The organism is Streptomyces sp. YJ-C3 (assembly GCF_053891275.1).
In genome coordinates, this window is the sequence record NZ_CM132685.1 from 3,144,102 (window position 1) to 3,373,303 (window position 229,202).

Genomic DNA, 229,202 nt, shown 5'->3' on the forward strand with positions numbered 1-229,202 from the left:
CGGCGGACCCGGCGAACTCTCCACCACCATCGAGGCGTACGTCGCCCTGCGGCTCGCGGGCGACCGTCCGGACGACCCGCACATGGCCAAGGCGTCCGCCTGGGTCCGCGAACGCGGCGGCATCGCGGCGAGCCGCGTCTTCACCCGGATCTGGCTGGCCCTGTTCGGCTGGTGGAAGTGGGACGACCTCCCCGAACTCCCGCCCGAGCTCATCTACTTCCCGAAGTGGATGCCGCTCAACATCTACGACTTCGGATGCTGGGCGCGGCAGACCATCGTGCCGCTCACCATCGTGTCCGCGAAGCGCCCGGTGCGCCCCGCCCCGTTCCCGCTGGACGAGCTGCACACCGACGCGCGCAACCCGAACCCGGCCAAGCCCCTTGCCTCGGTGGCCAGTTGGGACGGAGCCTTCCAGCGGCTCGACAAGATCATGCACGGCTACCACAAGGTGGCCCTGAAGAGACTGCGCAAGGCCGCGATGAACTCCGCGGCCCGCTGGATCATCGAGCGGCAGGAGAACGACGGCTGCTGGGGCGGCATCCAGCCGCCCGCGGTGTACTCCGTCATCGCCCTGCACCTGCTCGGCTACGACCTCGAACACCCGGTCCTCAAGGCAGGGTTGGAGTCGCTCGACCGGTTCGCCGTGTGGCGCGAGGACGGGGCCCGGATGATCGAGGCCTGCCAGTCCCCGGTGTGGGACACCTGTCTGGCGACGATCGCCCTCGCCGACGCCGGGCTGCCCGCCGACCATCCGAGCCTCGTCAAGGCCGTGACGTGGATGATGGACGAGCAGATCGACCGGCCGGGCGACTGGTCGGTGCGCAAGCCCCAAGTGGAGCCCGGCGGCTGGGCGTTCGAGTTCCACAACGACAACTACCCCGACATCGACGACACCGCCGAGGTCGTGCTCGCGCTGCGCCGCGTGGACCACCCGGACAAGGCGCGGGTCGAGAAGTCCATCGAGCGCGGGGTGCGCTGGAACCTCGGGATGCAGTCGAAGAACGGGGCGTGGGGCGCCTTCGACGTCGACAACACCAGCCCGTTCCCCAACCGGCTGCCGTTCTGCGACTTCGGCGAGGTCATCGACCCGCCGTCCGCCGACGTCACCGGGCACGTCGTCGAGATGCTCGCCATCGAGGGCAGGTCGAACGACCCGCGCACCCGGCGCGGCATCGAGTGGCTGCTCGCCGAACAGGAGGCGAACGGCGCCTGGTTCGGCCGCTGGGGCGTCAACTACGTATACGGCACAGGGTCGGTGGTGCCCGCGCTGACCGCAGCCGGACTGCCCGCCTCGCACCCCGCGATCCGGCGGGCCGTCAGCTGGCTCGAATCCGTCCAGAACGACGACGGCGGCTGGGGCGAGGACCTGCGCTCGTACCGCTACGAGGACTGGAAGGGCCACGGGGTCTCCACCGCCTCCCAGACCGCCTGGGCGCTGATGGCGCTGCTCGCGGCCGGGGAGCGGGACTCCAAGGCGGTCGAGCGGGGCATCGAGTTCCTCGCCGACACCCAGACGGAGGACGGCACCTGGGAGGAGCCGTACTTCACCGGGACCGGCTTCCCCTGGGACTTCTCGATCAACTATCACCTGTACCGGCAGGTCTTCCCGCTGACCGCGCTGGGCCGGTACGTGCACGGCGAGCCGTTCGCCGACCGGGCCGCCACCGCGGCCAAGGGAAGCTGATGACCGGGGACCCGGCGGCCACCCGCCCGCCGGAGACCATGCCGCTGCTCGTCGCGTGCGCGCTGGGCATCGAGCACGTCGCCCTGCGTACCGGCAGCCGCGCCGGGGCGACCGCGCCCGTGAAAGTGCTGCGTACGGGCATGGGACCCAAGGCCGCCGAACGGACCATGACGCGGGCCCTCGGTGACATCGCCCTCCGCGACGCCGCCGTGGTCGCCACCGGCTTCTGTGCCGGGCTCGCGCCCGGGATGCACCCCGGTGACCTGGTCGTGGCCGAGGAGACCCGCGACGCGTACGGGCACACGCCGTGCGCGGGCACGGACCTGCTGGTCAAGGAGCTGGTCAAGGCCGTACCCGGCCGCACCGTGCACACCGGTCCGCTCACCGGATCCGACCATGTGGTGCGCGGACACGAACGCGGCGACCTGCTCGCGACCGGCGCGGTCGCGGTCGACATGGAGTCCGCGGCGACCCTGCGCACGGCCGCGGCGGCCGCCGGGCCCGACGGCCGTCCGGTTGCGGCCGTCCGGGTGGTCGTCGACGCTCCAGAACATGAACTCGTCCGGATCGGCACAGTTCGCGGTGGACTATCGGCTTTCCGTGTCCTTCGTGCCGTCCTTCCTGCTTTTTTCGAATGGCACCGTTCTTTGCTGCTCCCTCGGAGGTGAGCCAGATGGCCATGCCGCTCCGTCAGTCCATCAAGGTTGCGACGTATCTCGCTGAACAGAAGATCCGCAAGCGGGACAAGTTTCCGCTCATTGTCGAATTGGAGCCGCTTTTCGCCTGCAACCTGAAATGTGAGGGCTGCGGCAAGATCCAGCACCCGGCCGGGGTGCTCAAGCAGCGCATGCCCGTCGCGCAGGCCGTGGGTGCCGTCCTCGAGTCCGGCGCCCCGATGGTGTCCATCGCCGGCGGCGAGCCGCTGATGCACCCTCAGATCGACGAGATCGTCCGGCAGTTGGTCGCCAAGAAGAAGTACGTCTTCCTCTGCACCAACGCGATGCTGCTGCGCAAGAAGATGGACAGGTTCACGCCGTCGCCGTACTTCGCGTTCACCGTGCACATCGACGGCATGCGCGAGCGCCACGACGAATCCGTCGCCAAGGAAGGCGTGTTCGACGAGGCGGTCGCGGCGATCAAGGAGGCCAAGCGGCGCGGCTTCCGGGTCACCACGAACTCGACCTTCTTCAACACGGACACCCCGCAGAACATCATCGAGGTGCTCAACTACCTCAACGACGACCTCTCGGTCGACGAGATGATGATCTCGCCCGCGTACGCCTACGAGAAGGCCCCCGACCAGGAGCACTTCCTCGGCGTCACGCAGACCCGCGAGCTGTTCAAGAAGGCCTTCGCGGGCGGCAACCGCCGACGCTGGCGGCTCAACCACTCGCCCCTGTTCCTCGACTTCCTCGAGGGCAAGGTCGACTTCCCGTGCACCGCGTGGGCCATCCCGAACTACTCGCTCTTCGGCTGGCAGAAGCCCTGCTACCTGATGAGCGACGGGTACGTGCCGACGTACCGGGAGCTCATCGAGAAGACCGACTGGGACGCCTACGGCCGAGGCAAGGACCCGCGCTGCGCCAACTGCATGGCGCACTGCGGCTACGAGCCGACCGCCGTCCTCGCCACCATGGGCTCCCTCAAGGAGTCCCTGCGCGCGATGACCGAGACCGTCGCCGGGAATCGTGGGTGACCACGCCATGAAATCCGGAGAGCCTGTCTCACTGGGCCTCCCCGAGGTACCGGTCCGGCCCCTCGCCGAACGGCGCGTCAGCCGTCGGATCCAGGTCGGACCGGTACCCGTGGGAGGCGGCGCGCCCGTGTCCGTGCAGTCGATGACGACGACACGGACCTCGGACATCGGGGCCACGCTGCAGCAGATCGCCGAACTGACCGCCTCCGGCTGCCAGATCGTGCGGGTGGCGTGCCCCACGCAGGACGACGCGGACGCCCTCGCGACCATCGCGCGGAAGTCGCAGATCCCGGTGATCGCGGACATCCACTTCCAGCCGAAGTACGTGTTCGCCGCGATCGACGCCGGATGCGCGGCGGTCCGGGTGAACCCGGGCAACATCAAGAAGTTCGACGACCAGGTGAAGCAGATCGCGCGGGCCGCCTCGGACGCCGGCACCCCGATCCGCATCGGGGTCAACGCCGGGTCGCTCGACAGACGACTGCTGCAGAAGTACGGGAAGGCGACGCCGGAAGCGCTCGTCGAGTCGGCGCTGTGGGAGGCGTCGCTCTTCGAGGAGCACGGGTTCCGCGACATCAAGATCTCGGTCAAGCACAACGACCCGGTCGTGATGGTGAACGCGTACCGGCAGCTCGCCGCCGCGTCCGACTACCCGCTGCACCTCGGCGTGACCGAGGCCGGCCCCGCCTTCCAGGGCACGATCAAGTCCGCGGTCGCCTTCGGGGCGCTGCTCTCCGAGGGCATCGGCGACACCATCCGCGTCTCGCTGTCCGCGCCGCCCGCCGAGGAGGTGAAGGTCGGCATCCAGATCCTGGAGTCGCTGGGCCTGCGGCAGCGGCGCCTGGAGATCGTGTCCTGCCCTTCGTGCGGGCGGGCCCAGGTCGACGTGTACAAGCTCGCCGACGAGGTGAGCGCCGGGCTCGACGGCATGGAGGTGCCTCTGCGGGTGGCCGTCATGGGGTGTGTCGTGAACGGTCCCGGCGAGGCGCGCGAGGCCGATCTCGGCGTCGCGTCCGGCAATGGCAAGGGGCAGATCTTCGTCAAGGGCGAGGTCATCAAGACCGTGCCCGAGTCGAAGATCGTGGAGACGCTCATCGACGAGGCGATGAAGATCGCCGAGCAGATGGAGCAGGACGGCGTCGCGTCGGGTGCGCCCGACGTCACCGTGAGCTGAGGTCTTGAGTTCGAACGGGAAGGGGGCTCGAGCGTGACGATTCTGGAAACCATCCGGGGGCCGCGGGACCTGAAGGCGCTGAGCGAGGAGGAGCTCGGCGAACTGGCGGCGGAGATCAGAGAGTTCCTGATCCACGCGGTCGCGCGGACCGGCGGACACCTCGGACCCAACCTGGGCGTGGTGGAGCTCTCCATCGCGCTGCACCGGGTCTTCGAGTCGCCCGTCGACCGGATCGTCTGGGACACCGGCCACCAGAGCTACGTGCACAAGCTTTTGACAGGCCGTCAGGACTTCTCGAAGCTGCGCGGGAAGGGCGGCCTCTCCGGCTACCCGTCGCGGGAGGAGTCCGAGCACGACATCGTCGAGAACAGCCACGCCTCCACGGCCCTCGGCTGGGCCGACGGGCTCGCCAAGGCCCGGCAGGTGCAGGGTGAGCGCGGGCACGTCGTCGCCGTCATCGGCGACGGGGCGCTCACCGGCGGCATGGCCTGGGAGGCACTGAACAACATCGCGGCGGCCAAGGACCGGCCGCTGATCATCGTCGTCAACGACAACGAGCGGTCCTACGCCCCGACCATCGGCGGCCTCGCCAACCACCTGGCCACCCTGCGCACGACGGACGGCTACGAGAAGGTCCTGGCCTGGGGCAAGGACGTACTCCTGAAGACGCCCGTCGTCGGACACACGGTGTACGAGTCCCTGCACGGCGCCAAGAAGGGCTTCAAGGACGCGTTCGCGCCGCAGGGCATGTTCGAGGACCTGGGCCTGAAGTACGTAGGGCCGATCGACGGGCACGACGAGGGGGCGGTGGAGTCCGCGCTGCGCCGGGCCAAGCGCTTTCACGGACCGGTCCTCGTGCACTGCCTCACCGAGAAGGGGCGCGGGTACGAGCCCGCGCTCGCCGACGAGGCCGACCGGTTCCACACCGTGGGCGTGATGGACCCCCTGACCTGTGAACCGCTCGCCCCCTCCAACGGGCCGTCCTGGACATCGGTGTTCGGCGACGAGATCGCGCGGATCGGCCGGGAGCGCGAGGACGTCGTCGCGATCACCGCGGCCATGCTGCACCCGGTGGGGCTGACGAAGTTCGCCGAGGAGTTCCCGGGCCGGGTGTGGGACGTCGGGATCGCCGAGCAGCACGCCGCCGTGTCGGCCGCCGGACTCGCCACCGGCGGTCTGCACCCGGTGGTCGCGGTCTACGCGACCTTCCTCAACCGCGCCTTCGACCAGCTGCTGATGGACGTCGCGCTGCACCAGTGCGGAGTGACCTTCGTGCTCGACCGCGCGGGGGTGACCGGCGTCGACGGCGCCTCGCACAACGGCATGTGGGACCTGTCCGTGCTCCAGGTCGTGCCCGGCCTGCGGATCGCCGCGCCGCGCGACGCCGACCAGCTCCGGGCGCAGCTGCGGGAGGCCGTCGCCGTCGACGACGCGCCGACCATGCTGCGCTTCCCCAAGGAATCCGTGGGCGCCTCGATCGAGGCCGTCGACCGGATCGGCGGGATCGACGTGCTGCACCGGGCCGACGAGCCGCGGGTGCTGCTCGTGTCCGTGGGCGTGATGGCGCCCGTGTGCCTGCAGGCCGCCGAGCTGCTGGAGGCACGGGGCATCGCCTGCACGGTCGTGGACCCGCGGTGGGTCAAGCCGGTCGACCCCGATCTCGCTCCGCTGGCCGCCGCCCACGAGCTCGTCGCCGTCGTCGAGGACAACAGCAAGGCGGCCGGCGTCGGCTCGGCCGTCGCGCTCGCGCTCGGGGAGGCCGAAGTCGACGTGCCCGTACGGCGGTTCGGGATTCCCGAACAGTTCCTGGCGCACGCCAAGCGGGGCGAGGTGCTCGCCGACATCGGCCTGACGCCCGTGGAGATCGCGGGGCGGATCAGCGCCTCCCTGAACCTGAAAGCCGTCAGGCCGCCCGTGGCCGGCAAGGAGAACGACGTATGAGCAAGGAGTTCGACCTCGGCACGCTGCTGGCCGAGCGCGGTGCCGAACGGTACGAGCTGCACGCCAAGTACCTCAACCACCAGCTGCCGAAGATGCTCCACACCATCGGCTTCGACAAGGTGTACGAGCGGGCCGAGGGCGCGCACTTCTGGGACGCGGACGGCAACGACCACCTCGACATGCTCGCCGGTTTCGGCGTCATGGGCCTGGGCCGCCACCACCCCGTCGTCCGCAAGGCGCTGCACGACGTGCTCGACGCCTCGCTCGCCGATCTGACCCGGTTCGACTGCCAGCCGCTGCCGGGCCTGCTCGCCGAGAAGCTGCTGACGCACAGCCCGCACCTGGACCGGGTGTTCTTCGGCAACAGCGGCACGGAGGCGGTGGAGACCGCGCTGAAGTTCGCCCGCTACGCCACCGGGAAGCCGCGCGTCCTGTACTGCTCGCACGCCTTCCACGGCCTGACCACCGGCTCGCTGTCGGTCAACGGCGAGGACGGGTTCCGTGACGGCTTCGCGCCGCTGCTGCCCGACACCCCCGTGCCGCTCGGCGATCTCGACGCGCTCGCGAAGGAGCTGAAGAAGGGCGACGTCGCGGCGCTCATCGTCGAGCCGATCCAGGGCAAGGGCGTGCACGAGGCGCCGCCCGGCTATCTGCGGGCCGCGCAGGAACTCCTGCACAGGCACAAGGCGCTGCTGATCGCCGACGAGGTGCAGACCGGCCTCGGCCGCACCGGCGACTTCTACGCGTACCAGCACGAGGACGGCGTCGAGCCGGACCTCGTGTGCGTGGCCAAGGCGCTGTCCGGCGGGTACGTGCCGGTCGGGGCGACGCTCGGCAAGGACTGGATCTTCAAGAAGGTCTACTCGTCCATGGACCGCGTCCTCGTCCACTCGGCGAGCTTCGGGTCCAACGCGCAGGCCATGGCCGCCGGGCTCGCGGTGCTCTCCGTCATGGAGGACGAGGAGACCGTCGCGAACGCCCGGGCCATGGGCGAGCTGCTGAAGACCCGGCTCACCGCGCTCGTCGACCGCTACGAGCTGCTGAGCGACATCCGCGGGCGCGGCCTGATGATCGGCATCGAGTTCGGCCGGCCCAGGTCACTCAAGCTGCGCAGCCGCTGGACCATGCTGCAGGCCGCCCGCAAGGGCCTGTTCGCCCAGATGGTCGTCGTGCCGCTGCTGCAGAAGCACCGGATCCTCACCCAGGTCTCCGGCGACCACCTCGAAGTCATCAAGCTGATCCCGCCGCTCGTGGTGGACGAGGCCGACGTCGAGCGGTTCGTGGCGGCGTTCACCGCCGTGATGGACGACGCGCACAGTGGCGGCGGGCTGATGTGGGACTTCAGCAAGACCCTGATCAAGCAGGCGGTCGCCAACCGCTGACCGCCCGGAACGGTTTGCCTCTGAGGCAATAAATTTGCCCCTCGGGCAGGGCTCTGGCTGAATCGACCGTATGAGCCCTGCCCTCCCGAAGGAGGTTCCGGAGCCCCCGGAGCTGCCCGCCGTCGCGCCCCAGCTGCGTGCCCTGCGCCGCCGTGCCGCCCTCACGCTGGAGGCCGCGGCCCGCTCCGCCGGTCTGTCGCCCGCGCATCTGTCGCGCCTGGAGACCGGTCAGCGCCAGCCCTCGCTGCCGATGCTGCTCGCCCTCGCCCGCATCTACGGTACGACGGTCTCCGAACTGCTCGGCGAGACCCCCGCCGACCGGGACGCGGTCGTCCGCGCCCGGGACATGGAGGCGACCGAGGCCGGCGGCTGGACGTACTTCCAGGCCGGTTCCCCCGGCCGCGGCATGCAGGCGCTGCGGGTCCACGTGCCGTACGGCTCGCAGGGCGACATCGTGCGCGTCCACCCCGGCGAGGAGTGGCTCTACGTCCTCGAAGGGCGGCTGCGGCTGCGCCTGGGGGACACGTCCTACCGGCTCGACCCCGGGGACAGCGCGCACTTCGACTCGCTCACCCCGCACCGGATCGCCGCGGGGGACCCGGGCGGGGCCGAGCTCCTCTTCGTACACACCCTGCTGCAGAGCCCGACCGCCGCGCTGTGCCTCGGCCCGGCGGCCGGTCCGGCCCGGGAGGCCCGACATGACTGACATGAGCGACGCGACCGAGCCCACCGCCGGGGAACAGCCCGCCCGGCGGGACATCGAGGACAAGCTGCCGCGCGGCATCTGGGTCCGGGTCCTCGTGTACGTCTTCGCGGGGCACGCCCTCGCCGCCTTCATCTACCTGCTGTTCACGCTGGGCGGGGGCGAGTAGCCGGGTCAGACCAGGAGCCGCTCGCGCAGCCGGTCGCGCTCGGCCGCGGTGAGCCCCAGGCCCTCCTCGAAGTAGCGGTCCGTGCCGCCCCAGGTCTGCTCGATGGTGTCGAAGGCCGCGTGCAGGTACGTGGAGCGAGCGTCGAAGAGCGGGCTGAGCAGCTCCATGACCTCGGGGGAGTAGGCGTCGGCGGACGTGCCGCTGCGGCGCACCTTGTAGCGGCGGTGCTTCGCGTTCGACTCCAGGTAGTCCGCCTCGATCGCGTCGCGCTCCACGCCGACGGCGAGCAGCGTCACCGCGATCGACAGCCCCGCCCGGTCCTTGCCCGCCGCACAGTGCATCAGGGCGGGGACGCTGTCCTCGGCGATCGAGCGCAGCACGCGGCTGTGCTCGGCGGTGCGCTGGGTGATGATCGAGCGGTACGACGTGATCATGCGGTCCGCGGCGCGGCCCTCGGACAGCAGGGACCGCAGCTGCTCTATGTCGCCGTCGCGGACCATCTGCCAGAACTCGGCGCCGTCCGCCGGGTCGGACAGCGGCAGGTTCACATTGCGCACGCCGGGCAGCTCGACGTCGGCGCCCTCCAGCCGCTGGTCCGCGGCGTTGCGGAAGTCGAAGACGGTGTGCAGGCCGAGCCCGGCGAGGAACGCCGCGTCCTCGGCGGTGGCGTGGGCGAGATGGCCGCTGCGGTAGAGCACGCCCGGCCGCACGCTCCGGCCGTCCACCGTCGGCAGGCCGCCCACATCGCGGAAGTTGCGCACTCCGGACAGCTCGGGCTCGGTGGACGGGGCGTGCTGCGTCACGGGGGCTCCTCCCGGTCGGATCACCGGCGTTGCTCGCCGGCGGGCGCGCTCCCGACGATACGACATGGATTCCGGCGCCAACCATGTGTCCGTTTTAGGTATTTATGCGCCAACTATCCGCAAGGGAAGGGAGATTGTGGCCGGGCGCGTGAGCAGGCTCATAGCCGTGACGGTGCGTGGCGGTCGCCTCGAATCCACCTCTCGGGAATTCCCTTGATTTTCTTGAAGGTATGGCGCCGGTAAAGCGCGACCGTCGACGCAGGGTGACACAGAAAGCTCTCAGTCGATCAAGAAAGCGGCACCATAAGTCAATTCGATGCTTGTCGCCGCCTTTCGTGCTGCCTTACGGTCACCCTTCAATCCGGGCGGAACGCCTAGTCCTGCCACCGCCCGGACTCCGAACCACGACCCGTGACGGCAGGAGCGGGGGACCCACAGGCAGTACGCCGCCGAGGGAATTCCCCATGCGGCTAGGGGTGAAGTCGTGCTCGTACACCGGGCGCGGCCGGGCAACTCCAGCCCGAACCCGACAGCTCACCTCGCAGGCGACGGAGAGGAAATCCGCCATGCCCGCCAAGGGAAAGCACCGCCGCCCGAAGTCCCAGCGCGTCACGCGCGCCGCCGCCGTCGCCTCGGCCGGCGGGGCCGCGCTCGCCCTGCCGCTCATCGGCGCCACCGGCGCCCACGCGGCGACCGCCGACACCGCCGCGAAGACCTACACGGTCAAGGCCGGTGACACGCTCTCCAAGATCGCCAAGGCGCAGGACGTCGACGGCGGCTGGAAGAAGCTCTACCAGGCCAACAAAGACGTCGTCGGCTCCGACTCCGGCCTCATCAAGCCCGGCATGAAGCTCACGCTGGACGGCGCCGCGGCCAAGAGCGCCACCACCACGGCCACGCAGGCGAGCACCACCACGGCCGACTACGTGAAGCCCGTCGACGGCACCAGTGGCACGCCCTACCACCAGTCCGGCTCGATGTGGTCCAGCGGCTACCACACCGGCACCGACTTCGTCGTGCCCACCGGCACCTCGATCAAGGCGGTCGGCGCCGGCACCGTCGTCTCCGCCGGCTGGGACGGCGCCTACGGCAACGAGGTCGTCATCCAGCACGCCGACGGCCGCTACTCGCAGTACGCCCACATGTCGTCGGTCGGCGTCTCCTCCGGGCAGACCGTCACCGCGGGCCAGCAGATCGGCCTCTCCGGCGCGACCGGCAACGTCACCGGACCGCACCTGCACTTCGAGATCCGTACGTCGCCGAGCTACGGCTCCGACATCGACCCGCTGGCGTACCTGCGCGAGCACGGCGTCAACGTCTGAGCCGCGGCACCACGCGCGATCTTCTCGGCGCCCGGGGATATTCCCCGGGCGCCGAGTGGGTTTTCTCACCACGCGTCAACCCCTGGCTACGGTCGCGTAGGTCACAACCGAGGGTGAAAGATGTGTGGTCGTGGCAAACGAATCGAGATCACTCAGCGGCGGCACGATTCGGTCCTACGCGGCGGTGGGGGACAGCTTCACCGAAGGCGTCGGGGACCCCGGGCCCGACGGGAACTTCGTCGGATGGGCCGACCGGCTCGCCGTCCTCCTGGACGACCGCGTCCCCGAGGACACCTTCCAGTACGCGAACCTCGCCGTGCGCGGCAAGCTCATCGACCAGATCGTCGAGGACCAGATCCCGCGGGCCGTCGAGCTCGCCCCCGACCTGGTGTCCCTGGTCGCCGGCGGGAACGACATCATCCGCCCCGGCACCGACCCGGACGACGTGGCCGAGCGCTTCGAGAAGGCCGTGGTGCGCCTGACCGAGGCCGCCGGGACCGTCATGGTCGCCACCGGCTTCGACACCCGCGACGTGGCCGTCCTCAAGCATCTGCGCGGCAAGATCGCCACGTACAACATGCACGTACGGGCCATCGCCGACCGGCACGGCTGCACGATGCTCGACCTGTGGTCGCTGAAGTCCATCCAGGACCGCAGGGCCTGGGACGAGGACCGGCTGCACCTCTCCGCCGAAGGACACACCCGCGTCGCGCTGCGCGCCGGGCAGATGCTCGGCGTCGACGTGCCCGCCGACCCGGAGCAGCCCTGGCCGCTGCTCCCGCCGCGCGGCACGTTCGAGGTGCGGCGCGACGACATCCACTGGGCCCGGGAGTTCCTGGTGCCGTGGATCGGCCGGCGGCTGCGCGGGGAGTCCTCCGGGGACCGCGTGGAGGCCAAGGGGTTCGTGGACCCGCACATCATCAAGGCGCACCTGGAATCGGCGTCCTGACCGCCTGAACCGGCGCCGCCGGTATCCGCTCCAGGACCCCGCCCGCGAAGACGTCGTACAGCGGCAGCGTCTCCAGGTGGACGTAGCCGATGTGACAGTCGCAGACCGCCAGCGGGCATGCCCGGGGTCCGAGCGCCGCGCGCCAGGAACCGTCGTACAGGTTGCCCAGCTCGGCCCGGACGAAGTGACAGCGGCGCACCGTGCCCTCGCCGTCCACCGAGACGACCGAGGAACCGGTCCGGCAGGGCAGCCCGGCCGAGCGGTGCGGATGCCTGCTGTACGGGAAGAGGGGGTCGACGGCCGTCCAGGCCGCGGCCTCCTCGTCCGTGTACGTACGGCCCTCCGCCGCGTTCACCCACAGGTACACCTCGGACGGCAGCGCCCTGCGCAGCGTACGGGCCTGCTCCAGATGCTCCGGGAGGCCGACCACGCCGACACTGAACCGCACCCCGCGCCGCGCCAGTTCCCGCGTCTTGCCGAGGAACCGCTCGTAGGGCGTCTGCCCCGGGTGGAACGTGCACCACAGGGCGAGCGCGTCCAGGTCGGCGTCGGCGAGCCACTCCGTGCGGCAGCTCAGATTCGTCTGGATGGCGACGCGCGCGACGTGCCGCTGGTGCGAGAGCTCGACCATCGCCTTCCGGTACCAGGACCGCACCAGCCCCTCACCCCACGGCGTGAACAGGACGGACAGCCGGTCCTCGCGCTGCCCGGCCACCCAGCCGGAGAACCGCTCCAGCGCCGCGCGGTCCGCGCGCAGCTGCGCGGTGGAGTCGCGGCGCTTGGCGAACGGGCAGTACGGACAGTCGTAGTCGCACGAGGACAGCGGCCCCCGGTACAGCAGCGTCAGGTCCATCGGCCCGCTCACCTCGGCTCGTACGCGGCCATCGCGGCGCGCACCTCGGGGGAGAACAGCTCCGGCCCGAGCGCGTCCGAGTACGCCAGGCCCTCGGGCGTCAGCCGCAGCCGCTCCCCGTCGTCCCACGGCTCCAGCCAGCCGCGCGCGGCGAACGCCGCGAGCTCGGCCGCGAAGTCGTCGAACGGGCCGGCGCCGAACCGGAGCCGGTAGTCGTCCAGCGGCATGCCCTCGGCCTGCAGCAGCGACTGCAGCAGATGACGGCGGCGCGCCTCCCGCCCGTCGACCCGGCGGCCGTGCCGCGCCCGCGCGAACTCCTCGGCGGCGGTGGCCGTGTAGCCGTCGATGATCGCGCGGATCTCCCGCATGTCGACGGCGTACTCGAAGGAGTAGTGCAGCGACGAGGTGTACGAGCGGGCGCCGCAGCCCAGGCCGATCATGCCGTCGGTCTGGCAGGCGTAGTCGTCCGGGCCCTGCGCCGGGGCGTCCGCGCGCCGGAACATGCGCATCGACACCTGCTCGTAGCCGTGCTCCAGGAGATGGTCGCGGCCCTGGCGGTACAGGCGCAGCCGCTGCTCGTCCCAGGCGTGGTCGGACAGCGGGGCGGTGCTCCGGCCCAGGCCGGTCAGCGGCCGGACGTAGAGCGGGTAGAGGTACAGCTCCTCGGGGCGCCAGGCGAGCGCTGCGTCGAGGGAGGCGCGCCAGCTCGCCGGGGTCTGGCCGTCGATGCCGTAGATCAGGTCGATGTTCAGCACCGGGATGTCCGTGTCCCGGATGCGGGTCAGCGCCGCCTCCACATCCGCGCGGCGCTGCGGCCGGACCGCGGCGCGGGCCTCCGCGTCCACGAAGCTCTGCACGCCGATGCTCAGCCGGGTCGTGCCGCGCTCCGCGAGGACCGCGAGCCGGTCCGCCGTGGCCGTCGCGGGCGAGGTCTCCACGGACAGCGGCACCGCCCGCAGGTCCGCGCCCGTCCGCAGCTCGGCGATGTCGCACAGCCGCGCCAGCTCGTCCGCGTCGAGGAAGGTGGGGGTGCCACCGCCGAACGCCGCGTTCGCGAACCGCACGTCCGGACCGTCGCCGAGCGCCTCGCGCACCGCCACGGCCTGCCGTTCCAGGGCGTCCAGATAGCGGCCCGTCAGCTCGTCCGGTGCGCCGATGCGCGTGAACAGATTGCAGAAGCCGCAGCGGACCTCGCAGAACGGTATGTGGAGATAGAGGGAGAGCGCGCCCTTGGGCTCGTCGCGCCACAGGTCGCGCAGCGCGGGACGCTCGGGCAACGGCCGGTAGGCGGTCTTGTGCGGATACGCGTAGACGTAACTCTGGTACGGGCGCGGGGCGTCGGCGGACACGGTCCCCGCGCGTCCGGCCGCTTCGGCGGTGGTGGTCATCCGGTCGGCTCCAGGAAGAAGTGGGCGTAGGGCACGGTCCAGACCGCCTCGTGGCCGAGACGGTGGCCGGTGTAGCCGTCGTCCCCGTAGGCCGTGCCGTGGTCGGAGCAGACGACGGCGAAGCAGCGGCGGCGCGCGCTCATCGCCGCGAACAGCCGCCCCACGTGCCGGTCGATGTACTCCAGAGCGGCGGCGTGGGTCTCGGGCGAGTCACCTGCCGCGCGCGTGGCACCCGGCAGGTGGAACCAGTTCGGCTGGTGCAGCGCCGCGGCGTTCACGAACAGGAACAGGCGCTGCTCGTGCGGGAGTTCGGCGACGACCTGCTCCGCGCGCGCGACCTGCGCCTCGAACGACGTGGGCGACGCGACCCCGAACTCGGGCTCCCAGTGGCTCTCCTGGAAGAGGCCGGGCAGGACGCTCCCCAGGGCGCCCTGCCGGTTGAAGAAGCCGACGCCGCCGACGCACACCGTCCGGTACCCGGCCGCGGCCAGACCCGACACCAGGTCCGGGGTGTCGAAGACATAGGTGCGGCCCGCCGTGGTCTCGCTGCCCGCGAACCGCGCCGCGAACAGCCGCGGATGCGGGCCGGGCGTCGCGGGAGTCGGCAGGAAACCGGCGAACATCGCCTGGTGGGAGGCGTACGTGAAGCTGCCCGGCGCGTGCCGCTTCTCCCAGGTGCCGCCCGGCAGATGACGTGCCAGGTGGGGGATGCGGCCCGCCGCGGCCAGCTCCACCGCCACGTCGTGGCGGAGCGTGTCGAGGGTGAGCAGCAGGAGGTCGTCGCGGCCCACCACCTCGTTCATGTCGGGATCGGCCGTCGCGCCGGCCGCGGCGGGTGCCGTGGGCATGACCGGTGCCGTGTGCGGGGCGGCGGGTGGTGGCGAGGTGGTGTCAGGTGCGGGCATCGCGGGTCCTTGCGGGGTGGTGCGGGTGTGCGGCGGCGGGAGCCGCTCGGTGCGGGGTGCCGAAAACGGCCGGGGCCCGCGCGGGGTGCCGGGCGTCAGGGAAGTGGCGGAGCACGGCGGCGACTTGGGCCGCGTACGTGTCCAGTCCCTCGGCACCGCTGCCGGGCAGCCCGGTCAGGCGCGGCAGCAGATCGCCGAAGGCGTTGACCTCGCCGACGGCGAAGCGCCGCCAGCCCACCGAGGGCAGCAGGTCGACGCCGACGCAGAGCGTGCGCGGGAAGCAGGCGGCGGCGCGCTCGCACAGGTCGAGGGCGTGCGCCCAGGACGCGCCCGCGGCCTGCCGGGCGGCGGCCGACTCGCCGCGCAGGCCGCCGAGATGGAGGTTGGTCAGAGGCGTCCGGCTGGTGCGCACGACGGCGTGCGTGGCGCGGCCGGCGACCACGACGACGCGCAGGTCGGCCGCGCGCCCGTGCAGCGACGCCTTCGGCAGCCAGCGCTCGATGTGCAGCCCGTCCGGGGCCAGCGCGTCCACGATCGCCGCGATGTCCGCCTCGCGTGTGTAGCGCCGCACGCGCAGGGAGTTGTGCAGTGCGCCGTCCGCCGGCTCCACGGACGTCGTGGCGCGGATCCGGCCGGGGCCGGCCGTCTCCAGGGCGAGCACACCCGAGGCCGACGAGCCGTGGGCCGGCTTGACGAACACCCGGGGCATCCCGTGCTCCGCCATCAGCGCCCGCACGTCGTCCCAGCCGCGCACCTCGGCGGCGCCGCCGGACGTGGGGGAGGCCGGGACGGCCACCCCGGCCCGGGCGAGGACTTGATGGCAGCGGCGCTTGTCGAAGAGCACGGCGACGTCGTCGGGATCGTCGAGCCGGACCCCGCCGTCGAGGGACCGCACGGCCGTCAGGAAGCGCCGGTACCACCGGGCGCCGCCCTCGACGCGCGTCGGATCGGCCACGTCCCGCAGGGCGCGCTCGACCTCCTCGTCCTCGCCCGCCGAGTCGATCCGCACGATCTCGTCACCGGCGAACGAGGCTCCGCCCTCGCGCAGCACGTCGCGCCACGCGACCACGCGCGGCGCCGGCAGTCCGGCGTCCCGCACGGCGGCCGTGAACAGGTCCACCCGCCGGTTGCCGGGGTTGCCGACGACCGCGAGACGGAGCGGAGCGGGGCCAGTTGGGGACGCGGCCGCCGCGTCCCGCGGGCCGTCCGGTCCCGCCGGTGCCGTCCGCCCGGTCATTCGCCGACCGAGACGTACCGCCACACGGTGTCCCCGTCCTGGTCCTCGTCCGCGTCGTCGGCGTCGAGGTCGACCTCGACGCCCGCGGGCACCAGGGAGTCCAGGAAGCGCTGGCGCAGCCCGTCGCTCAGGTAGTTGTGGTGCAGGTCGAGCTTGCGCAGGTGCGTGAGGGGCTGACCCGCGAGGAGCGCGGTGGCGCCGACATCGGTGAGGACGCCCATCGACAGGTCGAGCGTGTCGAGCCGGGCCACCACCGGGGCGGCCGCCGCGGCCGCCGCGATCTCGTCCTGGATCTCGCTGTTGCACAGCGCCAGGTGCTTCAGGGCCGGCAGCCGGCCGCCCGTCAGGAAGGGCTCGACATCGGCGACGGTGGAGTCCCCGCCGTAGTCCGACGTGCCCAGCCACAGGGCCAGCCGGGTCAGGGCGGGCAGCTCGCTCGCCGCGATCCCGCGCACCACCTCGGCGGGCAGACCGCCCGTCTCCACGGTGAGCGAGCGCAGCCGCTCGTGGCGCACCGCCGGGAACGCCAGACTGGTCCCGCCGCGCACCGCGAACTCCGTCAGCTCCGGGAAGCCGCTCAGCAGCGGGGTCACGTCGCCCTGCGTGATCCAGGAGATCTCGCACTCCTCGAAGACGATGTCGCCCAGGAAGAGCGCGCGCAGCGCCGTCAGCCGGTCCCGCGCCTCCAGCAGCGCGGCGATGACCGGCTCCGGCCCGTTCTCGTACGGGTCGCTCCACGAACCGACCACGATCGCCTTGACGCCGCCGAGGTCGACGGCCTTCGCGAACCGGGCGAACGCCTCCGGCCACGCCTCCTCGCTGTCGTACGACTCGACGGAGACCCGCCACGCGACGGCGTCGGCGGCGGGCAGCGTCGCGGCCTGCTCCCCGTCCGCCGCCGGGAAGTCGAAAATGGGCAGGCCGTGCAGCTCCTGCAGGTGGTTTCCGATGGCCATGTCCGCCCCGTTCCCGATCCGTTCGCGCCGTCCGCGATCTCCGCTGGAACTGAAGTTGTACCAACCGTCACTGACAACCACGGCCGCGGGGCGCCAGGCCGCCGTTGTCAGACCCTGCCCCTACCGTCGGCAACGACGCGGCCGCACTCGGCGGACCGTGGGACGGGAGAGTCATGTACCGGCAGGGAGACGTGCTGATCGTGCCGCTCGCGGAGGGCGCGGTGCCCCCGCACGTGGCGGACGCCCCCGACGAGCCGCGGGACGCCCGCGGGCGGCTGGTGCTCGCGCTGGGCGAGGTCACGGGCCACGCCCACGCGGTCGTCGGCCCCGGCCGACTGGTGCGCGAGCCGGGCCCGTTCGGCCCGCTGCTGCTCCAACTGCCCGACGGCGGGCGGGTGGTGCACGAGGAGCACGCGGCGATCTCGCTGCCCAAGGGCTGGTTCCGGGTGATCCGGCAGCGCGAGTACGTGCCGGGCTCGGTGCGGCTCGTGGCGGACTGAGCGCGCGGGGCGCGGCGGGAGCGGGAGAGGGACGGGGAGAGGACGACGAGTGAGCGTGGACGAGGGGTTCCGGGGGATGGCCGACACGATGAGGGCACAGCAGATGACGTCCACGGCGCAGGCAGCGGCGCCGGCATGGTCAAGGAGCCGCGAGGGTGCGGGGAGCGCCGCGGCGGACCTGGCGCACTGGCGGGCGGTCGCCGCCGCCACCGGGCCCGCCGACCGGGAAGCGGCCGAGGCCGGTGTGCGGCTCGCCTACCGCGAGGCCCGGCTCGCCGAGCCGGCGCGCATCCTGTGGGCGGACTCGCCGCGCGCGGCGGCCGTGACGCTGCTCGCGCGCCGCGCGGAGACGGGCGAACCGGGCTCCTCCGTAAGGGACTTGGTTCGCAACGGCCCATGGGCCCAGGCCCGTGAGCGGCTGCACGCGCGGCTCGGCCCGGCCGGATGGAGCGCGCACTGGAACGCCACGGGAGGCCGCCTGTGGGACACCACCCAGATGCTGGTCGACCGCATCAGAACAGGAATCGTGGAGGAACTGGCCGAGCCCTCCCGCACGGTCGTAGGCGCACGGGACCGGGGGAGCGAGGCGGCGATCCGCCTCCTGCTCCTGGACGCCGTGCTCGGCCAGCACGAGGCCGCCTGGCTCAGCGCCTTCGGCTCGTCCGACGAGGAGCGGGACTCCCGGTTGGGCGGGCTGGCCCAGGTCGCCCGGTCGGCCGGCTGGTGGTGGCCGTACGAGGACGTGGCCGTGGTGTGCGAGCGGCCCACGGAGCTGCACCGCGACGAGGCCGGGCGCCTCGACAGCGCCACGGGACCCGCTGTGGCCTTCCCCGACGGATTCGCGCTGCACGCCTGGCGCGGCATGCCGGTGCCCGCCGACTTCCTGGCCGGTCTCGCCGGGCTGACCCCGCAGCGCATCCGCGACGAGGAGAACGCGGAACTGCGCCGGGTGATGCTGGAGCACTTCGGCTACGACCGCTATCTGACGGAGTCCGGGGCCGAGCCCGTGCACCGGGACGCCACCGGAGTCCTGTGGCGGGTCCGGCTCCCCGGTGACGAGGACGTGGTGATGGTCGAGGTCGTCAACTCCACCCCGGAGCCCGACGGCAGTCACCGCACCTACTGGCTGCGCGTGCCGCCGCGCACGAGAACCGCGCGCGAAGGCGTCGCCTGGACGTTCGGGCTGCACGCCGACGCGTACGAGCCGCAGCGCGAGACGTGAGCGGCGGGCGGCCGGGGGGCGTCGTGCGCGCGGCGCGCCCGCGCCGCGCGCGTGGCCGGCCGCGCGGGTGGTCGTACCTAGCGTGCGGGCCGCGCCAACTGGGCGCTTTCGAGGCCGAGTTCCCGTGCCAGCGCCTCGTCCACCCACTCCTGTGTACGGGCCCGGGACACCGCCCCGTCGTACGCCGTCATCTGTACGGCGAGCCCGTCGAGCAGGGCCGTCAGGCGCAGCGCCGTCGCCGCGGGGTCGGGGCAGGTGAACTCGCCCGCCACGACGCCCTCCGTGACGACCTCGGCGAGTGCCGCCTTCCACTGCTTGTCGAGGTCGCGGGTGACGTCGCGCAGCGCGGGCTCGCGCAGCGACGCGGCCCAGCCCTCGATCCACAGGCGCCAGCCCTTGGCCTGGCCCGTCGGGGCGTACCAGCGCACCGCCGCCCGCAGCCGCTTGAGCGCCGTGGTCCGACGGCCGAGGAGTCTGCGCAGCCGGGCGAGGTCGTCCTGCGCCGCGTACGTGAACGCGGCCGCGACGAGCTTCTCCTTCGTCGCGAAGTGGTACAGCACCAGTGCGTTGCTCACGCCGAGCGCCGACGCCACGTCGGCGATGCGCACGGCCGCGATCCCGCGCGCCTCGATCTGCTCGATGGCGGCCCGCAGCAGCTCCTCGCGCCGCTCGGCCACGCTCAACCGGACTCTAGCCACACGGGCACTCTAATTGTTCGGCCGGGCGGCCCCGGTGCGAGCGGCCGTCCCGGTGCGGGGGCGCGCGGTCACCGGTACCAGCCGAAGCGCTCCGCGATGACGGGCAGCCGGTCGGCGACGATGGCGTGCGCGGCGGCCCGCGGCGTCGTCCCCTCGGCCTCCGCGCGGTCGAGCATCCGCCCGGTCAGGGCGCGCATGGAACGGCGCGTGCGGTCGAAGGCCTCGTCCGCGTCCGCACCGATGTCGCCGAACAGCGTCCACCACCACCAGGCGTTCGTACCCGAGTTGACGACCACGTCCGGCAGGACGGTGGTGCCGCGGCGCGCGAGCAGTTCCTCGGCGTCGGGCAGCACCGGCATGTTGGCGGCCTCCACGATCCAGCGGGCCGTGATCCGTTCCTGGTTCGCGGCGTCGATCGCGTACGACACCGCGGCCGGCACGAGCACGTCGGCGTCGGCCGACAGCCAGGCTTCGCCCGGCAGTTCGCGGTCCTGCGGGCGCAGCGCCGAGCGGTCCACCGAGCCGTACGCGTCGCGCGCGGCGAGCAGCGCCTCCACGTCGAGCCCGTCGGCGTTCGCGATCGTGCCCCTGAGATCGGCGATCGCGACCACCCTCAGACCCGCACGGGCGAGGAAGCGCGCCGTGGCGCCGCCCATGGTGCCCAGGCCCTGGAGCGCGACACGGGTGTCCTCGTACGGAACCCCCGCCCGGTCGAGCGCCACGAGCACCGACTCGGCGACACCGCAGCCGCCCACGAGCTCGTCCAGGCCGATCCCGTCGACGTCGAGCGCGAACGCGTCCGCGAGACGTTCCCGGGCGGCCCGCTCGTCGTCGAGCAGCGGATACACCGCCTGGATCGACGAGACGAGGCCCGCCTCCGCGGCCGCCTGGTCCACCAGGTCCTGGGTCAGGCCCAGGTCCTCGCCCGTCGTCCAGAAGGACTCGATGTGGGGGCGCATGGCCCGCAGGTAGCGCACCAGGACCCCGTACGCCTCCGGGGAGCGCGGGTCGCAGTCGATGCCGCCCTTGGCGCCGCCGAGCGGGATGTACCGGGCCAGCGGGTCGTAGTGCAGGGCCTCCTTCATGGTCATGCCGCGCGCGAGTCCCGCGACCTCTTCGAGGGTGCAGCCGGGGCGCATCCGCAGGCCGCCGCTGGAGACGCCGCGCACCAGGCGGTCCACCACCAGGTAGCCGGTGCGGCCGGTGACATGGTCGGTCCAGGTCAGCGTCATCAAGGGCTTCGCCGGGAGCGCGGCGGGCGGCGCGGTGGACATGAGGGCTCCTCGGGAACGGTGATCGGGGCGGGGTCCGGTGCGGCGACGGCTTTACTGAATCTTCGGTCAGTATCGGAACCGGCAAGGAGCCCTGTCAACGGAGCGCGTACTGAATGCCCGATCAGTACTGCCCGGGGCGGCCCGGGGGCGGCGGCGCGCACCGGCGGCGGGGCGGCACATAATGGAACACCCTGATCGATCAACGGGAGGCGCCGTGTCACGTTCTCTGAGTACCGGACTGCGTTCGCTGCAGCCCGCTGCGTTCGGCGCCGAGGCCACCGGCGCGCGCCTGGAGCGCATCCGCAGGTCGCCGAACTTCGCCGACGGGCAGTTCCGGAACCCGGAGGGCGCGCGCATCCGCCCCGACGGCTCGATGCTCGAGTTCGCGAAGATCTACTTCCGCAAGGAGGAGCGCGCGCTGCGCACGCCCACGGGCACCGTCCCCGTGCACGCCACCACCCTCGCCGACCTGGCCAAACCGGCCGTGAGCGGACTGCGGATCACCTGGATGGGGCACTCCAGCGTGCTCGCGGAGATCGACGGCGTCCGGGTGCTCTTCGACCCGGTGTGGGGCGAGCGCTGCTCCCCGTTCCCCTTCGCCGGACCCAAGCGGCTGCACCCCGCCCCGCTGCCCCTCGCGGCGCTCGGCCCGGTCGACGTGGTCGTCATCTCGCACGATCACTACGACCACCTGGACATGCCGACGATCAAGGCGCTCGCCGGGACGGACACCGTCTTCGCCGTGCCGCTCGGCGTCGGCGCGCACCTGGAGCACTGGGGCGTCCCGGCCGACCGCCTGCGCGAGCTGGACTGGCACGAGTCGACCGAGGTCGGCGGCGTGACGCTCACGGCCACGCCCGCCCGCCACTTCTGCGGCCGCGGCCTGCGCAATCCGCAGCACACCCTGTGGGCGTCCTGGGTCGCCCAGGGACCGGAGCACCGGATCTACCACAGCGGGGACACCGGCTACTTCCAGGGCTTCCAGGACATCGGCGCGCAGCACGGCCCGTTCGACGTGACCATGATCCAGATCGGGGCCTACTCCGAGTTCTGGCCCGACATCCACATGACGCCCGAGGAGGGCCTGCGCGCCCACCTCGACCTGCAGGGCGGCCGGCCGCACGGCGTGCTGATGCCGATCCACTGGGGCACGTTCAACCTGGCGCCCCACCCGTGGGCCGAGCCCGGTGAATGGTCCGTGGACGCGGCGCTGGATGCCGGCCAGGCCCTCGCCACGCCGCGTCCGGGCGAGCCGTTCGAGCCGGCCGGGGATCTCCCGACCGACGCGTGGTGGCGCGGTGTGAGCGCCCCCGTCACCCGCTCCTGGCGGCCGGTCGGGCCGCGCGCGGTCGAGGACGGCCCGGCCCCGTCGCAGCTCGACCTGGCGGGCGACCGCTGACCGCGCCGGGGAGCGGCGGCCCACCGCCCCTCCCCGGCCCCGTCAGGGCGTACCGCGATCCGTCAGTTCCCGGAGGTCCACGGGGGCCCGCCAGGTGATCCGGCGGTGCATCGCGTTGAGGTCGTGCTGAAGCGGCGAGGGCGGCACGGCGAGCACCGGACAGCGGGCGTGGGCCAGGCAGTACCGGGCGGCCGAGGGGCGCAGCGCGCGGCGCAGCCGGCCCCGGGAGCCGGCGCCGAGCACCAAAAGATCGTCGGGCCGGTCGGCGATGCCCACCAGCGCGGCGCCCGGGGTGCCGCGCACGACGACACCCGCCAGTCGCACGCCGGGCACCGTGCGGCCGAACGCGCCGCCGAGGGTCAGGAGCAGGCGCTCGCCCGCGACCCGCCGGCACTCGGCGAGCACCGTGGGCGCCGACGGGCCGCGGTGCCCGAGTTCACCGCCGGGCGGCGCCCAGGCCAGCACGGCCCACAGCTCGGCGCCGGAACGCCGGGCCTCGGCGGCCGCGCGGTGCAGTGCGGTGAGGCTCCCCGGGCTGCCGCTGACCCCCGCCACGACGCGGGGCGCCCGCTCGGTTCTTTCCTCTTCCATGCAGGCCTCACTTTTTCCAGCCCCGGTACCTTCCGCCATAGGACACGCGAAGTCGCTTGCCGCGACGCGCTGTTGGCGCGGTCCTGATGTCCGGCAGGCCCCTTCTTACGGAGTGTTGACGAGCGGTGCACCCGTCCCCGGGCCGGTGCCCGCGACCGATGCGACGCTGCTCCACGGGCCGCTCCCCGTCCCGCCGTCAGCATCGCGTCAGAGCTGGGCTCCGTGCCGTCAGCGTCGCGTCATGAGGCGTCGGAGTCCCCGCCACCCCGGGCATAGCGTCGATGCCACCCCGGCCTTCCGGCTTCCGTGACGGCCCGGGCGACCGATACCGCTTCGAGGATTCTCCAGGGGGAGTCCCATGAACGACCTGCTGTGCGGTGAGGATCCGGAACCTGGCGAACGTGTCCCGGCCGGGCCGCTCTACGTTCCCGTCCGGCCGGGACCTTCGGGGTGTGCCGCCCGTATGTTCCGCACCCCGCCCGGCGAACGCACCGCCGTCGGATTCACCAGCCGCGAACGGCTGGCCGCGACGCTCGGCCCGGACCAGCGCTGGATCCGGCTCGGCGCACCCGCGCTGAGAGCCCTCGCCGAGCCCCTCGGCGTCACCGCCGTCACCGTCGACCCGACCTTCTCCGCCCCGGTCACCGCGGCCCCGCTCGCCCGTGGCGGCGCCGGGACGGTCCGGGACCGGTGGCGGGAGCAGACGACCGACGTCGCGCGGGTGACCGGCGCCGCCGCCGTCGCCGACGCGCTGTGGATCCACTGAACAAGGGAGTACGCAGATCATGACCATCACGCACCCGCATGCTCCCGCTCCCGCCGCCGCGGACGACCTGTCGGTGTGGCCGGCCTCCACCGCCCGCCGGCCGCACGGCGACCTCGCCGTCGGCGGGGTGTCGCTCGCCGAGATCGCGGAGCGCTTCGAGACGCCCGCCTATGTGGTCGACGAGGCGGAGGTCCGCGACCGCTGCCGCACCTACCGCGCCGCCTTCCCCGAGGCCCATGTCCTGTACGCCGCCAAGGCGTTCCTGTCGCGGGCCATGGTCCACTGGATGGACGAGGAGGGGCTCGGGCTCGACGTGTGCTCGGCCGGTGAGCTGGAACTCGCCGTCACCTCCGGGTTCCCGGCCGAGCGGATCGTGCTGCACGGCAACGCCAAGTCCCCGCGCGACATCGACGTCGCGCTGCGCCTCGGCGTCGGCCGCATCGTCATCGACAGCCCCTCCGAGATCGCCCGGCTCGCCGCCGCCGTCGGCCCGGACGGCCACCAGAAGGTAATGGTGCGCATCGTGCCCGGCATCACCGCCGGAGGGCACGAGAAGATCCGGACCGGTACCGACGACCAGAAGTTCGGCCTGTCCCTGGCCGACGGCTACGCACACCACGCCATCGCCCGCATCCTGGACCAGTCGCAACTCGAACTCATGGGGCTGCACTGCCACTTGGGCTCCCAGATCACCACGGCCAAGCCCTACCTCACCGCGGTGCGCCGCATGGTCGGGCTCATGGCCCGGATCCGCGACAGCCACGGTGTCGTCCTGCCGGAACTCGACATGGGCGGCGGCCACGGCATCGCCTACCGCCCCGGGGAGGAGTCGCTGGACATCACGGCGCTGGCCCGCCGGATGCGCGCCGAACTCGTCGAGAGCTGCGCGGGCGCCGGCCTGACCGTGCCCCGCCTGCTGATCGAACCCGGCCGGGCGGTCGCCGGACCCGCCGGGGTCGCCGTGTACCGCGTCCTCGCGGTCAAGCACACCGGCGCGAAGGTGTTCGTCGCCGTCGACGGCGGCATGAGCGACAACCCGCGGCCCGCCCTGTACGGAGTCCGGTACGCCCCGCGCCTGATCGGCCGTCACTCCACCGCCGCGGCCGCCACGGCGACCGTGGTCGGCCGGCACTGCGAGGCGGGCGACGTGCTCGCTGCCGACGTCGAGCTGCCGGCCGATGTCCGTCCCGGCGACCTGCTCGCCGTCCCGGTGGCCGGCGCGTACCACCTCTCCATGGCCTCCGGATACAACCTGGTCGGCCGTCCGCCCGTGATCGCCGTCGCCGACGGGCACGCCCGCCTCCTGGTGCGCCGCGAGTCCCTCGACGACTACCGCAGCCGCGACATCGGTCTCTGAGCCCCCGGGCCCGCGGACCGGTCCGCTCCGACGAAGAGCCCACCTCCGGGCAGGTGCCGCCCCACCCTCGCCCGGAGGTGCCGTCGCCCTGTCCGCACCCGTGCGGCAAGCCCCGGCGCGTCAGCCCGAACCCGCCGCCACGCAGAACTCGTTGCCCTCCGGATCCGCCATCACGATGTGATGGCCGTCGAACTCCTCCAGGATCGTGCCGCCCGCCAGGGCCAGCCGGTCCGCCTCCGTCTCGATCCGGGCCCAGCGCTCGTCCGCCGTGCCATGACCCGGCACGCGGATGTCGAGGTGCAGCCTGTTCTTCGCCGTCTTCGGCTCCCGCACCTTCAGGATCGACAGCCGCGGCCCCACCCCGTCCGGGTCGCACAGCCACGCGCCGTCGTCCTCCTCCTCGTCCTGAGGCGGGCCGAACGAGGCGAGCCACTCCTCACGCGTCGTGAACGGCGCGGGCGGGGGCTCGTCCACGTAACCGAGCGCCGTCTTCCAGAACGCGGCGAGCAGCGACGCGTCCGCGCAGTCGAGTGTGAGGTCGATTCGGGTAGCCATGGGAAGCGACCGTACGGGAGGGCACTGACAGTCCGACCTCGGCGAACACCTGTCCGGTGGCGTAATCGGTCGGCTGTGCGAGCGCTCATACCAGAGCGGGACGTGGGCCGCCGGAGTTTGGCAACTGCCCCTCGCACGTGAAGCGTTGACGACTACCGTGAGTGTCCGCCGCGCGACGCCCGGTCGATCGTTCCTGCCGCCGTGCCGCCCTGCCCATCCCCGAGAGAACCGAGGACGAGGACGCCGTATGTCTCAGCTCCGCCAGCCGGCCGCCCGCGCAGAACGTCGCGAAGGCGGTCGGCACGGCAGGCCGGCGGGGCGGGCCGCGCCGCACCCCGAGACTCACATACGACCCCAACTGCTGCGTCTCGCCGTGCTGCCGCCCCTCGCGGTGGCGCTCAGCGCGTGTGCGGCCGTCCTGTTCGCCGTACGGTCCACCGGGGCGCGGCCCAGCCTCACCCTGTGGAGCGTGCTCGCCGGGGCCTGCCTCGTCACCGTCGCGGGCATCGTCATCGCGGGCGTCGCCGCCGACCGCGCCGCCACGACCGTCCGCGACCGCGTCCTCGCGCTGCGCCGCACCAGCGCCCGGGGCCAGGCCGAACTGCGCGGACTCGTCGACCAGTTGCGCAAGGGCGAAGGACCGCCGCCGCGCCGCGCCCCCAAGGCGCCCGCGCCCGGCTCCGACGACTTCGACCTGCTCGCCGCCGACCTCGCCCGCGCCCAGGACGTCGCCGTCACCGCCGTCGTCCAGGCCACACAGCTGTCCGGCCAGGCCGGCAGCCGGCAGAAGGTCGAGGTCTCCGTGAACCTCGCCCGCCGCCTGCAGTCCCTGGTGCACCGCGAGATCTCCGTCCTCGACGAGTTGGAGAACGACGTCGAGGACCCCGATCTGCTCAAGGGCCTCTTCCACGTCGACCACCTCGCCACCCGCATCCGGCGGCACGCCGAGAACCTCGCCGTGCTCGGCGGCGCCGTCTCCCGGCGCCAGTGGAGCCACCCCGTCTCCATGACCGAGGTCATGCGCTCCGCGATCGCCGAGGTCGAGCAGTACTCCCGGGTCAAACTCGTGCCCCCGGTCGACGGCACCCTGCGCGGGCACGCCGTCGCCGACTGCATCCACCTGCTCGCCGAACTCGTCGAGAACGCCACGGTGTTCTCCGCCCCGCACACCCAGGTCCTGCTCCGCGCCAACCTGGTCACCTCCGGGCTCGCCGTCGAGGTCGAGGACCGCGGACTCGGCATGCCGGTCACCGAACAGAACAAGATGAACGCGCTGCTCGCCGACCCCGACCAGGTCAACGTGTCCAGCCTGCTGCAGGACGGGCGCATCGGACTGTTCGTCGTGTCGCAGCTCGCCCGGCGGCACGGCATCACCGTCCGGCTCGGGACCAACATCTACGGCGGGGTCCAGGCCGTCCTCGTCCTGCCGCAGGAACTGCTCGGCGCCGACCAGGACGAGCGGGCCCCCCGCGTGCGCCGAGCCGCCGCCGCGGCCACCGCCGACAGCGTGCTCGCACCGGGAGCCGCCGACGGGCACGGCGCGCTCGGACACCCCGACGACACACGACACCCGGTGCCCCCGACCACGCGGCCCGCCCCGGCCCCGCGGCACGGCGCCGTCACCGCCGTGCCGCGGCAGCCGCCCGTCGGACAGCCGGGACCCGCACAGCCGCCGCCCAGCGGATTCGGCGCCCCGCCCCTCCCGCAGCGCACCACGGGCGACCCGCGCCCCACCCCCGCGGACGCCCTGCCCGGGATCCGCCCCGAGGACCGTGAGTCCGCCGTGGAGCACGCGGCGACGCCGCCCCTCCCGGTCAGCGGCGCGGTCCGCGGCACCATGGGCCGCCCCCTGCTTCCCAAGCGCAGGGCTCAGGAACACCTCGCTCCGCAACTGCGCGGCGGCCCCGCGCAACGCCAGGACGACGAGCCGCCGGTCGGGCACGACCCCGGGCTCATGGCCGCCTTCCAGCGCGGCATCACGCTCGCCGAGGCGGCTGACGCGCGCGAGCTGCCCCACCGGTCGCCGGACACCGGCGACGCCGAAGGCGGCAGTGCCGGATGACCGTTGCCCGGCCTGCCGATGTCCGCGAGGTGATATCCGGCGGGCCCCGCCCCCACCGTTCCCCCGACCAGCACCACACCGAGCAGTCCACCAAGGAGTCGATCCCCCATGGCGAGCGATGTGCCGACGGGTCATGTGTCCGATCTCGACTGGCTGATGAGCGGCCTCGTCCAGCGCGTTCCCCACACCAACAGCGCCGTGCTCCTCTCCTCCGACGGTCTCGTCAAGTCCGTGCACGGCCTCGACGCCGACAGCGCGGACCACATGGCGGCCCTCGCGTCGGGCCTCTACTCGCTGGGCCGCAGCGCCGGCGCCCGGTTCGGTGACGGCGGCGACGTACGACAGGTGGTGGTGGAACTCGACTCCACCCTCCTGTTCGTGTCGACCGCGGGCTCCGGCACCTGTCTCGCGGTGCTCGCCGGGCGGGAGGCCGACGCCGCCGTGCTCGGCTACGAGATGGCCATGCTCGTCAAGAGCGTGCGCCCCTACCTGGTGACGGCGCCCCGGCAGCACTCGGTCGAACCCACGGCGATGAGGAATTGAGGGTGACGGCCCCGCAGGACGGGCCATGGCTCGACGGCGCCGCGGGACGCCTCGTGCGCCCGTACACGATCAGCAACGGGCGCACCCGGCCGAGCACGTCGATGGATCTGCTGTCCCAGGTCATGGCCACCGGCACGACCCCCCTCGGGTACCTGGGGCCGGAACACAGCACCGCGCTCGAACTGTGCGCGCAGCCCACGTCGGTCGCGGAGATCGCCGGCCATCTCGGACTCCCCGCAGCCGTCACCAAGGTCCTTCTGTCCGACCTCGTCGACTGCGGGGCGGTCACCACCAAGCCCCCCACGTTCCACGACAACCCCACTGACCGGTCCCTACTGGAGGCAGTGCTCGATGGACTACGACGACAGCTCTGATCCCTTCCCCACCGCACTGAAGATCCTGGTCGCGGGCGGGTTCGGGGTCGGCAAGACGACTTTCGTCGGGGCGGTCAGCGAGATCGCTCCGCTCAGCACCGAAGAGCTGCTCACCACCGTCAGCGCCGCGACCGACAACCTCGACGGCATCGAGAACAAGGTCGAGACGACCGTCGCGATGGACTTCGGGCGCATCACCCTCGACCCCGAACACGTGCTGTACCTCTTCGGCACACCGGGCCAGGAACGCTTCTGGTTCATGTGGGACGAACTGTCCGAGGGCGCCCTCGGCGCGGTGATCCTCGCCGACACCCGCCGCCTCGAGGACTGCTTCGCCGCCGTCGACTTCTTCGAGGAGCGCGGCATGGGATTCATCGTGGCGGTCAACGAGTTCGACGGCGGCTACCGCTACGAACCCGAGGAGGTGCGCGCCGCCATCGACCTCGACCCGCAGGTGCCCGTGGTGCGCTGCGACGCCCGGATCTCCAGCTCCGGCATCCAGACCCTGCTCACCCTGGTCCGCCATCTCCTGGCGCACGCCGCCCCGGCGGCCACCGGTTTCGGGGCCCACACCTGACCCTTCGACCTGCTCACGGCCGGATCTGCGCGACCGGCCCTAGACGGTGACCGTCCCACCGTCCGGGAACGTGATGCGCACCTGCCCGTCCGCGTCCACCGCGCACTCGATCGACTCCCGCAGAGCCTGGGGGTGCACCACGTCGCGGGTCAGCGCCACCAGCGTCACCTGCGTGCTGGTGCCGCCGGGGTGCCGCGTGGCGCGCAGGAAGGGGGTGGCGGAGTGCGGCCCGTGGGCGTTGGCCTCCACCTCGCGCGCGATGCCGGTCTCCTCGTCCCAGCCGTACAGGCCCACGACCGCGCTCGTCAGCCCCGTCTCCGTGCGGGTCAGCGCCCAGCCCGGGCCCTGCTCGGCGTGCGGCCGCGCGGTGTCGGCGACCGCGTACCCGCCCTCGCGCACGGCGCAGCCCGCCGGCGCCTGCACCCGGTGGACCCGCAGTTCCCAGGGCCCGTGCAGCACGCTCGTCGACTCGATGGGGAACTCCTCGTCCGAGCCCGGGAGTTGCGCGTCGTGCCGGGACGAGGCGCGGCGTCCCTCGCAGGTCAAAGGGTGGATGCGGCGGCGGCGCGACGGGGTGCCGTCGGGCGCGAGCAGCGCCAGATGGTTGTCGACGGTACGCGCCCAGGCGTGCGGCGCCGACTCGGGAGCGGTGGCCGTGGAGTAGGCGAGCTTGGCGTAGTGCGGATCGTCCGCGGCAGTACCGTCGAGCGGGTTGTGGTCGCTGCCGTGGTTGACCAGGCGGACGATACCGTCGTGCGGAGTGCCGTGCAGCAGCCAGCCCGGCGCGGGCAGCGCCGTGTACTGCTCCGACTGCTCGACGGGCAGCGGCAGTTCACGCTCCGTCCACACCGGATGGTCCGCGGGCAGCAGCAGACCGAGGAAGCCCTTGCTCGCCCAGTACGGTGACGCGGGCCCCGAGTAGGCCTGGGTCGACGGCAGGAACGTGTCGTACCAGCCGAGCGGCAGCAGGCCCCGCTCGTCGGGGACCCCGCGCTCCACGAAGTGCCGGGCCGTGCCGGACGCCAGGCGGCGGGTCAGTCCGGGCGCCAGCGGCGTGCAGTCGGCCAGCGCCCCCATCCACACCGGAGCGGTCGCCGCGAACCGGTAGGTGAGGGAGCGGCCCTGGTGCACGGGCGCGCCGTCCCCGCCGAAGAAGTGCGGGTACGTGGACAGGAACTGGTTCAGCCGCTCGCGGTAGACCTTGCCGCGCCCGTCGTCGCCGTCCGGCCCGGCCATGCGGGCCCACAGCAGCGGGTACAGGTGCAGGGCCCAGCCGATGTAGTAGTCGAAGTTGCGGCCGTCGCCGTCGGTGTACCAGCCGTCGCCGACGTACCAGTCCTCGATCCGGTCGAGGCCGCCGTCGATGTCGCTCCGGCTGTACGGCGCGCCGACCGACGCCAGGAACTGCTCCGACACCACTTGGAACAGGCGCCAGTTGTTGTCCCAGGTCCGCCCGCCGACGAAGCCGGTGAACCAGTCGACGACCCGTTCCTGGACCCGGGTGTCGAGCCGGTCCCAGATCCACGGCCGGGTCTCGTGCAGGCCGATCGCGATCGACGCGGCCTCCACCATCTGCTGGGAGCAGTCGGTGAGGTCGGGCCAGGCCTCCCCGCTGTCACGGTCCGTGCCTGTTGTCAGACCCTGTGTGTACCTTTCGATCAGGTGGGACACGGCGGACGGGCCGGGGTCGTCGGTCCCGCCGCCCGCGCCCGCTATCCGGAAGGAGGCCAGCAGAAATGTCCGAGCGAACCCTTCGAGACCGTCCGAGACGACCCCGGACCAGCTGGCCCGTCCGGGCAGCCGGTACTGCGCGAATCCCGGTGTCGCGTACGGCACGAGTGCGTCCAGCTGCCGGTCGGCCAGCGCCTCCCAGTGCGCCCGGGTCCAGCCCGTCAGCGGGGAGCGGACCCGGTCGGTGGGCGGCAGGGAGAAGTACGGGGCGGGCATGGTGGTTCGCTGGCTCCTCGGTCGGTCTGCGGGGTGGGCGGCGGCGAAGATCCGCTGCGGTCAGGCGAGTTCGGCGGTGTGCGTGTGACCGCGCGAGCCGCCGACCCGGACGGTGACGACCGGCCGGCGGCCGGTCGTGACGGTGATCGTGTCGTCGGCGCGGACCACGCGGCGCACGGGGAAGGGCAGTTCGACCGTCAGGGTCGTCGCGGTGCGGCCCGGGTCCGCGACGGCCACCGTCACCCCGTGCCCGTGGCGGCGCACGAGGACCGTGCCGGGTCCGTCCGTGCGCAGGCCACCGGCTGTGCCGGCGGCCCAGAAGTGCGCGGCGAGCAGCCCGTGCCGCGGTGATTCGACGGCCTGGACGGTCCCGTCGGCCGTGAGGACCCGCACGGGCCGGGACCGGGACCAGGCGGCCGTCGCGGCGGCGGTGGCGCCCGGCAGCAGGACATAGGCGTACGAGGCGGAGACGGGGGAGGGGCCGTGGTCGAACCAGACAGTGGCGTAGCGGCGGGTGACCGGGGTGCTGCTGCCGCCGGTGTCCGCGCCGGTGTTGAGGGCCCGCCAGGTGCCGGTCCGCTCCTCGCGCAGGGCGTGCAGCGGGCCGCCGGACGGGAAGACATAGCCGCCCGTGCCCTCCAGATGGGCCCACCGCGCGTCGGGAAGCGATGCCGACCAGCCCAGATCCGTGGGATGCCGGTGACCGTCGACCACGAGCCGGGGCGCGCCGTCGGCGTGCAGGTTCCGGTTCTCCACGACCGTCTCGATCGTGCGGCCGTCGCTCGCCGTGATGTCCGCGCCGAGCGCGACGACCGCGTCGTCCACGAAGAACCACGTCTTCTTGGCGCGCAGGGTCGACCCGTCGGCGATCAGCTCCATCGCGGCGGCGCCGTACCGACGGTCGAGGACGGCCCCGCCCGCGACGGCGTTCTTCGGACGGAACGTGCTGGTCCCGCTGCCCGTGCCGAGATCGGTCCGGGCGCGCGTGTCCACCGTCGTACCCGGCAGGCGGTACGGATCGACCGTCGGCCAGAAGCCGTCACCGAAGGCGTCGAGGTCGTCGCCGTCGTACACATAGGTCATGCCGTCGCCGGTGTACCAGCCGTGCAGGTTCTCGCCGTTGCCCGCCTCGTAAGCGGAGATCCGCTTCGAGGAGAGCGACAGGGAGCACGCCCAGCGTGGCCGCCGGTGCACGATCCGGTCCATGTCGGCGAGGACGAAGTGCCCCGTGAGACGGTCCGCCGGCCGTACCGCCGGGTCGTCGAGGACCGCCTTCGCGCGTGCCAGGGCGGGCACGCCGACCAGCCCGGCGTACGGGGTCTGCGTGTTGCGCAGGATCCAGCCCTTGGCCGCCGCGCGCCAGCGGTCCGCGTACGACTGCGGTGCGCCGTCGGCGAGCTGGAGGATGTACGTGACGGCCGTGGCGCCGTCGGTGTGGTCGCGGGCACGCTCGCGGGATATCGCGCGGCCGCGCACCGCGTCCATCATCACGCCGTCGAAGAGGACGGGGGAGAAGGTCCGGTCGACGGCCTCGTGGAGCACGGTGACCGCCGGATCGGCGACGGCCCAGTCGGAGCCGGCCAGCAGAGCGATGAGCTGGCCCGCGCTGCCGAGCAGGATGCTCCCGTACGTGCCCGTGTAGGCGACGTATTCGTGCTGCACGAACGAGCCGTCGGCGTAGAACCCGTCGCCCGAAGTGACGTACCGGAACAGGCTGTTCTTCCCGCTGTCGCGGACGTCGGACAGGCCGTCGCGGGCCAGCGCGAGCACGGTGGCGTCCCGGGCGAGCAGGCCGCGCAGGGCGACGATGACGGCCTTGTCGGCGCGGTTGGCTCCGGTCTCGGCGAGGGACGGGGAGTTGGTGCGGCGGTCCGGGTCCGGGACGAAGCGGGCGACGGTCCGCACGTACGCGGCGAGGTCGTCGGCGGGCAGGTGGGCACGGAGCAGGACACAGGTGTCCATGAGCGCGCGGGGCGCACCGATCTCCCAGAACCACCAGTTGCCGGACTCGGAGCGGGCGGGGTCGTAGCGGCCGGTGTTGAGGAAGCGCAGCGCGTCGACCAGTGCGGCGAGCACGGCCCCGTCGCCGGTCAGCGAGGTGCCCGGGGTGGCCCAGGCGGTGGCGAGGGTGCGCAGCCGCGGATAGCTCTGGCCGAACATGCCGGGGTCGGCGGCAGGGGAGAGGTCCGGCCACAGCGCCGTGCGTCCGGCGGAGGTGTCGAGCTGCCTCCACCAGGCGGTGGCCTGCGTGTCCAGGGCGGTGAGCGCCGCCGCGAAGTCGGGGTCGTCGGCGTCGAACGGGACGCCGGTGAGCTGCTGTTCGGCGCGGGCGAGGAGGGCGTCGTAGGGGTCGGCGTCGGCTGCGGCGGCGCGTCCGCCGAGCGGCAGAGCCGTCGCGGCGGCGCCCGCCGCGGCCAGTGCGAGGGTCCGGCGTCGGGTCAGGTCCATGGTCGGTCGTCGCCCTCCAGATCAGTCGGACAGGGTGGCCGGGTCGACGGGCGGCTCGGGGAGGCCGAGGGCGGCCAGTGCGGCGAGGCCGTCAGCGTCGATCGGGTACGCCCACCGGGTCACGAAGAAGTCGGTGAGGTCGTAGCCGCTGACACGGCTGACGTAGACGGCGAAGTTGGTCCAGCGCAGGGCGTCCTGGGTGGCCCAGTCGGACTGCGGGTTCTCGGTCCGGACGATCCGGTGCAGCTTCGGCCACAGGTCCGTGCCGAAGGCGAGTTCCAGCTGGCGCAGCGACACGAGCTTCTCGTACGCGCCGAACGAGGTGGCGAACGCGAGCCCCGGAGTGCCGAGCTTGGGCAGCGCGGACTGGAACGGGGTGAGACCGGTCGTGGCGTCCGGGGTGAGGAGGTTGGAGGGCTGGCCGAGGACGCGTTGCGCGGCGAGCGAGTAGATGTTGACGGTGACCTCGGTCAGGCCGGACGGCCGGTAGGCGAACTGCTGGTGCAGGTGGCCGAGTTCGTGGTACAGCCCCCAGCCGCGGGTGGTGAGGCCCTGGACGGTCAGGAGCCGGTCGAAATAGGCGGGCGGGAAGGCGTTGTAGTAGTGCGTGGCGTACGCGCCGACCCCGGCCGGGACCTTCGGTACCTCGCTGAACTGGTAGGGGCCGGCCTTGCGTCGGTGCAGCGGGGCGGAGCCGTCGAGTCCCGCGACGGCGGCATGGGAGTCGATGACCTTCTCGAAGGTCTGCATCAGCGCCGTGTGGTCCTCGTCGCGGTAGGGCAGGAAGTTCGCCCGGGTGACGGTCACCAGGGCGTGCGGAGAGGACAGTTCCACGTACAGGGAGTCGGTGAACGTGTCGAGTTCCTGCTGGAACTGCGCCTCCGTCGTGCCGCCCAGGACGAACGTCGGCATGCGCACGGCGCCCTGTTCGAAGGTGACCTGCGCGCGCTGGCCGTTGCCGGGCAGCCGCAGATGGACCGGTCCGCCGTAGGGGTCGCTGAAGGTGTTGACGCCCTGGGTCAGGGTGACGGCGCGGGGCGTCATGAGGTCGGCGTTGTCGGGATGGTTGTCGAACGTGCCGATGTGCAGCGTCGGCAGTACTCCGTCGAGCGCCGTCACCCGGACGGTGATCTGCGTGCCCGCGGGGGCGTAGCGGCCGGTGGCGATGAAGTCGCTGCCGCGGTAGGTCGTGGCAAGGCGCAGCCGCTCGGTCTCGGCGTCCGGGAACGCCTCGATGAGCAGGGTGTCGGGGTCCGTGGCCCGCGGCGGGGTCGATGCGGCGGCGGTCCCGGAGCCGAGGAGCGCGGCGGCACCGGCTCCCGCGAGCCCGGCCAGCAGGGAACGGCGGCCGAATCCGGGCGAGCCGGCGGCGGTGGGACGAGGCAGGTGGGCAGGGCGCATCCAGGACTCCCATGGGGACGAAGAACGTCGGAGTGATGGGCGGGACGAGCGTGGGGGCTGCGCGCCAGCATGTAAGCGTTTGCTATCCGGCCGCAAGAGGGTTCGGGGAGTTTCTGTTCGTTACTACGCCGAGCGGCCCTGGTTCGAGCAGCATCGCGCACGGTGGAGGTGCGGGGCGTCGGGTCAGTCCTGGCGGCGCTTCGCGGGCGGCGGCGCCACCGAGTCCCGCACCACGAGCTGCGTCCCGAGCCGCACGGTGCCGGTCGTGGGTGCGCGCCAGTCGTCCTCGTCGCCCCCGTTCAGGGCGTTGCGCACGGCCTGGCGGCCCATCTCCTCCAGGGGGATCCGGACCGTCGTCAGGCGTGGCCGCAGTTCCTGGGCCACCGGGATGTCGTCGTAGCCGACCAGGGAGATGTCCTGCGGGATGCGCACCCCGGCCTCCTCCAGGGCCTGCGCCGCGCCGGCCGCCACGATGTCGTTCGCGGCGAACACCGCGGTGAACTCGGGTCCTTCCCGCAGGAGTTCGGTCATGCGCCGGTAGCCGAAGGCGCGGCTGAACGCGCCCGGCTGCTCCAGCTCGGGATCCCGTGCGATGCCGCGCAGTTCGAGGGCGCGCCGGTGTCCGGCCAGCCGGTCCTTGGCCGTGGACAGGCCGGGCGGCCCGCCGAGGTACAGGATCCGCTCGTGCCCCTGGGTGATCAGGTGGTCGGTGAGTGCGAAGGCGCCGCCCTCGTTGTCGTACTCCACGCCGACCGTGGGTGCCCCGTTGCCGATCGAGGGACGCCCGCACAGCACGAGCTTGGAGCCGCCCGCGTCCAACTCGCGGGCGCGACGCGCGAGTTCGGCCATGTACGCGCGGTCGTCGACACTGCCGCCGACGAGCACCACCGCGTCCGCGCGCCGCTCGTGCATCAGCTCGATGAAGGCGAGCTCGCGCTGCGGTTCGCCCTGGGTGCAGCAGACCAGGCAGAGGCGGCCGCCGGCGGTGGCCTCGCGCTCGACGCCCCGCGCGATGTACGCGTAGAAGGGGTCGACGACGTCGTTGACGATGATGCCGACCGTGCGGCCGGAGACACCGGCGAGGGCGCGCGCATGCGCGTTGACCACGTATCCGAGCTCGCGCATCGCCGCTTCGACGCGCTCGCGGGTCTCGGTGGCCACCGGGTAGTTGCGGTTCATCACGCGGGACACGGTCGCCGTGGACACTCCGGCGCGCTTGGCCACGTCGACGACGGTGGCGCGGCGCTGTCCGGCGGGTCCGCCGCTGCCGGGTGCCGTGGAACTCTGCCGGGACATCCGGCCCACCCCCTGATGGTCGTGCTGCTCTGCCTCTGGTCGTCCGCCCGTCGCAGAGCCTAGGCGCTGCGGCGCGGGCCCGCTCACGCGATCCGCTCCAGTTCGTCGAGGAGCACGGGATGGTTCAGCGGCACCCCTCGCGCGTAGCGGGCGAGCTCGTCGACGGCGAGCGCGCCGAGCCGCCCCACCTCGTTGCCCTGGGCGCCCGCCATGTGCGGGGTGATGAAGACGTTGGGCAGGTCCCACAGCGGGTGCCCGGCGGGCAGCGGCTCCGGGTCCGTGACGTCGAGCACGGCGTCGATCCGGCCGCTGACCAGGTGCTCGGTGAGGGCCGCGGTGTCCACGAGGGGGCCGCGCGCGGTGTTCACCAGCAGCGCGCCCGGCCGCATCAGGCCGAGCCGGCGGGCGTCCAGCAGGTGCCGGGTCTCGTCGGTGTCGGGCGCGTGCAGGGTCACGACGTCGCTGGTGGCGACGAGGGTGTCCAGGTCGGTGCGGGTCGCGCCGAGCAGTTCGGCCTCGGCGTCGCCGACGTACGGGTCGTACAGCAGGACCTCGGCGTCGAGCGAGCGCAGCAGTTGCGCCACGCGGCGTCCGATCCGGGACGCGCCGACCACGCCGACCGTGATGCCGCGTGTGCCCAGCCAGTGCTGGCGGTCCAGGTCGGCGCCGGTGCGGTGGGTGCGCCGGGTGCGGAAGAGATGGGCGAGCGGGAAGGCCCGCTTGGCGCCCAGGATGATCGCGGCGAGGGTGAACTCGGCGACCGGCACCGCGTTGGCCGCGGCCGCCGAGGAGACCGTGATGCCGCGCGCGTACGCGTCCCGGCTCAGGAACGTCTTCACGGTGCCGGCCGCGTGGATCACCGCGCGCAGCCGGGGTGCCCGGTCGAGCACGGCGGTGTCGATGGCCGGGCAGCCCCAGCCGGTGAGCAGGACCTCGCACTCGGCGAGCGCGGCGCGCGCCTCCGGGCTGCTGAACTCCCGCACGACGCGCGGCGGTTGGATGTCCGCGGTCTCCTCGAGGCGGGCCCGCACGGCCGGCGGGAAGACGTCGTCGACGACCGCGGAGTCCATCGCGAGAACCGTACGGGGCCGCCGCGGGGGCGGTGTGGCGTCGGCGGCCATGGCCTCGACCGGCGCCTCGTCAGTGGTACGCACCCTGCCTCCGGACAGTAAACGTGTTCTATGGCGTGACCGCACGCTAGGGATCGTGCAGCTCGACCGTCAAGGTCAAGAGTCGGCCAGGAGCGACAGGTTGTCCTGATAGTGCGTGAAATGGCAGCTCATGAAGCTGACTTGAAGGCCCGACTTAACGCGGCTGTTCCACGGATCTCTTGACGATGAGGTTAAACGCTTACTAACTTGCCGCCGCAGAAACGCAGTTACGTGCGAACACGGCTTTCCGCGCCACTCGGCCGAACAGGACCGCCCCATGACTGTTCCCGCACCACCCCTCGTCGTTCCCCGCAAGACCTTCTGGCAGCGCGTCAAACGCGACAAGGTGATGTTGCTGCTGTGCCTGCCCGGCTTCCTGTACTTCGTGGTGTTCCACTACGTGCCGCTGCTCGGCTACATGGTCGCCTTCCAGGACTACCAGCCCTACCTGGGCTACCTGCACAGCGCCTGGACCGGCCTCACGAACTTCACGAACGCCTTCGCCGACCCCGACTTCTGGTCGGCGACCGGCAACACCCTGGAGATCGCGCTCGTCCAGCTGGTCCTGTTCTTCCCCGTGCCGATCGGGCTCGCCCTGCTGCTCAACAGCATCGTCAGCGACAAACTGCGCCGCTTCGTGCAGAGCGTCGTCTACCTGCCGCACTTCATCGGCTGGGTCATCATCGTCTCGATCTTCCAGCAGATCCTCGGCGGCGCGGGCGTGGTCCCCGACCTGCTCGAAGCCGTCGGCCTGCCGCGCTACGACATGATGACCGACCCGGACGCCTTCCCCTGGCTGCTCGCGCTCCAGGTCATGTGGAAGGACGCCGGCTGGGGCACGATCATCATCCTCGCCGCGCTGCTCTCCATCGACCGCGGCCTGTACGAGGCGGCCGCCATGGACGGCGCGGCCCGCTGGCGCCGTTTCTGGCACGTCACCCTGCCCGGCCTGTCCCCGGTGCTCGTGCTGCTGCTGATCCTCAACCTCGGCAACATCCTCACCGTCGGCTTCGAGCAGATCCTGCTCCAGCGCGACGCCGTCGGCCCCGGCAGCGGTGAGGTCCTCGACACCTACGTCTACTTCCACGGCATCAAGGACAACCAGTGGGGCACCGCCGCCGCGGTCGGCCTGGTGAAGGCCGTGATCGGCACCGTGCTCGTCATCGGCGCCAACAAGTTCGCCCACCGGCTCGGCCATGAAGGGGTGTACCGCGGTGCTGACCGTTGACACGACCGCGGTGCCCACGCGCCGCCGCAGGAGCACGCCCGCCGCCGGGCAACTGCGCCCGTCCGGCGCCCGCCCGCCGTGGATGGAGCGCCCCACGAAGGCCGGGCTCGTCCTCAAGTGCCTCGCCCTCGTCATTGTCGTCGGCCTGGTCGCGTACCCGCTGCTCGGCGTGATCGGCACGAGCTTCGCCTCGCAGAACGACATCATCCGGTCCAACGGCCTCGTCCTGTGGCCCGACCACCCGAGCCTCGACGCCTACCGCACCGCGTTCACCGGCGGCCGCGTCACCCGCGCCCTGTTCGTGAGCGTCGGCGTCACCGTCATCGGCACCGCGTGCAGCCTCCTCGCCACCATCGGCATGGCGTACGGACTCTCGCGGCGCGGCATCGTCGGCGGCCGCTTCATCCTGATGACGGCCCTGTTCACCATGCTCTTCAACGCGGGCGTCATCCCCAACTTCCTTCTGGTGAAGGAGCTCGGCCTCTACAACACCTTCGCCGCGCTCGTCCTGCCCACCATGGTCAGCGCGTTCAACCTCGTCGTCATGCGGGCCTTCTTCATGAACCTGCCCGAGGAGCTGTACGACGCGGCCAAGGTCGACGGCGCGGGCGACTTCCGCACCCTGATCCGGGTCGTGCTGCCGCTGTCGAAGGCGGTCATCGCCGTCGTCGGGCTCTTCTACGCCGTCGCGTACTGGAACGCGTACTTCAACGCCCTGCTCTACCTCGGCGACAACGACAAGTGGCCGCTCCCGATGGTGCTGCGCACCTTCGTCCTGCAGGGCCAGAACCTCGACACCGCCGCGGCCGGCGAGGCCATCGCCCCGCAGCAGGCCGTGCAGATGGCCGTGCTGGTGATCGCGGTGGTGCCGATCCTGCTCGTCTACCCCTTCCTCCAGCGGTTCTTCACCAAGGGCGTCCTCACCGGCGCCGTCAAGGGCTGACCCCGCTGCCCGCACCCCCCTCACCCCGTCCTCTTTCGTCTCGTGTCTCGTCTCGTGCTGAGGAGTCCCCCGATGTCCGGCACCACGCCCATCAACCGCCGCACCCTGTTCCGCTGGGGTGCGGGCGCCGGCCTCGCCGTCGCCGCCGCCCCGCTGCTCGCCGCCTGCGGCGACGGCGGCGCCGCGGCCAAGGCCGAGGCGAACAGCGCCAAGCTGCTCCCGACGACCACGGTCCGCTCCATCGGCGCCAACGCCGACCTGCCCGGCACCGCGGCCGGTGTCCCGAACGCCTTCCTGAAGTACCCGGCGAAACCCGCCCGGGCCACCCGCGGCACCCCGCTGAAGGGAGCCCGGAAGATCACCGCGGTCACCGAGACGTTCGCGCCGCTGCCGCCCGAGCGCGGCAAGAACGCGGCGTGGCGGGCGATCGAGAAGATGCTCGGCACCGAGGTCGACTTCACGGCGGTGCCCGCCGACGACTACCCGGCGAAGTTCTCCACCATGGTGGCCGGTGACCAGCTGCCGGACATCTTCATGTACCCGGAGACCGGCGGCGTCGACAACAAGGGCGCCTTCCTCACCGCCACGTGCGCGGACCTCACGCCGCACCTGTCCGGCGACAAGGTCAAGGACTACCCGAACCTGGCCGCCGTCCCCGAGTACGCCTGGCAGGACGCCATCTACGCGGGCCGGCTCTACGGCATACCGATCGCCCGCTCCGGCAGCGGCGGCGCCGGCTTCTACCGCGCCGACCTCTTCGAGCAGGCGGGCGTCACCGACCTCGACCAGATCGACAGCGTCGAGCGGCTCGTGGAACTCGCCAAGGACCTCACCGACGCCAAGAAGAAGCAGTACTTCTTCACCGGCGGCAGCATGAACCTGCTCGCCATGTCGTCCGGCGCCCAGCACTTCTGGAAGCGCGACCCGAAGACCGGCAAATGGACCTACCAGCTGGAGGACGACGCGTTCCGGCACGCCGTCGAGACCGCGGCCCAGCTGTACAAGGCGGGCTGCTTCTATCCCGGCACCGTGCAGATGTCCGGCGCCCAGAAGGCCCAGTACACCGGCCTGTTCATGAACGGGAAGGCCGCGTACGTGTACGACGGCATGCCGGCCTACCTGGCCACCGCCACCGGTTACGTCGACGCCATGGCCGCCATCGACACGTCCTTCGACGTACGGCCCATGGTGCCGGTCGGCAAGGACGCCGTCGTCTGGACCGACAACGTGTCGCTGCAGAACTGCCACATCACCAAGGCCGGTGACAAGCGGGTCAAGGAGCTGCTGCGCCTCGCCGACTTCGCCGCCTCGCCCTTCGGCTCGGCCGAGTACACGCTCATCAACTACGGCGTCGAGGGCACCGACCACAAGCGTGACAAGAACGGCACCCCGGTGCTCACCGAGCAGGGCGCCCAGGACGTCACCGTGCCCTGGTCCAAGCTGGCCTCGGCGACCCCCGCGTTCTTCAGCGCCACCCACCCCGACGCGGCGCGCTACGTCCACGAGGCGTACACGAAGCTCATCCCGATGATGATCGAGGACCCCACCCTCGCCTACACGGCACCGACCTGGGACTCCAAGGGCCTGGGCAGTCTCTACACCATCCACCTCGACGGCGTGAAGGACCTCATCACCGGCCGCAGGCCCCTGTCCTCGTACGACGACCTGGTCAAGAAGTGGCGGAGCGCCGGCGGCGACAAGTGCCGCGCCGAGTTCGAGCAGGCCTCCCAGAAGAAGTCCTCGCGGAAGGGGAAGAAGTGACCACCAGCAGACGCGTACTCCTGAAGGGCGCGGGCGCCGCCGCCTTCACCGTCCCACTGTTCGCCACGGCCGCCCACGCCCGGGGCTTCGACCCGAAACCCGGCGGCGACGGCGTCGGCGACCCGCTGTACCCGACGCTCGGCAACGGCGGCTACCAGGTCACCCACTACGACCTGACCTTCGACTTCACCCCGGTCACCTACGACTTCACCGGCGTGGTCGAGCTGTCCGCCAGGGCGACGCAGGACCTGTCGTCGTTCAACCTGGACACCGACGGCCACACCATCGACGCGATCACGGTCAACGGCCGCCCCGCTCAATTCGCCCTGACCGTCGGCGCGTCGGGCCAGGAGCTGACGGTCACCCCGGCCGGGCCGCTGCACAAGAACGCGCCCTTCACGGTCACCGTCACCTACCACGGCAACGGCAAGGCGCCGCGCACCAGCCTGTCCGGCTGGAAGTTCGGCAGCGACGGCGGCTTCGCCTCGGCCGTGCAGTCGTCGCGCGCGGACACCTTCCTGCCGTGCAACGACACCCCGTCCGACAAGGCCACCTGGACCTTCCACATCTCCGCGCCCGAGGGGTATGTCGCCGCCGCCAACGGCGTGTTGACCGGCAAGGACAAGCGGTCCGACGGCTCGGCCGTGTGGCACTTCGCACTCCGCGAGCGGATGCCCACCGAGCTCCTCGGCATCGCCGTCGTCAAGGGCACCTATCTGTACGGCACTTCGCACACCGGACTGCCGCTGCGCCACGTCGTCCCGCAGGGCCAGGAGGACAAGTACGGCCCGATCGTGGCCCGCACGCCGGACCATCTCGCCTGGCTGGAAGCGAAGTTCGGCAGGTACCCGTTCTCCGTGTACGGCGTGCACATCTACGACGGATACACCGACGCGCTGGAGAACTCCACGCTCACGCTCATGGGCACCAACTGGTTCAAGCCCAACGCCGACGGCAACCCCACCTACGAGAACACCATGGTCCACGAGCTGACCCACCAGTGGTTCGGCGACAGCGTGACCCCGAACGACTGGCAGCAGGCCTGGCTGAACGAAGGCCCCGCCGTGTACTACGCCGCCCTCTACAGCGAGGAGCGCGGCTGGTCGGTGATGGACGACAAGATGAAGGCGACCTACGCCGAACTCGACGCGATCCGGGCGAGCGACGGGCCTCCGGGGCTGCCCAAGGGGCTCGGCGGCGTCAACATCTACGACGGCGGGGCGCTCGTCCTGTACGCGCTGCAACTCCAGGTCGGGCAGCCGACGTTCGACCGGATCATGGGGTCGTGGCCGCGCCGTTTCAAGGACACCACCGTGACCAGCGAGGACTTCATCCGGCACGCCGTCGCCGTGACGGGCGACCGGTCCCTCGACTCCTTCCTGCGGGACTGGCTGTTCGGGGCCACGAATCCGCCGATGCCGGGCCGTCCCGACTGGGCGGTGGCGTCATGAGCCGGCGACCGGGGCGCCTTTCGGCCCGGGATCTTCCCTTCGTGCGCGGCTCCCGGACCTCTGTGGTTGCTCGCGCGGTTCCCCGTGCCGCTGTGGGGCGCGCTGCCGTGGCGGTGCTGACAGCTGTCGCGGCCCTCGCCCTCACCCCGCTGCCCGGCGCCCGGGCAGCGGCCTCCGGCCCCATGGTCCTGCACGCCGCACCGCACGGGTCCGGCACGTCCTGCACCACCGGGCGCCCCTGTACGGTCGAGGGCGCGCGCGACGCCGCGCGCGCCGTCACCGGGCGGGCGGTACGCGTCGAACTCGCCGACGGCACCTACCGGTTGACTGCGCCCTTGAAGCTGGGCGCCGACGACTCCGGCGTCACCTGGGCCGCCGCGCCCGGCGCCGACCCCGTGCTCTCCGGCGGGCGCACGCTCACGGGCTGGGCCCCGAACTCCGACGGCACCTGGACCGCGAAGGTGCCCGAGGGCGTCACCCCGCGCCAGCTCTTCGTCGACGGGACCCGCGCCGTGCGGGCCCGGGGCGACTCCTGCGCCGCCGCCGTGTGCGACGCCACCAAGACCGGCATGACCGGCGCGCAGGCCACCGGGATCGACCGATGGGCCCGGCCCACCGACGCCGAGGCCGTCATCCGGGTGCGGTGGCGCAACTACCACTGCCGCATCGCGTCCGTCACCGGCGACCACATGACGTTCGCCCAGCCCTGCTGGACCAACTCCGCGTCCGGCACGAACCGCACGGGCCCCGCCTGGGACTCGACGACCGTCGACTCGGCCCGCTACTCCAAGGTCGCCTTCTTCGAGAACGCGCGTGAACTCCTCGACCGGCCGGGCGAGTTCGTGTGGGACTCGGCCGCGCGCACCGTCACGTACCTGCCGCGCGAGGGTGAGGACCCCCGCCGCTTCCGGGCCGTCACCCCCGTCACGGAGAACCTCCTCGTCCTCGACGGCGCCCACGACGTCCGCGTCACCGGCATCGACTTCGCGTACGCCGCCTACCTGCAGCCGTCCACCGGCGAGGGCTACGCGGGCATGCAGGCCGGACTGACCCTGACCGGTGCCACGGGCCCCGTGGACCACGCGGGCCGGTTCTACACCAAGCCCGCCGCGGCCCTCACCGTGCGCGGCGGCCGGCATGTCGTCGTCGACCACGCGCGGTTCAGCCACCTCGGCGGCGCCGGCGCGGTCTTCGAGCAGGGCACGCAGGACTCCACCCTCACCCGCTCCCGCTTCACCGACCTCTCCTCCGGCGCCGCGTACATCGGCGACACGGACCCCACGCCGGGACCCGAACTCGTGGGGGCCCGCAACACGGTGTCGTACAACACCGTTCGCCACACAGGGGTGGAGTACACGGACGCCGTCGGCATCTGGGCGGGCTACGAGGCCGGGACCGTCATCGACCACAACACCCTCGACGACCTGCCGTACTCCGCCGTCTCCGTCGGCTGGGGCTGGAACCAGCCCGAGGCCCAGCAGTCCGTGCTGCGCGACAACCGCGTCACGAACAACCGGATCACCGACGTCATGCGGGTCGCCCACGAGCAGCACGACGGCGGCGCCATCTACACCCAGGGCGCCCAGCCCGGCACGGTGATCTCCGGCAACTACATCAACCGCAGCGCCTACGGGAACACCGAGCGCGACGGCAACGGCATCTACCTGGACGAACAGTCCAGCCACATCACGGTCAGCGGCAACGTCCTGACCCGCCTCGGCTACAAGTGGGTCTCCAACTGGGCCGACTACGGCATCGACAACCACGCCACCGGCAACTGGACCGACACCGACGCCCCCGCCCTCGCGGGCACCGGCTCGACCATGACCGACAACCACACCCGGCTCGACCGGCTGCCCGCCGCCGCCCTCAAGGTCGCCGCGGCGGCGGGCGCGGACGGCCACGGCCACGTCGAGCGGCTCCGGCCGGACCTGGCCCGCACCGGCACGGCCACCCAGTCCTCCACCGACGGGACGAGCGCCGCCGCCCGCGCCGTCGACGGGGACACCTCCACCGACACGCGCACGCTGTCCGAGGCGGGAGCCTGGTGGCAGGTCGACCTGGGCGCCGAGCGGCACGTCGGGCAGGTGGAGATCTGGAACGACGCGTCGATGACGACGGGCGCGTTCGACGTGCGGCTCGCGTCGTCGGCCGACTTCTCCGACGCCACCACCGTCCACGTCACGGGCAAGGCCCTGCGCCCGACCCTGCTCGACACCGACACCGAGGCCCGTTACGTCCGCATCCAGCTGACCGGCACCGGACGCGTGGGCCTCGCGCAGGTCCAGGTGCACTCCTAGGACAGGGCGCACTCCCGCGAACCGCGCGGGGGCACCGCGGGTCCGTGGGGGCCCCGCGGTGCCCCCGCGCCCGCGTGCTTGCTTCCATGAGGGCGAGCGCCGCACCGACACCACGTACAGGAAAGGCGGTTACGCCATGACCGATGCTCCCTCCGACCTCAGACTCGGCGTCCTCGGCTACGGACTGCGCGGCTCGATCGCCCGCACCGCCCACCGGCCCGGGGCCGGCTCCCGGGTCGTCGCCCTCGCGGACCACGACGCGGCGGCGCGGACGGAGGCGGCCCTGGCGTTCCCCGGCGCCCTGATATCGAGTGACCACAAGAAGGTGATCGCGGACCCGGACGTCGACGCGATCGTCGTCCTCACCCCCGACCACACCCACGCCGACGTCGCCGGCGAGGCGCTCGAGGCGGGCAAGCCGGTCTTCGTCGAGAAGCCCCTCGACATCTCCGTCGAGCGCTGCGACGAACTGCTGCGCACCGCGTACGAGACCGGGTCGCGGCTCTACGTCGGCCACAACATGCGGCACATGCCGGTCGTCCGCCTGATGCGCGACGTCATCGCACGTGGCGAGATCGGCGAGGTCAAGACCGTGTGGGTGCGGCACTTCGTCGGCTACGGCGGCGACTGGTACTTCAAGGACTGGCACGCCGAACGGCAGTACACGAACGGGCTGTTGTTGCAGAAGGCCGCCCACGACATCGATGTCCTGCACTGGCTCGCGAACGGCTACACCCGCCAGGTGCAGGCCCTCGGCGACCTCATGGTCTACGGCGACAACCCGCACCGCCGCGAACCCGGCGAGCCCAAGCACGACGACTGGTACACGAAGGACGGCCACTGGCCGGCGGCCACCCAGCGCGGACTCAACCCCGTCATCGACGTCGAGGACGTGTCCCTGGTCAACATGCGCCTGGACAACGGGGTGCTGGCGGCCTACCAGCAGTGCCACTTCACCCCCGACTACTGGCGCAACTACACCGTCATCGGTGACGCGGGCCGCCTGGAGAACTTCGGCGACGGACCCGGGGGAGTGGTCAAGGTGTGGAACACGCGCCGCTCCTCCTACCGCGGCGAGGCCGACGCCGAGTACCCCGTGCCGGACGCCGAGGACAACGCCGGACACGGCGGAGCCGATCCGCTGCTCATCGACGAGTTCGTGCGCTTCGCGCGTGACGGCGGCGCCACCGACACCTCGCCGGTCGCCGCCCGCATGGCCGTCGCCGCCGGGGTACGGGCCACCGAGTCGCTGCGCGACGGCGGAACGCCGCGCGAGGTGCCGGACCTGGACCCGGAGCTGATCGCGTACTTCGAGCGCGGACAGACCCACGGGGCGGCACACCGGCACGGCCTGTAGGAAAGCTGCGACGGCGCTTAAGAAATCCTCGATGGACCTGGGGCGCCGTCGTACGGAAGAGTCCGGGGTGGCGGCCGGCTGACCGCCACCCCACCCACTCTTCCCCGTACGCGGGCGGCTTCGCGCTGCCCGCGTACGCGACGACAGGAGCCGAGCCGTTGAAGGCACTGGTCAAGGAGAAGGCCGAACCGGGACTGTGGCTGACGGACGTGCCAGAGCCGTCCGTCGGCCCCGGTGACGTACTGATCAAGGTGCTGCGGACCGGGATCTGCGGTACAGACCTGCACATCCGCGGCTGGGACGGCTGGGCGCAGTCCACCGTCAGCGCGCCGCTCGTCGTCGGCCACGAGTTCGTCGGCGAGGTCGTCGGGACCGGCCGGGACGTCGCGGACATCGCCGTCGGTGACACGGTCAGCGGCGAGGGCCACCTCGTGTGCGGCAAGTGCCGCAACTGCCTGGCCGGACGGCGCCACCTGTGCCGCGCCACGGTCGGCCTCGGTGTCGGCCGCGACGGGGCGTTCGCCGAGTACGTCGCCCTGCCCGCGTCGAACGTGTGGGTGCACCGGGTCCCCGTCGACCTCGACGTGGCGGCGATCTTCGACCCGTTCGGCAACGCCGTGCACACCGCGCTGTCCTTCCCCCTCGTCGGCGAGGACGTGCTCATCACCGGCGCCGGACCGATCGGCCTCATGGCCGCCGCCGTCGCCAAGCACGCCGGCGCCCGCAACGTCGTGATCACCGACGTCAGCGAGGAGCGCCTGGAGCTGGCCCGCAAGGTCGGCGTCAGCCTCGCCCTGAACGTCGCGGACGCCACCATCGCCGACGGCCAGCGCACGCTCGGCCTGCGCGAGGGCTTCGACATCGGCCTGGAGATGTCCGGCAACCCGGTCGCGATGCGCGACATGCTCGCCAACATGACCCACGGCGGCAAGATCGCCATGCTCGGCCTGCCGTCGCAGGAGTTCGCCGTCGACTGGGCCCGCATCGTCACCTCGATGATCACCATCAAGGGCATCTACGGCCGCGAGATGTTCGAGACCTGGTACGCCATGTCGGTGCTGCTCGAAGGCGGCCTCGACCTCGCCCCGGTGATCACCGGCCGCTACGCGTACACCGACTTCGACGCGGCCTTCGACGACGCGGCGAGCGGCCGCGGCGGCAAGGTCATCCTCGACTGGGAAGTCTGATCTTCCAGGCTCGGTTCGCCTCCGGGACCCCGAAGCCGGTGCCCCTTCGGCTCACTCGCCGGGCGCCGGACCCGCCCCCGAACTCCCCCCGCTGACAAGGACTCACGTCATGTTCGACAACGTACGCGAAGACCTGCAGGCCACCCTCGACGAGATCGTCGCCGCCGGCCTGCACAAGCCCGAGCGGGTCATCGGCACCCCGCAGTCCGCCACCGTCGGCGTGACGGCGGGCGGCCGCCCCGGCGAGGTGCTCAACTTCTGCGCCAACAACTACCTCGGCCTCGCCGACCACCCCGAGGTGATCGCCGCGGGCCACGCCGCCCTCGACCGCTGGGGCTACGGCATGGCCTCCGTCCGCTTCATCTGCGGCACGCAGGAGGTGCACAAGGAGCTGGAGGCGCGCCTGTCCGCGTTCCTCGGCCAGGAGGACACGATCCTCTACTCCTCCTGCTTCGACGCCAACGGCGGCGTCTTCGAGACGCTCCTCGGCCCCGAGGACGCGGTGATCTCCGACGCCCTCAACCACGCCTCGATCATCGACGGCATCCGCCTCAGCAAGGCCAAGCGGTTCCGCTACGCCAACCGCGACATGGCCGACCTGGAGGCCCAGCTCAAGGCGGCCACCGAAGCGGGCGCCCGGCGCAAGCTGATCGTCACCGACGGCGTCTTCTCCATGGACGGCTACGTCGCGCCGCTGACGGACATCTGCGACCTCGCCGAGCGCCACGACGCCATGGTCATGGTCGACGACTCGCACGCCGTCGGCTTCGTCGGCCCCGGCGGCCGCGGCACCCCCGAGCTGCACGGCGTCATGGACCGCGTCGACATCATCACCGGCACCCTCGGCAAGGCCCTCGGCGGCGCCTCCGGCGGCTATGTCGCCGCCCGCGCGGAGATCGTCGCGCTGCTGCGCCAGCGCTCGCGCCCGTACCTGTTCTCCAACAGCCTCGCCCCGGTCATCGCGGCAGCCTCCCTGAAGGTCCTCGACCTCCTGGAGTCGGCCGGTGACCTGCGCGAACGCCTCGCCGCGAACACGAAGCTGTTCCGTACGCGGATGACCGAGGAAGGCTTCGACATCCTCCCCGGCGACCACGCCATCGCGCCGGTCATGATCGGCGACGCGTCGGTCGCGGGCCGGATGGCCGAGCTGCTCCTGGAGCGCGGCGTGTACGTGATCGGCTTCTCGTACCCGGTCGTGCCGCAGGGACAGGCCCGTATCCGCGTCCAGCTCTCCGCCGCGCACTCGACCGAGGACGTGAACAGGGCCGTGGACGCGTTCGTCGACGCCCGCGCGCAGCTCGGCTGACCGGTTTGCGAGAATCGGGGACATGATCGAAGCGCGGCGGCTGCACATCCTCCGTGCGGTGGCCGACCACCGCACGGTCACGGCGGCTGCCGCCGCGCTGTACCTCACCCCGTCCGCGGTCTCCCAGCAGCTGACCGCCCTGGAGCAGGAGACCGGTCACAAGCTGGTCGAGCGCGGCGCCCGCGGGGTCCGTCTGACCCCCGCGGGCGAGATCCTGCTCACCCATGCGAACGCCGTCCTGGCCCAGCTGGAGCGGGCCGAGGCGGAGCTCGCCGCCTACAGCACGGGCGAGGCGGGCACGGTCACGCTCGCCTCCTTCGCGACCGGCATCGGACTGGTCGTCGGCCCGGCCCTGGCCCGGCTCGCCCTGGCCGCGCCCGGCATCCGCGTCCGCGTCCAGGACGCCGAGGGCGACGCCAGCCTGCCGATGCTCCTGGACCGGCGCATCGATGTCGCGGTCGCCGTCGAGTACCGGGGCGCCCCGGGGGCCGACGACGACCGGATCACCCGGGTGCCGCTGTACGCCGAGCCGTTCGACGCGGTGCTGCCGGTCGCGCACCGGCTCGCGGACGCCGAGCGGGTGCCCGTCGGCGACCTGGCGAAGGACACCTGGATCGGCCCCTACCCCGGCAACCCGTGCCATGACGTGGTCGTCCTGGCCTGCGAGCACGCGGGATTCTCCCCGCAGTTCGAGCACTCCTCCGACGACTTCCGGGCGGTCGTCGCCCTGGCCTCGGCCGGCGCGGGCGTGGCCCTCGTCCCGCGTTCGGCCCTGGTGGGCATGGACCTCACCGAGGTCGTCGTCCGCCCGATCGACGGCGTGGCCCCCACCCGGAAGGTCTTCGCCGCGGTCCGTCACGGAGCGGAGTCGCATCCGCTGATCCGGCCGGTCCTCGACGCGCTCGGGGAGGCGGCCCGGGGCTGACACCCCCGGTCACAGCACGCCGCCCGCGTCGTCGTCGCTCGCGGTCCGTGATCACGGCCACGCCCGCCTACGACAGGGCCCTCGTACTGCCCCGCACCATGACCTCCCCGGCGAACCGCTCCACCCGCGCCCGCTCCCCGCGCGGCTCCCGCAGGGCCAGGGCGAGCGCGGCCCGCCCCATCTCGGGCAGCGGCAGCGCCACCGTGGTCAGCGGCGGGGTCAGCTCCCGTACGAGCGGCACGTCGTCGAACCCGGCGAGCGACACGTCGTCCGGCACCCGCAGCCCCCGCTCGCGCAGCGCCGCCAGCGCGCCCACCGCCATCACGTCCGTCACCGCGAAGAGGCAGGTGGGCGACGCGCCCGGAGCGTCGAGGAGCCGGAGTGCCGCCGCGTGGCCGCCGTCCCGGGTGAAGGCCCCGCGCACCACCCGGTCCGCGGGCAGCGGTATCCCGGCCTCGGCCAGCCCCGCCCGGAACCCCGAGACCCGGTCGGCCACCGTCGTCAGCGACGCCGGGCCCGCGAGCACCGCGAACTCCCGGTGGCCCAGGGCGACGAGGGCCCGGGCCAGCGCCGCGGCCCCGGCCCGGTTGCCCGGCAGGACCGAGTCGACCCGCAGGCTGCGGTGCCGGCTGACCACCGCCACCCGGCCGCCCGAGCGCAGATACGGGGCGAGTTCGGCGTCCAGGGCCCGCTCCCAGGCCCGGTCCTGGATGCCGGAGCCGATCAGCAGGATGGCCCGCGCCCGCTGCCCCCGCAGCATCGACAGATACGCGATCTCGCGCTCGGGCTCCCGGAACGTGGAGGCCAGCATCACCAGCAGATCCCGCTCCGCCGCGGCCGCCATCACCCCGCTCGCGATCGCCGCGAAGTACGGGTCGCCGACGTCGTGGCAGATCACCCCGACGGTACTGCCCGTCGAACCGGCGAGCGCCTGGGCGTGCGCGTTCGGGATGTAGCCGAGGGCGTGCGCCGCCGCCCGGACCCGGCCGAGCAGTTCCGTCCGTACCCTCGCCGTACCGTTCAGCGCGCGTGACGCGGTGGCGGGGGAGACGCCGGCCCGGCGGGCCACGGCGTCGAGCGTCACGTGCGGTCGTGCGTCCAGTGGTCCGTCCGGTTCGTCCACCGCGCCCCCTCGGTCCCGGTTCGCCACCGGTCACAGGAAACTTCTGCACGGTCTCTTGACCGCTCAGACATCGGCTCATTAGCGTGACTGACACCGTATCAGAAAGCGCTTTCTGAAAGCGATTTCGCAGCACCTGCTCCGCCGCTCCGCCGAAGCCGACCTGATATCAGGGGAGTTCCACGTGAGTCAGAGCACGGTCAAGTCAACTCCTCTGCGGATCAGTGGTGTTGATGAACGAAAGAAGCCGAGCGCCGGCCGCCGTCTCGCCGCGGCGGCCGAGAAGAGCTGGCGGCCGCTCGCCCTTCTCCTGGTCTGCTTCGGCGCCTGGTGGGTGATCGCCGCCGCCGAGCTCGTGGAGCCGTACCTCGTTCCCTCGCCCGGCCGCACCCTCGACGTCGTGCTCGACAAGCCCGACTACCTCTGGCAGCACAGCTGGGTCACCACGTACGAGACGCTGCTCGGCTTCGTCATCGCGGTGGGCGTCGGCGTGCTGTCGGCCGTCGTCATGGTGTACTCGACCACCGTCGAGAAGACCCTGTACCCGATCCTGCTGTTCGCCCAGGTCGTCCCGAAGATCGCGATCGCGCCGCTGTTCGTGGTGTGGCTCGGCTTCGGGATCGCGCCGAAGATCCTCATCGCGGTGCTCATCGCGTTCTTCCCCGTCGTCATCTCCATGGTCACCGGCCTCAAGGCGGTCGATCCGGAGATGCTGCAGCTGTCCGCGACGATGGGCGCGAGCCCCTGGCAGACGTTCCGCAAGATCCGGTTCCCGGCGTCGCTGCCGCACCTCTTCTCCGGGCTGAAGGTCGCGGTGACCCTCGCCGTCACCGGCGCCGTGGTCGGCGAGTTCGTCGGCGCGAACGAAGGGCTCGGCTACGTCATCCTCCAGGCCAACGGGAACCTGGACACCCCGATGCTGTTCGCCGGGCTGCTCGTCATGTCGCTGATCGGCGTCGTGCTGTTCGTGGCGGTGGAGATCGCGGAGAAGCTGCTGCTGCCGTGGCACGCCAGCCGGCGCGACGCCGCCGCCGTGACGACGTACTGAACGCGACCGGTCCATGGAACGTCCCTTCGCAGAAAGGCCCGCCATGCCCCCGCGCAGACTGCTGACCGCCACCGTGCCGCTCGCCCTGCTCGCGCTCGCCGCGACGGCCTGCGGCGGCGGCTCGGACACCACCTCGACCAGCGACTCCGGCAAGAAGCTCGACAAGGTCACGCTGACCCTGAACTGGTACCCGTACGGCGAGCACGCCCCGTTCTACTACGGCAAGCAGCGGAAGATCTTCGAGAAGCACGGCATCGACCTGGACATCCGGGCGGGCCAGGGCTCGCAGAAGACCGTGCAGGCCACCGGCGCCGGGCAGACCGACTTCGGCTGGGCGGACACCCCGGCCGTCCTCGCCGGTGTCGACCAGGGGGTGCAGGTCAGGAGCCTGGGTGTCTTCCTGCAGACGACGCCCGCCTCCGTGCAGTCCTTCGCCGCGCAGGGCATCGCCACCCCGGCCGACCTGAAGGGCACGACCATCGCGGGCACGGCCGGTGACGCGCTCTCCAAGACCTTCCCGATCTTCCTGAAGAAGAACGGCATCGCGGAGTCCGACGTCAAGGTCCAGAACACCGACCCGGCGGGCAAGATCGCCGCCGTCATCTCCGGGAAGACCGACGGCCTGCTCGGCTACGCCAGCGACCAGGGGCCCACCATGCAGGACAAGGCCAAGAAGGACGTCGCGTACCTGCGCTTCTCCGAGCACGGACTCAACTTCTACTCCAACGGGCTCATCGCGGGCCGCAAGACGCTCACCGGCCGCGGCGACCTCGCGCGGCGCATGGCGACGGCCGTCAGCGAGTCGTGGACCGCCGCCGAGAAGAGCCCGCAGCCCGCCGTCGCCGCCATGGACGGTGCCTCCGAGCAGCTTCCGCCCGCCGGCGTGCTGGCGGAGCAGTTCAGGACGACGCTGACGCTGCTGCACACGCAGGCGACCCGGGGCAAGGCGCCCGGTGTCAACACCGAGGCCGACTGGCAGCAGACCATCGACGTCTTCGCCCAGGCCGGTCTGGTCAAGAGCGCGAAGCCGGTCGAGCAGTACTGGGACGCCGACAACGCGATGAAGGGCTGAGGGATGACGATGGCCAAGGACGCCCCGGCCGGCACCGGCCCCCTCGCCCCGCCGCAGCCGGCCCCCGCCGTCCGCCTCGACGACGTCGCCGTCCGCTTCCGGACCAGGAGCAAGGACGTGACCGCCCTGCACGACGTCCGGCTCGACGTGTCCGACGGGGAGTTCGTCGCGATCGTCGGCCCGTCCGGCTGCGGCAAGTCCACGCTCCTCAAGCTCGTCGCGGGCCTGCTCGCGCCGTCCTCCGGTGAGGTCCTGCTGCACGGCGAGCGGGTGCGCGGGCCGCGCCACGACATCGGGTACGTCTTCCAGCGCGCGGCCCTGCTGGAATGGCGCTCGGCGCGGCGCAACATCCTCCTCCAGGCGGAGATGCGCGGCATGGCCGCCGCTCAAGCGCGGGCGCGCACCGCCGAGTTGATGGCGACGGCGGGCCTCGAAGGGTTCGAGGACGCCTACCCGCACGAGCTGTCCGGCGGGATGCAGCAGCGCGTCGCGCTGTGCCGGGCGCTGCTGCACGAACCGCCGGTCCTGCTGATGGACGAGCCGTTCGGGGCCCTCGACGCCCTCACCCGTGAGCAGCTGAACGTCGAGCTGAACCGGATCTGGCGCCGCACCCGCACCACCGTCCTCCTCGTCACGCACTCGATCGCGGAGGCCGTCTACCTGGCCGACCGGGTGCTCGTGATGAGCCCGCGCCCGGGTACGGTCACGGAGATCATCGAGGTCGGTCTCCCGCCGGAGCGCGGGTACGCCGAGACGCTCGCCACCCCGCAGTTCCGGTCGGCGACGGGCCGGATCAGGGAACTCCTGGGGGCGGTGGCCGCCCACGACTGAGCGGAGCGGGACCCTTCGCGGAGACCCCCGTGACCTCGCTGTTTCATATCTGGGATATCGTGCCGAATATGAGACGCGATGGTGAAGTGCCCACGGTTACCGATGCCGAGACGGATCCGGTCGACGCCCGGCTCGGCGCACGCCTGGCCGAACTGCGGGCCGAGCACGGCTGGTCCCTCGGTGAGCTGGCGGACCGCAGCGGGGTGAGCCGCTCCACGCTGTCCCGGGCCGAGCGGGCCGAGATCAGCCCGACCGCTGCGCTCCTCAACCGGCTGTGCGCCGTCTACGGACGCACCATGTCCCAGCTGCTCAGCGAGGTGGAGTCCGCCCCGGCCCAGGTCGTACGGGCCGCCGAGCAGCCCGTGTGGCGCGACGGCGCGACCGGCTTCGTCCGGCGCTCGGTCTCGCCGCCGCTCGCCGGTCTGCGCGCCGAGGTGGTCGAGGGCAGCCTCGAACCGTTCGCGGACGTCGTCTACGACCGGCCGCCCGTCCCCGGCCTGGAGCAGCACATCTGGGTGCTCGACGGCCGCCTCGACCTGACCGTGCAGGGCGTCACGCACACCCTCACCACGGGGGACTGCCTGCGCTTTCGCCTGTGGGGCCCGACGCACTTCCACTGCCCGGGACCCGAGGCCGTGCGCTACGCGCTCGTGGTGGTCCTGCCGTGATCCGTACCGAACGGCTGACCCCGGATCAGTTCGCGCCGCACGCAGGCGCGTTGGGGGAGCTGCTCGCCGACGTCGTGGCCGGCGGCGCCTCGCTCGGCTTCCTGAGCGGGCTCACGCGCGACGAGGCGACCGCGTGGTGGCTGGGCCGCACGCCCGTCGTCGAGACCGGTGACCTCGTCGTCTGGGCGGCGCTCGATGCGGCGGACGTCTGCGTGGGCACGGTCTCGCTCGGCTTCACCCGCTGGGCCAACGGCCGCCACCGCGCCGAGATCCTCAAGCTGATGGTGCACGAGTCGGCCCGCGGCCAGGGGCTCGCCCGCACCCTGCTCACGACCGCCGAACAGGCCGCCGCCGACGCGGGCATCACCCTGCTTGTCCTCGACACGGAGACCGGCAGTCCCGCCGAGACCCTGTACCGCAAGGCCGGCTGGACCGAGGCCGGTGTCATCCCCGACTACGCGGCCGATCCGGCCGGGGTCCCGCGCCCGACGACGCTCTTCTACAAGCGTCCCCGGACCCAGGACCCCGACGCGCACTGACGTCGCGTCAGTATCTGAGCGCCGCGAGGTAGTTGTAGCTGTTACGTGCGGTCGCGAACGGATCGGCGGGTGTGTCGTGCTCGACGAGCCACTGCCGGACGCCGCCCTCGCGGGCATGCGCGAACATGGCGGCGAAGTCGAGCGTCCCCGACCCCACGTCGGCGAAGTCCCCGTTCGGCGCCATGTCCTTGACGTGCAGCGCGGGGAACCGGCGCGGATGCCGTACGAAGTACGTCGCCGGGTCCGCCGCGCCGCCCTTCGCCGCCCAGTACACGTCCAGCTCGAACGCGACCAGATGCGGATCGGTCTCCCGGACGAGGATGTCGTACAGGTTCTCCCCGTCCACCACCACATGGTCCGAACCGTGGTTGTGGAACAGCACCGGGCCGAGCCCCGCCGCGCGCGACGCGGCCCCGATCCGGTTGAACTCCCGTGCCGCTTCCCGGAATCCGGCCACCGTGTGCATCGAGCCCGGCAGACTCGGCACGACCGGCCATGTCGCACCCAGCGTGTGCAGGTCGTCGAGGGCCTGGCCGAGACCGTCGCCGGTCAGTGTCGGGTACGCGACGTGCTCCAGGACCGCGAGCAGCCCCACCGCGTCGAGCATGCCGCGGATCCCGGCCGCGGTGTACCCGTGCCGGCCGCTCACGCCGACTGTCGCGTAGCCGATCTCCGCGAGCTGCCCGACGGTGCCCGCGAAGTCGCGCGCCAGTACGTCGCGCATCGTGTAGAGATGCATGCCGATGGCGCCGCGCGGGATCCGCCGTCGGCCGGACGCCGCGACGGGCGAGGTGAGGACGGCGGCTGCCGAGGCGCCGAGTGCCGTACCGAGAAGGGCTCTTCGGGTGACCGTTCGTGCGGTGCGTGTCATGTCGTCCTCCCTCACTTCACGGTGACGCGGACCGCGCCGGTCGTCGTGTCGCCCTTGTCGTCCGTCACCGTCAGATGCGCCGTGTAGGCACCCGCGCGTGCATACGTGTGCTCGGCCGTGGCCCCCTCCGGGCCGCTCGGTTTCCCGTTGTCTCCGAAGTCCCAGTGGTACGAGGCCGCTGTGCGGCCCTCCGGGAGCCGGACCGAGCCCTTGAGCGCGACCGCGAGCGGCGTCGTGCCCTCGGCGGGCGTCGCGCGCACGGTCACCTTGGCGCCGGCCCGCTTCTCCACCCCCGGCCCGTTGAAGTGCAGCCAGTCGAGGGCGAGCAGATCGGGCCCCTCGGCGGACCAGTCCGGGTTGCGGAACACCACGTAGAGCTTGAACGTGCTTCCGTGCGGGGCGAGTTGCGTGGTCGGGGAGACCGCGTTGCCGTAGCCGCCGGTGTTCGGCACGGTCGCCTTCCCGAGCAGCGGCCCCGTCGGGGAACCGGCGCGGAACTCCACGTCCCCGCCGATCCCGCCGGACGCCGCGCCCACCGTCACCGAGTCGACGCCCTTGAGGTGCGCCGGGTCGAACGACACCCAATCGCCGTCCTCGATCTCGCCGAGCCGTTTGCCGCCCGACGCCTCCGCGCGACTCACCGTCTCCGCACCGTCGTGCGCGCCGCCGGTCGCCGTGAAGTGCTCGGCCTCCCGGAACGACGTGCGCAGGGTCAGCGAGTCCGACCCGGTGAGCGCCGGGACACCGGCCGTGCCGCCCTTGTCCTCGTACTGCGCGCTGATGCCGTAGTACAGGTTCTGGCCGGGGCCGTGGCTGTCCCCGGCGTCGGTGACGATCTCACCGGTGCAGCCCGTGTAGTTGTCCAGCGGATGCAGGTGGGTGTCGTGGCCGAGCTGCGACTGCACGACGACCCGCGAGCAGTCGATCCGCTTGCCGGAGCCGTCCTCCCGGTCCGTCACCTTCACCGTGAACGGAATCGTGTCGCCGAAGGAGAACATCCCGCCCTCGGGAGGCTGGTGGATCGTCACCACCGGTCTGGTGTTGCCGACGGTGACATCCGTGACCGCGCGACTGCTCAGCCCGCCGGGCCCGGTCACGGTGAGCCGCGCCGTGTACTGACCGTTCTTCGTGTACGTGTGCGTGGGCTTCGCCTCGGTCGAGTCGGTGCTGCCGTCCCCGTCGAAGTCCCAGGCGTACGTGACCTGTTGCCCCTCGGGCAGTCCGGAGCCCGCGCTGTCGAACGCCACCTTCAGCGGCGCCTGCCCACTGTCCGGCGCCGCGGCCGCTCGGGCCTCCGGCAGCCTGCTGTCGGCGACGTAGTCGATACGGTAGATCCCCGCGCCCTCGTTGCTGCCGCCGCGGCCCGTGCCGCTGCCGAGCCCGAAGTCGATGACGTACAGCGCGCCGTCAGGACCGAAGTCCGCGTCGAACGGCTGGTTCCATTTCATGTCGCCGAACACGGAGTTGATGGAATTCAGATCGCCCGACTTCGCGGCCGGGAACCGCGGGTCGGTGAACGTCTGGTCCTTCTCCTGCATCGAGAAGACCTTGAACCACTGCCGCGTCAGCTCGTACGTGAACCACTTCCCGTCGAAGTACTCGGGGAATTTGGTGCGATACGTGTTCTCGGAGTCGTAGGCGTAGACGGGGCCGCTCATCGGGCCGCCGCCGCCCGTCCCCAGTTCCGGGAACTGCTCGGACGCAGAATACGCGTACCAGACCGTCGCGGGCTGCGCGGGCGGCAGTTCCGTCAGACCTGTGTTGTTCGGCGAGTCGTTCACGAGCTTCGCGCAGTCGAACTTCGCTCCCGAGGTCTTCGTCGCGAAGTCGTAGTCGTTGAACGGGGTGTTGTTCCCGATGCAGTACGGCCAGCCGAAGTTCCCCGCCTTCGTGATGCGGTCGAACTCGACCGTGCCCTCGGGGCCCCGGTCGGCCACGGCCTGCCGGGCGTCGGGACCGTAGTCCGCCACCAGCAGCGCCCCGGTCTTGGGATCCGTGGTGATGCGGAACGGATTGCGCAGCCCCATCGCGTACACCTCGGCCCGTGTCTTCTCCGCGCCCGGCGCGAAGAGATTGCCCTCGGGGATCGCGTACGTGCCGTCGTCCTTCGGCGTGATCCGCAGCACCTTTCCGCGCAGATCGTTCGTGTTGCCCGCGGTGCCCTGGGCGTCCCAGGCGCGGCGGTCCGCGCGTTCGTCGATCGGCGCGAAACCGTCGGAGGCGAAGGGATCGGTGTTGTCACCGGTCGCGATGTACAGATCGCCCTTCTTGTCGAAGGCGATCGACCCGGCCATGTGCGAATTCGCGCGGCCCTCGCCCCGCAAGGTGGGAATGGCGAGCAGACGCTTCTCGCTCGCCGGATCGACTTTTCCGCCCGATTCCGTGAACCGCGACAGATTGATCCGCTTCTCCGTCTTGTCCGAATTCAGGAGATAGACCCAGTGGTTCTCCTGGAAGTCCGGATCGAGGGCGAGCCCCAGCAGCCCGTCCGACTGGCTCGTCATCTCCGGCGTGTACGCCAGATCGAGCGCCGTCGTGACCTTCATCGACTCCTGGTCGACGATCTTCAGCTTGCCGGTGCGCTGGATGAAGAACACCCGCCGGTCCGGCGCCACCGCCAGCTCGAACGGATCGGCGAGATCGGCCGTCGCCAGCGGCGTGCGCTGGAAGGCGCCCGTCTTCGTCGCCGAGCAGTCGCCCGCCTTGCTGCCCGCCGCCCACTCGATGCCGCCGAGCAGATGCCGCAGGAAACCCGCCTCCTGGAACGCCGACTTCGCGTGCCCGCCGGCCGTGTACCAGGAGCGGCCGCCGTCGTAGTTCTGGCACCACGACCACGGGTGGTCCACCCCCTCGTCGAGCCCGGAGACACCGTCACGCACCTTGATCTGCGCGAGCGTGTGCACCTTGCCCGTCGGATCGGCGCGCCAGTTGTACCACTCCTCCGTCCGTTCCCACAGCTCGGGAAGACCCTTCGTGGAGGGGTGCGCGTGGTCCAGGACCTTGACGCGGCCGGTCTGCACGGCCGGGTGCTGGTCGAAGATCGCCCCGACCAGCCCTTCGTACCAGCCCCAGTCCCGCTCGCTGGCCGACGCCGCGTGCAGTCCCACCCAGCCGCCGCCCCCGCGCACGTACTTCTGCAGGGCCGCGCGCTGGTCCGCGTCGAGCAGATCCCCGCTCTCCGGGGTGGAGTTGGTGTTGTTGAAGACGATCGCCCGGAAGCGGGCCAGGTTCGTGTCGGTGAACGCGGTGGCGTCGTCGGTCGCCTCGACCTCGAAGCCGTTCTCCGCGCCGAGCTTCTCGACGGCGTCGACACCGGCCTGGATCGAGTCATGGGCGAAGTTGGTGACCTTGGAGAAGACGAGGACCCGGAAGGCCTCCTCCTGTGCCTGGGCCCGCGGGCTCAGCCCGAGCCCGCCGGCGAGAAGAGCCAACAGGGCGAGGAGCAGGGTGAGGTGAGGGAGGTGACCTCTGGGTCTGCTCCGGCGGCGGACGGGTGGTGCGGCTGTACTCGACGTACTCATGGCGCTCCCTTGGCTGTCGGCCGCGGACGGATGCCGTGGCTGCGTGATGCTGCGGGTGTGCGGTGAGTGCTGGTGGAGTGCAGCCGGGAACGCCGGAGTGCGCCTTCCGGATTCACAGGACGTACCTAGAAAGCGCTTTCCCGAATGCGTCGTTCAGCGTAGGTTCGCCGGACCTGAGGGGTCAATGGGTCGGAAGCGGCGTACGTACCGACAGGAATGAGGGCCGACGGGGCAGGGGAGATGCAGGAAACCCGCACACCCAGCAGCGAACAGGAGCCGCCCCATGACCGACCCCGCCTACACCGCCACCGCTCTGAGCACCGGAGACGGCGCGGCCGTGGCCACGTACACCTGGCTGCCCGACGGCGGCCGGCCCCGCGCCTTCGTGCAGATCGCCCACGGCGCGGCCGAGCACGGACTGCGCTACGACCGGTTCGCCCGCCACCTCACCGCCCACGGCTACGCCGTCATCGCCTCCGACCACCGAGGCCACGGCGCCACCGCCGCCTCCACCGGCGGCTACGGCGTGACCGACGACGCGGAACCCGGCACCGTCGACGCCTGGGTCGCGATCGTCGAGGACATCAAGGCCATCGGCGACCAGGCGCGGGCGCTGCACCCGAACGTCCCCTTCGTGCTGCTCGGCCACAGCCTCGGCTCGCTGCTCGCCCGCGACTACGCCCAGCGGTACGCGGACGACCTCGTCGGGCTGATCCTCTCCGGCACGTTCCGCTCCCTGCCCGGCGCCGACAACGAGGGCTCGATCGCGGCCCTGGAGGCGGAGATCGCCCGCTCCGGCCGGGCCGCGCCGTCCTCCTACGTCCCCGACCTGTTCGCCTCGTTCAACGACCCCTACCCGCACCGCACCGGCTTCGAGTGGCTCTCGCGCGACGAGGCCGAGGTCGACAAGTACGTCGCCGACGAACGCTGCGGCTTCCCGTTCTCCGCGGGCCTCGCCCTGGACTGGGTCCGGGCCGTGCGCCGGATCAACGACCCGGCGAACCTCGCCCGCATCCCCGCCGACCTACCGATCCACGTCGCCGTCGGCACCGAGGACCCCTGCAACCAGCGGATGACCCTGGTCCACGAACTCCTGGAGGACTTCCGCTACGCGGGCGTCACCGACCTGACCTGGCGGGGCTACGAGGGCGCACGCCACGAGATCCTCAACGAGACCCACCGCGACGAGGTGCAGGCCGATCTCACCGCGTGGCTGGACAAACGAGTGCCGTGACCAGGTCGCCTGCCGTGATTGTCAGTGCCCTTGGCTACGGTTTCTCCCATGCCGGACGCCGAGGATGTACGCACCATCGCCCTGTCCCTGCCGGACACGACGGAGAAGATCGCCTGGAGCATGCCCACGTTCCGGGTCGCGGGGAAGATGTTCGCCACGCTGCCCGAGGAGGAGACGTCGATCGCCGTGCGCTGCCCCAAGGAGGAGCGCGACGAGCTGGTCCTGGCCGAGCCGGACAAGTTCTGGATCGCCGACCACGAGGCCTCCTTCGCCTGGGTCCGCGCCCGGCTCGCCGCCCTCGACGACACGGCGGAGCTGCGCGCCATCCTCGCCGACTCCTGGCGCCAGGCGGCCCCGCCCCGACTGCTCGACGCCCACCCGGAGTTGGGGCTCCCGGCCACGGACTGAAACTCCGTGGGGCCCGGCCCGGGGCGCGTGGCATGATCCGCCCGTAGAGAGGGCGGATGCGGCGTCGCAGGGGACGGCCGTGAGCCGGAAGGAGCCGGGCGGGCATGGGCGGGGACGGACCGACAGGACAGAACGGTGGAGAAAGCGGCGGTCCGGCGGGCGATGAGCGTGCCCCGGCCGGACAGGAGCGAGGCCGCGGACCGGGCGGCCTGACGGCGCGGCACGGCCCGTGGCGCCGGCGGAAGCGCGACGCCTCGACGACCCGCCCGCGCGGCATCTGGTCACGGGACTTCGGGCTGTTCTTCACGGCCCGGGCCGTCGCCAAGCTCGGCGACACCATGCTGCCCGTGGCGCTCGCCGCGGGCCTGCTCCAGTACGGGTACGGCGCGGGCGCCGTCGGCCTCGCGATGGCCGCCTCCGTCGGCTGCTTCGCCGGGCTCGTCATCTTCGGCGGGGTGTTCGCGGACCGGTTCAGCACCCGGTGGCTGATGATCGGCGCCGACGTCACACGCCTCGTCTCCCAGTCCCTCGCCGCCGTCATGTTCTTCACCGGGCACGTCGTGCTCTGGCAGATCTGCGTCATCGGCGCCGTCAACGGCGCGGCGTCCGCGATCTTCCAGCCCGGCGTGGCCAGCACCGTGCCCCGCCTCGCCGCCGATGTGCAGGCCGCCAACGGGGCGATCCGCGTCGCCGAGTCCGGCTCGCAGCTCGCGGGGCCCGCGGTCGCCGGTCTGCTCGTCGCGTTCGCCTCCCCGGGCCTCGTCTTCGCCGCGCACGCGGGGACGTACGCGCTGAGCGCCCTGTGCCTGCTGCTGCTCCGGCTGCCGCCCGCGGCCCCCGACAGCCGGGCCCCGAGCAACGGCTTCCGCAAGGACCTCGTCCAGGGCTGGCGGGAGTTCCGGTCCCGATCCTGGCTGTGGGGCGTCATCGCCGTCTGGTGCGTCCTGCAGATCGGCGCCTCGGGCCCGGCCGTCCCGCTCGTCGCCACCCAGGTCACACAGGAGTACGGGCCGCGCGCCTACGGCCTGGTCAACTCGGCACTCGGCGCGGGTACCGTCATCGGCGGCCTGATCGCCCTGCGCCTGCGGCCCCGCCGCATGCTCCGCGCGGGCTCCCTCGCCCTGCTCGGCTTCGCCCTGTTCCCCGCCGCGGTCGGCGCGGGCCTCGGCGTGCCCGGGATGACGGCGGGCTGCGCGGTCGCCGGGGTCGGCATGTCGTTCTGGGGTGTGATGTGGGCGACGAGCGTCCAGACGCAGGTGCCTCACGACGTCCTCAACCGTATCCACGCGTACGACGTCGCCGGCTCCCTCGCCATGGCGCCGGTCGGCCAGGCGCTCGCGGGCCCCGCCGCCGGGGCGTTCGGTACGCATCACGTCCTGCTCGCCGGCGGCGTGGTCACGCTCGGGTGCGTCGCCGCCCTGCTCCTGATCCCGGCGATCCGCGGCCTGGAACGGGCCGATGCACCCCGCATGCCTTCCTTGCCCGTGCCGGAGCCGCGACCGGCGAGGTCCGGCCCCCGCTGACCCGCTGGGCCGGACCTCGGCGATCAGGCGTCGCCGTACCAGCCCCTGCCGCTGGACCAGTGCGCGACCCAGCCCGCGAAACCGGGATCGCCCGCGAAGCCCCCGAACGCCGCGCCGAGCGGGGCGGCGCCCTCTCCGCTGATCCACCAGATGCGGCCGCGCTGGGGGCCGGTGACGACGAGGTGCCAGTTCATGCCGCAGCCGTCCGTCCCGAGCACGAGCGACCCGTGGTCGAAGACCGCGTCGGGCACGTCCTCGTCGGGATCCACGTCGTCGGCCTCCCACACCCATTCCTGCTCGAGCGGGAACGGCAGATCCGGCCGACGCGCGTCCCGCTCGTCCCCCCAGTCGCCCGGCAGCCCGGCCAGCGGCACGAGCCCGTACTCGGGCGGCCCCTGCTCGCAGCCGTCGGATATCTCGGCCACGCAGGTGCGGTACGGCTCCGGCAGCACGATGCCGTGTTCCGCCTCGAAGGCGCGCACCGCGTCCCAGCCGAGCGGGGGAGCGCCGTCCTCGAGCGCGGCGCGGAGCAGGTCGAGCTCCGCCGGATCAGCCTGATCGACATTCATGGGGAACAGTTACCACCGACGACGCCCGCGGCAGGTGGGGGAGCCGGGCCCCCACGCGAGCCGGCGGGGCCCGGGCCCACAATGGGCGGACCGGCAGAACTCATTGGGTACCGAACACACAGGAGTGACATGTCTGTCTTCGACACCGAGATCGGCGCTCTCACCGGCGGCTCCGCCGACCTGGGGCAGTACAAGGGCAAGGCCGTGCTGATCGTCAACGTCGCCTCCAAGTGCGGCCTCACCCCGCAGTACACCGCGCTGGAGGAACTGCAGAAGCGGTACGCCGACCGCGGCTTCACGGTGCTGGGGGTGCCCTGCAACCAGTTCATGGGCCAGGAGCCCGGCACCGCCGACGAGATCGCCGAGTTCTGCTCGGCGACGTACGGCGTGACGTTCCCGCTGACCGAGAAGGTCGACGTCAACGGGGACGACCGGCACCCCCTCTACGGCCAGCTGGTCACCACGCCCGACGCCGAAGGCCACACCGGCGATGTGCGGTGGAACTTCGAGAAGTTCCTGATCTCCCCCAGCGGCACCGTCACCGCGCGCTTCGCCCCGCAGACGGAGCCGGACGCGGAGGCCGTGACCGCGGCCATCGAGGGCGTCCTGCCGCACTGACGCCGGTCCGGGACACAGCAGGGTGCGTCCCGGTTCGCCCGGGCCACCCGCGTTCGCTCGGGGCACCCGCCGCGTCCTCGTGCGCGGCCGTGTCCCGGCGGCGCCGCTTGCCTCAAAAATCGAACACATGCTCTAGTAGCGTCATGCGGAACACCCTCACCGATGGCCCCACTCCGAGCGGGAGCGCCCCGTGGCCGACGAAATAGTCGTGCACCGTCCGTCGCCGACCGGTGGTCGCCGGGTCACGGCCGGTCAGACGATCCTCGGCCTCGCGCACAGCGACCGCGACGTGATCGAGTTCCTGCGCCGCGCCGGGCTCGACGACGCCGAGGGACTCGTGCTGGGGGATTCGCCGCTCATCCGCTGGGCGGGCGGACGCGCGCACGAGTACGGGGCGCCTTGAGCCGTGCTGGTACCTCGCCGCACGGGAAAGGCGTGCGCGACCACGGCTCCGAGTGCGGTATGGTTTCCGTGCACGTTCGGCCAGGGGAAACCCCAGGTCAGCGAGCACCGGGACGTGGCGCAGCTTGGTAGCGCACTTGACTGGGGGTCAAGGGGTCGCAGGTTCAAATCCTGTCGTCCCGACAGTTCGACTCGTCGAATGTCGCAGGTGAAGGGCCGTTTTCGAACGGCCCTTTTTCTGTTTCCGGTGCGCTCCCCGGTGGGAGCGGGGGAGTGGGGGCGGGCTCCCGCTGTCCCCTCGTCTGTTTGCTCCCCCTGGGGGCGGTGCGCGCATATTCGATTTCTTGCGCCCATGGGACGGGGAGCCGCAGGCGACAAACCAGGCACGGATGTGAACGTGAGCGACATCTTGACCCCAGTTCCGCTTTTGTTCACGTGTTATGTCGACTATGGGGCTCGCTGGTTGCGTGGGGTGTGGAGGAGTTGAACGCGGGTGGGAGTCCTGCAGCGGCTCGTCCGCATCGGGTCATCGCGGCTGCGGACTTCGCGCACCGGTCGGGGGATACGTCGGAGGCGCCGCATCCGGGGGAGTCATCGTGGGGTGAACTGGCTTACTACGCAGAAGAGTTGGCGGCATCCACCGAGGACGGCGATGTCGCGGCGCCGGCCGATGCGGTGCGCGAGGCGGGACGGTTGAGGGAGGGCGGCGGCAGGCAATGAGGCCCGCCGCCGCCCGTGCCACAGGTGCTACTGGTTACCCCAACCGGCTCCCGGTCCGGCTCCCGGCCCCGGTGCTCCCCAGCTGGCCACCGGTGCGGCGGGTGCCGCGCCGCGGGCCTTGCGGCCGCGGCGGAGCAGCAGGATGCCGCCGATGAGTGCCAGCAGCCCCGGCCCGCCGAACGCGGCGGCCATCCCCACGTATTCGCTGTCGAGGCCCGCGGCGATACGGGCCGGGGTGCCGTCGTCGCCGGAGCCGAAGTGGGCCCCCGCGCCCTTGGTGCCCACTGGCACCGTCCTGGTGCCCTTCACCTTCGCGGCGGCGCGCAGCGCGGCCGCGGCGTCGATCTCGCCGTAGCCGGTGGTCGGCGAGTACGTGCCGGGGTGCGCGGCCGTCTTCCGCAGGACCTGGGACACCTGGGCGGGTGACAGATCCGGGTACTTCGACAGCAGCAGCGCCACGACGCCGGAGGTCAGCGCGGTGGCGGACGAGGTGCCGTCGATCGGCATCAGGCCCTTGCTGCGGTAGTCGGCGCTGTAGATACCGGTGCCCGGCGCCGCGATGTCCACGTAGTTGTGAACGGACGAGAACGACGTCCGCTGCCCGCCCGGCTGGGTGGCCGCCACGGTGAGCACGCCCGGGTAGGCCGCCGGATAGCCGACGTTGTTCTCGCCGCCGCCGTTGCCGGTGTCGTCGATCTCGTTCAGGTCGCCGCTGTTGCCGGCCGCGACGACCACGGTGACGCCCTTGGAGAGCGCGTACGAGATCGCCGCGATGTCGGTGGTGTCGCTGTGCGAGAACATGGCGTCGCTGCCGAGCGACATCGAGATCACCTTGACGCCGTGCTTCACCGCGTACGTGATCGAGTCGCTCAGGGCGTGGACGTTGTCGTCGTTCCCGCCGCCGTTCTCGACGGCCTCCTTCCAGGTCTCGTAGTCGGGGTCCTTGTCGTCGCGGATCGCCCGCAGCCCGAGGACCTTCGCCTGCGGTGCTGCCTCCAGCACGTTCGAGGCCATGGCCGTGCCGTGCGCGCCGTACCAGGACGCGTCCTGGTCGGTCTCCTGGAGCATGTCAGGGCCGTTGGTCACGCGGCCGTTCAGCGCCGGGTGGCCGGTGCGTATCCCGGTGTCGATGACGGCCACCTTCACGCCGTCGCCCTGGGTCACGGCGTGCGCCTGGGGCAGCGAGAGCGCCGCCTTTTCCCAGCCGCGCGCGGCCGCGGTGGCGGTGCCCGGTGCTGTGGCGACCAGCGTGAACGCGAGCCCGCCGACCAGGGTGGCGAGGGCCGACCGCGGCGGACGGCGCAGACGCGGCTTCGGTGCTTCGGCGCGGCTCAGACGCCCCATGACTTCTCCTTGCCGCTGAGGACATCCGGGAACGAGCGGCCGTAGGCGCTGGCGATGTCGTCGGCCATGTCGGGGTAGATCGACAGCTCGCTGAGGTCGCCGTAGGCGTCCCATTCCTCGGGCAGCGTGCCGTACGTGCGCTTGAGGTCGACCGGCCCCGCGGTGACGGCCACGACATAGGGCGGATCGTCGATGCCCACACCGATGTCCGAGACGCCGCCGCCCATGGCCCGCCAGTTGGCGGCCAGGGTACCCGGCGCGGAGAGCGGCTTGACGGGCGGTGTGACGGGCTCGCTGGCCCGGGCCGCCGACTTGGCCTCGTAGTAGTGGTTCGACAGCGCTTTCGCGCCCGCGTAGGAGTCGGTGACGATGAGCGCGACCGTGGCCGCGTTCTTGCCGCCGCCGTCGACATACGTGGCGGCCAGCACCCGCTTGCACCCGACCGACTTGGCCTTCTTCAGGAAGGTGCCCTGCAGGTTCTTCGCGCAGGAGCCCTCGCCGATGATGCCCTGCCTCATCCAGCCCTTGTTGTGCTGGATGAGGCTGGTGTCCTCCAGGTGCGCCGGGAAGATCTGGTCCGTCTTGAGGTTGTGCCAGGCCTTGGGCATGAACTCCGGGTTGGACACGGTGTGTTGTGAATTCTTGACGGCGGCGGCGAACACGGCCGCGCCGATCAGCAGCGGGAGGACGCCCAGCACGATGAGGACCGTGCCCCAGATCCGCGAGCCCTTCCCGGCGGAACGGTTGCCCGGCCCGCCGGCAGGAGGCATCGGCGCGAAACCGCCGCCCTGGGGCGGGACGTTCGGGAGGGGCGGCGCGGGCTGTGCCGGGTAGCCGTAACCGGGCTGCGGCTGCGCGGCTTGGCCCGCGCCCGGAGACGGCGGATAGCCCCCATAGGGAGGACTCCCGTAGGCACCCCCTTGGGCAGGGTACGACTGCGGCTCCGGCTGCCAGGGCCCCGGAGCGGGTGTGGACGGCACGTGTGCTTCCCCTCGTGATCTTCAGCCGGTGACCGCACCCTGTTCAGTTGAGGTGGGGCGGGTTCGGCAATGACCGTGTGCAGGGGTAAAGGTAATAGGAACATAAGGAACCAGCCGTGGCGGGGCTGCTTTCGGCACGGGAGATCCACGGTCTTGCGGGGCTGGTCAGGCAGTGCGTAGCGCTTCTTCATGCCGCGTAATCTCCGGCAACGGATCGGCCCGCCGTCCCACCTCCAGCACGTCGCGCACCGCACCCTCCGCCGCCCCCAGCCGCTCCCGCCGGCGCGCGACGATGCTGACCGGACGGAGTGGTTCGGTCAGGGGGAGTTGGAGGTCGCCGGAGTCGAGTCGGTGGGCGACCGCGAGGCGGGGGAGGGGAGGCTCCCTGGCCGTGGCCACGTCAGGCGGAGCTGGGCCGACAGCGAGCCCGTCACCATGGAGAGTTGGGCGTCGGCCGGCAGGTCGCGGCCGAAGCGGTCGACCAGCATCTCGCTCGTGCAGCCGGGCTCCGCCACGAGGAAGTCGACGGCCAGGAGGTCGTCGGGCCCGGCTGCGTCCCGCGCCGCCAACGGGTGTGCCGGGCCCGCCACCAACCCCTGCGGTCGTGGCCGACGACCGCGTGCGGGCCATGCGCTCGCGCCCCGCGGTCGTACTGCAGAGTTAGGTGCAACTGGTGCAGCGCGTGGCGCAGATGACGTTCATTCCAGATGAGGGTGCGGTCCAGTAGTTCGTGACGGCAGGTCTGGACCCAACGCTCCATGAGGGCCTTCATGCGCGGGATTCGGATGCCGGTGCGCACGACTTGGATGCCGGCGTTGGCCAGGATCTCGTCGAAGAGGGCAGGGTACTTCGCGTCCCGGTCTCGGATCAGGTAGGCGACGGTGGCTTGCGCGTCCGTCCGGTCGATGGCCAGGTTGCGGGCAGCTTGGGTGACCCAGGCCGCGGAGGGACGGGCAGTCGTGCCAAGGATCCGAATGCGGCGGGTGGCGTGTTCGATGATCGCGAGGATGTACTGGCGTCGGCCGGTCAGGGGGACGGTCTGGATCAAGTCGCAGGCCAAGAGAGCGTCTGCCTGCGAGCGCAGGAAGTCGGCCCAGGTGGTGGCGGCCCGCTCGGGTGCTGGGTCGATGCCCTCACACGTGAGGACTTCCAAGGTGGTGAAGGCGGCGATCTGGATGCCAAAGGTGGCGAGCTCGCCGTGCACCCGGCGGTAACCCCACGAGGGGTTCTCACGGACCAGGCGCAGGATCAGCATGCGGATCGAGCGGATTGTGGGCGGGCGGCCGGATCTCTTCGGCCGGCAGGTACGGACATGACGCCGTTTCGTCAGGTCGCGATACCGGCGCGGCACAGTGTCAGGCCGGGCCAGTAACTGCAACCGCCGCAGGACTTGACGGCGCAGGGGCACCAGCAGAGCAGCAAGAAACACCCGGACTTCCGGAGCGAGCTTCACCCGGTCCGCCCCGAGCGATCGTTCGAGGACGGTGAACTGGTGGCGCAGGGCGAGGACCTCCGCGTCCTTGTCGCGGTCGCTCATCACATCGCCGTCAGGGCCGACCTGGGGTGCCGCGCTCCATGGAGCGCGCATCGGGCGTGATCAGCCTCACGGCAGGGTTCGGCAAGTAACCGGCTGGCGGTGACCGAGAATGCCTATTCCTCGACCTGCGCCGGATCGATCGGAATCTCGCGTGCCGTGTTCTCGGCGCGCTCCTCGGCGCTCAACTGTCGCGCCACGGTCCCACAGCAGCGGTTGAACTGGTTCTGCCAGTCCGTCATGAACATGTCGTAGCTGGACTGGCCGACCAGCTTCAGGTCCGACTCGTCGTTGTGCCAGACGCCGTTGCTCGTCCAGTTCGAGGAGCCGACGAACACAAGTCTGGAGTTGGACGCACCCGCGTAACCGCCGCTGACCATCATGTACTTGTCGTGCGTGTAGTGCAGAGCGTTGCCGTTCGCGTCGGTGCCGCGGGTGGTGTCGTGCACGTCGATATTCGGCCGGTCCTTCAGGTAGTTCTGCACGCTGCCATCAACCATGCCGGCGGTGAAGAGTATCCGTATCTTCACGCCGGAATTCGCCAGGCTCACCAGCTTCTTCGGCAGCTCCAGATAGTTCCGGTCGCCCGGCTGCCCGTGAGAGGTCCACTCGAACATGGCGATGTTGATCGTGGCCGGCGCCTTGACGTTGTTCAGGAAGTCGACCCAGGTGTCGCTTCTGGAGCGCGCCTTGGGCCACTGGTAGGAGGGTGGCGACAGTGTCCTGGCGGCCTGGCCGCTGGTGGAGTTGTAGTAGTCGGGCACCAACGGGCCCGGGCCGCCCAGCGCCCCCTTGGTCATGGCTGTGAAGTAGCGCACGTAGGAGTTGTACAGATCGACGTTGCCCTTGACGGTGGCGGCACTGTTCCACGCGGTTCTGGCCTGGGCGGAGGTGGGGTTGGCGCTGCTGACGGTCACCGTCCTGTTCGCGTCGCTCCCGCCGCTGAGCATGTAGTACTTCGCGTGCAGGGCGGAGCCGGAGTAGTGGGTCAGGCAGCCGCCCGGGCACAGCGCGGCGAAGCTGGAGGCTCGCGGGTCGTTGCCCAACTCGGTGACCATCGACTGCCAGATCGCATTGTCGCTGTGAGAGTCCATCAGCGCCTTGACGATGACGCCACGTTGGTGTGCGGCGATCAGGGCGTTGGCGAACTCCGGGCCCGGGTGTGTGCTGCCGATCGAGTACATGGCGACGCGTATGGTCTGTCCACAACTGGCGCTGTTGATCGATTCGATGATCGGGCCCATGATGTTCATCTGGGCGTCCGCGTCCTCGGGGTCGCTGAAGTGCGGGCCCGGTCTTGAGATGAACGTCCGAGACTCGCAACTGAGCGGAGGCTTGGCCTTCTTGACCGCCGCGTGCGCCGTTGTAGGTGACAGCGCGGTGACGGCCAGCGCGGTGATCAACGTGAGCGTACGCTTCATGGACGGGCCTTTCGCTGGGTTGTTGACGATGGCGAGTCGGGGTGTTGCTGTGCTGATCGACCAATGAGTGGTCGCCGAGGTGGGCCTGGTGGCCGACGTCGCAGTGCGGTTCCGTCCGGCAGTTCGGTGTGACGGAGTCGCCGGTCACCCGGTCGCATGAGCTACGCGCGGCTACGCATCAGTTGGCGGCTTTCGCGCCGAACATCGGGTAGCCGTCGCCGTTGATGTCGCTCGCGGTGAGGGCGGCGCCCCAGCGGTCGTGAGAGGAAGCCGCGGAGTCGGCGATGGTGGTGCCACCGGGCAGGCCGCAGGCCGAGCCCTGAAGGAGCGCGACGGTGCCGCCGTCGAGGTCGGCACCGACCTGCTCGTGCCCGGCGCCCATCGCGAGGTCGTCGAAGCCGTCGCGGTTGAAGTCGCCGTAGGCGCCGACCCGGCCGAAGCCGTCACCCGCCTCGGAGGAGCCGGGCGCGCTGGTGGTGTTCTGGCTGATGGTGGTGCGTTTGACCGACGTGATGCCGTTCGCCGATGCGTACAGGGCGACGAAGTCCCCTGCGTTCTTCCGCCCGGACGCAGTGGCGTTGCCGGCGGAGAACGCGACATCGCCGTAACCCTCCCCGGTGAAATCCGCCTTGTGGTGCGTGACGGAGTCGGCCGCGCCGGCCGTGTCCGCCGACGCGGCGAGGAGGCCGCCGGTCAGGTGCGCCGCCCAGGCGTTCGCTGTGGCGACGCGGATGCGCGTCGGAGGCGGGGTGGTAGGGCGTATGTGCTTGGCCATGCGTTGAGCTCCTGCAGGGGACAGAGGCGTCCGGCGGACATCCCGCTTCGATGAGGTGGTGGGCCGTTGATGTTTGCCCGAATTGGTTGTTTCAGGCGTGAATCACCGTTCCGCAAACAGGAGACTCGCAAAGGCGTCCGAGGGTTGCACGAGAAAGCCGGGAAGCGGCCGCGACGCTGCGCAAGTTGAGCCAGAGGGCGAGCCAGTCGCCCGGGCGTTCGGTGGGCTGCTGGTGGGCGAGCCGGTTGCCGGTGTCGGGGTGAGTGTCGTACTCGGACAGGTGGAGAGCTTGCCCGCGGAGGAGGAACTGGGATTCGTGGCGGGCCTGTTCGGCTGTGTGGCGCATCTGCCTGAAGAACCGGACACGGTCCGCCGCGGCCGGCTCCGGCGCGTTCGGGGATGGGCCGCGCCCGGGCGGGGGTGCTTCTGTCCACCGGCAGGTGATGGCTCCGGACCGACGTGGCCTTGCCCACTCCGCACGCCGCGCGCGTGCGAACCGAATAGGCTAAGCCGGTTGTTTGGTTCCAGGTACGGACAAACCCAGGCGATCCGAGTGCGCCACGTCACACTCTCGGGGACCCGTGGCCCTCGACGAATAGGACCCGATGGAAGCCACGCGCACGAACGCCGAGCTCAGCCTGCTCGACGTGGAGATGGGCGAACAGTTCGAGGAACCGGCCCTGTTCACCGCGGGACGCGCCGCCGCGCCGCGCACCCTGGCCGACATCCTCGACGCGACGGTGCGGGCACACCCCGATGAGCCCGCTCTCGACGACGGCACCCGACAGCTGACGTACCGTGAGCTGGCCGCCGAGGTGGAACAGCTACGGCGTCGGCTCGACGTCGCCGGGGTGGGGCAGGGCGACCGCGTCGGCGTCCGCGCACCCAGCGGGACGAACGAGCTGTACATCGCGATCCTCGCGGTCCTCGCCGCGGGCGCCGCCTACGTCCCGGTCGACGCCGAGGACCCCGACGAGCGCGCCGACCTCGTCTTCGGTGAAGCGGAGGTCCGTACCGTCATCGGTGCCGGGCACGGTTTCGTCGTGGAGAAGCCGTGCGACGTTCCGGCCGCACGGCCCGGCGCCGACGACGACGCCTGGATCATCTTCACCTCCGGTTCGACCGGTAAGCCCAAGGGCGTCGCGGTCAGCCACCGCAGCGCCGCCGCGTTCGTGGACGCCGAGGCCTCCCTCTTCCTCGCCGAGGACCCCATCGGGCCCGGCGACCGTGTGATGGCGGGACTGTCCGTCGCGTTCGACGCCTCCTGCGAAGAGATGTGGCTGGCCTGGCGCCACGGTGCCTGCCTGGTGCCGGTGCCGCGCTCCCAGGTGCGCAGCGGCGCCGACCTCGGGCCGTGGCTCGTCGAGCAGGAGATCACTGTTGTCTCGACGGTGCCGACCCTTGCCGCCCTGTGGGAGCCGGAGACCCTCAACGACGTACGCCTGCTGATCTTCGGCGGTGAGGCCTGTCCGCCCGAGCTCGTGCAGCGGCTCGTCACCGAGGGCCGCGAGGTGTGGAACACCTACGGGCCCACCGAGGCCACCGTCGTCGCGTGCGCCGCCCTGATGACCGGCGGCGATGAGCCGGTCCGGATCGGACTGCCCCTGAACGGCTGGGAGTTGGCCGTCGTCGACGACAACGGTCGGCCCGTGCCCATGGGGGAGAGCGGGCAGCTCGTCATCGGCGGCGCGGGACTCGCCCGCTACCTCGACCCCGAGAAGGACGCCGAGAAGTACGCGCCCCTGGAGTCGATGGGCTGGCAGCGCGCCTACCGCAGCGGCGACCTCGTCAAAGCCGACCCGGCAGGCCTCGTCTTCCTCGGGCGCACCGACGAGCAGATCAAGCTCGGCGGCCGCCGCATCGAACTCGGCGAGGTCGACGCCGCCCTGCAGGCCCTGCCCGGCGTCGCCGGCGCGGCCGCCGCCGTCCGCACCGCACGCGGCGGCAACCAACTGCTCGTCGGCTATCTCGTCACCCAGGACGGCTTCGACCACACGGCCGCCGTGAACCGGCTGCGCGCCGAACTGCCCGCCGCGCTCGTCCCGTTGCTCGCCCCCGTGGACGAACTCCCCACCCGCACCTCCGGCAAGGTCGACCGCGCCGCCCTGCCCTGGCCGCTGCCCGACCTCGACACCGGCACCACGACCGAGCAGCTCTACGGCACCGAGGCCTGGCTCGCCGAGCAGTGGAGCGAGACCCTCGGCATCCCCGTGACCGGTGCGGGCGACGACTTCTTCGCGATCGGCGGCAACAGCCTGGCCGCCGCCCAGCTGACCACCCGGCTGCGGACGCGCTATCCGAGCGCCGCCGTCATCGACATCTACGACCGGCCCGTCCTGCGCAAGCTGGCCCGCCGCCTGGAGAAGTCCGCGCAGGACGACGGCGCGGAACGCGTCGTCGCGCCCGTGCCCCGGCGCACCCAGATCACCCAAGTCCTGCTGCTGCTCCCGCTGTTCACTCTGGTCGGGCTGCGCTGGAGCATCGCGCTCGCCGCGCTCGGCAACGTCCTGCACCACTTCGGCGCCTACCCGTGGGCCCCCACCGCCTCATGGTGGCTGATCGGCGCCGGCGCCCTCGTCCTGTACAGCCCGCCCGGACGTCTGGGCATCGCCGCGGGCGGCGCCCGGCTGCTGCTGCGCGGCGTCGGACCCGGCACGTACCCGCGCGGCGGTTGTGTGCACCTGCGGCTGTGGACCGCCGAGCGCCTCGCCGAGCACAGCGGCGCGACCGCGCTGACCGGATCCTGGCTGGAGCGGTACGCCCGCGCGCTCGGCGCCAAGATCGGCCCCGACGTCGACCTGCACTCGCTGCCCCCGGTCACCGGACTGCTCAAGCTCGGCCGCGGCTGCGCCGTCGAGACCGAGGTCGACCTGTCCGGACACTGGCTGGACGGCGACCGCCTGGAGATCGGCCCCCTGAAGGTCGGCGCGGGCGCCGTGGTCGGCACCCGCAGCATCCTGTTGCCCGGCGCCCGCGTCGGCAAGCGCGCCGAGGTCGCCCCCGGGTCCGCCGTCCGCGGGCAGGTCCCGACCGGTCAGCGCTGGGCCGGATCGCCCGCGGTCAAGCTCGGCCGGGCCAAGCACGACTGGCCGAAGCAGCGCCCGCCGCGCGCGGTGCACTGGCGCGCGATGTACGGCGCGACCGGCACGGCCCTCACGCTCCTTCCGGTCGCGGCCCTGGTCCCCACGCTGTTCGTGGCGCACGCCTTCGTGCCCGCCGACGCCGCGCTCGGTGGGGCCGTGCGCGGCGCACTGCTCGCGCTCGTCCCCGCGACCCTGGCCTTCGGCCTCGCGTACGCCGCGCTGATCCTCGTCTGCGTACGGCTGCTCAGCCTCGGCCTGCACGCCGGAACCCACCCCACCCACAGCCGCGTCGGCTGGCAGGCGTGGACCGTCACCCAGCTCATGGACCTGTCCCGGCGGACGCTCTTCCCGCTGTACGCCGGGCTCGTCACCCCCCTCTGGATGCGGCTCCTCGGCATGCGCATCGGACGCGGCGCCGAGGTGTCCACCGTGCTCGCGCTGCCCAGCCTGACCACGGTCGGCGACGGCGCGTTCCTCGCGGACGACACACTGACCGCGCCGTACGAACTCGGCGGCGGCCGGGTCCGCATCGGCCGCGCGGAGATCGGCCGCCGTGCCTTCCTCGGCAACTCCGGTATGGCCGCGCCCGGCCGCCGCGTGCCCGACGACGGACTGGTCGGCGTGCTCTCGGCCACCCCCAAGAAGGCCAAACAGGGCAGCTCCTACCTCGGCCTGCCGCCGGTGGAACTGCCGCGTGCGGCGGCCGACGCGGACACCAGCCGCACCTACACGCCGCCCGCCCGCCTCAAGCTGGCCCGCGCCCTGGCCGAACTGTGCAGGATCGTCCCGGTGCTCTGTTCGACGGCCCTCGTGGTCCTCGTGACCGCGGTGCTCGCCGCGACCGCCGCGCACGGGCTGTGGCTCGCCGCCCTGCTGTCCGGGGTCGTGCTGCTCGGCGCCGGAACGCTCGGCGCTCTCGTCTCGATCGCCGCCAAATGGCTGCTCGTCGGCCGCCACCGCACCGGTCAGCACCCCCTGTGGTGCGGCTTCGTCTGGCGCAACGAACTCGCCGACACCTTCGTCGAGATGGTCGCCGTGCCCTGGCTCGCCGGAGCCGTCACCGGCACCCCGGTCCTGAATCTGTGGCTGCGCGGGCTCGGCGCGCACATCGGCAGGGGCGTGTGGTGCGAGAGCTACTGGCTGCCGGAGACCGACCTGGTCACCCTGGAGTCCGCCGTCGCGGTGAACCGCGGATGCGTGGTGCAGACACACCTCTTCCATGATCGGATCCTTCGGACGGATACTGTGGTCCTGCGCGAGGGCGCGACCTTGGGACCTGGCGGAATCGTGCTGCCCGGCAGCGAGATCGGAGCCCGGTCGACCCTGGGGCCCGCGTCCCTCGTGATGGCCGGCGAGTCGGTACCGGCGGACACCCGCTGGCTGGGCAACCCGATCGAGGCCTGGCGCCCCTGAGGTGGCGGGCCGCCGCCGGACGACGGCGCGGCGGCACGTCGTACGAGGACAGGGCAGGGAGCGGACCAGGCGTGAGCGGGCACCAGAAGACGGCACCGGACCCCTATTTCCCGGGCAACGGTGACGCCCGCTTCCGGGTGCACCGCTACGAGCTGGAGCTCGACTACCGGCCCGGCCCGAACCGGCTCGCGGGCCGCGCCCGGCTCAGCGCGATCGCGGGCCGGGCCCCGCTGACCGAGTTCCAGCTCAACCTCGCCGACTTCCGCATCAGCCGCATCCGCATCGACGGCCGCGCCCCCCACTACACGCATCGCGGCGGGAAGCTGCGGGTGCGCCCCGCGAAGACGCTGCCCGCCGGCTCCGCGTTCACCGTCGAGGTGCACTACGCGGGCAACCCCAAACCGGTCAACAGCCCCTGGGGCGGCCTCGGCTGGGAGGAACTGACCGACGGCGCGCTCGTCGCGAGCCAGCCCGTGGGGGCACCCTCCTGGTACCCGTGCAACGACCGGCCCGCGGACAAGGCCGCGTATCAGATCTCGGTCACCACACCCTCGGCGTACCAGGTGGTGACCGGCGGCCGGCTGCTCACCCGTACCGCAAGAGCCTCCACCACCACCTGGGTCTACGAACAGCCCGCGCCCACGCCCAGCTATCTCGTCGGCCTGTCCATCGGCAAGTACCGGACGGCTCTGCTCGGGGACCCGGGGCTCAGCGGGGTGCCGCAGGCCGGGCACTTCCCGGCGCATCTGCTCACCGAGTTCTCCCGGGACTTCGCGCGCCAGCCGCAGATGATGGCGCTGTTCGAGGAGCTTTTTGGCCCGTATCCGTTCGCCGAGTACGACGTCGTCGTCGCCGACGAGGAACTCGATGTGCCCGTCGAGGCGCAGGGCCTGTCGCTGTTCGGCGTCAACCACGTGGACGGCTCCCGGGGTTCGGAGCGCCTGATCGCCCACGAACTCGCCCACCAGTGGTTCGGCAACAGCGTCACCGTCGCCGACTGGCGGCACATCTGGCTCAACGAAGGCCTCGCCAAGTACGCGGAATGGCTCTGGGGGGAAAGAGCGGACGCCCGCGACGCCCAGGAGTCGGCCGCCGGCGCGCACCGGCTGCTGGCCACGCAGCCGCAGGACCTCAAACTGGCCGACCCCGGGCGCAAGTCGATGTTCGACGACCGGCTCTACGAACGCGGCGGCCTCGCCGTGCACGCGGTGCGGTGCGCGCTCGGCGACGACGCGTTCTTCCGGATGCTGCGCGCGTGGGCCACCGTCCACCGGCACGGCGTGGTCAGCACGCAGATGTTCGCCGCGCACGTGGCACGGTTCGCGTCCGGGCCGGTGGACGAGCTGCTCGACAGCTGGCTGTACGAGACGCGGCTGCCTCCGCTGCCCGCCCCGGTGGCCTGACGGCTCAGCGCCGGTTCGCCGTCATCGCCTCGTCCAGCAGGGCGAAGAACACGTCGCCGCGGACGACTTCGAAGGGATCGTCGAGGAGTGCGGCGAGGTCCGCGATGTCGCTCGGCGTCCAGCTCCAGGCGTTGATCGCGCCCGCGACGAACAAGGGGGCGGACGGGTCCCGGTCCTCGACGTGGGCCAGGAGCGCGTCGCGGAACTCCGCGCCCTTGCCCTGCGGGTAGAAGTTGCCGATCACCGGGATCCCCGCGGGCCGGCTCCGCAGGTCGCCGGTCTCCCAGGACTGGATGATGCCGCGCAGCGGGGTGTTCTTCGCGTACGAGGCGACGACGCGCTCGTCGAAGGGGATCCAGCCGTCACCGGCCGCGGTGCGCGGGTTGTAGGCGTAGACGAGGTCCATGCCCGTGCGGCGCAGATAACGTCCGGTCAGCTCGGTGTAGACGTCCAGGTGCTCCGCGGGCCACGAGGCGGGGTAGGTGTAACCGGCGCCGGACGGGCCGCAGACGAGCAGGTCGTTGGCGGTGGCGGTCCGCTGGTAGTGGGCCAGGATCGCGGGACCGATGTCGGCGAGCAGCGGGCTGACGGTCCAGTTGACGGGGACGCTGCCGCGCGCGGGGTCGTCCCAGATGTCGCGCATCCGGCGCTGGCAGTACTGCACGTTGTCGCCCTCGCCGACGGTGAGCGTGACGTAGACGCGGTTGCGGAGTTTCGCTTTCGGCCGCGGGCGGACGCGGCCGGAGATCTTCGCGGGGACGCCCGCGTGGACCGTGCCGTTCATGTAGAAGTCCGTGGCGACGACCTCGACGCCGTGCTGCGACGCCCGGTCGACGCCGCCCCATTCACCGGCCACGTCGTGGGGGAACCAGCCGGCGTACGGGGTGGTCGGCGCGAGCCGGCCCAGCGTCTCGTCGAGCAGGTCCCCGGTGTCGCCGGCGGGCGGCAGCCACAGCACCATGGCCCTGCTCGCGACCACGTAGTCACGGAAGTGGGGGAACGGCTCCACACGGGTGGGGGCCGTGGTGGTGGCGGTGACGAGGAACTGGTTCCACAGGTCGACCTCGGCGACCAGCTGCTTCGTACCTGCGGGGGCGGCGAAGCGGTACACGAAGGAGCCGCCGCCGTCGCTGAACCGGTTGGAGCTGTCGCCGACCGAGGAGTTGAGACCGTCGAAGAGGTACGGCGACTCGGCGGCGGTGCCCGGGGTGAAGGAGGCGATCTCCTTGCCGTCGGCCTTCACGGTGACGGCCCCGACGGACGCGCCCCAGCCGTCGTCGCCGAAGGAGTCCTGGAACCGCAGATAGACCCCGTCGTCGCCGCTCAGCTCCGGGCTCAGGTCGAGGCTGCGCACCCGGCGGTTGGAGGTGTCGCGCACGCGCGCGGTCTCCCGCGCGACCTCCCGCCACTTCACGCCCGGGACGTTCACGGTGCGGGTGGGCGGCAGCCCGGCCACCAGCGCGTGGTCGCACTGCGGGAAGAGGTGGTCGAGCTGCCAGCGGTAGGTGGCGGGCACGTCGTCGGGGTCGAAGCGGCCGCGCAGGTCGTCGACCGTCTTCAGGCCGTACGTCCTCGCCTGCTCCGCGGTGGCCGCGACCGCGCCCCGCAGACCGGCCAGCGTGGTCGCGACATTGACCGAGTCGGGCACGTCCGGGTCGATCAGAACGGCGCCGCGCACCTCACGCCGGTACCGGTCCACCAGGTCCAGGGCGTGCTCGTGGCGGGTGACGGCCGCGCCGGTGCCGTCGAGCCAGCGCAGGTCGGTGTCCCCGGCGTCGAAGCTGAAGTAGAGGCGGGGACCGCGCCGGTTGACGACACCCTGAAGGGTCGTCAGGAGCAGCTGGTCATGACCGTCCAGCGCGCCGACGTCCGCCACGTCGAGCCGGGTGGGGCGGCCGAAGGAGGGCAGGACGCGACTTGCCGTACGACCGGCGGCACCGGCCTCGTGCGGCGAGGAGAGCCCCAGTCCTCCTGCCGCCAGCACCGCGCCGCCCGCTTGCAGAAGACTTCTTCGTGACACCACGACGATCACCGCTCCTCGCAGCCGGTACGGATGGACCGATCCGGATGGACATCGTTGTCATCGATCGGTGAACGTAGCGACGGCGTACGGCAGTTGTCCATGGTGCGAACCGAGTTCTCCGCCCGGTTCGCACCACGGACGTGCGGTACGACGGCGAGTTCCGGACAGGCCCTCGCGCTATGCGCGTGCCGCGTCCTGGGCGCGGAGCACCTGCTTGACCACCTTGCCGCCCGCGTTGCGCGGCAGCTCGGTGACCAGTACGAGGTCCTTGGGCCGCTTGAACGAGGCGAGCCTGCCGTCGAGGAACTCCGTCAGTTCGGGCAGTGACAGTCCGGCCCCCGGGGCGACGGTGACGAAGGCGACCGGTATCTGGCCCCAGCGCTTGTCGGCGCGGCCGATCACCGCGACCTCCCGTACGGAAGGGTGGGCGGCGACGGCGTTCTCCAGCTCGGCGCAGTAGATGTTCTCGCCGCCGCTGATGATCATGTCCTTCTTGCGGTCGACCACCCAGACGAAGCCCTCGTCGTCCTGCCTGACCAGGTCGCCGGAGTGGAACCACCCTCCCTCGAAGGCCTCCGCGGTCTCCCGCGGCTTGCGCCAGTACCCCTGCATCAGGGTGGGCCCGCGGTAGACGATCTCCCCGACCTCGCCCACGGCGACGTCGTTCATGGCCGCGTCGACGACGCGGTACTGGATGCTCGGGATCGGCAGACCCACCGAGCCGAGCTTGCGCAGGGAATCCTCCCCGCGCAGCACGCAGGTGATCGGCGAGGTCTCGGTCTGGCCGAACACCGCCACGTTGAGCGCGCCGGGGAACTTCTCGCCCATGGCGCGCAGGGTCGCGTCGCTCGCGGGCGCGGCCCCCCAGCTGATGATCCGCAGCTTCAGATCGCGCTTGTCGATGTCCGGCTGGGCGCAGATCAGGTCCCACTGCTGAGGAACGTTGAACACGACGGTGGCGCCTTCACGTTCATAGGCGTCGAGCACCGCCCCCGGGTCGAAGGCCCCCAGTGGATGGATCACGACCGTGCTGCCGACCGCGAAGTTCGCCACCACCGAACCCAGTCCCGCGATGTGGAAGAAGGGCGCGGTCAGGAAGCCGACATCGGAGTCGTCGAAGATCTCCATCGCGCGGATGCACGTGAGCGCCTGCATCTGCATGTTGCGGTGGGACAGCATCGCCCCCTTCGGTCGGCCGGTGGTGCCCGAGGTGTACATGATCAGCGCGGTCGACTCCTCGCTGACGTCGGGCAGTTCCATCGGCTCGTACGCCGACAGGAACTCCTCGTACCCGACGCCGCTTCCGGCCTCGGCCTCGGCCTCGCCGATGACGACGACCGTGCCGATCGACGCGGCGCCCGGCACCGACCGGAGCAGCGGCAGGAGCCGCGCGTCCACGACGATCGCCGAAGGAGCGCAGTCGGTCAGGATGTAGTCGAGTTCCATCGGCGCGAGCCGGAAGCTGAGGGGCACGGCCATGGCCCCCAGGCTGTTCGCCGCGAGCACGCTCTCCACGAACCACGGATGGTTCAGCGTGAGCATGGCCACGCGGTCACCCGCTGCGACGCCCCGGTCGGCGAGCGCGGCGGCCAGTTGCAGCGACCGCCGCGACAGCTGTGCCCACGTCGTGGTCTCCCCGAGGAAGCGCAGGGCCGGCTTGTCCGGCCGCATCCTCGCGTGGGTGGCCGCCTGGGACATCCAGTGGTGCCGGAAGGACCAGGCGGGAACGGGAACCGTGTCGGTCGACATGGGCGACTCCTCGGGCGTCGTGTCGGTCGGTGGCCGCTGCGGCATTGTGCCGCTCGATGCCGCGGGCGGAGAAGGGTCATGAACCAATTTTGTTAATGGAGAATCACATGGGGCGCGGCCCGGGCCGGGCGGCTGCGCGGTCCGCACGCGGGCGGCCCCGGGCCCGGCTCGGCGTGTGATTGACTGGCCGCATGGCCCCGTCCCCGCGTTCGTCTGTGCGTTCATGACCACCGAGCCGACCTCGGCCACTCGTCCCCGCAACCGCAGGCAGCTGATCGTCGAGGCGGCCGGCCGGCTCTTCAGCGAGCGCGGATACCACGCCGCGTCCATGGAGGAGATCGCCGCGCGGGTGGGCATCACCGCCGCGGCCCTGTACCGGCACTTCCCGAACAAGTACGCACTGTTCGCCGAGTGCGCGCACGCCATGGTGGACCGACTCGTCGGCGCGCTCGACGAGCTGCCGCCCGAGGCGGCCCCGGCGGACGTGCTCGCCGCCCTCGTCCGGGTCACCGTCGAGCATCGCGCGTCGGGCGGCGTGTACCGCTGGGAGGCCAGGTACCTCGACCGCGAGGACCGCCGGCTCCTCAGGGCGAAGTTCGGGCACGTCGTCGGGCGGGTCGCCGAGGCGGTGCGGCGCGAAGGTCCGCTGCCTGACGAGCGGTTGCGGGTCGTGGCGGCGCTCGGCGCGATCGGGTCCATCACCATGCACCACACCTCCATCGCGCAACGCCGGGTCGAGGAACTGCTGTTGGCGTGCGCCCTGCGCGTGGTGGCGACCGCCCCCGCACCGGCCACGGGGAGCAAGCGCTCCGTGGAGCTGCCCGCCCTGCCGGTGGCGCGCTCGCGGCGTGCGGAGATCCTCGCGGCCGCCGTCCCGCTGTTCGCCCGGGACGGGTTCGCCAACGTCACGAACGGTCAGATCGCCGAGGCGGTCGGGCTGGCCCCGTCCGCGCTCTACCGTCACTACCCGGGCAAGGTCGACATCCTGGCGGCGGCATGCCTCCAGGCGGCGGGGCTGCTGGCGCAGGCGGTGGACCGGAGTCTGCACGAGGTGGCCGATCCGCGGGACGCCGTCGTGGCGCTGGCGGCGACGTACGTGGCCTACAGCTTCGAGCACACCGCCCTCACGAGCGTCGCCGAAGCCGAGTTCGTCGGCCTGCCGGCCGAGCTGCAGCGCCCCCTGGTGCAGGCGCAGCGTGAGCACATCGCCGTCTGGGAGCAGCAGTTGCGGCTGGCCCGTCCCGAGCTGGACCCGCGCCAGGCCCGGGTGCTGGTGCACGCCGGGTTCGGTGTGGTGGTCGAGGCCGGGCGGAGCCTGCGGTGGCAGGACGGCCCCGACCGTCGTGCGGCCGTGACCGGTCTGGTCGTGGGCGCCCTGGGGCTCTGAACAGAGGCCGCGCGGGTGCCCGTCCCGCGGCAGGCGCGCCGTGGGACGGGCCCGCGTGCGCGCGTCCCGGCGGCTCAGGAGCCCGCTCTGTTCCCCGTCGGGATCACGATGGGGGTGGTCGTCCCCGAGGTGCCGTTGTTGAGGAACGCCATGGCCAGGGCGCGCACGAACTGGTCGAACACGTAGAAGGCGCCGGGCGCGACAGGTGACAGCCCCTCGCGGAACAGGATGAAGGCCGGCCATGCGGTGCGGATCAGGGCCGCCGAGGCGTAGTCGCGCTTCAGCCCCAGCCAGTCGCCGATCTCGTCGCTGAGGACGTAGCGCACGAACTCGTTGAGGAACCCGCGCGTGACGCCCAGGTCGACCTGGGCGGTCAGCCCGAGCAGGTCCTCGGCCAGCTCGATGCCCTCAGTCGTCGGGGCGAGGATCGGGGTGAGCACCTGGCCCGACTGCGCATCCGCGTCGGCCCACGTCTTGGGGATGTACTCGTCCCGCACGCCGAGCAGGTGCAGGGCGACCTGCCAACTGTGCAGGAAGGCCTCCTGGTCCTGGGCCGGGAACGGGACCTTCCAGTCGAGCAGCCTCCTGCGCACGAAGGTGCCGAGGCTGTGGAAGGTGACCAGGATGTCCGCGTTGCTGATCGGGATGCGCTCGTCCGCGACCGCCGTCCAGTGGGGCGACTGCGGCAGCAGGTGACGCACCGCGGCGTGCACCACCCGCGTCTTGTTGGCGGTGACCACGAACTGGCCCGTCGGCTCGAAGCCCTTCAGCTGGGCCAGGTCGTAGCCGAACGTGAACGTCTTGGCCGCGCGGTCCTTCATATCGGCGCCGCCCGCGGACCAGTAGACGCTCCGGGCCTCCCGCGGGATCACGGTGCTCATGATCCCGCTGCCGAGACCGTAGAGCATGAAGAGGTACGTGTCCTTGCGGCGGTTGAAGTCGGCGGCGCGGGCCAGCTTGGCGGAATCCGCCCAGGAGGGCAGCTTGTTGGCCCGCTGCAGGTATGCGGTGAGGTCGGCCGGCAGGCCGCTGGGCAGCGGGTCGTTGTTGTTCACCCACGACGCCATCGCCGCGTTCACCGCCGGAACCTGGCCGTTCTCGAAGAGCGAGACCGCCAGCTGGTCCACCTCGTCGTCCCACACGTACTCCGGGTCGGCGCCCGTGCCCGTTCCGGCGACCGAGCCCGCCGGCGACCACGCCCAGGCGTCGGCGGTGCTCGCCGCGCCCGCGAGACCCAGCGCGGCACCCAACGAAAGGACTCTTCTACGGCTGAGATTGCTCATTAACTTGCTCGCTTTCCTGGTAGGACGAGCGGCGCGTCATTGCGCTTTGCCTGGCTCGGTGTTGGCGTTACTGCCACGTTTCAGAGCTTGTTCCAGGATGTGATTTCCGATTAACATAGCGAGGCGCGCTGCCGTCGACAAGGGCATCGACGTGACCGAGGAGCCGCCCCCGGCTCGACCAGTCCCGTACGACCGAGGAGCCCGCATGACCACGGAGCAGGACCAGATCCCCGCACCCGAGAGCCGTGCGGCGACGACTTCCCGGCCCTCGTGGGTGACGGACGAGTCGATCGCGCGATGGTGTGCGTTGGTGTGCCGGGACGCGACGCGTCGCGGGTCCGACGACGCCGAGCCGGTGACCGCGGCCGCACCGTTCGACCTCTCGCCGATCGCGGCCGTTCCCGCGTGCGTCCCGGAGGACGTCGCGGCGGCGGTGGCCGGGGCCCGGGCGGCCCAGCCGGAGTGGGCGCGGACACCGCTGAGGCGCCGCGGCGATGTCGTACTCGCCTTCCACGACCTGTTGTTGGAGCGACAGGACCAGGTGATCGACCTGATCCAGTGGGAGACGGGCAAGGCCCGGTACCACGCCTGGCAGGAGGTGGCCCAGGTCGTGGCGATCGCCCGGCACTACGCGCGGCGCGCCCGGCACTACCTGGCGCCCCGCCATGTGCGCGGGATGGTCCCCGGCCTGACGAAGGTCAGGGAGGTGCGCGTGCCGAAGGGCGTCGTCGGCGTCATCTCGCCGTGGAACTACCCCCTCTACCTCGGTGTCGGCGACGCGTTGCCCGCCCTCATGGCCGGCAACGCCGTGGTCTCCAAGGCGGACTCCCAGACCGCGCTCACCATGTTGTGGACGCGGGCCCTGATGGCGGAGGCCGGACTGCCGGCCGGTCTGTGGCGGATCGTGGCCGGTCCGGGGGACGTGGTCGGGACCGCCCTGGTCGACGCCGTCGACTTCGTCTGCTTCACCGGGTCGACCGCCACCGGACGCGCCGTCGCGGAGCGGGCCGCGCGGCGCCTGGTCGGAGCCTCGCTCGAACTCGGCGGCAAGAACCCGCTGATCGTGCGGGAGGACGCCGACCTCGCCGCCGCGGCGGCCGGCACGGTGGCGGCGGCCTTCGCCAACACCGGGCAGATGTGCATCCACATCGAACGCGTCTATGTGCAGGAGAAGGTCTACGACGCCTTCCGCGCCGCGCTCGTCCGCGCGACGCGGGCGCTGCGGCTCGGGCAGTCCTACGACTACGCGGCGGACATCGGGTCGCTGACATCGGCGGCGCGGCTCGCGGCTGTCGAGGCGCATGTCGAGGGCGCGGTGGCCAAGGGGGCGACCGTGCTGGTGGGCGGCCGGGCCCGCCCCGACATCGGCCCGCTCTGCTACGAACCGACCGTCCTCGAAGGCGTCACGCACGAGATGACCGTGTGCGGCGAGGAGACGTTCGGCCCGGTGCTCTCGCTCTACGCCTACGGCACGGACAGCGAAGCGGTGGACCTGGCCAACCAGGGGACCTACGGACTGTCGGCGTCGATCTGGTCGAAGGACTCCCGCGAGGCCGGCCGGATGGCGGCGCGGATCCGCGCCGGGTCGGTCAACATCAACGACGGCGCCGCCGCGGCGGCCGGCAGCATCGAGGCCGGGATGGGCGGCATGGGCGACAGCGGACTCGGCAGGCGCCACGGGGCCGAGGGGATCCGCAAGTACACCGAGAGCCAGACGGTCGCCGCGCAGCGCCTCCTGCCGCTCGGACCGGCGAAGCCCGGGCAGGGCTCCGTGGAGAGCTTCGTCCGCCGCACCAACGGACAGCTGGCGCTGCTGCGCCGGCTCGGTGTCCGATGAGCACCGGCGCGTCGCCCGTGGGCCGGCGGTGGCAGGCACTGCGTGCGGCGACGGGTCCGCTCGACCCGGTCGACCTCGACGCCCTGTGGGCGGATCTCGACGTCGTCGACGCGTCCTCGATCCTCGGCCACTGGCGCGGGTTCGCCTTTCCGACCGGCCACCCCATCGAGAGGACGCTGGCCACCAGCAGATGGCACGGCAAGCGGTTCGACGCGCTGCACGATGCCGCACCGCTGATCTGCCGGGCCGAGGACGGCGGCCTCTACTCCGACACCACAGCGGGCCGCGGCGGGGCCAGCCTCTGGAACGTCGAGTTCCGCGGCGAGGTGACCGCCACCATGGTGTACGACGGCATGGCCGTGCTCGACCACTTCAAGCGCGTGGACGAGCACACCCTGATGGGCGTGATGAACGGCAAGCCCGAACTCGTGCTCGCGCGGGGCCGCCACTTCTACTTCGGCCTGGAACGCGAATGAGGACCTCGGTGCTCCTCTCGAGCGGCCCCGAGGCCGGCGAGGTCGTCGAGGCCGAACTGGACGACCCGCGCCCGGACGAGGTGATCGTCCGGATCGAGGCGGTCGGCGTCTGCCCGACGGACCTCGCCACCCGCAGAGCGCTCGGGGACCGGCCGGCCGTGCTCGGCCACGAAGGGTGCGGCATCGTGGAGCGGCTGGGCGCGGACGTCGACACCCTGGGCCTGGGGGACCGGGTCGTGATCTCCTTCGCATCCTGCGGCCGCTGCGGGCAGTGCCGGGCCGGTCATCCGGCGTACTGCGACCTGGCGAGCGCGCTCAACGCGTCGGGGCGACGGCTCGACGGGTCCCCGACGATCCGCGTCGGCGACGAGCCGGTGTTCGGCGCCCACTTCGGCCAGTCGTCGTTCGCGGCGGCCGCGCTGACCGACGCCCGGTCGTGCGTTCCGGTCGGCGACGTGCCACCGGAGGTCGCCGCCCCGCTGGGGTGCGGATTCCTGACCGGTGCGGGCGCGGTGCTCAACGTCCTGCAGCCCGGTCCCGGCGACCGGCTGCTGGTGGTCGGCGGTGGTGCGGTCGGCACCGCGGCCGTGCTGACCGCCCTGTCCGACGGGGTGGAGGTGGTGGTGGCGGAGCCCGTTGCCGCGCGCCGGGAACTCGCCGTCCGGTTCGGGGCGACAGCCGTCGCCTCCCTGGACGACCCCCTGCCGTCGGTGACCCACGCGCTCGACACCACCGGCCGCCCCGGGCCGCTGGCTCGCGCACTCGCTCTGCTGCGGCCCCGAGGAGTGCTGGCGGTGATCGGCCTCGGGCCTACCACGGCCGCCATCGATGTGCGTGCCCTGATGCTGCGAGGGCTTCAACTGCGCGGCTGTGTCGAGGGCGATGCCGAGCCGTCGCTCCTCGTGCCCGAGCTGATCCGGCGCCACCGGCAGGGGAGCCTGCCCCTCGACGCACTGGTCACCACCTACGGCCTGGGCGACTTCGCCCGGGCGGTCGCCGACCAGCAGGCCGGCCGGACGCTGAAGCCCGTACTCGTCCCGACCGGTTGACCGTCCTCTTCACCTCGCCTCGCCTCACTCACCCCTTGCCGTGCCCCTCCCTCGCTCCTTCCTCGTTCGCCCCTCGCCTCTTCCTGCTCTCTTCCCGCCGCATGTACGCGAACAGTTCAGATCGGAGTCCTGATGACCAAAGCGCTCTTCGGCGAACGGGTGCTCTACGACGACGAGCACGAGCTCCTGCGCGAGACGGTCCGGGCGTTCGTCGACAAGCACGCCGCGCCGCACGCCGAACGGTGGCGGGCCGAGGGCAAGGTCGACCGCGAACTCTTCCAGGAGGCCGCCCGGGCCGGGATCCTCGGCTTCAACATCCCCGAGGAGTACGGGGGCGGCGGGGTCACCGACTTCCGCTTCAACGCGGTGATCGGCGAGGAGTTCTCCCGCCACCCCGCGTCGGACGGCCTCGCCGGGGTCGGGCTGTCCAACGACATCGTCGTGCCCTACTTCACCGACCTGACCGACGAGCAGCAGAAGGCCCGCTGGCTGCCGGGCATCGCCGCCGGGGAACTCGTCGTGGCGGTCGCGATGACCGAGCCCGGAACCGGGAGCGACCTGGCCGGCATCGCCACCACCGCCGTCCGCGACGGCGACGACTACGTGGTCAACGGCAGCAAGGTGTTCATCTCCAACGGCCAGAACGCCGACCTGGTCGTCACCGCCGTACGCACCGGACCGGACCGGCACGGCGGGATCAGCCTGCTCGTCGTCGAGGCCGACCGGCCCGGCTTCTCGCGCGGCCGCAACCTGGAGAAGATCGGTCTGCACGCCCAGGACACCAGCGAGCTGTTCTTCCAGGACGTCCGCGTGCCGGCCGCCAACCTGCTCGGCGAGGAGGGCTCCGGCTTCAAGGCCCTGATGCGCAATCTGCCCCAGGAGCGGATCTCGATCGCCGCCAACGCCGTGGCCTCCCTCGAGGGCGTGCTGGAACGGACCGTGGAGTACGTCAGGGAGCGCAAGGCGTTCGGCCGGACCGTCGGCTCCTTCCAGAACACCCGCTTCCAACTGGCTGACATGGTCACCACCGCACGCGTGGGCCGCACCTACATCGACGCGCTGCTCGCCAAGCACTCCCGCGGTGAACTGAGCGCCGTGGACGCCGCGTCGGCGAAGTTCTGGGCTACGGAGAGCTACGTCGACATCGTCGGACGCTGCCTGCAACTGCACGGCGCCTACGGCTACATGCTCGAATACCGCATCGCCCACGACTACCTCGACTCACGCATCACCACCATCTACGGCGGCACCACGGAGATCATGAAGGAGATCGTCGCCCGCGACCTGGGTCTCTGACCCCCGGCTCGCTTCGCGCGCCGTACTGGCGCTCCCGCCTCCCGTGCCGGTAGGACATCCGCAGGAGCACACGGCCGACCGGCATCGAGGAGCACGCATGGATCACGGCCACGAGGACTATTACGATCTCGGCCGCCACACGCGCCGCGTGACGACGGTGTCCGCCGAGGCGCAGGTCTGGTTCGACCGCGGACTGAACTGGACCTTCGCGTTCAACCACGAGGAGGCGGTCCGCTGTTTCGAGGCCGCCGCCGCAGCGGATCCCCGCTGCGCCATGGCCGACTGGGGCGTGGCCTACGCGCTCGGACCCAACTACAACAAGCCCTGGGAGTTCTTCGACGAACAGGAGCTGGCGCAGACCGTGGAGCGCACGCACGCCGCCACGCAGCGTGCGCTCGCCAAGGCCGAGGCCGGTGAAGTCACCGCGGTGGAGCGAGCGTTGATCGACGCGCTGCGGGCCCGTTACCCACGGGCCGACGCCTCCGGCGGCGCACAGGAGTGCTCCGTGTGGAACGCGGCCTACGCCGACCGCGTGCGCGACGTCCACCGGCTGGCCCCGGACGACCTCGATGTGGCCGCCCTGTACGCCGACGCGCTGATGAACCTCACGCCCTGGCAGCTGTGGGACATCCGCTCGGGCCGGCCCGCCCCGGGTGCGCGCACCACCGAGGCGAAGGCCGTTCTCGAGCAGGCCATGGCGGCACCGGCCGGCGCGCACCACCCGGGTCTGCTGCACTGCTACATCCATCTGATGGAGATGTCCCCGACCCCCGAGACCGCTCTGCCGGCCGGTGACCGGCTGCGCGGTCTGGTGCCGGACGCGGGACACCTGCAGCACATGCCCTCGCACCTGGAAGTGCTCTGCGGCGACTACCGCCGGGTGCTCGTCGACAACTCCGCGGCGATCGCGGCCGACGCGAAGTTCCACGCGAGGCGGGGCGCGGCGAACTTCTACACCTTGTACCGCTGCCACAACCATCACTTCAGGATCTACGGGGCGATGTTCCTCGGCCGGTTCGAGGACGCGATCGACGCCGCGCGACAGCTCGAAGCGGCCGTGCCCGACGAGCTGCTGCGCGTCCAGAGCCCGCCGATGGCGGACTGGCTGGAGGGCTTCCTCGCGATGCGCGTGCACGTGCTCATCCGCTTCGGCCGCTGGGCCGACGTCCTCGCGCTTGCGCTGCCCGAGGACCAGAAGCTGCACTGCGTCACCACGGCGATGCTGCACTACGCGCGAGGTGTCGCCCTGTCGGCGACGGGCCGCGTCGACGAGGCCGAGGCCGAACGCCTGCTGTTCCGCACCGCCGTCGCCCAAGTCCCGGACACGCGGATGCTGTTCAACAACACATGCGCCGACATCCTGGCGATCGCCTCGGAAATGCTCGACGGGGAGCTGGAGTACCGCAAGGGGGAGTACGACGCGGCGTTCGCCGCGCTGCGCCGCTCGATCGAGCTGGACGACGGCCTCCCCTACGACGAGCCGTGGGGCTGGATGCAGCCCACCCGGCACGCGTACGGCGCCCTGCTCCTCGAACAGGGCAGGGTCGCGGAGGCCGAGGCCGTCTACCGAGCCGATCTCGGGCTCGACGACACCCTGCCGCGCGCCCAGCAGCACCCGCGCAACGTGTGGGCCCTGCACGGGTTCCACGAGTGCCTGGTGCGGCTCGGCAAGGAGGGCGAGGCGCGGATCGTGGCCCAGCAGCTGAAGATCGCCGAGGCGCTCGCGGACGTACCGATCAAGGCGTCGTGCTTCTGCCGCACGGAGGCCGGCCCGGCCCTTGCCGGGGATTCCCCGGTGAAGGCCGCGCCCGGCGACGACGGGTGCTGTACCGGGTGACCGCCGAAGGGCGCGGGCCCGGTCGCCGGCATCGCGGCCGGGCCCGCGCCCGCGATGCCGGCGACCGGGGTCGCTTCAGAGCCCGTTGACCTTGGCGTTCGCCGTGAGTTCGTAGACCAGCGTCACCGTGCGGCGGCCGTCCGGCGGGAGGGACACGTCCCAGCGCGCGATGCCCTCGGCGTCGAGCGCGTCCGGGGCGGGGGAGCAGGCCTCCTTGCGCAGGCGGACCTCGACGTCCGAGACCTCGGAGACCGGGATCCGTTCGCGCAGCGTGATCACCTGGTCGTCGGCCTCGCCGGGGGCGGAGAACCGGGTCAGGTGCAGCCGGACCGTGCGGGTGATCACGGTCCGCTGGGTGAGGCCGGTGGTGTCACGGGACTCGTCGGTCTCGCGTATCACCCGGTAGGTGTCCGAGCTGCCGAACGCCAGCTCGTGGACCGCTCCGGGCGCGGTGAAGTCGAGGGTGCCGCGGCCGGTGAAGCCACTGCCGCGGACCAGCTCCACCGGCCCGGCGAGCAGCGCGTGGCCGCTGGAGTTGGTGGCCCGCACCACCTGGGTCACCAGCGGCGACAGTTCGGGCGCGCAGACGTGCTCGACGTGCGCCGCCGAGGTGCTGGTGGTGAGGGGCACGCGGTGGGCACGGCCGTCGCCGGCCACCGAGGCCGGGGCGGGGGCGTGCAGGACGCGCACCTCGCCGCCGTCGTCGACGCCCGGCAGCCCGGGCACCGCGGTCGGACCGAGGTCGGTGATCGCCTCCTCGCGCAGCTCGATGTCGACGGAGCGGCGTTCGGTGGCGGACCGGTCCCGAAGGGTGAGCCGGTCCTCGACGAGCCGCGGCGGGGCGGTGGCCAGCGCCGATCGGGCCGTCGACAGCGTCAGGCGGACGCCGGACCAGTCCTCGCCGGTGCGCTGCCACACCACCGCGTCCGTCTGCAGGGTCAGTTCCCCGCCGTCGAGCGTCGCCCGGTACGCGGGACGCCACAGCGCGCACGGAGCGAGATGGCTCAGGCGCAGGTCGACGGGGCCGGCTGCCGTCGCCCGCACGGTCAGTTCGACGTGCGCGGTCAGCTCCGGCGGCTCCTGCTCGGCGAGCCCCAACGCCCGCCGCGCCTCGTTCAGTTCGGCAGTCAGTCTGCCCAGGCGGGCTTCGACCGCGCCGAGCTCGTCCTCGTACTGGTCGCGTTCGGCGTCCACCCGGTCCAACTCTGCGGACCAGCGCTCCGGTTCGGCCTCGCCGAATCCTGCGCCCTCGCCGATCTCGCGCAGCAGATCGGAAGCCAGCCCGCCCAGCAGGTCCAGGCGGGCCCGCAGCCGGTCGCGGCGCTGTTCCAGGGTGCGCAGCTCCTCGTCGAGGGCGTGCGCGCGGCGGCGCAGCGGGGAGTCCTCGTCGGTGGGCGGCTCGGGAGCGCGCGGTGTCCAGGCCCGCACCAGGCGGAGGTCGAGGACGGTGGCGTCGCCCGGGCCGCCGGTGAGTTCGGCGTGCAGGCTGCGGTCGACGGCGAGCGCGCTGACCGGGCCGAGGCGCAGCCGCTGGACACCCGCCTCCAGCGCAAGGGCGGCGGCCCGCTCGACGTGGGCGCGGTCCTCCAGGCAGGTCACCGCGGTGACGGGCAGCGGAATCGGTTCGGGGACAGGGGAGTCGGTCATGGCGGGTGTCAGCTCCTCCGGTTGCCGCCGGTGAGGGCCTTGGCGGCCGGGATGCGGATCTCGTAGCCGCCGTCGAGCGCGGTGGCGCCGCCCGCGGGTACGTCCACCCGCCACAGGCGGGTGCCGGGGGCGTGCTGCCCGGGGCCGTCGCCCGCGTCCTCCGGCGCGGACCAGCCGCCCCGCTCCTCGATGCGGATGTCGGCATCGGAGGTGACCGGGACGCGCTCGCGGACCTCCACGGTGACCGGCCGGGAGAGGCGGTTGGCCAGCTCCACGTGGATCCGGTGGTCGAGCACGGTGGTCGTGCTGCGCAGACCGGCGGTGGATTCGCGCAGCTCGGTGCGGCGGCCGACCCGGACCGCCTCGGCGGGCCCGAGCCCCACCCGGCCGGTGCCGCCGGGAGCGAGGCGGGGCAGGGCCGTCGTCGGCAGCCGGTCGCCGTCCACCGCCACGTCCACGGGGCCGGCGAGCAGGGCCTGGTCGGTGGCATTGGTGACGACCAGCGTCGCGTACACGGTCTCCTCGACGGACGGTACGCAGCGGTACTCGGTGCGCAGTCGGACCGGGAGCTCCGTGACGGTGACGGTGTGCCAGGTGCCGTCGGAGGGGATGTCGGCGGAGCCCTGGGCGTCGTAACGGTGGTCGAAGGAACCCGCCGACTCGCGCGGCCGTACCGCGTGCCCGGGGAGGGGCAGCTGAGCCACCGCGTGGGCGCGGCGCCGGTACTCGGCGGCCACCGGGTCCGTGGGGGTGCCGGGCGCGAGGAGGCCGCGGCGGCCGTCCGGCGCGTCGGGACCGGCGAGGACCAGGTCGGCGTAGTCGAGTTCGGCGGTTGCGGGCCGCGGCGGACCGGGCGGCGGCGGTGGCGGGGGCGGCGCCGCGGTGGTTCCGGCCGGTGCCGCGGGCGGTGGGGCGCCGTAGCCCGCGGGGGCCGGGGGAGGTGGGCCGCCGTATCCGGCGGGTGCTGCCGGTGCCGGAGGTGCCGGAAAAGCCGCCGGTGCCGCGGCGAGGGGCATCTGTTCCGGTGCGTCGAGGCTCATGCGCCTGCCGCCCGTACGAGCCCGGGCCGCGGGCTGGGGAGCGGGCGGCGCCCCCGCGAACGCCGGGGGCTCCGGGACGAACCCGCTGCCCGCCGCGGGCGGCGCCCCGTACCCGAGCGGTGCCGGGCGCGGCGCCGCCGCCTCGTACCCGGTGAACAGGTCGTCCAGTCCCGGCGGGGGCTCGCGCCAGCCGGACGGGGCGGGAGCGGCCTGGCGGCGCCCGATCCGCACGGAGCGCAGGTGCGGCACCCCGGTGGCGCGGTGCAGGTCGGCGGTGGACAGGCCGATGCGGACGCCCGTCCAGTCCTCGCCGGTGCGCTGGGCGACCGAGGCGCGCAGCACCAGCCGTCCGCCGTCCTCTCCCTGACGGTGGGTCAGCCGGTAGGACGGGACCCAGACGGCACCCGGCACGCGGTACTCGACCTCGACGTCGGTCTCCTCGGCGTCGGCACCTTCCAGGGTGAGGACGGCCGAGACCGTGGTCCGTACGGGAGCCGACGGCGTGTCCGTGGAGGCCCGCTCGGCGCGGTCCGTGGCGATACCGAGTTCGTGCCCGATCCGGCGCAGTGCCTCGTCCAGCTCGACGAGCCCGGCCTGCAGGGCGGCCAGCCGCTCGTCGACGAACCCCGCGAGGTCGAGCCACGCCTCGACGGGCGTGCGCCGGTGCGGGTCCTCGCGTCTGCGCGGCGGCGGGACCGGGCGCAGCGCCGCGATCTCCTCGATCCGTCGGACCTGCCGGTCCCGGCGGGCGTGCGCCGCCTGCTGTTCCTCCGTCAGCCGGTGCACCTCGTCGACCAGGTCCTGGGGCGTGCCGGGCGCGGCCGGTTCGGCCTCGACGGCGATCCGGGCCTCGGTCACGCGCGCGCCGGGTGCGTCCACGACGCGGGCGCGCAGCGAACCGGGGTCCAGGGACCGCGGCAATCCGCTCACCCGTACCCGGCCGCCGGCCGGAGCGACGCCGCGGGCCAGCCGCCGGCACACCGCGCCGCGCGCGTACACCACCACCGACGTGAGCGTGGACTCCCACACCTGTGCCGCCGCGTCCGTCATCGCGTCTTCCTCCCCCGTACGCCGCCGAGCACGGCGCGAACCTCGGCCGAGACTACGCCGCGATCGTCGGACGGGCAGCCCCGTCTAGGGTGTCCGGTATGGATCGAGCGGGGCTCCACAGGGCAGTCGACGAGGCGTTCGCCGTCACCGGCGCGGACACTCCGCCCTGGCCCGATCCGCATCCCGACCGCGACGTGCGCGACGAGGAGTACTCGCGCTGCTCGGAGCCGGAGAAGTACCGCATCCTCGCCGCTCGCGCGGAGGCGTGGACGAAGGCGTTGTGCGGGCTCGGGCTGGCCGAGGCGGAGACGGTCGCCGATCCGGCGGGGCTCTGGCGGCGGGCACCCGATGTCGCCGTCGACGGCGCGGTCCGGCTGCGCCCGGCGCGTGCGGGGGCGGTGCCGCTCGTGTTCGGGTTCTCCGCCGTGGAGGGTGTGCCGCGGACCGTCCTCGTGCTCGGGGCGGGGGAGTCCGTCGCGACGCTGGCGGTGCTGCCGGACTGCGGCTGCGATGCCTGTGACGACGGTTCCGAGGGTCTGATCGAGGCGGTCGACGAGGTGGTGGAGGCCGTGGTCACCGGCATGTTCGTGCACGTCGACGCCGGGGACGGCCGGGAGATCGTCGCCCTCGGCGACAGTTGGTCGGCGAGCGACTGGGACGACTCCCGGCCGCCGGTGGAGGACGCGGTCGCCGACGCGCGGGCCGGGCGGTCGCCGTATCGCGTCGTGCACGGTCAGGCCTGGAGATGACGGCCGGAAGCGGGGACTGACGGGCGCATGACCGCCCGGGTCGCCGATGAGCGGCGGATCGTCATGACCGTCGCCGCGAACCGGGACGGGACGAGCGAGCGGCGTACGCCTTCTTGAACTCCGTTACGGGCCAGGGCTGTTCGAGCGAGGGGACGGCTCGCTCGGCGACGGTCGGCGCTGCCCATCGGCACGGCCGGGACCGTCGGGCACCGGCCACTCGGCCGCGTGGCCCCGAGGGCCCGTTGTGCCACGGCGCCCTATGACGGTAGGTCCCGCACCGGCGTGGGGGACCAGGTCCTCGCCCGTACGGCGTGGGTGGCTGCTGGCCGCGCGGACCGGCTGGTGGCGGCCATGTGTGGAGGCCATGTGAGGGTGCGTGACCGCGGCGGCCGTGTGTCGGGGCACTGATACCGTGCGGGGCGCGTCGGTGGCCGACCGTCGGAGCACGGACGCACAGCATCAGCCGCTCGAGGGGAACCCCGCCATGATCAAGTCCTGGACGTCCGCTGCCGCCACGATCGGCACCGCCGTGTGCGCGGGGGCGCTGCTCGTGGGCTGCTCCGCCTCGGTGAGCACCACGCCCAAGATGTCCAAGGAGAAGGTCGGCGACACCATCGCGCAGAAGCTGGCCTCGACGACCGGGGCGCCGAAGCCGGACGTCAGCTGCCCCGAGGACCTCGAGGGCAAGGCCGGCACCAGCATGCGCTGCACGGTCACGGCGACGGACGGCAGCACCGTCGCTGTCGACGTCAAGGTCAAGTCCGTCGACGGCGACCAGATCAACTTCGACTACGAGGTCGACCAGAAGGTGAACCCGGCGCCGTCCAACTGACTCCGGCAGTACCCCCGACGCCCGGCGCGTGCGCCGGGCGTCGGCTCATGCCGTGACCTTGGCGACGAACGCGGCCACGTTCGCCACCGTCCGCTCGATCTTCTCCTCCGCCGTGAGCGTCTCGTGCAGCCGCGCACCGGCGCCCGCGTCCTTCTTGCCGCGCACATAGAGCGAGCACGCCAGATCGCTGCAGATGTAGGCGCCCACCGAGTTGCCCTGCTTCCCGGCCTTGCCCGCCTTCGGCGCCACCATCAGGGAGACGCCGCCGGTGTGCGTCGTCACGCACATCGAGCACATGCTGCGCCGGGTCTGCCACGACGCGGCGTGCGAGGAGCGCAGCGCGACCCCCTGCGGGCGGCCGTCGATCTCGGCGACGAGATAGGCGCGGTCGGGGGCCTGCGGATCCCGCCAGCCGAAGTAGTCCAGGTCGTCCCAGGGGCGCTCGGCCAGATCGTGCGGCACGTTCATGCGCTTCGCCTCGCCCTTGGTGCAGTTCACGAATGCGGAACGGATCTCCCGCTCGGTCAGTGGCTTCATAACACCGAGGCTAAGTTGCCTAAAGGTTTTAGGCAAATGCATAATGGTCACGGTCGAGAGGAAGGGCAGTCATGGTGCGTGTGGGGCTCAGTGCGGAGCGCTTGGCGATGGCGGGCGCGGAGCTGGCCGACGAGGTGGGCTTCGAGCACGTCACGGTCTCGGCGCTCGCGCGGCGGTTCGACGTCAAGGTCGCGAGCCTGTACTCGCATGTGAAGAACTCGCACGACCTCAAGACCCGGATCGCCCTGATCGCCTTGGAGGAGATGGCGGACCGGGCCGCCGAGGCGCTGGCCGGGCGCGCCGGCAAGGACGCCCTGACCGCCCTCGCGAACGTCTACCGCGACTACGCCCGTGAGCACCCCGGCCGCTACGCCGCGGCCCAGTTCCGCCTCGATCCCGAGGCGGCCGCCGCCGGCGCCGGGCCGAGGCACGCGCAGATGACGCGCGCACTGCTGCGCGGCTACGACCTGACCGAGCCGGACCAGACGCATGCGGTCCGACTCCTCGGCAGCGTCTTCCACGGCTACGTGAGCCTGGAGATGGGAGGCGGGTTCAGCCACAGCGCACCGGACTCCGATGTGACATGGGTACGCACTCTTGACGCACTGGACGCCCTGTTGCGGAACTGGCCCGAGCAGGGCGCCTAGCCCGCCACGGGACTCGTAGTCCATCAATTGATCAATATCCGCCGCTTGATCAACAGGTTGAGGTCATGAACACCGAGCATCACTGGATCACCACACCGCTGACCGCCGGACTGCTGCGCGGCGCCCTCGACGTCGAGCGCACCGAGCTCGGGCTGCTGCCTCATCGGCTGCCCGCATGGGCCCGCGCCCAGAACGCCGACGGTCAGCTGGCCATGGTCGAGGCACAGCCCTCCGGCGTACGGCTCGCGTTCCGTACGCGGGCGACCGCCGTCGAGCTGGACACCCTGCCGGTCAAGCGCGTCTATGTAGGTGTGCCGCAGCGACCCGACGGGGTGTACGACCTGCTGGTCGACGGACGTCTCGCCGCGCAGGGGAGCGTGCCGGGCGGCCACACCCTGACCATCGACCTGGCCACCGGGTCCGCCGAGCGCACCGCCGGCTCGCCCGGCACCCTGCGTTTCACCGGCCTGGCCGACGCGATGAAGGACATCGAGATCTGGCTCCCGCACAACGAGACCACCGAGCTCATCGCCCTGCGGACCGACGCCCCCGTCGAGCCCGCCGCGGACCCCGGCCGCCCGGTGTGGCTGCACCACGGAAGCTCCATCAGCCACGGCTCCGACGCCGCGAGCCCGACCGCCATCTGGCCCGCCCACGCCGCGTCACTGGCCGACGCCGAGCTGATCAACCTCGGCTTCGGCGGCAGCGCCATGCTGGACCCCTTCACCGCGCGCACGATGCGGGACACCCCCGCGGACCTGATCAGCGTCAAGATCGGGATCAACCTCGTCAACTACGACGTGATGCGCATGCGTGCCTTCACCCCGGCCGTGCACGGCTTCCTCGACACCATCCGGGAAGGGCACCCCACGACACCGCTCCTGCTCGTCTCGCCGATCCTGTGCCCGATCCACGAGGACACCCCGGGTCCCGCGGCCCCCGACCTCGACACGCTCTCCAGCGGACAGCTCAAGTTCAGGGCCATGGGGGACCCCGCGGAGCGCGCGTACGGAAAGCTCACGCTCAGCGGGATCCGCGAGGAGCTGGCCCGGATCGTGACGGCGCGCGCGGCCGAGGACCCGCATCTGCACTACCTCGACGGCCGCGAACTCTACGGCGAGGCCGACGTCGACGAACTGCCGCTGCCCGACGACATCCACCCCGACGCGGCCACCCATCGCCGCATCGGAGAGCGCTTCGCGGACCGCGCCTTCGCCTCCGGCGGACCGTTCGCGAAGCGCTGATCCGGGGGCGGCGAAGCGGTGCTGAGCGGGCGGGTTAGCATATGAGCGCCGCCTAGCTCGAAAGAGACGCACGTGACTGTCAATGACGACTCGTTCACCAATTGGAAGCACCGCGAGGAGACCGCGGAGTCGATGATCCCGATCATCGGGAAGCTGCACCGCGAACGGGACGTGAACGTCCTCCTGCACAGCCGTTCCCTGGTGAACAAGTCGGTGGTCAGCATTCTCAAGACCCACCGATTCGCCCGGCAGATAGCCGGCGCCGAGCTCTCGGTCACCGAGACCATGCCGTTCCTGCGCGCCCTCACCGCGCTCGACCTGGGGCCCTCCCAGATCGACATCGGCATGCTCGCCGCGACGTACCGGAGCGACGAACGCGGCCTCAGCGTCGAGGAGTTCACGGCCGAGGCCGTCGCCGGCGCCACGGGTGACCACAAGATGGAGCGCGGCGCCGGCCGCGACGTCGTCCTCTACGGCTTCGGCCGCATCGGCCGCCTCGTCGCCCGCCTGCTCATCGAGAAGGCCGGCTCCGGCAACGGGCTGCGGCTGCGCGCCATCGTCGTGCGCGGCGGCGGCGAGGCGGACCTCGTGAAGCGGGCCTCGCTGCTGCGCCGCGACTCCATCCACGGCCAGTTCCAGGGCACGATCACCGTCGACGAGGCGAACAGCACCATCGTCGCCAACGGCAACGCCATCAAGGTGATCTACGCGAACGACCCGTCGGAGATCGACTACACCGCGTACGGCATCAACGACGCCATCCTGATCGACAACACCGGCAAGTGGCGCGACCGCGAGGGCCTGTCCGGGCACCTGCGCCCGGGCATCGACAAGGTCGTCCTCACCGCCCCAGGCAAGGGCGACGTCCCGAACATCGTGCACGGCGTCAACCACGACATGATCAAGCCGGACGAGCAGATCCTGTCCTGCGCCTCCTGCACCACGAACGCGATCGTGCCGCCGCTCAAGGCGATGGCCGACGAGTACGGCGTGGAGCGCGGGCACGTGGAGACCGTCCACTCCTTCACCAACGACCAGAACCTGCTGGACAATTACCACAAGGCCGACCGCCGCGGCCGCTCCGCGCCGCTCAACATGGTCATCACCGAGACCGGCGCCGCCTCCGCCGTCGCCAAGGCGCTGCCCGACCTGAAGGCGCCGATCACCGGCAGCTCGATCCGCGTCCCCGTCCCGGACGTCTCCATCGCGATCCTCAGCCTGCGGCTCGGCCGCGAGACGACCCGCGAAGAGGTCCTCGACTACCTTCGCGACGTCTCGCTGACCTCGCCGCTCAAGCGTCAGATCGACTTCATCAGCGCCCCCGACGCGGTCTCCAGCGACTTCATCGGCTCCCGGCACGCCTCGATCGTCGACGCGGGCGCCACCAAGGTCGACGGCGACAACGCGATCCTCTACCTCTGGTACGACAACGAGTTCGGCTACTCCTGCCAGGTCATCCGGGTCGTCCAGCACGTCTCCGGGGTCGAGTACCCGACCTTCCCGGTGCCGGTCCCCGTGGTCTGAGCACCGTCGACGGACCGAGCCCGAGGCCGCCTTCGCACACCGCGAGGGCGGCCTCGGCCGTTCGCGTGAGGCCGGTCGTCGTGCTGCGCGAGGACGACTTCTTCCACAACCGCCAGGTCGTACGGCGCGGAGACATGCGCCACCTTGACCCGGTGATCACTCACGGCGCAGGATGAGGGCATGTTCACGCATCGCGCCCACGCTTTCGGAACGGCCACCGTGCCGGACCGATGTGGTTGCGCGCGCAGCGGCTTGTAGCGGACGCCAGGTCCCTCGTCGCTCCTCTCCGTACGTTCCGCGGTGATCCCTGTCCGGGCCGCGCGCGTACGGACCTTCCGCGTTCTCACCACCGCGTGCCCTCCGGAGAGTGCCCATGTCCGTGACGGAAATCCCGCCCTCGACCACCCCGCTGCGCCCCGCCCACATCCCCGCCGACGGCCTCTACGAGGGGCGGCGCCTGCTGCGCCGCACCCCGGACGGGTGGCAGCACCGCCCGTACGAGCTCTTCGACGTCGTCCCGCAGGGCGCCACCATCGGCGCCGAGATCCGCGGCCTCGACCTCGCCCGGCCGCTGTCTCCCGCGCTGCGCGAGGAGGTGAACCGGGCCCTGCTGGAGTGGAAGGTGCTGTTCTTCCGCGGCCAGCATCTGAGCAGCGCGGATCAGCGTGAATTCGCCCGCAACTGGGGTGAGTTGGAGACCAATCCGCTGCTGGAGCGCGGCGACAGCGACGAGGTCGTGCGGTTCGACAAGAGCGCCTCGTCCACGCCGACCTTCGAGAACGTGTGGCACACGGACGTCACCTTCCGTGAACGGCCCGCCATGGGCGCCGTGTTGCAGCTGCGGGACGTCCCGCCGTCCGGCGGCGACACGATGTGGGCCGACATGGCGGCCGCCTACGACAACCTGCCGCAGGACGTCCGCGCCCGCATCGACGGAGCCGTCGCCGAGCACGACTTCCTGCCCGGCTTCCGCCGGTTCTACGGTCCCGAGCGGCTCGCCCGCTGGCAGGACGCGTTCCCGCCCGTGACCCACCCGGTCGTGCGCAGGCACCCCGAGACCGGGCGGCGCATGCTCTTCGTCAACACCTCGTTCACGACGAGGATCGTCGGGCTGGAGCGGGCCGAGAGCGACCGGCTGCTGCGCCTGCTGTTCCAGCAGGCCCACGTGCCGGAGTTCCAGGTCAGGTTCCGCTGGCAGGCGGGTGACATCGCGTTCTGGGACAACCGGGCTACGCAGCACTACGCCGTCGCCGACTACGGCGACGCCCGGCGGGTCGCCGAGCGCGTCGCCATCGCGGGGGACCGGCCCCACTGACCGCGGCGTCCCACGACGAAGGGCACCGGCCCGGTGGCCGGTGCCCTTCGCGTGCGTGGTTCAGGCCACGGGGGCGATGGATCGTCCCGCCCAGTCCGGCGCCGGTTCCGTGAGGGCGCGGAACCGGTCGTGGACCGGCTCGGGGAACTCGGTGGCGCGGCCCGCCTTCTGGTCGACGTGCAGGGCGAGCAGCTCCGTCGTCGCCACCGGAGCCGCGTCCGCGTCCGGTTCGGCGGAGTCGTCCGGGACCACGTACATCTCGTGCGTGAAACGGGCCTTCTTCGCCGCCACGCCCAACACCCGTGTCCGGATGGCCAGATGGGCGCCCTCGGGAACGTCGCGCAGATAGCGGATGTGGGACTCGACCGTGTAGAGGGAGCAGCCGGTCGACTCGCGGTAGCCCGAGTGCAGGCCCGTCTCGATCATCAGGGCGTCCGTGGCGTGCCCGAAGGCCAGGACGTAAAAGGCCTCGCTCATATGGCCGTTGTAGTCGATCCACTCGGGGCGGACCGTGCGGTGCAGCAGCGGGATCATGGTCGTCTCGGTCATCGGGGGTCCGCCTCGCGGTCGAGGCGGCCGGTCGCGCGCAGGACGTCGATGACGCCCCGGTCGCGTTCGGCCACCAGCTCGGCGATGGTGCGGCCGTCCGCCGCCTCGTCGCAGCCGGCGACCACCGCGTCGTACAACTCCCGGTCGAGCTCGGGTGCTTCGAGCCGGGTCCAGGGGGACTTCAGGGACGGGCCGAAGTGGTCCAGCATGTGCGCCATGCCGCCCTCGCCGCCCGCGAGCGCGAACGTGAGCATCGGGCCCATGACCGCCCAGCGCAGTCCGGGGCCCTCGGTGATCGAGGCGTCGATGTCCCGCACCGTCGCCTCGCCGTTGGCGACCATGTGCAACGCCTCGCGCCACAGGGCCTCTTGGAGGCGGTTCGCGATGAACCCGGGCACCTCGCGGTCCATGGTGATCACCGACTTGCCCGCCGCCTCGTAGAAGCGCGAGGCCCACGCGACGGCCGCCGCGTCGGTGCGCTCGCCGCCGACGACCTCGACGAGCGGGATCAGATAGGGCGGGTTGAACGGATGCCCGACGACAAGGCGCGACGGGTCCGCGGCGGTCGTCTGCATGTCGGTCATCGGGTAGCCGGACGTCGACGAGGCGATGACGACGCCGGGCGGCGTCGCCGCGTCCAGCCGGGTCAGCAGGTCGCGCTTGAGGTCGAGCTTCTCGGGGGCGCTCTCCTGGACGAACTCGGCCTCTGCGACGGCCAGTTCGAGCGTGGGGGCGACCGTGAGGCGGTCGCGGGACGCGCCGTCCGCGAGGCCCAGCCGGGTGAGCGCGGGCCACGCCGCGTCGACCAGGCGGCGCAGCCTCGACTCGGCGTCGGGCGCCGGGTCCCAGGCCGTCACGTCGTAGCCGCGGGCCAGGAAGTGGGCGACCCAGCCGCCGCCGATGACACCGGCACCGACGCAGGCGACGCGCTGCACGTTCTCAGGAGTGGTGGGGGAGATGGGGGAGGTGGGGGAGGTCATCAGTGGTTCGCCTTCCTGAGGCCGAGGAGCTCGCGGGCCTCGTCGGGGGTCGCGACGCGCGCGCCGATCGACTCGGTGATCGTCACGGCCCGCTCGACGAGCTGGGCGTTGGTCGCCTTGTTGCCCTTGCCGAGGTAGAGGTTGTCCTCCAGGCCCACGCGGACGTGCCCGCCCAGCAGGATGGACTGCGCCACCCACGGCATCTGCATCCGGCCGAGCGCGAAGCTGGCCCAACGGGCCCCGTCCGGCAGCATGTTGACCATCGACTGGAGGACACCGGGGTCGGCCGGGGCGCCCCAGGGGATGCCCATGCACAGCTGGAACACGGTCGGGTCGTCGAGCAGGCCCTCGGCCAGCAGTTGCTTGGCGAACCAGAGCTGGCCGGTGTCGAAGATCTCCAGCTCGGGCCGGACGCCCAGCTCCTGGATGCGCCGTGCGCCCGCGCGGAGCATGTCCGGGGTGGAGACGTAGAGGTTCGAGCCGTCACCGAAGTTGAGGGAGCCGCAGTCGAGCGTGCAGATGTCGGGGAGCAGGTCCTCGACGTGCGGGAGGCGTTCGAGGCCGCCGACCAGGTCGGTGCCGGGGAGGTGGGTCAGCGGGTCGTCCGGGTCGATGACGAGGTCGCCGCCCATGCCGGCGGTGAGGTTGATGACGACGTCGGTGCCGGTTTCCTTCACGCGCTCGACGACCTCGCGGTACAGGCGGGGATCGCGGGAGGGGGCGCCGGTCTCGGGGTCGCGCACGTGGATGTGGACGACGGCCGCGCCGGCCTCGGCGGCCTGCACCGCGTTCTGGGCTATCTGTTGAGGGGTTACCGGGACGTGGGGGCTCTTGCGGACGGTGTCGCCCGCGCCGGTGAGGGCGCAGGTGATGATGACGTTCTCGGTGACGGTCATGTGGGGGCCTCCCGTTGGCCTACTCGCCGTAGGGGTGGGTGATGTGTTCGCGGGTGCGGGTGGCTGGTCGCGCAGTTCCCCGCGCTTCTGAGGAGCCGCCTACGCGGCCTTCAGGAGCGCCGTACGGACGTGCGCCTCCAACGCGGTGTGCATCGCGTCCGGATCCGTACCGGCCGTACCGGACGCCAGTACCTGTGCGGCCAGGCCGTCGATGAGCGCGGTCAGTGTCAGCGCCGCCGCCTCCGGGTCGACCGCCGGACGGAACACGCCCTGGGCGACCCCTCTTCGTACGACGTCGGCGACGGTCTCCCGCCACTGCCGGTAGTACTCGGCGTGCAGCCGTCCCACCGCCGTGGAACGCGCGGCCTCGGCCCACAGGTCGAGCCAGACCGCCCACTGGCGGCGCTGCTGCTCGGTGCGCGGTGTCTGCAGCTCGATGAGCTGGGCGAGCTCCGCCACCGCGTCGTCCGCCGCGGCGAGCCGGGCGGCACGGCGGGCGGTGTCCTCGTCCATGCACCAGCGCACCGCGGCCTCCAGCAGGTCGGCGCGGCCCGGGAAGTGGTAGTGGATCGCGGCGGTGCTGGTGGCGCAGGCGCGGGCGATGTCGACGACCCGCACCGCGTGGAATCCGTGCTCGGCGATCAGCCGGACCGTCTCGCGGACGATCTGCAGCGGACGCCCGCCCTCGACGGGGGCGACGGCGGCCTGGGACTGCTCCCGGGGCCGCGCCCCGAGCAGGCGGCCGACGTCGACCCGCCCCTCGTCGGCGATCCGCGCCAGCTCGGCGGCCGTGAAGCGGCGGGTGCCGCTCAGCGAACGCGAGAGCTTCGACGGATCCATCACGATACGGCGCGCGAACTCGCGCTGGCTGACGCCCGCCGCCGTGATGACCTCACGGACACGGGCGGCGGTGTCGGCGCTCGGGGCGCGGCCGGGGACGTCGTCGGTTTCCACAGGGCACGACCCTAACCACGTATTGAGAAGAACTCAACAGTGAGTCCCTCAAGTGCTGCCATCACCTGGGTGTTGCGCATCTGACTGGCTCATCAGTCGGTCGGCGCACCATCGGCCGTCGGCTCCTGTGCCGGCGCCTGCCGAAAGGCCCCGGAGTCAACCGGAATCCGTGCCGCCGCGCCCTCTTGTCGACGGTGCGGCAGCGCCTTAGCCTGCTCCGAGGCGCAAGCGCTTTCTGTCCCCCTGTGGCCCCCACGCCTCACGCGCCCCACCGCGACCGAGTCACGCGATCCCCTGGAGGAGTCCCGCATGACCGCCCGGAGAACACTGAAGGCCTGTACCGCCGCGGCCCTGCTGCTCGCCGCCTCCGTCGGGGCGGCCCCGACCGTCACCGCGGCCCCCTCCGCACCGCCCGGCCCGCTGCCCACCGTCTCGCCGACCCCGCAGCACCTCGCCCGCGCGGGCGACGACCTGCCGCTGCCGGCCCGCGCCGAACTCGTCGTCGGCGACACCACCGACCCCGCCGCCCGAGCCCTCGTCACGAAGACCCTCCAGGACCGGGGTGTGCAGCGTCTGGACGTCCGGGCCGAGGCCTCCGGGCACGCCGCGCTCACCGTCCTGCTCGGTCCCGCCGCCCGCCCCGACATCGCGCAGGCGCTGCGGGGCACCGAGGTCCCCGACCACGAAGAGGGCTACGCGCTGCGGGCCGCCCGCCGCACGGTCGCGCTCGGCGGCACGGACGCCACCGGCCAGTTCTACGCCGCGCAGACCCTGCGGCAGCTCGTCGCACGGCACGCCGTCGCGGGCGCCTCGGTCTCCGACTTCCCGTCGATGCGGCTGCGCGGCAGCATCGAGGGGTTCTACGGTCCGCCCTGGACCACCGACGAACGCCTCGACCAGATGGACTTCCTCGGCGAGGTCAAGTCCAACACCTATGTGTACGCGCCCAAGGACGACCCCTACCACCGCGACAAGTGGCGCGACCCCTACCCCGCCGACAAGCTGACGGAGCTCGGCGAACTCGTCGACCGGGCGGGCGCCAACCACGTCCGGTTCACCTTCGCCGTCTCGCCCGGCGGCTCCATCTGCTACTCCGACCCGGCCGACGTCAAGGCGCTCACCGCCAAACTCCAGTCCCTGTACGACCTCGGCGTGCGCTCGTTCTCCGTGCCGCTCGACGACATCAGCTACACCAAGTGGAACTGCGCCGCGGACGAAGCGACGTTCGGCGCGCCGGGCCGCGGGCCCGCCGCCCAGGCGCAGGTCGCGCTCCTCAACGCCGTCCAGCAGGACTTCATCGCGACGCACGACGGCGCCAACCCGCTCCAGATGGTGCCGACCGAGTACGGCGACCTCACCGACACCGCCTACAAACAGGAGATCCGCGCCCACCTCGACCCGGCCGTCGAAGTGATGTGGACCGGTACCGACGTCGTCCCGCCCGAGATCACCAACTCCCAGGCGCAGCAGGCCTCTCAGCTGTTCGGCCGCAAGGTCTTCGTCTGGGACAACTACCCCGTCAACGACTTCGGGAAGACCGCGGGACGCCTCCTGCTCGCCCCGTACGACAAGCGCGAGGCGGGCCTGTCCGACAACCTCAGCGGACTCGTCTCCAACCCCATGAACCAGGAGGCGGCCAGCAAGCTCGCCGTCTTCACCATGTCCGACTTCTCGTGGAACGACCGCGGCTACGACCGCACCCGCTCGGCCCGCCGGTCCGCCCTGCACCTCGCGGGCGGCGACCCGCGGGTGGCGGACGCGGTCCAGGTCTTCGTCGACCTCAACCACATGGCACCCACCTTCGGGGACACCCCCTGGCAGCCCCAAGCGCCGCTCCTCAGCGCAGAGTTGGATGATTTCTGGCAGACGTACGAGACCGATCCGCGCGCCGCGATCCGCGCCTTCTCCCCGACGGCCGCCACGATCGCGCGCACCCCGGCGGTACTCCGCGACGGCGTCCCCGACCGGCTGTTCCTGCACGACGCCGACCGCTGGCTCACCGCCACGGGGCACTGGGGCGAGGCCCTGCGCCAGGGCCTGACAGTGCTGCGCGCGATCGACGCCCACGACAAGGAAGGCGCGGCGACCGCGCGCACGGCCATGGACGCCGCCGCCGACACCGCCGCGCACATCACCGTCGACCCGGCCGAACACCACCAGCTCGGACCGGTGAAGATCGCCGACCCCTACCTCCAGGACTTCGTCACCAAGGTCGACGCACTGCACGACGCGTCGGCGCAGGAGTCCTGAGCCGACGCGTCGCGCACGGCGCCAGGTGCTGTCCCTCGGCGTGATGTGGACCGGCACCCCCGTCCTCGGCCGAACTGTCCGGCGGCCCGCAGGTGCGCCGGACGGCGGTCAGGTGGACAAGAGGCCGGGGTAGTGCCGCTCGACGACCCGCCGCATCCGCAACCGCGTCAGTTCGTGCAGGGGCGAGTCGTCGTCGAGGTCGGCGGCCAGGCCGCGCACGAAGTCGTCGACACGCTCCGCGACGGGCGTCGGAAGCCGGGCCCGGTCCCGGTCCCGTGCCGTGAGCAGCATGTCCATGATCCGGTCGAGGGCGGCGAAGCGGCGGGGCAGCATGCGGATGCCGTCGAGCACCCTGACGTACAGGGTGGCGAGCTCGCCACCGGGGACCATGGAGATGTCCTCCATGAGGAGCCGCAGGAGATCGTGCGCCAACGACGTCGCGGGCGCCCCGGCCTCGGCGACGAACGTGGTCACGGCCGGGCCGAGGTTGCGGAACACCGGGTCCATCGCGTGCCGCACGACCGAGTCGTTCGTCGCCCCCGTCAGGGACATCTTGTGCCACAGATCGTCCCAGTAGGTGCGCTGCCAGGCGCTTCCGCCGTGGCCTTCCGGGTTGCGGAACAGCCAGTTGGGGTCGACGCGTTCCGGAGCCAGGACCTCGCCCTCACGGAGCGATATCTCCAGGACGCGGTGTCCGTCGGCGTCCCAGCGGCGGCGCGTGGTGAAGGCGAGCGCGAAGTCCGTCCATTGCTGCTCGTCCATCGAGGACCGCCACAGCTGACAGCTCCGGGACCAGTCGCTCACCGGGTCCGACGACTTCGGGAACAGCTCGGCCGCGGTCGTCCGCCCCACGAGGACCATGGCCATGAGCACCAGGTTCGAGCCGTACAGGCCGTGGCGCGTGGCCGTGGCCATGCCGGCGGGCCGGTAGCCCGGATGGTGATCGGCGGTCCGTGTCTCGTGTTCGTGCAGGACCCGGATCAGCCGGGCCGCCAGGCGCTCGCGCTCCGCCGCGTCCATCGGACGGACGAGCCCGCGCGCGAACCGCAGCATCTGACGGGAGGCCAGGGACGCGTAGGACAACAGGGCGTACGTCAGATCGTCGTCGATCCGGGACTCGCCGAGGGAGAGCGACGGGCGCGGCGTCAGCAGGTCGGTGAGCAGCCGCAGCGCGAGCCGGACCACCAGGTACTCGCCGAACGTCGCGTGCAGGAACTCGTACGTCGACAGGGTCTGCCCGTCCCGCACGGACTGCGCGCGCTGCACGAAGAAGAACCGGCCGAGCGCCACCTCGGCCGCGCCCAGCGGCGTGCGGAAACCGGAGGCCTCGGCCGCGCGTCTGCCGAGCAGCGCCGCCAGGTCCTCGTCCAGCTCGGCCGCCGACACCCACTGCCGGCGCCGGTTGACGAGGGCGAAGGCGACGAGGGACAGCCGCTGCAGCTCCTGCTCGACCCGCTCGCCGCTCTCGTGGTCCGGCACGCCGCCCCGCGTGGTCTTGCCGACCTCGCGCCGCGCGAACGACGACAGCAGCTCCTCGTACAGCTCGGTGACCGCGAGGGGTTCGCCGCCCTCCCGGTGGAGGCCGCCCTCCGTGGCGTCGTACAGCGCGAGCATCGTCAACAACAGTGGCTGCGCCGCGAGTTCGGCGTGCCGGGAGACGGTCTCCCAGGTGAGCGGCCGCAGTGTGGTCGCGTTGGCGTCGTTCCAGATGGCGAGCCACCGCTCCACCTGCTCCGTCCGGAAGGGTTCGAGGCGCAGGACCACCATGCCGTCCGGATAGCGTGTCCGGTCGGCGACGGCGGTGCGGCTCGTCACCAACGCCAGGACCGGGCGGCCCTGTTCGGCCTCGCGCTGCTGGAAACGGGCGACGCGCACCAGGAAGTCCGTGTGGTGGACGCCGGTGGTCTGGAGGAGTTCGTCGAACCCGTCGAGCAGGAGCACGGGAGTGCTGCCGCCCGCCGCGCGCACCAGGTCGGGCCAGGTCGTGCGCTCGCCGGTCGCCGCGCGGATCGCCTGCTCGATCTGGTCCTGCAGTTCGTCCTCCGCGCGCACGTCCCGCAGCGGGACCCGGACGGGCAGGAACCCGGCGGCCGGCAGCCGCGCGGCCAGCACCCGGGTGAGCACGGACTTGCCCGCGCCGGGCTGGCCGAGGACGAGGAGCGGGGCCTCGGCCAGGGCCGGACCGGTGAGCGCCCCGGCGAGGTACCGGGTCAGGTCGTGCCGCACGCCGAACTGCTCCCACCACGACTCGTCGGCGGGGCCCGACTGGCCCCGCGGCTGCGCGACGCGGAAGTCGGGGTCGAGGTACATGGCCCGGAGCGTGGGGACGACGATGCCCTCGGGGGCCGTCGAGGTGTCGAGGACCGGGTGGCCGAGCGCGGCCTCGTGCGAGCGGGCCAGGGCGGCGGCGACGTCGACGGGCGCGGTGAGGCCGCGGGCGGTGGCGGTGAGGAGGGTGTCGATGCCGTCGAGGGCGCGGCGCACCTCGGCGCGAGTCGCGCGGTGTTCGTTCTCGGTGACCCAGAGGGCGAACTCCGGCGCGGTCTGCATGAGTTGTGAGTAAAGCTCCCGGTAGTTCGCCAGGGCCTCGTCCGTTCTCGCCACGAGCAGGGTGTCGCGGAACGCCTGCTGCTGCGTCTCCGAGAGCAGCTCCCACTGCGCAAGGCCCGTCACGAAGGCGATGAATCGGCGTGAGAGGGAGAAGTACCAGTGGTCGAGGGCCTCCACGAAGTCCTCGTGCGGCGCCGGACACGGAACGGCCGCCGTCAACAGTGACTGCACCAGCCCGTCCTCGGCGGAAGCGCCCACGAGCGCCAACTGCTCCTGACCGGACAGCTCCACGTCGTCCAGCGAGATCGGCAGGTCCGCCGCCTCCAGCGCCTGGAACCAGGCCACCACGACGATCACGGTGTGGGCCGCCCGCAGCACCTCGGTCCGCTCGGCCCGGCCCTCGGCCCGGCCGAGCCGTCGGCCGGCGCCCCGCACCGCGTCCCGCCCGAGCCCGATGATGCGGCCGCGCTCGGACATCATGCCGAGCACGGTCCCGCTCGTCCCGCCGGTCGCCAGATTCAGCGCCCCGCCGAGCGCCCGGTCCAGCGCGGCGATCCGCGGCGGATCGACCCCCAGCAGCTCCAGCGCGTCCGCGAACGACAGCAACCTCCGCGATCCCACCCCGACCCCCTCGCTCGTTCCTCGGCGTCCGCCGACCCCGCCCCGGGTGGCTTCCTTACAGTACGAGGGCGTCAGGGGCGTCGTGGGGCGATCGTTCGCTCAGGTGCCGGCCAGGGCCAGCAGCGCGTGGTCCGCCCCCGGCGCCCCCACCGCGCACAGCCCCACGGGCAGTCCTCCCACCCGCAGCAACGGCATCCCGACCGCGGGCAGCCCGGCCAGCGACGCCGGACACGTCAGGCGCAACGTGGCGGCCCGCGTCGCCTCGATCGCCTCCGCGCCCGCCTCCGCGCGGGGCGCGGGGCTGCTCGCCGACGGCAGCAACAGTGCGGTGCCGGGCGGGACTTCGGCCAGCAAGGTGGTCCGCGCGGAGTCCAACACCCGCCTGCAACGGGCGAGTTCCCGATCGCCGACCGTGCGCCCCGCCTCGAACCGTGCCGCCACGTCCCGCCCGAGCGCCCCCGGATGGCGCTCGATCCACGCCCCGTGGCTGTGCCACGCCTCGGCGGCCTGCACGGTGCGGAACGCGGGCAGCCACTCCGTCACCCCGGCCGCGACACCGCTGTCGACCCGTACGACATCGAGGCCCGTCCGCGACGACAGTGCCCGCACCGCCGTCTCGAACGCCGTCGCCACCTCCGGCCCGGCCTGCGCGGTGACCGCGTCGTCCACCACGAGACGGCGCACCGGCACGGTCGCGCTCTCGGGCAGCAGCGCCCGCGCCCCGGCCCGCAGGACCCCGGCCGTACGCGCCAGCAGCCCCACCGTGTCGAACGACGGCGCGAGCGCCACGAGTCCGTCCGTCGGGACACTTCCGTGCGTGGGACGCCAGCCGTACAGACCGCAGTACGAGGCGGGCACCCGGATCGAGCCCGCGGTGTCCGTGGCCAGGCCCAGGTCCGCCGCGCCGCCGGCCACCGCGGCCGCACAGCCGCTGCTGGACCCGCCCGTGGTCCGGCCGGGCGCCGCCGGATTCCCCGGCGTCCCGTAGTGGACGTTCGTCCCGGCGAGGCTGAACGCGAGCTCGTCCGTGTGCGCGAGGCCCACCACCGAGGCCCCGGAATCCAGCAACTGACCTACGGCTGAAGCGTGTTCGGGCTCCGGTGGCGCTTGTTCCAGCCACACCGGATTGCCGCCGCCCACCCGCTGCCCCGCCACCGCGAACAGGTCCTTCACCGCGACCCGCACCCCCGCGAGCGGGCCCTCGGCCGCACCGGCGGCGAGGAAAGGCGCGCCGGTGGCGCGCCAGACCGCGGGGTCGAAGGAGAGGCTGACCTGGTCCGTCACTGTCGCGTCCACGACGGGAGCGTAGGGGCGGGGCGTTTCACCGGGGTTAATCACAGGGCGCCCTACCGGAAGGTGAGGACGGGACAGGAGGGGCACTTGGGCGCGTATCCCCTGAGCGGCGTGTTCCGCAAGCCGCTGAATGGCTTACCGTGTGGCCCGTGGACAGTCAGGGAAAGCGGGCGGTTCGGCTGCGCCTGACCGGGGCCGCGGCCCTGGCCGTCGTATCGGGTACGGCGGGGACCTGGGCGTACGCGCGCGTCGGCGCCTCCGCGTCCGACCTGGTCCGCGACCTCGCGGTCGGCTGGGCCTACGTGGTCGCCGGCATCATCGCCTGGCGGCGCAGGCCCGCCAACAACACCGGCCGCCTCATGGTGTTCGAGGGCATCACCTGGTTCCTCGGCAACCTCCAAGGCACCTCGGTCCCGGCCCTGTTCGCGTTCGGCGCCTGGTGGGAAGCGCTGAACATGGCGGTGCTGCTGCACCTCGTCCTGTCCTTCCCCGAGGGACGTCTCACCACGGTCCTCACCCGGCGCCTCGTCCAGTTCGCGTACGGTCTCGTCGCGGTCGGCGGCCTGCTGCGCGCCCTCCTGTTCGACCCGGCGACCGACACCGGGGCGACCTATCTGGACTGCCGCGCCTGCGGCCCCAACCTCTTCCTCGTACCGTCCTGGCACGGCCTGTTCGACACCTTCGACGCCGTGTACCACGCGGCGGGCTGGGTGATCTCCGCAGTCGCCGCCGTCGCGATCGTGCTGCGCTGGCGGCACGCGTCGGCCGCCCGGCGGCGCGCCCTGCTGCCCGCCTGGATCGGCATCGGCATCGCCGTCGCGTTCCTGATGTGGGACATGCTGTTCTACGTCGTGCCGTGGTTCGGCGAGGTCGGCTCCGTCGCCGAACAGGCCGTGTACCTGATGTCGGACCTCGCCCAGGTCGCCGTCCCCTTCGCCTTCCTGGGCGGTCTGCTGCGCATGCATCTGCAGCGGGCCGAGGTCAGCGGGCTCGTCATCGACGTGGGCACCGACCCCGACCCGTCCCGGGTCCGCGAGGCGCTGGTGCGCGTCCTCGGCGACCCGACGCTGCGGCTCGGCCTGTGGCGCGAGGAGCGCGGCGCGTACGTCGACGGGGCGGGCCGCGAGGTGAGCCCCGAGCGGCCGGGCCGGACCCGGGTCGACGCCGCCGACGGCCGGCCGCTCGCCGTGCTGCACCACGACCCGGCGCTGCTCGAGGACCCGGAACTCCTCGGCTCCGTCTCCGCCGCGCTGCGTCTCGCCCTGGAGAACGTGTGGCTGCGCACCCGCGCCAAGGACGTCGCCACCCGGATCGTCCAGGCCGCGGACGCCGAGCGGGGCCGTCTCGAACGGGACCTGCACGACGGGGCGCAGGCCCGCCTCGTCTTCGCGCTCATGGCCGTGCGCCGCGTGCGGCGCGGGCTCGCCGAACACCCCGACGAGACCTTGCGCGAGGCCGCGGGAGAGGCCGAGTCGAGCCTGCGCCTGGCCATCGAGGAACTGCGCGGCCTCGCCCAGGGCATCCACCCGGCCGTCCTCACCCGCGAGGGACTCGCGCCCGCGCTCACCGCGCTCGCACAGGAGGCCGCGCTGCCCGTCGTCGTAGCGGCCGAGCCCCGCCGCTACGACCCCCTCGTCGAGACCACCGCCTACTTCACCGTCTGCGAGGCGCTCTCCAACGCGGCCAAGCACGCGCGGGCCCGCGCGGTCAGCGTCTCCGCCCGGCACCAGGACGGCCGGCTCGTCGTGGAGACCGTCGACGACGGAGTGGGCGGCGCCGACACCGCCCGCGGCACCGGACTGCGCGGCCTCGCCGACCGGCTCGCCGCCGTCGACGGCGTACTGCACATACACAGTCCCGCCGGCGGCGGGACCAGGATCAGGGCGGAGCTGCCGTGCGGGTGATCGTGGCCGAGGACTCGGCGCTCCTGCGGCAGGGGATCGTACGGCTCCTCACCGACGAGGGGATCGAGGTGGCAGCCGAGTGCGGGGACACCGCCCCGCTGCTCGCGCTCGTCGCCGAGCACGCGCCGGACGCCGTGCTGCTGGACATCCGGATGCCGCCGACCCACACCGACGAGGGCCTCGTCGCGGCGGCCGCGATCCGGGCGATCCACCCGGGAACCGGCGTCCTGCTGCTGTCGCAGTACGTGGAGACGACGTCCACGGTGCACGCGCTGGCCGAGCGGCCCGAGGGCTTCGGGTACCTGCTCAAGGAGCGGGTCGCCGACATCGAGGAGCTGCACGGTGCCCTGAAGCGGGTGGCCGCGGGCGAGACCGTCCTGGATCCGCTGGTCGTGGCCCGGCTGATGGACGCGCCGCGCGCGCCGGGTCCCCTCGACGAGCTGACCGGGCGCGAGCGCGACGTGCTGTCCCTGATGGCCGAGGGCCGCTCGAACGAGGCCATCGCCCAGAAGCTGGTCATCGGCGGCAAGACCGTCGAGACGCACGTCCGCAACATCTTCGGCAAGCTGCGCCTGGAGCCCGATCTCCTGGAGCACCGGCGCGTCATGGCCGTTCTCATGTATCTGCGGGGCTGAAGCCCGCTCGCCGCACGCAAGAGGTTCCGGCTGTCCGCTCCGGAGACGACGTCGTTCCCCCGTTCCCCCGTGGTCCCCCGTACGTCGTCCGCGGAGCGGTGCCGGAGCTCCACAGTAGGCGTGGCCGTGGAGCGGGACATCAGGGTCAGCCCTGAGATGTGGAATCCGGCCCACCTCTTTGATCACGGCATGCCCCCATTTGATCACCGGGTGATTGCTCCCGGGTGCCCCTTCCCAGCTGCCGTGACCCGGGTCTATAGTCCAAAACTAGCAGTGCTAATTTACCGCTGGCCCTTGGAGCTGACCGTGCGTCCCGTCCACTTCGCCGCCGCCCGCCGCACCCCGATCGGAAAGCTGCGCGGAGCCCTCTCCACGGTCCGCCCCGACGACCTCGCGGCGACGGTGATGCGGGGCGTGCTGGCGGACGTGCCCGCGCTCGACCCGGCCCGCGTCGACGACATCTACTGGGGCGCCGCCAACCAGGCCGGCGAGGACAACCGCAACGTCGCACGGATGGCCGCCCTGCTCGCGGGCCTGCCCGAGTCGGTACCCGGCGCGACCGTGAACCGGCTCTGCGCCTCCGGCCTCGAAGCCGTCACCACCGCGGCCCGCACCATCGCCGCCGGCGAGGCCGACATCGTGCTCGCGGGCGGCTCCGAGTCCATGAGCCGCGCCCCCTTCCTGCTGCCCCGCCCCGACGACGCGCTGCCGCACACCCTGCAGACGTACGACACCCGCCTCGGCTGGCGCCTGACCAACCCGAGGATGAAGGAGCTGCACGGCGTCCTCGCGATGGGGGAGACCGCCGAGGAGGTCGCCGACCGGTACGGCGTCCCGCGCGAGCGGCAGGACGCGTTCGCGCTGCGCAGCCACCAGCGGGCCGCCGCCGCCCGCAAGGACGGTCTCTTCGACGCCGAGATCCTCCCGGTCACCCGGCCCGACGGCGTCGTCGTCGACGCCGACGAATGCATCCGCCCCGACACCTCCCTAGAGAAGCTCGGCGGCCTCAAGCCCGTGTTCCGCAAGGGCGGTTCGGTCACCGCGGGCAACGCGTCGCCGATGAACGACGGCGCGGCCGGCCTCCTCCTCGTCAGCGAGGAGGCACTGGAGGAACTGGGCCTGGAGTCCCTCGGTCGCTACGTCGCCGGCGCCTCGGCCGGTGTCCACCCCGACGTCATGGGCATCGGTCCGGTGCCCGCCACGCGCAAGGCGCTCGGCCGCGTCGGCTGGACGATCGACGCCATCGAGGAGGCCGAGTTCAACGAGGCGTTCGCCGCCCAGGCGCTCGCCTGCGTCGACGGCCTCGGCATCGACCCCGACCTCGTCAACCCCACCGGCGGTGCCATCGCCCTCGGCCACCCCCTCGGCTGCTCCGGGGCCCGCATCCTCACCACCCTGCTGCACCGGCTGCGCCGCACCGGCGCCGCCCGGGGCCTCGCCACCATGTGCGTCGGCGTCGGCCAGGGCAGCGCCGTCCTCGTCGAGCGCGGCTGAACTCCCTGGCCAGTACCTGAACTCCCCGACCAGTAAAGGACATCGAGCACTCATGAGCAGGTTCACCGGTCGCGTCGCCGTCGTCACCGGCGCCGCCCAGGGCATCGGCGCCGCCACCGCCCGGCGGCTCGCTGAGGAGGGCGCGACCGTCGCCGTCGTCGACCTCACCGCGGAGCGCGCCCGGGCCACCGTCGACGCGATCGAGGCCAAGGGCGGCACGGCCCGCGCCTACGGCTGCGACGTCACCGACCAAGAGGCGGTGGAGGCCGCGTTCGCCCAGGTCGTCGCGGACCTCGGCGGGCTGCACATCCTCGTCAACAACGCGGGCATCACCCGCGACGGCATGTTCTTCAAGATGCCGAAGACCGACTGGGACGCGGTCATCAACGTCAACCTGAACAGCGTCTACACCTGCTCCCAGGCCGCCCAGAAGTACATGGCGCAGGCGAAGTACGGAAAGATCGTCTCCCTGTCGTCGCGGTCCGCCCTCGGCAACCGGGGCCAGGCCAACTACGCCGCCGCCAAGGCCGGCATCCAGGGCTTCACCGCCACGCTCGCCATCGAACTGGGCCGCTTCAACATCAATGTCAACGCGGTCGCCCCCGGCTACATCGCCACCGCGATGACCGCCGCCACCGCCGAGCGCGTCGGCTCCACCGCCGACGAGCACCAGAAGCTCGCCGCCGAGCGGACCCCGCTGGGCCGCGTCGGGCAGCCCGAGGACGTCGCCGCGGTCGTCGCGTTCCTCGCCAGCGACGACGCCTCCTACGTCAGCGGTCAGACGCTGTACGTCAACGGCGGCGCCCGCTGACCCAGTTCAGGGTCCACGACCTGGTCCAGAGCCGCACCAGCAGTCAGCACCGAACGGAGCACCACTCCTCATGGCAACCCTCTCCCTCGCCGCGATCCTCGCCGAGTCCGCCCGTCGCCACCCCGACAAGGTCGGACTCGTGGAGGGCGAACTGCGCCTCACCTTCAAGGAGTTGTGGCTGCAGGCCCGCAAGCAGGCCGCGGCCCTGACCGGCCTCGGCGTCCGCCCGGGGGACCGGGTCGCCCTGATGGCGCCCAACACGGCCGAGTTCCCCCGCGCGTACTACGCGGCGCTCGCGGCGGGCGCCGTCGTCGTGCCCGTCCACCTGCTCCTGTCGGCCGAGGAGGTGCAGCACGTCCTCAAGGACAGCGGCGCGAGCCTGCTGCTGTGCCACCCGGCGCAGGCCGCGGTGGGCGCGGCCGCCGCGCAGGCCGCAGGGGTGCGCATGCTCACGCTCGGCGCCGCCGGGGACCTGGAGCAACTCACCGACGCCGCAGACCCGTTGCCGTCCTACGTCACCCGCGAGGCCGACGACCCGGCCGTCATCTTCTACACCAGCGGCACCACGGGAGTCCCCAAGGGCGCCGAACTGAGCCACTTCAACCTGGTGATGAACGCGACCGTCAGCGCCTTCGACGCCAACGACGCGCACGTCGACGACATCGCGCTCGGCGCCCTCCCGCTGTTCCACGCGTTCGGCCAGACCGTCTCCCTGAACGCGACCTGGCGCGTCGGCGCGACGCTCGTCCTGCTGCCCCGCTTCGACGCGGCCCGCGCGATCGACCTGATGGTCGCCGAGAACGTCAACACGTTCCACGGCGTCCCGACGATGTACGTGAACCTGCTCGCGGCGGCGCCCGAGGCCGGGAAACTCCCGCAGCTCAAGATCTGCGTCTCGGGCGGCGCCTCGCTCCCCGTCGCCGTCCTGGAGGGCTTCGAGCAGGCCTTCGGCGCCACCGTCTACGAGGGCTACGGCCTCTCCGAGACCTCCCCGGCCGCCTCCGCCAACCAGCCCGCGTTCGGGGCCCGTCCCGGCACGATCGGGCAGCCCCTGTGGGGCGTCGACGTCGAGATCGCGCGCGCCGAGGTCGAGGACCGCGTCGAGCTGCTGCCGACGGGCGAACTCGGCGAGGTCGTCGTCCGCGGCCACTGCGTCTTCACCGGCTACCTGGGCCGCCCGGAGGCGACCGCCGAGGCCCTGGTCGACGGCTGGTTCCGCACCGGCGACCTCGGCACCAAGGACGAGGACGGCTATCTGCGCATCGTCGACCGCAAGAAGGACATCATCATCCGCGGCGGCTACAACGTGTACCCGCGCGAGGTCGAGGAGGTCCTCATGCGGCACCCCGGCATCGGCCACGCCGCGGTCATCGGCCTGCCCGACGACGTCCACGGCGAGGAGGTGTGCGCGGTGATCGTGCCCAGGCCCGGCACGGCACTCGACGCCGCCGAGCTCACCGCCTGGTCCAAGGAGCACCTCGGCAAGCACAAGTACCCGCGCCGCATCGAGTTCACGGACCAACTGCCGCTCGGCCCCAGCATGAAGGTCCTCAAGCGGGAACTGAGGGCCACCTACGCCGGCAGCTGAGCACCCCGTATCACCATGTGGCGCCCCTGACGCGCGGCGGATAGGTGGGTCTACCATCGGCCCCCCATGCACGACATTTTCGGGATCACCCCGTGGGAGTTCACCGCCCTGGCCGCCGCGGCCCTGCTGGTGGGCTTCTCCAAGACCGCCGTCAGCGGCGCCAACACGGTCAGCCTCGCGATCTTCGCCGCGATCCTGCCCGCCCGTGCGTCCACCGGGGTACTGCTGCCGATCCTCATCTGCGGCGACATCCTCGCCGTGCTCACCTACCGGCGGCACGCCCACTGGCCCACGCTGTGGCGGCTGTTCCCGGCCGTCGCCGGGGGAGTGGTGCTCGGCACGGTCTTCCTCGCCCTCGCCGGGGACGGGGCCGTGCGCACCTCCATCGGCGCGATCCTGCTGCTGATGGCCGCCGTCACGCTGTGGCGGCGGCGCAGGGCCGAGACACCCGAACCCGAGGAGACGGCGACCCGCGCGGCCCGCGTCAAGGCGCGCTCGTACGGGGTGCTCGGCGGCTTCACCACGATGGTCGCCAACGCGGGCGGTCCCGTGATGTCGATGTACCTGCTCTCCGCGGGCTTCCGGAAACTGGGCTTCCTCGGCACCTCCGCGTGGTTCTTCCTCATCGTGAACTCCGCGAAGGTGCCGTTCAGCGTGGGCCTCGGCCTCATCGACGGCCGCTCCCTGCTCCTGGACGCCTGCCTCGTCGCGTTCGTCGTGCCCGGTGCACTCATCGGCAAGACGGCCGTGAACCGCATCAACCAGCGTCTGTTCGAGCAACTGGTCATCGCCGCCACGATCCTCGGCGGCCTCCAACTGCTGCTGCGCTGACCCCGTCCGCGCGTCCTCGGCGCCTAGGAAGGCGTGAGCGTGCGGTCGGAGCCGGGCTGCTGCGGCAGGCCCTGCGCCAGGTCCTCCGCGAGCAGCCGCTTCGCGATCGAGTCGACCGCAGCCCGCAGGTCCTTGCCCGGAGCCCGGCCCAGATCCGCCTCGACCTGCTTGGACAGCCACTCGCCCCACGCGTGGCCGATGACACCGGCCTCCCGGCGCCCCGCCTCCGTGTGCGAGAAGTACGAGCCCGTACGCGACAGATAGCCCTCGTCGACCATCCGCTGGAACACCGGCACCAGGACCTCCGGCGGCAGCTTGCGCCGTGCCGCGATCATCCCGAGACTCGCGTGCCCGACCATCCGCGTGAAGAACTCCACCTGCATCACCGCCCAGGCACCCGCGATGTCGAGCCGGGTGTCCGAGGACCCGAGGATCCGCCGGGCGGTCTCCAGGTCCGACTTCTTCACGATGTTGCCGACCGCCCGCTCCAGCAGATGCGCCGGGTCACCGGTCGTCGGCTGGGCGAAGCCCTCGCCCATGTCCGAGGAGCCCATCCGCGCACTGTCGCGCAACTGCACCTGCTTGAGGAACAGCGCCACCAGGAACCCGATGGCCGCCACCGGCACCGTCCACAGGAACACCGTGTGCAGCGAGTCCGCGTACGCCTCGACGATCGGCGCCCGCGCGACGGCCGGCAGCGCGTGCAGCCCCTCCGGGCTCTGCGCGGCCTTCGCGAGCGCCGCCGGATCGAGCCCCGTGCCGGTCCGGGCCGCCGCCTCCACCCCTTCCGTCAGGTTCGGCTTCAGCGTGTTGGCGTAGATCGTGCCGAACACGGCCGTCCCGAAGGAACTGCCGAGCGTACGGAAGAACGTGACGCCCGACGTCGCGGTGCCCAGATCCGCGTACTCGACGGTGTTCTGCACGGCGATCGTCAGCACCTGCATGCACAGGCCGATGCCGACGCCGAGCACGAACATGTAGAGCGACTCCAGCCAGGCGCTCGACGAACTCCCCATCAGGGACAGGAGATACAGGCCGAGGGCCATGACGAGCGACCCGACGATCGGGAAGATCCGGTACTTGCCCGTCTTGCTGACGACGTTGCCGGAGAAGATCGACGCGATCAGCAGACCGATCACCATGGGCAGCGTCCGCACCCCGGAGATCGTGGCCGAGTCGCCGTCGACGTACTGCAGATACGTCGGCAGGAACGTCATCGCGCCCAGCATCGCGAAGCCCACGATGAAGCTGAGGATCGAGCACACCGTGAAGACGGGATTGGCGAAGAGCCGCATCGGCAGCATCGGCTCCGCCGCGCGCAGCTCCACCCAGCAGAACAGGCCGAGCGCGACGATGCCGCCCGCGAACAGGCCGATGATGACGCCTGAGCCCCACGCGTACTCGTTGCCTCCCCAGCTGGTGGCCAGGATCAGCGCGCTCGCCCCGACCGCGACCAGGGCGATGCCGAGATAGTCGATGACCGGCCGGGTCGCCGATCTCACCACCGGGATGGTGCGGGCCGCGGCGATCACCACGACGATCGCGATCGGAACGTTGACGTAGAACGCCCAGCGCCAGGTGAGGTGGTCCGTGAACAGGCCGCCGAGCAGCGGACCGATGACCGTCGCCACGCCGAACACGGCGCCGATCGCACCCTGGTACTTGCCGCGCTCGCGCAGCGGGATGACGTCCGCGATCAGCGCCATGGCGGTCACCATCAGACCGCCCGCGCCGATGCCCTGCATCGCCCGCCAGGCGATCAGCAGCGTCATGTTGCCCGCGAGACCGCACAGGAACGAGCCGGTGATGAAGACGATCGCCGAGACCTGGAAGACCACCTTGCGACCGAACAGGTCACCGAACTTGCCGACGAGCACCGTGGCGACCGTCTCCGCCAGCAGGTACGCCGTCACCACCCACGACATGTGGGCCGCGCCGCCGAGGTCCGAGACGATCGTCGGCAGGGCCGTGCCGACGATCGTCTGGTCGAGGGCGGCCAGCAGCATGCCCAGCATGATCGTGACGAAGACGACGTTGCGGCGGCGCTTGTCCAGCACCGGCGGGGCCGGGGCCTCTGCGGCGGGCTGCGGGGTTTCGGTGGCTGTCACCTCTGCAGGGTGGCCCGTGGCCGCGGGCGGCGCATTCGGGTGGGGCCGGACCGGTGAAGCCGCTGGGCCGTCTGGCGTGATGCCGGGTGGCGGGTGCGGGGGGTGTGTGGTGGGCCGCGCAGTTCCCCGCGCCCCTTACGGGGCTTTCCTGAGGCGGGGTGTGCAGGCGGCCGCGTCCACCGGTGCGGGGTTCCGCTCCACCCGGTTCGCCAGCCGTCCGGCCCATGCCGCCAGCGCCTGCGGGTCCAGACCGGCCGGGGGCTCGCCCGTCCAGGCCGTCAGCCCGTCCGCCCCCCGCCGCAGCAGCCGGGCGCCGCCCCTGGCGTTGCCGCGGGCCGCGTGGGTGAGGCCCACCGCCAGCTGGGCCAGGGACCGCCACAGGTCGCGCTCGGCGGCGGGGCCGGACTTCCAGGCGTCCTCGAAGACCTCGTGCGCGTGGAACGGGCGGCCCGCGTCGAGCAGCTCCTGCGCCTGGGCGACGGTCTGCGCCGGGGTGCGCACGACGCCCTCCGGCTGGCGGTCGACGCCGGGGCTGCCGTAGGGGAGCGGCCGGCCGAGACCGTCGCGGGGACGTGCGTTGCGCGCCCGGCCCGCGTCGTCGCGGTCCCGGTCACCGCTGTGCGAAGTGCTCATGCCCCGATTCTCGCCCACCTCTCCCGGCGGCCGCGCAAGGGTTTCAAACCACCCGTGAGCTTGGGGTATTGTTCTGTCTGTCGCCGCCGGACGGGACCCGGAAGGCAGCCGACATCGGGACGTGGCGCAGCTTGGTAGCGCACTTGACTGGGGGTCAAGGGGTCGCAGGTTCAAATCCTGTCGTCCCGACTTAATGAAGTCGCAGGCCGTGGGGCCGCTTCGGAGAGATCCGAAGCGGCCCCACAGTCGTTCCCGGGGCCGCTCACCGCGGGTGCGCCGCCCGCCAGGCCGCCATGGACGCGTCCCACTCGTCCCCCGACAGCGCGGTCAGCGAGGCCGGGAACAGTCCGTCCTCCTCCTTCGCGATGTGCCGGTGCAGCTCGTGCACCGCCTCGGTGAAGGTGCGGACATCGCCCGGGTCGGTCAGGTCCAGCGCGGGCAGCAGCCCGGCCAGTTCGCGGTGCTCGGACTCCAGGGCCGCGATGTACTCCGCGTACTCGGGATCCTCACGCATCACCCAGAACAGGCCGTCCTCCTCGCCGCGCCAGTGCGCCGTGAGCTCCGCGGCCATGCGGTCCACGAGGCTGCGCGCCCTCGCCGGGTCCCCGCGGTCGAGGGCCCGCAGCGCGTCGCCGGCGGCGTCCGTGACGCGCTCGTGCTCGGCGATGAACTCCTTGATGAGGGGAATGTCCCGGCAACCGCAGTAATGGCACATGGGGTCAGTGATACGTCAGTCCCGAGGAGGGATCGTGGAGGCCGTCGGTGTGGGGCGGTCCGCATGACAGCATGCGTGTAACCAGCAGCTATAGCGGAAGGTCGGGGAACGGGCATGACCGGCGGGACGGTTGAGGCGACACCTGATGGCGGCACGGCGGCGCGCACGGATGGGCCCGCCTGGCCCGCCGTCGCCGCCCGCCTGGACGCCGTACCCGTCCACGCCTGGCACTGGCGGATCACCCTGCTCGCCGGACTCGCGACCTTCTTCGACCTGTACGAGGTGTTCCTCGGCGGTGTGCTCGGCAGCGTCCTCACCGAGCAGTGGCACCTCGACTCGGACGCGAAGGCGCTCCTCGTCGGGGCGCCGTTCTTCGGCATGTTCGCGGGGGCCGTGCTGCTCGGCAGGGCGGCGGACCGCTTCGGCCGCCGCCCGCTGTTCATGCTCAACCTCGCGGGTTACAGCGTCAGTTCGCTGCTGGCGGCCTTCGCCCCCGACCTGACGTCGCTGGTCGTGCTGCGCGTCGTCGCCGGGCTCTTCCTCGGCGCCGAACTCCCGCTCGTCGACACGTACGTCAGCGAACTGCTGCCGGGCGCGGTCCGCGGGCGGTTCGTCGCCGTCGCGTACACCCTCGGCTTCTGCGGCGCGCCGGTCGCCGCCCTGCTCGGCGGGCTGCTCGTCGCGGACCGGCACCTGCTGATCGACGGCTGGCGGTGGCTGCTGGTCTTCGGAGGCGTCGGCGCGGCGTTCGTCTGGCTGCTGCGGCGGTCGCTGCCCGAGTCGCCGCGCTGGCTGAGCGCCCGCGGCCGGTACGGCGAGGCGGACGGCATCGTCGCCGAGGTGGAGCGCGGCGCCGGGCTGACGCCGGCCCTGCCCTCGTCCCCCCTTCCGCCGCCCGCACCGCAGGCGACGGAGAAGGACACCGTCGTGCCCGTCCGCGCACTGTTCCGGCCGCCGTACCTGCGGCGCACCGCGATGCTCTGGATCTTCCAGGTGCTGCAGACCGTCGGCTACTACGGCTTCGGGTCCCTCGCGCCGCTCGTCCTGATGGCCAAGGGCCACGACGTCGTGCACTCGCTGACGTACACGGCGCTCAGCTTCCTCGGCTACCCGATCGGCTCCGCCGTCTCGATCCTGTTCATCGAGCGGATCGAACGCAAGACGCTGGTGATCGTCTCGGCCGCGGCGATCGCCGTGTTCGGCCTCGCCTTCGGGACCGCGGACTCCTCGGCGGCGATCGTCACGGCGGGCGTCCTCATGACGCTCACCCAGAACATCTTCTCCAACGCCTTCCACGTCTACCAGGCCGAACTGTTCCCCACCGGCATGCGGGGCAGCGCCGTCGGCATCGCCTACTCGCTGTCCCGGCTGACCGGCGGCGTGCTGCCCTTCGTGGGCCTCGCGGTGCTGGACGCGTTCGGCGCCCGGGGCATGTTCGCCGGGTGCGCCGTCCTGATGGCGCTGCTGTGCGTGGACGTGGCGGTCCTCGGGCCCCGCACGACCGGACGGACCCTGGAGAACGTGCGGGGGTAAGGTCTCGCGTCCGCCACGAAAATGACGCGAACCGGCGGACCGGGCCCGGATAGGCTCACGCGGCGTTGATCCCCGCCGCGAAAGGTGACCATGGGCGTTCGCAAGCTGCACGACGACGAGGCCGACATCGACGAGGCGCTCGTACGCGCCCTGGTCGACGAGCAGTTCCCGCACTGGGCGGGGCTGCCGCTGCGGTACGTCGCCTCGCACGGCACGTCCAATGTGCTGTTCCGGCTCGGCGACGATCTGGTGATCCGGCTGCCGCGGGTGCGCCGGGCGGCCCCGGACCTGGCGAGCGAGCACCGGTGGATGCCGTTCCTGGCCGCGCGGCTGCCGGTCGCCGTGCCCGAACCGCTCGCCGAGGGCAAGCCGGGGCACGGGTTCCCGTACCCGTGGGCGGTGCACCGCTGGCTGCCCGGCGCGATCCCGGACGTGGGGAACCTGGAGAACCCGCAGGCCCTGGCCGGTGACCTGGCGGCGTTCGTCGCGGCGATGCGCGGGATCGACCCCACGGGCGCGCCCGAGGCGTACCGGGGCCGGCCGCTCGCCGAACGGGACACGGGGACCCGCGAGGTGCTGCGGCGGCTCGCCGGTGCGATCGACGCCGACACGGCCCTCGCCGTCTGGGACGCCGCCGTGCGGGCCCCGCGCGGCCCACTGCCCGACGTGTGGCTCCACGCCGATCTCCAGCCCGGCAACCTCCTCGTCGACGGCGGACGGCTCAGCGCCGTCATCGACTTCGAGTGCATGGGCACGGGCGACCCGGCCGTCGACCTCCTCGTCGCCTGGTACGTCCTCGACGCTCCGGGGCGCCGGATCTTCCGGGACGCCGTCGGACTCGATGCCGACACGTGGGCGCGCGGCCGGGGCTGGGCCCTGACCGTCGCCGCCCACGAGCTGGCGTACTACCGGGAGTCGAACCCGTTCATGGCACGGACCGCCGAGCGTGTCATCGGCGCCGTGCTCGCCGAGGACCGCGGCTGACGGGCAGGCTCTAGGCGGTCGGCGCGATCGAGCTCGGGCCCGTGGCCTCGCGCTGGTGCGGGATCACGATCGGGGCGCTGCCCGCGGTGAGCGCCACCGTGCGGGCCGGCGACGGGATCCGGATGCCCTCCTCGCGGAAGCGCTGGTGCAGCCGCTTGATGAACTCGTGCTTGATCCGGTACTGGTCGCTGAACTCGCCGACGCCGAGGATCACCGTGAAGCTGATCCGCGAGTCGCCGAACGTGTGGAAGCGGACGGCCGGTTCGTGCTCCGGCAGCGCGCCCTCCACGCCCGTCATGACCTCCTCCACGACCTCCGTGGTCACGCGCTCGACGTGCTCCAGGTCGCTGTCGTAGCCGACGCCCACCTGCACGGTCAGGGTCATGTCCTGCGCGGGGCGGCTGAAGTTGGTCATGTTGGTGCCGGACAGCTGGGTGTTCGGGATGATCACGAGGTTGTTGGAGAGCTGCCGCACCACGGTGTTGCGCCAGTTGATGTCCACGACGTACCCCTCCTCGCCGCTGCTGAGCCGGATGTAGTCACCGGGCTGCACCGTCTTCGACGCGAGGATGTGCACACCGGCGAAGAGGTTGGCGAGGGTGTCCTGCAGGGCGAGCGCCACCGCGAGGCCGCCCACACCCAGCGCGGTGAGCAGCGGCGCGATGGAGATCCCGAGGGTCTGCAGCACGACGAGGAAGCCCATCGCGAGCACCACGACCCGCGTGATGTTCACGAAGATCGTCGCCGAGCCCGCCACGGCTGACCGGGACTGCGCGACCGTCCGGACCAGGCCGGTGATGACGCGGGCCGCCGTCAGCGTCGCCGCGACGATCACGAACGCGGTCAGCGTCATGTTCACGTTGCGCCCCGTGCGGGCGGTCAGCGGCAGTGCCTCGGCGGCCACCGCCGCGCCCGCCGCGAAGGCGGCCCACGGCACCAGCGTGCGCAGCGCGTCGACGATCACATCGTCCCCGCCCCACCGGGTCCGGCTGGCCCGGTCGCCGAGCCAGCGCAGCAGGACCCGCAGCAGCAGCCCGGCCAGCAGACCGGCGAGGAGCGCGACTCCGGCGACGACCAGGTCGTGCAGGTCGAGAGCGCGGTTCATCGGGCACCTCCCACGGGGATGCGGCGGAACCGTGCGGCGGGGGCGGATATGTGATGCTTCGTCACGTGGTACCTGCTTGTTCGGGGATGTGAAGAGCGCGTGTCGGCGGGGTGACGAAACGCGCGCCGGGCCATCCTGCCGCACCGGCCGGGCGCCGCGCGGGGCGGGCCGCCGATCCGGCCGATGGCCCTCGCCCCGCGCGCCCCGGTGAGCAACTCCCGCCCCGCCCGGCCCCCTTGTCCGCGCTCAGCCGACGGCCACGGCTCGCCCCGTCCGCGCCGACTCGTACGCCGCCTCGACGATCCGCAGCGAGCGGAGCCCGGACGCGCCGTCCGTCACCCCGACCGGCCCCGAGCCGTCGCCGAAGAGGAACGCACGCAGCATCAGCGCGTCCAGGTCGACGCCGTACGGGAGTTCCACCGGGGCGCGCGACGTCTCGCTGAAGCCGTGCACCTTCTGGTCGAAGGCGTCCATCTCCAGCGTCGCCCGGTCGCCGACCACCTGCATCGAGAGACCGCCCCACGCCGGGTGGTGCCGCGGCTGGCTCCAGCTGCAGTCGATCGTGGCCACCGCTCCGTTCGCGTACGTGACGGTGAGCAGGCCCGCCGTCTCGACGGCCACGTCGCCCTCGTACAGGACGTTGTTGGTCTGCGCGTAGACGGAACGCGCCGGGGCGCCGTCGAACAGGTCGTCCAGCAGGTCCGCGATGTGCACCGTGTGGTCCATCAGCGCCCCGCCGCCCGAGAGCGCGGGGTCGACGAACCAGCGGCGCCGCGCGCCCGGCATGTAGCCGTTGTTCGCGCCGGACACGGTGAGGACCTCGCCCGCCGTGCCCGCGCGCACCGCGTCGCGCACCGCGAGGTAGGCGGGGCTGAAGCGCACCGGATGCGCCACGGCGAGCCGTACCCCGGCCGCCCGGCAGGCCGCGATCATCGCCGCGCCGTCCTCGGGCGTGGTGGCGAGCGGCTTCTCGCACAGGACGTCCACGCCGTGCGCCGCGGCACGTTCGACGAGCGGACGGTGACGGACGTTCTCGGAGCAGACCACCACCTTGTCGGGCCCCCAGGCGAACAACTCCTCATATGTGTCCACGTGGTCGACGCCCAACCGGGCCGCGAAGTCCTTGCCGCGGACCTCGCCCGGCGCCGCCAGGTCCGTCTCCGGATCGGCCGCCAGGACCTCCACCCCGTCCATCGCGGCGAGCAGGCGCGCGAATCCGCCCGCGTGGACGTGCGCGAACGACAGCACTCCGACCTTCACAGTCCGGCCTCCTCGGTGGGCTTCGGCTCGACGGGTTCCCCGGTGCGCGCGGACTCGGCGGCCGCGGTCGCGATACGGACCGCCTCGACGCCGTCGTGCGCCGACACACGAGGAGCGGGCCCGCCCGCGAAGGCCGCCGAGAACTCCCGCAGTTCCGTCAGGTAGGGGCTCTCCGTCAGGGGGCTGCCGGGGATGCCCTCGCCGCGCGGCCGTGAGCCCTGGGCCAGCACGCGGAAGCCGGTGCGGGCGGTCGAGTCGTGCTCCAGGACACCGCCGGGACCCGCGACGCGGAACGTCGTACGGAACGGCAGGTCCGGCAGGCCCCACACGCCGAGGACATGGCTGACCGCACCGGACGCGTGCGTGAGGACCGCCGTGCCCGTCGCCACGTCCCCGGCGACCGCGCCCGGCTCCTGACGGCCGCGGACCTGCGCGTGGACGCGGACGACCTCACCCGCGAGCAGCCGCGCGAAGTCGAAGTCGTGGATCATCTGGTCGACCAGGATCCCGCCGGACAGCGCCGGGTCGGAGAACCACGGCGCCCACACCGGGTAGCTGCCCGAGCGGGTGAACCGCAGCACGGCGGGCGCGCCGACGCCGCCCGCCGCGACGGACCGCGCCAGCGCCGCGTACGCCGGGAAGTAGCGCACGACGTGCGCCGGGAACAGCAGTACTCCCGCGGCCTCGGCCGCCTCCGCCAGTTCCCGTGCCTCGTCGACGGTCGGCGCGAGCGGCTTCTCGCACACCACGTGCCGGCCCGCGGCGATCGCGTCGAGGACGAGCTGCCGGTGGGTGAACGTCGGTGTGCACACGTCCACGACGGTGCTGCGGTCGAGCAGCTCGGCGAGGGTGTGCACGGCCGTCACGCCGAACTCGGCGTATGCGGCGGCCAGTTTCTCCGCGTTGCCGTCGGTGGACAGGATCGTGACGCGTGCGCCCAGCTCCGTCCAGGCGGGCAGATGCGCGCGGGCGATACCGCCGGCGCCGATCAGACCCACGTCGAGGCGTGCCATACAGGTCCTTTCCCGGGAGGGGGTGGGGGTCAGCCCTTCGTACCGCTCTGGGCGATGCCCTGCACGAAGTGGCGCTGGAGGAAGAGGTAGAGGAGGATCATCGGCAGGCTCGCGATCAGTGAACCGGCCATCATCACCGGGTAGTTGGTCTCGAACTGGCCCTCCAGGGAGGTCAGTCCGGCGCTGATCGGCATCTTCGCGGGGTCGGTGTTCACGACCAGGGGCCACAGCAGGTCGTTCCACGACCACATCGCCGTGATCACCGTGAGCGCGGCGAGCGCGGGGCGGATCAGCGGCAGCATGATCGACCAGAAGATGCGGAAGGGCCCCGCGCCGTCGATGCGGGCCGCTTCCTCCAGCTCCCGCGGCAGTGCGAGGAAGAACTGCCGCAGCATGAATGTGCCGAACGCGCTGAACATGCCCGGCAGGAACAGCGCGGGCGGCGAGTTCAGCAGACCGAGCCGCTGGATGATGTCGTACTGCGGCAGGATCAGCAGGGACGACGGGACGAGCAGCACGGACAGGAACAGGGCGAACAGCACGTTCTTGCCGCGGAACCGCATCCGGGCGAAGGCGTACGCGGCGAGCGAGCAGAACACCAGCTGGCCGACGGTCCGGCCGACGGTGTTGATCATGCTGTTGCCGAGCATCTCCCCGTAGGGCATGGCGGTGAACACCTCTTTGAAAGAGGCCCAGTTCCACCGCTCGGGCAGGAACGTCGTCGGCACGTGCACCGCTTCGGGCAGTGTCTTCAGCGCGGTGAGCAGCTGCCACAGGAACGGGAAGACCATCACGAGCGCACCGAGCGACAGCAGGAGGTGCGTGGCGACGGCGCCGCCGTCCACCCGGCGCAGGCGGTCACGCATAGTGCACCCACTTCTTCTGGAGCCGGAACTGGAGGTAGGTCAGAGCCGCGGTGAGCAGCATCAGGAGGAAGGCGAGCGCGGCCGCGGCGCCCTGGTTGTTCTGCTGGAACGCCCACTGGTAGAAGAGGCTCACCACGGACTGGGTGGAGCCCAGCGCCGGGTTCGTCGGACTCATCATCACGTAGATCAGGTCGAACATCTGGAGCGAGTTGATCACGCAGATGACCGCCGCGAAGAAGATGCTCGGACTCAGCAGCGGCAGCGTGATCGTGACGAAGCGCCGCACCGGGCCCGCGCCGTCCAGCTCGGCCGCCTCGTAGTAGTCCTGCGGAATGCCCTTGATCCCCGCGATGAAGATGATCAAGTAGTAGCCGACGCTCTGCCACACGGAGACGACGCCGATGGCCCACAGCGCGGACGACGGGTCGGACGCCCAGAAGTGCCGGGAGACGCCGAACCACGACAGCACCTCGTTCAGGAGGCCGAAGTTGCCGTTGTAGAGCCAGTTCCAGACCAGGCCGACCGCGACCGGCAGCGTCACGAACGGGATGAAGTACAGGGCGCGGTAGATGCCCACGCCGCGCAGCCCGCGCCGGTTGAGCAGCGCGGCCACCACGATCGAGAGCGGCAGGGTGAGCAGGCCGATCGCCCCGTACAGCAGCGTGTTGCCGACCGCGCGCCACACCGTGACGTCCTGGACGACGCGCACGTAGTTGTCGCCGCCGGTCCAGGTGTTGCCGCCGAACGGTCCGAAATGGGTGAAGCTGAAGCCGAACGTCTGGATCATCGGCCAGATGTAGAACACGAGGAAGCCGACACCGATCGGCGCGATGAAGAGGTAGGCGGCTTTCTGAGTACGGGAGTTGGGGCCGCGCGTGGTGCTGTCCCGCCCGGCCTTCGTGCGGGGCCTCCTGATGCGGCCGTCCGCCTCCGCGGCGGCCGTCGACGGGAACACGGCCATCACTTGCCCTCCTCGTCGAGTGCCCGGTCCATCTGCTTCGCCAGCGTCCGTGCCGCCTGCTCGATGCCGCCCTTGCCGCTGAACGGAGCGCCGAGCAGCAGGTACTCCTGGTCCTCCCAGACGGCCGTGTTCCGTGAACTCGGGTACGGGACCGCGTAGTCGAGCATGTCGATGAAGCACCGCAGGCCGAACTCGGGCATCGACTTCAGCCAGGCGTCCTGCGTCCCCTCGTACGAGGAGATGGTGACGCCGCCCTCGGCCTGGATCTCCGCCGCCTCGCGCCGCGCCATGAAGTCCACGAACTTCCAGGCCGCCTGCTTCTTGCGGGACTTGGCGCTGACGACATTGGCGAGACCGTGGATGACGGTGGCCCGCTCGCGGCCCTTGGGTAGCACGGCGACGCCGCCGTGGTCCTTGATGGCCGGTGTGCCGTACATGAACGACGCCATCGCGGAGATGTCGTAGTTCATCGCCACCTGCTCCGATAGGAACAGATTGCGGGCCCGTACCTCCGACATGGCGCTCTGCGGCGGCGACCAGCCCCGGTCCACCAGGTCCGTCCAGAACCGCAGCCCCTCGACGGACCGCTGGTCGGCGAACCCGGAGCGCCCGTCGCGCAGCACGTACCCGCCCGCGCCGAAGACCGTCGGGTAGAACTTCGCCTGCCGGTCCATCTCGGCGGCGATCCCGTAGACCCGCGTCCTGGGGTTCGTCAGCTCGCGCGCGGCGTCGCGCACGTCGTCCCAAGTCCACGAGGAATCGGGGTACGTGATGCCCGCCTTGTCGAACAGTGCCTTGTTGTACCAGAGCCCGATCGTGTCGAAGTCCTTCGGGAGCCCGTACTGTCTGCCCTCGTAGGCGTAGATGTCGACGAGCGCCTCGGGATGTCTGCCGAGCGGGGTGCGGTCGCGGGCGATGTGCTCGCTCAACGGCTCCAGCGCGCCGTTCGCCGCGTACAGCTGGATGTTCACCGCGTTCATCCAGAACACGTCGGGCGCCGTCCCGCCGCGCATCGACGTGCGCAGCGTCGTCCAGTACGAGGTCCAGGGCGTGAGCTGGATCTCCACGGAGATCTCGGGGTTCTGGCGCTCGAAGGCCTTGATGATCCGCTGCATTCCCGGGGCCTGGGCGACGTCCCAGATGCCGTACGAGAGGGTGGTGCGGCCGCGCGCCGAGGCGGCCTCGGAAGCTCCGTCGCCGCTGCTGCAGCCGGCGGCGAGCGGGGCCGCCGCGAGCGCACCGGCGAGAAGCGTTCTCCTGCGCATACGCGTCTCCGGTCGGTAGGGGAGAGGGGAGAGATCGGGGAGATCAGGGAGAAGCGGACGGCCTCGACGGGACGGCCATGTGCGGCAATGGGGGCTCGACGGCGTCCAGGGCGCGGCGTACGGCCCCCAGCGCGACGCCCTCGCGACCCAGTGTGCTGACCGCGATGCGCGGCACGTGCAGGGTCAGGGGGCGCAGATGCTCGGTGAGGAGCGGCCCGAGCGGCTCACCTACCGGGGCCAACGCTCCCGACAGCACGACGAGTTCGGGGTCGAGCGCCAGGACGAGCGCGGCGACGCCGGGTGCGACCCCGGCCAGATACCGGTCGAGGACCTCCAGCGCCGCGGGGTCACCGGCCCGTACGGCCCGCGCGAGCGCGTCCGTCCGGGACTCGCCGTCCTGTCGCTCCCCGTCCCAGCCGAGGGCCTTCCCGGCCTCGTCCAGGCCGAGTTGGGGCAGGATGCCCAGCTCGCCGGCGCCGCCGCGGCGCCCGCGGTGCAGCCGGCCGTCGATCATCAGGCCGCACGAGATGTGCCGCCCCACGAGCACGCACGCCACGTCGTCGGCCAGCACGGCCGCGCCCCGCCAGTGCTCGGCCAGCACGGCGAGATTCACGTCGTTCTCCACCAGGACACGGCAGGGGACGTCGTGCGCGAGGCGGCGGGCCAGGTCCAGGTCGGTCCAGTCCGGCACGATCACCGAGCGGATCCGCCCGGTGTCGTCGACCATGCCCGGCACACCGATGCCCATCGACCACACGTCGTCGGGGCCGATCCCCTGATCCGCCAGGAAGCGGCGCAGCCGGCCACGCAGCAGCTCGATGCGCTCGGCGCCCGACAACTCCGCCGGGAACTCCTCACGATGCCGCGCGACGACCTCGCCGTCGAGCCGCGCGAGCAGCAGCACCAGCTTCCTGAGGCCGATGTCGACGCCGACCACGTGCCCGGCCTCGGACCGGAACCGGAAGCGGCGCGCGGGCCGCCCCGGCGCACGTCCGGCCGCCGGGGCGTCGGTCTCGGCGATCCACCCCTGCCCGGCCAGCTCCTCCACGAGCGCCTCGACCGTCGGCCGGGACAGCCCCGTCGCCGCGGCCAGGCCGCTCACCGTCTGCGGGCTCTCCTGCCGCAACGCCCGCAGCACCACGGCCGTGTTGAGGCCGCGCAGCGCCGCGAGATCGTGCCCGCGCACCCGGTCGTGCACCGCCATCGCCTGCGCCTCCGAAGGCTCGTCGGTCGGGTTGCGCAGGACTGTTGCATAACCACGGGGCCTTGGGAAGCCCGCCCGTACCGAAATTACGCAGAACTCCTGCGAATCGATGACGGCGGCGGACGACGCGGGCGACCGGGACTCGTCACACATGCCCCATTGACGCCCGTTCGGCCCGGCACTGAGGGTGGGAGGCATGACCCAACTGTCCGAGCATCTGCGCCAGGCCACCCCCGTCGTCGCGCAGCGCGGGGAAGGCGTCCACCTCTACGGCACCGACGGCCGTCGGTATCTGGATTTCACCGCCGGCATCGGGGTCACCAGTACCGGCCACTGTCATCCCCGGGTCGTCGCCGCCGCGCAGGAGCAGGTCGGCACCCTCATCCACGGCCAGTACACGACCGTGATGCACCAGCCGCTGCAGCGCCTCGTCGACAAGCTCGGCGGCGTGCTGCCCGCGGGACTCGACAGCCTGTTCTTCGTCAACTCGGGAAGCGAGGCCGTCGAGGCGGCCATGCGCCTGGCCCGGCAGGCCACGGGACGGCCCAACATCGTGGTCGCGCACGGCGGTTTCCACGGCAGGACCGTGGCGGCGGCATCGCTGACCACGTCCGGCACCAAGATCCGCACGGGCTTCGGTCCCCTGATGGCGGGCGTCGCCATCACGCCCTTCCCGAACGCCTACCACTACGGCTGGGACGAGGAGACGGCCACCCGGTTCGCGCTGCGCGAGTTCGACCACCTGCTGCAGACGGTCTCCGACCCCGACGACACGGCGGCGATCCTCATCGAGCCGGTCCTCGGCGAAGGCGGCTACGTCCCCGCCAACACGGCCTTCCTGCAGGGGCTGCGCGAGCGCGCGGACCGGCATGGCATCCTGCTGATCCTCGACGAGATCCAGACCGGCGTCGGCCGCACCGGCCGGTTCTGGGGCCACGACCACTTCGACGTCAGGCCCGACGTCCTCATCACCGCGAAGGGCCTGGCCAGCGGCTTCCCGCTGTCCGGCATCGCGGCGCCGGCCGACCTGATGAACAAGGCCAGGCCCGGTTCGCAGGGCGGCACCTACGGCGGCAACGCGGTCGCGTGCGCCGCGGCCTGCGCCACCCTCGACGTCATCGCCGAGGAGGGCCTGGTGGCCAACGCCGCGGCGATGGGCGCGCGGCTGCGGGCCGGCCTGGAGGACGTCGCGGCGAAGACCGCGGCGATCGGCGACGTACGGGGCCTCGGCCTGATGCTGGCCAGCGAGTTCACGACGGCGGACGGCGAGCCCGACACCGCGACCGCCGTGCGGGCCCAACAGGCCGCCGCGGACGAGGGGTTGCTGCTGCTCACCTGCGGCCCGTGGGGCAACGTGGTACGGATGATCCCGGCGCTGGTCGTGAACGAGAACCAGGTGGACGAGGCGTTGCGGGCCTGGGGCGCGGCGGTGGCGACGGCCACCGCCTGACCCGGCTCCGGCACGGAGGGGCGCGGGGAACCTGCGCGACCGGCCACGACGGAACCTGCACTCGGCCACGACCATCGACCCCTACGGCGGAGCCCACCATGACCACACACCCCGTCATCGACAACGTCCCGAAGCAACTCCACATCGCCGGCGGCTGGCGCCCCGGCACCGGCGACCGGACCATGCCGGTCGACAACCCGGCCACGAACGAGACCCTCTGCCACGTCGCCGACGCGGGCCCGCAGGACGGCCGCGCCGCCCTCGACGCCGCGGTCGCCGCCCAGCGGGACTGGGCCGCGACCGCCCCACGCGCCCGCTCGCAGATCCTGCGGCGGGCCCACGAGATCATCCTCGACCGCACCGAGGACCTCGCCCTCCTGATGACCCTCGAAATGGGCAAGCCCCTCGCGGAGGCCCGCGGCGAGGTCGCCTACGCCGCCGAGTTCTTCCGCTGGTTCTCCGAAGAGGCCGTCCGGATCGACGGCGGCTACGCCACCAGCCCCGACGGCCGCAACCGCCATCTCGTCCTGCGCCAGCCGGTCGGTCCGTGCCTGCTCATCACGCCCTGGAACTTCCCGCTCGCCATGGGCACCCGCAAGATCGGCCCGGCCGTCGCCGCGGGCTGCACCATGATCCTCAAACCGGCGCCACAGACCCCGCTGTCCACGCTCGCGCTCACCGCGATCCTCACCGAGGCGGGCCTGCCGCCCGGGGTCCTCAACACGGTCACGACGACCGACGCTGCGGCCCTCGTCGAACCCCTGCTGCGCAGCGGCGGCATCCGCAAGCTGTCCTTCACCGGCTCCACGCAGGTCGGCCGGATCCTGCTCGCCCAGTGCGCCGACACCGTCGTACGGACCTCGCTCGAACTCGGCGGCAACGCCCCGTTCATCGTCTTCGACGACGCCGATCTCGACGCGGCCGTGGACGGCGCGATGGTCGCCAAGATGCGCAACATGGGGGAGGCCTGCACCGCCGCCAACCGGATCTTCGTGCACAGCTCCGTCGCCGAGGAGTTCGCGACCCGGCTGACCGCGCGGATGTCCGCCCTCACCGTCGGGGACGGCACCGCGCCCGGCACCGACGTCGGCCCGCTCATCGACGCGGCAGGACGGGCCAAGGTCGAGACGCTGGTGCGCGACGCCGTCGACCGCGGGGCGAAGGTCCTCACCGGCGGCGAACTGCCGTCCGGTGCAGGCAACTTCTACCCGCCGACCGTCCTCGCCCAGGTCCCGCGCGACGCCGAGCTCACCGGCACCGAGATCTTCGGGCCCGTCGCCGCGCTGTTCACCTTCGACGACGAGGACGACGTCGTCCAGGTCGCGAACGATACCGAATGGGGGCTCGTCAGCTACGTCTTCACCCGCGACCTGGACCGTGCGCTGCGTGTCGGCGAACGCCTGGAGACCGGCATGGTCGGCCTCAACACCGGCCTCGTCTCGAACCCGGCCGCCCCCTTCGGCGGCGTCAAACAGTCGGGCCTCGGCCGGGAGGGCGGCCGGGTCGGCATCGAGGAGTTCCTGGAGTACAAGTACCTGGCCGTCCCCACCGGTTCATAGCCGCTCCACGGCCCGGAACCCGGCGAGCCGGGACAGCAACGCCCGCGCGGGCGGGGTGAGTTCGGCGACAGCGACCTCCTCGCCCGCGTTCAGCAGCCCGATCAGTGCGGAGAGTTCGGGCGCGGTCAGATCGGTCTCCAGGATGTGCCCGCACGCGGCCACCAGCCGTCGTCCCGCGGCCTCACCCCACAGCACCCGCTCGACGGCCCGCACGCCGTCGTCGTCGGTGAAGTGGCCGGGCCGGGCGGGCGGCGGCACCGGCCGCAGCCCGCCGTCCGTCGCGTGCCGCAGCGCCTCCCGCACCAGCCGCCGCTCCAGCGCCGCGGGACGCGCGGCCTCGCGATAGTGGGCGAGCGCCTCGATGAGCACCGGGGGCAGCAGGTCCGCGGCGGCGTCGTCGTGGACGAGGATGTCGTCCCCGCCCCAGCGCCCCTGCGGGGACGCCGGCGTGGGTCCCGGAGCGAGCAGCGAGTGCAGCCCGTGGCCCGGCAGGGGAGCGGTCCGCGGGATGCCCAGATGCGCGACGGCCGCCGGGGCGCGGCCCGGTTCGGGGACGCACCGCCGCCCGGCCGGCCAGTAGAGCAGATCGCCGGGCGCGGGCCGGGCGACCGACCACCGCCCGTCGTGCTCCAGGCGCAGCCGCGGGCGTCCGAGCAGCGTGTAGAGAAACGATGCGCCCTGGGCGTACGGCAGCCGGCCGGGGCCGAGCGTGCCGTGGCACAGCGCGGTCGTCGCCCCGAGCAGCGGCTGGCCCGTGCGCGCCCACAGCCCGGCGAGGAAGTTTCGTGCCCTGAGCCAGACGGGGTGGTGGCAGGCGTGCAGCCCGCGCACGACGAGGGTGAACGGCTCGCGGTCCGACTGCCCGAGCAGCCGCCGGTCGTACCGGGCGAACGAGCCGTCCTCCGGCTGCGGCAGCAGGTCCCCGGGGTCGGCCAGTCGCCGCGGCCCGAGCGCGAAGCTCACCCGGCCGGCCGTGGGCCGCTGCGCCACGGTGACGGAACCCTCGAAGACCTCGTGCGCGTCGAACGGGGCGCTCCCCAGCGCGCCGCCTGTGATCAGCACGGGCCGCCGGTCCCAGTGCGTGTCGATGAACGTGTCCCAGTCGAACGACTCCAGGACGTCGACGGAGGGAGCCGGTGCCGTGCTCACCGCACCAGCTCCAGAGCGCGCACCCGGTACAGCTCGGTGAGCAGGGACAGGAGGCCGGGGCTGTCGGCGCGCAGACCGCAGGCCTCGGCGAGCGCGCCGACGCCGGTCCGGGGGACGGCCGCGAGGTGGTCGAGGACCCGCCGCGTCACCGGGTCGGTGCTGCGCCGCGCATGCCCGTGGGCGGCCCAGATCAGCTGTTCGGCGGCGGGCCGCAGGCACAGGATGTCGGCGGTGCGCCGTAATCGGTGGTGCGGGGCGAGCGGGACGCCGGGCCGGGGCGGCGGGGCCGGGTCGAGGCCGCCCGCCGAGTGCAGGCCGGCCCAGCGCAGCAGCAGCGCGCGCTCGGGGGCGTCGCCGGCCAGGGCCGCGACATAGCGCCGGCCGGGCTCGGTGAACGGGGGAGCGGGCGTGAGGCGTCCGTCGGGCGCGGCCGGCGCGGGGTGCGGGACCGCGGGCTGCTCGTCGGCGGCCGGCGCGTCCTGGCGCAGCAGCTCCCGGACCACCTCGCCGACGTAGGGCAGCGCCGACGTGGTGCGGGCGGGCACGGACAGCCGCAGCGTCGTGCACGGCCGGGTGCGGTCGTCGAGGTGGGTGCTGCCCGCGGGCCAGTGCACGAGGTCGCCGGCCGTGGCGTGCAGCGCGAACTCCGTGCCGGTGTGCTCGGGCCGTACCCGCATCGTCAACGACCCGTCGAGGACCCAGGTGAGCGCCGCCGCGTCGGGGCGCGCCCCGAACTCCTCGGCCGCCTGGTGCCGGGTGCCGACGGCCAGCTCCGCGGTGACGGGCAGCGGCGGCCGGCCGACGTGCCGCCACAGCCCCGCCACGGCGTCCCGTACCCGCGACCAGAGCGTGAAGTCGAGGCTCAGCGCGTGCTCGGCGGTCAACAGCCAGCCGCTGTCCGTCAGTTGACCGGAGGATGCCAGCCGGGCCGCGTAGGCGGCCGTGTCCCGGTCGGCCGGCGAGGGCAGCAGCGGTCCGGGATCGCACAGCACGCCGTCCGGGACGGCGAGCCGCAGCCGGGTTCGGCCCGGCGCGCTCGCCGCGGCCACCATGAGCCGGTGGGCCCCCGCGGCGTCGAGGCCGGACGGGGGTCCGCCCGGGACGACCACCGGTTCCTTCGCCCAGTACTTCTCCGCGAACCGCCGCCACGGATCGGTGGGCGGGGCGGGCGCTGGGGAGGGTTCACAGCTGTGGTTCATCGGGGCTGGGATCTCCTCGGTCCCTCGTCAAGGGGCGGCGTGACGGGCCTGGTGACCTTGCCAGAGGCCTTCCGGCGCCGTCAACGCTTCACGGAGAACCTGTGAACATCTGGCGTAGAACGTGCCGCTTGTCCCATTGCCGCGCTATAGCCCCGGCCCGCTCAGACCGCGCTGCCGGCCTTCCAGTCGGCCCACGACATGTTCCAGCCGTTGAGCCCGTTCGCCGGATCGACGGTCTCCTCGCCCGAGCGCCGTACCTCCACCACGTCGCCGACGATCGAGCTCTTGTAGAACTTCGCGCCCGGTGTCGAGGGGTCGTCGGCGCCCTGGGCGTCCCGCAGGCCGACGCAGCCGTGGCTGGTGTTGCTGGTCCCGAACGCGGACGCCGCTCCCCAGTAGTTGCCGTGGATGAAGGTGCCGGAGGTGGTGAGCCGCTGGGCGTGCGGCACGTCGTCGATGTCGTACTCGTCGCCGAGCCCGACCGTCGTCGAGTCCATCCGCGTCTCCTCGAACCGCTCGGAGATCACCATCTTCCCGGCCCACGTGGGGTGTTCGGCGTCCCCGCCGCTGACGTCGTAGGTGGCGATCTCCTCGCCGTCGCGCCGCACGGTCAGCGACTTGGCGCGCAGGTCCACGACGCTGATCTGGGCGCGCCCGATGTGGAAGGTGACGTCCTTGTCCTGGGTGCCGAACACCCCGTCGGCGCCCTCGACGTCCTTCAACCGCAGGCTCAGCGTGATCTTCGTGCCGGACGCCCAGTACTCCTCGGGGCGGAAGTCGATCCGGGTGTCGCTGAACCAGTGTCCGGCGATCTCCACGTCGGGGTCCGCGGTCACGGTGATCGCCTTCTGCACGGCGGCCCGGTCCGTCACGGCCTCGGTGAAGGTGAGGGAGACGGGCATGCCGACGCCGGACGTCGAGCCGTCCTCCGGGGTGAAGTAGCCGACGAACGTGGCGCCGGGCTTCTTGGTGGTGAAGCTGGTCGTGTGCGCGGAGTCGCTGCCGTCCACCTCCGCGCGCACGGTGTACTCGGTGTCGGAGGCGGAGTGCGACGACGAGGTCCACTTGGTCCGCCCGTCGTCGTACGTCCCCTTCAGGCGCGTGCCGTCGGCCGCGGCGACCGTGACGGCGGACAGGGTCCCGCCGGTGACCGCGACGGTGACCGGGCTGCCGAAGTCGGCCTGCCGTGTCCCGTCGGCGGGGCTGACCCTGACCGCGGCCCTACTGGTGGCAGCACCGGCGCCGTCCTTCGCCCCGGCCTCGCCGCCGCAGCCCGCGACCGTGACCACCGAGGCCGCTCCCAGCGCGGCGAGCACTCCGCGCCGCGACCAGCGATCCGTGTCATCCGCTATCCGAACCCGAGAGTCACCCACACGCACACCGAACCTTCCTGATCCATGGCCTTTGCGGTGTCGCATGCTGCCCGGGCGACCTGGGTGAATCCTTAGAGAATGGCGCGGTTGTCTTATTTCTTCCTTTGAGGGAGCGGCTGCGTCCCGGTACGTGTGGATCTTGTGAAACGCGGGGGCGACCGAGAACGGAATAGGAGATTCCGCCGGAATTGCGCCACTGGTGCCCATGGCAAAGTGATCACGGAACGTCAATTGCACCGGAAAGGCCGCCCTTATGCCCCTCGCCCTGTTCCGCCGGAAGCGGGCCGGTTCCGCAGCGCGGGGAGCCGGCCTCGCGCACCCGGTGCCGCCCGGCGCGGGCGCCTTCCACTGCGCCGTCGCCGACCCCGTCGGCGAGCCGATGCCCGGCGCCGAGGTGACCGTCACGGACTCGGGCTCCGGCCGGGTCGCGGCGCGGGCCACGGCGGACCCGTACGGCCTCGTCTTCCTGACGCTGCAGCCCGGCCGCTACGGCGTGCTGATCGCGGCGGAGGGGCTGCAGCCCCACCAGCAGACGGTCGACGTGCTCCCCGACGAGACCTCGCCCCTCACCTCGGTCCAGCTCCACCCGGGCCGCGCCCCGGAGCTCCCCGGCCCCGGCACCTGGCTCTTCGACCCGCCGCACACCGCGATCCGGTTCATCGCCAAGCACGTGGGCATGGCTCATGTGCACGGCCGCTTCACCCGCTTCGAGGGCGGCATCCACGTCGCGCCCGACATGGCGGACTCCCGGGTCGAGGTGCGCATCGACGCGGCGTCGATCGACACGGGCAACAACACCCGGGACAACCACCTGCGCTCGGCCGACTTCCTCGACGTCGAGCGCTACCCCTACGTCCACTTCTCCTCCGACCGCTTCATCTACCGCGGCGGCTCCAAGTGGACGCTCCAGGGCGCCCTGACGATGCACGGCGTCAGCCGCACGGTCGACCTCGACACGAACTACCTCGGCGTCGTGAACGGCGGCTACGCGGAGGAACTGCGCTGCGCGGCCCTCGCCACGGCGGAACTCCACCGCGAGGACTACACGCTCAACTGGCGCACGATGCTGGCCCGCGGGATCGCGGTGGTCGGCCCCACGGTGAAGCTGGAGCTGGACGTGCAGGCGATGTACCGCAGCCATGACACGCCCACGCCGCCGGAATAGGCTCGTCGGGCCGGGCGTTCGCGAGGCTCCGGCCGAGTCGGTGGGGGCGCTGTGGCGGGTCGGCGACACAGGCGAGCCGCGACGCTTCGGAGCTGACTTCGGGTTGGCGGGGCGGGGGATTTGGACGTAGCGCGCGGTGTCGCTGGCGCCGCTCATGGCCATCATGCTGGTGCCCGCATCGAACCCGTCGACACCGCCGACGAAACTGTCGTGAAGTCCTGGCCCGCTGATGCATCCCTACCCGGCGGGGCCACTGAAGAGGATGAGTGAGGGATCGGACACCCCCCCCATCCGGTCCGCGCGTGGGATGGCTGCTGCCGCCGGATCAATGGCGATCCGGTGGCAGCCGCATTGTCGCTGATGGGTGCCGCTGTCGCGCCGTGATCCCCGCCCGATGGGCGCCGCGGGTGACCCTGTGGAATGGTGGACGGGTGAAATGTCCCGCTAGGTCCCGATTGGGGGGCTTAGGGGATCTGTCCATCCGTTCGTATCCTCAGGAGGCGCCATGTCCTCGAAGCGACGCCGTAAGAAGAAGGCCCGCCGCAAGCACGCCGCCAACCACGGCAGCAGGCCGCAGTCCTGAGCGTCCAGCGGGCGTCACGCCCGCTGCGCGAGGCCCCCGCTGGTCGCCGTCGCCCACTCCGCCACCAGCGTCTCGTACTCCGCCCGGTCCTCGGCACTCAACTGGCCGCCGGTGCGCGCCCACAGGTCACGAATCTGCTCGTTGACGACGTCGGCGGACCGTGCGGAGTGCGGGGTAGGCGTGGAGGACATGTGAACGAGAGTAGGGGATCAGTGGGACTACGCGCTCCGTTCTGTCACGTGGGCATCGCCATGTGTGATGTTCGTCATCCCAGGCAACCCTTCACGGTTTCCGCGCGACCCCCGCGTACAGCGGCACGGCGGTCCCGTCCCGCTCCTCGTCGACGGCCAGCTCCGGATGCCAGTCCGGCAACCAGACCACGCCCGGGTCGAGCAGCTCCAGACCCGCGAAGAAGTCCGTCATCTCCTCGCGGGAGCGCGGTACCAGCGTGACCCCGCCGGCCGCGTACATGTCGACGGCCTGCCGGGTGCGCACCGGATCGTGGTCGGAGGCCAGTTGGGACAGGACGAGGTGGCTGCCCGACGGCAGGGCGTCCACCAGTGTGCGGATGATCTCGTGCGCGCCCTGCTCGTCGGGGATGAAGTGCAGCAGCGCGATGAGCGACACCGCGACCGGGCGGTCGAAGTCCAGGATGCCCCCGGCCAGTTCCAGGATCTTGTGCGGTTCGCGGGCGTCGGCCTGCAGATAGCGGGTCACGCCCTCGGGGGTGCCGCGCAGCAGCGCCTCCGCGTGGGCCAGCACGATCGGGTCGTTGTCGACGTAGACGACCTTCGTCTCGGGCGCCGCGGTCTGCGCGATGCGGTGCAGGTTCGGTTCCGTCGGGATGCCGGTGCCGATGTCGAGGAACTGGCGCACGCCGAGCCGCGCCGCGAGCATCCGCGTCGCGCGCTGCATGAACCAACGGTTGTGGCGCGCGCCGTACTTGGCCGTCGGCTCCATCGCCGTGATCTGCCGCCCGAGCGCCTCGTCCACCGGATAGTTGTCCTTGCCGCCGAGGAACCAGTCGTACACCCGGGCCGGGTGCGGTTTGCTGGTGTCGATGGCGGAGGTGGCGGGGGACGTCTCCGTCATGGGGCAACTCCCTTGTCAGCGCGGCCTGTTCGAGCGTACGTCCGAGCATCCTGCCGTACGGGTGTGACGCGTGGGGCGTAATCGAGGAGGATGGGCGCCGCCTCCGGTCCCGCCGGGCGAGCGGAGGGGCCGTACGCGGACAGGAGCGGGAGCCAGGAGGGTGCGTATGAGTGAGGTCCCCCAGCGTCTCGACCTCTCCCGGGCCGCCCTCGCCGACTGGCCGGTGATCCGGGGCTGGGCCGCCGACGAAGGATGGAACCCCGGGCTCGCGGACGGGCCGAGCTTCTTCGCGCAGGATCCCGACGGGTTCTTCCTCGGGCGGATCGACGGCGAGCCCGTCTCCGCCGTCTCCGTCGTCACCTACGGTGCCGCGTACGCGTTCCTGGGCTGCTACCTCGTCCGTCCCGACGTGCGCGGCCGCGGCCACGGCCTCGCCACCTGGCGCGCCGGGCTCGCGCACGCCGGCGGGCGCACCGTCGGGCTCGACGGCGTCGTCGCCCAGCAGGACAACTACCGCAGGTCCGGCTTCGAACTCGCCCATCGCACCATCCGGTTCACCGGCCCTGTCCGGCACCGCGCCGCACCCGACGGCACCGTCGTCCCGATCGAGGGCGACCTCGCGCCCGTCCTCGCCTATGACAGCGCCTGCTACCCCGCCGACCGGCCCCGCTTCCTGGAGTCCTGGCTCACCACGGCGGGCCACAGGGCGCTCGCCCGCGTCGTCGACGGCCGCGTCACCGGATACGGCGTGGTGCGCCCGGCGCACGACTCCCCGCGCATCGGGCCGCTGTTCGCGGACACCGCCGACGACGCGCGCGCCCTGTTCGACGCGCTCGCGCCCGTAGGGGAGCCGGTCGGCATCGACGTGCCGGCGGCCACCCCCGAAGCCGTCGCGCTCGCGGAGTCACGCGGCCTTGCGGCCGGGTTCGAGACGGCCCGGATGTACACCGGGCCCGTCCGGCCCTTCGCCCAGGAACGCGTCTTCGGCGTGACGACCCTCGAACTCGGCTGATCCCCAAGCCCGTCGGGCCGCTCGCGGCATCCGGACGCGCACTGAGCGGGCTCACCCGCCGTCGAACGTCCCGTGCCGCCCCTCGCCGGACGCGAATCGCCCCGCGCCCCGCAGCCCTTCCGCCAACACGCCCGATCCGTGACTGAGTTCGGCCCGCATCGCCGACGCCTCGTCCAGGCCGCCCTGCTCGCGCACCGACGCGCGGTCGCTGCGCAGGCACGCCTGCGGGAACGCCGCCAGCCGCGCGGCGAGTTCCTCCGCCGCGGCGCGGGCGCCGCCCGGGGGCACCAGGCGGTTGGCGAGACCCATCTCGTACGCCTCCCGCGCCGGGACGGGCCGCCCGGTCAGGATCATGTCCATCGCGCGGCTCTCCCCGATCAGGCGGGGCAGCCGGATCGTGCCGCCGTCGATCAGCGGCACGCCCCAGCGGCGGCAGAAGACCCCGAACACCGCGTCCTCCTCGGCGATCCGCAGATCGCACCACAGGGCGAGTTCGAGACCGCCCGCCACCGCGTGACCGCTCACCGCCGCGATCACCGGCTTCGTCAGCCGCAGCCGCGTAGGGCCCATCGGGCCGTCGCCGTCCCGCGCCACCCGGTTGCCGTGCTCCGTGCCGACGGCCTTGAGGTCCGCACCCGCGCAGAACGTGCCGCCCTCTCCCCACAGCACCGCCGCGCTCGCCGTCTCGTCCGCCTCGAACTCGCGGAACGCGTCGGCCAGTTCGGCGGCCGTCGGCCCGTCGACCGCGTTGCGGGCCCCGGGGCGGGACAGGACGACGGTGGTGACGGGACCTTCGCGTTCGACACGGACGGACGGCATGGCGGGTGGTCCTCTCGTGGGACGGCTAGGTGATGTTCAGGGCCAGTTTGGCCTCGGCCGTCGAGGAGGTGCCGACGAACAGCTCGAACGCGCCCTCCTCCACCCGGAATTCACCGCCGGTGTCATTCGTCCAGAACCCGAGGTCCTCCGCCCCGAGCCGGAAGCGCACCGTCGTGGAGGCGCCCTTGTCGAGCGTGACCCGCCGGAACCCGCGCAGCCTGCGCACCGGCTGGGTGATGCTCGCGGCCACGTCATGGACGTACAGCTGCACCACCTCGTCGCCCGCGCGCGAGCCCGTGTTGCGCACGGACACCGACACCTCGACGGTGTCGCCCTTGCGCAGCGCCCGCACCGGCACACTGCTCCGGCTCAGCTTCGGGGTGCCGAGCTCGAACGTCGTGTAGCTCAGCCCGAACCCGAAGGGGAACTGCGGGGTCGGCGGCAGGTCCAGATACTTCGACGTGTACTTGTTGTCCGGGTCGTAGGGGCGGCCCGTCGACTCGTGGTTGTAGTGGATGGGGATCTGGCCGACCGTGCGCGGGAACGACACCGGCAGCTTGCCGCCCGGGTTCACCGTGCCGAACAGCACGTCCGCGACGGCGTTGCCCGCCTCGGTGCCGGGGTGCCAGGCCTCCAGGACGGCGGGCGCCGACTCCAGCCAGTCGCCGACGGTCAGGGGGCGCCCGTTGACGAGCACCACCACGAACGGCTTGCCCGTCCTCGCGATCGCGGCGATCAGCTTCTCCTGGTCGCCGGGGAGCGAGATGTCGCTGCGCGCCGACGCCTCGCCGCTCATCGCGGCCGGCTCGCCCACGACCACCACCGTGACGTCCGCCGCCTTCGCCGCCGCGACCGCCTCGTCGATGCCCCCGACGTCCTTGCCCTCCGCGTCGACGCCCCGCGCGTACGTGACCTTCGCGTCCGGCGCCGCCTCGCGTACCGCGTCGAGGACCTTCACCGCGGGGAACTTCTCCGCCGACGCCGGCACCACCCACGTACCGAGCAGATCGGCGGAGTCGGCGAACGGGCCCACCACGGCCAGGGAGCCGACGGACTTCTTCAGCGGCAGGACGTCCCCGTCGTTCTTCAGCAGCACCATCGAGCGGGCCGCCGCCGCCCGCGCCGCCCCGCGCGCGGCCGCCGAGGGCTCCGTGATCGCCGCGGACTCCTTCACGTACGGGTCGTCGAAGAGCCCGAGCGCGTACTTGAGGCGCAGCACGCGCGCGACCGCGTCGTCGATCCGCCGCTCGGAGATCTTCCCGGCGCGCAGCAGCTTCTTGCCGTGGGTGAGGAGATTGGTGCTGCTCATCTCCATGTCGACGCCCGCGTTCAGGGCGAGCCGCGCCGCGTCGGCGCCGTCCGCGGCGAACCCGTGCGCGATCAGCTCCTGCACGCCCGTCCAGTCGCTGACCACGAACCCGTCGAAGTCCCACTCCTTCTTCAGGATGTCGGTCAGCGTGTGGGCGTTGCCGTGCGCCGGGACGCCGCTGATCGTGTTGAAGGACGCCATCACCGTGGCCACCCCGGCGTCCAACGCGGCCTTGAACGGCGGGAGATAGAGATTGCGCAGCCGTGACTCGGACACGTCGACCGTGTTGTAGTCCCGGCCGCCCTCCGCGCCGCCGTAGGCGACGAAGTGCTTGGCGCAGGCGGCCAGCGTCTCCTTCGAGCCGTAGCCGGAACCCTGGTAGCCCTCGACCTTGGCGGCCGCGAACCGGGCCGTCAGGTACGGGTCCTCGCCGGTGCCCTCGGCGATCCGGCCCCAGCGCGGCTCGTGCGTGACGTCCATCATCGGCGAGAACGTCCAGTGCACCCCGTTGGAGCGGGCCTCCTTCGCCGACACCTCGGCGTCGGACCGCGTCACCTCCGGGTCGAAGCTGGAGGCCTGCGCCAGCGGGACGGGGAAGTTCGTCCAGAACCCGTGGATGACGTCCAGGCCGAACAGCAGCGGGATGCCGAGCCGGGACTCCTCCACGGCGAGGCGCTGCAGTTCGTTCGTGGTCTTCGCGCCGAAGATGCTGAGCACCGAACCGAGCCGGCCGGAGCGCGCGGCGTCCTCGACCTCCTTGGTGGAGCCCGAGCCGGGGTTGAGGTCGTACGCCCAGGGGAGCTGCTGCAACTGCCCCAGTTTCTCTTCGAGAGTCATACGGGAGAGCAGGCCCTGGACCTTGCTCTCGTACGGTGTGTCGCGTCTGCCGCCCACCGCCGACGCGCTGGAGGACTGGCTGGTCACGACGGCCCCCGCGGCGGCGGTGACGCCGATCGCGGACAGCAGAGTACGCCTTCGTAGCTCCGGCATGTCTTCGCTTCCCGATAGTCCGAGACCCACAACTTCTGTGGTGGGTACAAGAATTGAGGCGAAGTTACGTTCCGGTTACCCGAGGGTCAAGAGGTACGGCCGGGGTGCCGCTCCGGATCACCTGCCTGCGCGCGCGAGCGGCCGCGCGCGGGCCGGTCCGGCGGACGGGCGCGCCCTTGACCTCAAGCTTGGTCGAGGTTCTACCGTCGTCCGCATGAGCATGGAAACGACAGCCTGGTCGCAGTTGCAGAGCGTCATGAACGCCCAGAACGGGGGCCCGCGCCACCGCCCCTTCGCCCGCGCGACGCTCCGCCGGATCGCCGGATTCGCCCGGCCGCACCGGCGCCGCATCACCCAGTTCGTGATCCTGAGCGTCCTCACCGCACTGCTCGCCGTCGCGACGCCGGTCCTCGCGGGCCACGTCGTCGACGCGATCGTCGGCGGCAAGGAGCAGCGGGTGGTGATCCGGCTGGCCGTGCTCATCGCGGTCATCGCCCTCGCCGAGGCGGGCCTCGGGCTGCTCGCCCGCTGGCTGTCCGCGAACCTCGGCGAGGGGCTCATCCTCGACCTGCGCACCGCCGTCTTCGACCACGTCCAGCGCATGCCCGTCGCGTTCTTCACCCGCACCCGCACCGGCGCGCTCGTCAGCCGTCTCAACAACGACGTCATCGGCGCCCAGCGTGCCTTCAGCAACACGCTCTCCGGGGTCGTCGGCAACGTGGTCACGCTGCTGCTCACCCTGGTCGTCATGCTCACGCTGTCCTGGCAGATCACCCTCCTCTCCCTCGTCCTGCTCCCGGTCTTCGTGCTCCCCGCCCGCCGCATGGGTACCCGGATGGCCCGGCTCCAGCGGGAAGCAGCCGCCCACAACGCGGCGATGGGCACCCGGATGACCGAGCGGTTCTCCGCGCCCGGCGCCACGCTCGTGAAGCTGTTCGGACGGCCCGAGGACGAGTCGGCCGAGTTCGCCGACCGGGCGCGCCGGGTCCGCGACATCGGCGTCCGCACCGCGATGGCCCAGTCGGCGTTCATCACCGCGCTGACCCTGGTCTCGGCCCTGGCGCTGGCGCTCGTCTACGGCCTCGGCGGCTACTTCGCGCTCGACGGCACGCTGGAGGCGGGCGCGGTGGTCTCGCTGGCCCTGCTCCTCACCCGCCTGTACGCGCCGCTGACGTCCCTGGCCGGGGCCCGTGTCGAGGTGATGAGCGCGCTCGTCAGCTTCGAGCGCGTCTTCGAGGTCCTGGACCTCACGCCGCTGATCGACGAGAAGCCGGACGCGCGGGACGTCCCCGAAGGCCCGGTCGCGGTCGAGTTCGACGACGTCCGCTTCGGCTACCCGTCCGCCGACAAGGTCTCCCTCGCCTCTCTCGAAGAGGTCGCCTCCCTCGACACCCGCGGCGGCGCGCAGGTGCTGCACGGGGTGAGCTTCCGCGCCGAACCCGGCCAGACCGTCGCCCTGGTCGGCTCGTCGGGCGCGGGCAAGTCGACGATCGCGCAGCTGCTGCCCCGCCTCTACGACACCGACGCCGGGGCCGTGCGCATCGGCGGCGTCGACGTACGCGACCTGAGCGCACCGTCGATGCAGGCCACGCTCGGCATGGTCACCCAGGACGGCCACCTCTTCCACGACACGGTCCGCGCGAACCTGCTGCTGGCCCGGCCCGCCGCGAGCGAGACGGACCTGTGGGACGCCCTGCGCCGGGCCCGCCTCGACACGCTCGTCCGGGACCTGCCGGACGGCCTGGACACGGTCGTCGGTGAACGCGGCTACCGTCTGTCCGGCGGCGAGCGCCAGCGCATGACCATCGCGCGCCTGCTGCTGGCCCGCCAGCGCGTGGTCATCCTCGACGAGGCGACGGCCCACCTCGACAACACCTCGGAGGCGGCGGTCCAGGAGGCGCTGGCCGAAGCCCTCACCGGGCGTACGGCGATCGTCATCGCCCACCGCCTCTCCACCATCCGCTCCGCGGACCAGATCCTCGTGGTGGAGGACGGCCGCATCGTGGAACGCGGCACCCACACCGAACTGCTGGCCGCCCACGGCCGCTACGCGGAACTGCACCGCACCCAGTTCGCCCCGGGTGAGCAGCGGGACGAGGTACCGGAAGCCGCCTGACGCTCCCACCCCCGGCGCCGCACGGGGGCGAATCCGGCCAACTGGACGCTTCGATCGTCCAGTTGGCCTCCGCGTCGGCTGCCCGCCCCCGGCTACCCTGACCCCATGCTGCTGGGTCGCACAGCGGAATGCGCACGGATCGACGACCTCGTCGACGACGCACGCGCGGGGCAGAGCACCGCCCTGGTCATCCGCGGAGAGGCAGGCATCGGCAAGACCAGCCTGCTCAGCTACGCCGAGTCGGTCGCCGGGGACCTCACACAGCTGCGCACGCGCGGCATCGAGGCCGAGTCCGGGCTCCCGTACGTCGGCCTCGCCGACCTGTTCCGCCCGGTGACCGACCACCTCGACCGCATCCCGGACCGGCAGGCGGCCGCCCTCACCGGCGCCCTCGCGCTCGGCCCGGCCGTCACCCAGGACCCGTTCGCCGTCGCCGCCGGCACCCTCAGCCTACTCGGCGCGATCAGCGAGTCCGGGCCGGTCCTGGTCGTCGTCGACGACGCCCAATGGCTCGACCCGTACTCCCTGGACTCCCTCGCCTTCGCCACCCGCCGCCTGGGCCGCGAAGGCGTCGCCGCCCTGTTCGCCACCCGTGACACCGACGAGGCCGCCTCCCGGCTCGCCCCCGTCGAGACCCTCGCCCTGCAGGGCCTCGACACCGCCGCCGCCCGCCGGCTCGTCGCCGGCGAGCCGCTCTCCCCGCACGACGCCGACTGGCTCCTGACGGAGGCCCGCGGCAACCCCCTCGCCCTCGTGGAACTGCCCGCCCTGCTCGCCCGCGGCGGTCACCGCCCCGGCACCGGGGCCCCGCTGCCCGTCGGAGAGATGCTCGCCCGCACCTTCCGCGGCGCCATCGCCCGGCTGCCGGAACGGACCCAGGACGCCGTGCTGCTGCTCGCCGTCCTGGGACCGCGCCCCCGCGCAGGACCCGAACGCGTCCTGCGCTCCCACGGACTGACCCACGCGTCCCTCGAACCTGCCGACCGCGCCGGGCTGATGACCATGGAGGAAGGGGCGTACGTCTTCCGGCACCCCCTGGTCCGGTCCGTCGTCTACCACGGCGCGAGCGCCGCCCGCCGCCGGCGTGCCCACCGCACCGTCGCCCACGCCCTCCAGGACGCCCAGGCACCCGCGGCACTGGAGCGCTACGCCTGGCACCTCGCCGAGTCCGGCGCCGACCCCGACGAACAGGTCGCCGCCGCCCTCGAACGCGCCGCGTCCGACGCCCCTCACGGCCTCACCTTCCCGCTCGCCGCACGGCTGTACGCGCACGCCGCCCGCTTCACCCCGCAGGACGAGCGCCGGGCGGGCCGTCTGCTGTCCGCCGCGCGCGCCGCGCAGGCCGCCGGATCCCTCGACGAGGCCGCCGACCTCCTCGACCGCGCCCTCGGCCACGCCGCCGGCCCCCGCACCCGCCTCGACGTGCGCCACCTGCGCTGCTACGTCGACATTCAGCGGGGGCGCCCGGCCCGCGCCCGCGACCAGTTGCGCGCCGCCGTCGACGAGGCCCGCCGCGTCGACCCGGCCCTCGCCGCGGTGATGCTCGGCGGCCTCGCCCTCACCGAACTCGCCATCGGCGACCTCACCGCCGCCCGCGCCGCCTCCGCCGAGTCGATGCGGATCACCGGCGCCTTCGGCGACCCCGCCGCGGCGCTGCCCGTACGCCTGCTGCACGCCCTCGTCCACCTCCTCGGCGGCGACGCGGACGAGGGGCGCGCCCTCCTGCACGAGCTGGAGAAGCCCCTCGCCGCACCGGACCCGGCGTTCCCCTACCCCCTCTCCGGCGTCGGAGGGCTCTGCCACCTCGCCGCCGAGGAACTCGACGAGGGGCACGACCTGCTGGACCGCGCCGTGCACGCCGCGCGCGCCGCCAGCACCGTGGGGCTGCTCGCCCACCTCCTCGGCACCCTGTCGGTCGTCGAGTTCTGGCGCGGCCGGTGGAACGCCGCCCTCGCCCACGCCGACGAGTCCGCCCGCCTCGGCGAGGACACCGGACGCGTCATCGAGGTGTGCCGCGCCCGCGCCGCCCAGGCCAAGACCGAGGCCGCCCTGAACCGGGAGGCGGACTGCCGCCGCCACGCCGCCCAGGCCCTCGCGCTCGCAGCGACCGCCGAACTGCCCATGGACGCGGCCCGCGCCCACGGCGCCCTCGGCCTGCTCGAACTCGGCCTCGGACACTTCGAGGCAGCCGTCCAACACCTGCGAGAAGTAAGGGAGTTCTCCCTCGCCAACGGCCGCGGCGACGGCCTCTACCTCTCCTGGGCGGCCGACCTCGCCGACGCCTGCGCCCACCTCCACCGCACCGACGAGGCCCACGAGGTACTGCGCGTCCTGGAGCACGAGGCGGGTCGCGGACACCGCCCGATCGCCACCGCCGCGGCCGCCCGCTGCCGGGGCATGCTCGAACCGGCCGACGCGGAGCGCCACATGGACCGGGCTCTTGCCCATCTCGCCCTCGTGGGCGCCCCGTTCGAGCGCGGCCGCACCGAGTTCGCGCGCGGAGAGCTCCTGCGCCGTCAGGGCCGCCGCAGCGAGGCGCGGCGCTGGCTGCGGTGCGGCCTCACCACGTTCGAGCGGCTCGGCGCGAACGGCTGGGCGGCCCGTGCCGCCGCCGAACTGCATGCGGCGGGCGGCGCTCCCGTACGGACCGGACCCGCCCCGCTCGACGGCCTCACCCCGCAGGAGCTGCGCGTCGCCCTCGCCGTCGGCCGCGGTGTCACCAACCACGAGGCGGCCGAACAGCTCTTCCTCAGCGTCAAGACCGTCGAGTTCCACCTCGGCAACATCTACCGCAAACTCGACGGCGTGCACCGCAGGGCCCAGCTCGTGCGCCTGCTCAGCCGCTCCGACGGCCCCTGACACGCACAGCGGGGGTGCCCGTCACGAGCACCCCCGTCCCCCGTTGTTCCCCCGTTGTTCCCCCGTTGTTCCCCCGTGCCGGAAGCTCCCGTGCGCTTCCGTGCCCTCCACGATGGACCGGCGCGGCGCCCTGGGGCCACGGTGAAAACCCTGGGATCCGGGCCCGGGGGAGTACGCCGGCCGCTGTAGTCGCGCCGGTCCTCAGTCCGTGACCTCGATCCGGCCGTTCTGCGCCGGCACCGGAGCCGCGGTCGCCTTCTTGAGCAGCTCCGCGAGGTCGACTCCCGTGGTGGAGCTGAGGAGTTCGAGGCCTTGCGTGACATTGTCCGTGACCGTGCGGGACAGCTTGCTCGCGCCGTCCGTCGAGATCACCGTCATCTTGTCGACGGCGCCCAGCGGCTCGGCCGCCTTCGCGACGACCTGCGGCAGCGCCTCCACCATCATCTGCAGCATCGCCGCGTCCCCGTACCGCTCGAACGCGTCGGCCTTCTTCTGCATCGCCTCGGCCTCCGCGGCGCCCTTCGCGGCGATCGCCGCGGCCTGCGCCGAGCCCTCCAGACGGACCGCCTCGGCGAGCGCGGCGCGGTGCGCCTTCTCGCCCTCACCGGTCAGCCGGGCCCGCTCCGCGTCCGCCTCCGCCTGCTTGACGAGGCCGACCCGGCGGGCCTCCGCCTCCTGCTCGGCCTGATAACGGGCGGCGTCCGCGGGCTTACGGACCTTCGTGTCCAACTCCCGGTCGGTCAGGGCGGCCTGACGCTCCGCCACCTTCTCCTGCTCCGACAGCACCTCCTGGCGCCTGGCCGCCTCCGCGAGCGGGCCCGCCGCGTCGGCGCGGGCCGCGGCCTCGTCGGTCTCCGCCTTGATCTCGGCCTGCTTCAGCGCGAACGTGCGCTGCGCGATCGCGATCTCCTCCTCGGCCTTCAGCCGGGCCTGCTCGGCGGCGCGACGCGCCACGGCCTCCGCGATGTCGGCCTCCTGCCGGGCACGGGCCGCCTCCGGCCGGCCGAGGTCCTCCAGGTACGAGCCCTCGGTGGTGATGTCCTGGATCTGGAACGCGTCGAGGACCAGGCCCTGCCCGGACAGGGAGGCCTCCGCCTCCTCGGCGACCTGCCCGGCGAACGCGGCCCGGTCCCGGATGATGTCCTCCACCGACATCCGGCCCACGATGGAGCGCAGCGCACCGGACAGCACTTCCTGCGTGAACCCGACGATGCCCTCCTGCTGCACGAGGAACCGCTGCGCCGCCGCGCGGATCGAGTCCTCGGTACCGCCCACCTTCACGATGGCGACGCCTTCCAGGTGCGCCTTCACCCCGCGCAGCGTGACGGCGCCGCGCACGGCCACCGGGATGTGCCGCGACGACAGGTCGAGCGTGAACTTCTGCTGCACGAACGGCACGACGAACACGCCGCCGCCGACCACGACCTTCTGCCCGCTGTTGTCGGTGAAGATCCGGCCGGTCTCCGGATCGGTGGACTTCTTGCCGCGGCGCCCGGTGACGATGAACGCCTGGCTGGGCCCGGCGACCTTGTACCGGGTGACGACGACGAGCGCCAGCAGGACGAGGAGTACGACGACTCCGATCACGGCGATGACGACTGGACTCATGGTGGACTCTCCCTCGGGCCGGTCCGGCCGGGTGGTACGGATGCGTTCGCGTGCGGTTCAGCGTTCGACGGGGCGCACGGCCACGGAGGTCGGTGACAGGGTCTCCTCGACCCACACCTCGCCGCCCCGGGCCACGGCGACCTGGCTCCGCGCCGCCAACTTCACGGGCTGGCCCGCCTGGTGGAGCAGTACCTCGCCGTATCCGTCGGCGGGGATCGCGGTGACCACCCGGCCCGTGCTGCCCACCAGGTCGGCGCCGCGCGGCGCCCGGGAGGAGTCGTCCCGCATCAGCGCCCGGCTCAGCCGCCACGTCAGCCAGCCGGCACCGGCCCCCGCACCGGTACCGACGGCCGTGGCCGCCCCCGCCCCGAGGCCCGTCGTGCCGAGCACGAGCGCGCCGCCGAAACCGAGCATGGACACGAACCCCGCGATGACGGGCAGCGACAGCACCCCTTCGAACACCCCGTCCAGCGCGCCCACCCCGTCGAGGAGTCCCTCCAGGACCCCGTCCAGGACGAGCGAGAGCGCGAGCAGGACGATCCCCGCGATGCCGAGACCGAGAAACAGCGTCATGGCCGGCCCCTTCCCCTGAGCGCCCCCAACTGGCCGCACAAGGAGCCTTTCACGCACCGGCACCCCGGTTCATTGCCGGAATCCGGCAGTCTTTTACGCTTTCCTGATGCCGGGCGGGCCCGCCCGGCCGGGCCGCGCACGGATCACGGCCGAAGCGAGCAGGGGGAGTTCGATGGTGGACCAGGAGATACCCGACACGTACCTGGACGGCTATGCCGCGCTCATCGCCACCGCCGCGGCGACCGGCCGCCGCCTCACCCGCGACGAACTCGACGAACGACGCGCACTCGGCCTGCGCGCCGCCGAGGCCGGTCACGGACTGCGCGCCCTGGTCGCCGCCCACCTGTCGGCCACCCGCGCCCACTGGCCGCGCACGGCCGACGCCGACAGCGTCCTCGCCGCCGTCGAAGAGGCCGTCGACGCCTTCGCCGAGGGGTACGAGCGGGCCCAACGCCTCGCCGTACGACGGGAAGAGGCCGCACGCCGCGAATTCGTCGACGACCTCCTCTACGGCCGCAGCGACCTGGGCCGCCTCGCCCGGCGCGCCGAACGCTTCGGCCTGCGGCTGTCCTCCGCGCACGCCGTCGCCGTCGCCCAGGGAGCGAACGCGTACGAGGACGGCGACCCGGTGCCCCGCGAGGTGGAGAGCGCCCTCATCGCCCGCTTCGGCGACCGCAGTGTCCTGCTCACCACCAAGGAGGGACGGCTGATCTGCGTGGCCCCCGGCGACCAGGACGAGGTCCTCGCCTTCTTCGCCAAGCACGCGTACGCCGCCACCGCGGGCCAGGTCGCCATCGGCCGCCCGCAGCCGGGCCCCGGCGGCGTCGTCCACTCCTACGAGGAGGCACTGGGCACCCTCGACCTCGCCGCCCGGCTGGACCTCAACGCCCCGGTGCTGCGCGCCGCCGACCTCCTCGTCTACCCCGTCCTGACCCGGGACCGGGACGCCATCGCCGACCTGGTCCACCACACGCTGAGCCCGCTGCGGGGCGCCCGCGGCGGCGCCCGGCCGCTCCTCGACACCCTCGCCGCCTACTTCGACTCGGGCTGCGTCGCCGCCGAGGCCGCCCGCCGCCTGTCGCTGAGCGTGCGCGCCCTGACCTACCGCCTGGCCCGCATCCACCAGCTCACCGGCGCCGACCCCACCGACCCCGCCCAGCGCTACTCCCTGCAGACCGCGGTGATCGGCGCCCGTCTCCTGGGCTGGCCCGACGGGCCGCCGTGAACGGCCCCCGGGGCCGTCACAGCCAGCCGCTGCGCTGTGCCTGAAGGGCCATCTGGAAGCGGTTCGCGGCGCCCAGCCTGGCCATCAGGATCTGCAGGCGGCGATAGAGCGTGCGGCGGCTGATCCCCAGTTCGCGGGCGATCACGTCGTCGTCCGCACCGCCGGCCAGGAGCCACAGCAGGCGCCGGTCGGCGGCCGGCAGCCCACCGGGCCGCGTGGTCCGGCCGTGGAACGGCAACGCGCTCCGCCAGGACTGCTCGAACAGGGCCATGAGCGCCGACAGCAGGCCGCACGGCTGCACCACCAGCATCGTGTTGTGCACGTCGGCCTCCTTGATCGACAGCGACACCAGCGCGTACGCGTCGTCGATGATCACGAGCTTGACCGGAACCGACGGCAGCACCCTGGCCTGCTCACCGGCCTTGACGCACGGTTCGATGACGTCCTTGACGTGGCCCGGGTGCTCCAGCGACGCCCGCGAGTACACGACCCGCTGCGTGACACCGCGGGCGAGCGTGGCCAGGGCGTCGTCCGTGGCGCCGGGCAGCGGGAAGTACGGCGGCGACTCGAACTGCCGGATCTGGTCGCGGGCGCTCGCCCAGGCCTGCCGTATCCGCGGGCCTACGGCCTCGCCGGTGACGACCTCGACGAGGTCGTCGTTGTACGCGGCGAGCCGCTGCCGCCGGAACGACTCGAACGCCCCGGTGACCGCGATACGCGACTCCTCGACCTCCGCCGCCCGGTGCCGGGCGAGGATCTCCAGACCGGCGGTGGGCGGAACCGGGGCCACCACGTCGGCGCCCTCCTCGGCGGCGCTGGCCAGCCCGGCGTCGACCAGCGTGCCGTACGCCGCGGCCAGCTCCGCCTCGCCGAGATCACCGGCCGCGGCCGCGATCGAGCCCAGCGGCGCGGGGGCCAGCTCGAGCAGCGCCAGATAGACCCGGCTCGCGGCGGGGCCGAGCCCCAGAAGCCGCAGCGCCTCGCCGAGTTTCGCGTTCGTCATACGCGCATTATCGGCCGCGCCCGGCGCGAGAGCTGTCCGATCCGTGCCAGTGGCACGATCCGGCCCCCGGCGGGCGTCTGCCCGGATACGGTCCGGGAGCCGTCTGCACCAACACAGCCAGAGGAAGGTGTGCGCCGTGGCGAAAGGCCGAAAGAACGGTCTCTACGCAGGGATCTCCGAGGAACTGTCCGCGCTGATGCGCACCGGCTGGGCGGACACCGAGCGGCACGATCTGCAGCCCGCGGAGCAGGCCCCGTACGCGGCCGCCCGCCGCGCCGCGCTCTCCGCCCGCTTCCCCGGCGAACGCCTCGTGGTCCCCTCGGGCAACCTCAAGGTCCGGTCGAACGACGACACCTACCCCTTCCGGCCGCACTCGGCGTACGTGCACATGACCGGCGACCAGGCCCGGGACGGCGCCCTCGTCCTCGAACCCCGCGCGGACGGCGGCCACGACGCCTACTGCTACCAGCTGCCCCGGGACGGCAGGGACGACGACGAGTTCTGGACCGGCCCCACGGCGGAGCTGTGGATGGGCCGGCGCCTTTCCCTGGCCGAGGCGGAGCTCGTGCTCGGCCTGCCCTGCCGGGACGTCCGTACGGCCGCCGCGGACCTCGCCGCCTCCGGTGCGCCGACCCGGATCGTGCGCGGCGTCGACCCCGCCCTGGAGGCCGCGGTCACCACCGACGAGGAGCGCGACGCCGAACTGGAGGAGGCGCTCAGCGACCTCCGCCTCGTCAAGGACGCCTGGGAGACCGCCGAACTGCGCAAGGCCGTCGACTCCACGGTGCGCGGATTCACCGACGTGATCGGCGAACTCTCCCGCGCGGTCGCCTCCACCGAACGCTGGATCGAGGGCACCTTCTTCCGCCGCGCACGGCTGGAGGGCAACGCCGTCGGCTACGGCACGATCTGCGCCGCGGGCGAGCACGCCACGATCATGCACTGGACCCGGAACGACGGCCCGGTGCGGCCGGGGGAGCTGCTCCTGCTCGACGCGGGCGTGGAGACGCACACCCTCTACACCGCCGACGTGACGCGCACGCTGCCGATCAGCGGAACCTTCACGCCCTTGCAGCGCACGGTCTACGACGCGGTGTACGAGGCCCAGGAAGCCGGGATGGCCGCCGTCAAGCCCGGCGCCGCGTACCGCGACTTCCACGAGGCGGCCCAGCGCCACCTCGCGGCCCGGCTGGTCGAGTGGGGCTTCATCGAGGGCCCGGCCGACCGCGCCTACGAACTCGGTCTCCAGCGGCGATTCACCATGGCCGGCACCGGACACATGCTGGGCCTGGACGTCCACGACTGCGCGCAGGCCCGCACCGAGGACTACGTCGGCGGCGTCCTGGAACCGGGCATGGTCCTCACCGTCGAGCCCGGCCTGTACTTCCAGCCGGACGACCTCACCGTGCCCGAGGAATGGCGCGGGATCGGCGTCCGGATCGAGGACGACCTGCTCGTCACCGAGGACGGCCACGAGAACCTGTCGGCGGGCCTGCCGCGCTCGGCGGACGAGGTCGAGGCGTGGATGGCCCGGTTCGCGGGCTGACGGCACGACTGCCCGGCATCAACTTCCCTGGGGGGCAGGGGAGTTGACGGGACTACTCCGCGGAGCCGAAGCCGGTGGGAAATCCGGGGCCTCTTCGTTTTATGGACAGTCACCCGAAGGAAGTGGCTGCCGATTCGTTATGGGGGCTGCGGATCGGGGTGTCGCTCGTCATGATGGGAGCGGTGTGCCCGCGGATATGCCAGAAGGGTAGTCGTGATGTTGTCGGACGTGGAACTCGCTTCCCTGGCAGCACGGTTGACGGTCGAAGCCAGTTGTGAGCCGCTCGACGCGAAGAGAGTCCTGGGCACGTTCGTGGAGGGCGCCCGACGTCTGGCCGGCGCGCACGGTGCGGGAGTGCACTACGCGCCGCCGGGTGGTGCGGCCGTGGAGACGGAGGGGACCAGTGGGGGACTGCGCGCGCTGACGGCCGACGCCGCGGGGTGGAACGAAGGCCCGGGGCACGAGGCCCACACCGCGGGTTGTTCGCTCACCGACCTGGACGTGACGGGGCGCCCGGCCCACGTGCGGTGGCCCCGCTGGGTGCCCCGCGCCAGGGCCCTGGGGGTCGGCCGGATCACCGCGCTGCCCCTGTCCGGTCCCGGTGGCCCGGTCGGCGCGCTCCTCCTGCTCGGCGGCCCGGGACATGTCCTGGACGAGCGGGCGCTCACGCTGGTGCGCACGCTCACACAGCTGACCGCGGACGCACTGTTCCTGCTGCGGGAAGTGCAGCAGAGCCGCGTCGTGGTGGCCCAGTTGCAGCACGCGCTGACCAGCCGGGTCGTCATCGAGCAGGCCAAGGGCATGCTGTCCGCCCGGCACGACGTCCCCGTCGACGAGGCCTTCGCCCGCCTGCGCACCTACGCCCGCTCCCATCAGCGCAAGATCGCGGACATCGCCCGCGAGATCACCGAGGGCCGCGCCGAGTTGCCCGCGCCGTGAGCCCGGGCGATCCCGTGCGCGGCTCCCGGCTCCTCGGGTAGCGTGAACGGATCGCCTGAATCGGGGTCGGGGTTGTGAGCGACGGGCCTGTGCGGCTGACCGAAACGCGTACGCACTCAGCGGAGGAAGCGGAGAGCCTGCTGCAGGCTGCCTATGGGCGGGAGTTCCGCGCGGGGGCCATGCCCCGAGGCGGGGAGTACCTCATGCGGCACTTCGACGCCGATGCCTTCGAGTACAGCGAACTGGCGCTGCCCGCCCACTTCGAGTTCACCAACGAGCCTCAGGGCAGCCTGGTCGTCATCCGCGTCGGCGGCGGCCGGGCCCGGCGCAGCTCCGGAAAGCAACACGGCAGCTTCGTGGCGGGGGACGTCTTCCTCGGCCACGTGCCGGCGCAGGCCTGTTCCGGAGTCACGGCGGATCTCCACGCGTCCGTCATCACCCTGCCCGTGAAGCTGCTCTCGCAGGCCGCGGCCACCGTCGACCCGCGCCGCGGCCACCCGCTGCGTTTCACGAGCTTCACCCCGGCCGATCTGTCCAGCGCCGTCCACTGGGAACGCACCCGCGCCTACGCCCGCAGCGTCTGCGACCTCGGAGCCCAGGCGAGCCCCCTGATCATCGGCCCGCTGGCACGGCTGCTGGCCGGGGCGGCCCTCCAGGTCTTCCCCAACACCGTCATCGGCCACGAGCCGGCCCTGTCCGACACGCGGGACGCCACCTCCTCGACGACGGCCCGCGCCACGGCGTACATCGACGAGCACGCGCACACCGACATCGGCCTCGCCGACATCGCTGCCGCCGCCCAGGTCACGCCGCGCGCCCTGCAGTACGCCTTCCGCCGGCATCTGGACACCACGCCCACGGCGTATCTGCGCCGTGTCCGCCTCGCGCACGTCCATGCCGCCCTCAAGGCCGCCGACCCGCTCAGCGGCGCCACCGTCACCCGGATCGCCGCCCAGTGGGGGTTTCTCCACCCGGGGCGCTTCTCCGCCGCGTACCGCGCCGAGTACGGCCGCACACCCCGGGCCACTCTCCACGGCTGACCGCGCGGCGCCCGCCCCGCGCTACGAAAGAGCAGGCCGCTGGTAGACGGCGTCGAGCGCGAGGTGGGCCCCTCCGTACGCCGCTGCCACGAACCCCAGTTCGGACAGGCGCACTTCGCAGCCGCCCGCGAGGGGCGCCATCACCCGTGCCCGCACCGTCTCGCGGACCCGGTCCAGGAACCGGTCCCCGATGTGCGTGAAGTAGCCGCCCAGGACGACCACCCGCGGATTGAGGACATCGGTCAGCAGGGCCAGGCCGAGGCCCAGGTCGTGCGCGACCCGGTCCAGGGCCTCCACGGTGCGCGGATCACCCGCCTCGGCGCGGCCGCGCAGGTCTGCCAGGCGGTCCTCCAGCGCGAGGCCGGGGTCGTGGATCGGATCGCTGCCGCCCGCCGCGAGCCGCAGGATGGCGTCGAGCCCGACCATGGTCTCCCAGCAGCCGTGGCGGCCGCAGACGCAGGGGTTGCGGTGCGGGTCGAGAGGCATGTGGCCGACCTCTCCGGCGAATCCGTCGGCGCCGCGCAGCAGCCGCCCGTCGTTGACGATGCCGGCTCCGATGCCGCGTTCCCCGGTGATGCAGAGCATGTCGCGGACGCCCGAACCGCGGATCTGCGCGTACTCGGCGAGGGCGGCCAGCTTGGCGTCGTTGTCCACGGCGATCGGCGGCAGCGTCCCCGCGACGGCCCGTCCCACCCGGGTCCGCAGGGCGTCGGCCACGGCCACGTCGCGCCAGCCGATGCCGGGGGCGTACGTGACGGTGGCCGACGCCATGTCGATGACGCCGGGCAGGGCGAGCGTGAGGCCGGCCGGACGCCTGCCCTCGCGGTCGAGCGCGGTCAGGCAGTCGGCGACATGGCGGGCCGTCACGTCGAGGGTGGCGTCCGGGCCCTCCTCCTTGACCGCGAGCGGCTCCCGGTGCGCGTAGACCTGAGTGCCGTCGAGCGCCAGGGCGAGGACGTGGACGTAGCTGGTGCTGATCTCCACGCCGATGCCGCAGATGGCGTCACCGTCGAGGTGCACCAGGGTGCCGGGGCGGCCCACGGCCCCTTCCCGCTGCGCGGGGCCCTCGCGCACCAGGCCGAGGGTGACGAGCTCGGCGACGAGACTGGTGACCGTCGGTTTGGGCAGGCCCGTGTCCGCGGCGATCTGGGCCCGGGAGCGCGGGCCGCTGTCGCGCAGCAGGCCCATCACCGCGCTGAGGTTCGTGCGCCGGATCGACGCCCGGTCCCGCGGGCCGGGGGCGTCCGGGGGCGCGGCGTTCGGCGGCGCCGCCGTTCCGAGTTCGGTCACTTGGTTCTCACCCATGTTCCTTCGTCGGCCGTGACCGACGCGAGAGTCGTCGCTCCCATGATGGCAAGCGCCCTGCAGGGCATGCCGGTTGCGGGGGCATCGCCCGCCTGTGCGGTCCAACGAATTGCTTGACAGTCCCTGCATTAGTTCGGATTCTAGTCGAACTAAATCGCGCCACGCGGTGAACACCCTGCAGACCCCCACGGTCCGACGGCCTCGGTATGCCCTGAAACGCCTGGCTCCGGACATCTCGCCACCCTGAACCGCCGTCCTGCCACGGCCCGTTCAGGTATGAGAGGAGCAGTTGTGCCAGCTCGTCCCGGTATCAAGGCCGCCTGCGCGCTGGCCGCCGCCAGTGTGGTGCTGCTCGGCGGATTCACCGGCCGGCCGGCGTCCGCCGATGCCCCCACCTACACGGTCTCCGTGGGAACCAAGGGCCCGTGGACCCACCCCGACGACAGTCCCGCGGCGACGTTCATCGACAAGGACGGCTCGTTCCACTATCAGTCCGCGCACGCCCTGTACGGGGCGGACGACCCGCGGGAGTGGACGTTCTACAGCGGCAAGGATTTTGATGCGGCTGCTCGTGACGGCGAGTTGAGCGATGCTGTGAATCCGGCGAATGCGGACGACCGTAACGACGACACCACGTGGCGCTGCAACAACAGTCCCACGGGCCGGGAGTCCACGTACGCCCCGGACACGTCGCACTATGCGCAGAAGAACTACTGCGACCTGATGGGTGTGTGGGTCGATTCGGACAGTGGTGACTGGTACGGGCTCGTGCACAACGAGTTCACCCCGAGCCCGTACGGCGACGGCCTGCACTACGACGCGATCGACTACGCCGTCTCGAAGGACCGGGGCAGGACGTGGGACATCAAGGACCACGTGCTCACCTCGCCCTACAGCACGAAGAGGGGTGACAGCGCGGCGTTCCCGCACGAGACGTACTACTACGGCGACGGTGATCCGCGTCTGTTCGTGGACACGGCCTCCGGCTACTTCTACGTCTTCTACAACTCGCGGGTGATCCCGAAGGGCGGTGTGCCCGGCGGCTGGACCGACGGCAGCCGGGCGCATGTCGCCCGCGCTCCGATGTCCGGGAAGATGGCGCCGGGTTCGTGGAGGAAGTGGTACGACGGGGCCTGGTCGCAGCCCGGACCCGGCGGCCTGGAGAGCAACATGGAGCCCGTCGACGCCGGCCACCCCACCGGGTACACGGCCGTCGCGCACGACTACGACCCCGACAACCCCGGCAGCGTCGCCGAGCAGCAGAAGGCCGGGACCCTGCCCGCCAAGTCCGACCTGCTGACCATGAACGTCGCCTACGACGCCCACCTGGGCCTGTACATCGGGCAGCCCGAGGCCATCACCCAGGACAGCAACGAGCCCCAGCGGATCTACGCCACCGACGACCTCGCCACCCAGAAGTGGCGGCTGCTCGGCGACACCGGCGCCTACAAGACCGGCTCCTGGTACCGCTGGTTCCTCGACCCGGTGAACCGGACCGGATCCACGATCGTCGGCAAGACGTTCCGCAGCTACTGCTCCTTCCAGTGCTCGAACGGCGCCTCCGGCGAGTACTACGAGACCGTCATCGACACCACCGCACCGGCCGCCCCCGTCACGACGGGCAAGGCCCACACCATCGCGAGCGGCGACGGGCGCTTTCTCGCCCAGGTGTCCGGCGGTTCGGCGACCACCTCCGCCACCGGCGGCGGAACCTCGGCGCTGAGCCAGTGGATCTTCACCAGTGACGGCGACGGCTCGTACCGCATCGCCAACGCCTCCACCGGCCGGCTCCTCGGCGTCGACGCCACGGGCGACGCCGGACGGGCCTGGGGCGCCAAGCCCACAGTGACGGCCGCGCCGGCCGGCGGGCCCACCGTCGGGCAGCAGTGGTTCGTCGTTCCCGGCAAGACCACCGACGGTACGGCCACCGGAACGTACCGCCTGGTCAACCGCTACAGCGGACTCGTCATCGGGCTGTCCGACGACCCGGCCAGGACCGCCGAGACCACGCCGACGCGGGCCTGGACGGACAGCACGGGAGGCCCCGTCGGCGGCGCCCGCACCGCCGACGAACAGACCCTCACCCTCACCGCCGTGGCATCCGCGCACCGGCACTGACCCCACCCGCGGTACCCGCGTGCGCGTCCCCGCCCGGACGCGCACGCCTCCGAACGGACGCGCGCGGACACCCCGCGCGCGTCCAGCACCACCGTTGCTCCTGCCCTTACCTAAGGAACCCTGTGCGCAGACTCGTCAGAAGACCCACGCTCGTCGCGCTGGCCGCCACCGCGGTCGTCGCGGCGACCGCGGCCGCCTCCGTCCCGGCCACCGCCTCCGGCGCGGCGTCCGCCACCCCCGCGGCGCCGGCCAAGAAGGAGCCCACGCAGCGCCGCGTCCAGCTGATCACCGGTGACGTCGTCCAGGTGACGGACGGCAAGGTCAGCGGTTTCACCCCGGCTCCCGGGCGCGCGGACATACCCGTCCACGTCGAGGACGACGGCAAGCAGTCCCTGGTCGTACCGCTCGACGCCCAGCGGCTGATCTCCGACGGCACCCTCGACAAGCGGCTCTTCGACGTCAAGCAGCTCGACACCGCCGCCGCCCGCAAGCTGTACAGGAACGGGCTCAAGGTCATCGTCGGCTACCGGGGCACCGCCGCCACCGCCCGCGCCGATGTCCAGGACGCCGGCGCCACCGTCCACCGCAGCCTCAAGGCTCTCAACGCCCAGGCCCTCACCGCGTCGGCCGACGACCTGCCCGCGCTGTGGAAGTCCCTGACGCGGACCGACGGCTCCGACAACGATGTCGCGCGGACCTCCGCAGCTCAGGGCGTCGACCACGTCTGGCTGGACGCGCCCGTCAAGGCCCAACTCGACGTCAGCGTCCCGCAGATCGGCGCCCCCGCGGCCTGGCAGGCGGGCTACGACGGCAAGGGCGTGAAGGTCGCCGTCGTCGACACCGGCGTCTACGGGGACCACCCCGACCTGGCCGGCAAGGTGGTCGCCGCCAAGAACTTCTCCACGTCCCCGGACGACGTCGACCACCAGGGACACGGCACCCACGTCGCCTCCACCATCGCCGGCTCCGGCGCGAAGTCGGGCGGCACGTACAAGGGTGTGGCCCCCGGCGCGAGCATCATCGCCGCGAAGGTCCTCGACGACACCGGCAGCGGCGCCGACTCCGACATCATCAGCGGCATCGACTGGGCCGTCGCGCAGGGCGCCGACATCGTCAACATGAGCCTCGGCGGCACCGACACCCCGGACGTCGACCCGCTCGAGGAGACGGTCAACCGCTACAGCGAGAGCGACGGCGTCCTCTTCGCGGTCGCCGCCGGCAACGAGGGACCGGGCGCGAGCACCGTCGGCACCCCCGGCTCCGCGGACGGCGCGCTGACCGTCGGCGCCGTCGACAGCGGCGACAAGATGGCCGACTTCTCCAGCCGCGGCCCGCGCCTCGGCGACGGAGCCATCAAGCCGGACGTGACCGCGCCGGGCGTCGACATCACCGCCGCCTCGTCCCCCGGCAGCGTCATCGCAGGCGAGGTCGGCGAGAACCCCGAGGGCTACGTCACCATCTCCGGTACGTCGATGGCGACGCCGCACGTCGCCGGCTCCGCGGCCCTGCTCAAGCAGCAGCACCCGGACTGGACGGCCGCCCAGCTCAAGGGCGTGCTCACCGCCTCCACCAAGGACACCGGCTTCGCCGCCTTCGAGCAGGGCTCGGGCCGCATCCAGGTCGACCACGCCGTCAAGACGGGCGTGTACGCCGAGCAGACCTCGCTGAACTTCGGCAAGGCCGCCTGGCCGCACGACGACGACAAGCCGCTCACGCAGACCCTCACCTACCGCAACACGGGCACCTCCGACGTCTCCCTCGACCTGACGGCGAGCGGCACGGCCCCGGACGGCAAGGCCGCGCCCGAGGGCATGTTCACGGTCACCCCGGCGAAGGTCACCGTGCCCGCGGGCAAGACGGCCGACGTCACGGTCACCGCCGACACCAGGGTCGACGCCCCCGACGGCCAGTACTCCGGCGCCGTCGTGGCGGCCGACGCGGACCAGAGCGTGCGCACCGCCTTCGCGGTCGAGCGTGAAGTGGCCTCGTACGCAGTCGAGTTGAGCCACATCGGCCGGGACGGCAAGGCCGCCGCGCACTTCCAGACGTACGTCAAGGCCCTGACCGGCGACGCCGCGGGCACCGAGTACGCCGTCGACGAGAACAGCGACTCCGGCACGCTGCGCCTGCCCATCGGCGAGTACACCGTGCAGGGCGTGATCCTCGCCGACCGCGCCGACTCCACCAAGGGCACGGACTGGATCGCCCAGCCCAAGCTCATCGTCGACAAGGACCAGAAGGTCACCCTCGACGCCCGCACCGCCGAGCCCGTCGACATCACCGTGCCCGACGGCAAGGCGACGGCCCGGCAGGCGTACATGTACTACGCGGTCAAGAAGGGCTACACGGACTACAAGTCCGGCTGGCAGCTGACCTCGTACAAGAACTTCCGCGCCGCCCACCTCGGCCCCGAGATCACCGACGGCTCCCTGAGCCAGCTCTGGGACGCCGACTTCGCCGTCGGCACCACGAAGCAGTACTCGCTCGTGTACGGCGGTCCGGTCCAGCGCCTCGCCACCGGCTACACGCGCCACGAGAGGAAGAGCAACTTCGCCGAGGTGAAGGCGTCGCTCGGCACGCCCGTGCCCGGCAAGGACTCCTGGCTGAGCCCCATCGGCACGGTCCAGGGCTCCCTCATGGGCTACTCCTCGGGCATCACCGCTCCCGCGCCGGCCAGCCGGAAGGTCTACCTGTCGACGTCCGACAAGGCACAGTGGGGTCTCGGCATGGAGCAGCTCGGCGCGCCGCTGCCCAACGGGTGGCAGCCGACGGAGTCGCGCTACGGCATCTCCTTCAGCACGTTCCGCGCGGGACACACCTACAAGGAGACCTTCAACACGGGCGTGTTCGGTCCGCTGATGGACGAGAGCGACAACATCGTCCGCAGCGGGAACACCCTGTACGCGTTCCTGCGCATGTTCGACGACGGCCAGGGCCACGACGGCTCCACCACGCTGGAGTCGGCACACACCAAGCTCACCCGCGACGGCGAGACGCTCGTCGACAAGGACGACGACATCGAGTACGCGTCGTTCGCGGTGCCCGCCGAGGACGGCACGTACACGCTGAGCACCACGGCGACCCGGAGCGAGGACATCGCGCTGGTCGGCACCCGGGTCGACGCGAGCTGGACCTTCCGTTCCAAGGACGGCGACAAGCTGATCCCCGCCTCCATGGTCCGCTTCCACCCGGAACTGGACCTCGGATCCACCGCCAAGGCCGGCAAGAAGCTGACGATGCCGGTCGAGGTGCAGGGCGCCGCCGCCGGTGACAACCTCAAGTCCCTCACCGTCGAGGCGTCGTACGACAACGGCGCCACCTGGCAGAAGCTGACGGTGAAGCACGGCAAGGCGTCGCTCAAGGCCCCCGCCAAGGGCAAGGGCGTCACGCTGCGCGCCGAGGTGGTCGACCAGCAGGACAACACGTCCACGGTGGCCGTCCACAACGCGTTCCGCGGCCGCTGACCCCTGTGACCCACCCGATGCGGCCGGACACCACCTGGTGTCCGGCCGCATCGTCGTGCCGGGCCCCTGCTGGTCCCCGCTCCGAAAACGTCTACAGGTGTAGACTTCTTTAATGACACACTTTCCCGGCCGTCATGGCAGGGGACCAGGGAGAAGGAAGCACGCATGAATCTCGATCTGGCCGGAAAACGCGCGCTCGTCACCGGTTCGAGCTCCGGGCTCGGTGAGGCCACCGCGAAGCTGCTGGCGGCGGAGGGCGCGGCGGTCGTCGTGCACGGCCGGGACAAGGACCGCGCGGAGAGGGTCGCGCGGGAGATCCGTGAGGCCGGCGGGACCGCCACCACGGCAGTGGGCGACCTGGCCGACGACGACGCCGCCGGCGACGTGGCCCGGGCGGCGACCTCGGACGGTCCCGTCGACATCCTCGTCAACAACGCAGGCTTCTACCGGCACTTGTCGTGGACCGAGGCGAGTCCCGACGAATGGCGGGACACCTACAACGTCAACGTGGTCTCGGGCGTCCGGATGATCCAGCACCTGGTCCCGGCGATGCGGGAGCGCGGCTGGGGGCGGGTGATCACGATCGGCGGCGGTCTCGCCTCCCAGCCGATGAACACGCACCCGCAGTACAACGCCACCCTGGCGGCCCGGCACAACCTCGCCGTGTCCCTGGCCCGCGAGCTCAAGGGCACCGGCGTCACCTCCAACGTGGTGTCACCCGGAGCGATCCTGGTCGACGCCACCAGGGACCTCGTCACCGGGATCGGGCCCGCCCGCGGCTGGGGTCACACCTGGGAGGAGATCCGGCCCCACGCCGTCGAGGCCCTCATCCCGAACGACCAGGAACGGTTCGGCGAGCCGGACGAGATCGCGGCGGCCGTGGCGTACCTGTGCAGCACCTACGCCCAGTACGTCAGCGGAGCCACCCTCCGCGTGGACGGCGGGCTCATCCGGTCCGCGTTCTGAGCGGACGCGGACGTCACGCCCCCTGTTCGTCGGCGCCTCATGGGCCGGCGACGGGCGCGGAGTCCGCCTCGCGGGTGACCGGCCGGAGCATCTCCGCGAGGAGCCCCGCGAGGCGCTCGTCGTCGGCCGCCGCGAGCGCGCTCGTGCCGACGACACTGCGCAGCAGCCACGTGCCGGCGATCAGCGAGAGCCCGAGCTGAGCGCGGACCTCCGCGTCGGAACCGTCGAGCAGCCCGGCGAGCCGGGCCCCCACGTGGGTCTCGACGCCCTGCCGGACGATGTCCGCCGCCACCGGATCCGCTGCCGAGCGCAGCAACAGCAGGAACGGATCGAGCCGTTCGGCGTCGGGCGCCGTGCGCTCGGCGAGGCTGCGGGCGAGGGAGTCCGCCAGCCCGGGCAGCTCGTCGCCGACGACGGTCGGCGGGCCGAAGGCGCGGTCGACGGCCTCGGCGAACAGCCGCTCCTTCGAACCGAAGTAGCGGTTGATCATCATCGCCGTGACACCCGCCCGCTCGGCGATCTGCCGCACCCCGGCCCGGGCGTACCCGAGCTCGGTGAACTCGACGACCGCGGCGGCGAGGATGGCTTCACGTGTCGCGGCGCCATCGCGTCTGCGGGCGGGAGGTGCGGCACTCATGAGGACGAGCATACGGCGGGCCGGCGGCAGGGCATCGCGAGCCGCGGGGGATTCAAGAGCAAGATCTAGCGGTTCGGCGTAGCCGCAGGTCAGAGTCATTCTTGCCGGACTGAGGTCAGCAAGTGGTCAGCATGGGACCGCATCTCGTCCCTCGTTGATGACTTTCGACTCGTGACAGGAGCCCGGCACATCGGGCTCCGTCTCCGCTCGGAAGGCTTGATTCATGGCTCGTCAGCTCAGTTTCGTGCAGCTGCTCCTCCTCGTTTGACAGCAGGTGGTGTTCAGCGTGTTCGAAATCACTCCTGGCACCACCACTTGGGTGTAGCTCTCTTGAGGGGAGTCATGCGGCCGGTGCGACTGCTTCGGTGGTGGTTCGCAAGGGTTATGTGCGTGGTTTTCCGCTGTTACTGCCTTCTCCAGACCGGCCGCGAAGGTCAGGACAACCGTGTGGCCCACGCGGATCTTGTTGTAGATCTCGGCTGTTGGGTGCTCGCCGTTGAGCAGGTTGCGTGATGCGGCGCTCTCGTCGCCCAGTTTTGGCCTCTTCGCTTCGGCGGGCAGTGGCCTGTAGTCCGGCAGCTTGCTGTACAGGTGGTGGGCTGCGCTGGTGGTGCGGCAGGAGAAGACGAAGAAGCTGAACCGCAGCCATCTCGTGGTCCGTTGCGGCCCTCGCGTGAAGTTTGCGCTGCCGGTGACGAGCACATCCCTGCAGGGGTCCTTCCTCGTCCAGATCATGCAGGTGTATGGGTCCGTCTCCGCCCGGGACCGTCCGATGTGCCTCCAGCCCGGCAGCGCTGCTGCATCCGGCAGGACGGCCTTCACACCTTGATCGTTCGGCGTTTCTCGTGCCCCCGTTACTTTGGGGCTGTGGAGTCTGTTGTGGTCATCCTGCTGGGGGCTGTGTTCGGGTGTGCGTTCATCAGGGATGTTCGCGGGGTGCGGAGCTGGTTCTATCAGGAGGGGGATGCAGCATCGTTCGCTGCTCTTGAGGAGCGGTACGGCGGGATGGCGAAGCTCGTGGGCGGCATCTTCGCAGGGGTGGGTCTCTACATGATCGGTGTGGCTGTTTCCTGGCTGGTGTGACTCTCGGGAGAACGACGACGCCGACTGCATCCGCTCCGGCCACGTGGGTCGGCGCCGTCCGGACACGGGACTGCGCGCGGCCGGGGAGCTCGACTGGACCTGTGTATGTGTTGTAGATGGCTCCCACATGCGCGCGCAAGAAGAGGGAGCCGCGGCCCGACGCGATGCAGGAGGGCCTGGCCCGGGTGGTGTGCCTGCACCCAGGTCCGGTCAGTGTCTGCGCGAGCGCCACCAGCGGCGGATCCGGTCCGTGCCGGAGGTCGCTGCGTGGAATCCGTGACACCAGCGACCGACGCTGATGCATTCACACGTGACGAGTGCGAGGCCGTCACAGTGCGAGCCGCCGCTCCGCAGCGGCGGTGAGCGGTCCGGCTACCTGCGCGTCAGGGTGAGACGACGAGCGAGGTCACCGTCGCGGCGAAGGGCACGTGGTCGCCCTGGCGGGCCGTGATGCGCACCGTCTCGTACCCGGGCGCTGAGACAGGACCCTGCTCGGCCGTGATCCAGCACGGCGTGTCGAACTCGACGAAGTGCGTGAACCGGGCGTTCAGGCTCGTGAGGACAGTGGGCCGCGGGTGCATCGTGGCATGGGCAGCCTGTCGTGCCGCTTCCAGGAGGACCATGCCCGGAACATGGTCGACCGGGTGGTCGAACAGCACGGGGTGGGTCACGTCGACGCGCAACTGCCACTGCATCTCCGCTCGCCCGGGGGCCAGAACGACATCCTGCGGGTCGATTCGGCCGACCTGGTCGGGGGCGATCGGTGCTGGCAGTGGGACGGCCCGTGCCATCGCGTCGGGGGCGTCGTTGCCCGCGCCGCGCAGCCGCTGGTAGATGGCCGGACCGTGGTTGGTGAACTGGGTCTCGGCGATGCCCAGGTGCTGGTCGCCGCGGGTGGCCGTGGCCGTCAGCGTCATGCGGCTGAGGCGTCCGGAGCGCATGACGACGTCGGTGCCGCTAAGGCGTAGTGAGCATGCGGCGGGCACGGGCTCGTGACGCAACGCATCAGGGAAGACGGCGCAGCGGTAGGTGTCCCATATCTGACGATGGTCCATGGGAGCCCCGTATCCTGCGTGACTGACCAGCGGTATGGCCTGACGGACGCTCTCGGAGAACAGCATCGGGTCGTGCAGGCCGTGGCCGGGTCTGTAGAAGCTGTGTGCTTGGGGCCACAGTGAGGTGGCGAGGAAGGCGTTCTCGCCATCCTGCTGCCAGCCGCGCAGCAAGGCTTCCGTCTCGGCGGTCTTGTGCACGTACTGGCGAGGGACCGTCGTGAGCATCGGGGACGGTGAACTGGTGGCACCCCTGAGCGGACCATGGGCGGGAGCGGGTTCAACAACGGCAGCAGGCATGGAACAGCCTCTCTGAGGATCCAAAAGTGACATGACCGGCTGGGTGGCCGCAGGTGGCAGGATGAGCCCGACAGCCTTAGGGCACTGGTCACGGGGCATAACCTAGAGAGCGCTCTGTTTCATTGTCGAGGGAGAACTGATGGCACGGCTACAGCAGGAGCGTGCGGTAAAGACGCGGGCGGCGCTCGTTCGAGCCGCCGCAGAAGAGTTTGACCTGCACGGATACGCCGGAACCAGCACGACCAAGATCGTGAAGAGGGCCGGTTCGACTATGGGAGCTCTTTACTTCCACTTTGAATCCAAAGAGGACCTGGCCCGGGCGGTCATGGCCGAGCAGGCGTCGGATTTGCCGGACTTGGGGCAAGTGGACGGGCTGCAGCACCTGATCGATCTCACGCTCGCCTTGGCGCATGAGCTGCAGCGCAACGTCCTGTTCCGAGCGGGTGTGCAGTTGGCCGTGGAGCAGGGAGCCTTCGGCCTGCGGGAAGACGCGGCGTACCAGCTGTGGATCGCCACCTTCCGAGACGAACTGATCGTGGCCCAAGCACTCGGAGAATTGCGTGAGGGCGTGGATCCGTCGTCGTTCGCCAGGGTCCTGGTCGGTGCGTACAGCGGAACCCAGCTGCTGTCCCAGATCAGCGAGGGGCGCAAGGATCTGCCGGAGCGCATCGCGGAGTTGTGGTCCTACTTCTTGCCGGCCGTCGCCGCCCCCGAGGTCACGGACAGCCTGAAGCTTCACGGGCGCGCGGCCGAGGTGACCAAGTGACGCCGTGGACCGTCGCACTGACCGGAGCCACCGGATTCATCGGCTCCGCCGTGCTGCAACGCCTGCTCGGCCGGCCGAGCCCGGTGGGCGGTCCGGTACAGGTCCGTGTGCTGATGCGCCGCACGGGCGTCGCCCTGCCCGGGGGCGGAGCGGTGCGGCAGATCCGCGGCGACCTCGCCGACGCCGCATCACTGACCGCACTTCTCGACGGAGCTGACGCCCTGGTCCACACGGCCTCGTACGTCGGCAAGGACGCCGAACGGTGCGAGGCGGTGAACCTGCGCGGGACTGCCGATGTGATGGCGGCGGCGCGGGCGAGTGCGCTCGAGCGGATCGTGCACCTGTCGACCGCAGCCGTCTACGGAGCGGGTCCCCACCGGGGCATCGACGTCGACGCCGTCGTTCCGCAGCCGGTCTCGGCCGCCAGCCGCACCCGACTGATGGGGGAGCGGTTCGCCCTGGACGCGGGCGCTCTTGTCCTGAGGCCGGGCCTGGTCATCGGAGAGGGAGACCGGTGGGTGGTGCCGGCATACGCCGAGCTGGCCGAGCGTGTCCTGCCCGAGTGGCTCGGTGGCACGGGGCTGCTGTCAGTCGTGGACGTCGGCGATCTGGCCCGACTGGTAGCCGCAGCTGCGACAGCTCCCACCACGGCACGAGGAGTCCAACATGCAGCCCATCCGGAGCCGGTCTCTACCGGACAGCTCAGGAAGACACTCAGCGCGCATGGGCTCGTGGCTCCCGCCCGGGGCAGCGCGGACTGGGACGAGTGCCGAGCACTCGTCGCGCACTCACAAGGACGCTACGGAGAACGGCAGTTGGAACTGCTCTCCCTGGATCACTTCTACCTGAGCGAACGTATCTGGCAGTTGCTCGATACGGAACCCGGCCCTGGCCCTCTGGCCCGGCTCGACGAAGCGGCTGACTGGTACCGCCATGCGCTGGCGGAGAGGGGTCAGGGCGCCGGCGCAGGCTCGTCGTGAACCGAGCCGATGCCCCGCAGAGCCGTTTGCCACAGGTCGATGAGATGTTCCTGAGCGGTGCGTGACGGCAGGAGCGCTTCTTTGGACTGTGGCAGCAGACCTGCCTCCACCCCGGCCACCAGGCTGCCCACCAGCAGGGCGGCAGACTCGGGACACGTGCCGGGCCGCAGCTGATCGAGGACCTCGGCCTGGTACAGGCGGGCGCGGACCAGCGGCAGCCAGCTGTCGCGCCAGTCCAGGCGCAGCGACGGCCGTTCACGGGTCAGCCGGGCAGCCGCCCGCGCCGTGCCCTCGTCACTCAGCAACGAGGCAAGTGCGCCCGCGACAACGCCGACAGAGTCCAGCGGGGCCTGTGCCTGCAGGTCTGCCTTGCCCACCACGGTGCGCGTGGCCTCGATCCCGGCCGCACACACGGCCCGCGCCAGGGACACCTTGCTGGGGTAGTGGAACGTGAGGGCACCCATGGTGGCGCCCGCCGCTTTACAGACCTGGGACAGCGAGGTTCCGTCGTAGCCGTGCAGAGCGAATTCCGCCGCGGCGCTACGAATGAGCCGCGCGCGTGTCAGCGCCGCCCTCGCCTGTCCGGTCTGCCCCTTCATGCCCCTCTTCTTTCTTGTTCGTCGGTTTCGCGCTGGCTGAATACCAACGCAAGGTGGTGTGCTGCGGACGCAGCGGTCTTGGTGCGGCCCCACGGTGCGGACCGTGATGCGTCCGTGCGTCGTCCCGATGCAGGTGTGGGGCCTCGCCCTCTCCGGTATCGAATCCCTAGGTCAGGGCCCTCGGGTACGTGCCGGTCCAGACGTTCACTCGATGCATCATGCGGGCGCCTGCGCGGTGGACGCTAGGTCAAGGTGCCTAAGGCGTAGTCGAGTTCCTGCCAGATTCAGCCTGGTCACGCGACGGCCGGCTCGTCGGCAACCTCTCAAGGTCGTCCCCTCCCGAAGAGCGACTGGACTAAAAAGAGAGAACTCTCTATGTTTCTTGGCAGCGGATCGGATCGAGAAGGGTCGGGGGATGACTGTGCACAACACTGTCGGCATCCACAGCCACGGGCGTGTTCCGGCAAGGACAGACAGCGACGAACTCCTGTCGGAGTTCATCGACCGCCTCTTCGCGCACCTCCCGCGAGCAGACCAACGCAACCGCTCGCGCGAGTACGTGACAGGCCTGCTGACGACACCGGGCAAGAAATCGCTGCGCCGTATGGCGGCCGCTGTCTCCGACTCTCCCTATGCCTCCCAGGCCTTGCAGCAGTTCCTCAACGTCAGCCCCTGGGACTGGCAGCCGACACGGCGGGCACTCGCCGACTGGGCCACAAGGAACCGTCCGACTCTCACCTGGAGCCTGGGACTTGCCGTGCTTCCCAAGCGCGGCCACCACTCCGCCGGAGTCCACCGACGCTACATCCGCGACGTCGACCGCACCGTCAACTGCCAGCTCGGAGTGGGCCTTTTTCTGGGATCTGCCGACCACAGCCTCCCCGTCGACTGGCGCCTCGCGCTGCCGGGATCGTGGCAGACCGACGAGCCCCGGCGTGCAGCTGCCCGCATTCCCGACGACCAGACCACGCCTGCAGAGGGCGCCTGCGCCCTCGACCTGGTTCGCGCCCAGATCGCCGCCTCCGGACGACAGGACATCCCCGTCGTCGTCGACCTCACCGAGGTCCCGCACGACTCGTCGCTCCTGCCTGGCCTCGCCACCCTCGGCACAGGATTCGTCGCACAAGTCCCGGACCGCCTCGCAGCGAGCCTGCTGTCCAGGCAAAGCGGACCAGTAGCCGCAAGCGAGTTCTTGCGTGGCGGAACGGCTTCGCCCGGCTTCGCCTTCGGCGTTGTGCCCGGCACGGGCGGGCGGGCCCGCTCCCACGTGCGGACCTGCGCGGTCCGCCTGGCCGACGGCGTCCAGCGCGTTCCGCACCGGCCTTGCTCGCTACTCGTCGAGCAGCCAGTGAGCGGGCGCGGCGCGCGCTACTTCGTCACCGATCTCGGGCAGCAACGTCCCAGCGAGATCCTCCGTCTCGCGGACACCACACACCGCACGCAGGAGGCGGTGCGCAACATGCACCACCACTACGGGTTGCGGGATTTCGAAGGCCGTTCCTATCTCGGCTGGCACCACCACATGACCCTGGTGTCAGCCGCATACGCCTTCAGCCGACTCACCGGCCACGGGCCGGCCGCCAAGGCAGCTCCCGTGCTGCCCCAGGCAGCCTGAAGACGAGAACCGACGGGCCGACCGGCCGCCCTACGGGGAGATCACACGCCCTGACGACCGGCGATGACCAGCGACGAGTTCCGCCATTGCGGCCACTACCCTTCGGCGGAACCTCACAGCGCGCCCTGCCCCGACGACGCAGCGGGACGCTCACTGGCGCGAACGTCATCCCCCGCCATACGCGCGCGAGTCCAGAGCGGCCCCCGAAGGTGCAACTGCGGCGCGCTGCGCCGCAGCCCGGCGTTCAACTCCATGACGAAGAAGGACCAGGCGTCGGTCCGGGGCTTGGCATCCACGGGAGCGCTCCCTGTCTCCATGACTACTGAAAAGTGACATGGTGCGGAATGACCGCGACCATGACGCGTGTCGGGTCCTCTTCGCCGGCGGGCACGTCCATCTGCAGCCCGTAGTGTTCGGCGAGTTTGAAGAAGCCCAGCGCCAGGGGGTCGGGATCCACCTGGTCGACGATGCCGCGGACCTCAAGGTAGCGGTAGGGCTGATCCGGGTCGTTCACGGACAGCGAGACGTGCGGATTCGACTCCATGTTGCGGTACTTGAACCGACTGGTGGACGTGGTGAACCAGAGCCGTTCCCCGTCCCACTGGTACCAGACCGGGTTCACATGGGGGGTGTTGTCGGGCCTGATAGTCGCCAGATGCCCGAACAACGGGCGCTCCAGTAGGTCGACGTGGCTGTCGGGAATGAGTGACACGGGGAACTCCTTGCGAGAGGGATGGGGGGTGGATGTTCTGTGCGTGCACGGTGGCACTCGATCTCCTGCGGGCAGCCCATGCACAGCAGCGATCGATGAACGAACGGTGGCAGGAGAGCAGCGACGGAGGCCACCCGAGCAAAGGGGGGGGGCGACCGTCCGTGCACCGCTGTCGTCACGACCGTCCTGCCGTCTGATCGGAGTCAACCGCAGGACCGAACCAACGGGACAACGCATCGGGCAGAGCCGAGTCGGTGGGGGACGCCCAGGCCACATGACCGTCCGGGCGGACCAGGACGGAGTGGACCCCGTCCAGATCGGTGCCTGCGGGGCGTGCCGGAACGACGTCAACCCGGTCCGCCCAACCTGCCGCTCTGGTACGCAGCGAGGCGTCCTCGGTCAGATCGAGCAGCACCCCCCTGGCGCGATGCAGCAGTTGGTACATCCGCACATCACCGTCAGAGGTCTTGAGGCTCACGTCCGGCATCCGCGCACCGGTCAGTGGATGGCCACCAGCGATCGGGTAGTGCACGTCGAGTGCGCTGACGATGCCGGTGAAGGCACGGTTCACTTCCGGGATGTTCAGCAGCGGGGTGAGGAGATCCCGCAGCGCGTCCACACCATGCCCGGGCCGGCTCAGGGCGACCTGCGCGTGCGTGTTGGCCAGGACCGCGGCACCGACCGGATGGCGCTCCGCGTGGTAGCTGTCGAGCAGCTCCTCAGACGCCTGCCCGCGCACCGCGGCCGCCAGCTTCCAGCCGAGGTTCACCGCGTCCTGCATACCGAGGTTGAGGCCCTGGCCCCCGGAAGGGTTGTGGATGTGTGCGGCATCACCGGCCAGGAAGATCCGGCCCACCCGGTACCGGTCGGCCTGCCGGGCCGCATCGCCGAACCGGGAGACCTCGCCCGCCGCACGCATCCCGTGATCGGCACCGCTGATCCGCCGGAACGTGTCCCGGAACACGTCGAACGTCACCGGCGCGTCCCGGTCCGCCACCGCGTCGAACTCGATGGTCATGGCCCGATAGCGGCCCGGCTCGAACTCAAGCACACCGGCCTGGCCCCCCGGGAACCTAGCCAGCAGCCGAGGCTGGGCCGGCGGATCGTCGAGCGTCACGTCGGCGATCATCGCCGTGAGGGTGGCAGGAGTTCCGGGGAAGCCCACACCGAGCAGCCGGCGCACTGTGCTGCGGCTGCCGTCGCAGCCGACCACGTATCCGGCCCGCAGGGAAGCACCGTCCGACAGCGTCACGTCCACGCCGTCCGAATCCTGGGCGAGATCCACGACCTCGGCGCCGAACCCGATCTGCACCCCGAGTTCGGTGGCTCGCTCCTCCAGCAGGCGCTCCGTCTCCGCCTGCGGGATGAGCAGCATGTACGGGTGCCGAGTGTCGAACGCGCTCAGCTCCAGCGGACGCAGACCGGCGAAGTGCGTCGTCGGCGCCCGTCGGCGGCCCTCCACGAACCGCTCGGCGATGCCGCGCTGGTCCAGCACCTCAAGGGTCCGCGCGTGCATGCCGAGCGCCTTCGAGTACGGAGCGCGCTCCGTCAGCCGGTCCAGAACCAGCACGTCCACGCCGGCCACCCGCAGTTCGCACGCCAGCAGCAGACCCACCGGACCGCTGCCTACGATCACCACGTCAGCCATGGCCCACCTCCCCAAACGATTCGATCCGAAGTCGTCAGGCGTGCCACGGAACAACCCGAGGACGCCGAGCAGCGCGGCCCGTCGACTACGGGCCGCAACCGCCTGGCCATCGTGACCGCTGTCCGGCAACGCACACGGCCTGCAACGACCAACTGCATCCAAGGGCGCAGAGACAAAGCCACGGCATCTGCACCCTTGGATGCAACTGAGGCTCTGGATATCGCGCATACTCCGTCGAAATGGCTACGTTGCGGGCCATGGCTCAGATCACCAACGCGACACTCGCCACGCAGGCGCCGATCCGCTTCTTCCCCAGGCATGCCCGACTTGCCGTCGTGGAGGCGCGCCCCACCGTCCAGGTGGTCTTCCTGCTGCGGTATGTGATCGGTGCCGCCTCGCCCGCCCACGCGCACGCCGTCAGCCTGCTGCGTCTGACCGCCGGAGGCCTGGCCTGGTGGCTGGCCGTGATCGCCGCCTATCTGGTCAACGGGGTCATGGACGTCAAGGAAGACCGCGCCAACGGCTCCGCCCGGCCCATCGCCACGGGCGCCCTGCCGGTGCGGACAGCCGCCGCACTGACCGCACTGGCCGCAGTGGGTTCGCTCGTGTCGGCAGCGTGGATACCAGGACTTGCTGTGTGGGTGGCGGCCTTCCTGCTGCTGGGTTGGCTCTACTCGGCGCCGCCGCTTCCGGCCAAGCGCTGGAGCACCGCCTGTGCCGTCGTGGTGTTCGGTCTCGGCTGGACGTCGTTCGCGGGCGGCGCGGCCACGACCGGAGACGGGCTGAGCCCCGCGGGGCTCGTCGCCGCCGGGGCGCTGAGCACCTGGATGGCCTTGGTGGGGTCGGTCGTCAAGGACCTGAGCGACGTCGACGGCGACGCCACGGGCGGACGCAAGACAGTGGCCGTCCGCCACGGCGCGGCATCGGCCCGCGCCCTCGGAGTGGCCGGCGCGCTCATCGTGGGGGTCTGCTCGGTCCTCGCATCGATCGCCTGGGCGCCCTCAACACTGATCGGCACCACCGTCCTAGCGGTCGGAGCCGTCTGCGTCGTCGTCCAGATTCTGCGCACCGCCCGGGTCGACCCCGCCGACAAGCACCGCCATCGCAGCGCCTACCGGGCCTTCATGCGCACCCAATACGTCGCGAACAGCGTGCTGTTGCTCTTCGCGCTGATCCGCGGATCCCTCTGATCCCCATGGCGAACCGGAAAAGAGTGGAGGGCCGACGCCAAGGCGTCGGCCCTCCATCGGGCATGTACCGCACGCGGCCCCTCAGGCCGAAGCGCCGGGCCGGGTCAGACCCGGCCGAACGCCTTGTTCACTGCGTCGATCCGAGAATCAGCCTGCAACTTCCCGTAGATATTGCTGAGATGACGCTTGACCGTCGCGGTCTCGATCCCGAGTTCACGGGCGATCTGACCGTTGGTCCGAGCCATCGAGACCCGCTCGAGGATCTCCCGCTCACGGCACGACAGACCGGCACAGGCCGCAGGCCGGGCCGGCGCGGCAGCTCCCGGCACACGCCCGTCCGCTTTCGCGGCGACCTCAGACCGGGCCGGCACGAGCCGGTCAGCGGCGTCATAGGCCCGAGCCCCCGCATACAGACGGCTTCCCGTACTGCTCCGAAAAGCCGTGCTTGCCAAGAGCAGCGCGTCCGTCCGTCGTGCGGCGACCTCGTACTGGACAGCAGTACGCAGCGACGGCTGCATCGCGCTCCACAGAATGTCCACCGCGCGCACCGATTCCGCCATGGCGATCCCCTGCCCGGCGCGGTCGACCCCCACGAGCTGCGAGAAGGAACGGGCCTCAGTCGAATCCGACGACCCGCGCCCTGCCAGAGCCGAGGCGCACTCCTCCACGATCGACCGGGCCTGGTCGCGACATCTGGGCCAGGCCTCCTGGTGCATCGCCAGTGGACTGCGGACTGTGAGCAAGGCGTTGCGATACGTGCGAATGACATCGGGAATTGCGGTGTGCATGAACTGTGCCGCGGCCGGATAGTGCATGTTCCCCTCCTGGACGCCCTTTCTGTGAAACAGGTGGCCGAGCCGATCTGCCTGCGCTCCGGAGCGGCGTCGGGCAACCGGGGCGACGAGACCCAAGCTAGCCACGAGCAAGGCTCCGGACAGCGCCTACCTGGCTAAATCAGAACGACCTTTTCGGAACGCGTCCGGAGTCCCGCCAGTGAGCGCGACTTTGGCAGGTACCTCTGGCCTGCCCGCCTATCACCGGTGTAACAGAAGCCGCTGAACGTCGAGTTGGATGCACCCTAGGGTGCAGTTGCCCTCCTCAATCCTCGAGCCGCGATCGAATTCTCGTAATCTTCAGTCGTGTTGGAGAGCAGCCGGCGTTATTTCAGTGCCGACTGCCCCAAGAATTCCCGCCGATATCGCTGACCGCGATCGACCCTTCTTAGGGGCGCCGTTCAGCCCGGCCGGAACAACCATCTCAGGGGCCTGTAGAAGGAGGAAGCAACAATATGGAGCTCAGGGTGGATCGCCTGGCCGGCCTGGGGGACTATTTCGGCCGCTTGACGGACGAAGGCAAGATCCCCGGCTGGTCCGCCATGGTGTCCCAGCACGGGGAGACCAAGTACGAGTCCTCCGGCGGAATGGCGAACATCGCCGCAGGCATCCCGATGCAGGCCGACAGCATCTTCCGCACCTGGTCGATGAGCAAGCCGATGACCTCGGTCGCCTTCATGACCCTCGTCGAGAAGGGCCTGGTCGGGCTGAACGACCCGGTGGCCGACCACCTCCCGGCCTTCGCCGGCCAGCGGGTCTACCGCGCCGGCCTGCCCGCATCCCCCATCACCGAGGGGCTGGTGGAGCCGATGCGGATGTGGCACCTGCTCACCCACACCTCCGGTCTCGGCTACGGCGCGCACCAGTCCCACGCGGTGGACACGCTCTATGTCAACCAGGGCCACACGGTGGAGCCGCCGGCCGGCACCGACCTCGCCGAAGCGGTCGAGACCTGGGCTTCCGTGCCGCTGCGCTTCCAGCCGGGTTCGGCGTGGAACTACGGCGTGAGCACCGACGTGCTCGGGCGCGTCATCGAGGTCATCTCGGGCAAGCGCCTCGACGTCTACATGCGGGAGGCTCTGTTCGAGCCGCTGGGCATGACGGACACCGCCTTCCTCGTCGATCCGAGCAAGAAGGACCGCTACGCGGAGATCTACAGCCCCACCGCCGACGGTGGCATCGAGCACAACGCGCCCGCGAGCGTCTACAACACGGAGGACCCGGTCTTCCTGTCGGGCGGCGGCGGCATCTACACCACCGTCGCGGACTACATGAAGTTCCTTGGCATGCTGGCGAACAACGGCAAGGTCAACTCCACGTCCGAGCAGTTCCTTTCGCCGCTGACGGTCGAGTCGATCCGCAGCAACCACCTGCCGGGGAACGTGCCTCTGGGCAACGGCTTCGGCAGCTGGGCCGTACCGGCGGTCAACGAGCTGATGCCCGCCTCCGGCTTCGGCCTCGGCTTCATGACGGTCACACAGCCGCAGGAGAGCCACATGCTGACCCGCAAGGGCGAGTACTTCTGGCTCTCCATGAGCAGCGCGAACTACTTCATCGACCCCTCGTCCGGCGTGAGCGCGCTCGTCTCCCCGCAGCTGTACCCCTCGCGCACCCTGCCGATCACCAACCGTCTGCGGCAGTTCGTCTACCAGGCGTTCTGCTGAGGCGGGACGACGGTAACCATGGACTCCACAGCGCTGATGGCGGACCCGTCCGCCGCCGAGCCGTCGTCCGTCGAGGTCTCGCTCCGGTGGGGTGACGTCGACTCCTACGGCCACGTCAACAACTGCGAGATCGTACGGATCATCGAAGAAGCCCGGATCAGGTGGCTCATGGCCAGCGGTGTCTTCGAGGGAGAGGCCGCCGTCGTCGCCTCACATGACATCGGATACCTGCGACCGCTCAGGTACTCGCTCGAACCGATCCGGGTCGAAGTGTGGACATCGAATGTCCGGCGATCCAGCTTCGAATTCAACTTCCGCCTCCTCGACGCCTCGAAAAAGGTCAGCGTCCGAGCAGTGAGCCGGATGGTCATGTTCGACCTCAGCTCCCAGGAGAGCTGCGTAATTGGCCCGGCGTTGCGCCGGCATCTCGAAGACTCCCGCCGGGACCGTCTCTAACCGGTCCTGCCGAACCGTCAGTTCCTAAAAGAAAGCTGAGGAATTCCATGGCGACTGCTGAGGCATCGTCCCCACCCCGCGCAGAACACCAATCCACCATGGGCACGCTGGGACTTGCCACGGTCCTCGTCGCAGCAGCACTCACCATGATTGACGCCTCCATCGTCAACGTGGCACTGCCGTCGATCCAGCAGACCTTCCACACCGGCACCTCGGTGGCGCAGTTCATCGTCAGCGGCTACGTCATCGCCTACGCGATCTTCCTGGTGCTCGGTGGCAAGCTCGGCGACCGCTACGGCCGCCGACGGATGCTCCAGATCGGCATCCTGGCGTTCACCGTCACCTCCCTGGCCTGCGGGCTCGCACCGAGCATGGGCTTCCTGATCGGGGCCCGCGTGCTGCAGGGCGCGGCAGCTGCCATCCTGCTGCCGCAGGGCCTGTCGACCATCCAGACCTCACTGGTGGAATCCGCCAAGGCCCGCGCCATCGGCCTGTACGGGGCGATCGGCGGCCTTTCCGCAGCGGCCGGGCAGCTGCTCGGTGGCGTGCTGGTCTGGGCCGACATCGCCGGTCTCGACTGGCGGCCGATCTTCCTGGTCAACGTCCCGCTGGGCATCCTGGCGATGATCGGGGCACAGGCCCAGGTCCCCGACACCAAGGGCGCGCCGGGCCAGACGATGGACATCGGCGGCACCGTGCTCCTGGGCCTCGGCATTCTGACGCTGCTGATCCCGCTCAGCGTCGGCCGCCAAGAGGGATGGCCGCTGTGGTGCTGGGCGCTCCTCGTGGTCGCCGTGGTCTGCGGGATCGCGCTGTGGCGCTACGGACGCCGACTCGAGGCGCGCGGGCGCATCCCGCTGATCCCGCCCTCGCTGGTTCGCCTGCGCGCGGTCAACCGCGGGCTGCTCATTCTCGGCGGAGGGTTCCTGGTCTTCAGCGGCTTCTCCCTCGCGGTGCCGCTCGCACTGCAGAACGGCAACGGCATGAGCGCGGTGGAGTCCGGTATCTCCGTGGCACCGCTGGCGGTCGGAGCGTTCCTCGGCTCCCTGCGCGCACCGAAGCTCATGGGCCGTATCGGCGTGCGCACCGTCCAGGCGGGCACCGCAGTCCAGGCTGTCGGTCTCATCCTCCTGATCGGCGCGGCCCGCCTGTGGTGGCCCCACCTTCACTTCTACGACCTGCTCATCCCGATGTTCCTGATCGGAGTCGGCAACGGTCTGTTCATCCCGCCGGTCTTCCGAACGATCCTCTCCTCGCTCCCGCCGGATCAGGCCGGTGCGGGCAGCGGGATCATGTCGACCGCCCAGCAGACCGCGGTCGCGGCCGGCACGGCGATCCTCGGCCAGGTGTTCATCACCATCGCGGCCGACAGCGGCATGAACCTCGGGTTCGTGATCGTCACCGCTGTGTTCCTCGCCGTGGGCCTCCTCATCTGCCTCTTCGGCACCGCCGCACTGCAGCAGAAGAGCGACGCCTAAAGCGTCCCTGCGGGCCTCGGCCTCGGATCCCTCACCTACCCGGAGTGACACATGCTCATCGGTGACCTGTTCCTCAACGGCAACGCCGTGTCCTACCCGGCCAACCGAGTTCCGGTGGCCGAGGCGCTCGCCCAAGGCCTCGTCCGCGACTACGACGAGACCATCGGCAACCCGAGCGTTCCCGTCTTCGACGAAGAGGCCCCAGCCGCCGACATGGCCGTCGACGCGCTGCGCACCGCCCTCAAGTCCGCCGACACGAATGCCTCGGACGTCGACGTCCTGATCCACTGCGGATGGTGGCACCAGGGCTTCGACATCTGGAGCGCGGCGCACTACGTCGCCCACCAGACCGAGGCCCTCGGAGCCCTGCCGATGAATCTCTCGCAGGGCTGCAACGCGCCGATGGCGGCGCTGGAACTGCTCACCCGCTCCATGAAGGCCGACGCCTCGCTCAGGACCGGCGCCGTCACCACCGCCGACGCCATGCAGTTCCCGCAGATCGACCGCTGGAACCTCAACTACGGCTGTGTGCACGGCGATGCGGGGACCGCACTCCTGGTCTCCCGCAATGCCGCCGCGCACAACTCCTTCCGCATCGTGTCGCTCGCCAGCAAGGCCGCCCCGGAACTCGAGGTCATGAACCGCGCCGGGTACCGGCCGACCCCCGGCCCCGCCCTGCGCGACGGCGGAACGGTCGACCTCAAGGCGGCCAAGAAGGCCTATCTCACCGAGTACGGCATGGCCGGCTTCGGGGAGAGGTCCCGCGCCAGCCTCCTCGGGTGCGTGTCCCAGGCCCTGGCGGAGGCCGGACTCGACGGAAGCGAGGACCACATCCGCTCCGTGGCCGTGCCGCGGCTGAGCGGAAAGATCTTCGAGACCGTGTACCGCGGCCACCTCGCCCCCGTCTTCGGCGAGGACAAGCTCTCCTGGTCCGGGGACCTCACCGCCCACCTCGGTGTCGCCGACGTGGGCGCCAACATCGAGGACATGGCCCAGGACCGGGATCTGCGTCCCGGTGACATCTGCATCGTCGTCAATGCCGGCGGCGGCTACACCTGGTCGTGCCTGGTGCTGGAGTGCGTGTCCGCCTGACATCCCTCCCGCACATCACAGCAGCCGATCCCATGAGCGACCTGACCGATACATCCCAGTCAGCCAGCTCCATTCGAAAAACACTGAGAAGGAATACATCATGACTACTGCCGTAATCTCCGACGAGCTCATTCGCGAGACCACTCTCGACATCATCGTCGACGAGCTCGAACTCGACGTCGAGCCGGACGAGGTCGACGCGCAGGCCGACCTGATCGATTTCTACGGCGCCGACTCCCTCGGCCTGATCCAGGTCCTCGCCCGCGTGAACAAGCAGCTGTCGATCCGCGTGCCCCGCGAACTCGCCGTGGATCTGCGTACCGTCGACCTGCTCGTCCAGCAGATCATCGCGATACGTGACTCCAAGGACGGCGGCCAGTGAGCCCCGCACGCCGGGTCGTGGTGACCGGCCTGGGATGCGTCAGCAGCATCGGCACCGGAGCGGCGGAATTCACCGCGGGCATCAAAGCCGGCCTGAGCGGCGTGACACCCATCACCGCCTTCGACAGCAGCGACTTCCCCTCCCAACTCGCCGGTGAAGTAACGGACTTCGATCCGGCCGGCATCGTCAGCGTCATCCGCCCCAACGAGTGGGGGCGCACCGCCCACTTCGCAGCGGCCGCGGCCCGCCTCGCGGTCCAGGACGCAGGCATCGAACTCGACGAGGACACCCGCACCACCACGGGCGCCATCATCGGCACCACCAATGGCGAGGCCCCGTCCGTCGACACCTTCACCCAGCAATGGCTGACGGACGGGCCCGCCGCAGTCGACGCCGACGTGATCCGCAAGATCCCGGCCGGCAACATCGCGGCGGCCGTCTCGGTCGAACTCGGCCTGCACGGCGAGACACTGGTGATCCCGACCGCCTGCTCGGCGGCCAACTACGCCATCGGCAGCGCCGCAGACAAGATCGTCGCCGGTGAGGCCGACGTGATGGTCGCGGGCGGCGCCGACAGCGTCAACCGCTTCACCCACGCCGGATTCCAGAGCCTGGGCGCCGTCGCCGACGACGTGCCCCGGCCGTTCGACCAGGACCGCACCGGAATCGTCACCGCCGAGGGCGGCGCGGTGCTGATCCTCGAGGAGCTGGAGCACGCCCGAAGCCGCGGCGCTCACGTCTACGCCGAACTGCTCGGCTACGGACTCAGCTGCGACGCCCACCACATCGTGCACCCGGACGCCGAGTCCATCGCCGAGTGCATCCGCAAGGCCCACACCAACTCGGGCATCACGGCGGCCGACGTCGACTACATCTGTGCCCACGGCACGGGCACGCCGACGAACGACATCACCGAGATCACCGCCACCCGGCTGGTCTTCGGCGACGAGCACCCGCCCATCAGCTCCATCAAATCGATGCTCGGCCACACGATGGGCGCCGCCAGTGGCTTCGGCGCGATCGCCTGCTGCAAGGCGATCGAGGAATCCTTCCTGCCGCCCACCACCAACCTGCGCACGGTGGACCCGGCATTCGGCCACGGCATCGACGTCGTCGGCTCCGGCGCCAAGACCGCAGAGGTCAAGGTCGCGCAGAACCACGGCTTCGCGTTCGGCGGCAACAACGCCATCACGATCTTCGGCGCCTACGACGACCACGAGCCCGTCGGCGCGGGCCACACACAGGGGGGACAACGATGAGCTCCGTACAGCGACTGCAGATTTCATGGGCGTCCGTACTCAGCGCCGCCGGCGTCGGCCTCGACGCCCTGCGCACCGCCTTGCGCACACCGGCCACACCCGGCAGCGCACCGGCTCCCGACACGACCGGCACCGACACGGAGGCCTACGACGGCCTGCCCGGACAGGTCGCCGCCGTACCGGACTTCAAGATCACCGACTACGTACCCCGCAAGGGAACGAAGAACCTCGACCGCACCACCCGCCTCGGGCTGGCGGCCAGCACGCTCCTCAAGCGTGAACTGACCGAGCGGTCCGAAGTCAGCGAGCGGTCCTGGGAGTCCACCGGTATCGCCATGGGCACGGTCGTCGGAAGCCTCCGCAGCAGCGTCGAACTCGACGTCGACATCATCGAGGGCAAGGGGATCGACCTCGTCAACCCCGCCGTCTTCCCCAACGTCACGATGAACTGCTGCGCCAGCCAGATCGCCATCTGGCACCGGCTCCGCGGCCCCAACTCCACCCTGGCCAACGGCACCGTCAGCACACTGTCCGCGCTGCAGTACGGCGCGCGCCTCATTCGCTGCGGGCACGCGGAGCGGATGCTCGTCGGCGGAGTCGAGGAGCTGTCGCCTCACACCGCCTGGGGCACCCGCCTGACCAAGAGCGTCGACGAGTCCGTCACCATCGGTGAGGGAGCAGCGCTCCTCGCCCTCGAACCTGCCGGCCCCGACGCCCCGACCGCGCTGGCCACGCTGACCGCCTGCGAGGTGCTGTTCGCCCCGCAGCGCACCCACAGCGGATACACCGGCGCGCTGCGCCGCGCCATCGTCCGCGCCCAGAACGCCGCCAGGGACGCCGGTGTCGAGATCAAGCTGGTCCTGCCCGGAACCGTCGGCACCTCGCTGGAGCAGAGCGAACACGTGGCTCTGGCATCGCTGGACGCCGAACGGGTCGACGTGCGCTCGGCGGTCGGCGAGTGCGGCGCCGCACTCGGTGCCATGCAGCTGACCGCCGCCCTCGCCCTGGGGGAGCCCGGCACCGGCGTACTGATCACCGGCATCGACGAATCCGGCGCGGTGGCTGCCGCGATCCTGACCGTCGAGGGGCGCACATGACCACCGATGCGACCCTCGCGGGCAGCCGCGTCCGCCGGGACCTGGTGCACCGCGCCAATGACCAGGAGATCCTCGTCTCGCCGCCCCGACAGGCAGCCGACGGCGGATACGTCAGCACGACGGTCACCACCGACCTCAGCCCCTACTACCGAGACCACCCGATCTCGCACTGGCTGGACATCCTCCTGCTGGTCGAGGCCTGCCGGCAGGCCGCGCTCAGCGCCGCCCACGAGTTCGAGGGCCTCTCCCACAACATCGCGTTCTTCTTCAACTCGATCGACGTGGAGCTCATCGACCCGGCAGCCCTCGCGTCCCTCACCGCAGAGGCGACGGTGCGCACCGACTTCGAGCAACTGCGGCTGCGCAGCGACGGAACACCGAAGCAGATCGAGTACGCGCAGACGGTCACCGACGCCACCGGCCGTCCCCTTGCCCGCACGACCATGGCGGTGCAAGGTGTGCCCAAGCCCCGATACCCGGAGCTTCGCGCCTACCAGCGAGACGGCACACCCGCGCCGACCACCGCTGCCCTGCGCTCCGACGCGGCGCGGGCCGGCCTGAGCACACCTCGCAGCGTGGCCCGGACTCTGGCCACCAACGTGGCCATCGGCGAAGCGCACGCCGAGGGAGATCTCCTGAGCGCGTTGCTGGCCCCGGACCTCTCCAACGCGAGCCTCTTCGACCACGATTACGACCACTTTCCTGCCATGGTCCTGATCGAGGCGGGACGCCAGCTGGCCATTGCCGGCACCTACCAGCCCGCCACACAGGCCGTCACCGCGGTACGCGCCACGTTCGAGCACTTCGCCGAACTCGACCGCGAGACAAGCGTCGTGGCACGGCGCGGATCCCACTGGACCGACGTGGAGTGCGTGCAGGACGGCCTGGCCGTCACCCGTCTGTCGTTCGCCGTGGGCCCCGTCGCACCGGGAGACGGGGACGTGTCATGAGCCACGCCGTGTGGACCGACTTCCGCGGCGTCATGACCCCGCCGCTGCAGGAAGGGCTCAGGACCTACTGCGAAGGCAAGTCCTTCACCCCTGCGCAACTCGGGACGTGTCTGCGCTCCATCGCGGACCGGCACAACAGCCCGGACGGGATGGCCGTGCTGGATTCGGGGATCCTCGACGAACGGCAGTGGACAGCGGCCCTCGAGACGGAGCTGGCTGCCCAGTACCTCATCGAGGCCGATCTGTCCGAACTGGGCGCCGAATGGTGGGCCGACCGCAGGGTCGACACACGATGGCTCACCGCGCTGCGCACGTGGCGCGAAGCCGGGGTCTTCGTCGGCCTGATCTCCAATCTGCCCGTGGACTGGAAGGCACCGTTCGCCGAGTTCGCCGACTGGGACGGGCTGTTCGACGCGGTCCTCCTCTCCTGCGACCTGGGCACCCGCAAGCCCGAGCCGCAGATGTTCGAACTGGCCGAAGCGGTCTCCGGCCTGCCTGCCCCGTCCAACGTCCTCGTCGACGACCTGGAAGCCAACGTCGCCGGTGCCCGGCGGGCTGGCTGGCAAGGCGTCATCGGCGGAGGCGACTCCACGGCCTCCGCCATCGCACACATCGAATCGTTCGTGCGCGTGCGCGCACATCAGCAAGGAGCAGCACGATGACCAATCGCACCGCGTTCGTCACCGGAGCCAGCCGCGGCATCGGAGCGGCCATCGCCACCGAGCTGTACAAGCGCGGCTACCGCGTCGTGGGCACCGCCCGCACCACCAAGCCCGAACTGGACGGCGTCTCGTTCGTCGAATGCGACGTACGCGACCCGGAGTCGGTCAGCCAGGCCGTCGACCAGGCGCGAGACATCCTCGGCGAGATCGACATCGTTATCAACTGCGCCGGGGTCATGAACGACGGGCCGCTGCTCACCCAGTCGCACGACGCAGTCCAGGACGTCTTGGACACCAACCTCAGCGGCTCCATCAACGTGGCCCGCGAAACGGTGCCGGACATGCTCGCGAACAAGTGGGGACGCCTGGTGTTCGTCTCCTCCATCGTGGCGCTGTGGGGCTCGCCCGGACAGGTCAACTACGCGGCATCCAAGAGCGGCCTGATCGGCCTCGCCCGCTCTCTGTCCTGGGAGCTCGGACGGGCCGGCATCACGTCCAACGTGGTGCTGCCCGGCCTGATCGAGACCGACATGATCTCTGACCTCTCGACGAAGCGGCGCGACGAGATCGTCTCCCAGACGGCGCTGCGCCGAGTCGGCCAACCCGAAGAGGTGGCCGCACTCGTCGCCTTCCTGGTATCCGACGAGGCAGGGTTCATCACCGGCTCCTCGATCCCGATCGGCGGCGGCGTCGGTATGGGCGTGTGACATGGCAGCCCACACGTATCCACTGGTCGACGCGGGCCGCCGACTGCCGCTGCCCGCGGTGGACGACATCCGGCCGACCCCCAACGGGTTCATCGGCCGCAAGAAAGTCGTCCCCGACGACCCGTACCTGTCCGGTCACTTCCCCGAACTGACCGTGTATCCCGGCGTCTTCCTCGTCGAGAGCCTGCAGCAGATGCTCGAACTGCACCTCGACGGCGCTCTGGGCGGGGTCGACCTGACAGAGCTGCGCTCTGTCCGCTTCAGCCGCCCGGCGCTGGCCGGCGACGTGGTCGAGCTGGACACCGACATCACCGGCGACCGCACCGACCTGCTCACCCACACCACCTGCAGCATCGACGGGCAGCGCTGCGCCCGCATCACGGCCAGATGGAGGTGCAGGACATGACGACCGCACCCGATCCGATCACCGCCTACCCCGATCCCGGGGACCTGCTGCCCTACGGCTACCCCGCGCTGCACATCGACCGGATCGTCGAGCACCGGCCGGGCACGCTCACGGCCGTGAAGGCCGTGACCTATCACGAGCTCGACCTGCACATCGGCCGCACCCGGCCGGCCGCCCTGCCCGCCAGCCTCACCCTGGAGTCCTTCCTGCAGGCCTGTGGACTCCTCCTCCTCGTGGAGTCCGCAGGCGACGAGAAGCAACTGCTGATCTTCGGCTCCGCACGCGGGGTGCGAGTCAAGGGAGCAGTGCACGCGGGTGAGCTCCTGGAGCACACCGTCACGCTGACGGACCGGGACGAGGAGACCGCCACGTTCAGTGGCGTGGCCCGCACCGGCGATGGCCGCGTCGTCCTCGAGGTGGACCGCGCCATCACCCTGCTGCGCCCGGCCGGCTCACTCGCCGACGCATCCGAGCGGAGCTGACATGCCCGCATGGCAGGAGAAGGAGAGTTACATGGGCTACCGCTACGTCGTCACCGCCCCCGGACAGGGAGTCCAGCGACCGGGAATGCTCCACCCCTGGCTGGAGGCCGTGCCCGGCGCTTGGGAACAGATCGACTCCTGGTCCCGCGCGGCCGGCTTCGACCTGCTGCGCGCCGGCGACGACGAGGCCCTCCTCGCCGACACGGCCTACGCCCAGCCGCTGATCGTCGCCGTGTCCGTGCTCGCCCACCAACTGCTGCGCAGCAGGCTTCCGGCGTTCCCCGACACGATCCTGTACGCCGGACACTCGGTCGGCGAACTGTCCGCGGCCGCGGGGGCCGGGCATCTCGGCGCGGCAGAGGCCGTCTCCCTGGCCAGAGTGCGGGGCGCGGTGATGTCACAGGCGTGCCGGGCCACGCCGACCGGCATGGCTGCGGTCATGCCGTCCAAGCGGGCAGGGGCCGGCGATGACGAACTCGTGGCAGCCGTGGAAGCCATGGGCGTCACCATCGCCAACTTCAACGGCAGTCACCAGTTCGTGGCCGCAGGCCCGGCGAACCTGATCGCAGCGCTGGCCGACGCACCTCCCACGGGCACCCGCGTGGCGCCCCTGAACGTCGCCGGAGCCTTCCACACCGAGGCCATGACGCCCGCGGTCGAGGCCTTCGACCGCGCCGTGAACGAGGCCGACTTCGTCCAACCCGCCTCCGACCTCCTCGGCAACGGCGACGGCGCCCTTGTCGCGAACTCCGACGAACTGCGCCGCCGGCTGATCACACAGCTCGTCTCACCGGTCCGCTGGGATCTGTGCGGGCACACGATCGCCCGTCTGGCCCCGGACGCACTTCACATCGAGCTGGCCCCGGCCGGACCGCTCACCCGGCTCCTTGCGCGAGCCAGGCCCGAAGCACGGGCCATCGCGCTGGCCGGCCCCGACGACATCGACCGCGTACTCGCCGAGGCCGATGCGGACCTTCACGCGCCCGAACCGGCGGGTGCCCGATGAGCACGACGGAGGAAGACCAAATGCACAGCGCCGTCGAGGAACTGATGGCTCTCAAGCAGGTCATCGCCGAAGGCGCGGATCCCCGCGCCACCGAACGCCAGCGCGCCAAAGGAAAGCTGACCGTCAGGGAACGGATCGACCTGCTGCTCGACGAGGGATCGTTCAACGAGATCGAGCCTCTGCGCCGGCACCGGGCAACCGGCTTCGGCCTGGAGGCCAAGAAGCCGCACACCGACGGTGTGGTCACCGGCTGGGGCACTGTGGACGGCCGCACTGTCTTTCTCTACGCGCACGACTTCCGGATCTTCGGCGGAGCACTGGGCGAAGCCCACGCCGAAAAGATCCACAAAACAATGGACATGGCCATCGCGGCCGGAGCCCCCCTGGTCTCCCTCAACGACGGCGCCGGCGCTCGTATCCAAGAAGGTGTCACAGCGCTCGCCGGCTACGGCGGAATCTTCCAGCGCAACACCCAGGCATCCGGCGTCATCCCGCAGATCAGCGTCATGCTCGGCCCCTGCGCCGGCGGCGCCGCCTACTCCCCGGCCCTGACCGACTTCGTCTTCATGGTCCGCGACACATCCCAGATGTTCATCACCGGACCGGATGTCGTGAAGGCCGTCACCGGCGAGGAGATCACCCAGAACGGTCTGGGCGGCGCCGACGTGCACGCCGAGACCTCGGGCGTCGCGCACTTCGCCTACGACGACGAGGAGACCTGCCTCGCCGAAGTGCGCTACCTCCTGTCGCTCCTGCCGCGAAACAACCGCGAGAACCCGCCGGCCCTCGACGCCGACGACCCCGCCGACCGGCGCTGCGACGACCTCCTCGACATCGTCCCCGCAGACGGCAACCGCCCCTACGACATGCGCGCCGTGCTCGAATCGGTCGTCGACGACGGCGACTGCCTGGAGATCCACGAGCGCTGGGCCACCAACGTGCTGGTCGCCCTCGCCCGACTCGACGGCCGGACCGTCGGCATCGTCGCCAACCAGCCCCGATCCCTCGCCGGCGTGCTCGACATCAACGCCTCCGAAAAGGCCGCCCGATTCGTCCAGATGTGCGATGCCTTCAACATTCCCATCGTGACGCTGCTCGACGTCCCCGGCTTCCTGCCCGGAGTCGACCAAGAGCACGGCGGCATCATCCGCCACGGCGCCAAACTGCTCTACGCCTACTGCAACGCCACCGTCCCGCGCATCCAGCTGATCCTGCGCAAGGCCTACGGCGGCGCCTACATCGTCATGGACTCCCGGTCCGTCGGCGCCGACCTGTCGTATGCCTGGCCCACCAACGAGATCGCCGTGATGGGCGCCGAAGGTGCCGCCAACGTCATCTTCCGCCGACAGATCGCCGCAGCCGACGACCCCGAGACCGAACGCACCCGCATGGTCAAGGAGTACAAGGCTGAACTGATGCACCCCTACTACGCGGCCGAGCGCGGCCTGGTCGACGACGTCATCGACCCCGCCGCCACCCGCGAGGTCCTCATCAAGTCCCTGGCGATGCTGCGCACCAAACACGCAGACCTGCCGTCCCGCAAACACGGCAACCCGCCCCAGTAGAAAGCGAAGCGACACCGTGACCACCGCAATCCCATCCGCTGCCGCGGCGGCCCCCCTGGTCCGCATCGAACGCGGCCACGCCACCGACATCGAGCTCGCCGCACTCACCGTGCTGCTCCTCACGCGGGCCGCCGCCGCGGAGACCACGGCCGACACGCCGTCGCACGCCCCCCAGGACACCCCTCGCTGGGACCGGCCGGAGCGACACGCCACCTACCGCTTCCCCGGCAGCTGGCGTCGAGGAATGTGACGTGGCCACCCACGACAGGACCGCGACCAGGACCAGTACGACGCGGACCGCCGACGAACCGTACCCCGCACCCCCGCTACTGGCCGGGGAGGAGGAACGAAGCGATGAGCTTCACATCTACCGAGGCAACGACTGAGGCCACCACCCCACCCGTACCGGAACCGACAAGCCGCGCGGTAACCGGCGAAGCGGCGAGCGCGCCGAGACCCCGCACCGACGGGACCGCGACGCGCAGCAAGGGAGAGAAAGCCGAATGAACGGCATGCGCAAGGTGCTCATCGCCAACCGTGGCGAAATCGCTGTCCGCGTGGCCCGGGCGTGCCGGGACGCCGGGTTCGCGAGCGTTGCCGTCTACGCCGAACCGGACCGGGACGCTCTGCATGTCCGCGCGGCCGACGAGGCCTTCGCGCTGGGTGGTGACACCCCCGCGACCAGCTACCTGGACATCCAGAAGGTGCTGCAGGCGGCGAAGGACTCCGGCGCGGACGCGATCCACCCGGGCTACGGATTCCTGTCGGAGAACGCGGAGTTCGCCCAGGCGGTGCTGGACGCGGAGCTGATCTGGATCGGCCCGCCGCCGCACGCCATCCGGGACCTGGGCGACAAGGTCGCCGCCCGGCACATCGCGCAGCGCGCCGGTGCCCCGCTGGTCGCCGGCACCCCGGACCCGGTCTCGGGTGCGGACGAGGTGGTGGCGTTCGCCGAGGAGCACGGCCTGCCGATCGCGATCAAGGCCGCCTTCGGCGGCGGCGGCCGCGGCCTGAAGGTCGCCCGCACGCTCGAGGAGGTGCCGGAGCTGTACGACTCCGCGGTGCGCGAGGCGGTGGCCGCGTTCGGCCGCGGTGAGTGCTTCGTGGAGCGTTACCTGGACAAGCCGCGGCACGTGGAGACCCAGTGCCTGGCCGACAGCCACGGCAATGTGGTGGTCGTGTCCACCCGTGACTGCTCGCTGCAGCGCCGCCACCAGAAGCTGGTGGAGGAGGCGCCGGCCCCGTTCCTCTCGGACGCCCAGCTGGAGGAGCTGTACTCCTCCTCGAAGGCGATCCTGAAGGAGGCCGGCTATGTCGGCGCGGGCACCGTGGAGTTCCTGGTCGGCGCGGACGGCACGATCTCCTTCCTGGAGGTCAACACCCGTCTGCAGGTCGAGCACCCGGTGACCGAGGAGGTCGCGGGCATCGACCTGGTGCGCGAGATGTTCCGGATCGCCGACGGCGAGGAGCTCGGCTACGGCGACCCCGAACTGCGCGGTCACTCCTTCGAGTTCCGCATCAACGGTGAGGACCCGGGGCGCAACTTCCTGCCCGCGCCGGGCACCGTCACCAGGTTCGAGGGCCCGGCCGGCCCGGGTGTCCGCCTGGATGCGGGCGTCGAGTCCGGCTCGGTGATCGGCCCGGCCTGGGACTCGCTGCTGGCCAAGCTGATCGTGACCGGCCGCACCCGCAAGGAGGCCCTGCAGCGGGCCGCCCGCGCGCTGGCCGAGTTCGAGGTCGAGGGCATGGCCACCGCCATCCCGTTCCACCGCAAGGTCGTGGTCGACCCGGCGTTCGCGCCCGAACTGACCGGCTCGCAGGACCCGTTCACCATCTTCACCCGGTGGATCGAGACCGAGTTCGTCAACGACATCCCGCCGTTCGCCCCGGCGGGCGCGGACGCCGAGGACGAGGACGGCGACCGCGAGACGATCGTGGTCGAGGTCGGCGGCAAGCGCCTGGAGGTCTCCCTCCCGTCGTCGCTCGGCATGTCGCTGGCCCGCACCGGTCTGGCGGCCGGCGCGAAGCCGAAGCGGCGCGCGGCCAAGAAGTCCGGCCCGGCCGCCTCCGGTGACACCCTCGCCTCCCCGATGCAGGGCACCATCGTCAAGGTGGCCGTCGAGGAGGGCCAGGAGGCCAAGGAGGGCGACCTGATCGTCGTCCTGGAGGCCATGAAGATGGAACAGCCCCTCAACGCCCACAAGTCGGGCACCGTCAAGGGTCTGTCCGCCGAGATCGGCGCCTCCCTCACCTCGGGCGCCGCGATCTGCGAGATCAAGGAGTGAACAACGCGGCGGCCGACGCCCCCACTGCTGACGGCCGCGGACTGCTCGCCTCCCTGCTCCCCCCGCACGTGGCAGCCGTGGAATCGTTCGGCACCGGGCTGTGGGACTCGCCGGGTGCGCTGTTCCCGGAAGAAGCAAGGCTCATGGCAGCGGCCGGAGCCAAACGCCGGCAGGAGTTCACCGCTGTCCGGGAGTGCGCACGGCGCGCGCTGAGAAGCCTTGGCGAGCCACAGGTTCCCCTGCTCCCCGGGCCACGCGGGGCCCCCGAGTGGCCGCCGGGGATCGTCGGGGCCATGACCCACTGCAATGGATACCAGGCGGCCGCCGTCGCGCGAGTGGATCACGGACTGGTTTCAGTCGGCATAGATGCCGAACCCCACGCAGAACTTCCCCCTTACGTAAGAGAGCTGGTGGTCGGCAACCGTGAGGCGGAGCAGCTCAGAGAACTCGCGGGCCGCTGGCCGAGCGTGCACTGGGGACGTGTGCTGTTCTCCGCGAAAGAGACAGTCTTCAAGGCCTGGTATCCCCTCGCCCGCAGTGAACTCGACTTCCTGCAGGCTGAGGTGTCGCTGTGGCCCGATTCCGAGGATGGCCGCAAGGGTGGCTTCAGGGCGGATCTTCTTCGCCCCGGCCCGGTTGTCGAGATCAGCGGCAAGTGGGGCGTCACCTGCGAAACGATCGCAACTGCTGCGGCGATCGACACGATCACCGGAGACGGCCCCGCGCTCCCGGAACCCGCCCTGCCAACATCAACGCTGAACTGACAAACCCACGGAGGATGAACCCATGCGTCTCGCGGACGGCCCGCAGGTGGAGAGCACGATCGAGATCGCCGCTCCCGCCTGGAAAGTCTGGGACCTGGTGTCAGACATCGCCACATCTGTCCGGCACAGCCCTGAACTACAGGAGGTCCAGTGGCTCGATGGCGCCGACAAGCCCGCTGTAGGAGCCTGCTTCGTCGGACGCAACCGCAACGGCGGGCTCGGAGAGTGGCAGACGGTCAGCCGCATCGTCACGATTGAGCCCGAACGCACCTTCCAATGGGAAGTCGTCTACTACGACGCCCGCCACGACAACGGCGAACCTCTATCAGTCTGGACATACCACATCGAACCGACCGAGGACGGCTCTGGCACCCGCTTGAAGCACGGCATGAAGCTTGGCACGACGCCCGGCCCCCTCCACGCGGTGATCGAGCGCAATCCAGAGCGGGAGGAACAGATCCTCGACGGCCGCTTCGCCATGCTGCGGACGGCCATCGACGGAACGTTGGCCGGGGTACGAACCGAGGCGGAAGCGTAGCGCCAACGGGCGACGCTCTTCGCGCACTGGCGCTGTCGGCATGTCCGAGATGCTCAGCGAGACAACGGTTCTGATCACTTGCGGCCGATCGACCAGCAACTGGGGAAGAACGCCGGCCTCACCTCTGCCGACGAGGCGTTCCGGCTACTGGTCGCGGTACTGGCGGCCGCGGACGAACGGCGCCGCGACTTCTTCCGTGCCGGTGGATGCGGTCACTGGTGGCACACCCCGCCCGTCGCCGGCAGGTGATGACAGATCTCCCACCGCTGTTCTCGGCCTCTGGGCTCGATCCGCGGCAAGACGGGCTGAGGCCAGTGCTCACGCGCCCGTGTCGTCGGCGTCGGAGCCGATCATTGCGCTCGTGGGTCCAGGTCGTGCGGATGGCGTGCGTCTCGGTGAGTGCGCCGACCGGAAGGTCGGGAAGGCGTCGTGGGCTGGGGGGCTCGATGCTGATGCTGCGGGGGTGCTTGCGGTGCGGACAGGGGACGGGACGGGGTTGGGGCGCGGCTCCCGGTCAGGTGGTGAGTCGTCAGGAAAGTCGGCAATCGGTCAGCACCAGTCCGGAAAAACCTGAGGAATCCCTCCCGGACATGCGACTCGTTGTAGGCTGTGGTTACAGCCCTTGACCTGCAAAAACGCAGGCAGGGAGCCTCAGTCCGGGAGTAGCTCGATGCTGCGAACTATGTTCAAGTCCAAGATCCACCGTGCCACCGTCACCCAGGCCGACCTGCACTACGTCGGCTCGGTCACCATCGACGCGGACCTGCTCGACGCCGCCGACCTGCTGCCCGGCGAGCTCGTGCACATCGTCGACATCGACAACGGCGCCCGCCTGGAGACCTATGTCATCGAGGGCGAGCGCGGCTCCGGAGTCATCGGGATCAACGGGGCGGCCGCCCACCTCGTGCACCCGGGCGACCTGGTGATCATCATCAGCTACGCTCAGGTCGACGACGCCGAGGCGCGGTCCCTGCGGCCCAAGGTCGTGCACGTGGACCGGGACAACCGCATCGTGGCGCTCGGAGCGGACCCCTCCGAACCGGCCCCCGGCGGCGACACCCTGCGCAGCCCCCAGGCGGTCCCCGCGGGCTGACCCGGAGCCCTGCCACGCGAGGAGAGCCATGAGCGACATCGAGATCCAGGACGACCGCGAACAGGGCCTCCTCCTGGCCCGTGCGGGCGGCGCCGGCGGGGAGATCGTCGGCTACATCCAGTACTTCGTGCTGGAGGAGCCGGAGCGCGCCCTGGTGCCCGTGCACACCATCGTGGAGCCGGCGCACGAGGGGAAGGGCATCGCGGGCTCGCTGGCCCGCGAGCTGTACGCGACGGCCGCCCGCGAGACCCTGGCGGTCGCGCCGCTCTGCTCGTTCGTCGTCGAGTGGGCCGAGCGGCACCCCGGCGAGGCGCCCGCCGCCCCCGCCGGGCTGCTGGAGGCCGCCAAGGCGGCACTGGCCGCCGACCCGGGCAAGTGGTGACCGGAACGGACCGCTGCATAGGGTGCCGATCATGACGCTGGCACTCCTGCACACCTCACCGGTGCACGTCCCCACGTACGACGGACTGCGCGACGCGCACCACCCCGGACTCGCGCTGCGGCACCTCGTCCACGAGGACCTGCTGGCGCGGGCCCGGGCCGAGGGACCCGACGCCGTGGCCGACGACATCCGTGCGCTCCTGTCGGCGGCGGTGGCCGACGGCGCCGACGCCGTGGTGTGCACCTGCTCCACCATCAGCGGTGTCGCGGAGGCGCAGTCCGCCGCGGTCGGCGTGCCGGTGCTGCGCGGGGACCGCCCGATGGCGGCGCGCGCCGTCGCCGCGGGGGAGCGCGTCGTCGTCATCGCCACCGTGTCCAGCACCCTCGGCCCGAGCACCGCCCTGGTCGAGGAGGAGGCCGCGCGGGCCGGCCGCGCGGTCGAGGTGCGCGCGGTACTGGTGCCAGGGGCCTGGGAACGGTTCGAGGCGGGTGACCGCGAGGGGTATCTCGACCTGGTCGCGGCGGCCGTCGACGCCGTCACCGACGCGGACGCGATCGTCCTCGCGCAGCCCTCCCTCGCCGACGCCGCGAACCGGGTCCGCACGACGCTGCCGGTCCTTTCGAGTCCGCGTACCGGTCTGGAAGCCGGCGCCTCGGAATGCGCGGCCCCCGGAACGGCTTAGCTTGGGGGAGTTGCCGAGCAGGACCGAGCGAGGAGGAGTCACCATGGCGGAGCGCGACACGGACGTCGTCATCAGCCCCACCGGTTGGGTCGCGGACCAGGCCCGTACGTACGAGGAGTCCGGCGGCACCAAGGGCACCACCATCCAGGGCGTCCCCTGTCTGCTGCTCGACTACCAGGGCCGCCGTTCAGGTCAGTGGCGGCGCACCGTCCTGATCTACGGCCGGGACGGCGACGACTACCTGATCGTGGCCTCCAAGGGCGGCGCCGACGACCACCCGCTGTGGCTGCTCAACATTCAGGCCAATCCGGAGGTCCGGCTGCGGGTCGGCACCGAGCGGTTCGCCGCCCGGGCCGAGACGCTCCCGTCCGAGGAGAAGGCCCGGGTCTGGGACTCCCTGGTCGAGCTGTTCCCGCAGTACGCCGATTACCAGAAGAAGACCAGCCGGGACATCCCGGTGGTGCGCCTGACCCGCACGGACGGGTGACGTCCGGGCCGCAGGAGTGGACCCGGCGGGCGTGGGCACGCGACTGGGGAGAAGGTGGAAAGGACCCCTCCGAACCTCTGGAGGCACGACCATGACCCACCCGTTCCCCGACCCCGTCCCACCGAGCCCCACCCCGGTGCCGGGCCCCGGACCCGATGTCCCGGACCCGAACCCGACGCCGCAGCCCGACCCGTTCCCGGCACCGGGGCCCGGGCCCGGCCCCGTGCCGGCGCCTCCGCCGTCCCCGGTGCCGCCGGGCCCGACGCCGGACCCGGACCCGACGCCGCCGGAGCCCGAGCCGTCACCCGTGTGACGCCTAGGCGTCGACCTCCGAGCGGTCCCCGCCCCACAGCGTGTGGAACGAGCCCTCGCGGTCGACCCTGCGGTAGGTGTGCGCGCCGAAGAAGTCCCGCTGGCCCTGCGTGAGCGCGGCCGGCAGACGCGCGGCCCGCAGCGCGTCGTAGTACGCGAGCGCGGCGGCGAAGCCCGGTGTGGGCACGCCCTGGGTGGTCGCGGCGACCAGGACGGCACGCCAGTCGTCCTGGGCCGCCGCGATCTCGTCGGCGAAGCCCTTGTCGGACAGGAGCGAGACCAGGCCGGGCTCGGCCTCGTACGCGGCGGTGATCCGGTCCAGGAAGGCGGCCCGGATGATGCAGCCGCCGCGCCAGATGCGGGCCACCGCGCCGGAGTCGATGTCCCAGTCGTAGGTCTCGCTACCCGCGGCGATCTCGTGGAAGCCCTGCGTGTACGACACGATCTTCGACGCGTACAGCGCCTGCTCGACCCGGTCCGCGAAGGCCGCGGCCTCCGCCTCGCTCAGCGGCTTCGCCGTCGGGCCCGCCAACCCCTGGGAGGCGTCGCGCAGTTCCGCGTGCCCGGACAGCGAGCGGGCGAACACCGCCTCCGCGATGCCGGACACCGGCACGCCCAGGTCGAGCGCGATCTGCACCGTCCAGCGGCCGGTGCCCTTCTGCTCCGCCTGGTCCTGCACCACGTCGACGAACGGCTTTCCGGTGGCCTCGTCCACGTGGGACAGCACCTCCGCCGTGATCTCGATCAGGTAGGAGTCGAGGCGGCCCGTGTTCCACGTACGGAAGATGTCCGCGATCTGCGCGGGGGAGTACCCGGCGACATCGCGCAGCAACTGATAGGCCTCGCCGATGAGTTGCATGTCGGCGTACTCGATGCCGTTGTGCACCATCTTCACGAAGTGCCCGGCGCCGTCGGGGCCCACGTGCGTCACGCACGGGGCGCCGTCCTTCGCCTTCGCGGAGATCTTCTCCAGCATCGGGCCGAGCGACTCGTACGACTCCACGCTGCCGCCGGGCATGATGCTCGGTCCGTGCAGGGCGCCCTCCTCGCCGCCGGAGACACCGGTGCCGACGAAGTGGATGCCCTGCTCGCGCAGCTCCTTCTCACGGCGACGGGTGTCGGCGAAGTGCGCGTTGCCGCCGTCGACGATCATGTCGCCGGGCTCCAGGAGCGGCGCGAACTCCTTGATCACCGCGTCCGTCGGATCGCCCGCCTTCACCATGATCACGAGCCGTCGCGGCCGTTCGAGGGCGGCCACGAACTCCTCGGCGGTCTCGGTCGGCACGAAGATGCCCTCCTCGCCGAACTCCTCCACCAGCGCGTGCGTGCGCGACGCCGTGCGGTTGTGGAGGGCGACCGTGTAGCCGTTCCGCGCGAAGTTGCGGGCGAGGTTGCGCCCCATGACGGCGAGCCCGGTGACACCGATCTGAGCTGTACTGCTCATGCCTGTCGCTCCTGGATTGGGAAGTTGGAAGATCTTGTTCAGTTGGCGCGTGCCGAGGCGTAGCGTGGGCCTTCCCCCACGTGGAACCCCTCTCGAACTCTCTACGATGCTGGAGCCGTGCGTGCCTCATTTCGACCTGCCGCTCGACGAACTGCGTTCCTACAAGCCCGTGTTGACGGCACCCGACGACTTCGACGTCTTCTGGGAGAAGACCCTGGCCGAGGCCAGGGAGCACGACCTCGACGCGCGTTTCGAGCCGGTCGACGTCCCGCTCACCGCGGTCGACGTATTCGACGTTACGTACGCGGGCTTCGGCGGGCATCCTGTGAAGGGCTGGCTGATCCTCCCCGCGGGCACCACGGAGCCGATACCGGCCGTGGTCGAGTACATCGGCTACAGCGGCGGCCGGGGCCTGCCGCACACCCACCTCAGGTGGGCCGCCGCCGGGTTCGCGCACTTCGTGATGGACACCCGCGGCCAGGGCAGTGGCGGCACCGTCGGTGACACCCCGGACCCCGTCGGCAGCGGGCCGGCGGTCTCCGGCTTCATGACGCGCGGTATCCAGGACCCGCACGACTACTACTACCGGCGCGTCTACACGGACGGTGTGCGCGCCGTGGAGGCGGCCCGCTCGCACCCGCTCGTCGACGCCTCCCGCGTCGCCGTGACCGGCGGGAGCCAGGGCGGCGGCATCACGATCGCCGTGGCCGGTCTCGTACCGGACCTGAAGGCGGCCGCGCCGGACGTCCCGTTCCTGTGCCACTTCGGCCGCGCGACCACGCTCACCGAGCGTCACCCGTACCGCGAGATCGCGATCTACCTCAAGGCGCACATCGGCGAGGACGAGCGCGTCTTCCGTACGCTCTCGTACTTCGACGGCATGAACTTCGCGGCCCGTGCCACCGCGCCCGGCCTGTTCTCCGTGGCCCTGGAGGACCTGACCTGCCCGCCCTCGACGGTGTTCGCGGCGCACAACCACTGGGCGGGCGCCGAGCGCTCCATGGAGGTGTACGCCTTCAACGACCACGAGGGCGGCGGACCCTTCCAGCAGGCCGTCCAACTACGGTGGATTCCCGGCCACTTGAGGGACTGAAAGCAGTCAGGGTGACCCTCGGCACTCTTGTCATCACTGCGTGGGAGCGGCTAATTTGCCGCTCCTACGTGTGCCTGTACAGGTTTCAGAGGGGGCTTCCATGGCGTTACGCGGCCGGCACCGCCGGTACCAGCCGAGCCGGGTCAACCGGGCGTCGCTGACGGTCACCGTCGGTGGCGCGGGCATGGCGATCCCGCTCATCGGCGCGGGCACGGCGCAGGCCGCCGACGTGCACACCTGGAACAAGGTCGCCGCGTGCGAGTCCTCCGGGAACTGGAGCGTCAACACCGGCAACGGCTACTACGGCGGTCTGCAGTTCACCCGCTCCACCTGGGCCGCGTACGGCGGCACGGCCTACGCGCCGCGCGCCGACCTGGCCACCAAGGACCAGCAGGTCGCGGTCGCGGAGAAGGTCCTGAAGGGGCAGGGGCCGGGCGCCTGGCCGGTGTGCTCGCAGCGGGCCGGGCTCGGCCGTACGCCCGAGCGCCCCCCGGTCCGCACGGTCAAGGACGTCAGGCCCGAGGTGACCCCGCAGTCGACCGCCGGCCGCGGCGAGTCGTACACGGTGATCGGCGGCGACACGCTCTCCGGCATCGCGGACGCGCGCAAGGTGCCCGGGGGCTGGGAGCGGCTGTATTCGGCCAACCGCAAGACCATCGGCGCCGACCCGGACCTGATCATTCCCGGCCAGCGGCTCTCGATGCCCGGAGCGTCGACGAGGACGAGCGGGGCCACGAAGACGGCGGACGCCACGAAGACGGCCGGATCCAGGAAGACCACGACGCAGCAGCCCCAGAAATCACAGCCCAGGAAGACAGCACCGAAGAAGACCGAGGCCAAGAAGACCGCGACGACCAGGGCCGCCTCGCGCGGTGCCGTCGCGCCCGTCGACGCGCCCCTCGGCACCCCGTACCACGCGGCCGGCTCCTCCTGGTCGAAGGGCTACCACACGGGCGTGGACTTCGCGGTGGCCACCGGCACCTCCATCAAGGCGATCGCCGCCGGTCAGGTCGTCTCGGCCGGCTGGGGCGGATCGTACGGCTACGAAGTGGTGATCCGGCACGCCGACGGCAAGTACAGCCAGTACGGACACCTGTCGGCACTCTCCGTGAAGAACGGGCAGCGGGTGGTGGAGGGCCAGCGGATCGCCCGCTCCGGGTCCACCGGCAACAGCACGGGCCCGCATCTGCACTTCGAGGTGCGGACGGGGCCCGGCTTCGGCAGCGACATCGACCCGCTCGCCTATCTGCGGGCCCACGGCGTCAGGATCTGACGTTCCCGACCGCCGGCTCGTCGGACGGCGGCTTCGGCTGCCGCGGCGGCATGGCCTCGAGACCGGCCGGACTGTCCGGGACCTGCGGCGTCGGGTGACCGGCGACCACGTGGGCGGCGCGGTCCCGGCCGATGCGCTCGGTCGTCAGCAGGATCAGGCCGCCCGCGGCCACGACACCGCAGCCCAGCGCCAGGACCGTGCCGATCGTGCCGTGCCGGAACGTCTCGCCGAACAGGGTGAGGCCGACGGCGGCCGCCACCACCGGGTTCACGACCGTCGCGGTGGCCAGCGGCGCAGCGAGGCCGGCGCCCCGGTAGGAGGCCTGCGACAGCAGCATGCCCGTGGTGGCCAGGGCCGCGATCGCCAGCAGGGTGGTGAGCTGCTCCAGGGGCCGGCCCGACCAGTCGACGGCCACCGACTTCGTGAACACCGACGCCATGCCGAACGCGCTGCCCGCCGCGATCGCGAGGAGCACCGCGCGCACCACCGGGTGCCGGTGCGCGGCGCGGGCCGACATCATCAGCACCAGCACGCCACCGGCCGTGATCAGACCGACCAGCAGGCGCTCCGCCCCGGTCAGCGAGTCCTCGGAGGCCGTGCCGGTCAGCGCCAGCAGGCCCGCGAGCCCGACCGTCGCCATGATCGCCCCGCGCCAGGCGGTGGCCCCGGCCCGGCGGCGCACCAGCAGCGCCGCCATCGGCAGCGCCAGCACGATCGTCAGGGCGCCCAGCGGCTGCACCAGGCTCAGCGGGCCGTAGGCGAGGGCCACGACGTGCAGCAGTGCGCCCAGGCCGTTCAGACACCCGGCACCCCACCACGCGGGCCTGCGCAGCGGGGCGTACGCCGAGTCCGGCGTCGTCTCGGCGACCCGCTCCTGCACGATCGCCCCGCCCGCGTAGGCGACCGCCGAGACGAGGGAGAGCAGCACGGACAGCGCCAGGGCACTCATCTGGTGCCCCCTGCGGTGCGGCGCGGCGCTCGATCGGTTCTCATACCCTCCACGATCTCTCTCCCGAGCGTTCTTGTCGTCCGACCTGAGCAGTCATTGGGTCCTACTGCCGATGGAGTACGCCGCCTCGTGAGTCATCCCCAGGGCGGGTGCACCGGGACCGCGGAGGGCCTCACACCGTTCGCACTCTTCCGCGCCGGGCCTCCATGGGTGACCATGAGACGCGAGGCGAGCACAACCGACCTGATCGAGTGGGACGACCGACGACGGGGGCCGTGCGTGCGAGTGGGACTGCTGACCCGGGAGTATCCGCCGGATGTCTACGGCGGCGCTGGAGTCCATGTCGAGTTCCTGGCAAGGGAGTTACGTCCGCTCGTCGACCTCGACGTGCACACCTGGGGCGAGGGCGCGGGCGAAGGTGTCCGCCGGCACCGCGCCTGGCCGGCGCTCGACGGGGCGAACGACGCGCTGCGCACCCTCTCCGTGGACCTGTCCATGGCCGCCGCCCTCGAAGGCCGCGACCTCGTCCACTCCCACACCTGGTACACGAACCTCGCGGGCCACCTCGCCGCCCTCCACCTCGGCGTTCCGCACGTGATGACCGCACACTCCCTGGAGCCGCTGCGCCCCTGGAAGGCCGAGCAGCTCGGTGGCGGTTACGCTCTGTCGGCCTGGGCGGAACGCACGGCGATCGAGGCGGCGGACGGCGTGATCGCGGTGTCCCGGGCGATGCGGGACGACATCCTCGCCTGCTACCCGGCGCTGGAGCCCAAGCGCGTGCGCGTCGTGCACAACGGCATCGACGTGTCCCTGTACCGCGCCGACCCCGGCACGGACGTGCTGCGCCGCTTCGGGATCGACCCGGAGCGCCCGTACGTGATCTTCGTCGGACGCATCACGCGGCAGAAGGGCGTGCCTCACCTGCTGCGTGCCGCCCGCGACCTCGCCAAGGGCGTGCAGCTGGTGCTCTGCGCCGGGGCGCCGGACACCCCGGAGATCGGGCGTGAATTCCGCGAACTGGTGGCGGAGTTGAAGGAGACCCGCGACGGGGTGTGCTGGATCCCGTCCATGCTGCCGCGCGCCGAGGTCGTCCAACTCCTCACGCACGCGACGGTGTTCGTCTGCCCCAGCGTGTACGAGCCGCTCGGCATCGTGAACCTGGAGGCGATGGCGTGCGGGACCGCGGTCGTCGCGTCCCGGGTCGGCGGCATCCCCGAGGTGGTGGCGCACGGCGAGAGCGGCCTGCTGGTCCCGTACGCGGAGGCGGACCCGGCGGCCTTCGAGGCCGGCCTCGCGCACGCGCTGAACGAGGTGGTCGGCGACCCCGGCGCGGCGCGCCGGATGGGCGAGGCCGGACGGGAGCGGGCCGCGGCGGAGTTCGGCTGGGACGCGGTCGCCCGGCGCACGGTCGACTTGTACAGGGAGATCCTCAACGGCGCCTGAGGCGCTGTGACGTGAAGGGGGCTGGCATGCGCGGTGGGCCTTCGGTGCTCGGGATCGTACTGGCGGGAGGAGAGGGAAAGCGGCTGATGCCGCTGACCGCGGACCGGGCGAAGCCCGCGGTGACGTTCGGCGGTACCTACCGCCTCGTCGACTTCGCCCTGTCGAACCTGGTGAACGGTGACATCCTGCGCATCTGCGTGCTCACGCAGTACAAGTCGCACTCCCTGGACCGGCACGTCACCACGACATGGCGGATGTCGAGCCTGCTCGGCAACTACGTCACGCCCGTCCCGGCGCAGCAGCGCCTCGGGCCCCGCTGGTACTCGGGCAGCGCCGACGCGATCCTGCAGTCCCTCAACCTCGTCCACGACGAACAGCCGGACTTCATCGCGGTGTTCGGCGCCGACCACGTGTACCGGATGGACCCGCGGCAGATGCTCGCGCAGCACATCGAGTCCGGCGCGGGCGTCACCGTCGCGGGCATCCGGGTGCCGCGCTCCCAGGCTCCGTCCTTCGGCGTCATCACGCCGGCCCGCGACGGCACGCGCATCGACGCGTTCCTGGAGAAGCCGTCGGACCCGCCGCCGCTGCCCGGGAGCCCGAACGAGGTCTTCGCCTCGATGGGCAACTACCTCTTCACGACGAAGACCCTCGTCGACGCGTTGCTGCAGGATGCCGAGGACGACAACTCGGTGCACGACATGGGGGGGTCGATCCTGCCGATGCTCACGGAGCGCGGAGTCGCCCAGGTCTACGACTTCGACAGCAACCACGTCCCCGGCGAGACCGAGCGCGACCACGGCTACTGGCGCGACGTCGGCACCCTCGACTCGTACTACGAGGCCCACATGGACCTCATCTCGGACGAACCGATGTTCAATCTGGACAACCGGCGCTGGCCGATCTACACGCACTCCGGCCAGCTGCCGCCCGCCAAGTTCTGCGCGGCCGGCATCGCGAGCGAGTCGATCGTCAGCCCGGGCTGCGTCATCCGCGGGCAGGTCACCGGTTCCGTCCTCTCGCCGGGCGTCACGATCGCCGACGGCGCGGTCGTCCAGGGCTCGGTGCTGCACGACAACGTGCGGATCGGCAGGGGAGCGGTGGTGCGCGGCGCCGTCCTCGACAAGAACGTGGAGGTCCCGGCCGGCGCGACGATCGGCGTCAACCCGGTCCGGGACGCGGAGCTCTACACCGTGTCGAAGGGCGGCGTGATCGCCCTGGGCAAGGGGCAGGCGGTGCGCTGAGCCGCGCGCACCACCCCGGCCCGGCCCTTCGGGTGCCGGCGCGACGGCGCCGCGCGGAACCCGCTCAGGCCGGGCCGACACCCCTGACGTCGATCGGCACCGCGCCGAGGCGGTAGCCGCGCTCGTCCAGCAGATGGCCGTTCAGCTTCATCGGCCACAGGGCCACCGCCCGGTCGACCACGGTCAGAGCGGGCACCCGCTCGGCGAGCCGCACCTCGAACCGCTGTGCGTCGTCGAGCGAGCGGACCCAGGCGATCACCTTGAGGTTGTGGCGGCCGATCACCCCCGCGCACAGCCGCACCTCCCGCGCCCCCGTGACCTGCTCGGCGACCGCCCGCAGATCGCCCGGCGCCGCCCGGCCCCACAGGATCAGCGACACCGGCCACTCGGACAGCGGCCTGGCCACCTCGCAGCGGGTCTGCGCCATGCCCGCGGCGAACAGCCGGTTCACCCGGCGGCGCACCGTGTCCGGACCCGCCCCGCACCGCTCGGCCAGGGCGCGGTGACCCGCCCGGCCGTCCACGGACAGTTCGGCCAGCAACGCGTGGTCGAGATCGGTCAGTTCGAAGACCGGGGCGTCCGCGCGGGCCGGGGCCGTCCCGGTGAGCCGGGCGAGCTGCGCGGAGTCGAGCGCGCGCAGCCGCCACCGGCTGCCCTCCGTGTAGACGGTGCTCGCCAGATGGGTGCGGGTGGCGACGATGCCCGCCAGCGAGCCGAGCCGGTGCGTCACCCAGTGGGTGAGCGCCGACAGGCGCGGCGCGAACACGGTCAGCAGCAGGTCGCGTCCGCCACTGACGTGCTCGACGGCCACGACGTGCGATTCCGCCACGAGCGCCCGGGCGACCTCGGACAGCCGCCCGTTCGCGCAGTCGACCTCGACGAACGCCAGACACCCCTGGCCGGACTCGGCGACGACCGGCGCCGGATGGCAGCTGACCCAGGCGGCCCCCGCCTCCGTCAGCCGGCTCCAGCGGCGGGCCACCGTCACCGGATCCACCCCGATCGCCGCGCCGATCCGGGCCCACCCGGCCCGCGGCGCGATCTGCAGGGCGTGCACGAGCGCCTGATCCAGGCCGTCGAGCACGCCGCCGAATTCCTGCGCCACCGCACCACTCCTGCGTTTTCCCTGCGATTCACGACCCGTTCATGCGGCAGGGCCGCACCCTGAACGCCATTCCCGTCGTCCCGCCGGACCGTACCAGGAGGCATCTCCCGCATGTCGATCACCGAACGCGCCGCGGAACTCCAGCCCGGACTCGTCGAGCTGCGCCGCGCCCTGCACCGTGCACCCGAGCTCGGCCTCGACCTGCCCCGCACCCAGGAGAAGATCCTCACCGCCCTCGACGGTCTGCCCCTGGAGGTGTCCCTCGGCAAGGACCTCAGCTCCGTCACGGCGGTCCTGCGCGGCGGCCGGCCCGGCGGCGCGGTCCTCCTGCGCGCCGACATGGACGCGCTGCCCGTCACCGAGAAGAGCGGAGTGTCCTACGCCTCCGAGGTGCCGGGTGCGATGCACGCCTGCGGCCACGACCTGCACACGGCCGGGCTCGTCGGCGCGGCCACCCTGCTCGCCGAGCGCCGCGCGGACCTCCACGGCGACGTCGTGTTCATGTTCCAGCCCGGCGAGGAGGGCCACAACGGCGCGGGCGCCATGATCGACGAGGGCGTCCTCGACGCCGCGGGCAAGCCGCTCGACGCCGCGTACGCCCTGCACGTCGCCGCGAACCAGTTGCCCGGCGGCTGGATCGCCTCCCGGCCCGGGACCGTCACCTCCGCCTCCGACGTGCTCACCGTCACCGTCCGCGGCCAGGGCGGCCACGGCTCCACCCCGCACAGTGCCAAGGACCCCGTCCCCGTCGCCTGCGAGATCGTCACCGCCATCCAGACCTGGGTGACCCGCCGCTTCGACATCTTCGACCCGGCCGTCGTCACCGTCGGCCAGTTCCACGCGGGCACCCAGCAGAACGTCATCCCGGAGACCGCCGAGTTCCGGGCCACCGTGCGCAGTTACTCCGAGGCCGCGCACGAGCGGCTCATCGAGGGGCTGCCCCGCCTGGTGCGCGGCATCGCCGCGGCGCACGGCGTCGACGCGGAGGTGACGTACGACGTGATGTACCCGGTCACCGTCAACGAGGCCGCCGAGACCGCCTTCGCCCTCGACACCGCCCGCGACCTGTTCGAGCCCGGCGCCGTCTGGGAGGCACCGAACCCGGCCAACGGCTCCGAGGACTTCGCGTTCGTCCTCCAGCGCGTGCCCGGCGCGATGCTGCTCGTCGGCGCCGCGCCCGACGGCGCCGACCTCGCGAACGCGCCGATGAACCACTCCCCGCAAGCCGTCTTCGACGACGCGGTGCTGCACCGCCAGGCCGCCCTGCTCACCGCCCTCGCCGAGCGGCGCCTGGCGCGGGGAGCCGCCGCATGAGCGGACCCGCCGCACCGAAGGTCCGGGCCGTCGTCGGGCTGCTGATCGCCTTCGAGCTGGTCAGCGGCTTCCTCCAGGGCGCAGCCGTGCCCCTGGTCCCCGAGGTCCAGGACTGGCAGGGCATCAGCACCGGCCAGGCACAGTGGTTCACCACCGCTCAGTACCTGGCCGCCGCGATCAGCGTGCCCGCCCTCGGCCGCCTCGGCGATCTGTACGGACACCGGCGCATGATCCGCGCCGCGCTCGGGGCGATCGCGCTCGGCACGCTCCTCGTCGCCTGCGCCCCGAACCTCGCGGTGCTGCTCCTGGGCCGCGCCCTGATGGGACCCCTCGCCGCACTGCTCCCGCTGGAGATCGGGCTCGTCCGGGACCGGCTCGACATCGACGGCGGACGCCGGGCCGTGGGACTGCTGGTCGGCGCCCTGACCCTGGGCACCGTGCTCGGACACGCGCTCGCCGGACCGCTGCTCGCCCTCCTCGGGGAACTGCGCCCGACCCTCTTCGCGCTCGCCGCGCTCGCCGTCGGCTGCGTCGCCCTGTCGTTCACCGCGATCCCCGAGTCCCGCACCCGCGCCAGCGGCCGGATGGACTGGCCGGGCGCGGCCCTGCTGGCCCTCGCCCTCGTCACCCTGCTCGGCACGGTGTCGCGTGGCCCCGCCCGGGGCTGGACCTCGGCGCCCACGCTCGGCGGACTGCTGCTCGCCGGGCTCCTGCTGACCGTCTGGGCCAGGCTCCAACTCGCCCGCCCGGACGCCCTGGTGGACGTCCGCGCCCTGGCCCGCAGGAGAAGCGCGCCGTACTACGCGTCCGGATTCGTGCTCGGCGCCGTGATGCTGGGCGGCCAGACCGTCGCGGTCAGCTTCATGGCGGCCTCCCCGGGGGAGGAGGGGTACGGGTTCGGCCTCGCCGCATGGCAGATCAGCCTCTACGGCGTCATCCCGAACATCACGGCGTTCGCCGGGTCCGCCCTGTGCGCCGCCCTGGCCACCCGCATCGGCTACCGCCGGCTGCTCCTGGGAGCCTTCACGGCGCTCGCCGTCGGATACGCCGCGGTGATCGCGCTGCACTCGGGCCTGGCCCCGTTCGCCGCCGCCAACGCCCTGGTCGGCCTCGGCTGCGGCCTCGCGCTCGGCGGACTGCCGACCGTCATCGTGGAGGGCAGCGCCGCCGACCGCACGGCCAGCGCCACCGCCGTCTACAACAACCTCAAGACACTCGGCGGCAGCGTCGGCGGCGCCGCCTTCGCCGTCGCGCTCGGCTCCCTGGTGGTCGGCACGACGGACACCCCGACCCTGACCGCCTACCTGACGATCTGGGCCGGGGGAGGACTCGCCTGCGTCCTCGCCGTCGGACTCCAGCTCCTCGCCCACCGCGGGGAGCCGGGCCTCACAGCACCCGGCGCCGCCGTCCCAGCCACGTCTGCGCGATCACCACGACCGCCAGGAACGCCCCGCTGACCACCTGCTGGTACGCGGAGTCCAGCGAACCGATCTGGTTGATCACGTTCTGGATGACCTTGAGGAGCAGCACGCCCACCAGCGAACCGCTGATGAACCCGAAGCCACCCGTCAGCAGCGTGCCGCCGATGACGACCGCCGAGATCGCCTCCAGTTCCATGCCGGAGCCGAGGATCGTCACGCCCGACACCAGCCAGGCCGCGTTCAGCGCACCGGCCAGGCCCGCGCACAGACCGGACAGCGTGTAGACACCGATCTTCGTGCGGGCCACCGGCGCGCCCATCAGGGCCGCCGCGTCCTCGTTGCCGCCGACCGCGTACACGTACTGCCCGAAGCGGGTGCGCCGCAGCACCACCGCGCCGAGCACGAACAGCGCCAGCGTGATCCACACGGGGATGCCGATGCCGAACAGCTTGTCCTGGCCCAGCGAGGCGAAGAACGTGGACTTGTCGACGAGATACGTCTTCGAGCCCTCGTCGGTGATCGCGAGCAGGATGCCGCGCGCGCCGAGCATCGCCGCCAGCGTCACGATGAAGGGGGCGAGCCGCGAGCGCGCGATCAGCAGCCCGTTGACCAGCCCGATCAGACCGCACACGGCCAGCGGCAGCAACAGCGCCACCACCGTCCCGTACTGCGAGCCCCAGGCCGCGAGCACCCCGCCGAGCGCGAACAGCGAACCGACCGACAGGTCGATGCCGCCCGTCACGATCACGAACGTCATCCCGAGCGCCACGACCGCGAGGAACGCGGACGACAGCGCCATGTTCTCCAGGTTGTCGCCGGTCAGGAACGTGTCGAAGGAGAGGGACGCGGCGATCACCGCGATCACCAGCGTGACCAGCGCGCCGTGCTGCTGGGCGAGCGCGCTCAGCCGCTCGGCGCGTGTCGCGCCGAGGGGTTCCTCCTGCGCGGCCCCGGCCGGCTGTACCGCTTCGACGTCAGTCATCGTCATCGCTTCCCCCGTTCCCTGGCCGCGTAGACGGCGAGCACGATCACCACGGCCTGGGCGATCTGCGTCCACGACGGCGGCAGGTCGTGCTTGATGAGCGTGGCCGTCAGCAGCTGGATGAGGACGGCGCCCGCGACGGTGCCGCCGATGCGCACCCGGCCGCCGGTGAGCGGGGTGCCGCCGACCACGACCGCGGTGATCGCGGAGAGTTCCATCAGATTGCCGAGCGAGGTCGGGTCGCTCGCGGTGAGCCGGGCGGTGGCCAGCACGCCCGCCGTCGCGGCCAGCGCCCCCGAGATCACATAGACGAGGATCAGGACCCGGCGCACCGGCAGTCCGGCGAGCTGCGCCGCCGGGCGGCTGTCGCCGATCGCCAGGAGCTGGCGGCCGAACGTGGTGCGCCGCACCACGAAGGCGACGAGCAGCGCGAGGGCCGCCGCGATGAGCACCAGGTACGGGATGCCGAGCACGTCACCGGTGCCGAGCGCCCGCAGACCCGGGTCGCGGACGTCCTTGAGCTGGGGCAGCAGGACGAGCGCGAGCCCGCGGCCCGCGACCATCAGCGCCAGCGTGGCGACGATCGGCTGGACCCCGATGAACGCGATGAGGGCACCGTTCGCGACGCCGATCAGGATCCCGCCGAAGAGCGCCGCGACCAGCGCGATCCACGCCCCGTAGCCGAGATAGAGGGAGATCAGGGAGGTGGCGAGCGCCATCACCGAGCCGACCGAGAGGTCGACGCCCTCGGTGCCGATGGCCAGGGCCATGCCGAGGGCCACGATGAGGACGGGCGCCACCTGCACGGCCTGGGTGCGGAAGTTCTCCGCGGACAGGAAGTGCGGGGTGAAGGCGATGTTCGCCAGCAGCAGGACGGCGACGCCCGCATAGACGCCGTAGTCCTGGAGCAGGCGCAGCAGCCGGTCCCGGTCGAGGCCGGCCCTGCCCAGTGACAGGTCAGTCAACGGACTTCCCCCCAGCGGGAGTTGCGGCGATGGCACGCATCAGTCGGTCCTCCGTGACCGCGTCACCGGTGAGCTCCGCGACCACGGCGCCGTCCTTGAGGACGACGACCCGGTCCGAGCCCTCGATCAGCTCCTCCATGTCGGAGGAGATCAGCAGGACGCCGAGGCCGTCGTCCGCCAACTCGTCGATCAGCTTCTGCACTTCGGCCTTCGCGCCGACGTCGATACCGCGCGTCGGCTCGTCCAGCAGCAGCACCTTCGGGTTCATCGCCAGCCAGCGCGCGAGCAGAACCTTCTGCTGGTTCCCGCCGGACAGTTCCCCGACCTTCTGGTGCGGTCCGGCGGACTTGATGCGCAGCCGCTGCACGAACGTGTCGACGATGCGGTCGATGCGCGCCTCGTCGACGAGACCGAAGCGGGACAGCCCCGGAAGCGCCGCGAGCGCGATGTTCTCCCGCACCGACAGGCCCGGCACGATCCCCTCCGCCTTGCGGTCCTCCGGCAGCAGGCTGATGCCGGCCCGGATCGCGGCGGGCGTGGATCCCGTACGCACCGGGACGCCGGCCACCATGACCCGGCCGCTGTCCGTGGGCAGTGCGCCGGCGATCGCCTTCGCGGTCTCGCTGCGCCCCGACCCGAGGAGCCCGCCGAGACCGACGACCTCGCCGGGACGTACGTCGAGCGAGACGTCGTGCAACTGGTGACGAGCCGTCAGGCCCTGTGCTCGCAGAACGGGTTCGGCTGCCGTGTCGTGCTCACCGGAGAACTTGGTGAGGCCCTCGTCCCGCACGTCGCCGATGTCGCGGCCCAGCATCAGCGACACCAGGCGCAGCCGGTCCAGGTCGGCCAGCTCGCCGGTGTGCACCACCTTGCCGTCACGCAGCACGGTGACCGCGTCGCACACCTCGTACAGCTCGTCGAGGCGGTGGCTGACGTAGACGACGGCGATGCCGCGCTCGCGCAGCATACGGATCACCCCGAAGAGCGTGCGCACCTCCCGCGGCTCCAGCGACGACGTCGGCTCGTCCATGATGACGACCTTCGCGTCGACCGAGACCGCGCGGGCCAGCGCCACCATCTGCTGGGCGCCGACGCCGAGTTCGCGCAGCGGACGCTGCACGTCCACGCGCACGCCCAGATCGCGCAGGGCCGCGTCCGCCTCCCGGTGCATGCGCCGGAAGTCGATCAGACCCAGCTTCCCGCGCGGTTCGCGGCCCAGGAACAGATTGCGGGCCACGCTCATCAGGGGGACGAGGTTGACCTCCTGGTAGATGGTGGAGATCCCCGCGTGCTGTGCCTCCAGCGGCGTGCCGAAGGCGACCTCGCGGCCGTCGTACGAGAGCGTGCCGCCCTCGGCGTCGGCGGCCGGGTCGGGCTGGTACACACCGGTGAGAACCTTGATGAGCGTCGACTTGCCCGCCCCGTTCTCCCCGATGAGGGCGTGCACCTCCCCGGCGCGCGCGGTGAAGTCGACACCGTCGAGAGCGCGCACGCCGGGGAACGTCTTGCTGAGATTCTTTGCTGACAGCATGTCAGAACGCCTTGTTCAGATCCGTCTTGGCGTTGTCCTTGGTGTACGCGCTGTCCTTGATGACGATGTCCTGGCCGACCTTGTCGCCCTTGGTGAAGGAGTCCAGGGTCTGGAAGGCGAGCGGCCCGAAGCGCGGGTTGGACTCGATGACGCCGGAGATCCAGCCGTCGACGATGCCCTGCACCGCGTTGCGGGTGCCGTCGACCGTGACGATCTTGACGGCGCCGGCCTTCTTGCCCGCGCTCTTCAGCGCGTTGACGGCGCCGAGGCCCATCTCGTCGTTCTCGGCGTAGATACCGGTGATGTCGGGCTTGGACTGGATGAGCTGCTCGGTGACCTGCTGGCCCTTCTCGCGGGCGAACTCACCGGTCTGCTTGAAGACGACCTTCAGGTCGGGCGCCTTCGCCTTGATCTGGTCCTCGAAGCCCTTGGTGCGCTCGGTGGTCACGTTGTTGCCCGCCGCGCCGAGCAGGATCGCGATCGTGCCCTTGCCGCCGGTCGCCTCGATCATCTGGTCGGCGGCGCGCTTGCCCTGCTCGACGAAGTCCGAGCCGATGAACGACACGTAGTCCTTGCAGGCCGTCGCGTTGATCTTGCGGTCGACGGTGACGATCGGGATGTGCTTGGCGCCCGCGGCCCGCAGCACCGGCTCCCAGCCGTCGGAGTTGAGCGGCGCGATGACCAGCAGGTCCGCGCCCTTGGCGATGAGGTCCTGGACGTCGCTGATCTGCTTGGAGAACTGCGACTGGGCGTTGGCGGTGAGCAGCTTGATGCCGCGCTTCTGCGCCTCGGCCTTGATGGAGGCCGTCTCCGCGATGCGGAACGGGTTGGCCTCCTTCTCGGACTGCGAGAACCCGACGGTGGCGCCCTTCAGGTCGAGCTTCTTGCCCCCGTACGTGGAGACGTCACAGGTGTCGCCGGTACCGGGGGAGGCCACCTCCTGCCCGGCGTTCTCGTCCTTGGCGCTGGAACTCCCCTTGTCCGAGCTGGAGTTGTCGTCCTCGGACTTGGCGCATCCGGTGGCGAGCGCGAGGCTGGCGATGAGGCCGGCGGCGAGCAGGGCCCGGGAGGAAGTACGGCGAAGTCGTGCGGTCTGCGTCATGTGGTGGTCCCCAAAACGGCACGGCCCGGCGCGTGAACGCGCTGACGGGGTGGATGTGTTCGACCAGTCGGAACGGCGGTACAGGGGAGGTTTTTACATCGTTGGAAGAAGGCTGTAAAGGCCTCGCGCAGCGACTCGTGCTCGCGCGCCCGCTCCGGGCCGCCGCCGCGGATCAGCGGCGGCCGAGCGTGCTCTCACGCTCGATCAGCCGGTATTCCGCGGTCAGTTCACGTCCGGAGCGCTCCTCGGGGTGCTCGAGCCGGCTGAGCAGTGACTGCACCGCGAGCTGGGCGATCGCCTGTTTGTCCGGCGAGATCGTGGTCAGCGTGACCGCTCCGAAACGCCCCTCCGCGAGATCGTCGAAGCCGACCACCGCCACGTCCCACGGGACCCGCAGGCCCCGCTCGTGCAGCACCCGCATCGCACCGATCGCGACCAGGTCGTTATAGGCGAACACGGCGTCGGGGCGCACCCCCGAGTCCAGCATCCGCGCCATCGCCTCGGCGCCGTCGCCCCGGTCCCAGCCGCCGGTCGCCCCGACCTGGGTGTCCGGCGCGGGCAGCCCCGCGGCGGTCAACTCCTCGCGCCAGCCCGCCAGTCGCAGATGCGCTGGCTGATTCGCCGAGTCGGTGCGTTCGCCCAGGTAGGCGATCCGGGTGCGGCCCCGGCCGAGGAGATGGCGCACGGCGGTGCGGGCCGCGGCGACGTTGTCGATGGCGATGTGGTCGTAGGGCAGGTCGTACTCGCGCTCGCCGAGCAGCACCAGCGGCACGTCGTCGTCCCGGCCGCGCAGATCCTCCGCCTCCAGCTCCAGCGGGCTCAGGATCAGCCCGTCGATCACTCGGGCGCGGAAGCCCTGACTGACCAGGACCTCCTGCTCGCGATCGCCGCGGGTGTGATCCAGCAGCACCGTCACGTCGTGCTCGGCGGCGGCGTCGATCACGGCGCCCGCGAGCTCCGCGAAGTACGGGTTGCCGAGCTCCGGGACGGCGAGCGCGATGATCCCCGTACGCCCTTTGCGCAGGTGGCGGGCGGTCAAGTTGGGCCGGTAGCCCAGCTCGTCGATGGCCTCCTGGACCCGGGCACGCATCGCCGGAGTGACGTGCTGGTAGTTGTTCACGACATTCGAGACGGTCTTGATCGAGACGCCCGCGCGCTCCGCGACATCCTTGAGGCTCACCCGCACGGAATCTCCTTCGGCTCCGCGCACCCGCTCGCCGGGTGCGCTTGTCATGCCCCTGGACAGCGCGCCGGAATGCGTGCTGTCATGCCAACTGCCGTTCCTTCCAACGTTGTACAGACGAGTTGTACCGACTAGAGCGACGAGCCGCCACCCTTCCTCGACGTGTTCCACCGGACGCGTTCCAGCACAGGAGGATCCGTGCGCACCAGAACCCTCAGACGACATGGCCGCCAGCTGGCCCTGCTGCTCACCGCGGCACTCGGTCTCACCGCACTCACCGTGGCGCCGCACGCCACGGCCGCGGACGAACCGGTCGTGCCGCATGGGCTCAAGGGCGAGTACTACACCCAATCCGCCCCGGGAGCCTTCGACTTCGACGAGTTGAAGGCGACCGGATTCGACCCCCAGATCGACTTCGGCAGCCTGGAGTCCCGGCTGCAGTCGGCGACCGGCAGCGCCGACGACGCGAACGTCCGCTGGACCGGCAAACTGGTGCCGGAGAAGACCGGCCTGACAACGTTTTCCATCACCGGTGACAACGGCTTCCGGCTCTGGGTCGGCGGCGAGCTGGTGATCGACCACTGGGTCGACGACTGGGACAAGGAGCAGACGTCCCAGCCGGTCCAGCTGACCGCCGGCCAGGCGGTCGACATCAAGGTCGAGTACTTCGAGCACTTCGGCGGGTCCAATCTGCATCTGCGCTGGACCGAGCCGGGCGAGCAGAAGGAGGCCATCCCCTCCTCGGCGTTCCGGCTGCCCGACGACTGGGCGTACGACGGGGCGATCGGCACCACCGTCCTCGGCGACGGCCGCACCCTGAAGCTCGACTTCGCGCAGAAGCTCGGCTCCGTGCCCGGCGACGTGAACGACCACCTCTCGGCGGTCATCGGCGGCGCCAAGTGGCCGCTGAAGAGCATCAAGTCCGACCCGAAGGACCCGCGGGCGCTCCTGGTGGGCCTCAAGGAGCCGGTCGTCGGGAACAAGGACGGCGACGCACCCGGCCTCGCCGACGTGACGTACGACGGCAAGGGCGGTCTGACCGGCGGTGACGGGACGGCCGTCGGGGCCTTCTGGTCCAGCGGCCCGAACCACTCCACCTACCAGCTGAGCACCAAGTGGGGCGACGACGTCACCCCCGCCAACGCGCACCGCGAGTACCCGCGGCCGCAGCTCACCCGCTCCGACTGGCAGAACCTGAACGGCAGCTGGGAATTCGCCGCCGCCAAGGACGGCGATCCCGTCCCGACCGGCAAGAAGCTCGGCGAGAAGATCCTCGTGCCCTACCCGGTCGAGTCCCAGCTCTCCGGGATCGAGCGCCACGAGGACCGCATGTGGTACCGGCGCACCTTCACGGTCCCGGCGGACTGGAAGGTCGGCAGCGGCAAGCGCCTCCAGCTGAACTTCGGCGCCGTCGACTGGAAGTCCGAGGTCTACGTCAACGGCAAGAAGGTCGCGGACCACAAGGGCGGCTACGACAAGTTCAGCGCCGACATCACCGACGCGCTGAAGCCCGGCCGCACCCAGGAGCTGATCGTCGGCGTCTACGACCCGACCGACGCCGAGAACGGCGAGAACCCGCCGCTCGGCAAGCAGCGCCTCGACCCCAGCGGCATCTGGTACACCCCGTCGTCCGGCATCTGGCAGACGGTCTGGATGGAGCCGGTCGCCACGGACCACGTCGCGGACCTGAAGCTGACGCCGAACGTGAAGGACAGCCAACTGGCCGTCGAGGCCACGGGAGTTCGCGACGGACTGCCGGTGACGGCCACGGCGTACGCCGGCAAGCGCAAGGTCGGCAGCGTCAGCGGCGTCTCCGGCAAGCCGCTCACCCTCAAGCTGGACAAGCCGCACCTGTGGACCCCGGACGACCCGTTCCTCTACGACCTCAAGGTGAGCGTCGGCAAGGACCGCGTCGGCAGCTACTTCGGGATGCGCTCCATCGCCGTGGAACAGGTGAACGGCACACCGCGCACCGTCCTCAACGGCAAGCCCACCTTCATGATGGCCACCCTCGACCAGGGCTTCTGGCCGGACGGCCTGCACACCGCGCCCAGCGACGAGGCGCTCGCGTACGACCTGAAGATGCACAAGCAGATGGGCTTCAACTCCGTCCGCAAGCACATCAAGGTCGAACCCGACCGCTGGTTCTACTGGGCCGACAAGCTGGGCCTGCTCGTCTGGCAGGACATGCCGGCGATGACGGCCGGGGTGAACCCGTCCACGGCCGCCCGCGCCGAGTTCGAGCGCGAGATGAAGATCATGATCGACCAGCACTACAACCACCCGTCGGTCATCATGTGGGTCACCCTCAACGAGGGCTGGGGTCAGTACGACGAGGGACGCCTCGCCGACCAGGCGAAGTCCTGGGACCCGACCCGCCTGATCAACGGCATGTCGGGCCTCAACCTCGGCAAGGACGGCGGCACCGGCGACATCATGGACGAGCACGGCTATCCGAGCCCGGCGCTGCCCCCGCACCCCGACGGGAAGAGAGCCCTGGTCGCGGGCGAGTACGGCGGCCTCGGCCTCGCCGTGCCCGGCCACGCCTGGTCGGTCCAGCAGTCCTACGTCGACGTCGACCCGGCGACGTACACGGACGACTACCTCACCAAGCTCGACGAGGTGCACAAGCTGGCCTGCCAGGGCGGCAACGGCGCCGTCTACACGCAGATCTCCGACGTGGAAGGTGAGCTGAACGGTCTGCTCACCTACGACCGCAGGGTCGTCAAGCCGGACGTGAAGCGCGTGCACGCGGCCCAGGAGGCGCTGATCCGCGACGCCTCCCAGGCCACCGTGGCGAACTGCTCCTGATCCGCACGTCCTGAGGGGCGGGCCCCGCGACGGGCCCGCCCCTTTCTGCTGGCGCTCCACCTTTCTGCTGATGCTCCAACCACCCCTGCGAAGGAGCGAGTTGATGACAGTGACCCGACGTGGCGTGCTCCGGTCCGGAGCCGTCGTCGCGGCGGCCACCGCGTTCGGCGGCGGTACGGTCGGCGCCACGGCGTCGGCGGCGCAGTCCGCCGCAGTCACCCCCGACGCCTTCACCCGTCTGCCCGTCGGCAGCATCACCGCCCGCGGCTGGCTCGCCGGGCAGCTGCGGCTTCTGCTCGACGGACTGTGCGGCCGCTACGAGGAGAAGTCCCACTTCCTGGACATGGACACCTGCGGCTGGGTCCACCCGGAACTCGGCGGCTGGGAGGAACTCCCGTACTGGCTCAGAGGATTCGTGCCCCTGGCGATCGCCACGAAGGACGAGCACGCCCTCGCCACCTGCAAGCGCTGGATCGACGCCGTCCTCGCCACCCAGGAGGCCGACGGCTTCTTCGGCCCGCGGGCCCTGCGCACCTCGCTCAACGGCGGCCCCGACTTCTGGCCGTTCCTGCCGCTCCTCATGGCCCTGCGCACGTACGAGGAGTACACGCACGACGTACGCATCGTCCCCTTCCTGACCCGCTTCCTGACCTACATGGAGGCGCAGGGCAAGGGCGCCTTCGACTCCAGCTGGGTCTCCGTGCGCTGGGGCGACGGCATCGACACCGCGCGCTGGCTGTACGAGCGCACCGGCGACGCGTTCCTGACCAGCCTCGTCGACAAGATGCACCGCTACGGCGCGGACTGGACCGGCGACCTGCCCACCCCGCACAACGTGAACATCGCCCAGGGCTTCCGCGAGCCCGCCCAGTACGCGCAGTGGGCGTCCGGCGGCGCCGCCGACCTGGTGCGCGCGACGTACCGTACCTACGACGACGTCCTGCGCGCATACGGCCAGTTCCCGGGCGGCGGCATCGCCGGCGACGAGAACTACCGGCCCGGCTTCGGCGACCCGCGCCAGGGCTTCGAGACCTGCGGCATCGTCGAGTTCATGGCCAGCCACGAGCTGCTCACCCGCATCACCGGCGACCCGGTCTGGGCCGACCGCTGCGAGGACCTCGCGTTCAACATGCTGCCCGCCGCGCTCGACCCGCAGGGCAAGGGCATCCACTACATCACCAGCGCCAACAGCGTGGACCTCGACAACTCCCGCAAGACGGACGGGCAGTTCCAGAACGGCTTCGCCATGCAGTCCTTCCAGCCGGGCGTCGACCAGTACCGCTGCTGCCCGCACAACTACGGCATGGGCTGGCCCTACTTCACCGAGGAGCTGTGGCTCGGCACCCCGGACGGCGGGCTCGCCGCCGCGCTGTACGCCGCCAGCGAGGTGCGGGCCGAGGTGGGCGCCGACTCCGTCCCCGTGACCGTGCGGGAGGAGACGGACTACCCCTTCGACGAGACGGTCACGCTCACGGTGACCGCCGAGCGGCCGGTCGACTTCCCCCTGCGGCTGCGCATCCCCGGTTGGTGCGACAAGCCCCGCCTGGCCGTCAACGGCCGGACGGTGCAGGCCGGTTCAGGACCCGTGTTCACCGAGATCCGGCGCACCTGGCGCACCGGCGACCGCGTCACCCTGCGCCTGCCCCAGCGCACCACCCTGCGCACCTGGAGCGGCAACCACGACAGCGTCAGCGTCGACCACGGGCCGCTCACCTACTCCCTGAAGATCGCCGAGAAGTACGTGCGGACCGGGGGTGACGACACCTTCCCCGAGTACGACGTCCATGCCGCGTCCGCCTGGAACTACGGTCTGGTGCCCGGAAGTTCGCCGACTCTGCGCCGGACCGCGGGACCCCTGCCCGCCAACCCCTTCACCCTCGACGGCACCCCCGTCACCCTCGCGGCGCGGGCCCGCCGCATCCCCGAGTGGATCGCGGACGACGAGCAGGTCGTGGCGCCCCTTCAGCCCAGTCCCGCGCGCAGCCGGGCGGGCGTGGAGACGGTCACGCTCGTGCCCATGGGCGCGGCGCGGCTGCGCGTCACGTCGTTCCCCACGGCCGGCCCCGACGGTCACGCGTGGACACCCGAACCGCCCTACCGGCGCATCCAGAACAAGCACAGCGGCAAGGTCCTCGCCGTCGACTCCATGTCCACCGCCAACGACGCGCGGGTCGTGCAGTTCGACAACTCGGGGACCGGCGACCACGCCTGGCAGCTGATCGACGCGGGCGGTGGAAAGCTGCGCATCCGCAACGGACAGAGCGGTAAGTACCTCGTGGTGGAGGGTAGTTCCACCACGGACAGTGCCCGGGTCGTCCAGTACGAGGACAACGGGCGCGCGGACCTGCTGTGGACCCGCGTCGACCAGGGCGACGGCTGGTTCCTGCTGCGCAACGAGCACAGCGGCAAGGTGCTCGGCGTGGACGGGATGTCCACGGCGAACAGTGCCCAAGTGGTGCAGTTCGCCGACAACGGGACGGAGGACCACCTGTGGCGTCTGACGTCTTGACGGGCCATCGGCGCGCACGAAGAATGAGCGCGCTTACTGACAACGTTGTCGAAAGGCGCACGATGACAAGACGCACCCGCTTGCGACCGCGCACCCTGGGGGTGCTCGCGGCCGTCGCCCTGTTCGGCACGGGCCTCGCGGCGCCGTCCGCACAGGCCGCCCACGGCAGCGCCGACCGGCTGACCGATCTGGTCAATCCGTTCATCGGCACCGAGAACGAGGGCAACACCTATCCCGGTGCCGCCGTCCCGTTCGGCATGGTGCAGTTCTCGCCGGACACCGGCCACAACACCGGCTACGACTACTCCGAGAACCACATCCGCGGCTTCTCCACCGTCCATCTCTCCGGTGTGGGCTGCGGCTTGGGCGGCGACCTGCCGGTCCTGCCGACCACCGGCGACATCACCAGCACCGACTACGCGAAGTACGCGGCCGAGTTCAGCCACGACGACGAGACGGCGTCGCCCGGCTACTACAAGGTCGGCCTGAAGGCCGGCATCGGTGCCGAGCTCAGCGCCACGAAGCGCACCGGTGTGCAGCGCTACACCTTCCCGGCCACCGACAAGGCCAACGTCCTCATCAATGCCGGGCAGTCGCTGCACAAGAGCCTGCACACGAAGGTCGAGATCCTCGACGACCACACCGTGCGCACCGCCATCACGGGCAGCGGTTTCTGCCAGGACACCAAGCCGTACACGGTCTACACGATCACCACGTTCGACCGGCCGTTCACCACGTCCGGCACGTGGAAGGGCGACGCGGTCAGCGCCGGCTCGAAGACCTCGGACGCCGACGCCGAGCGCAACGGCGCCTACGTCCGCTTCGACACCAGCAAGGACCGCACGGTCGAGGCGACCACCGCGATCTCGTACGTCGACGCCAAGGGCGCGGCCCTCAACCTCCGTGCGGAGGGCGGCCGTTCCTTCGACTCGGTGCACCGCGCCGCGCAGGCCGCGTGGGAGGACCGCCTCGACGACGTGCGCGCCCAGGGCGGCAGCGAGACGCTCCGGCGCACCTTCTACTCCTCGCTGTACCGCTCGTTCCTCGCACCGAACATCGGCAGCGACGTCGACGGCCGTTACACCGGCTGGGACCAGAAGACCCACCGGGCCAAGGGCTACACGTACTACCAGAACTGGTCCCTGTGGGACACCTACCGCACCCAGGCGCAGCTCCTGTCGCTGCTCGCCCCGCGCGAGTCGCGGGACATGGCGCTGTCGGTCATCCAGATCGACAAGGACAGCGGCTGGCTGCCCAAGTGGGGCTACGGCACGGTCGAGACGAACATCATGACCGGTGACCCGGTCACCCCGTTCCTCACCAACGCCTACCAGCAGGGCCTGCTGAAGGGACACGAGGAGGACGCGTACCGCGCGCTGAAGAAGAACGCCGACGGGGTGCCGCCGGCCGACTCCGCGCCGGTGGGCCGCGAGGCCAACAAGGAGTACCTCGCCGACGGTTTCGCGCCGTACATCAAGGACCGGGCGCACGTGAAGCCCGGTGACTCGGACTACGACCACGGGGCCTCGGCCACGCTGGAGTACGCCCTCTCCGACGCCATGCTCGGCCAGATGGCCAAGGAGCTCGGGCACGAGGACGACGCGAAGCGGTACACCGAGCGGGCGCAGAACTACCGCAAGATCTACGACGGTTCGACCGGCTTCTTCCGTGCGCGTGACGCGTCGGGCGCCTTCACCGGGCCCGCCGACCCCGCGCAGAGCGAAGGGTTCCACGAGGGCACGTCCTGGCAGTACCAGTGGCTCGTGCCGCAGGACCTGCCCGGCATGGTCGGCCTGATCGGCGGCACGGACGCGGCCAACAAGCGCCTCGACTCGTTCTTCGCGTACGACCAGCTGGTCGCCGACCCGGCGAAGACCGCCCGCGAGGTGTGGGTCAACGGGCCGTACGACTACTACAACGCGGACAAGTACAACCCGCAGAACGAGCCCGACCTGATCGCGCCGTACACGTACCTGTCGACCGGGCAGCCGTGGAAGACCACCGACGTGGTGCACGCCGCGCTGACCCTGTTCACCGACGCGCCGACCGGCATGACCGGCAACGACGACCTGGGCACCATGTCCGCCTGGAACGTCCTGTCGTCCATCGGCATCTTCCCGGTGCAGCCCGGCACCGACACGTGGGGCCTGTCGACGCCCGTCTTCGAGCGGGTCGACCTCACGCTCGACCGCCGGTACTACCCGACGGGGAAGCTGACCGTACGGGCGCAGGGGACGTCGGACGCCGACCGGTACATCCAGTCGGCCCGCGCGAACGGCGCCGACTACGGCAAGACGTATCTCACCACCGAGGACCTGCGCGGGCTGCGGGACCTGTCCTTCAGGGTGGGCAGCGAGCCCTCGCGGTGGGGGACCGGCGCCGACGCGGCGCCGCCCGCTCTGCGGTGACGTGCCGGACGGTCACGTGACGCACTGAACAGTGCTCCCGTGTCACATGAGACCCGCCCCTCCCTGAGGGGCGGGTCTTAATCAGTTGTTAACTGAGCGTGCCGAGATCGTACTTGACCGTAATCGACTGGGGGCGATTGACTGCGGTTTCCCCGTCGTCGACGCGAGAGCACTCCATGAACTCCACGAGCTCGGACCTGCTCGCACCACTCGACCTTGCCTTCTGGAACATAGAGACCGCCGAACACCCGATGCACCTGGGCGCCCTGGGCGTCTTCGAGGCCGACGGGCCCGGTGCCGCCGGGCACGCGTACGAACTGCTGGCCGCGCGCGCCGCCGGGGTGCCGGGCCTGCGGATGCGCATAGCCGGGGTGCTGGTGCCCGTCGGCGGCGCCGCCCGCGTGCCCGTCACCGAGTTCGACCCGCTCGACCACGTGCGCCTCACGGAGCCGGTCGACGACTTCCACGCCGCCGCCGGGGCACTCATGCAGCGGACCCTGGACCGGGCGCGGCCGCCGTGGGAGGCCCATGTGCTGCCCGCGGCGGACGGCACGTCGTTCGCCGTGCTGTTCAAGTTCCACCACGCCCTCGCCGACGGACTGCGCGCGCTGACGCTGGCCGCCGCCGTCATGGACCCCATGGACCTGCCGATCGCGCGGGCGCCCAAGGAAGAGCCGGCGCGGCGTCGCGGGCTGCCGCTCCCGTTCCCGGGGATGCGCGAGATCACCCTCGGCGACCTCGACCCGCGGCGCTACCCGGACCATGTGCGCTCCGTGGTGAGCAGCGCCACCCAGGCCGTCGCCATCGGCGCGTCCGTGGCCCGGGCCACCTGGGGCGTACGCACCTCGCCCGCCCTGACCTCCCGGGCCAGCGGCACCCGCCGCACCGCGGGCGTCGTCCTCGACCTCGACGACGTGCACCGCATCCGCAAGACCGTGGGCGGCACCGTCAACGACGTCCTCATCGCGGTCGTCGCCGGGGCCGTCCGGCGCTGGCTCGACGAGCGCGGCGACGGCAGCGAGGGCGTCGAGCCGCGCGCGCTGATCCCCGTCTCGCGGCGCCGCCCGCGCACCGCCCACCCGCAGGGCAACCGGCTCTCCGGCTACCTCGTCCGGCTGCCGGTCGCGGAGCCCGACCCCCTGGAGCGGCTGCGCGTCGTACGGGCCGCCATGGACCGGCGCAAGGACCGCGGCCCGAACCGCGGCGCGGGCGCCGTCGCGCTGCTCGCCGACCACGTGCCGCCGCTGGGCCACCGCCTCGGCGGCTCCCTCGTCGGGCAGAACGCGCGGCTCCTGTTCGACCTGCTGGTCACCAGCGTGCCGCTGCCCAGCCTCGGCCTGCGGCTCGGCGGCTGCCCGCTCACCGAGGTCTTCCCGCTGGCTCCGCTCGCCCAGGGACAGTCCCTCGCCGTGGCCGTCTCCACGTACCGCGGGCGCGTCCACTACGGCCTGGTGGCCGACGCCCGGGCCGTTCCCGATCTTGACGTGCTGGCCCGCGCCGTCACCGAGGAGGTGCGCGCGCTGATCGCCGCCTGCGCCCCCTGAACCGGAACGAGTTTGGAGACAAGGGGCACCGCTCCGTAAAATTCCGCCTTCGAAAGCTCGCGCGGTTCGCGCGCGACGCGGCAGACCCTAGGAACGGCAGCGGCGATGACGGTGACAGACGACAACCAGGCCCCTCAGGCCTCCGCGGACACGGAGGTCGTGCACGGGCCCGGCATCGACCCGGAGCGCCTCGCCGTCTGCCTCGCCGTCCTGAAGGAGCTCGACCAGCTGGACGTCGACCACCCCGACGCGATCACGGTCCGACGCGCCACCGCCGGCATCTACCGGACCGTGAAGCAGCGCCGCCGCCAGGACCGCCGCGCCGCCAAGACCGCCCACGACAAGGCGGTCACCGAGGCGACCGCGACCGGGTCCGCGCAGCGCATCGACGACGAGACCGAGGGCCTGCTGCCCTCGTCGCAGACCGACGAGGGCCGGATCGCCGGGATACTCCAGCGCCCGCGCTCCTGCTACACCTGCAAGGCCCGCTACGTCGAGGTCGACTACTTCTACCACCAGCTCTGTCCGGAGTGCGCCCTCGTGAACCGGGCCAAGCGCGAGGCCCGCGCCGACCTCACCGACAAGCGCGCCCTGCTCACCGGCGGCCGCGCCAAGATCGGCATGTACATCGCATTGCGGCTGCTGCGCGACGGCGCGCACACGACGATCACGACGCGCTTCCCCAAGGACGCCATCCGCCGCTTCAAGGCGATGGACGACTCGGCGGACTGGATGCACCGCCTGGAGGTCGTCGGCATCGACCTGCGCGACCCGGCGCAGGCCGTCGCCCTCGCCGAGCAGGTCGCCGCGGCCGGCCCGCTCGACATCCTGATCAACAACGCCACCCAGACGGTGCGCCGGCTGCCCTCCGCCTACGCCGCCCTGGTCGACGGCGAGGGCGCGCCGCTGCCCGCCGGGGAACTGCCCGCCCACTCCGTCATCGGCGCCTTCAACTCGGGAGCGGTGGACGGTATCGCCGCGCTGCCCATCGGCACCAGCGGCCTCGACGCGCAGAAGGTCGCCGACCTCGCGCTCGTCGCGGGCAACGCGAGCGTCGCCCGGCACCTCGACGGCACCGCCATCGACGCGGGCGGCCTCGTCCCCGACGTCGTCGACTCCAACACCTGGGTCCAGACCATCGACCAGATCTCCCCGGTGGAGCTGCTCGAGACCCAGCTGTGCAACTACACGTCGCCGTTCATCCTGATCAGCGCCCTGCGCCCGGCCATGGCGGACGCCGCGAAGAAGGCGGCGAGCGGCCGCGCGTACGTCGTGAACGTCTCCGCGATGGAGGGCGTCTTCGGCCGCGGCTACAAGGGAGCGGGCCACCCGAACACGAACGCCGCCAAGGCCGCGATGAACATGGTGACGCGGACCAGCGCCCAGGAGATGTTCCAGGCCGACGGCATCCTCATGACCTCCGTCGACACCGGCTGGATCACCGACGAGCGCCCGCACTACGACAAGCTGCGCCTGGCCGAGGAGGGCTTCCACGCCCCGCTCGACCTGATCGACGGCGCCGCCCGCGTGTACGACCCGGTCGTGCGCGGCGAGGCCGGCGAGGACGTGTACGGCGTCTTCCTGAAGGACTACGCGCCCGGGAAGTGGTGACGCAGCCGCCGCTGCACGGCGCCCGCGTCCCCCATCGGTGAGGCGGCACGCACCCGCGTGCCGCCGTCCACCAGCAGGTCCGCACCGGTGACCCAGGACGCCTCGTCCGACACCAGCCAGCGCACCGCCCGGGCGATGTCGTCGGGCTCGCCGATGCGGCCGCTGGGCAGCCCGGACGCCACCGCCTCCTCCGCCCGCTCCCACACGAACCGGGCCATCTCGGTGCGGACGAGGCCGGGGGAGACCGAGTTCACCCGCACCAACGGGCCCAGCTCGCCCGCGAGTTGAGCCGTCAGATGGAGCAGGGCCGCCTTGCTCGTGCCGTACGCCCCCACGTGCGGGCCCACATGGGCCGCGCCTTCCGTGCAGACGTTGACGACGGCGCCGCCGTGCTCACCCATCCACGCCCGCCAGGCGCACTGCACCAGGCGCAGCGGCGCCTCCACGTTCACCGTGAAGGCCGTGCGCCACGCGTCCGGGTCGGCGTCCATGAGGGGGCCGTAGGGCTGGTTCGTCGCGGCGTTGTTCACGACGACGTCGACCCGGCCGTAGGCCGCCATCGTCCGCTCGGTCACCTCCCACAGATGCGCCGGGTCGGCGACCGAACCCGCCACGCCCACCGCGTCCGCGCCCTGCGCCCGCAACGCCGCCACCGTCTCGTACACGCCCGCGTCGTCGCGCGCCGTCACGCACACCTTCGCCCCGGCGCGCGCCAGTTCCCCGGCGATCGCCCGGCCGATGCCGCGCGAGGCACCGGTCACGACGGCCGCCCGCCCGTCGAGGACGCGTGCTGCGGCGGGGTCCGGAGTCATGCGCGTACGGTCTCACGCCCCGCCGGTGCATGACGATGCGTCAACCGTGCGCTGTTCGTGGACGGTTCGTGCCTCCGGCGTGCAGACGAGGGCCGAGGCCGCTGAGGTCAGCGACTGTGCGCGGCGGTGGGGCGGCTGCCCGCCGCGACCAGTTCGAGCACCGGACGCCAGTCCTCCAGCACCCCGGCGTCCAGGCCGACCACCTTGCCCGCGTCGTCCGCCTGCCGCAGCGTGACCGCGTCCTCGGCCAGCGGGTCCGCCTCGAACGCGGCGACCTCGTCCGGCGTCATCGGGCCGCCCTGCGCGCCGAGGGTCAGCGCACTCTGCGCCGACAGGCCCCGGCCGGGTTCGACGGCCGTGAGATAGCGCTTGGCCGGCACGTGCAACCGCACCAGACGCGCCACCCGCGCACCGAGCAGGCCGCGCACCGCGTCCGCGGCCCGGTCCGCGTGCCCCGCGTCGTCGCCCGGGCACAGCAGATGCCCGAGATCGTGCACCAGCCCCGCGACCTGCAACTCCTTGTCGCTGGGACGCCCTCGCCGCAGCAGCGCCGCGGTCTGCAGCGCGTGATCGTGCAGATCGACGGGGTCGCCGCTGCGGTCGGGCGTGTCCCACGCGCCCCGGCAGGCGTGCAGCGCCGCCATCAACTCCTCGACGGTGCGCAGCTCGACACGTTCCATGGACGACTCCTCCCGAAGCTCCTGCGCTGCCTGTCCGGAAGGAGACCATGGGGACGGGACCGGCATCTGACGGACCGGTCAACGGGACGTTAACGCTCATTCCCCCGTGTGGTGCAGAATTGCCGCATGCTCCGCCCCGCCCGTCCCCTCCGCGCACGCTCCGCCCTGCCCGGAGCGCGGCTGATGCGGGGCGCCCTGCTGGTGGCGCTGCTGATCTCCGCTCTGGGGGTGCCGCTCTGCGCCGCCACCGCGACCGCACCGGATTCGCGGGAGGACCTGCGTGCGAGCGCTCAGCTCGCACCCGGCACGCCCGGCTGCGACCCCGAGCAGCGGCACGCCCCTGACAGCGGGCAAGGGGTGCCCTCGCGCGGCACGTCCGCGCACGAACTCCTCGCGCCTCTTGCGCACGAGCACGGGCTCGCCACCACCACGACGTTCACCGGCGTCGTCCCGCCGACCCCGGCCGGCCGCGGCCCGCCGCCGCACGACCCGCCCTCGCCCGTCGAACTGTCCGTCCTGCGCGTGTAGATGACGCCCCGGGCCCCGCGCCCGCGCGCCGTCATCCGCTTTTCCTTCCCACGCAAGGACGACTTCGTCATGCCCGACAAGCCCCGCAGCACCGCCCCTTCCAAGCGCCGCCCCCTCGCCATCGCCGCCGCCGTCGCGGTGGCCGCCGCGCTCCTCGGCACCGTCTCGTACACGGCGACCCGGCCGGAGCCCCGCACCGACACCGCCCGGCAGGAGAGCGCCGCCGGCCAGCAGCCGGACGACACCACCGCGAAGCTCCTGAAGCTCGCGCGGCGCGACGCGCGGGACCCGCTCGCGCAGGGCCGGGCCGACGCGCCCGTGGTGCTCATCGAGTACGCCGACTTCAAGTGCGGCTACTGCGGCAAGTTCGCCCGCGACACCGAACCCGGCCTGGTCGAGAAGTACGTCGAGGACGGCACCCTGCGCATCGAGTGGCGCAACTTCCCGATCTTCGGCGCCGAGTCGGAGGCCGCGGCGCGCGCCGCCTGGGCCGCCGGACAGCAGGGGCGCTTCTGGCAGTTCCACGCGGCGGCCTACGCCGACGGCGCCAAGGAGAAGGGCTTCGGCGCCGCACGTCTCGACGCCCTCGCCCGCGCGGCCGGCGTCGAGGACCTCGACCGGTTCCGCCGCGACCGCGACGCGAAGGCCGCGCACACGGCGGTCACGAAGGACCGCGACGAGGCGTACTCGCTGGGCGCCACCTCCACGCCCTCCTTCCTCGTCAACGGGCAGCCCATCGCGGGCGCCCAGCCCGCGGCGGCCTTCGCGCAGGCGATCGACACGGCGAAGGCGGCGGCGCGATGAGCGACATCGGCTACCTCGCGGCGTTCCTCGGCGGACTGCTCGCGCTGCTCAGCCCGTGCAGCGCGCTGCTCCTGCCCGCCTTCTTCGCCTACTCCGTCGACAGCCCCACCCGGCTCGTCGCCCGCACCGGCATCTTCTACCTCGGCCTCGCCACGACCCTGGTCCCGCTGGGCGCCGCGGGCTCGTACGCCGGGCGCTTCTTCTACGGTCACCGGGACCTGCTGGTCGCCGCCGGCGGCTGGCTGATCATCGCGCTCGGCGTGCTGCAGATCGCGGGCCGCGGCTTCGCCTCGCGCCGGATGACCGAACTGTCCGGCCGGATCCGCCCGACCAGCGCGTTGTCCGTCTACGCGCTGGGCGCCGTCTACGGCCTCGCCGGGTTCTGCGCGGGGCCGATCCTCGGCAGCGTCCTCACCGTCGCCGCGCTCGGCGGCCACCCGGTCTACGGCGGGGCCCTGCTCGCCGTCTACGCCCTCGGCATGGCCGTACCGCTGTTCCTGCTGGCGCTGCTGTGGGAACGGTTCGACCTGGGACGCCGGCGCTGGCTGCGCGGCCGGCCGCTGCGCATCGGCCGGTTCGAGGCACACTCCACCTCGCTCGTCTCCGGTCTGTTCTTCCTCGCCCTCGGGGCGATGTTCCTGGTCTTCGACGGGACGACGGCGCTGCCGGGGCTGCTCGACGTCGACGACTCGTTCGCCGCGGAGCAGTGGGCACGCGGCGTCGGTGACCACGTGCCGGACGCGGCACTGCTCGTCGTGGCGGTCGGGATCGTCGGCGTGGTCCTCGTCGCGCGGGCCTGGCGCGGGCGGGTACGCACCGTGACGGAGCACGGCGATAGCAGCGAGGAGCTGAACACCGCACCCGCCACGGCCGTATCTTCCGGTACCACCAAGTAGCTCGCCGCACCGGCGAGTCGGCGTCGGTCTCCGGGAGGACTGCTTGCGTCGCGTCAACGGCACCACCCTCATCCTCGCTGCCCTGGTCGCCACGCTGGGCGCCCTGGCGTTCCCGATCTGGTCGTACGCCGACCGGTCGGGAACCGGCCAGGCCAACCTGAAGGCGGGCACCGTGTCCACCCAGTGGGGTCCGCTGTCCGCGACGGACCGGGACTTCGTCGTCAAGGTCAGACTCGCCGGACTGTGGGAGATACCGGCGGGCCAGCAGGCCATGGAGCGCGCCCCGACCCAGGCGATCAGGAACGCGGGGGACCACCTCGTCGTCGGCCACACCGACCTGGACCAGCGGGTGCGCTCCGTGGCGGCGAAACTCGGGGTGGAACTCCCGAACCAGCCGACCGCCCAGCAACAGGGCTGGCTGAACGAGATGTCGGCGGCGAGCGGTGCGGACTATGAGCGGAAGTTCGCCAATCTGCTGCGGAACGCGCACGGCAAGGTGTTCGCGCTCGTCGCCCAGGTAC

General features: G+C 71.7%; 191 protein-coding genes, 2 tRNA genes, 1 pseudogene and 1 riboswitch (2 of these 195 cut by a window edge). Of the genes and pseudogenes, 120 read left to right on the plus strand and 74 right to left on the minus strand.

Annotated features, from left to right (window positions below; genetic code table 11):
• The 8 genes from shc to ACVHNB_RS13785 all read left to right on the plus strand — a co-directional run.
• Window positions 1-1,684: the 3' portion of a squalene--hopene cyclase gene (gene shc / locus ACVHNB_RS13750; RefSeq protein WP_428951001.1), read on the plus strand. The gene continues 326 nt to the left of window position 1, outside the view; only the last 1,684 of its 2,010 coding nucleotides appear in the window; the start codon falls outside the window, past its left edge; its stop codon occupies window positions 1,682-1,684.
• Window positions 1,684-2,352, plus strand: a complete 669-nt coding sequence (locus ACVHNB_RS13755) for a phosphorylase family protein (RefSeq protein WP_428951000.1) — start codon at window positions 1,684-1,686, stop codon at window positions 2,350-2,352. The genes shc and ACVHNB_RS13755 overlap by 1 nt, the downstream gene beginning before the upstream one ends.
• 5 nt (window positions 2,353-2,357) lie before the next feature.
• On the plus strand, window positions 2,358-3,380 hold the full coding sequence (hpnH, locus tag ACVHNB_RS13760) for an adenosyl-hopene transferase HpnH (RefSeq protein WP_428950999.1): 1,023 nt from the start codon (window positions 2,358-2,360) through the stop codon (window positions 3,378-3,380).
• A gap of 7 nt (window positions 3,381-3,387) precedes the next feature.
• Window positions 3,388-4,554, plus strand: a complete 1,167-nt coding sequence (gene ispG, locus ACVHNB_RS13765) for a flavodoxin-dependent (E)-4-hydroxy-3-methylbut-2-enyl-diphosphate synthase (RefSeq protein ID WP_428950998.1) — start codon at window positions 3,388-3,390, stop codon at window positions 4,552-4,554.
• A gap of 33 nt (window positions 4,555-4,587) precedes the next feature.
• Window positions 4,588-6,495: a 1-deoxy-D-xylulose-5-phosphate synthase gene (gene dxs / locus ACVHNB_RS13770; protein ID WP_428950997.1), complete on the plus strand. Its 1,908-nt coding sequence runs from the start codon at window positions 4,588-4,590 to the stop codon at window positions 6,493-6,495.
• Window positions 6,492-7,877 (plus strand): aspartate aminotransferase family protein, encoded by a 1,386-nt coding sequence (locus tag ACVHNB_RS13775; RefSeq protein WP_428950996.1) that lies wholly within the window; start codon window positions 6,492-6,494, stop codon window positions 7,875-7,877. The genes dxs and ACVHNB_RS13775 overlap by 4 nt, the downstream gene beginning before the upstream one ends.
• Window positions 7,878-7,947: 70 nt before the next feature.
• Window positions 7,948-8,583 (plus strand): helix-turn-helix domain-containing protein, encoded by a 636-nt coding sequence (locus ACVHNB_RS13780; protein WP_428950995.1) that lies wholly within the window; start codon window positions 7,948-7,950, stop codon window positions 8,581-8,583.
• Window positions 8,576-8,749, plus strand: coding sequence for a DUF6126 family protein (locus ACVHNB_RS13785; RefSeq protein ID WP_428950994.1), 174 nt, complete (start codon window positions 8,576-8,578; stop codon window positions 8,747-8,749). The genes ACVHNB_RS13780 and ACVHNB_RS13785 overlap by 8 nt, the downstream gene beginning before the upstream one ends.
• Window positions 8,750-8,754: 5 nt before the next feature.
• On the opposite strand, the gene ACVHNB_RS13790 is transcribed toward ACVHNB_RS13785, so the two are convergent.
• Window positions 8,755-9,552: a tyrosine-protein phosphatase gene (locus tag ACVHNB_RS13790; protein WP_456228196.1), complete on the minus strand. Its 798-nt coding sequence runs from the start codon at window positions 9,550-9,552 to the stop codon at window positions 8,755-8,757.
• A gap of 377 nt (window positions 9,553-9,929) precedes the next feature.
• A riboswitch (cyclic di-AMP (ydaO/yuaA leader) is annotated at window positions 9,930-10,115 on the plus strand.
• Window positions 10,116-10,118: 3 nt separating this feature from the next.
• Here ACVHNB_RS13790 and ACVHNB_RS13795 point away from each other — a divergent pair.
• Window positions 10,119-10,874, plus strand: a complete 756-nt coding sequence (locus ACVHNB_RS13795) for a M23 family metallopeptidase (protein WP_456228197.1) — start codon at window positions 10,119-10,121, stop codon at window positions 10,872-10,874.
• 130 nt (window positions 10,875-11,004) lie between these two features.
• Window positions 11,005-11,823, plus strand: a complete 819-nt coding sequence (locus ACVHNB_RS13800) for an SGNH/GDSL hydrolase family protein (RefSeq protein WP_428950899.1) — start codon at window positions 11,005-11,007, stop codon at window positions 11,821-11,823.
• Here ACVHNB_RS13800 and ACVHNB_RS13805 read toward each other — a convergent pair.
• The 5 genes from ACVHNB_RS13805 to ACVHNB_RS13825 all read right to left on the minus strand — a co-directional run bounded on the left by ACVHNB_RS13805 (window position 11,795) and on the right by ACVHNB_RS13825 (window position 17,162).
• Complete coding sequence (locus ACVHNB_RS13805; protein WP_428950898.1) at window positions 11,795-12,676, minus strand: STM4011 family radical SAM protein; 882 nt, start codon at window positions 12,674-12,676, stop codon at window positions 11,795-11,797. The two genes, ACVHNB_RS13800 and ACVHNB_RS13805, sit on opposite strands and share 29 nt — an antisense overlap.
• Before the next feature lie 8 nt (window positions 12,677-12,684).
• The gene (locus ACVHNB_RS13810; protein WP_456228198.1) at window positions 12,685-14,064 is read right to left on the minus strand and encodes an STM4012 family radical SAM protein; all 1,380 of its coding nucleotides are present in this window, start codon (window positions 14,062-14,064) and stop codon (window positions 12,685-12,687) included.
• The gene (locus ACVHNB_RS13815) at window positions 14,061-14,867 is read right to left on the minus strand and encodes an STM4013/SEN3800 family hydrolase (RefSeq protein ID WP_456228881.1); all 807 of its coding nucleotides are present in this window, start codon (window positions 14,865-14,867) and stop codon (window positions 14,061-14,063) included. Before ACVHNB_RS13815 ends, ACVHNB_RS13810 begins: the two co-directional genes overlap by 4 nt.
• 88 nt (window positions 14,868-14,955) lie before the next feature.
• Entirely contained in the window at window positions 14,956-16,206 is a 1,251-nt protein-coding gene (locus tag ACVHNB_RS13820) for an STM4014 family protein (RefSeq protein WP_456228199.1), read from the minus strand.
• Window positions 16,203-17,162, minus strand: a complete 960-nt coding sequence (locus tag ACVHNB_RS13825; protein WP_428950895.1) for an STM4015 family protein — start codon at window positions 17,160-17,162, stop codon at window positions 16,203-16,205. The genes ACVHNB_RS13820 and ACVHNB_RS13825 overlap by 4 nt, the downstream gene beginning before the upstream one ends.
• A gap of 173 nt (window positions 17,163-17,335) precedes the next feature.
• Between ACVHNB_RS13825 and ACVHNB_RS13830 the strand changes: the two genes are divergently transcribed.
• Window positions 17,336-17,662, plus strand: a complete 327-nt coding sequence (locus tag ACVHNB_RS13830; protein ID WP_428950894.1) for a hypothetical protein — start codon at window positions 17,336-17,338, stop codon at window positions 17,660-17,662.
• A gap of 76 nt (window positions 17,663-17,738) precedes the next feature.
• Complete coding sequence (locus ACVHNB_RS13835; protein WP_456228200.1) at window positions 17,739-18,884, plus strand: DUF6745 domain-containing protein; 1,146 nt, start codon at window positions 17,739-17,741, stop codon at window positions 18,882-18,884.
• A 77-nt stretch (window positions 18,885-18,961) separates the two neighbouring features.
• Here ACVHNB_RS13835 and ACVHNB_RS13840 read toward each other — a convergent pair whose 3' ends face one another.
• Both ACVHNB_RS13840 and ACVHNB_RS13845 read right to left on the minus strand, forming a co-directional pair.
• Entirely contained in the window at window positions 18,962-19,582 is a 621-nt protein-coding gene (locus ACVHNB_RS13840) for a TetR/AcrR family transcriptional regulator (RefSeq protein ID WP_428950892.1), read from the minus strand.
• Between the two features lie 68 nt (window positions 19,583-19,650).
• Window positions 19,651-20,856 (minus strand): Glu/Leu/Phe/Val dehydrogenase dimerization domain-containing protein, encoded by a 1,206-nt coding sequence (locus ACVHNB_RS13845; RefSeq protein ID WP_456228201.1) that lies wholly within the window; start codon window positions 20,854-20,856, stop codon window positions 19,651-19,653.
• A 181-nt stretch (window positions 20,857-21,037) separates the two neighbouring features.
• Between ACVHNB_RS13845 and ACVHNB_RS13850 the strand changes: the two genes are divergently transcribed.
• Window positions 21,038-22,255 (plus strand): MBL fold metallo-hydrolase, encoded by a 1,218-nt coding sequence (locus ACVHNB_RS13850; protein WP_428950890.1) that lies wholly within the window; start codon window positions 21,038-21,040, stop codon window positions 22,253-22,255.
• A gap of 42 nt (window positions 22,256-22,297) precedes the next feature.
• On the opposite strand, the gene ACVHNB_RS13855 is transcribed toward ACVHNB_RS13850, so the two are convergent.
• Window positions 22,298-22,846: a universal stress protein gene (locus ACVHNB_RS13855; RefSeq protein ID WP_456228202.1), complete on the minus strand. Its 549-nt coding sequence runs from the start codon at window positions 22,844-22,846 to the stop codon at window positions 22,298-22,300.
• Between the two features lie 463 nt (window positions 22,847-23,309).
• On the opposite strand from ACVHNB_RS13855, the gene ACVHNB_RS13860 reads away from it, so the two are divergent.
• Together ACVHNB_RS13860 and lysA are read left to right on the plus strand one after the other, a co-directional pair.
• Window positions 23,310-23,612 carry an SAV_915 family protein gene (locus tag ACVHNB_RS13860; RefSeq protein WP_456228203.1) on the plus strand — a complete coding sequence of 101 codons (303 nt, stop codon included), beginning with the start codon at window positions 23,310-23,312 and terminating at the stop codon, window positions 23,610-23,612.
• Between the two features lie 19 nt (window positions 23,613-23,631).
• Window positions 23,632-24,969 (plus strand): diaminopimelate decarboxylase, encoded by a 1,338-nt coding sequence (lysA, locus tag ACVHNB_RS13865; RefSeq protein WP_456228204.1) that lies wholly within the window; start codon window positions 23,632-23,634, stop codon window positions 24,967-24,969.
• A gap of 120 nt (window positions 24,970-25,089) precedes the next feature.
• Here the strand turns inward: lysA and ACVHNB_RS13870 are convergent, their stop codons facing one another.
• Entirely contained in the window at window positions 25,090-25,524 is a 435-nt protein-coding gene (locus ACVHNB_RS13870; protein WP_456228205.1) for a VOC family protein, read from the minus strand.
• Between the two features lie 247 nt (window positions 25,525-25,771).
• Between ACVHNB_RS13870 and ACVHNB_RS13875 the strand changes: the two genes are divergently transcribed.
• The 4 genes from ACVHNB_RS13875 to ACVHNB_RS13890 all read left to right on the plus strand — a co-directional run bounded on the left by ACVHNB_RS13875 (window position 25,772) and on the right by ACVHNB_RS13890 (window position 29,080).
• The gene (locus ACVHNB_RS13875) at window positions 25,772-27,586 is read left to right on the plus strand and encodes a sensor histidine kinase (protein WP_428950885.1); all 1,815 of its coding nucleotides are present in this window, start codon (window positions 25,772-25,774) and stop codon (window positions 27,584-27,586) included.
• A gap of 108 nt (window positions 27,587-27,694) precedes the next feature.
• Complete coding sequence (locus ACVHNB_RS13880) at window positions 27,695-28,129, plus strand: roadblock/LC7 domain-containing protein (RefSeq protein WP_428950884.1); 435 nt, start codon at window positions 27,695-27,697, stop codon at window positions 28,127-28,129.
• Between the two features lie 2 nt (window positions 28,130-28,131).
• Window positions 28,132-28,503, plus strand: a complete 372-nt coding sequence (locus ACVHNB_RS13885) for a DUF742 domain-containing protein (RefSeq protein WP_428950883.1) — start codon at window positions 28,132-28,134, stop codon at window positions 28,501-28,503.
• Window positions 28,481-29,080, plus strand: a complete 600-nt coding sequence (locus ACVHNB_RS13890; RefSeq protein WP_363192142.1) for a GTP-binding protein — start codon at window positions 28,481-28,483, stop codon at window positions 29,078-29,080. Before ACVHNB_RS13885 ends, ACVHNB_RS13890 begins: the two co-directional genes overlap by 23 nt.
• A 39-nt stretch (window positions 29,081-29,119) precedes the next feature.
• Here ACVHNB_RS13890 and ACVHNB_RS13895 read toward each other — a convergent pair whose 3' ends face one another.
• The 5 genes from ACVHNB_RS13895 to ACVHNB_RS13915 form a co-directional block, all read right to left on the minus strand.
• Window positions 29,120-31,027: a DUF2264 domain-containing protein gene (locus tag ACVHNB_RS13895; RefSeq protein ID WP_456228206.1), complete on the minus strand. Its 1,908-nt coding sequence runs from the start codon at window positions 31,025-31,027 to the stop codon at window positions 29,120-29,122.
• Between the two features lie 60 nt (window positions 31,028-31,087).
• The gene (locus ACVHNB_RS13900; protein WP_456228207.1) at window positions 31,088-33,475 is read right to left on the minus strand and encodes a polysaccharide lyase 8 family protein; all 2,388 of its coding nucleotides are present in this window, start codon (window positions 33,473-33,475) and stop codon (window positions 31,088-31,090) included.
• A gap of 21 nt (window positions 33,476-33,496) precedes the next feature.
• Window positions 33,497-34,876 (minus strand): M60 family metallopeptidase, encoded by a 1,380-nt coding sequence (locus ACVHNB_RS13905; RefSeq protein ID WP_456228208.1) that lies wholly within the window; start codon window positions 34,874-34,876, stop codon window positions 33,497-33,499.
• A gap of 183 nt (window positions 34,877-35,059) precedes the next feature.
• The gene (locus ACVHNB_RS13910; protein ID WP_456228209.1) at window positions 35,060-36,172 is read right to left on the minus strand and encodes a LacI family DNA-binding transcriptional regulator; all 1,113 of its coding nucleotides are present in this window, start codon (window positions 36,170-36,172) and stop codon (window positions 35,060-35,062) included.
• Window positions 36,173-36,255: 83 nt separating this feature from the next.
• A complete protein-coding gene (locus tag ACVHNB_RS13915; RefSeq protein ID WP_456228210.1) occupies window positions 36,256-37,326 on the minus strand; it encodes a hydroxyacid dehydrogenase in 1,071 nt (356 codons plus the stop codon).
• A gap of 274 nt (window positions 37,327-37,600) precedes the next feature.
• Between ACVHNB_RS13915 and ACVHNB_RS13920 the strand changes: the two genes are divergently transcribed.
• The 9 genes from ACVHNB_RS13920 to ACVHNB_RS13960 all read left to right on the plus strand — a co-directional run bounded on the left by ACVHNB_RS13920 (window position 37,601) and on the right by ACVHNB_RS13960 (window position 49,781).
• On the plus strand, window positions 37,601-38,551 hold the full coding sequence (locus ACVHNB_RS13920; protein ID WP_428950877.1) for an ABC transporter permease: 951 nt from the start codon (window positions 37,601-37,603) through the stop codon (window positions 38,549-38,551).
• An 82-nt stretch (window positions 38,552-38,633) separates the two neighbouring features.
• Window positions 38,634-39,494, plus strand: coding sequence for a carbohydrate ABC transporter permease (locus ACVHNB_RS13925; protein WP_456228882.1), 861 nt, complete (start codon window positions 38,634-38,636; stop codon window positions 39,492-39,494).
• 72 nt (window positions 39,495-39,566) lie between these two features.
• Window positions 39,567-41,255: an extracellular solute-binding protein gene (locus tag ACVHNB_RS13930; RefSeq protein ID WP_456228211.1), complete on the plus strand. Its 1,689-nt coding sequence runs from the start codon at window positions 39,567-39,569 to the stop codon at window positions 41,253-41,255.
• Entirely contained in the window at window positions 41,252-42,706 is a 1,455-nt protein-coding gene (locus ACVHNB_RS13935; RefSeq protein WP_428950875.1) for a M1 family metallopeptidase, read from the plus strand. The genes ACVHNB_RS13930 and ACVHNB_RS13935 overlap by 4 nt, the downstream gene beginning before the upstream one ends.
• Before the next feature lie 107 nt (window positions 42,707-42,813).
• Window positions 42,814-45,006 carry a galactose-binding domain-containing protein gene (locus ACVHNB_RS13940; RefSeq protein ID WP_456228212.1) on the plus strand — a complete coding sequence of 731 codons (2,193 nt, stop codon included), beginning with the start codon at window positions 42,814-42,816 and terminating at the stop codon, window positions 45,004-45,006.
• A 136-nt stretch (window positions 45,007-45,142) separates the two neighbouring features.
• Window positions 45,143-46,363: a Gfo/Idh/MocA family protein gene (locus tag ACVHNB_RS13945; RefSeq protein WP_456228213.1), complete on the plus strand. Its 1,221-nt coding sequence runs from the start codon at window positions 45,143-45,145 to the stop codon at window positions 46,361-46,363.
• Between the two features lie 158 nt (window positions 46,364-46,521).
• Entirely contained in the window at window positions 46,522-47,550 is a 1,029-nt protein-coding gene (tdh, locus tag ACVHNB_RS13950; protein ID WP_428950872.1) for an L-threonine 3-dehydrogenase, read from the plus strand.
• 109 nt (window positions 47,551-47,659) lie between these two features.
• Window positions 47,660-48,856, plus strand: coding sequence for a glycine C-acetyltransferase (locus tag ACVHNB_RS13955; protein WP_428950870.1), 1,197 nt, complete (start codon window positions 47,660-47,662; stop codon window positions 48,854-48,856).
• 22 nt (window positions 48,857-48,878) lie between these two features.
• Window positions 48,879-49,781, plus strand: coding sequence for a LysR family transcriptional regulator (locus tag ACVHNB_RS13960; RefSeq protein WP_456228214.1), 903 nt, complete (start codon window positions 48,879-48,881; stop codon window positions 49,779-49,781).
• Window positions 49,782-49,848: 67 nt separating this feature from the next.
• Here ACVHNB_RS13960 and ACVHNB_RS13965 read toward each other — a convergent pair whose 3' ends face one another.
• The gene (locus ACVHNB_RS13965) at window positions 49,849-50,865 is read right to left on the minus strand and encodes a LacI family DNA-binding transcriptional regulator (protein WP_456228883.1); all 1,017 of its coding nucleotides are present in this window, start codon (window positions 50,863-50,865) and stop codon (window positions 49,849-49,851) included.
• A 220-nt stretch (window positions 50,866-51,085) separates the two neighbouring features.
• On the opposite strand from ACVHNB_RS13965, the gene ACVHNB_RS13970 reads away from it, so the two are divergent.
• From ACVHNB_RS13970 to ACVHNB_RS13990, 5 genes are all read left to right on the plus strand, one after another.
• The gene (locus ACVHNB_RS13970; protein ID WP_456228215.1) at window positions 51,086-51,949 is read left to right on the plus strand and encodes an ABC transporter permease; all 864 of its coding nucleotides are present in this window, start codon (window positions 51,086-51,088) and stop codon (window positions 51,947-51,949) included.
• A 43-nt stretch (window positions 51,950-51,992) separates the two neighbouring features.
• On the plus strand, window positions 51,993-53,021 hold the full coding sequence (locus ACVHNB_RS13975) for an ABC transporter substrate-binding protein (protein WP_456228216.1): 1,029 nt from the start codon (window positions 51,993-51,995) through the stop codon (window positions 53,019-53,021).
• Between the two features lie 3 nt (window positions 53,022-53,024).
• Window positions 53,025-53,852, plus strand: a complete 828-nt coding sequence (locus tag ACVHNB_RS13980; RefSeq protein WP_428950866.1) for an ABC transporter ATP-binding protein — start codon at window positions 53,025-53,027, stop codon at window positions 53,850-53,852.
• A 68-nt stretch (window positions 53,853-53,920) separates the two neighbouring features.
• The gene (locus ACVHNB_RS13985; protein ID WP_428950865.1) at window positions 53,921-54,520 is read left to right on the plus strand and encodes a helix-turn-helix domain-containing protein; all 600 of its coding nucleotides are present in this window, start codon (window positions 53,921-53,923) and stop codon (window positions 54,518-54,520) included.
• Window positions 54,520-55,059 carry a GNAT family N-acetyltransferase gene (locus ACVHNB_RS13990; RefSeq protein ID WP_456228884.1) on the plus strand — a complete coding sequence of 180 codons (540 nt, stop codon included), beginning with the start codon at window positions 54,520-54,522 and terminating at the stop codon, window positions 55,057-55,059. Before ACVHNB_RS13985 ends, ACVHNB_RS13990 begins: the two co-directional genes overlap by 1 nt.
• Window positions 55,060-55,066: 7 nt before the next feature.
• Here the strand turns inward: ACVHNB_RS13990 and ACVHNB_RS13995 are convergent, their stop codons facing one another.
• Window positions 55,067-55,930 carry a sugar phosphate isomerase/epimerase family protein gene (locus ACVHNB_RS13995; RefSeq protein WP_456228217.1) on the minus strand — a complete coding sequence of 288 codons (864 nt, stop codon included), beginning with the start codon at window positions 55,928-55,930 and terminating at the stop codon, window positions 55,067-55,069.
• A gap of 11 nt (window positions 55,931-55,941) precedes the next feature.
• On the minus strand, window positions 55,942-59,451 hold the full coding sequence (locus ACVHNB_RS14000) for a ThuA domain-containing protein (protein ID WP_456228218.1): 3,510 nt from the start codon (window positions 59,449-59,451) through the stop codon (window positions 55,942-55,944).
• Window positions 59,452-59,734: 283 nt separating this feature from the next.
• Between ACVHNB_RS14000 and ACVHNB_RS14005 the strand changes: the two genes are divergently transcribed.
• The 3 genes from ACVHNB_RS14005 to ACVHNB_RS14015 all read left to right on the plus strand — a co-directional run bounded on the left by ACVHNB_RS14005 (window position 59,735) and on the right by ACVHNB_RS14015 (window position 62,616).
• A complete protein-coding gene (locus ACVHNB_RS14005) occupies window positions 59,735-60,685 on the plus strand; it encodes an alpha/beta fold hydrolase (RefSeq protein WP_428950861.1) in 951 nt (316 codons plus the stop codon).
• Window positions 60,686-60,733: 48 nt separating this feature from the next.
• Window positions 60,734-61,093, plus strand: a complete 360-nt coding sequence (locus tag ACVHNB_RS14010) for an MmcQ/YjbR family DNA-binding protein (protein ID WP_428950860.1) — start codon at window positions 60,734-60,736, stop codon at window positions 61,091-61,093.
• 104 nt (window positions 61,094-61,197) lie between these two features.
• Window positions 61,198-62,616, plus strand: a complete 1,419-nt coding sequence (locus tag ACVHNB_RS14015; RefSeq protein WP_456228219.1) for an MFS transporter — start codon at window positions 61,198-61,200, stop codon at window positions 62,614-62,616.
• Between the two features lie 23 nt (window positions 62,617-62,639).
• Here ACVHNB_RS14015 and ACVHNB_RS14020 read toward each other — a convergent pair whose 3' ends face one another.
• The gene (locus tag ACVHNB_RS14020; RefSeq protein ID WP_428950858.1) at window positions 62,640-63,185 is read right to left on the minus strand and encodes an SMI1/KNR4 family protein; all 546 of its coding nucleotides are present in this window, start codon (window positions 63,183-63,185) and stop codon (window positions 62,640-62,642) included.
• A gap of 129 nt (window positions 63,186-63,314) precedes the next feature.
• On the opposite strand from ACVHNB_RS14020, the gene ACVHNB_RS14025 reads away from it, so the two are divergent.
• The 3 genes from ACVHNB_RS14025 (at window position 63,315) to ACVHNB_RS14035 (ending at window position 64,388) form a co-directional block, all read left to right on the plus strand.
• Window positions 63,315-63,803, plus strand: a complete 489-nt coding sequence (locus ACVHNB_RS14025) for a glutathione peroxidase (RefSeq protein WP_428950857.1) — start codon at window positions 63,315-63,317, stop codon at window positions 63,801-63,803.
• A 190-nt stretch (window positions 63,804-63,993) separates the two neighbouring features.
• The gene (locus ACVHNB_RS14030) at window positions 63,994-64,206 is read left to right on the plus strand and encodes a hypothetical protein (RefSeq protein WP_428950856.1); all 213 of its coding nucleotides are present in this window, start codon (window positions 63,994-63,996) and stop codon (window positions 64,204-64,206) included.
• A gap of 108 nt (window positions 64,207-64,314) precedes the next feature.
• Window positions 64,315-64,388: transfer RNA gene (locus ACVHNB_RS14035), tRNA-Pro, on the plus strand.
• A gap of 564 nt (window positions 64,389-64,952) precedes the next feature.
• Here ACVHNB_RS14035 and ACVHNB_RS14040 read toward each other — a convergent pair.
• The 5 genes from ACVHNB_RS14040 to ACVHNB_RS14060 all read right to left on the minus strand — a co-directional run bounded on the left by ACVHNB_RS14040 (window position 64,953) and on the right by ACVHNB_RS14060 (window position 70,979).
• Window positions 64,953-66,269 carry a S8 family peptidase gene (locus ACVHNB_RS14040; protein WP_456228220.1) on the minus strand — a complete coding sequence of 439 codons (1,317 nt, stop codon included), beginning with the start codon at window positions 66,267-66,269 and terminating at the stop codon, window positions 64,953-64,955.
• Complete coding sequence (locus ACVHNB_RS14045) at window positions 66,257-67,039, minus strand: hypothetical protein (protein WP_428950854.1); 783 nt, start codon at window positions 67,037-67,039, stop codon at window positions 66,257-66,259. Before ACVHNB_RS14045 ends, ACVHNB_RS14040 begins: the two co-directional genes overlap by 13 nt.
• Before the next feature lie 527 nt (window positions 67,040-67,566).
• Entirely contained in the window at window positions 67,567-67,839 is a 273-nt protein-coding gene (locus ACVHNB_RS14050) for a hypothetical protein (RefSeq protein ID WP_456228221.1), read from the minus strand.
• A gap of 1,060 nt (window positions 67,840-68,899) precedes the next feature.
• Window positions 68,900-70,204 (minus strand): phospholipase D-like domain-containing protein, encoded by a 1,305-nt coding sequence (locus ACVHNB_RS14055; RefSeq protein WP_456228222.1) that lies wholly within the window; start codon window positions 70,202-70,204, stop codon window positions 68,900-68,902.
• A gap of 178 nt (window positions 70,205-70,382) precedes the next feature.
• Entirely contained in the window at window positions 70,383-70,979 is a 597-nt protein-coding gene (locus ACVHNB_RS14060) for a hypothetical protein (RefSeq protein ID WP_428950851.1), read from the minus strand.
• 605 nt (window positions 70,980-71,584) lie between these two features.
• On the opposite strand from ACVHNB_RS14060, the gene ACVHNB_RS14065 reads away from it, so the two are divergent.
• Both ACVHNB_RS14065 and ACVHNB_RS14070 read left to right on the plus strand, forming a co-directional pair.
• Window positions 71,585-75,475 (plus strand): Pls/PosA family non-ribosomal peptide synthetase, encoded by a 3,891-nt coding sequence (locus tag ACVHNB_RS14065; RefSeq protein ID WP_456228223.1) that lies wholly within the window; start codon window positions 71,585-71,587, stop codon window positions 75,473-75,475.
• Window positions 75,476-75,546: 71 nt separating this feature from the next.
• Window positions 75,547-76,878 carry a M1 family metallopeptidase gene (locus tag ACVHNB_RS14070; RefSeq protein WP_456228224.1) on the plus strand — a complete coding sequence of 444 codons (1,332 nt, stop codon included), beginning with the start codon at window positions 75,547-75,549 and terminating at the stop codon, window positions 76,876-76,878.
• 4 nt (window positions 76,879-76,882) lie between these two features.
• Here ACVHNB_RS14070 and ACVHNB_RS14075 read toward each other — a convergent pair whose 3' ends face one another.
• Together ACVHNB_RS14075 and ACVHNB_RS14080 are read right to left on the minus strand one after the other, a co-directional pair.
• A complete protein-coding gene (locus ACVHNB_RS14075; RefSeq protein WP_456228225.1) occupies window positions 76,883-78,910 on the minus strand; it encodes a GxGYxYP domain-containing protein in 2,028 nt (675 codons plus the stop codon).
• A gap of 168 nt (window positions 78,911-79,078) precedes the next feature.
• Window positions 79,079-80,650 (minus strand): long-chain-fatty-acid--CoA ligase, encoded by a 1,572-nt coding sequence (locus tag ACVHNB_RS14080; RefSeq protein ID WP_456228226.1) that lies wholly within the window; start codon window positions 80,648-80,650, stop codon window positions 79,079-79,081.
• 223 nt (window positions 80,651-80,873) lie between these two features.
• On the opposite strand from ACVHNB_RS14080, the gene ACVHNB_RS14085 reads away from it, so the two are divergent.
• Window positions 80,874-82,037: a TetR/AcrR family transcriptional regulator gene (locus tag ACVHNB_RS14085; protein ID WP_456228227.1), complete on the plus strand. Its 1,164-nt coding sequence runs from the start codon at window positions 80,874-80,876 to the stop codon at window positions 82,035-82,037.
• A gap of 74 nt (window positions 82,038-82,111) precedes the next feature.
• Here the strand turns inward: ACVHNB_RS14085 and ACVHNB_RS14090 are convergent, their stop codons facing one another.
• A complete protein-coding gene (locus tag ACVHNB_RS14090) occupies window positions 82,112-83,320 on the minus strand; it encodes an oxygenase MpaB family protein (protein WP_428950844.1) in 1,209 nt (402 codons plus the stop codon).
• A gap of 205 nt (window positions 83,321-83,525) precedes the next feature.
• On the opposite strand from ACVHNB_RS14090, the gene ACVHNB_RS14095 reads away from it, so the two are divergent.
• The 5 genes from ACVHNB_RS14095 (at window position 83,526) to ACVHNB_RS14115 (ending at window position 89,815) form a co-directional block, all read left to right on the plus strand.
• Window positions 83,526-85,157 carry a succinic semialdehyde dehydrogenase gene (locus ACVHNB_RS14095; protein ID WP_456228228.1) on the plus strand — a complete coding sequence of 544 codons (1,632 nt, stop codon included), beginning with the start codon at window positions 83,526-83,528 and terminating at the stop codon, window positions 85,155-85,157.
• The gene (locus ACVHNB_RS14100; RefSeq protein WP_428950842.1) at window positions 85,154-85,633 is read left to right on the plus strand and encodes a DUF4334 domain-containing protein; all 480 of its coding nucleotides are present in this window, start codon (window positions 85,154-85,156) and stop codon (window positions 85,631-85,633) included. Before ACVHNB_RS14095 ends, ACVHNB_RS14100 begins: the two co-directional genes overlap by 4 nt.
• An 8-nt stretch (window positions 85,634-85,641) precedes the next feature.
• Complete coding sequence (locus tag ACVHNB_RS14105) at window positions 85,642-86,682, plus strand: alcohol dehydrogenase catalytic domain-containing protein (RefSeq protein ID WP_456228229.1); 1,041 nt, start codon at window positions 85,642-85,644, stop codon at window positions 86,680-86,682.
• A 132-nt stretch (window positions 86,683-86,814) separates the two neighbouring features.
• On the plus strand, window positions 86,815-87,978 hold the full coding sequence (locus ACVHNB_RS14110) for an acyl-CoA dehydrogenase family protein (RefSeq protein WP_456228230.1): 1,164 nt from the start codon (window positions 86,815-86,817) through the stop codon (window positions 87,976-87,978).
• Window positions 87,979-88,075: 97 nt separating this feature from the next.
• Window positions 88,076-89,815 carry a hypothetical protein gene (locus ACVHNB_RS14115; protein WP_456228231.1) on the plus strand — a complete coding sequence of 580 codons (1,740 nt, stop codon included), beginning with the start codon at window positions 88,076-88,078 and terminating at the stop codon, window positions 89,813-89,815.
• A 75-nt stretch (window positions 89,816-89,890) separates the two neighbouring features.
• Here ACVHNB_RS14115 and ACVHNB_RS14120 read toward each other — a convergent pair whose 3' ends face one another.
• The gene (locus ACVHNB_RS14120) at window positions 89,891-91,462 is read right to left on the minus strand and encodes a DUF4139 domain-containing protein (RefSeq protein ID WP_456228232.1); all 1,572 of its coding nucleotides are present in this window, start codon (window positions 91,460-91,462) and stop codon (window positions 89,891-89,893) included.
• A gap of 8 nt (window positions 91,463-91,470) precedes the next feature.
• Window positions 91,471-93,552, minus strand: coding sequence for a DUF4139 domain-containing protein (locus ACVHNB_RS14125; protein ID WP_456228233.1), 2,082 nt, complete (start codon window positions 93,550-93,552; stop codon window positions 91,471-91,473).
• A 98-nt stretch (window positions 93,553-93,650) separates the two neighbouring features.
• Between ACVHNB_RS14125 and ACVHNB_RS14130 the strand changes: the two genes are divergently transcribed.
• Both ACVHNB_RS14130 and ACVHNB_RS14135 read left to right on the plus strand, forming a co-directional pair.
• A complete protein-coding gene (locus ACVHNB_RS14130) occupies window positions 93,651-94,301 on the plus strand; it encodes a DUF6226 family protein (RefSeq protein WP_428950837.1) in 651 nt (216 codons plus the stop codon).
• Window positions 94,302-94,785: 484 nt separating this feature from the next.
• The gene (locus ACVHNB_RS14135) at window positions 94,786-95,133 is read left to right on the plus strand and encodes a DUF4333 domain-containing protein (protein WP_428950836.1); all 348 of its coding nucleotides are present in this window, start codon (window positions 94,786-94,788) and stop codon (window positions 95,131-95,133) included.
• Between the two features lie 45 nt (window positions 95,134-95,178).
• On the opposite strand, the gene ACVHNB_RS14140 is transcribed toward ACVHNB_RS14135, so the two are convergent.
• Window positions 95,179-95,670, minus strand: a complete 492-nt coding sequence (locus ACVHNB_RS14140; RefSeq protein ID WP_428950835.1) for an FBP domain-containing protein — start codon at window positions 95,668-95,670, stop codon at window positions 95,179-95,181.
• A gap of 71 nt (window positions 95,671-95,741) precedes the next feature.
• On the opposite strand from ACVHNB_RS14140, the gene ACVHNB_RS14145 reads away from it, so the two are divergent.
• The 4 genes from ACVHNB_RS14145 to ACVHNB_RS14160 all read left to right on the plus strand — a co-directional run bounded on the left by ACVHNB_RS14145 (window position 95,742) and on the right by ACVHNB_RS14160 (window position 100,400).
• Entirely contained in the window at window positions 95,742-96,317 is a 576-nt protein-coding gene (locus tag ACVHNB_RS14145) for a TetR/AcrR family transcriptional regulator (protein WP_428950834.1), read from the plus strand.
• A 65-nt stretch (window positions 96,318-96,382) separates the two neighbouring features.
• Entirely contained in the window at window positions 96,383-97,561 is a 1,179-nt protein-coding gene (locus tag ACVHNB_RS14150) for a GDSL-type esterase/lipase family protein (protein WP_428950833.1), read from the plus strand.
• Window positions 97,562-97,633: 72 nt separating this feature from the next.
• Window positions 97,634-99,085 carry a glyceraldehyde-3-phosphate dehydrogenase gene (locus ACVHNB_RS14155; protein WP_428950832.1) on the plus strand — a complete coding sequence of 484 codons (1,452 nt, stop codon included), beginning with the start codon at window positions 97,634-97,636 and terminating at the stop codon, window positions 99,083-99,085.
• Between the two features lie 373 nt (window positions 99,086-99,458).
• Entirely contained in the window at window positions 99,459-100,400 is a 942-nt protein-coding gene (locus ACVHNB_RS14160) for a TauD/TfdA dioxygenase family protein (protein WP_428950831.1), read from the plus strand.
• Between the two features lie 60 nt (window positions 100,401-100,460).
• On the opposite strand, the gene ACVHNB_RS14165 is transcribed toward ACVHNB_RS14160, so the two are convergent.
• The 4 genes from ACVHNB_RS14165 to ACVHNB_RS14180 all read right to left on the minus strand — a co-directional run bounded on the left by ACVHNB_RS14165 (window position 100,461) and on the right by ACVHNB_RS14180 (window position 103,779).
• Complete coding sequence (locus ACVHNB_RS14165; RefSeq protein WP_456228234.1) at window positions 100,461-100,949, minus strand: thioesterase family protein; 489 nt, start codon at window positions 100,947-100,949, stop codon at window positions 100,461-100,463.
• Window positions 100,946-101,929: a 3-hydroxyacyl-CoA dehydrogenase NAD-binding domain-containing protein gene (locus tag ACVHNB_RS14170; RefSeq protein WP_456228235.1), complete on the minus strand. Its 984-nt coding sequence runs from the start codon at window positions 101,927-101,929 to the stop codon at window positions 100,946-100,948. Before ACVHNB_RS14170 ends, ACVHNB_RS14165 begins: the two co-directional genes overlap by 4 nt.
• Window positions 101,929-102,825 carry a BKACE family enzyme gene (locus ACVHNB_RS14175; protein ID WP_428950828.1) on the minus strand — a complete coding sequence of 299 codons (897 nt, stop codon included), beginning with the start codon at window positions 102,823-102,825 and terminating at the stop codon, window positions 101,929-101,931. Before ACVHNB_RS14175 ends, ACVHNB_RS14170 begins: the two co-directional genes overlap by 1 nt.
• Before the next feature lie 99 nt (window positions 102,826-102,924).
• The gene (locus tag ACVHNB_RS14180) at window positions 102,925-103,779 is read right to left on the minus strand and encodes a TetR family transcriptional regulator C-terminal domain-containing protein (RefSeq protein WP_456228236.1); all 855 of its coding nucleotides are present in this window, start codon (window positions 103,777-103,779) and stop codon (window positions 102,925-102,927) included.
• Window positions 103,780-104,088: 309 nt separating this feature from the next.
• Between ACVHNB_RS14180 and ACVHNB_RS14185 the strand changes: the two genes are divergently transcribed.
• Window positions 104,089-106,029 (plus strand): beta-N-acetylhexosaminidase family protein, encoded by a 1,941-nt coding sequence (locus ACVHNB_RS14185; RefSeq protein WP_456228237.1) that lies wholly within the window; start codon window positions 104,089-104,091, stop codon window positions 106,027-106,029.
• A gap of 108 nt (window positions 106,030-106,137) precedes the next feature.
• Here ACVHNB_RS14185 and ACVHNB_RS14190 read toward each other — a convergent pair whose 3' ends face one another.
• A complete protein-coding gene (locus ACVHNB_RS14190; protein WP_456228238.1) occupies window positions 106,138-109,200 on the minus strand; it encodes an NACHT domain-containing protein in 3,063 nt (1,020 codons plus the stop codon).
• Window positions 109,201-109,299: 99 nt separating this feature from the next.
• Window positions 109,300-110,496: an amidase gene (locus tag ACVHNB_RS14195; RefSeq protein WP_456228239.1), complete on the minus strand. Its 1,197-nt coding sequence runs from the start codon at window positions 110,494-110,496 to the stop codon at window positions 109,300-109,302.
• Window positions 110,497-110,642: 146 nt separating this feature from the next.
• On the opposite strand from ACVHNB_RS14195, the gene ACVHNB_RS14200 reads away from it, so the two are divergent.
• The 6 genes from ACVHNB_RS14200 (at window position 110,643) to ACVHNB_RS14225 (ending at window position 117,756) form a co-directional block, all read left to right on the plus strand.
• Window positions 110,643-112,397 (plus strand): sensor histidine kinase, encoded by a 1,755-nt coding sequence (locus tag ACVHNB_RS14200; protein WP_456228240.1) that lies wholly within the window; start codon window positions 110,643-110,645, stop codon window positions 112,395-112,397.
• Complete coding sequence (locus ACVHNB_RS14205; RefSeq protein WP_428957462.1) at window positions 112,394-113,032, plus strand: LuxR C-terminal-related transcriptional regulator; 639 nt, start codon at window positions 112,394-112,396, stop codon at window positions 113,030-113,032. The genes ACVHNB_RS14200 and ACVHNB_RS14205 overlap by 4 nt, the downstream gene beginning before the upstream one ends.
• Before the next feature lie 306 nt (window positions 113,033-113,338).
• A complete protein-coding gene (locus ACVHNB_RS14210; protein ID WP_456228885.1) occupies window positions 113,339-114,526 on the plus strand; it encodes a thiolase family protein in 1,188 nt (395 codons plus the stop codon).
• A 52-nt stretch (window positions 114,527-114,578) separates the two neighbouring features.
• Entirely contained in the window at window positions 114,579-115,337 is a 759-nt protein-coding gene (gene fabG / locus ACVHNB_RS14215; protein WP_428950822.1) for a 3-oxoacyl-ACP reductase FabG, read from the plus strand.
• Window positions 115,338-115,407: 70 nt separating this feature from the next.
• On the plus strand, window positions 115,408-116,925 hold the full coding sequence (locus ACVHNB_RS14220; RefSeq protein WP_456228241.1) for a long-chain-fatty-acid--CoA ligase: 1,518 nt from the start codon (window positions 115,408-115,410) through the stop codon (window positions 116,923-116,925).
• Window positions 116,926-116,991: 66 nt separating this feature from the next.
• Complete coding sequence (locus ACVHNB_RS14225) at window positions 116,992-117,756, plus strand: sulfite exporter TauE/SafE family protein (RefSeq protein ID WP_456228242.1); 765 nt, start codon at window positions 116,992-116,994, stop codon at window positions 117,754-117,756.
• Between the two features lie 23 nt (window positions 117,757-117,779).
• Here ACVHNB_RS14225 and ACVHNB_RS14230 read toward each other — a convergent pair whose 3' ends face one another.
• A complete protein-coding gene (locus ACVHNB_RS14230; RefSeq protein ID WP_456228243.1) occupies window positions 117,780-119,864 on the minus strand; it encodes an MDR family MFS transporter in 2,085 nt (694 codons plus the stop codon).
• Between the two features lie 135 nt (window positions 119,865-119,999).
• Window positions 120,000-120,497, minus strand: a complete 498-nt coding sequence (locus ACVHNB_RS14235; protein ID WP_456228244.1) for a DUF309 domain-containing protein — start codon at window positions 120,495-120,497, stop codon at window positions 120,000-120,002.
• Window positions 120,498-120,612: 115 nt separating this feature from the next.
• Here ACVHNB_RS14235 and ACVHNB_RS14240 point away from each other — a divergent pair.
• Window positions 120,613-120,686: transfer RNA gene (locus ACVHNB_RS14240), tRNA-Pro, on the plus strand.
• A gap of 73 nt (window positions 120,687-120,759) precedes the next feature.
• Here ACVHNB_RS14240 and ACVHNB_RS14245 read toward each other — a convergent pair.
• Window positions 120,760-121,212, minus strand: coding sequence for a hemerythrin domain-containing protein (locus ACVHNB_RS14245; RefSeq protein ID WP_428950817.1), 453 nt, complete (start codon window positions 121,210-121,212; stop codon window positions 120,760-120,762).
• Between the two features lie 114 nt (window positions 121,213-121,326).
• On the opposite strand from ACVHNB_RS14245, the gene ACVHNB_RS14250 reads away from it, so the two are divergent.
• On the plus strand, window positions 121,327-122,745 hold the full coding sequence (locus tag ACVHNB_RS14250) for an MFS transporter (RefSeq protein ID WP_456228245.1): 1,419 nt from the start codon (window positions 121,327-121,329) through the stop codon (window positions 122,743-122,745).
• A gap of 90 nt (window positions 122,746-122,835) precedes the next feature.
• Entirely contained in the window at window positions 122,836-123,729 is an 894-nt protein-coding gene (locus tag ACVHNB_RS14255) for an aminoglycoside phosphotransferase family protein (RefSeq protein ID WP_428950815.1), read from the plus strand.
• A 10-nt stretch (window positions 123,730-123,739) separates the two neighbouring features.
• Here the strand turns inward: ACVHNB_RS14255 and ACVHNB_RS14260 are convergent, their stop codons facing one another.
• The 7 genes from ACVHNB_RS14260 to ACVHNB_RS14290 all read right to left on the minus strand — a co-directional run bounded on the left by ACVHNB_RS14260 (window position 123,740) and on the right by ACVHNB_RS14290 (window position 131,403).
• Window positions 123,740-124,834 (minus strand): mechanosensitive ion channel family protein, encoded by a 1,095-nt coding sequence (locus ACVHNB_RS14260; RefSeq protein WP_428950814.1) that lies wholly within the window; start codon window positions 124,832-124,834, stop codon window positions 123,740-123,742.
• A 246-nt stretch (window positions 124,835-125,080) separates the two neighbouring features.
• The gene (locus ACVHNB_RS14265; RefSeq protein ID WP_428950813.1) at window positions 125,081-126,094 is read right to left on the minus strand and encodes a Gfo/Idh/MocA family protein; all 1,014 of its coding nucleotides are present in this window, start codon (window positions 126,092-126,094) and stop codon (window positions 125,081-125,083) included.
• On the minus strand, window positions 126,091-127,107 hold the full coding sequence (locus ACVHNB_RS14270) for a Gfo/Idh/MocA family protein (RefSeq protein ID WP_428950812.1): 1,017 nt from the start codon (window positions 127,105-127,107) through the stop codon (window positions 126,091-126,093). The genes ACVHNB_RS14265 and ACVHNB_RS14270 overlap by 4 nt, the downstream gene beginning before the upstream one ends.
• A 29-nt stretch (window positions 127,108-127,136) precedes the next feature.
• Window positions 127,137-127,973, minus strand: a complete 837-nt coding sequence (locus ACVHNB_RS14275) for a carbohydrate ABC transporter permease (protein ID WP_456228246.1) — start codon at window positions 127,971-127,973, stop codon at window positions 127,137-127,139.
• Entirely contained in the window at window positions 127,966-128,934 is a 969-nt protein-coding gene (locus ACVHNB_RS14280; RefSeq protein WP_428950810.1) for a carbohydrate ABC transporter permease, read from the minus strand. The genes ACVHNB_RS14275 and ACVHNB_RS14280 overlap by 8 nt, the downstream gene beginning before the upstream one ends.
• Entirely contained in the window at window positions 128,934-130,199 is a 1,266-nt protein-coding gene (locus tag ACVHNB_RS14285; RefSeq protein WP_456228247.1) for an ABC transporter substrate-binding protein, read from the minus strand. The genes ACVHNB_RS14280 and ACVHNB_RS14285 overlap by 1 nt, the downstream gene beginning before the upstream one ends.
• A 43-nt stretch (window positions 130,200-130,242) precedes the next feature.
• Window positions 130,243-131,403, minus strand: a complete 1,161-nt coding sequence (locus ACVHNB_RS14290; RefSeq protein WP_456228248.1) for an ROK family transcriptional regulator — start codon at window positions 131,401-131,403, stop codon at window positions 130,243-130,245.
• A 196-nt stretch (window positions 131,404-131,599) separates the two neighbouring features.
• On the opposite strand from ACVHNB_RS14290, the gene ACVHNB_RS14295 reads away from it, so the two are divergent.
• Both ACVHNB_RS14295 and ACVHNB_RS14300 read left to right on the plus strand, forming a co-directional pair.
• Window positions 131,600-132,853, plus strand: coding sequence for an aspartate aminotransferase family protein (locus tag ACVHNB_RS14295; RefSeq protein ID WP_456228249.1), 1,254 nt, complete (start codon window positions 131,600-131,602; stop codon window positions 132,851-132,853).
• 98 nt (window positions 132,854-132,951) lie between these two features.
• Window positions 132,952-134,412 carry an NAD-dependent succinate-semialdehyde dehydrogenase gene (locus ACVHNB_RS14300; protein WP_456228250.1) on the plus strand — a complete coding sequence of 487 codons (1,461 nt, stop codon included), beginning with the start codon at window positions 132,952-132,954 and terminating at the stop codon, window positions 134,410-134,412.
• Here the strand turns inward: ACVHNB_RS14300 and ACVHNB_RS14305 are convergent.
• The 3 genes from ACVHNB_RS14305 to ACVHNB_RS14315 all read right to left on the minus strand — a co-directional run bounded on the left by ACVHNB_RS14305 (window position 134,407) and on the right by ACVHNB_RS14315 (window position 138,133).
• Window positions 134,407-135,561: a hypothetical protein gene (locus ACVHNB_RS14305; RefSeq protein WP_456228251.1), complete on the minus strand. Its 1,155-nt coding sequence runs from the start codon at window positions 135,559-135,561 to the stop codon at window positions 134,407-134,409. The two genes, ACVHNB_RS14300 and ACVHNB_RS14305, sit on opposite strands and share 6 nt — an antisense overlap.
• On the minus strand, window positions 135,558-136,760 hold the full coding sequence (locus ACVHNB_RS14310; protein WP_456228252.1) for a hypothetical protein: 1,203 nt from the start codon (window positions 136,758-136,760) through the stop codon (window positions 135,558-135,560). The genes ACVHNB_RS14305 and ACVHNB_RS14310 overlap by 4 nt, the downstream gene beginning before the upstream one ends.
• Before the next feature lie 161 nt (window positions 136,761-136,921).
• Entirely contained in the window at window positions 136,922-138,133 is a 1,212-nt protein-coding gene (locus ACVHNB_RS14315; RefSeq protein WP_456228253.1) for a L,D-transpeptidase, read from the minus strand.
• Window positions 138,134-138,386: 253 nt separating this feature from the next.
• Between ACVHNB_RS14315 and ACVHNB_RS14320 the strand changes: the two genes are divergently transcribed.
• Window positions 138,387-139,298, plus strand: coding sequence for a YceI family protein (locus ACVHNB_RS14320; protein WP_428950803.1), 912 nt, complete (start codon window positions 138,387-138,389; stop codon window positions 139,296-139,298).
• Window positions 139,299-139,895: 597 nt separating this feature from the next.
• On the opposite strand, the gene ACVHNB_RS14325 is transcribed toward ACVHNB_RS14320, so the two are convergent.
• A complete protein-coding gene (locus ACVHNB_RS14325) occupies window positions 139,896-140,072 on the minus strand; it encodes a hypothetical protein (RefSeq protein ID WP_428950802.1) in 177 nt (58 codons plus the stop codon).
• A 91-nt stretch (window positions 140,073-140,163) separates the two neighbouring features.
• Window positions 140,164-140,973, minus strand: coding sequence for an SAM-dependent methyltransferase (locus ACVHNB_RS14330; protein WP_456228254.1), 810 nt, complete (start codon window positions 140,971-140,973; stop codon window positions 140,164-140,166).
• Between the two features lie 166 nt (window positions 140,974-141,139).
• On the opposite strand from ACVHNB_RS14330, the gene ACVHNB_RS14335 reads away from it, so the two are divergent.
• Window positions 141,140-141,985: a GNAT family N-acetyltransferase gene (locus tag ACVHNB_RS14335; protein ID WP_428950799.1), complete on the plus strand. Its 846-nt coding sequence runs from the start codon at window positions 141,140-141,142 to the stop codon at window positions 141,983-141,985.
• A gap of 51 nt (window positions 141,986-142,036) precedes the next feature.
• On the opposite strand, the gene ACVHNB_RS14340 is transcribed toward ACVHNB_RS14335, so the two are convergent.
• Window positions 142,037-142,804 (minus strand): crotonase/enoyl-CoA hydratase family protein, encoded by a 768-nt coding sequence (locus tag ACVHNB_RS14340; RefSeq protein ID WP_456228255.1) that lies wholly within the window; start codon window positions 142,802-142,804, stop codon window positions 142,037-142,039.
• A gap of 25 nt (window positions 142,805-142,829) precedes the next feature.
• Entirely contained in the window at window positions 142,830-145,103 is a 2,274-nt protein-coding gene (locus ACVHNB_RS14345; RefSeq protein ID WP_456228256.1) for a glycoside hydrolase family 3 N-terminal domain-containing protein, read from the minus strand.
• Between the two features lie 214 nt (window positions 145,104-145,317).
• On the opposite strand from ACVHNB_RS14345, the gene ACVHNB_RS14350 reads away from it, so the two are divergent.
• Together ACVHNB_RS14350 and ACVHNB_RS14355 are read left to right on the plus strand one after the other, a co-directional pair.
• Window positions 145,318-147,219 (plus strand): ABC transporter ATP-binding protein, encoded by a 1,902-nt coding sequence (locus tag ACVHNB_RS14350; RefSeq protein ID WP_456228257.1) that lies wholly within the window; start codon window positions 145,318-145,320, stop codon window positions 147,217-147,219.
• A 105-nt stretch (window positions 147,220-147,324) separates the two neighbouring features.
• Entirely contained in the window at window positions 147,325-150,078 is a 2,754-nt protein-coding gene (locus ACVHNB_RS14355) for an ATP-binding protein (RefSeq protein ID WP_456228258.1), read from the plus strand.
• A gap of 201 nt (window positions 150,079-150,279) precedes the next feature.
• Here ACVHNB_RS14355 and ACVHNB_RS14360 read toward each other — a convergent pair whose 3' ends face one another.
• Together ACVHNB_RS14360 and ACVHNB_RS14365 are read right to left on the minus strand one after the other, a co-directional pair.
• Window positions 150,280-151,686, minus strand: coding sequence for a flotillin family protein (locus tag ACVHNB_RS14360; protein WP_428950793.1), 1,407 nt, complete (start codon window positions 151,684-151,686; stop codon window positions 150,280-150,282).
• Window positions 151,687-151,743: 57 nt separating this feature from the next.
• Window positions 151,744-152,259, minus strand: coding sequence for a hypothetical protein (locus ACVHNB_RS14365; protein WP_456228259.1), 516 nt, complete (start codon window positions 152,257-152,259; stop codon window positions 151,744-151,746).
• 172 nt (window positions 152,260-152,431) lie between these two features.
• On the opposite strand from ACVHNB_RS14365, the gene ACVHNB_RS14370 reads away from it, so the two are divergent.
• Complete coding sequence (locus tag ACVHNB_RS14370; RefSeq protein WP_456228886.1) at window positions 152,432-153,484, plus strand: PucR family transcriptional regulator; 1,053 nt, start codon at window positions 152,432-152,434, stop codon at window positions 153,482-153,484.
• 16 nt (window positions 153,485-153,500) lie between these two features.
• Here ACVHNB_RS14370 and ACVHNB_RS14375 read toward each other — a convergent pair whose 3' ends face one another.
• Complete coding sequence (locus ACVHNB_RS14375; protein WP_456228260.1) at window positions 153,501-154,487, minus strand: helix-turn-helix domain-containing protein; 987 nt, start codon at window positions 154,485-154,487, stop codon at window positions 153,501-153,503.
• Between the two features lie 136 nt (window positions 154,488-154,623).
• On the opposite strand from ACVHNB_RS14375, the gene ACVHNB_RS14380 reads away from it, so the two are divergent.
• From ACVHNB_RS14380 to ACVHNB_RS14390, 3 genes are all read left to right on the plus strand, one after another.
• On the plus strand, window positions 154,624-156,033 hold the full coding sequence (locus ACVHNB_RS14380; RefSeq protein ID WP_428950790.1) for an aminopeptidase P family protein: 1,410 nt from the start codon (window positions 154,624-154,626) through the stop codon (window positions 156,031-156,033).
• A 228-nt stretch (window positions 156,034-156,261) separates the two neighbouring features.
• Window positions 156,262-156,972 (plus strand): ANTAR domain-containing protein, encoded by a 711-nt coding sequence (locus ACVHNB_RS14385; RefSeq protein ID WP_428950789.1) that lies wholly within the window; start codon window positions 156,262-156,264, stop codon window positions 156,970-156,972.
• A 203-nt stretch (window positions 156,973-157,175) separates the two neighbouring features.
• Window positions 157,176-158,012 (plus strand): helix-turn-helix transcriptional regulator, encoded by an 837-nt coding sequence (locus ACVHNB_RS14390; RefSeq protein WP_428950788.1) that lies wholly within the window; start codon window positions 157,176-157,178, stop codon window positions 158,010-158,012.
• A gap of 21 nt (window positions 158,013-158,033) precedes the next feature.
• On the opposite strand, the gene ACVHNB_RS14395 is transcribed toward ACVHNB_RS14390, so the two are convergent.
• Entirely contained in the window at window positions 158,034-159,317 is a 1,284-nt protein-coding gene (locus ACVHNB_RS14395) for an ROK family protein (protein ID WP_456228261.1), read from the minus strand.
• Between the two features lie 291 nt (window positions 159,318-159,608).
• Between ACVHNB_RS14395 and ACVHNB_RS14400 the strand changes: the two genes are divergently transcribed.
• The 3 genes from ACVHNB_RS14400 to ACVHNB_RS14410 all read left to right on the plus strand — a co-directional run bounded on the left by ACVHNB_RS14400 (window position 159,609) and on the right by ACVHNB_RS14410 (window position 165,865).
• Complete coding sequence (locus tag ACVHNB_RS14400; protein WP_456228262.1) at window positions 159,609-161,435, plus strand: RICIN domain-containing protein; 1,827 nt, start codon at window positions 159,609-159,611, stop codon at window positions 161,433-161,435.
• Between the two features lie 122 nt (window positions 161,436-161,557).
• Window positions 161,558-164,899 (plus strand): S8 family peptidase, encoded by a 3,342-nt coding sequence (locus tag ACVHNB_RS14405; RefSeq protein ID WP_428950785.1) that lies wholly within the window; start codon window positions 161,558-161,560, stop codon window positions 164,897-164,899.
• A gap of 165 nt (window positions 164,900-165,064) precedes the next feature.
• Window positions 165,065-165,865: an SDR family NAD(P)-dependent oxidoreductase gene (locus ACVHNB_RS14410; RefSeq protein ID WP_456228263.1), complete on the plus strand. Its 801-nt coding sequence runs from the start codon at window positions 165,065-165,067 to the stop codon at window positions 165,863-165,865.
• Window positions 165,866-165,902: 37 nt separating this feature from the next.
• Here ACVHNB_RS14410 and ACVHNB_RS14415 read toward each other — a convergent pair whose 3' ends face one another.
• Together ACVHNB_RS14415 and ACVHNB_RS14420 are read right to left on the minus strand one after the other, a co-directional pair.
• Entirely contained in the window at window positions 165,903-166,502 is a 600-nt protein-coding gene (locus ACVHNB_RS14415; protein WP_428950783.1) for a TetR/AcrR family transcriptional regulator, read from the minus strand.
• A 231-nt stretch (window positions 166,503-166,733) separates the two neighbouring features.
• On the minus strand, window positions 166,734-167,324 hold the full coding sequence (locus ACVHNB_RS14420; protein ID WP_456228264.1) for a hypothetical protein: 591 nt from the start codon (window positions 167,322-167,324) through the stop codon (window positions 166,734-166,736).
• Window positions 167,325-167,369: 45 nt separating this feature from the next.
• Between ACVHNB_RS14420 and ACVHNB_RS14425 the strand changes: the two genes are divergently transcribed.
• Window positions 167,370-167,585, plus strand: coding sequence for a hypothetical protein (locus ACVHNB_RS14425; protein WP_456228265.1), 216 nt, complete (start codon window positions 167,370-167,372; stop codon window positions 167,583-167,585).
• A 383-nt stretch (window positions 167,586-167,968) separates the two neighbouring features.
• Here the strand turns inward: ACVHNB_RS14425 and ACVHNB_RS14430 are convergent, their stop codons facing one another.
• On the minus strand, window positions 167,969-168,865 hold the full coding sequence (locus ACVHNB_RS14430) for a ScbA/BarX family gamma-butyrolactone biosynthesis protein (protein ID WP_456228266.1): 897 nt from the start codon (window positions 168,863-168,865) through the stop codon (window positions 167,969-167,971).
• 211 nt (window positions 168,866-169,076) lie between these two features.
• On the opposite strand from ACVHNB_RS14430, the gene ACVHNB_RS14435 reads away from it, so the two are divergent.
• Both ACVHNB_RS14435 and ACVHNB_RS14440 read left to right on the plus strand, forming a co-directional pair.
• Window positions 169,077-169,703, plus strand: a complete 627-nt coding sequence (locus tag ACVHNB_RS14435; protein WP_428950779.1) for a ScbR family autoregulator-binding transcription factor — start codon at window positions 169,077-169,079, stop codon at window positions 169,701-169,703.
• A complete protein-coding gene (locus ACVHNB_RS14440; protein ID WP_456228267.1) occupies window positions 169,700-170,683 on the plus strand; it encodes an NAD-dependent epimerase/dehydratase family protein in 984 nt (327 codons plus the stop codon). Before ACVHNB_RS14435 ends, ACVHNB_RS14440 begins: the two co-directional genes overlap by 4 nt.
• Here ACVHNB_RS14440 and ACVHNB_RS14445 read toward each other — a convergent pair.
• Window positions 170,656-171,282, minus strand: a complete 627-nt coding sequence (locus ACVHNB_RS14445; RefSeq protein ID WP_428950777.1) for a TetR family transcriptional regulator — start codon at window positions 171,280-171,282, stop codon at window positions 170,656-170,658. The genes ACVHNB_RS14440 and ACVHNB_RS14445 overlap by 28 nt on opposite strands.
• 415 nt (window positions 171,283-171,697) lie before the next feature.
• Between ACVHNB_RS14445 and ACVHNB_RS14450 the strand changes: the two genes are divergently transcribed.
• Window positions 171,698-172,897, plus strand: coding sequence for an IS701 family transposase (locus ACVHNB_RS14450; RefSeq protein ID WP_456228268.1), 1,200 nt, complete (start codon window positions 171,698-171,700; stop codon window positions 172,895-172,897).
• Between the two features lie 319 nt (window positions 172,898-173,216).
• Here ACVHNB_RS14450 and ACVHNB_RS14455 read toward each other — a convergent pair whose 3' ends face one another.
• Together ACVHNB_RS14455 and ACVHNB_RS14460 are read right to left on the minus strand one after the other, a co-directional pair.
• Window positions 173,217-173,609 (minus strand): PPOX class F420-dependent oxidoreductase, encoded by a 393-nt coding sequence (locus ACVHNB_RS14455; protein WP_456228269.1) that lies wholly within the window; start codon window positions 173,607-173,609, stop codon window positions 173,217-173,219.
• A gap of 175 nt (window positions 173,610-173,784) precedes the next feature.
• Window positions 173,785-175,257: an FAD-dependent monooxygenase gene (locus ACVHNB_RS14460; protein ID WP_456228270.1), complete on the minus strand. Its 1,473-nt coding sequence runs from the start codon at window positions 175,255-175,257 to the stop codon at window positions 173,785-173,787.
• Between the two features lie 257 nt (window positions 175,258-175,514).
• Here ACVHNB_RS14460 and ACVHNB_RS14465 point away from each other — a divergent pair, with 257 nt between their 5' ends.
• Entirely contained in the window at window positions 175,515-176,447 is a 933-nt protein-coding gene (locus tag ACVHNB_RS14465) for a UbiA family prenyltransferase (RefSeq protein WP_428950773.1), read from the plus strand.
• Between the two features lie 104 nt (window positions 176,448-176,551).
• On the opposite strand, the gene ACVHNB_RS14470 is transcribed toward ACVHNB_RS14465, so the two are convergent.
• Complete coding sequence (locus ACVHNB_RS14470; RefSeq protein WP_456228271.1) at window positions 176,552-177,262, minus strand: response regulator transcription factor; 711 nt, start codon at window positions 177,260-177,262, stop codon at window positions 176,552-176,554.
• 473 nt (window positions 177,263-177,735) lie between these two features.
• On the opposite strand from ACVHNB_RS14470, the gene ACVHNB_RS14475 reads away from it, so the two are divergent.
• The 24 genes and pseudogenes from ACVHNB_RS14475 (at window position 177,736) to ACVHNB_RS14590 (ending at window position 196,717) form a co-directional block, all read left to right on the plus strand.
• Window positions 177,736-178,944 carry a serine hydrolase domain-containing protein gene (locus ACVHNB_RS14475; protein WP_428950771.1) on the plus strand — a complete coding sequence of 403 codons (1,209 nt, stop codon included), beginning with the start codon at window positions 177,736-177,738 and terminating at the stop codon, window positions 178,942-178,944.
• Window positions 178,945-178,962: 18 nt separating this feature from the next.
• Window positions 178,963-179,400, plus strand: a complete 438-nt coding sequence (locus ACVHNB_RS14480; protein WP_428950770.1) for an acyl-CoA thioesterase — start codon at window positions 178,963-178,965, stop codon at window positions 179,398-179,400.
• Between the two features lie 98 nt (window positions 179,401-179,498).
• Window positions 179,499-180,878: an MFS transporter gene (locus tag ACVHNB_RS14485; protein ID WP_456228272.1), complete on the plus strand. Its 1,380-nt coding sequence runs from the start codon at window positions 179,499-179,501 to the stop codon at window positions 180,876-180,878.
• A gap of 51 nt (window positions 180,879-180,929) precedes the next feature.
• Complete coding sequence (locus tag ACVHNB_RS14490) at window positions 180,930-181,970, plus strand: 3-oxoacyl-[acyl-carrier-protein] synthase III C-terminal domain-containing protein (RefSeq protein WP_428950768.1); 1,041 nt, start codon at window positions 180,930-180,932, stop codon at window positions 181,968-181,970.
• A 100-nt stretch (window positions 181,971-182,070) separates the two neighbouring features.
• Complete coding sequence (locus ACVHNB_RS14495) at window positions 182,071-182,352, plus strand: acyl carrier protein (protein WP_428950767.1); 282 nt, start codon at window positions 182,071-182,073, stop codon at window positions 182,350-182,352.
• Window positions 182,349-183,611, plus strand: coding sequence for a beta-ketoacyl-[acyl-carrier-protein] synthase family protein (locus tag ACVHNB_RS14500; RefSeq protein WP_428950766.1), 1,263 nt, complete (start codon window positions 182,349-182,351; stop codon window positions 183,609-183,611). The genes ACVHNB_RS14495 and ACVHNB_RS14500 overlap by 4 nt, the downstream gene beginning before the upstream one ends.
• On the plus strand, window positions 183,608-184,708 hold the full coding sequence (locus tag ACVHNB_RS14505) for a beta-ketoacyl synthase N-terminal-like domain-containing protein (protein WP_456228273.1): 1,101 nt from the start codon (window positions 183,608-183,610) through the stop codon (window positions 184,706-184,708). The genes ACVHNB_RS14500 and ACVHNB_RS14505 overlap by 4 nt, the downstream gene beginning before the upstream one ends.
• Window positions 184,705-185,658 carry an AfsA-related hotdog domain-containing protein gene (locus ACVHNB_RS14510; RefSeq protein ID WP_428950764.1) on the plus strand — a complete coding sequence of 318 codons (954 nt, stop codon included), beginning with the start codon at window positions 184,705-184,707 and terminating at the stop codon, window positions 185,656-185,658. Before ACVHNB_RS14505 ends, ACVHNB_RS14510 begins: the two co-directional genes overlap by 4 nt.
• Window positions 185,655-186,320, plus strand: a complete 666-nt coding sequence (locus ACVHNB_RS14515; RefSeq protein ID WP_456228274.1) for an HAD-IA family hydrolase — start codon at window positions 185,655-185,657, stop codon at window positions 186,318-186,320. Before ACVHNB_RS14510 ends, ACVHNB_RS14515 begins: the two co-directional genes overlap by 4 nt.
• Window positions 186,317-187,027, plus strand: coding sequence for an SDR family NAD(P)-dependent oxidoreductase (locus ACVHNB_RS14520; RefSeq protein WP_456228275.1), 711 nt, complete (start codon window positions 186,317-186,319; stop codon window positions 187,025-187,027). Before ACVHNB_RS14515 ends, ACVHNB_RS14520 begins: the two co-directional genes overlap by 4 nt.
• 1 nt (window position 187,028) lies before the next feature.
• Entirely contained in the window at window positions 187,029-187,433 is a 405-nt protein-coding gene (locus ACVHNB_RS14525) for a 3-hydroxyacyl-ACP dehydratase FabZ family protein (RefSeq protein ID WP_428950761.1), read from the plus strand.
• Window positions 187,430-187,915 (plus strand): 3-hydroxyacyl-ACP dehydratase FabZ family protein, encoded by a 486-nt coding sequence (locus ACVHNB_RS14530; RefSeq protein ID WP_428950760.1) that lies wholly within the window; start codon window positions 187,430-187,432, stop codon window positions 187,913-187,915. The genes ACVHNB_RS14525 and ACVHNB_RS14530 overlap by 4 nt, the downstream gene beginning before the upstream one ends.
• A gap of 1 nt (window position 187,916) precedes the next feature.
• Complete coding sequence (locus ACVHNB_RS14535) at window positions 187,917-188,921, plus strand: ACP S-malonyltransferase (protein WP_428950758.1); 1,005 nt, start codon at window positions 187,917-187,919, stop codon at window positions 188,919-188,921.
• A 20-nt stretch (window positions 188,922-188,941) separates the two neighbouring features.
• Window positions 188,942-190,486, plus strand: a complete 1,545-nt coding sequence (locus ACVHNB_RS14540) for an acyl-CoA carboxylase subunit beta (protein WP_428950757.1) — start codon at window positions 188,942-188,944, stop codon at window positions 190,484-190,486.
• 16 nt (window positions 190,487-190,502) lie between these two features.
• Window positions 190,503-190,736, plus strand: coding sequence for an acyl-CoA carboxylase epsilon subunit (locus tag ACVHNB_RS14545; RefSeq protein WP_428950756.1), 234 nt, complete (start codon window positions 190,503-190,505; stop codon window positions 190,734-190,736).
• A gap of 262 nt (window positions 190,737-190,998) precedes the next feature.
• Window positions 190,999-192,771, plus strand: coding sequence for an acetyl/propionyl/methylcrotonyl-CoA carboxylase subunit alpha (locus ACVHNB_RS14550; RefSeq protein ID WP_456228887.1), 1,773 nt, complete (start codon window positions 190,999-191,001; stop codon window positions 192,769-192,771).
• A 143-nt stretch (window positions 192,772-192,914) separates the two neighbouring features.
• A pseudogene (locus tag ACVHNB_RS14555) lies at window positions 192,915-193,043 on the plus strand (phosphopantetheinyl transferase); the annotation flags it as partial.
• 21 nt (window positions 193,044-193,064) lie between these two features.
• The gene (locus tag ACVHNB_RS14560; protein ID WP_456228888.1) at window positions 193,065-193,535 is read left to right on the plus strand and encodes a 4'-phosphopantetheinyl transferase family protein; all 471 of its coding nucleotides are present in this window, start codon (window positions 193,065-193,067) and stop codon (window positions 193,533-193,535) included.
• 22 nt (window positions 193,536-193,557) lie between these two features.
• Complete coding sequence (locus ACVHNB_RS14565) at window positions 193,558-194,073, plus strand: SRPBCC family protein (protein WP_456228276.1); 516 nt, start codon at window positions 193,558-193,560, stop codon at window positions 194,071-194,073.
• Between the two features lie 78 nt (window positions 194,074-194,151).
• Window positions 194,152-194,322 (plus strand): DUF5958 family protein, encoded by a 171-nt coding sequence (locus ACVHNB_RS14570; RefSeq protein ID WP_456228277.1) that lies wholly within the window; start codon window positions 194,152-194,154, stop codon window positions 194,320-194,322.
• Between the two features lie 421 nt (window positions 194,323-194,743).
• Window positions 194,744-195,166: an aspartate 1-decarboxylase gene (panD, locus tag ACVHNB_RS14575; RefSeq protein WP_428950752.1), complete on the plus strand. Its 423-nt coding sequence runs from the start codon at window positions 194,744-194,746 to the stop codon at window positions 195,164-195,166.
• 28 nt (window positions 195,167-195,194) lie between these two features.
• A complete protein-coding gene (locus ACVHNB_RS14580; protein ID WP_428950751.1) occupies window positions 195,195-195,548 on the plus strand; it encodes a GNAT family N-acetyltransferase in 354 nt (117 codons plus the stop codon).
• A 31-nt stretch (window positions 195,549-195,579) separates the two neighbouring features.
• On the plus strand, window positions 195,580-196,230 hold the full coding sequence (locus ACVHNB_RS14585) for an aspartate/glutamate racemase family protein (RefSeq protein WP_456228278.1): 651 nt from the start codon (window positions 195,580-195,582) through the stop codon (window positions 196,228-196,230).
• Window positions 196,231-196,273: 43 nt separating this feature from the next.
• Window positions 196,274-196,717: a nitroreductase family deazaflavin-dependent oxidoreductase gene (locus tag ACVHNB_RS14590; RefSeq protein ID WP_428950749.1), complete on the plus strand. Its 444-nt coding sequence runs from the start codon at window positions 196,274-196,276 to the stop codon at window positions 196,715-196,717.
• 316 nt (window positions 196,718-197,033) lie between these two features.
• Here the strand turns inward: ACVHNB_RS14590 and gndA are convergent, their stop codons facing one another.
• Complete coding sequence (gene gndA, locus ACVHNB_RS14595) at window positions 197,034-198,473, minus strand: NADP-dependent phosphogluconate dehydrogenase (RefSeq protein WP_456228279.1); 1,440 nt, start codon at window positions 198,471-198,473, stop codon at window positions 197,034-197,036.
• 121 nt (window positions 198,474-198,594) lie between these two features.
• Between gndA and ACVHNB_RS14600 the strand changes: the two genes are divergently transcribed.
• Window positions 198,595-199,566: an acetylxylan esterase gene (locus ACVHNB_RS14600; RefSeq protein ID WP_428950747.1), complete on the plus strand. Its 972-nt coding sequence runs from the start codon at window positions 198,595-198,597 to the stop codon at window positions 199,564-199,566.
• 100 nt (window positions 199,567-199,666) lie between these two features.
• Window positions 199,667-200,839, plus strand: coding sequence for a transglycosylase family protein (locus ACVHNB_RS14605; RefSeq protein ID WP_456228280.1), 1,173 nt, complete (start codon window positions 199,667-199,669; stop codon window positions 200,837-200,839).
• On the opposite strand, the gene ACVHNB_RS14610 is transcribed toward ACVHNB_RS14605, so the two are convergent.
• Window positions 200,829-201,788 carry a DMT family transporter gene (locus ACVHNB_RS14610; protein ID WP_428950745.1) on the minus strand — a complete coding sequence of 320 codons (960 nt, stop codon included), beginning with the start codon at window positions 201,786-201,788 and terminating at the stop codon, window positions 200,829-200,831. The two genes, ACVHNB_RS14605 and ACVHNB_RS14610, sit on opposite strands and share 11 nt — an antisense overlap.
• Before the next feature lie 285 nt (window positions 201,789-202,073).
• Between ACVHNB_RS14610 and glgA the strand changes: the two genes are divergently transcribed.
• Together glgA and glgC are read left to right on the plus strand one after the other, a co-directional pair.
• On the plus strand, window positions 202,074-203,231 hold the full coding sequence (gene glgA, locus ACVHNB_RS14615) for a glycogen synthase (protein WP_428957458.1): 1,158 nt from the start codon (window positions 202,074-202,076) through the stop codon (window positions 203,229-203,231).
• A gap of 26 nt (window positions 203,232-203,257) precedes the next feature.
• Entirely contained in the window at window positions 203,258-204,475 is a 1,218-nt protein-coding gene (gene glgC / locus ACVHNB_RS14620; RefSeq protein ID WP_428950744.1) for a glucose-1-phosphate adenylyltransferase, read from the plus strand.
• Window positions 204,476-204,539: 64 nt separating this feature from the next.
• Here glgC and ACVHNB_RS14625 read toward each other — a convergent pair whose 3' ends face one another.
• Window positions 204,540-205,580, minus strand: coding sequence for an Lrp/AsnC family transcriptional regulator (locus tag ACVHNB_RS14625; protein ID WP_428950743.1), 1,041 nt, complete (start codon window positions 205,578-205,580; stop codon window positions 204,540-204,542).
• Window positions 205,581-205,691: 111 nt separating this feature from the next.
• Here ACVHNB_RS14625 and ACVHNB_RS14630 point away from each other — a divergent pair, with 111 nt between their 5' ends.
• Window positions 205,692-206,894 (plus strand): M20 metallopeptidase family protein, encoded by a 1,203-nt coding sequence (locus tag ACVHNB_RS14630; RefSeq protein WP_428950742.1) that lies wholly within the window; start codon window positions 205,692-205,694, stop codon window positions 206,892-206,894.
• The gene (locus ACVHNB_RS14635; protein WP_456228281.1) at window positions 206,891-208,351 is read left to right on the plus strand and encodes an MFS transporter; all 1,461 of its coding nucleotides are present in this window, start codon (window positions 206,891-206,893) and stop codon (window positions 208,349-208,351) included. The genes ACVHNB_RS14630 and ACVHNB_RS14635 overlap by 4 nt, the downstream gene beginning before the upstream one ends.
• On the opposite strand, the gene ACVHNB_RS14640 is transcribed toward ACVHNB_RS14635, so the two are convergent.
• The 5 genes from ACVHNB_RS14640 to ACVHNB_RS14660 form a co-directional block, all read right to left on the minus strand.
• Window positions 208,281-209,297: an ABC transporter permease gene (locus ACVHNB_RS14640; protein WP_428950740.1), complete on the minus strand. Its 1,017-nt coding sequence runs from the start codon at window positions 209,295-209,297 to the stop codon at window positions 208,281-208,283. The genes ACVHNB_RS14635 and ACVHNB_RS14640 overlap by 71 nt on opposite strands.
• Window positions 209,298-209,299: 2 nt before the next feature.
• Window positions 209,300-210,262, minus strand: coding sequence for an ABC transporter permease (locus tag ACVHNB_RS14645; RefSeq protein ID WP_428950739.1), 963 nt, complete (start codon window positions 210,260-210,262; stop codon window positions 209,300-209,302).
• The gene (locus ACVHNB_RS14650; RefSeq protein WP_428950738.1) at window positions 210,255-211,793 is read right to left on the minus strand and encodes a sugar ABC transporter ATP-binding protein; all 1,539 of its coding nucleotides are present in this window, start codon (window positions 211,791-211,793) and stop codon (window positions 210,255-210,257) included. The genes ACVHNB_RS14645 and ACVHNB_RS14650 overlap by 8 nt, the downstream gene beginning before the upstream one ends.
• A gap of 1 nt (window position 211,794) precedes the next feature.
• Complete coding sequence (locus ACVHNB_RS14655) at window positions 211,795-212,895, minus strand: ABC transporter substrate-binding protein (protein WP_428950737.1); 1,101 nt, start codon at window positions 212,893-212,895, stop codon at window positions 211,795-211,797.
• Window positions 212,896-213,067: 172 nt separating this feature from the next.
• Window positions 213,068-214,081 carry a LacI family DNA-binding transcriptional regulator gene (locus ACVHNB_RS14660; RefSeq protein WP_456228282.1) on the minus strand — a complete coding sequence of 338 codons (1,014 nt, stop codon included), beginning with the start codon at window positions 214,079-214,081 and terminating at the stop codon, window positions 213,068-213,070.
• Window positions 214,082-214,276: 195 nt separating this feature from the next.
• On the opposite strand from ACVHNB_RS14660, the gene ACVHNB_RS14665 reads away from it, so the two are divergent.
• The 5 genes from ACVHNB_RS14665 (at window position 214,277) to ACVHNB_RS14685 (ending at window position 224,961) form a co-directional block, all read left to right on the plus strand.
• Complete coding sequence (locus tag ACVHNB_RS14665) at window positions 214,277-216,889, plus strand: PA14 domain-containing protein (RefSeq protein WP_456228283.1); 2,613 nt, start codon at window positions 214,277-214,279, stop codon at window positions 216,887-216,889.
• 103 nt (window positions 216,890-216,992) lie between these two features.
• On the plus strand, window positions 216,993-219,398 hold the full coding sequence (locus ACVHNB_RS14670) for an RICIN domain-containing protein (protein ID WP_456228284.1): 2,406 nt from the start codon (window positions 216,993-216,995) through the stop codon (window positions 219,396-219,398).
• 62 nt (window positions 219,399-219,460) lie between these two features.
• Window positions 219,461-221,806, plus strand: a complete 2,346-nt coding sequence (locus ACVHNB_RS14675) for a GH92 family glycosyl hydrolase (RefSeq protein ID WP_456228285.1) — start codon at window positions 219,461-219,463, stop codon at window positions 221,804-221,806.
• Between the two features lie 176 nt (window positions 221,807-221,982).
• Window positions 221,983-223,350 carry a wax ester/triacylglycerol synthase family O-acyltransferase gene (locus ACVHNB_RS14680; protein ID WP_456228286.1) on the plus strand — a complete coding sequence of 456 codons (1,368 nt, stop codon included), beginning with the start codon at window positions 221,983-221,985 and terminating at the stop codon, window positions 223,348-223,350.
• Window positions 223,351-223,455: 105 nt separating this feature from the next.
• On the plus strand, window positions 223,456-224,961 hold the full coding sequence (locus ACVHNB_RS14685) for an SDR family NAD(P)-dependent oxidoreductase (RefSeq protein ID WP_428950732.1): 1,506 nt from the start codon (window positions 223,456-223,458) through the stop codon (window positions 224,959-224,961).
• Here the strand turns inward: ACVHNB_RS14685 and ACVHNB_RS14690 are convergent.
• Both ACVHNB_RS14690 and ACVHNB_RS14695 read right to left on the minus strand, forming a co-directional pair.
• Window positions 224,940-225,773 carry an SDR family oxidoreductase gene (locus ACVHNB_RS14690; RefSeq protein ID WP_456228287.1) on the minus strand — a complete coding sequence of 278 codons (834 nt, stop codon included), beginning with the start codon at window positions 225,771-225,773 and terminating at the stop codon, window positions 224,940-224,942. The two genes, ACVHNB_RS14685 and ACVHNB_RS14690, sit on opposite strands and share 22 nt — an antisense overlap.
• Before the next feature lie 107 nt (window positions 225,774-225,880).
• Window positions 225,881-226,453 carry an HD domain-containing protein gene (locus ACVHNB_RS14695; protein WP_428950730.1) on the minus strand — a complete coding sequence of 191 codons (573 nt, stop codon included), beginning with the start codon at window positions 226,451-226,453 and terminating at the stop codon, window positions 225,881-225,883.
• Between the two features lie 126 nt (window positions 226,454-226,579).
• Here ACVHNB_RS14695 and ACVHNB_RS14700 point away from each other — a divergent pair, with 126 nt between their 5' ends.
• The 4 genes from ACVHNB_RS14700 to ACVHNB_RS14715 form a co-directional block, all read left to right on the plus strand.
• A complete protein-coding gene (locus ACVHNB_RS14700) occupies window positions 226,580-226,981 on the plus strand; it encodes a hypothetical protein (RefSeq protein ID WP_456228288.1) in 402 nt (133 codons plus the stop codon).
• Between the two features lie 69 nt (window positions 226,982-227,050).
• Window positions 227,051-227,785, plus strand: coding sequence for a DsbA family protein (locus tag ACVHNB_RS14705; RefSeq protein WP_456228289.1), 735 nt, complete (start codon window positions 227,051-227,053; stop codon window positions 227,783-227,785).
• The gene (locus ACVHNB_RS14710; RefSeq protein WP_456228290.1) at window positions 227,782-228,681 is read left to right on the plus strand and encodes a cytochrome c biogenesis CcdA family protein; all 900 of its coding nucleotides are present in this window, start codon (window positions 227,782-227,784) and stop codon (window positions 228,679-228,681) included. Before ACVHNB_RS14705 ends, ACVHNB_RS14710 begins: the two co-directional genes overlap by 4 nt.
• 43 nt (window positions 228,682-228,724) lie before the next feature.
• Window positions 228,725-229,202, plus strand: the 5' portion of a protein-coding gene (locus ACVHNB_RS14715; RefSeq protein WP_456228291.1) for a DUF4142 domain-containing protein. It continues 302 nt past the right edge of the window; 478 of the gene's 780 nt are visible here — the first part of the coding sequence; the start codon lies at window positions 228,725-228,727; its stop codon lies beyond the right edge, outside the window.

Coding starts and splice junctions, on each gene's coding strand:
- ACVHNB_RS14655 (WP_428950737.1), bottom strand. CDS start 212,895: ATGACGCAGACCGCACGACTTCGCCGTACTTCCTCCCGGGCCCTGCTC.
- ACVHNB_RS14700 (WP_456228288.1), top strand. CDS start 226,580: ATGCTCCGCCCCGCCCGTCCCCTCCGCGCACGCTCCGCCCTGCCCGGA.
- ACVHNB_RS14235 (WP_456228244.1), bottom strand. CDS start 120,497: ATGAGCACTTCGCACAGCGGTGACCGGGACCGCGACGACGCGGGCCGG.
- ACVHNB_RS14515 (WP_456228274.1), top strand. CDS start 185,655: ATGAGCCACGCCGTGTGGACCGACTTCCGCGGCGTCATGACCCCGCCG.
- ACVHNB_RS14490 (WP_428950768.1), top strand. CDS start 180,930: ATGCTCATCGGTGACCTGTTCCTCAACGGCAACGCCGTGTCCTACCCG.
- ACVHNB_RS14670 (WP_456228284.1), top strand. CDS start 216,993: ATGACAGTGACCCGACGTGGCGTGCTCCGGTCCGGAGCCGTCGTCGCG.
- ACVHNB_RS14250 (WP_456228245.1), top strand. CDS start 121,327: ATGACCGGCGGGACGGTTGAGGCGACACCTGATGGCGGCACGGCGGCG.
- ACVHNB_RS14535 (WP_428950758.1), top strand. CDS start 187,917: ATGCCCGCATGGCAGGAGAAGGAGAGTTACATGGGCTACCGCTACGTC.
- ACVHNB_RS14370 (WP_456228886.1), top strand. CDS start 152,432: ATGGTGGACCAGGAGATACCCGACACGTACCTGGACGGCTATGCCGCG.
- ACVHNB_RS14160 (WP_428950831.1), top strand. CDS start 99,459: ATGTCCGTGACGGAAATCCCGCCCTCGACCACCCCGCTGCGCCCCGCC.
- ACVHNB_RS13890 (WP_363192142.1), top strand. CDS start 28,481: ATGGACTACGACGACAGCTCTGATCCCTTCCCCACCGCACTGAAGATC.
- ACVHNB_RS13780 (WP_428950995.1), top strand. CDS start 7,948: ATGAGCCCTGCCCTCCCGAAGGAGGTTCCGGAGCCCCCGGAGCTGCCC.
- ACVHNB_RS14335 (WP_428950799.1), top strand. CDS start 141,140: ATGAGTGAGGTCCCCCAGCGTCTCGACCTCTCCCGGGCCGCCCTCGCC.
- ACVHNB_RS14040 (WP_456228220.1), bottom strand. CDS start 66,269: ATGGGGCGTCTGAGCCGCGCCGAAGCACCGAAGCCGCGTCTGCGCCGT.
- ACVHNB_RS14260 (WP_428950814.1), bottom strand. CDS start 124,834: ATGAACCGCGCTCTCGACCTGCACGACCTGGTCGTCGCCGGAGTCGCG.
- ACVHNB_RS14345 (WP_456228256.1), bottom strand. CDS start 145,103: ATGCCGGAGCTACGAAGGCGTACTCTGCTGTCCGCGATCGGCGTCACC.
- ACVHNB_RS14225 (WP_456228242.1), top strand. CDS start 116,992: ATGCACGACATTTTCGGGATCACCCCGTGGGAGTTCACCGCCCTGGCC.
- ACVHNB_RS14330 (WP_456228254.1), bottom strand. CDS start 140,973: ATGACGGAGACGTCCCCCGCCACCTCCGCCATCGACACCAGCAAACCG.
- ACVHNB_RS14285 (WP_456228247.1), bottom strand. CDS start 130,199: ATGCGCAGGAGAACGCTTCTCGCCGGTGCGCTCGCGGCGGCCCCGCTC.
- ACVHNB_RS14520 (WP_456228275.1), top strand. CDS start 186,317: ATGACCAATCGCACCGCGTTCGTCACCGGAGCCAGCCGCGGCATCGGA.
- glgC (WP_428950744.1), top strand. CDS start 203,258: ATGCGCGGTGGGCCTTCGGTGCTCGGGATCGTACTGGCGGGAGGAGAG.
- ACVHNB_RS14000 (WP_456228218.1), bottom strand. CDS start 59,451: ATGAGTACGTCGAGTACAGCCGCACCACCCGTCCGCCGCCGGAGCAGA.
- ACVHNB_RS14095 (WP_456228228.1), top strand. CDS start 83,526: ATGACCACGGAGCAGGACCAGATCCCCGCACCCGAGAGCCGTGCGGCG.
- ACVHNB_RS14165 (WP_456228234.1), bottom strand. CDS start 100,949: ATGACCGAGACGACCATGATCCCGCTGCTGCACCGCACGGTCCGCCCC.
- fabG (WP_428950822.1), top strand. CDS start 114,579: ATGAGCAGGTTCACCGGTCGCGTCGCCGTCGTCACCGGCGCCGCCCAG.
- ACVHNB_RS13980 (WP_428950866.1), top strand. CDS start 53,025: ATGACGATGGCCAAGGACGCCCCGGCCGGCACCGGCCCCCTCGCCCCG.
- ACVHNB_RS13830 (WP_428950894.1), top strand. CDS start 17,336: ATGTACCGGCAGGGAGACGTGCTGATCGTGCCGCTCGCGGAGGGCGCG.
- ACVHNB_RS14410 (WP_456228263.1), top strand. CDS start 165,065: ATGAATCTCGATCTGGCCGGAAAACGCGCGCTCGTCACCGGTTCGAGC.
- ACVHNB_RS14020 (WP_428950858.1), bottom strand. CDS start 63,185: ATGAATGTCGATCAGGCTGATCCGGCGGAGCTCGACCTGCTCCGCGCC.
- ACVHNB_RS14690 (WP_456228287.1), bottom strand. CDS start 225,773: ATGACTCCGGACCCCGCCGCAGCACGCGTCCTCGACGGGCGGGCGGCC.
- ACVHNB_RS13975 (WP_456228216.1), top strand. CDS start 51,993: ATGCCCCCGCGCAGACTGCTGACCGCCACCGTGCCGCTCGCCCTGCTC.
- ACVHNB_RS14635 (WP_456228281.1), top strand. CDS start 206,891: ATGAGCGGACCCGCCGCACCGAAGGTCCGGGCCGTCGTCGGGCTGCTG.
- ACVHNB_RS14610 (WP_428950745.1), bottom strand. CDS start 201,788: ATGAGTGCCCTGGCGCTGTCCGTGCTGCTCTCCCTCGTCTCGGCGGTC.
- ACVHNB_RS13995 (WP_456228217.1), bottom strand. CDS start 55,930: ATGACACGCACCGCACGAACGGTCACCCGAAGAGCCCTTCTCGGTACG.
- hpnH (WP_428950999.1), top strand. CDS start 2,358: ATGGCCATGCCGCTCCGTCAGTCCATCAAGGTTGCGACGTATCTCGCT.
- ACVHNB_RS14375 (WP_456228260.1), bottom strand. CDS start 154,487: ATGACGAACGCGAAACTCGGCGAGGCGCTGCGGCTTCTGGGGCTCGGC.
- ACVHNB_RS14585 (WP_456228278.1), top strand. CDS start 195,580: ATGACGCTGGCACTCCTGCACACCTCACCGGTGCACGTCCCCACGTAC.
- ACVHNB_RS14005 (WP_428950861.1), top strand. CDS start 59,735: ATGACCGACCCCGCCTACACCGCCACCGCTCTGAGCACCGGAGACGGC.
- ACVHNB_RS14185 (WP_456228237.1), top strand. CDS start 104,089: ATGACCGCCCGGAGAACACTGAAGGCCTGTACCGCCGCGGCCCTGCTG.
- ACVHNB_RS13815 (WP_456228881.1), bottom strand. CDS start 14,867: ATGAACGAGGTGGTGGGCCGCGACGACCTCCTGCTGCTCACCCTCGAC.
- ACVHNB_RS14470 (WP_456228271.1), bottom strand. CDS start 177,262: ATGCACTATCCGGCCGCGGCACAGTTCATGCACACCGCAATTCCCGAT.
- ACVHNB_RS13910 (WP_456228209.1), bottom strand. CDS start 36,172: ATGTCCCGGCAGAGTTCCACGGCACCCGGCAGCGGCGGACCCGCCGGA.
- ACVHNB_RS14680 (WP_456228286.1), top strand. CDS start 221,983: ATGAACTCCACGAGCTCGGACCTGCTCGCACCACTCGACCTTGCCTTC.
- ACVHNB_RS13845 (WP_456228201.1), bottom strand. CDS start 20,856: ATGTCCACCGCGCCGCCCGCCGCGCTCCCGGCGAAGCCCTTGATGACG.
- ACVHNB_RS13880 (WP_428950884.1), top strand. CDS start 27,695: ATGGCGAGCGATGTGCCGACGGGTCATGTGTCCGATCTCGACTGGCTG.
- ACVHNB_RS14130 (WP_428950837.1), top strand. CDS start 93,651: ATGGATCGAGCGGGGCTCCACAGGGCAGTCGACGAGGCGTTCGCCGTC.
- ACVHNB_RS14630 (WP_428950742.1), top strand. CDS start 205,692: ATGTCGATCACCGAACGCGCCGCGGAACTCCAGCCCGGACTCGTCGAG.
- ACVHNB_RS13955 (WP_428950870.1), top strand. CDS start 47,660: ATGTTCGACAACGTACGCGAAGACCTGCAGGCCACCCTCGACGAGATC.
- ACVHNB_RS13850 (WP_428950890.1), top strand. CDS start 21,038: ATGGAACACCCTGATCGATCAACGGGAGGCGCCGTGTCACGTTCTCTG.
- ACVHNB_RS13875 (WP_428950885.1), top strand. CDS start 25,772: ATGTCTCAGCTCCGCCAGCCGGCCGCCCGCGCAGAACGTCGCGAAGGC.
- ACVHNB_RS14175 (WP_428950828.1), bottom strand. CDS start 102,825: ATGACCGTCACCGAGAACGTCATCATCACCTGCGCCCTCACCGGCGCG.
- ACVHNB_RS14290 (WP_456228248.1), bottom strand. CDS start 131,403: ATGGCGGTGCACGACCGGGTGCGCGGGCACGATCTCGCGGCGCTGCGC.
- ACVHNB_RS14605 (WP_456228280.1), top strand. CDS start 199,667: ATGGCGTTACGCGGCCGGCACCGCCGGTACCAGCCGAGCCGGGTCAAC.
- ACVHNB_RS13795 (WP_456228197.1), top strand. CDS start 10,119: ATGCCCGCCAAGGGAAAGCACCGCCGCCCGAAGTCCCAGCGCGTCACG.
- ACVHNB_RS14510 (WP_428950764.1), top strand. CDS start 184,705: ATGACCACCGATGCGACCCTCGCGGGCAGCCGCGTCCGCCGGGACCTG.
- ACVHNB_RS14170 (WP_456228235.1), bottom strand. CDS start 101,929: ATGACCTCCCCCACCTCCCCCATCTCCCCCACCACTCCTGAGAACGTG.
- ACVHNB_RS14085 (WP_456228227.1), top strand. CDS start 80,874: ATGACCACCGAGCCGACCTCGGCCACTCGTCCCCGCAACCGCAGGCAG.
- ACVHNB_RS13860 (WP_456228203.1), top strand. CDS start 23,310: ATGTTCCGCACCCCGCCCGGCGAACGCACCGCCGTCGGATTCACCAGC.
- ACVHNB_RS13835 (WP_456228200.1), top strand. CDS start 17,739: ATGGCCGACACGATGAGGGCACAGCAGATGACGTCCACGGCGCAGGCA.
- ACVHNB_RS14065 (WP_456228223.1), top strand. CDS start 71,585: ATGGAAGCCACGCGCACGAACGCCGAGCTCAGCCTGCTCGACGTGGAG.
- ACVHNB_RS14350 (WP_456228257.1), top strand. CDS start 145,318: ATGAGCATGGAAACGACAGCCTGGTCGCAGTTGCAGAGCGTCATGAAC.
- ACVHNB_RS14685 (WP_428950732.1), top strand. CDS start 223,456: ATGACGGTGACAGACGACAACCAGGCCCCTCAGGCCTCCGCGGACACG.
- ACVHNB_RS14525 (WP_428950761.1), top strand. CDS start 187,029: ATGGCAGCCCACACGTATCCACTGGTCGACGCGGGCCGCCGACTGCCG.
- ACVHNB_RS14055 (WP_456228222.1), bottom strand. CDS start 70,204: ATGAAGCGTACGCTCACGTTGATCACCGCGCTGGCCGTCACCGCGCTG.
- ACVHNB_RS14540 (WP_428950757.1), top strand. CDS start 188,942: ATGCACAGCGCCGTCGAGGAACTGATGGCTCTCAAGCAGGTCATCGCC.
- ACVHNB_RS13805 (WP_428950898.1), bottom strand. CDS start 12,676: ATGGACCTGACGCTGCTGTACCGGGGGCCGCTGTCCTCGTGCGACTAC.
- ACVHNB_RS13820 (WP_456228199.1), bottom strand. CDS start 16,206: ATGACCGGGCGGACGGCACCGGCGGGACCGGACGGCCCGCGGGACGCG.
- ACVHNB_RS14295 (WP_456228249.1), top strand. CDS start 131,600: ATGACCCAACTGTCCGAGCATCTGCGCCAGGCCACCCCCGTCGTCGCG.
- gndA (WP_456228279.1), bottom strand. CDS start 198,473: ATGAGCAGTACAGCTCAGATCGGTGTCACCGGGCTCGCCGTCATGGGG.
- ACVHNB_RS14090 (WP_428950844.1), bottom strand. CDS start 83,320: ATGAGCAATCTCAGCCGTAGAAGAGTCCTTTCGTTGGGTGCCGCGCTG.
- ACVHNB_RS14640 (WP_428950740.1), bottom strand. CDS start 209,297: ATGACTGACGTCGAAGCGGTACAGCCGGCCGGGGCCGCGCAGGAGGAA.
- ACVHNB_RS14045 (WP_428950854.1), bottom strand. CDS start 67,039: ATGCCTCCTGCCGGCGGGCCGGGCAACCGTTCCGCCGGGAAGGGCTCG.
- ACVHNB_RS14320 (WP_428950803.1), top strand. CDS start 138,387: ATGCCCCTCGCCCTGTTCCGCCGGAAGCGGGCCGGTTCCGCAGCGCGG.
- ACVHNB_RS14125 (WP_456228233.1), bottom strand. CDS start 93,552: ATGACGGACGCGGCGGCACAGGTGTGGGAGTCCACGCTCACGTCGGTG.
- ACVHNB_RS14355 (WP_456228258.1), top strand. CDS start 147,325: ATGCTGCTGGGTCGCACAGCGGAATGCGCACGGATCGACGACCTCGTC.
- ACVHNB_RS14580 (WP_428950751.1), top strand. CDS start 195,195: ATGAGCGACATCGAGATCCAGGACGACCGCGAACAGGGCCTCCTCCTG.
- ACVHNB_RS14110 (WP_456228230.1), top strand. CDS start 86,815: ATGACCAAAGCGCTCTTCGGCGAACGGGTGCTCTACGACGACGAGCAC.
- ACVHNB_RS14505 (WP_456228273.1), top strand. CDS start 183,608: ATGAGCTCCGTACAGCGACTGCAGATTTCATGGGCGTCCGTACTCAGC.
- panD (WP_428950752.1), top strand. CDS start 194,744: ATGCTGCGAACTATGTTCAAGTCCAAGATCCACCGTGCCACCGTCACC.
- ACVHNB_RS14590 (WP_428950749.1), top strand. CDS start 196,274: ATGGCGGAGCGCGACACGGACGTCGTCATCAGCCCCACCGGTTGGGTC.
- ACVHNB_RS14140 (WP_428950835.1), bottom strand. CDS start 95,670: ATGAAGCCACTGACCGAGCGGGAGATCCGTTCCGCATTCGTGAACTGC.
- ACVHNB_RS14080 (WP_456228226.1), bottom strand. CDS start 80,650: ATGTCGACCGACACGGTTCCCGTTCCCGCCTGGTCCTTCCGGCACCAC.
- ACVHNB_RS14650 (WP_428950738.1), bottom strand. CDS start 211,793: ATGCTGTCAGCAAAGAATCTCAGCAAGACGTTCCCCGGCGTGCGCGCT.
- ACVHNB_RS14430 (WP_456228266.1), bottom strand. CDS start 168,865: ATGCTCACGACGGTCCCTCGCCAGTACGTGCACAAGACCGCCGAGACG.
- ACVHNB_RS14705 (WP_456228289.1), top strand. CDS start 227,051: ATGCCCGACAAGCCCCGCAGCACCGCCCCTTCCAAGCGCCGCCCCCTC.
- ACVHNB_RS14300 (WP_456228250.1), top strand. CDS start 132,952: ATGACCACACACCCCGTCATCGACAACGTCCCGAAGCAACTCCACATC.
- ACVHNB_RS13945 (WP_456228213.1), top strand. CDS start 45,143: ATGACCGATGCTCCCTCCGACCTCAGACTCGGCGTCCTCGGCTACGGA.
- ACVHNB_RS14025 (WP_428950857.1), top strand. CDS start 63,315: ATGTCTGTCTTCGACACCGAGATCGGCGCTCTCACCGGCGGCTCCGCC.
- ACVHNB_RS13925 (WP_456228882.1), top strand. CDS start 38,634: ATGGAGCGCCCCACGAAGGCCGGGCTCGTCCTCAAGTGCCTCGCCCTC.
- ACVHNB_RS14480 (WP_428950770.1), top strand. CDS start 178,963: ATGGACTCCACAGCGCTGATGGCGGACCCGTCCGCCGCCGAGCCGTCG.
- ACVHNB_RS14325 (WP_428950802.1), bottom strand. CDS start 140,072: ATGTCCTCCACGCCTACCCCGCACTCCGCACGGTCCGCCGACGTCGTC.
- ACVHNB_RS14695 (WP_428950730.1), bottom strand. CDS start 226,453: ATGGAACGTGTCGAGCTGCGCACCGTCGAGGAGTTGATGGCGGCGCTG.
- ACVHNB_RS14360 (WP_428950793.1), bottom strand. CDS start 151,686: ATGAGTCCAGTCGTCATCGCCGTGATCGGAGTCGTCGTACTCCTCGTC.
- ACVHNB_RS14150 (WP_428950833.1), top strand. CDS start 96,383: ATGAACACCGAGCATCACTGGATCACCACACCGCTGACCGCCGGACTG.
- ACVHNB_RS14100 (WP_428950842.1), top strand. CDS start 85,154: ATGAGCACCGGCGCGTCGCCCGTGGGCCGGCGGTGGCAGGCACTGCGT.
- ACVHNB_RS13920 (WP_428950877.1), top strand. CDS start 37,601: ATGACTGTTCCCGCACCACCCCTCGTCGTTCCCCGCAAGACCTTCTGG.
- ACVHNB_RS14445 (WP_428950777.1), bottom strand. CDS start 171,282: ATGAAGGGGCAGACCGGACAGGCGAGGGCGGCGCTGACACGCGCGCGG.
- ACVHNB_RS14115 (WP_456228231.1), top strand. CDS start 88,076: ATGGATCACGGCCACGAGGACTATTACGATCTCGGCCGCCACACGCGC.
- ACVHNB_RS14435 (WP_428950779.1), top strand. CDS start 169,077: ATGGCACGGCTACAGCAGGAGCGTGCGGTAAAGACGCGGGCGGCGCTC.
- ACVHNB_RS14485 (WP_456228272.1), top strand. CDS start 179,499: ATGGGCACGCTGGGACTTGCCACGGTCCTCGTCGCAGCAGCACTCACC.
- ACVHNB_RS14395 (WP_456228261.1), bottom strand. CDS start 159,317: ATGGGTGAGAACCAAGTGACCGAACTCGGAACGGCGGCGCCGCCGAAC.
- ACVHNB_RS14530 (WP_428950760.1), top strand. CDS start 187,430: ATGACGACCGCACCCGATCCGATCACCGCCTACCCCGATCCCGGGGAC.
- ACVHNB_RS14010 (WP_428950860.1), top strand. CDS start 60,734: ATGCCGGACGCCGAGGATGTACGCACCATCGCCCTGTCCCTGCCGGAC.
- ACVHNB_RS14560 (WP_456228888.1), top strand. CDS start 193,065: ATGACCCACTGCAATGGATACCAGGCGGCCGCCGTCGCGCGAGTGGAT.
- ACVHNB_RS13895 (WP_456228206.1), bottom strand. CDS start 31,027: ATGCCCGCCCCGTACTTCTCCCTGCCGCCCACCGACCGGGTCCGCTCC.
- ACVHNB_RS14220 (WP_456228241.1), top strand. CDS start 115,408: ATGGCAACCCTCTCCCTCGCCGCGATCCTCGCCGAGTCCGCCCGTCGC.
- ACVHNB_RS14675 (WP_456228285.1), top strand. CDS start 219,461: ATGACAAGACGCACCCGCTTGCGACCGCGCACCCTGGGGGTGCTCGCG.
- ACVHNB_RS14365 (WP_456228259.1), bottom strand. CDS start 152,259: ATGACGCTGTTTCTCGGTCTCGGCATCGCGGGGATCGTCCTGCTCGCG.
- ACVHNB_RS14565 (WP_456228276.1), top strand. CDS start 193,558: ATGCGTCTCGCGGACGGCCCGCAGGTGGAGAGCACGATCGAGATCGCC.
- ACVHNB_RS14390 (WP_428950788.1), top strand. CDS start 157,176: ATGCGGCACTTCGACGCCGATGCCTTCGAGTACAGCGAACTGGCGCTG.
- ACVHNB_RS13905 (WP_456228208.1), bottom strand. CDS start 34,876: ATGCGCCCTGCCCACCTGCCTCGTCCCACCGCCGCCGGCTCGCCCGGA.
- ispG (WP_428950998.1), top strand. CDS start 3,388: ATGAAATCCGGAGAGCCTGTCTCACTGGGCCTCCCCGAGGTACCGGTC.
- ACVHNB_RS13930 (WP_456228211.1), top strand. CDS start 39,567: ATGTCCGGCACCACGCCCATCAACCGCCGCACCCTGTTCCGCTGGGGT.
- lysA (WP_456228204.1), top strand. CDS start 23,632: ATGACCATCACGCACCCGCATGCTCCCGCTCCCGCCGCCGCGGACGAC.
- ACVHNB_RS14120 (WP_456228232.1), bottom strand. CDS start 91,462: ATGACCGACTCCCCTGTCCCCGAACCGATTCCGCTGCCCGTCACCGCG.
- ACVHNB_RS14475 (WP_428950771.1), top strand. CDS start 177,736: ATGGAGCTCAGGGTGGATCGCCTGGCCGGCCTGGGGGACTATTTCGGC.
- ACVHNB_RS13960 (WP_456228214.1), top strand. CDS start 48,879: ATGATCGAAGCGCGGCGGCTGCACATCCTCCGTGCGGTGGCCGACCAC.
- ACVHNB_RS13855 (WP_456228202.1), bottom strand. CDS start 22,846: ATGGAAGAGGAAAGAACCGAGCGGGCGCCCCGCGTCGTGGCGGGGGTC.
- ACVHNB_RS14460 (WP_456228270.1), bottom strand. CDS start 175,257: ATGGCTGACGTGGTGATCGTAGGCAGCGGTCCGGTGGGTCTGCTGCTG.
- ACVHNB_RS14015 (WP_456228219.1), top strand. CDS start 61,198: ATGGGCGGGGACGGACCGACAGGACAGAACGGTGGAGAAAGCGGCGGT.
- ACVHNB_RS14495 (WP_428950767.1), top strand. CDS start 182,071: ATGACTACTGCCGTAATCTCCGACGAGCTCATTCGCGAGACCACTCTC.
- ACVHNB_RS14135 (WP_428950836.1), top strand. CDS start 94,786: ATGATCAAGTCCTGGACGTCCGCTGCCGCCACGATCGGCACCGCCGTG.
- ACVHNB_RS13985 (WP_428950865.1), top strand. CDS start 53,921: ATGAGACGCGATGGTGAAGTGCCCACGGTTACCGATGCCGAGACGGAT.
- ACVHNB_RS14255 (WP_428950815.1), top strand. CDS start 122,836: ATGGGCGTTCGCAAGCTGCACGACGACGAGGCCGACATCGACGAGGCG.
- ACVHNB_RS13825 (WP_428950895.1), bottom strand. CDS start 17,162: ATGGCCATCGGAAACCACCTGCAGGAGCTGCACGGCCTGCCCATTTTC.
- ACVHNB_RS14340 (WP_456228255.1), bottom strand. CDS start 142,804: ATGCCGTCCGTCCGTGTCGAACGCGAAGGTCCCGTCACCACCGTCGTC.
- ACVHNB_RS14245 (WP_428950817.1), bottom strand. CDS start 121,212: ATGTGCCATTACTGCGGTTGCCGGGACATTCCCCTCATCAAGGAGTTC.
- ACVHNB_RS14465 (WP_428950773.1), top strand. CDS start 175,515: ATGGCTCAGATCACCAACGCGACACTCGCCACGCAGGCGCCGATCCGC.
- ACVHNB_RS14275 (WP_456228246.1), bottom strand. CDS start 127,973: ATGCGTGACCGCCTGCGCCGGGTGGACGGCGGCGCCGTCGCCACGCAC.
- ACVHNB_RS14550 (WP_456228887.1), top strand. CDS start 190,999: ATGCGCAAGGTGCTCATCGCCAACCGTGGCGAAATCGCTGTCCGCGTG.
- ACVHNB_RS14450 (WP_456228268.1), top strand. CDS start 171,698: ATGACTGTGCACAACACTGTCGGCATCCACAGCCACGGGCGTGTTCCG.
- ACVHNB_RS13775 (WP_428950996.1), top strand. CDS start 6,492: ATGAGCAAGGAGTTCGACCTCGGCACGCTGCTGGCCGAGCGCGGTGCC.
- ACVHNB_RS14280 (WP_428950810.1), bottom strand. CDS start 128,934: ATGGCCGTGTTCCCGTCGACGGCCGCCGCGGAGGCGGACGGCCGCATC.
- ACVHNB_RS13810 (WP_456228198.1), bottom strand. CDS start 14,064: ATGACCACCACCGCCGAAGCGGCCGGACGCGCGGGGACCGTGTCCGCC.
- ACVHNB_RS14270 (WP_428950812.1), bottom strand. CDS start 127,107: ATGGCACGCCTCGACGTGGGTCTGATCGGCGCCGGCGGTATCGCCCGC.
- ACVHNB_RS13870 (WP_456228205.1), bottom strand. CDS start 25,524: ATGGCTACCCGAATCGACCTCACACTCGACTGCGCGGACGCGTCGCTG.
- ACVHNB_RS14060 (WP_428950851.1), bottom strand. CDS start 70,979: ATGGCCAAGCACATACGCCCTACCACCCCGCCTCCGACGCGCATCCGC.
- ACVHNB_RS14415 (WP_428950783.1), bottom strand. CDS start 166,502: ATGAGTGCCGCACCTCCCGCCCGCAGACGCGATGGCGCCGCGACACGT.
- ACVHNB_RS13900 (WP_456228207.1), bottom strand. CDS start 33,475: ATGGACCTGACCCGACGCCGGACCCTCGCACTGGCCGCGGCGGGCGCC.
- ACVHNB_RS13785 (WP_428950994.1), top strand. CDS start 8,576: ATGACTGACATGAGCGACGCGACCGAGCCCACCGCCGGGGAACAGCCC.
- ACVHNB_RS14710 (WP_456228290.1), top strand. CDS start 227,782: ATGAGCGACATCGGCTACCTCGCGGCGTTCCTCGGCGGACTGCTCGCG.
- ACVHNB_RS13755 (WP_428951000.1), top strand. CDS start 1,684: ATGACCGGGGACCCGGCGGCCACCCGCCCGCCGGAGACCATGCCGCTG.
- ACVHNB_RS14145 (WP_428950834.1), top strand. CDS start 95,742: ATGGTGCGTGTGGGGCTCAGTGCGGAGCGCTTGGCGATGGCGGGCGCG.
- ACVHNB_RS14310 (WP_456228252.1), bottom strand. CDS start 136,760: ATGAACCACAGCTGTGAACCCTCCCCAGCGCCCGCCCCGCCCACCGAT.